The following is a 230,686-nucleotide window of genomic DNA, read 5'->3' as shown; positions in this document are numbered from 1 at the left end:
CTTTTAGTAATAGGCTTCAACATGTTTTTATTGATATCTCAACAAACGCTCGTTTTCTAAAAGAATGTGCTTTTAAAATGAAAAACAGAAGGTTTATGGAATTTTATTTTAAAATATAGAAGTCAAAAGTTATTCAATTAAAGGGTAGATTAGTGAAGGAAATCTTAAATCTATTCTAAAGATCGAACTCATTTTTAGAATGCAAATATTTAATTGAATCGGGATGTTTAGATGAAAAAAATATAAGTCCACTCAAGATAAACAAGTATCAGGTGTGTTAGGTAGTTTAAGCGACAAGTATGGGATTGATGTAAGTATTCTTCGCATAGTAACTGCAGTATCAGATTTTTGTAGGGCCAAATTTTTTTGGTAAGGCTAACGGATATTGTGAAAAAAGTACTACACTAAAGAATACAGTTTAGTTCGATAAGATAAAATTATGAATTTGTATAAATAATCCATAATTTTCTTTATGAGTTATATTTGATATGTTAAAGAAAAGAGAGGAGAGGGGAATGAAATAAGAATTTTTGATGAGCATTTTCATATTATTGATTTCAGTTTTCTGATTATTGAGAACTAATGGTGTTTTCCGATGAATGAAATGTGTCCATATTTAGTAAAGCGTTTAATCCAACTAAAATATATTTAGAATGAGGTTTTACATGTTTGTATTTATTATATTAGACGTAATATTACCGATATTAATATTGATGCTAATTGGTGCAATCTTACAAAGAAAGTTCCAATTTAACTTAAAGCAGCTTTCTACACTTATTACGTATTGCTTAATGCCAGCGGCGGTATTTGTGAATATATATGATATTCGTATAGAAACAGGTTTGTTGCTCCAGATAATATACTATTTAATGCTTTATAGTCTGAGTCTGATCATAGTAAGTCATTTCATTTCAAAAATATTGAAGTTAGAAAAAGGAGAAAGTGCAGCTCTAAAAAATAGCATTTCGTTAATGAATTCCGGTAATTATGGGTTACCAGTAAGTCAATTGATTTTCGGTCACAATCCAGTGGGGGTTTCCATTCAAATTTTTATTGTTATTTTCCAGAATCTTTTAACTTATTCATATGGGATATATAACTTACTATCAGCAACAAAAACAATCGGAGGTATTATTCGATCATTTCTAAGACTGCCTGTATTTCATGCGCTCGTATTAGGGGTTCTCTTTCAATCTTTTAAAATTCAAATACCTAATTCTATCTTGCTACCTCTTAATCAGCTTGCGAATGGTTTTGTTGCAATAGCACTCATATTGCTAGGGGCACAATTATCTAACATTAAACTTAATTTTTTCCATCGAGTCATAACATGGGCTTTAATTGGAAGATTACTGATGGGACCATTATTAGCACTTGCCGTAATATACATACTAAACATCGATGGTATTGTTGCACAATCGTTATTTATTGCAAGTTCTTTTCCTACTTCAAGAAATACATCAACCATTGCTATGGAATATCAAATAGAGCCTGAATTACATGCACAAATCGTTTTATTTTCAACACTTTTCAGTATTATTACAGTAACTGTTGTTATTTATTTGTCATATATTTTGTTTTGAATATACGTGCAAAAACGAATAGATTTGAGGCGGTAAATGATGGACGGAAACCCCATCGATATGAGAAGAAAACAGTCTATGATATATGGGGGGCGTTTACAATTGTACCGTGTCTGATAATCAAGTGGCTTAATTCAAAAAAAGGAAACTCGTTACGGGTTATTTCGTATGAAAATCTTTAAAGCATCTACATATAGACTTGCGAAAAAAGACACAATTTCGCTTATAATTGACGTTACATGAGCTTAGTTTGATAGCGGTGGGGTGGGAGCATCAAGTAAGAGTTTTTTCTTTATTGATTTTATGCGGTTTTTCCGCAAAATTGTAACTAAGGGGGGATTCCAAGTTGAGTAAACAGAATATCAGCACAACAGTTTCAGGAGATATAATTGTTACCCATCTAGTTGGCAATATAAAAACAGATGATGTGTATGAATGGTTTAATGGTTTTGAGCAGGTTTGTCAACAATTCATTTCTGAAGGGCGGAAATACAAATTGTTGGTGGATAGAAAAGGATACACGCCAAATCATTTTTCTGTTCAAAAAGTATGGAAAGAGAAGTTCTTCAATGAAATCATTTTGAATAACAGTAAGGCAATTGCATTTCTCCTTGAAGAGGGGCAGATAATGGATTATTTACAACAATCTAACACGAAAGAATCTGTGAGATTTTTTGATGATTATGAACAAGCGCTAATTTGGTTGAATGAATATCCAATATAAAACCTGTATTGAAGCCGTTGCTCTCAAGCAACTGCTTTTTTGTCCGTAATTGTTGCCGTTATTTTTCTTCACAGATTCTTGTCCAATTGTTTGTCTGATCCTAAAAAACGAAACTAAAGCAAAAAGAACAAACGCCTCTAAAAAACGTTTGTTCACAGTTAATTCCTATTTTAGCTAAGTGATAGATTACATTTTATGAGTACGAGAAAGTCTTTTTATAAGTTTAGGAAGGACAGAAGTTAATTCCTGTTTCATACGCTTCGTAAACGATGGGGCCTTACCTGAAGTCGAAATAGTGACAACATATTCATCATTTCGAATGACACCAGGTGTGTGAAACGATGATGCTGTACCATCACTTACAACGTTAACCCACTGGAAATCATGAGCGGCCTGTTTGACCATCATATTTACAGCATGTTGATTTGTAGCTGCATAAATTAGATGAGCATCTTTAATATCATCATTACTAAAAGTTTTTTGCTTCCAAGTAATATAAGAAAGTTCCTTCATTTCCTCGCAAATTTCTGGGCTGACAACAGTGACGAAAGCGCCTGTATCTTTTAATCCAGACGCTTTTCGATATGCAATTTTACCTCCACCAATGATAATGACAACTTTATTTTGTAGATTAAACATAAGAGGGTACATGTTATACATATATGCATTCCTCCATTCGTTCTAATAATGTTAGTTTCATATATGTATCAAACTGAAGACAGTTACAGGGCGTAACATGATTATATTTTTTTGTATGCAATTTAATTTTTTGAAGTAATAATCCGGTAAAGAGAAGGTACGGCATGACATATACATGGGACGCAGTCGATGTTATAGCCTTGAGCTCAGCAGCAAAAGAGGGAGTTCCTTTCGTTAAAAAGGAACAGGATACTGGCATACCAAGTTTTCGTTCGACAGCTGCTCCGATTTGTTGTAATTCATGTATCGGTTGTGGATCACTACTGCCTCGCCCTACGAGTAAAATACTACTATTTTGCATTGGCATAGCTTCACGTATTCTTTTCACTACAAGTTCCACCATATGTGGATGTGTACTAAAAGGAGGTACAACTGAAAATGTTATTTGTGGATATTTCTTTTGTAGTTGTTCTATTTCAAAAGGAATATCACGTTTATAGTGAGCTGCTGCAAATAATAAAACAGGTACAATCATTATTTCAGTTACTCCCTCTATTATCGTTTCTGTAACTGCATCCGAAATAGTAGGTGTCGTTAGTTCTAGAAAAGCTATTTTTTGAATTCTTTCGTTTCGCTCTTTCATAACAGATTGAATAAATTGAATGAATTGTTCATTACCTTCTTGTAGCTGGCTCCCATGTCCAACATATACAATTCCTTTCATTGTCTCACCATGTCTTTCTTCATAAGAGTTTCTTGTAATTGATGATCTACGTTATGAAACCCAACTTTATTTGCATAGTGTAAAGTTGGAACGTCGGTATACGAGAATGGGAGAGTAAGAATATTGATAAAGCCAAGGCGTTTTATTTCTGCTAGAAACGTATCAATAGAAGCACGACCTTCAAATACAATGCTATCCCATGAGAATTCAGAAAGAATACGTGAATGAATTTCATCGAAGCGATGATCAATTGTGTACTCATGAGTCATCATATAGGAACCAGCACCAATTTTTTCTTGAATAACAGCAATTCGGTTAATGTTTCGTCCTAAATAAATCGTTGAATTCGAAGAAAATTGCGCAGGTTTACTGAACAATCCATATTGCATGAGCTTTTCTTGAATAGAAAGGTTCATATACTGAAGTTCTGCCTGTAAGGAACGAATATCTTTATGATATTTACTGCATGATTGCATTAAGATGTCTACACTGTCAGCGGAACAAAATACAAGACGATCAACGTTAAAAATCTTATTGATTTGTTCAGAGGTTAATGTGTATTCTTTCTTTTTGAAAGTTGGAATTTGATATATTTCTGCACCGGACTCTTGTAACTTTTGCTTTATTGCGCTTTTTTTATTTGTTGCAGCTGCAAATAAAACTTTCTTGCCGTGCAATGGTTTACGTTCTTTCCAAGAGATTTGATTCCGCAAAGTAACAACATCACCAACAATTGTCATAGAAGGATTAGAAATATTTTCGTTTTTGACAATAGAAACAATGGTAGACAGTGTCCCAGTGACAACGCGCTGTTTACCAGTTGTACCCCATTCAATGACTGCTACTGGCGTATCTTCTTTTTTTCCTGCTTGTAGTAAGTTTTTACAAATTATAGGTAAGTTTTTTATACCCATGTAGTAGGCAATCGTGTCGCTATTGTGAGATGAATTATATTTTCCATGATCGGTTAAGGGACCTTTTGCATGTCCGGTTAATAAAGTGACACTATTACTGTAGTCACGGTGAGTGAGGGGAATACCTGCATAGCTACTAGCGGCGATGCTAGATGTAATGCCTGGTACAATTTCATATGGAATATTTGCTGCTGCTAAAGTTTCTGCTTCTTCACCAACACGGCCAAAAATAGATGGATCTCCGCCTTTTAATCGGACAACAATTTTGCCCTCTTTCGCAAATTGAAGAAGGTGTGCGTTAATTATTTCTTGTCGCATAATATGATTCTTTGGCATTTTTCCGCAATACATAAGTTCACATGTTTGTTTTGTATAGCTAAGAAAGAAAGGGTTTAGTAAACGGTCATATAAAACAATATCTGCACGTTTTAAACACTCTATCGCTTTTTTTGTAATAAGCCCTTCATCACCTGGTCCTGCACCAACTAAATATACATATCCGTTCATAATTGCACCTCATCAATTTTTATTTAAAAGGAAGCCAGAGGAGGCTTCCTTTCGAAAATTACATGTATAAATAAATGTCACCGTCAATAACTTCTACTTCGTATGTTTGAATACAGCCGTCATCAGGTTTTTGAACTTCACCTGTTAGTAGTGAGATTTTCCAATCATGCAGTGGACAAAAGACGAATTCTCCAGACACAATCCCTTCTGCTAACGGTCCGTTTTTATGAGGACAACGATTTTCTACAGCTCGAATATCGCCATTTGAAAGGCGGAATAGGGCGATAGACATACCTTTCATTTGCACTTCTTTACCGATTTGAATAGCAAGATCTTCCGCACGCATAACTTTTATTTTTTCTTTCGTTTGTATCATTTAGATCACAGCTCCTTATTTCACAGTTTCTACTTCATACATCGCTTTTAATGATTTCGTTTCTAGTGCTTGTCCCCATGCTTCCGTATATGTTCTACGAGCTGTTTGGAAACGTTCATTTAACGTAGTAACCATACTTGCATCTTGTAGTATTTCTTTTATATGATCGAAGCCTAAACGTTCTGTCCAGTAGGCGGTACGCTCTCCGTAAATACCAGTTTCACGATAATATTGCATGTAAGCTGCAGCGATGCGAAGGACATCATCTTCAGTAGGGACAATCATTACAAAATCAGCTTCACGTACTTCTGTACCACCATTTCCGCCAATATAAAGTTGATATCCATTTTCGACACAAACAACGCCAAAATCTTTCGTCAGTACTTCCGCACAGTTACGCGGACAACCGGTTACACCCATTTTCATTTTATGAGGTGTATCTACCATTTCTAATGATTGTTCAAGCAACATACCAAGTCCTAATGAATCTTTCGTACCGAAACGGCAAAAACGAGAGCCAACACATGATTTTACATTACGAAGAGACTTTGAATACGCATATCCAGAAGTCATATGTAAGTCAGCCCATACGTTAGGTAAATCTTGTTTCTTAACACCGTATAAGCCAATTCGGCTTGCACCGGTAATTTTCACAAGTGGAACATCATACTTCTTCGCAACTTCAGCAATTTTCATTAAATCATCAGCTGTTGTAACGCCTCCGTACATACGTGGAATAACAGAGAATGTACCATCGTGCTGGATGTTACCATTCATTCTTTCATTAACGAAACGGGACGATTTATCATCTTCATATTCTTCTGGAATCGCCATACGTAAATAGTAGTTTAAAGCAGGGCGGCATTTCGAACAGCCGTCTTCATGTGCAAAACCAAGAACATTTCGTACTTCTTTTGGAGATTTTAAGCCTTTCTCGTGAATGGCCGCTACGACTTCATCACGGGATAAAGGTGTACATCCACACATACCGGCAGATTGCGCTGAGGCATCAAAAGCATCTCCAAGTGTATGAGATAAAACTTGTTCCACAAGTGGACGACATTTACCACAAGAACCTGCGGCTTTCGTACAGCTTTTAACTTCTTCAAAAGTCGTTAACTCTTGTTCTAAAATGGCGTGAACGATTGTACCTTTCGTAACACCATTACATCCGCAAATCGTGTCATCCGCACTCATAGTAGCAACGTCAAGTTCACATTCTTCACCAGCTTTGTGAAGAATGGAAGCTGGTGTATATTCTTGTATATCTTCTTCTTTCTTTAACATGCTAAAGAGGCGTGTACCGTCAGCTGTATCACCGTATAAAACGATACCGACGACTTTATTATCACGAATTAATACTTTTTTATAGGAACGTTTACATTCATTAAAGATGGATATTGCTTTCGTTTGATCATCTTCATAAATTTGGCCAGCAGAGAATAAATCACAACCAGCAACTTTTAATTGTGTACCGACGATACTGCCCGAATATCCATCAGTTTGTAAATTTGTTATATGTTTTGCTAATATCGCACCTTGTTCATAAAGAGGAGCAACAAGTCCATATGCGATACCGTCATGCTCTGCACATTCTCCAACTGCATAAATGGACTCATCATTTGTTAGCATATAGTCATTGACTACAATACCGCGATTTACAATTAGACCAGCATCTTTTGCTATTTGCGTATTTGGGCGTATTCCGACAGCCATTACGATTAAATCACAATCTACAACTTCACCGTCTTCAAATTGAATGCCCTCAACATGGTCTGTACCAAGAATTTTTACAGTTTTCTTTTCCATTAAAAACTTCATGCCTTGTGCTTCTAAATCTTCACGCAGAAGAGCAGCTGCTTTCGTATCTAGTTGTTGCTCCATTAAGCTAGGCATTAAATGAACAACATGTACGTCCATTCCTAAATCAATTAGGCCTCTTGCGGCTTCTAAACCGAGTAACCCGCCACCAATGACAACGGCCTTTTTCTTTTCTTTAGCGGTATCTATCATAAATTGTGTATCTTCAATAGTTCGAAATCCTGTTACACCAGAAAGTGCGGAACCTTCAACAGGTAAAATAAAAGCACTAGAACCTGTTGCGATAATGAGCTTGTCGTATGTAAGAGTACGCTTCTTTTCTGTAATAATAATTTTTTCTTCTCGGTTAATACTTTGAACTCTTTCATCCGTATACAAAGTTATTTCGTTTTCTTCATACCAACTGTATTCATTCATAATGATATCTTGCATATTTGTTTTGCCTTGTAAAACATGAGAGAGCATAATGCGGTTGTAGTTTGGATGCGGTTCATCTCCAAAAATAGTAATCTCATATGAATCACTATCATGTTTTAAGATTTCTTCCATACAGCGAATGCCAGCCATACCATTTCCGATCATAACTAAACGTTTTTTCATTTTCGTTTCCCCTTTTTATGTGAAATATTGAACAAAGGATTATATTTTTATTATAGAAAATCAAATAAGGGGGAGATGTGATATTTATCACATTTTTATAATGATTCACAAATTGTTAAAATTCGGTTTTATGTGAAGGGGATGTGAATATTTTTCGCGAAACGAAAAAGCAGGCCATAAGTATTTACACTCATGTCCTGCACTTGATTTATGCTTTCGTAATGGCACGCGGAAATAAAATATTATTTTCTAAATGAATATGCTCAAATAAATCAGACTCTAGCGCTTCGAGGCGTTGGTAAACAAGTCGATAAGTACCGCAAGCACCTTCTGGAGGAGTAAAGTCATTTGTCACTTTACGAAGTTCTTTTATAATATTTCCAGCATGATTGTGCTCATTTTCTAGTTCATTTACTACTTTACGTAACTTAGCATAGTTTTCATTAGTTGGATTTTGTTCAAATTCTAAAATTAATGGAAAATCTTCCATTTCTTCTTTAATTAAATGCTGTTCTAATTCCATTTTAAGTTCATGAAATAGCTTATGAATTTGAGCTAAATGAGGCTGACTTGCCCCATGAACACGTAATACTTTTGTCACATATGGACTTAACTGTGGTAATTCTTCATTTAAATAGCGGTGATGCTTATTTATAACATAATCAATCAATTCACGATAAGAAGCATTTTTCCAATCAATTTCCGATTCATTTAATCGTTTCGTATTATGATAAAGCGTATTTAACTCTGTAAGCACTTCAGTAGCTGATAAATTTCTTTCATGAATTGCATCAATAAGTGGCTTATTACCGCCACAACAAAAATCTATTCTATATGATTTAAAAAGATCACTAGCTTTCGGAAATTGTGTAACAATCTCACCAACAATTGAAGTTTCAGTAAATGTATGTTCCATATGAATGCCTCCATAAAGTTTTAATGTAATATCTGAATTAAGAATAGCGATAAATTAAAATCTATGTAGTGATTGAAATCACTTATTCTGTGTCGTTTTTGAGAATAATAAGAAGAATGTTATTAAAATAAGGGGGAAAGTAATAAGTGGTAATATTTTACGTTAATAAAAAAGAAGCTTAGTAAAAGCTTCTTTTTTATTACTATTTTTCACATGCAATTCCATCGCCATCACGATCAAGATGAGAGCTATAACCTGGTTGCCCTTTATGTAAAGGAGCTTTCCCAGCTGCTCTAACTGCAGCACAATTTTTGTAGTATGCACTATCAGTATTACCATTAGCTGGTTGTGTTTGAGCTTGCTGTGCTTTTTGTTCTTCTTGTTGTTTACGAGCTTGTTCATCAGCCTGACGTTTTTGTTCTTCTTGTTGTTTACGAGCTTGTTCATCAGCCTGACGTTTTTGTTCTTCTTGTTGTTTACGAGCTTGTTCATCAGCCTGACGTTTTTGTTCTTCTTGTTGTTTGCGAGCTTGTTCATCAGCCTGACGTTTTTCATCCTCTTGCTTACGAGCTTGTTCTTCGGCTAGACGCTTCTCATCTTCTTGCTTTTGAGTTTTTTCGTCCGCCTCTTTCTTTTCTAGCTCTTTTTTCTGTTCGCTATCTTTTGGCTCTTCATTATTAGAGGCAACTTTTGTACTAGTTGCTGTCGTTTTTTCAGAAGAAGGAGCTGAAATACCTAATAACGCAACAAAAATGACAAATAATACAGCTGTAATAATAAATTGTTTTTTCGCTACACCTGTTTTCTTAATAACAGATAAGATTGCTAGAACAAGGAAGAATATAAATAGAATGAAACTTAAAGTAGAAAAAAACTCGACGACGGGGTGTTCCGATTTTGTTGTACCGGCCGTTATTAATATAATAGAAATCATAAAAAGAATAACGGTAGGACGTCCATATTGTTTTGCTTTTCCATTTTTCTTAAAGAATGAAATGATACATAAGATTAAAAGAATAAAAGCAATAAAAAATAAAGCTGCACCAATATTACTTAAAATCGACATTTTCATACCTCCATTTGTAAGATTCTTCTTATTGATTATATAGGAATTTATTGGATATTACACGTTTTGTATAAATTTAGAAAATTAATATTTTTAATAGACTCATAAACATTTATTTTATATATAAGGAAAAATGGATATATTTCCTATTACTTTTTGAAAGAGATTTCATAAATTATAGTATATCGATTGAAAGGAGGAGATTTGAATGGAATTTCAATTGTTGGTAACTTGTATATTACAAGAAGGTAATGCTTACTTTTTAGTAACGAAGGTAGATGATGTTATTACGTTAAAAGTACCGATTACTGCGGGAGTAGCAGGTTTATTTTTAGCTTTAGGTGTACCAAGATGTTCTTAATTTAAATCTCTATAGTAGAAGAGGAAGGGACATGCCTTCCTTTCCTACTATTACATAATATAATTATGTAAACTTAAATATCATATTTGTGATAGCACGTTTGAAATGGACATGCATATACTATAATGTTTCATTGGATGTTAGCGGTGAAAGGTAGTTTTAATAAGTGCATCCAGTGATATTTTTAAGCTATGAAAATAAAAGAGGTGCTATTATATATGAAAAGAAAAACATTGGATATTCCAGTTACATTGCGAAGAGAGTGGTTTTTAATAGAGTTAGCTCATTTAACGAAAAAATATGGAATTGAAATTGCAACTAGTAAAATGGATGCTGCACCGTTTTTAAGAGATCAAGTTACGGAGTCAAAGATAGGGAAAGGGCTACAATACGATAAATATGATGATGAGTATATAATTGAAAATTAAAGGGTAACAACAAAATTAAATTAATTTATAACAAAATATAAAATAAAGCAGATTCTAAATATAGAATCTGCTTTATTATGAAATACTTGTAGTCAACTAGCCTCTTTCTAGTGTTTTTCCTACATATTTCTCTTGCGTTATTCCAAAAGAGTCACGAAGAATGCGAGCATAATCTTTAGATTCTATTGGTCGTTTATTTTTGGTGCCTTTAAAGGTTTCTGTATAATTTTTATTTGTTAATGATATGTGACCATAAGTAGTTAATTTACAAGTGATAGCTCCTTTATTAAAAGGAGATTCTTTATGCTCTACAATCACTTTTTGAATCTTATTCACTTTTTTCTCATCTATTGGATCTACAGTGAAAGCATAGCCTATTTTCCATTCGTTTGAAGGTTCAGATTGTAAGAAACTTGTAGATTCCCCGTTAGCTCCTTTTCTCATTTCTAAAATATGCGTACCTTTTCGAGTATTTCGCTTACGAATTCGATATTCTCCTGTTTGAGAGGAGATGACTTCTCCGTTAAAAGGGACTGGATGTAAAGGGAGATGAGATGCAAAACCTGCATCCACAACATAATCTTTATCCTCATGACTTAATATGATAATGACATGACCATCATCGGGTTTCCATTTATTATCGTAAAGGTCATAAACAGTACCGGCTACTTTGTATACTTGAAACCCACAATCAATTAAAAAATAATACAATAGGGAGTTTAATTCATAACAAAGTCCACCTCGTTTTTGAATAAGTAACTTTTCTATTAAGTTATCTTTTGAGATATTTTTAATAGTACCAGCCATAATATCAAGATTTTCATAGGGGAGAATCATTCCCATTTTTAAGAGAATTTCATCTAAATCATCAAATGTTATTTCTTTTGCAGGAATTTCTAAGCGTTTAAAAAACTCCTTTTGTAATTTGGTCATCATAAAGTATTCTCCTTTCTTTTTACAGAATTTTCTTCTGCTCACCGATAGGTTAGTACTTCTAAAAAGTTAATTCAAGTGTGCGGAAATTATCATAATATATGTTTCTGGAAATATGATTTTCTATTCGGAAATTTCAGTTTAATTTTTAATCGTAGGAAAGTCTTATAATACAAGCTCCTTTAAAATTAGTTTGTATTTAATGAAAAGAAAGTACATATCTTTATTATATTTTTAAATAACTAACTAGTAATAAAATGTTTTTTTACTAAAATTTTTTCAAGATTTGTATGCTTTATATAAACAATAATGATTTAAAAAATATCTGGGTGTAGCGAAGTTAACAATTATTGAGAAACTTTTTTGTCGTATTCTATCAAAAGGAAGAGGTAGAAACAAAGAGAATAACGAGAGTTAAGGAAGAGGGTATACAACTAGTAACCTTCTAAAAATAGGGCTAACATCTTTTAAAAATAAAAGATTAGCTATTATTAAGGAAGGGAAAATATAAAATATTATAAAGAACACCTTCTTTCAAAAAAATAGGGGGAGTAATATGCGACTGATGAGAAGATGTGTGGCCTTACTAATTGTATTTTTTATCATGGCTCCAACGATTAGCACAAATGTACAGGCAGAAGTTGTAAAAGAGCTTGGAAAGGGGTTTCCTGATACAGAAGTATTCACACCTGGAGAATGGTTTTTAGGCCAAAAACCTGCTAATTATGATGAGAATAAACCGCCAATTCTCTTTGTACAAGGAAGAAATGGTAATGCTGATAGTTGGTATGGAAAGACAGTATATCATGATATAAATGATATGTATGATTATGCTTTAAAAGCAGGCTATCAAACAGTGTTTATACAATTGTATGATGCAGCGGGGAAAGGTTCGGCTAGTCAGTGGGATAACGGAAAATTGTTGGCACAAAAACTTGAAGAAATATATAATCATTTCGGTAAGAAAGTTAATATTGTAGCGCATAGTAAAGGTGGAATTGATACACAAGCTGCATTAGTTGAATATGGTGCGAATCGATTTGTTGGAAATGTTATTACACTTGCTACACCGCATCATGGCTCAAATTTAGCAGATTTGTCATATAGTTGGTGGGCAGGGTGGCTTGCTTCTATATTAGGTCAAAAAGATGATGGTACGTATTCGTTACAAATAGGTGAAATGGCAAAGTTTCGTTCAATAATAGATAACAACCCAGCAGCTAAATTAAACCGTTACTATACGGCTACTGGGACTAGCTGGGGACCAATATTTTCTGCATTATCTATGGGCGGGTTATATTTATCATCGTACGGTTCAAATGATGGACTAGTAAATGAATGGAGTGCGAAGCTATCGTACGGTACACATTTATTTACAGATTCCAGATTTGATCATGACAATATAAGAAAAGGATCAGCTGTTTTTGCACGAATTGAACCATATTTACGTACGACAAATGTGGGGTTACCAGCTTTAGTAGCATCCAGCACTAGTTCAAATGAAAATCTAGAACAATTAAATACAACTTCAAATCAAAATATTTTAGGAGGCGAATTACCACAAAATCAGTGGATAGAGCAAAGTATTTCTGTTGATAAAAAGGCTGAAGGAATAGTTTCTGTACTAACTGCTTCTTCTGATGTAGAAGTACAAATGGTATCTCCAAAAGGAGAAATCTATGCAAACAAAGATAGCGCTATAACTACTGGTGAAGGCGAATCTTTCTTTAATGGGGCGACAATTAGAACATTTAAGTTTGATAGATTGGAAGTAGGCGAATGGAAAATCAAAATGATGGCGAAGCAGTCGAAAGATGCATATTTAGTTGTAAGCGATTACAATAATAGCGCGCCATTTGTTCTTCAAATGCCTACAAAAGTTAAAGTAAATAAACCTGAGTATAAACTGAAAAAATCACCAGTGGCACCTGAAATGAAAGGGGATCTTTCCATAACAGTAAGAGTCGTTAATAAAGAAGGTAAGTTAGTCTCTGAATTTAATGAATTACAAAATGTTAATACGAATACATTTACAGGTGCTTTGAAAGATATAAAACAACCGGGAGTATATAACGTTACGATGGATATAAAAGGGATGAATAAAGAAGGAAAACCATATAATCGTACGATTGTTAAGTCGGTTTATGTAGAGAAATAAGGAAGAATAAATAAGCATAATATAAAAGTGCAGAAATCTTGTGTTAGAAAGAATTCTGCACTTTTTTTGCGTGATGAAAGATAATAAAAGTCGAAGAAAACTGTTATTCAATAAAAAAAGATGCTGAAATAGCATCTGAATGTAAAGAAATAATATTAACTTAGTTTTGTAACTGTTAATTCAACTGAATTTATACCATTGTCACAAGTTACAATACTTTGACGATTAAAGCCACTATTATTTCTAAGTTGAAGAGTTGAATTAGCTGGCACTGTAACAATCGTTTCGCCAATGAGTTGAAGACATTCGTTATTTGATGAAGTATTCATTTGAATAGCGAAGTCACCTTGACTATTAGCAAGTGGATTGTTATTTAAAAATATAGTTATGACTGGGATATGTGGAAATACAGGATTTAAAGTAGTATTAATACTGGAAATGAACGAAACTCTATAATCACCAGCTTGTCTAAATTGTATAGTAGTAGGGTTTAGTAAGGAAACGCCTCCTGCTAAAGGTCCAACGTGATTAAATGGAAAAGGGTTGCCAAAAGGAACAGTTATAAATTCAGTTTGCCAAAAAGTTCCGTATGCAGGACAGCTTCGTTTATGCGAATGGTCACATGAACATTTTTTATTTGAACTGGAAGAAGATTTACATGAGCATTTTTTATACGAGTTTGAAGAATGATAGTATGAACCCAATATATTACCTCCTATTCTTAATAAATGTAAAACACATAATAGTTTATGAAAATGAATCAAAATTGGCGTGTATGCTTGTACTATAAAAGGAGATAGATGTGGAATATAAAGTGCTCAAATGATGAAATATAGTATTGGGGTATTACCTGTAACACTTTTTGAAGATGATAAGGTTCATGATTTGATAGAAAAATGAATGGGATTTCTAAATGGATTAAAGTAACGAGGAAACGTTTATCCCGCTATTTTCCGAGCAGTAAGACCCCACCTCAAAATTCAGTGAAAGCAAAGAAGTTAGTTGGGGGATGAACAAAACCCCCACTGAGTAAAGTTTCACTTTACTATATTAATTTCGTCTGACAAACAGCAATATTATCTTTTGCTGTATGGATGTTATTGTTTGGTGAAGTTATGATATTTAATCGTATATATATTAGATTATTTAGTTTATTTTTTTATTTGTGTAGCTGGGCAGGAAGAAGTCAGAAAATATAGAATAAATGTACATATGAAGCATCGTTTGTTTTTGGTGTGAATAGTAATTAAAGATACGCTAAAATATTTAAAATTGTAACGAAAGAGAGATTAAATAATAGAAGGAGCAACTTACATGGAAAATATATTAAAGGTATCTTCAAAATCAAGCCCAAATTCAGTCGCGGGTGCAATAGCAGGAGTGCTAAGAACAAGTGGTAATGTGGAAATTCAAGCGATTGGGGCTGGAGCTATAAATCAAGCGATTAAAGCAATTGCGATTGCAAGAGGGTTCGTCGCTCCAAGTGGTATTGACTTAGCCTTCGTACCAGCATTTCAAGAGATTTCTATCAATAATGAAGAAAGAACAGCGATTAAATTAATTGTAGGTCCTAGAAAGAAAAGGTCTTAGTAGAAGAGAGTGTTACTATAAGGGGAAAAGACCAATAGACTTCCCATGTTAGATACGTTATTTTATGTAACCGATCCTTGGGTGTGGACACGGCATTATGCCGGACGCATGTCTGTTAATTTCTCCTTAAATTTAGCGTGTGTTCTAGATACTTAAAAATGCCAAATCCTTTGTGATATAAGGGATTTGGTATTTTTGATGTTTTTAAAAATAAACAACCCTAAAACTGCTCATTTAGAAGATTTAGTTTTAGTAGCGGCCATTGAACGTTTTTATGATAGTTTACCTGATAAATAGAAGAGTTTACCAATGAAAAGTAACTGGGGGATTCAAAAAATGAATCAAACTATTTTAGAGAAAGTCCTAAAATTTCGGGATGATAGGAACTGGAAGCAGTTCCACAATCCTAAAGATTTAGCTATTTCTCTTTCTTTAGAGGCGAGTGAGTTGTTGGAGAATTTTCAGTGGAAAAGCAGTGAGGAAGCTGTAGAAACAAAAAAAGAAGACATGAAAGATGAGTTGGCAGATCAATTGGATATTGACTTAGAAGAGATTATTATAAACAAAATAGAAAAAATAATAAAAAATATCCAGTAGAGAAATCTCGAGACTCTAAAAAGAAATATAATGAAATTTAAAAAAGGTGGAATTAAATATGTTATATCTTTTTACTGCAAGTAATGATAGTGCTATAAAAAATTTGGAAGCTACTATTGAAAAAACATATCCTATTTCTACATGTTTAGCAGATTTAGATGCCGATACAGTAACTAAACTTAAAGATAATGAATTACATGAGAATGTATGTATGTGGGGAGCAACTCCTGGTTCTTCAAATGTTGATAGATAGGAAAAGTTAAAAGAGGGTGACGGGATTTTAGCATATTCTAAAGGGGAATTTAAGTTTTTCGGGACAATTTTTGCTAAGACTCATAACCCAGATGTGGCTAGAAAAATTTAGAAAACAAACGATAATGATGAAACTTGGGAATACATCTATTTTATTAAGGACCTAAAACCTGTAAACATTAAAGCAATCGAATTCGCAGCTTTCTTTGGCTACAAATTGAACCATACACCACAAGGATTTACTAATATTGATTCGGATTTTAGTAAAGTAAAGATTGCAGAAGAAGAGAAATCGGAAAATCGAAAAAAAACTAAAATGGAATCTGGTAGGGAAGTATGGCCTCGTGATCCGAAAAAAGCTAAACAAGCTATTAAACAGGCAGAATTTAAATGTGAAATAGATGACACACATGAAACATTTGTATCGGAAGCCAGCTGAAAAAATTATATGGAGGCCCATCATCTAATACCGTTAAGAATGCAACATGATTTTGAAAATAGTTTAGATGTTGTTGGAAGTATAGTTAGTATATGTCCGAACTGTCATAGGTTGATTCATTATGGAAGAGACAAAGATAAGAAAAAAGTTTTAGAACTTCTCTTTGAATAAAGAAAAGATTCTTTGAAGAAGTTCGGTATTGAGGTATTTCTCAAAGAGCTATTTGGATACTATGAAATTCTAAAATAAGAATATTCATAGCTATAGGGAAGGTAGAATGTTTCATACTTAAACATAGGTATTATTGTGATGGAAATTTAAATTTCGTCTTTTGAAAGTATCAATAATTTGTATTATTTTTATAGGGTTATATATTTTTCTTTTGCTCTGCTGTATAGCAGAGCTCTTTTTTTGTCGTACAAAAGCCACTTCAGTCCTGTCGGGCGGCTTCTTTTAATTTATATTCACCAATTCATCAAACTTAAACTTAGTATTCAAACCAAAAGCATCTGTACAATATATAGTTTTCGTCATCGGTTCAATATGTAATACATTTATGTACATGTCTTGCACCATTCCATCACGATAGTATGAGATATGTATTTCTTCTTCCTCGTGAAAAGATTGCATTAACGCTCTTTCTATTCGTTCCATAGTATCTTGTGTTAAAAAAGGTTTAGGTACTTTATATTGTTCCTCAAACATTCTATGTATTTCCTCGTATTGCTCCGGTATTGAAGCAAACGGATTCCATTTCACCATACCTCTTCCACGTACTACAGGAAAGCCGTTATATTCCATGATGTAATACCTCACTTTTGTTTTTTTAACTCCACTACAAACAAACGTGTGTTCTTTTTTGGTTTGAAAAGGGACCATTTTGTTAACATGAATATTCAAAAATAATTTTTTCAAGTTAGAATATTCAAAAACTTATTTATGCAAACAAGCATGTCATGATAACATTTAACAAAAGGGGGTAGAAGTAGATGAGTGTTGACATTATTTCTAAAGAAGAAATCACAAAATTATTAAACGACTGGTATCAAGCTATGATTTCACAACGTGTATTACAGTCTCAGAAAATAAAAGAAGATATTGCAAATAAAATCAATAATATTAAGGAAGACCAAACAATATTAGTCTACTACGCTTTATTGAATGCACGGTATAAACTGCTAATTCGGGATATGGATAGTACAAAAGATATTCTGGACAAAATCGAGCCTTTACCAGAGTCTACAGAAACATTTTTAGAGTACTATCATCATTTATTTAAAGCAATTTACGCTATTAATAAAGCAAACCATAGTGAAGCAAGAATGCAATTTGAAAAAGCTGAAACGTTTTTAGAGTACATGCATGATGAAATTGAAAAAGCTGAATTTAATTATTGGCTTGCAGTCCATTACTATCACGTATTAAAACCGATCCTAGCAGTTCAATTTGCTACAAAGGCGAATGAAGTATTTTCAATTAGTCCAGGGTATGAATTAAAAACTGCAGCATGCTTAAATACTTTAGGAATGGCACACATTCGACTAAATGAATTCGAAAGTGCAGAGGAATATTTACTTTCAGCACTAGGTACCTTCCAAAAATCTAATGATGAACTTCTTATTAAACGAGTTAAGCATAATTTAGGACTTTTATACGCAAGTCAAAACATGCCAGAGTTAGCAATTAAACACTTAGAGGATTCATTAGAAAATAACGCTAAAACTATGTTTCTTTTAGCAAGAGAACATTTTAAGTTAGGTTATAGTCATATCGCTAATGAATATATTGAGAATGGCTATAAGATTAGCGACTTATGTTATCGTCATCATTTCCGAATTTTAAAAGCAGTACATAACTATGTACCGCAAGAAGAATTAGAAAATGTGGTTATAGAAGGTATTTCGTATTTTGAAAAAGAAGAATTATATGATTGGGTAAAAGAATATGCTTCTCTTTTAGGTGAAATATTCTATGGTTCAGAAAATCATAGAAAAGCAAGCAAGTATTTGCACATCGCTTTAGATGCAGACAAAAAGAGCATAGAAAGAAGGGCGCTAAAATGAAAAAAGCAATCTTATTAATGATGATGTTATCCGCTGTTTTTACTTTTGGTCTTACTAATGCAAAAGACATACCACAAAACGAAGCAATTGAAGTGTTTATGGATCATGGAGAACATATTTAAAACCTAAGGAAGAGGGCGCTTATAGTGTCCTCTTTTTAATATCTATTATTTATATGATGAGGTTGCAGGTACGTCTTTTGGTTATTGTTTGATAAACTTAAGATGTTTCTAAAAATGTGTATACAAAGGTGTATTTTTGTACTGTATATGTTCACGTACTATATAAAAAAGTATGAAAATCTATAAAAATAATTATTTCAATAAAATTTGTTTTAGATATTAAAAAGTGCCGAAACCCTTGTGGTATAAGGGGTTTGGCACTTTTGTGTTTTTTATATTTTATCAAATAAACAACCCTAAAACTGCTCATTCTTCTCCCAAGATTCAACGATATAATGTGCAATCGTCGGATTGAAGCCTTTACCAACTAAAAACATAATCGCAGCAACTTCTGTTAATGCGTGTTCGTGTGATGTATGTTTTGCTTCATTTAAACCGTAATCTACCCATGGTTTTACGAAATCTAGTACAGGTTTCTTGAAAGGTAAAAATTGTGTACCGACAACTTGTTGAATTTGTTGTTGTGTTGGTTCAGTAATTGGTCCAGGTGGTAAGATTTGTGGTTGTGTAATGTCTAGTGTTGGTCCGGGCGGTAAAATTTGTGGTTGTGTTGGATCTATTGTTGGTGGTTTAGGTGGTGAGACACGTGCGTCGTAGTTTGGTTGATACATTTGTTGTTGATATTGCGGTTGTTGCGGCTGAGTTGTGTATGGGTTTTGTGGTGCTACATATGGATTTTGTGGATATTGTTGTTCTTGGTTTTGTGGTGCTACATATGGATTTTGTGGATATTGTTGTTCTTGGTTTTGTGGTGCTACATATGGATTTTGTGGATATTGTTGTTCTTGGTTTTGTGGTATTACATATGGATTTTGAGGATATCGCTGTTCTTGATTTTGTGGTGCTGCATATGGATTTTGAGGATATTCATAATTTGGACGTGTGTCATATGGATTTTGTTGAAATTCAGTTTCTTGGTTTTGCGTTGTTGCATATGGGTTTTCGTCATGTTGTTGCTCTTGCTGTTGTAACTCTTGTTCTTCGTATTGTTCTGTGTATCTCTGTTCTTGTTGTTGAGGATACAATGGTTGCCTTGGATAAGGCGGTTGATTATTATAGAACATGTTTATTCCTCCTTCATGATGATGCCTACCACCTAGTGTATGGGCGGACAAGAAAATATGTGATGAAAAAATGCGGGCGTGTTACAATAAGTAACTGGGTGAAGATAAAATGACAAAACAAGAAAAAATTCAAAAAACAATTACTTTTGTAAAACATATTTTAGAAAAAGATGCGAGTGGGCATGATTGGTATCATATTGAACGTGTACATAAAATGGCGATTTCTTTATCTGAGCAAGAAGGTGGAAATCGTTTTATAATTGAAATGGCAGCATTACTTCACGATGTGGCAGATGAAAAGCTAAATGAAAGTGAAGAAGCAGGAATGAAAAAAGTTTCTGATTGGTTAGAAGAGCTACGTGTTGAAGAAGAGGAAAGTAAACATATTCTTCATATCATCGCCAATATGTCTTATAAAGGTGGCCATGGCGGCACAGTAGAGTCACTTGAAGGGAAAATTGTTCAAGATGCGGATCGTTTAGATGCTCTTGGTGCAATAGGAATTGCTCGTACATTTGCATATGGCGGGGCGAAAGGGAGATTAATGTATGACCCAACTATTCCGCCGCGTGAAGAAATGACGAAAGAAGAGTATAGAAAAAATAATGATCCATCTTTAAATCATTTTTATGAAAAACTTTTGAAATTAAAAGATTTAATGAATACGAATGCAGCAAAACAAGAGGCTGAAATTCGTCATCTTTATATGGAACAGTTTATTGAACAATTTATGAAAGAGTGGAATGCACAAATATGAAAATGTTAACTGTGGAGAACTTATCAAAATCATATGGAGAAAAGCCGTTATTTGATGGATTATCATGTAGTATTACAGAAGGACAACGTGTCGGAATTATTGGTGTAAACGGAACTGGTAAATCGACATTATTAAAAATTATTGCGGGATTAGAAACTCCTGATACAGGTGATATGACGCATTCACGTGGGTATACAATTAGTTATTTATCACAGCAACCAGAGTTTGATGAAAAACTGACAGTATTAGAGCAAGTGTTCCATGGCGATACACCTTTAATTCGTCTTCTTCGTGATTATGAAAAAGCACTATTAAATATTGAAAAAGATCCAAGTAATGAAAAAGTACAGGAACAATTATTTGCAGTGCAGCAACGTATGGATGCAATGAGTGCATGGGAAGCAAATGCAAATGCGAAATCTCTTTTAACGAAATTAGGAATTACGGACTTCACTGCAATTGTTGGGAATTTATCTGGTGGACAGAAAAAACGTATCGCAATGGCACAATGTTTTATTGAAACACCGGATTTATTAATTTTAGACGAGCCTACGAACCATCTTGACCACGAGACAGTTGAATGGTTAGAAGAATATTTAGCGAGATATACAGGTTCGGTATTACTTGTAACCCATGATCGTTATTTCTTAGATCGTGTGACGAATCGTATTTTTGAATTAGATAATGGTAAACTATATAGCTACGAAGGAAACTATAGTACATTTTTAGAAGCGAAAGCACTTCGTGAAGAGCAAGAATTGGCACAAGAATCGAAACGCCAAAATTTATATCGTCGTGAACTTGCTTGGATTCGTCGTGGTGCAAAAGCCCGTTCTACGAAACAAAAGGCGCGTATTCAGCGTTTTGATGAGCTAAAGGCACAAGAAGGACCAGCTGCAAAACAGTCAGTTGATATTGCACTAAGCGGAAGTCGTCTAGGAAAGAAAGTACTTGAGTTAAAAGATGTAACGAAAAAATTTGGCGATAAGACGGTATTACATAATTTTAATCATATTGTGAAACCGGGTGATCGTATCGGAATTATTGGGGCGAATGGAAGCGGGAAATCTTCCCTATTAAATATGCTTGCAGGTAAGTTATCTCCTGATAGTGGTGAAGTGGAAGTAGGACAAACTGTAAAAGTTGCTTATTATACGCAAGAAAATGAAGAGATGAATTTAAATCAGCGTATGATTGAATACATTAAAGAGATTGCAGAAGTTATTCATACGACAGATGGAAAAGTAATTGGTGCATCTCAAATGTTAGAACGTTTCTTATTCCCGACTCATTCACATGGTACACCGCTTGGTAAACTATCTGGTGGTGAAAGAAGACGTTTATATTTATTACGTATTTTAATGGGAGAACCAAACGTACTTTTACTTGATGAACCTACGAATGATCTAGATACACAAACATTAACAGTACTAGAAGATTATTTAGAAGATTTCCCAGGTGTCGTTTTAACTGTATCGCATGACCGTTACTTCTTAGATAAAGTAGTAGATGAACTGTTCATCTTTACTGGCGGAGGCGAAGTGCGTGAGTTTCTAGGTAGTTATACAGATTATTTAGAAATGGAAAAAACGAGAGAACTTATGGAGAAAGCGGAAGTTCAAAAAGAGAAAAAAGTTGTAGAAGAAGCGCCAAAACAACAACGTAAACGTAAACTTTCATACAATGAACAGCGTGAATGGGAAACGATTGAAGATACAATTGCCGAACTTGAAGAGAAAATTGAGTCAATTGGAGAAGAACTTGCGAAAGTTGGATCTGACTTCACAAAGGCACAAGAATTATCTGAAGCACAGCAGAAAACAGAAGAAGAGCTAGAAAAAAAGATGGAAAGATGGAGTGAACTATCAGACATCGTTGAAGGATTAAAATAAAAACAAGCTGCATATATTGAAAAGTAAAGAGAAAAACTTTACACTATTGGTAGAACCTATTTTAGGAGGGAAAAAATGAGAACATCTAATCCAATGTTGAAAAAAGAGGCATTCCGTAAAGAGGGAGCAAGTGCTTCTGCGATGACGATTGGCGGAACAGTAGGCAAAACGTTCATTATGCTTATCTTGCTACTTGCAACGTCTGTCTATTCATACATACAGATGATGCAGGGGACGATGAAGATGCCAGTATTAATTGGTGCTTTAATCGTTGCGGCAATCATCGCATTTGCGTCTATGTTCTTCCCACGTATTTCACCTTTTGGTGCACCAATCTATGCAGCGGTAGAAGGGGTTGTGTTAGGAAGTATTTCAGCAGTGTATACAATGAAATTTGGCGATTCTATCGTTTTAAATGCTGTATTACTAACAATCTCAATTCTATTTGCAATGTTAGTGTTATATGCAACACGCGTAGTAAAAGTAACGGATAAATTCCGTACAGGCGTGATGGCAGCAACACTTGGAATTATGGTTATGTATTTAGTCGTATTCCTACTAAATATGTTTGGTGTAACTGTTCCATACATTCACCAAGGTGGTACAATCGGTATTATTATTAGTGCAGTTGTTATTGTAGTTGCTGCATTAAACTTATTACTAGATTTCGATTTAATCGAAAATGGTGTACGTAGTCAAGCTCCGAAATATATGGAGTGGTATACTGCGATGGGACTAATGCTTACATTAGTATGGTTATACTTAGAAATTCTTCGTTTCGTTTCTTACTTTACGAAAAATGACTAATAAAAAAATCCTGCATGAAAAATGCAGGATTTTTTTATTTTCAAAGATATATTGAATGTATGGTATAATATGGATGATAGCAACTTGAAGTGAAGGAGATGGAATATGATGAAAGAGAAGAAGGGGATTATGAAAAAACTATTTTCTAAAAGTTTTTTCATAGAACTAGATGAAGCTTTAACGTATCCATCATCAAAAGTTATTACTTCAGCGATTGAAGGATATGCAGCTGAATGCAATGAAAGACTAAAATTTGAGAGTAAAGTTAAACCGATTACTTTCTACTTAGAAAATGCAATGTACCGTGCTGAAATAAAGATGGCTCGCGGAGGATATTACATATCTTGTACTGAAGTGTAATAAATTTTGAAACCATACATGTTTGAACTATGTATGGTTTCTTTTTTTGTTTTGTAAGGTCTAAAATAATACTTTTTATTTACGGATATATCATTTTGTGCTTTTTACCATTCAAACATTTCTCCTTACAATGAAGAAAAACATGTGAGGTGGTATAACTTATGATGAATCGAGTTGTATTAATCGGTAGATTGACAAAGGAGCCAGAATTATACTACACAAAACAAGGCGTCGCTTATGCACGAATATGTGTTGCGGTGAATAGAGGATTTCGAAATAGTTTAGGTGAACAACAAGTCGATTTTATTAATTGTGTCGTTTGGCGCAAATCGGCTGAGAATGTAACTGAATATTGTAAAAAGGGATCACTCGTTGGGATTACAGGGCGTATTCAGACTAGTAATTACGATAATGAACAAGGCAAGAGAATATATAGAACTGAAGTTGTGATTGAGAGTATTACCTTTTTGGAGAGAAGGCGGGAGGGGGCATCGTAATAAAAGGTGATTTGAAGTAATAGCTTCGGAAAAAATTGTGGAAAGTATTTTAATAAACTTAAAGAGGGGATACCGCCAGCTTTTTTGAAAAAACAAGTAAAGAGTATACAAAATTTTATAACGTTTTTTGGCTAATCCAGTAACAAACGAGAACCGTAAAACCCATCACAGGATAGGAATGTATAAAAAGATGAATCGAGTGATAGAAAATAAAAAAGGGATTCCTTCTGAGAGTAAGGAATCCTCCTTTTTGTTGCTACCGATAACGAAAATTATGTAAATAAGCTATCCATATGGATAGCTTAATATATTTTTTTGCTTAGCGTTTTTTTTTTTATACTGGTGGTACCTCAAGAAATGGATAAAAAATAAAAATCATCGGAAACGAAAGCTTTTAAAATCCCGTTCCTAATTTAAAATGTAAAAAGAATGAAATAGTATGGTAGCGGGAAGAAAGTAGTAAAATTAAGCATCCCAGTAGGAGTATAGAGTGATAACATGTTACAATACAGCTAAGAACACGCAATAAAGGAGAGTTTTTTACGTGAAGATTAAAGCAATTGAACCGACGCCAAGTCCAAATACAATGAAAGTTATTTTGAATGAAGTATTACCATCAGGAGCACGTAATAATTATACAAATGAAAATAAAGAACAAGCACCAATGCAAGTGCAAGAAATTTTGAAAATTGAAGGCATTAAAGGTGTATATCATGTAGCCGACTTTTTAGCAGTGGAGCGAAATGCGAAGTATGACTGGAAAGTTTTATTACAACAAGTTCGTGCTGTTTTCGGCGAAGAAGTATTGGAAGAAAGTGAAGAACAACAACTGTCTCATTTTGGAGAAGTGAAAGTGTTTGTTCAAATGTTTTTTACAATTCCAATGCAAGTAAAGTTAACAGATGGAACATCGGAAGAACGTGTTGGCTTACCAGATCGTTTTAAAGAATCAATTATGAAAGTGCAAATGTCTGCACCAAACGTTGTAAAAGAGCGTAAATGGGTAGAACAAAGTACACGTTACGGTAATTTTGAAGAAATTGGGAAAGAAGTAGTGGAAGAGATTGTTGCTGCTTATTCAGAAGAACGTGTAAATGAAACGGTTAAAGAATTATTAAATCAAGCAGGTGCTGTTGAAGTAACGATTCAAAAGCGTGAGCCATATAAAGTAACAGAAGAGATGATGAAAGATTCTGACTGGAAAAATCGTTTTGCAGCATTAGAACAAATGGATCCTACTGAAGAAGATATTCCAGTGTTGAAGATGGCGTTAGATGATGAAAAAGTTTCAATACGCCGTTTAGCAACAGCTTATTTAGGTATGGTAAAAGGTGATGAAGTATTACCGTTATTATATAAAGCTTTGTTAGATCGCTCTGTAAGTGTTCGCCGTACTGCAGGAGATTGTTTATCAGATGTAGGTGATCCGGCAGCGATGTTCGTTATGATTAAATCTCTGAAAGATCCAAGTAAATTAGTACGCTGGCGTGCAGCGATGTTCTTATTTGAACTTGGAGATGAAAGTGCGATTCCAGCATTAAAAGCAGCGCAAGATGATCCAGAGTTTGAAGTAGCCATGCAAGCACGTCTAGCATTAGAGCGTATTGAAGGCGGAGAAGAAGCAAAAGGTTCTGTATGGAAACAAATGACGGAGTCTCGTAAAGGGGAATAATGTATGATTGTTTTCTATGATAGTTGGTGTCCGATGTGTACGGCCGTTGCAGAACGTACGAAAAAATTAGATAAAAAGGGTAAGATGAAATTTGTTTCATTTCGAAATGAAGATGTAGTTGAGAAGTATGAGCTTTCTCAAGAACTACAAAGTAAGATGGAACAAAGACTGTATATTTTTAAAAATAATAAGTGGTATGACGGTATTCAGAGCATAGATGTATTAGCAAAGGCCGTTCCATCTTATTGGTTTGCAGTTCCTTTTATAAAGCTATCTATCGTACTTGGTTTTGGAAGTAAAGTATACGATTATATCGCTAATAATAGAAAACTTGTTCCAGTGGGACATTGCCGCGGTGGGGTTTGTGAAATCCCTACAAAAAAATGAAATCATCGTTATCTTTCTTTTGCACCTATTAATAGAGCGTGATATGATGAATTTGGAATGAAAGTTGAAGGAGAGATTACAAGATGTCAAATGCTTATGAAGAATACATGCGCCAAATGGTAATCCCAATGCGCCAAGAGTTAGTGCGTTCTGGGTTTGAAGAGTTAACTACAGAAGAAGCTGTAACAGAATTTATGGAAAATACATCAGGTACAACTTTAGTAGTTGTAAACTCTGTTTGTGGTTGTGCAGCTGGTTTAGCACGTCCATCAGCAGGTCAAGCGGTTGTTCGTGCTGAAAAACAACCTGATCATCTTGTAACTGTATTCGCAGGTCAAGATAAAGATGCTACTGCAAAAATGCGTGAATACTTCGGAGAAATTCCTCCATCTTCACCATCTATGGCATTATTAAAAGGAAAAGAAGTTGTTCACTTTATTCACCGTCATGAAATTGAAGGTGCAACTATGGACGAAATTATTACGAACTTAGAACAAGCTTTCGAAAAGAATTGCTAAAGAAGGGGGAGAGTAAATCTCCCTCTTTTCTTTATATAGAGGTGAAACAATGATCGTAACAACAGCAGGAAGAACGAACAAAGAAATGACAGATTATGCAAACGAGGTAGCAGCAGAATTAAATGCTTCTTTCGTTAAACGTAATGACATACCGGTACATAAGCTACATGAGCAGTATGAACAAGATGTGCTTGTCGTAGGGAAGAACCGATTAGCTATTTATCCAAAAGGTACGGAAGAATCGTTTTTCTTTCATCCGAACTCAGCGATGTTTCGTGTGAAAAGGTTAATGCGTGGAGAACACGATCCGTTTGTACAAGCCACGCAATTAGAGAGAGGAATGACAGTGTTAGATTGTACGCTCGGGATGGCATCAGATAGTATTGTAGCTAGTTATGTTGTTGGGGAAAGCGGAAAAGTAACAGGACTTGAAGGCAATGAGTATATGGCTTATATTATGGAAAATGGTTTGAAAACATGGTCTTCATCTGTTTCTGAAATTGATGAAGCAATGCAAAGAATCCAAGTAAAGCAAACGGAGCATTTTTCATTTTTAGCGCAATGTGAAGACAATAGTTACGATGTCGTTTACCTTGATCCGATGTTTGAAGAAACTGTCATAGAATCCGATGGAATTAAAGGATTAAAACACTTCGCTTTGTATCATGATATTACTGACGAAACAATTGCGGAGGCAAAACGAGTGGCGAGAAAACGTGTCGTTTTAAAAGATCATTTTCGTAGTTCTAGATTTGAAAAACACAATTTTTATGTATACAAAAGAAAAAGTGCTAAGTTTCACTTTGGTGTAATTGACCCTTGCTAATTGTTTGAAAAGATGTATAATAAGCAATAATTAATTAAATATACTGTCTGTGATGAAGAGAGTAGTCTTTTTTAGAAGGAAAGCGAGCTAGGGATGGTGTGAGCCTAGTACGGAAGAAAAAGATGAAGCGCACTTCGGAGATGCTTCTTGAACGAATAGTAGAGAAAGCCGAGGCCCCCTGTCCTCGTTATAAACGGGAAAGTGGTTCGTAACGAACAACAAGGGTGGTACCACGGGTTAAAACTCGTCTCTTTTTTAGAGACGAGTTTTTTGTGTTTTAAAAAATAAGGAGGTTGTATCATGGATTATAAAATGCAGTTTGCGGAAAGTTTATCTAATATTTTCACGAATGAATTAACGCAAAAACAAATTTTAGATTTAATTGAAACACCGAAACAAGATGAATTTGGAGATGCAGCGTTCCCATGCTTTTCATTAGCGAAGCAATATAAAAAAGCACCAGCTCTTATCGCAAAGGAAGTTGCTGAGAAATTCAATGATCCGTTTTTTACGAAAGTAGAAGCCGTTGGTCCTTATGTAAATGTATTTTTCAATCGTGAAACTGTAAGTGATGCAGTATTAAAAACAGTTTTAGCGGAGAAAGAAGAGTTCGGTCAAAACCACTTTGGCTGTGAAAAAACAGTAGTAATTGATTATTCCTCTCCTAATATCGCGAAACCTTTTTCGATGGGGCATTTACGTTCTACAATGATAGGAAATTCGCTGAAACATATCGCTGAAAAATGTGGCTATGAAGTTGTAGGGATTAATTATATAGGAGATTGGGGAACACAGTTTGGAAAGTTAATTACGGCTTATAAAAAATGGGGAAATGAAGCAGTAGTTAAAGAAGATCCAATACGTGAGCTATTTAAGTTATATGTCCAATTCCATGAAGAGGTAAAAGACGACGAAGAACTAGAAGAAGAAGGACGTGCTTGGTTTAAGAAACTAGAAGAAGGTGATGAAGAAGCGGTAGAACTTTGGAATTGGTTTCGTCATGAGTCCCTTAAAGAATTTTCTCGCATTTATGAACTTCTCGGCGTAGAATTTACTAATTTTCAGGGAGAAGCATTTTATAATAATTTAATGGAAGATTTTATTGGGATTTTAGAAGAACATGAGTTGCTTGAACAATCAGAAGGTGCATTAGTCGTTAATTTAGAAGAAGAAGGAATGCCGCCTTGTTTAATTAGAAAATCAGATGGTGCGACGATTTATGCAACGCGTGACTTAACGGCAGCTTTATATCGTCAAAACACTTATGGGTTTGATAAAGCGCTATATGTTGTTGGTCCAGAACAAAGCTTACATTTCAATCAATTTTTCACCGTATTAAAAAAACTTGGCTATACTTGGGTTGATGGTATGGAACACGTACCGTTTGGCTTCATTTTAAAAGATGGTAAGAAAATGTCGACACGTAAAGGAAGAGTTATTTTACTTGAAGAAGTACTCGAAGAAGCAATCGAACTTGCAAAACAAAATATTGAAGAGAAAAATCCAAACTTAAAACAGAAAGAAGAAGTAGCAAAGCAAGTCGGTGTTGGTGCAGTCATCTTCCACGATTTAAAAAATGAGCGTATGCATAATATCGAATTCTCATTAGAAAATATGCTGAAATTTGAAGGAGAAACAGGACCTTACGTACAGTACACACATGCACGTGCTTGTTCTATTTTAAGAAAAGAAAGTGTAGAATTTGAAACATGTACATTTGCTTTAAAAGACGATCATAGCTGGAGTGTCGTAAAATTACTAAATAAATTCCCGCAAATAATTGAAGCAGCTTTCAATAAAAATGAGCCATCGATTATTTCGAAATATATATTAGATGTAGCACAATCATTCAATAAATATTACGGTAATGTTCGTATATTAGAAGAGAGCAAAGAAAAAGACAGCAGACTCGCATTGGTTTATGCTGTGACGGTTGTATTAAAAGAAGGATTACGTTTACTTGGGGTGGAGGCACCTGAGGAAATGTAACATAGTAGTAAACTGACAAACTGGGTCTAGTATAAACCTGGTTTGTTTTTTTATTGGATATATATTTTTTTTGCAAAATCAATTAAAATCTTTTTAGAGAGGGTGATTCATATTGATTCGAACTTTTATTTTACAAATTCCTTGTCATAGAAGATTAGATAGGAGTTTTTTTAAACTACAAAAGTACATACCTTTATGTGCGCGTTGTACAGGCATGCTTATTGGTATTTTAATGTTTCCAATTTATTTTTATATGACACCTTCATTTCTTTTGGCAATCATACTATCATTTTTCGCTCAAATTCCGTTACTTATCGATGGGTTCACCCAAAAGTGGAAATGGAGAAGTAGCTCAAATTTGCTAAGAATAACTACTGGTGTATTAAGCGGTAATGGTATGGGATTATTCATTTCCTCTAGTGTTATATGGATATTATCTTAAGATATATAGTAATGGAGGTATTTACATAGATGTTCTGGATTTACTTAATTCTAATTTTTATTTCAGGCGGAAGTGGAATTGGTTTTATGATTCAAAATAAGTATACAGAAGCAATAATAGCTTTTGTTATTTGTATACTATTGTTTGGGCTACTGTATTATTATCTTAAAAGAAACAAAAGAAAGAGAAAAGCAGATTGTGACGATTTAGACTGTACGGATTGTTTTGATTGTGATTGTACTTGTTAAATTTTTCTTCCAAATAAAAAGCTAGTGTATTATTAAAAATACACTAGCTTTTTTGCTTTGAAATTTTAAGAAAAGTGTAGGAATACGGCTATTATATAGAGAACTTTAGTTTTGTATATAAAAGGAGGCGTTAGATGTTGGAAACGTATAATTGGAACAATAAACTAACATATTTAAAAAACACGAGAGATTTATATTACAACGACGATTATGTAAGCTTTTTAGTAAATACAGTTTGGAAGATTACTAAGCCTGTACATATCGTTGATTACGGTTGTGGATATGGTTATTTAGGATTAGTATTAATGCCATTACTCCCAGAAGGTTCAAAGTATACAGGTATTGATAGTGGAGAAACATTATTAGCTGAAGCCAGAGAGTTGTTTCGTTTACTTCCGTATGATTCAGAATTTCTTGAAGGAGATGCTACAGAAATTGAACTGAACGATAAATACGATATAGCAATCTGTCATGCTTTCTTATTACATATGACTACTCCAGAAACAATGCTAGAAAAAATGATACATTCAGTTAAAAAGGGTGGAAAAATAATCTGTTTTGAACCACATTGGATTTCTAATATGGCTTCTTATTTACTAGATGGGGAGAAACAATCGGAATTTATTCAGCTAGGTGTTTTGCAGAAATTATTTGAAAGTGATACGCAAAGAAATGGTAAAGATGGCAATATAGGCATGAAAATACCGATATATTTAAGTGAATTAGGTGTGAAAAATATTGAATGTAGAGTAAGCGATAAAGTGAACTTTTTAGATTCAAATATGCATCACAATGATAAAAACGATTTGTATCAATCATTAAAAGAAGAGGGGATTGCAGGTGATCCGGGTGATAAGCAACAATTTGTAGAACGTTTAATAGCCAGAGGATTAACATATGATAATGCGCTAGCTCAATATGAAGCTGAACTACGATTTTTTAACATATTTCATGTGTATTCTTCTTTTGTATACGCTCCCAATATGAAAATTACATTTGGTGACATAGTTTGTTAAAAGGTATGATGTATAAGGATTGTCGTTTAATGTCGATAAGTCGATATTCGACATATAATCGCTGATAAATGTTAAGAATCGGTCGATATAATTTGAAAATCGCCGATAAAATGAAAGAATCGCTGATATATTTGAATTATGGCCGATATAATTTTATGTACTAATTTCAGCTTCTACAAGATAAAAACCGCATGTTACGTTATTCCATATAATTAAACAAAATACGGAGAAAAACAATCGTTTTTACTATATTTTGTTATAAATTTGAATAATATTAATTAATACCATCCATTTTAAGAGATTTTAGTTGAATACATACTATATGGTGTGTAAAATCTAAGCAAGTAGCAGTTTAAATATAAATTCGAGGTGAATGCATGCTAGATTTTAAGCAATTAGAAACTTGTTTAAAAGACAAGAGATTTGTAGATGGATTACAGGAAATAAATAATGAAATTGCATATATAAAAGAAACGAATACTTTATCCTATGTGAAGAATTGGCTTGCCAATATTCCTTCGCATAAGGAGTTCGATATATTAATTCGCCTTACTGATGAAGGGCTTATGCACCAATACAGTTCATTCCTCATTCGTTACGCTTATAAAAAATTCCCAAATATGAGAACGCTCTCTTTATATTGTGATGAGTTAATTGATGAGCGGAAAATTCTTGAAGCAGAGCAGTTGTTAAAATCTTCTTTAGAAGAGTTAAGTAAAGAAGAAATAGATGCAGATTTTTTAGCGAAAACATATTTTACGTTAGTACGATGTCTTTTAGAAATGAAACGAAACGAAGAAGCGTTAATGTATATGCAAAAAGCAGAGGAGTACAGTGCGCGCGCAGTGTTTGATAAATGGGGCTACGTTTATATGCATACAGGTGAATGGGAGAAAGCGGAAGAACAATTTATTGCTGGCATGCAGCATGAAGATTGTGAAGAGTTATCTACCTATTTATTATCACAATTGTATGCGAATAAAGGAGAACAAAAACGCGCGATACAGTTAATCGATGATGCGATTGTAAAATTCCCACAAGTACCATATTTTCATTTTGAGAAGATAAAGTATTTATTAGATTTAGAGCAATATGAAGAGATGTTAGCGGTAATAGATAATATAAATACTCAGCTGCCATATCATGCCTATAATACTTACTTTGTACATTTACGTGCAGAAGCGCTGTACAAAATGAATAAATTTGCAGATTTACAAAAACTATTAAAAGAAGAAAAGAGTTTAAAAGAATCTTTATATCATAATTTAGAAAAAAATCCGGATGGAAAAAAGGTTCACTTGCCGATAGTTCCTATTGTACAAAAGGATAATTATTGTGTTCCGACAAGCTTAGAGATGATGTTGCGTATATGGGGAGAGAAACGTACACAAGATGAAATAGCAGAGTTTATTTTTGATATGACAGGATCGAAGTTTTCAGATACTGTTTCTTATTTAGAAGAATTAGGTTATGAATATCGTTATTTTAAAGGGAATGAAGAGAATTATAAGAGACTGATTGACGAAGGAATTCCTGTTTTATTAAGTATAGATATTGAGCATGCTTCACACGTACAAGTTCTATCTGGATATGATGATACATTGCAAGCTTTCTATGTTCAAGATCCAAACTTTATAGAACCAGTTCTTGTGGAATATAGTAAATTACAAGAAAAATATCGTTATACAGGCTGTTTAGCAATCACGTTTGTTCCGAAAGAAAAGAAGGAGCAACTAGCGTTTCTAAGTGAGGAAGAAAATCGTTACTTTAAATCTATTTTTTCTCTTACGGATCATTTAGATGAACATGACAAAGAGGGAATTAGTAACTTAGTACAATTTTTAAAAGAAACGAGTGATAATCCAAATACGTGGTTATATACGATAAAGCACTTAGATGTTGAAGTAGATAAAGAATTTATTTTATATTGTATCGATAAGTTAATGGAAAAGTTTCCGAACTCGGACTTTGTTAAATTGCATGGTGCACAGTGTTTTATTCGTCTTCAGGAAGTAGAGAAAGCGGAGCAAATGCTGACAAGCGTTGAGAAGAAAAATAATCGTGCTTTATATCATTTAATAAACGGAAGATATGCGTTTGAACAGGAAAGTTATCTAGAAGCGATTTCAAGCTTTCGTTTATCGTTACAATTAGACGCAGATCAGCCTATTGCTTGGAGTTTTCTCGCTTTATCCTATATGTATATTGATCAATCTGAAAAAGCATTGCAATACTCTCAAGTTGCGTTAGAGCGTAGTCCTGAAAGGTTCACTTTAACAAATCACGGTTTAATATTAATAGATTTAGAAAGATATGAAGAAGCATATGAAATCTTTAATGACTTGTTAAAAGAGTACAAATATGAAGCGCATGTATGGTATGAACGAGCGAGATGTGCACATCAACTAGGGAAATTATATTTAGCAATAAAAGGGCTTAAAGTAGCAATTCATTTGGATAGTAATGCACCTTACATTTATACGAAACTTTCGGAAATATACGAATCTGATTTGAAGGATGAGGAAAGTGCGAAAGAAATTTTATTAAACGGTATTGAGAATTGTGATGATAAAGCACCTCTTTACGTAAAATTAGGTGATTATCATTTTCAAAATGATAGCTTGGAAGAAGCAGAAGTATTGTATAAGCGTGCTTTAGAAGAAAATGATGAGGATGTTTATTCTCACTTCGGACTTACACAAGTTTATATGGCAAGAGAACAATATAAGGAAGCAAAAGAATATATACTTGGTCTTGAGAAGCAAATTGAAAAGAGCCAAGATTTCCTCATGAATGCAGGAATGGTTTTATGGGATGCTGAAATTGAACTTGGTGGAAATGAAGAAGGGTTTAAAGTAGCACTATCTAAGTTAGAAAAGGGTATAAAGAAAAGTGATTATAATGTAGCAAGTGCGTTAGATGAATATGTGAATCGAATTAAAGGAACGGAATTTGTACAACGAGGTATAGCATTTTTAAGAACGTTACACAAAGAAAGAAATGAAGTAAGTGAGTACGGTTGTTATGCAGGTATTTTATATGAATCTATTGGACAGTACGGCCAAGCGATGAAAAGATATAATAAGGCGATAGAACAAATGGAAACGGCATTACCGTATTACCGAATTGGTGAAACACTTATGGCATTAGGGCAATTGACGGAAGCAAAACAAGCGTATGAAACATGTTTAGAGCTTGATGGGAATTTCGTAGGTGTACATTTACAGCTTGCGGAAATATACGAAAAAGAAGAAAACCGTTCTAAAGAACAAAGTCATATGGTTCAGGCGATGAAAGAAGAGCCGTTGCATATTAATATGGAATATTTAGCACAGCTTTCAGTAGATATGAATCTTCAGGAAGAATTGCTGACTGAACTAGAACAATTAGCGGACGAAGTACCTGAAATATGGCGTTTAGATGCGATTGCATATGTGTACGGAGCGATGAATGAAATAGATAAAGAACAAGCACAGGTTGAATACGCACTACAATTAGATGGTGAGCATATAGAAGTTCTATATCATTATGCAAAAGTATTAGTGAAAAAAAGAAATGTAAAAGCAATTGAAGTTGCAATGAAAGTAATACAAAAAGATTTTGATAATGAACGTATATTTGATGTTTATGTAAAAGCAGTAGAGCAACATAAAAAATTGTCTAACATACGAGATTTTCTTCATACGTTAAAGGTGAAAAAAGCAGAAAGGAGTACAGCATTCATGTATGCTGCAGCTGCGGTTACGGAAATATGGATTGAACGCCAGCTGCATGAACAGCCAAAACGATCTATCATTACGAGAGCTTTTTATCGTATGAAAAATCGTGCGAAAGAAATTTCAATGGTTACTATGATAATTGATTTATATGAAATCTCTTTAAAGTTAAATCCGAAAAATAGTATGGCAGCACAGCGATTTGCGCTATTTTATGAGAATGTAGAGATGGATAAAGAAGCAATAGAGATTCTGCACACGTCACTAGAAAATAAATGGGATTATGACGTAGCGAAGCAACTTGTAAATCTTTTCGTTGAGTGCGAGGAAGAAGATATGTTAAGAGATGCTTTGGAATTAACGAAACAAATGGTTCGAGAACTACCAGATGATTATGATACTCTTCTTCTGCAAGCACAAGTATTCTTTAAAGCAGGGGAAGAAAGAAAAGCAGAAAAGATTATCTTACAATTAACAGAGCAAACACCGTTTGTAAGTAGAGCATTTCTTGCTTTAGGAGAAATATATCAAAGTCAAGAAAGGTTTGAAGAGGCAATTCATGTATTAGAAAATGCTTCTATACATCATCCAAATGAAACAGCAATTCTTCTTTCTTTAGCATCTTCATATCATGGTGCCGGCCAAACGATACAGGCAGAAAAAATAACAAATGAAGTATTAATAATTGACGCGAGTGATTTGTTAGCAAGATATGATCGTGCTTGTTATTTAGCGCAGTTAAATAGAAATGAAGAGGCGAAGGAAGAGCTTGAATTTGTCCTTCGTGAGGATGAATCGGGATTCTTTGCTGAACTTATTGAGGATGATGAAAATTTAGCAGCATTGCGAGAATTTGAAAAGTAATTGTATAAGAATAGGGAAAAAAGATAAGGATATATTTTGAATTAGTTGACAATTAGTTGCTAAATGGCATAAAATAACTTTTAACAAAGTATACAAATCTGAAGACGAGAAAGAGTAAAATAGTGAGCTGTTCTCCAGAGAGCCGGTATATTGCTGAAAGCCGGTGTGCAGACGTTATTTGAAAATCATCTCCGAGGAGCCGAGGCTGAAAGTAAGTAAGCCCGGACGGATGTCTACCGTTACAAAGAACACGTATGATAGTACGTTGCTAAGTGCTATTAGTGAAAATGCTAATAGAATTAGGGTGGTATCGCGGGTAAACCCGTCCCTACTTTATAGGGACGGGTTTTTTGTGTGCTTTAAAATATTCAAAGGAGTGATTGTATATGGAAAAAGTAGATGTAAAAGAATCAGCTGTAGGAAGAGAAATGCGAATTCGCAAACAGTGGAACGAACAAAATATTTTCGAACAATCAATTCAGAATCGAGAAAGCGCACAGTCTTTCGTATTTTATGAAGGACCACCAACGGCGAACGGACTACCGCATGTAGGTCATGCACTTGGACGAACAATTAAAGATTTAGTAGCAAGATATAAAACGATGGCTGGTTATAAAGTGTTAAGAAAAGCGGGATGGGATACACATGGTTTACCTGTAGAATTAGGCGTTGAGAAGCAACTTGGTATTTCTGGTAAACATGAGATCGAAGAATATGGTATTGAACCATTTATTCAAAAGTGTAAAGAGAGTGTTTTCACATATGAGAAGCAGTGGCGTGAATTCACTGAAAGTATTGGTTATTGGGTAGATATGGATGATCCATATGTAACTTTAAAGAATCCATATATCGAAAGTGTATGGCATATTTTGGGGACAATCCATGAAAAAGGATTGTTATATAAAGGACATAGAGTTTCACCATACTGCCCAAGCTGCCAAACCTCATTGAGCTCACATGAGGTTGCACAAGGGTATAAAACAGTAAAAGATTTAAGTGCAACTGTGAAGTTTAAAGTGAAAGATAGTGAAAATGAGTATTTCTTAGGTTGGACCACAACACCTTGGACACTTCCAGCAAACGTTGCGCTTGCTGTCCATCCAAATATGGAATACGTTAAAGCAAAACAAGAAAGTCATGTATACATTGTTGCGAAAGAACGTGTACAAGAAGTATTAAAAGAGAACTATGAAGTATTATCTGTTCATAAAGGCGAAGAATTATTAAACACATCTTATACAGCGCCATTTCCGATGAAAGAAGTTACAAATGGTTACCGCGTTATTGCAGCAGATTTTGTAACGGGAGATAGTGGTACAGGACTTGTTCATATTGCTCCAGCATATGGAGAGGACGATTATAGAGTTGTTCAAAGTGAAGGATTGTCATTCTTGCACGTTGTAGATGAAAAAGGTGAGTATACAGAGGCAGTACCATTTTTGAAAGGGAAATTTGTAAAAGATTGTGACGTGGATATCGTTCGTTATTTAGCGAAGGAAGGTTTACTGTATCATAAAGAAAAATATGAACATAGCTATCCGCATTGCTGGCGTTGTGATTCACCACTACTTTATTATGCAGGAGAAAGTTGGTTAATCCGAACAACTGCAATTAAAGATACATTTTTACAAAATAATGATTCTGTTACTTGGTATCCGGATCATATGAAACATGGGCGCTTTGGTAAGTTTTTAGAAAATATGGTGGACTGGAATATTAGCCGAAATAGATATTGGGGAACGCCATTAAACGTGTGGGAATGTGAAAGTTGTGATCATCAGTTCGCACCGAAAAGCATTGCCGAATTAAGAAAGCATAGTACGAAAGAAACACCGGAAGATTTGGAATTGCATAAGCCGTATGTAGATGAAGTGCAAGTCTGCTGCGAGAAATGCGGAGGAACAATGAATCGTACACCAGAAGTAATTGATGTTTGGTTTGATAGTGGTTCTATGCCATTTGCACAATATCATTACCCATTTGAAAATAAAGAGTTATTTGAAGAGCAGTTTCCAGCGGATGTTATTGCAGAAGGAATTGATCAAACACGCGGCTGGTTTTATAGTTTATTAGCAGTCTCAGCACTATATACAGGAAAAGTACCGTATAAACGAGTGTTATCATTAGGGCATGTCTTAGATGAAGAAGGACAGAAAATGTCTAAAAGTAAAGGGAATGCACTAGACCCAGTTGATTTAGTAGATAAGTTTGGTGCAGATGCGCTAAGATGGGCTTTACTTGTTGATAGTGCCCCGTGGAATGCGAAGCGTTTTTCTGAAAGAACAGTACTGGAAGCGAAATCTAAATTTGTAGATACATTAGTCAATGTGTATAGCTTCTACGTTTTATATGCAAATTTAGATGAATATAATCCGAAAGAAACGTATGATGTAAGGCTTACAAAATTAGACGAATGGGTATTATCAAGATTGCATAGTACAACGAAAAAAGTAAGAACTGCACTTGATGATTATCAATTTACGAATGCAGCTCGTGAAATTGCAGCACTTGTAGATGAAGTGAGTAACTGGTATGTAAGACGCTCACGTAATCGTTTCTGGGAATCTGGTATGAACGCTGAGAAAGCAGCTGCGTATGAGACACTTCATGAAGTGCTTGTAACAATTAGTAAATTAATTGCACCATTTACACCGTTTGTCGCGGAAGACATTCATCTAAATTTAGAAGGAGGCAGCGTTCATTTAGCTGATTATCCAGTTGTAAATGAATCACTACTTCAACCGAAATTAGAAGCGGAAATGGATGCTGTTTTACAAGTTGTTGAACTTGGAAGAAGTAACCGTAATCAGCATTCTTTAAAAGTAAAACAGCCGCTAGCAGAACTTGTATTACTTGAGCATAACGAGAATGATATGGATTGGGAATCTTATCGTGATATCGTTATGGATGAGTTAAATGTAAAAGCATTCCATGTTGAACTCGATGAAACAAAATACACATCATATCAATTGAAGCTTAATTTTAAAACAGCGGGGCCGAAATTCGGTAAAAATGTGAATGCAGTGAATGGTTGGCTAAAACAATTATCACAAGAAGAAGTACAAAACTTTGTATCAACAGGAAGAGCAGTTTACGAAGCAACGCCAGGAGAAGAAGTAGTTGTAACTGCTGAAGATGTGTTAGTTGAGAAAGTTGCAAAATCAGGATTCTCTAATACGACTAACGGACAATATACGGTTATGTTAGATACGAATGTAACGGAAGAATTGTTGCAAGAAGGAGTAGCGCGTGAATTCATTCGTGCGGTTCAAGAATATCGTAAACAGTTGAATTTACCAGTTAATTTACGAGTGGATGTTATTCTTGATACAGAAGTAGAGCTACAGCGAACGTTAACGAACCATAAAGATTTATTGGAAGAAAACTTACTCGTTAAACAATTTACATTTGGTCACTTAACGAACGAAGACGATGAACTTTCTTTAGGTGAAACGAAAGTTCGAATTAAATTAAGCGCGGCTCATTAAAGGAGAAGGAAGTTGGAATGATTCCAACTTCCTTTTTGTATGATGGAAATTTATCCGGCTAATTTCCTCATAATCCATTCGATAGGACCTCTAGAAAATTTCTTTCTCCATAACACACTAATTAAAATGCTGAAAATGAAAAATGCAGTAGCAAATAATAAAACGAATAGTAGTGATTGATTTTCCATTCTATTTAATAGAATTAATGTCCCAATACCGATAAATACATGACTGACATAATGAGTTAATGTTAATTGTCCTGTTTGTACAATGGAAGTGACAAACCAATTATTTCTATATTTTTCAGCAATATAGAGGCAAATGATTAATATAGCAATAGAGGATCCTGTAGCAGATAAAATATATAATACATTTGGTAAGATGGGTCCTGTATTAAATAAAAATGTGGCGGCCTCTCTGCCGATGTATGGAATAAAAAAGTGTGTAAGTCCTTTTGATAAAAGTTCTGTCAATATTGTGATTGTAATACCGAGTAAGAGTAATCTTTTTTTTATTTTTTTATTATGAAGATCTAACCTGCCAATTAACATACCGATTAAGAAGAACGAGAACCAAGGGAAAATAGGGTGATAGCCATTAAAGAATAAGTTGCGAAGAAAACCCTTTATTGTCCAGAAGTCTACATAATTTATAAATGGAGTTGGACCTACCCAACCCTCGAAAGTATTGAAAGTAAGCTGAAGAGATTGTGCGAACAATAAAATAATGATAGAAAGAAAAAGTAATAGTTTTTTGCGTACTGTCATGAGTAATGCAGCAACGAAAAGGTAAACACCATAGTAGTGTAATATATCCCCAGTCCACTCCATTACATATAGTAGTAATCCTAAAATAAATAAGAAAAGTGATCGTTTCCATATGGTCTTTCGGCTATTAGAAATTTTTATTTGTTCATTGCTAGCAACGGCTGACCTAGTCATTAAAGTTATACCGATGCCAGCAAGTATAACAAACAAAGCAGAGGCTCTACCTTCAAATAGTGACATGAAGGTTATTAAAAAAGGGGGACCATTTCCTTCTGCACCTGTTATCACCATGAAATTAACAAGTAGCATACCAAACATCGCCCAAGCTCTAGCAAAATCTAAGCCGATAATGCGTTTTTTTATATTCACTTCAACCCCTTCTTTCAAAAATGTTATTTACAGCTTCAATCCAAATTTGTTTATAATCTATCTTTGCATCAATCATCATAAAATTTCCGATATTATCAAGCACTAATGCTAACATATGAGCTTTTGAAACTAGATTTTTATTTTCAATTAATTGAAGTTCATTTGCTTTTGTAAGGAGTACTTCAAATCCATGTAAATATTCTGTTTGCACAGTTAGTAATCGATCTTTGTACATCTTGTTTCTTGAAGATAGTAATACATATTCTTGTAGCACTCGGTTAAAATAAGGGTCGTTTCGCTGTTCATCAATTATTTTAAGGCCAATTGCAATACATTTTTCAATAAAATTTGATTTTGTAAACTCTTCTGTATGGAAATACGAAGAGAACTGCATAGCTTTACATAATTCAGTAAAAATACATTCAATTAAAGCATCTTTAGACTTAAAGTAGTAATATATAGATGGTTTTGCGATACCAACCTCCTCACCAATCATTGTATAAGTTGTTTTAACAATACCGTACGTAGCAAAAAGGCGATAACTTGCTTCCATTATTGAAGAGAGTGTTTCTTCACTTTTACTCATATAGATCCTCCTAAAAAAAGGTTATTTAAATCGTATCATTTACAAGTGATTTTTTCAACCTACCGTTAGGTAAAAAATAGCCTGTTTTTTTAAACAGTAATATGAAAAGCTTTAGGGATAAGGAATGGATTTAGAAATTTCTTTCTAAAGTATTGTGTTCACTTTACACATAAATATTGAGAAAATTTCACTTACCCTAAATGGAAAGGTAATAGAAGTGTTCATAGAGAATTACTCGTAGATTCAATTTTTATCCATCCGTTTTGCGGGGAATCATTGCCTAGTGGTAATGGGATAAGGTTGAGCTACTTTATTAGGGGGAGTGGTTCTATGTTTAATAAAAAAATGGTGGCAATGGCAATGACTGTGCCGTTAGTAATGGGGACAATTTCTACGGTTTCGGCATTGGAAAAACAACAGCAAGTAAAGTTAGAAGCTTATTCGCCACAGAAAAAAGCAACTGAATATTTAAAAGAAAATGCTGCGCAGTATGGATTGAAAACAGATCTTTCAGACTTGCAATATATTTCTACAACAGAAACGTCAGTAGCTTCATATGTTAGGTTCCAACAAGTTGTTAATGGTGCACCTGTATTTTCAAAACAAATAACAGTTACGCTTAACGGAGAGGGAAAGGGAGTACTCGCTGTTTCTGATTATCAGCCTGTTACAGGTGTGAAGGAAGTAACGACAAAAATTAGTGAAAAAGATGCAATACAAAAATCAATGGCGTATGTTGGAGAAGCAAGTGAGCAAAATTTATGGGCTCCTACAGATAAAGAGTTCGGATATATTGTTGAAGAAGGAATTGCTCGTCCAGTATATAAAGTTGTAGTCCATTCTAATAATCCATTTGGTGCATGGGAAACATTTATTGATGCAGAAAATGGAAAGTTAATTAAAAAGGTTGATATAAACCGAAAAGCTGAAGGGTCAGGAAAAGTATTTTTACCTAACCCAGTCGTATCTAGCGGTAGTAAAGTAGGCTTAAAAGATAATAACGATGCAGATTCAACAGCTCTAACGAACCAACTGAAAACTGTTACGTTAAAAGGTTTAGATGGAACAGGATTTTTAATTGGAGAATATGTAACGATTTCTTCAAAAGCGAAAACAAAATCTACGAATTTACAATTTAACTATACACGCGCAAATGATAGCTTTGAAGATGTTATGTCGTACTATCATATCGACACATTGCAACGTTACATTCAAAGTCTAGGTTTTAAAAATATTAATAACCGTTCGATAAAAGTGAATGTTAATGGTACAACTGATGATAACTCATTCTATTCTCCATCAACAAAAGCTTTGACTTTCGGTACTGGCGGTGTTGATGATGCAGAAGATGCTGGTATTATCGCACATGAATATGGGCATTCGATTCAAGATAACCAAGTTCCTGGCTTTGGTAGTTCAGCAGAAGGTGGAGCGATGGGAGAAGGATTTGGCGACTTCTTAGGTGCTACATATGAAGATGCAGTATCGACTACTGGATATGGTAAAGCATGTGTTGGAGAATGGGATGCGACAGCTTATTCTAGTTCAGATCCAACATGCTTACGCCGATTAGATACGAATAAAGTATATCCGAAAGATATAACGAATGAAGTGCATGATGATGGTGAAATTTGGGCTCAAGGCCAATACGAAATGGCACAAGCTTTTGGCCGTGATGTAGCAACAAAAATCATTTTACAATCACACTGGTCATTAACACCAAACTCTAAATTCAGTGATGGAGCGAAAGCGATTAAGCAAGCGGATGCTCTTTTATATGGCGGACAACATGCTGCTGATATCGATCGCATTTGGGCAGCGAGAGGCATTAGTACGAATTAATATAAAAAGTCGTGGCATTATAAGCCACGACTTTTTAATTTGCTTACGAACTGGTACTAGTAAATAAAGCTATATCAATGATAGTGTGAATATATCCGTATCCCATTTACTTTTTAGCTTCTTTAAAAACAAAATGCTCTTTAAATTTTCTAGATTCAACTTTTTGACCATTTCGCATCGATTGGAATGGGTGTTCTTGCCATGTAATAATAACATCAACTTCATCTGCTTTTGTAGCAACGGGTAAATTAGCGTGTTCAAATCCAGTTTTTCCACTTGCCAAACGACTTTCCTTTAGGGAAAAGAGTTCATATTTCGTTTTCTTATTTGGTTCGTTGCGGAATACTTCGACGTTTACATTATATACTTCACTATTCCCGACATTCTTTACTGAAAAATGATATGTTTGAAATTCATCTTTTTTAGCTTGAAGCATATTCTTGTTTGTTTTTTTCGGTTTATCAATATTCACTTGCCATTGATCAGAGTTTTGAGAGATTGGTAAAGATTTTGGTGAATAGGCATACGTTTCGTTTACTACAATTAAGCAAAACAAAAGGAGAAAGAAACTAATTGCTTTTTGCATATACACACCTCGCTTTAAAATTTTTATTAATATGCGTAAATGAATTAGTTTTTATGTAAAAATTGGAAAATATTAAAGGTGTAATTTTGGATTTAATACATAAGAATATGTATTACAAAATTAACTTTTCACAATTTAGAAGAAGTTAGGAGTTATAAAACCAGAATGTTTCAAAAAAAGCTTGCGTTTTATAAGGTGAGGAGTTAGAATACTCTGTAAATATAAAAAGTGATGATCAGGAAAAGTACATGGTGCAAAGGTCTACAGAGAGCAGCCGATTGCTGGGAAGGTTGCGATACCGCATGATGGAAAGACACCTGTGAGTGTTGCTTTGAACGTGATTATTAGTAAAAGCAAACGGTACCTACCGTTATCAGGGCTAAGATGGTCAATATGACAATTTGGGTGGTACCGCGGAAAAAATCCGTCCCTATTTATAGGGGCGGATTTTTGTATTCTTTGAAAGGGGGTGAGTGACCGTGGATGATGACGATGACAACAATAACGTAAATAAATATAAAATTACTGGAGGGAAAAATAATGGATTCAATAATGAAGCGTTCACTCACAAAAGAATGTACAAAGCAAAGTGGAAAGGTTGTATTACTTCAAGGATGGGTAAAAAAAATTCGGCACCTTGGAAATGTTAGTTTTTTATTATTACGGGACAGAACAGGAGTAATTCAATGTGTATTAGAAAATGAATTGGCCGGATATAAAGTTGATGTAGAAAGTGTTGTCCATGTAATCGGTGAGATAGTCGAGACGTCGAAAACGGAATTGGGTGTTGAAGTACTTGCTCATGAAGTGAAAGTAATAAACGGTGCAGAGCCACTTCCATTTGAAATAAATAAAAAGAAGTTACAAGTTGGCTTAGATCAACTACTTAATGAGCGGGTAATATCATTAAGGCATGAGCGAACTGCAGCGATTTTTAAAGTGAAATCTACACTCGTTCAGAGCTTTAGTGAATTTCTAATAGAGAACGATTTCACACGTATATTTACTCCGAAAATTGTTTCGCAAGGGGCAGAAGGAGGAGCAAATGTTTTTAAGCTTCCATACTTCCAAAAAGAAGCTTATTTAGCACAATCACCACAGTTCTACAAACAAATGATGGTAGCGGGTGGACTAGAACGAGTTTTTGAAATTGCACCTGTATATAGAGCGGAACATCATAACTCTTCCCGTCATTTGAATGAATATATCTCGTTAGACGTAGAACTTGGATTTATTCATGATTTTTATGAAGTGATGCAACTAGAAACGGATGTTTTACGATATATATTTCAACAAGTAGCGAAAAAATGTGAAATAGAACTACAACTATTACAAATAGAAGTACCTGTTATTACTGAAATACCTAAAATTACATTGTTAGAAGCACAAGAAATTTTGAAAAGTAAGTATCGTAAAGAATCTCCTGTAGGGGATTTAGATACAGAAGGTGAAAAGTTACTAGGGAAATATGTAAAGGAAACATATAATAGTGAATTTGTTTTCATTACACATTATCCGAAAGAAGCGAGACCGATGTATACGATGCAAAATAAAGAGAATCCAGCTATTACTGATTCATTCGACTTATTATATAAAGGGTTAGAAATAACGTCAGGGGCACAGCGAATTCATAATTATGAAATGTTACTCGCTTCGTTTAAAGAAAAAGGATTACACCCAGAGAAATTTCAATCTTATTTAAATACATTCCGATACGGTTGTCCCCCGCATGGAGGTTTCGGAATTGGGTTAGAAAGGATTGTATATAAACTATTAGAATTAACAAATGTACGAGAGGCGAGTGCTTTTCCGAGAGATTGTACTCGTCTTATACCGTAAAAAGAATCTTCGCGATTATCGCGAAGATTCTTTTTTATAGTTCGTTTGAAAAGGTGAAAATATAGACTCTTTCTTTTTATAATAAGTTTAGTAAAAGTCAGTTGAAATATGAACCATTTCGACAAAAAAATAATATACCCCTTGACAGTTACAAATATAACAGATATACTTCATATTAATTTCAAAAGAAAATATATTCTAAATATTAAAATGTGTTGAATAGGAGTAGTAAGGTCATGTATTTGTACAGAGAGCTATGGGTTGGTGTGACATAGTCAAATGACATCCTGAACTCGCCTAGGAGCAGTAAGGTGGAACGGAATTACATTCTTAGTAAATCTTAACGGTTAACCTTCGATATTAGGTTTGTAATCAAACGATTACTACTAAGGTGGATTCATAATGGAATCAATAAGGGTGGTACCGCGTTAAGTAAATGGCTTAGCGTCTCTTTATATAGAGATGCTAGGCCATTTTTTTATTATATGGAAGAAGAAATGGAGGGTATATTTGGATAGGTCTATAAAATTTATTTATTTATATAAAAAGATTTAATTAGGAGGAAAATGAGATGAAACAGACGGAGCAATGGACTTCGAAATTAGGTTTTATAATGGCAGCAGCCGGATCAGCAATTGGACTTGGTGCGATATGGAAGTTTCCTTATATCGCTGGGAAGAGTGGGGGAGGAGCGTTCTTTTTAATCTTTATATTATTTACTGTTTTAATTGGACTACCGCTACTTATAGCTGAATTTATGATTGGACGCAGTACGCAGAAACAAGCAGTTGGAGCATTTAAAAGCATCGCACCAAATACAGGATGGCACTGGATCGGACGCCTTGGCGTTGGAACGTGTTTTATACTACTTTCGTTTTATAGTGTTGTAGGTGGATGGGTATTAATTTATTTATTCAGAGGAATAACTGGACAACTGATTACTCCAGGACAAAATTACGGTGCGTTATTTACTGAAACAATTGGGAATCCTGCTTGGGCTATTATGGGACATTTCGCTTTTATGTTCATTACGATATGGGTTGTATCAAAGGGTGTACAAAACGGAATTGAAAAAGCAAGTAAATATATGTTGCCAGCATTGTTCGTTTTATTTGTCGCTCTTATTGTTCGTTCGTTAACACTTGATGATGCAATGAAAGGTGTGAAGTTTTTCTTACAACCAGATTTCTCAAAGATTACTTCGGAAAGTATTTTGTTCGCAATGGGGCAATCATTCTTTGCAATTAGTATCGGGATTTCAATTATGGTTACGTATAGTTCCTATTTAAATAAAAAAGAAAGTTTACCAAAATCAGCAATAACAATTGTTGGATTGAATTTATTTGTTTCTTTATTTGCGGGTCTTGCCATTTTTCCGGCCGTATTTTCATTAGGAATGGAGCCGACAGAAGGACCTGGATTACTATTTATCGTATTACCATCTGTATTTAGTCAAATTCCATTTGGTGGGTTTTTCTTAACAGTATTCCTTGCACTATTTACATTTGCGACATTAACATCGGCATTTTCTCTACTAGAAACTGTTGTTTCAGCATTAGCAAATGGTGAACAAGAAAGAAGAACGAAACTATCATGGATCATTGGTTTCTGTATTTTCTTAGTAGGTATACCATCTGCGTTATCATTTGGAGTATGGAGTGATATTACGATTTTTGGAAAGAATATTTTTGATGCGGTAGACTTTTTATCTAGTAATATATTAATGCCACTTGGAGCACTATTTATTAGTATTTTCGTTTCATTCAAAATGGAGAAGAAGGTACTAGAAGCAGAGTTTTTTGTAGGTGGTAATTATGGAAAGAAAGTATTTACTTGTTGGGCATTTTTACTTCGATTTGTAGCACCACTTGCAATAATTATCGTCTTCTTAAATGTAATAGGGATTATTTAACATTAAATGTTATAATATTCAGTAAAAAAGGGGAGGTGATGATCATAAAGGCAAATTTGATAGAAGCAGGGAGATACATGAATATTAGAGGGAAAAAGCTATACGTTGAAACGCATGGAAATCCTAAAGATAAACCAGTCTTATATTTGCATGGTGGACCAGGAGAGAGTTGCTATGATTTTTCATTTCATCAAGCGGAACGTTTAAAAGATTCTCTATATGTAATTATGATAGATCAAAGGGGTGTTTGTCGCTCAGAAGAAATTACTGAGGATGAAGCTTTTGGATTAAATGATTTAATTGAAGACTGTGAGGAACTAAGAAAAGCATTACAAATTGAAAAGTGGTCTGTAATTGGACATTCTTTCGGTGGCTATTTAGCATTGTTATATGCGTCGATATATCCAAGTTCAATAGAGAAAATAATATTTGAAGGGCCAACTTTCGACTTTGCATTAACAAGTAGAGCTTTATTACAAAAGACAGGGCATTTATTAAAAAAGCATGAAAAAGAAGAAGTAGCAAAAGAGTGCTTTGCTTATTCATCTAGCTATGCTAGTTCAGAAGAGTTGTTAGAAGCCTATATAAGATTAAGCGCTGAATTAGAAGAAAAAAGAATGGAGATTTACAATTATAAGGAAGATGAGACAGACTATAGTTTATATAGCGATGAAGAGTGGGAAGTATTTTCAAATCGCTCTCAAATTCATTTTGATAGATTAAAATTAGAGGGTGCATGTCATAAATCATTATTATATAAAATAAAAGAAGTACAGAATCCAATGTTATTAATTGTAGGAAAACATGATGTAGTAACGTGTGAAGAACAAATTAAAACATTTAATAAAGATGCCCGAAACGGCAAGTATATCGTATTTGAAGAGAGCGGTCATTCACCTCATTATGAGGAAGCAGATAGGTTTGCAGAAACAGTCATACATTTTTTGAAATGAAGAAAAGGGTGCTTCTATAAATGAGAGGCACCCTTTCTATATTTCTGGATATGTGATTGTGATGTTAGGCCACTTACTTTGCCAATTCTTTTTTATAACTCTGTTTTTGTACATATGTAATCGTTCTTTCGATTCAAGAAAATGAGCTGTTGGTCTCACTTGTAAGGAAAGGACATCTTCAATACCACATGGGGCTGTTAATATGACGTTGTTTAGTTCATCAAGTGTAACTCCTAATGCCGTTGCTGTTTCAGGAAATTTAGAAATAGCATCAACAGAAGAAGAATATGGTGGCATATTATTCACTACATGCATACGAGCTTGATTTTTTACAGACCAAGGGATAGTAGCATCAATATTCATTAATTTCGTTTCTAATGATTGTTCGTATATCTCATCTTGATGTAGACTATCATAATAAATTACATCAACATCAGGCATAGCCGTTTTAGCTTCATAGTCATGTAAAGTATCCCAAATTTTAGAACGAACAAATCCGGCACAAATCCACCAATCAGGTAACTCTAGTGATTTTGCCATTTGTAATACATTCATCATCCATTCGTCGTTTTCTATTAAGCGAATGATATCTTGTTCTGTTTGTATAGTCATTTGTTATCTCACCTGCTTTTTTTTAGAGAGTAAATTTAATTCATAAGCTTTATAATCCATGTAATCCAGTAAGCACCTGGTATGAATAACAGTTGAGCAAGTAATGTACCAAAAAGTCTAGAAATCATTAGCCAAGCATACATTTTACTCATTGCTTCAGCACCTTCTTCTGATTGAAGAGCTCGCTCTGTTAAAAGAGCAATACGTGGATCTAGTAGCACTGTTAATAAAATAGTAGCAAAACCATTAATAAGACCAGAAGCTGTAGTGGCTTTTGTTGCGAAAGCTGGAATTAAAAAAGAAGCATATAGTGCGGAAAGAACTCCCGCTGTATAAATTGCAGTAGCGAACATGTTAATAAGCATTATACGCTTTGGAATACCGCCGATACGCAGTCTATGAATCATTTCTAACTTTGGAAAGCGGACATATTTTTTTGTGTACTTTAATTTTTGAATGTTATTCGTTTTCATCATTCGAATGAAAGAACCGTCTGTTTCAAAGTTTTGAATGACATATCCAAATAGTTTTGTCAAAGTTGGATACAGTATAATCGCAAGCAATGTACCGATAGAAGCAGATAATAGTACAAGACGTATAATATGCTCTAAATCAATAGAAGGATCTAGTTTTGCTTCGTCCACAATCCCGCCAAGTAAAAAGGCTTGTAGTAAGTTTGACGTTCTTGAAATGAGTAATACGATTCCTACGACGGATAATGCGACAGCAATCTTCTTTAAACGAACCCCCGCTAATCGAATACTATAAGAGCTTGTTTCAACTGCGTGGATTACAATTGTGAAAGCCATTATAAAAATTAACGTAATTGACATTTGTTTCACCAGTTTCTATTAAAATAATTGTAACTTTTTTACTGTATCATATCTATCGTATTTTGTAACTGAAAGTATGTGACATATGGAAATTGATTTTTCGAAAAAATAGATAATGATAGTATAATAGGGAGAAGTGGAAGAGATGTTAGCAGTTATTTATACAGCAAATTAAGTGGAGGAATGAAACATGTATAAAACATTTCTATTTGATTTAGATGGAACTTTAACGGATCCGAAAGAAGGGATTGTAAACTCGGTTTTATATGCGTTAAAAAAAGTAGGAATTGAAGAAGTACATGTAAGTGAGTTAGATTCATTTATAGGTCCTCCTATTCAGCAATCATTCATAGAGAGATATAATATGAGTGAAGGAGAGCTTGAACGTGCTGTTTTTTATTTCCGTGAGTATTTAAAGCAGCGTGGATTGTTTGAAAATAATGTATATGAGGGGATTCTGAAGCTCTTGCAACAATTAAAAAGTTCAGGGAATCGCATATTTGTAGCAACTTCAAAGCCCACTGTATTTGCGAAACAAGTTATAGAGCATTTTCAATTGACGAATTATTTCGAAGATATCATTGGAAGTAATTTAGATGGTACAAGAATAAAAAAAGATGAAATAATTGCTCATATTTTACAAACAAATGAAGAACTAAATAAAGAAGAAATGATAATGATCGGTGATAGAAAGCACGATATAATAGGTGCGAATCAGAATGGAATTGCTTCAATTGGTGTTTTATATGGCTATGGCTGTGAGAAAGAACTGACTGAAGTTAGTGCGACTTACATAGTGAAAGATGTTGAAGAACTGTATCATTTTTGTGTAGAAAAAAGTTTAATAAATTAGTAAATATAGATTCTAGCAATCCCTTTATAACGTATGACGATGAATTCGTTTCTGTTTAAAGGGATTTTTCATATGTAATCGAATAATTATAATTAGACATTTTTAGCATAAAAATTTGTATGAATAAGAGGAGGGATGTCAGAATTAAAAGGTTAGTAGAAATTTATCAATAAAATTTAGAATATTCTGTTTAATGGAGGGGTAAAATTGGAGTTAGTTATTATATTATTAGCACTAAGTTTACTTATGTTCGTAGCATACAGAGGTTTTTCTGTTATTTTATTCGCGCCGATATTTGCATTATTTGCAGTATTTTTGACAGAACCTAGTTATGTATTACCTTTCTTTTCTAATATCTTTATGGAGAAAATGGTTGGATTTATAAAATTATATTTTCCTGTGTTTTTATTAGGAGCAATATTTGGGAAAGTAGTGGAAATGTCAGGAATTGCAGATTCTATCGCAAAAACGATTATTGAGTTAGTTGGTGAAAAACGTACTATATTAGCGATTGTATTAATGGGGGCTATTTTAACGTATAGTGGTGTTAGTGTGTATGTAGTAGTGTTTGCTGTTTATCCGTTCGCAGCTAAGTTGTTTCGACAAGCTAATATTCCAAAGCGTTTAATCCCTGGAACGATTGTTCTTGGAGCAGTAACGTTTACAATGGATGCGTTACCTGGATCACCACAAATTCAAAATGTAATACCTACAACATTTTTTAAAACGGATATTTATGCTGCACCGATACTTGGGATTGTAGGAGCAATTTTTGTTCTTACATTAGGTTTACTATATTTAGAGAGTAGACGTAAGAAGGCAAAAGCGGCAGGTGAAGGATACTTTGGTTTTAATGATGGAAATACTGAAATGGCAGCATCTTTGCAAGTAGAAAAAAAAAATATGCCATTAATTAATAACATTGAAATCACAAGAGCACAACAACTTATTGCATTTATACCACTTATTTTAGTAGGTGTAATGAATAAAGTGTTTACTATTATGATACCGAAGTGGTATCCAAGCGGTTTTGATTTTTCTGCAATTGGTATGAAAGCATTTGGAAAAGTAGAATTAAGTGCAGTAGTAGGAATTTGGTCTGTAGAATTGGCACTTATTATAGGGATCTTAACAACGTTATTATTATATTGGAAGCGAGTAGTAACAGGTTTCCAAGCTGGATTGAATACAAGTATTGGTGGAGCGCTACTTGCAACGATGAATACAGGAGCTGAGTTTGGATTCGGTGGTGTCATTGCAGCACTTCCAGGTTTCGCAATTATGAGAGATGGCATCTCTGCTACTTTCACAAATCCGTTAGTGAATGGTGCAGTAACGACGAATATTTTAGCTGGAATTACAGGCTCGGCATCAGGAGGAATGGGAATAGTATTAAGTGCAATGGGAGATAAATTTATTGCAGCGGCCAATCAATTTGATATTCCATTAGAAGTTATGCACCGTATCGTATCAATGGCATCAGGAGGAATGGATACACTACCACATAACGGGGCTATTATTACTATTCTTACAGTAACAGGATTAACACATAAACAGTCATATAAAGATATATTTGCTATTACAATTTTGAAAACGGTTGCTGTATTTTTAGTTATCGCATTCTATACTTTAACAGGACTCTATTAAAAAATTTGAATCGTAAAGATTCATCAAATCGATAATTTATGTTATAAAATATTAATTAGGATAAGAAGGGGTGGGGGACTTGCAAGAGGTTTCTGAGTTTCGTATGCCAAAGTCGGTATTATATGGAAGGAATTCGCTTGAAAAACTGGGAGAACAATCAAAAAAGTTAGGGAAAAGAGCTTTTATAGTTACTGATACAATTATGGAAAAATTAGGATATGTTGAAAAGTGTATGCAACAATTAAATAAGAAAGGTATTACTGTTAGTACATATAATAAAGTGGATGCTGAGCCTACAAATATACACGTATTAGAAGCGTTATCTCTTTGTAAAGAGGAAAAGTGCGATTTTATTATCGGTATTGGTGGTGGAAGTTGTATTGATGCTGCGAAAGCGGTAGCGGTTTTATATACAAATGGTGGAGAAGTTGAGGATTATGTCCAAAAGGATATTAAAATAGAAAACAATCCACTACCACTTATTGCAATTCCAACAACTTCTGGTACTGGATCGGAAGTTACAAGTGTAGCAGTAATTACGAATAAAAAAACAGATGTAAAAATGATGATGAAGCATCCTAGTTTTATACCGAAAGTAGCAATTATAGATCCAGTTTTGACAAGTTCGTTACCCCCACAAATTACGGCAGCAACAGGAATAGATGCGTTATGTCATGCGATTGAAGCGTATATTTCTAAAGTTTCACAACCACTTACAGATGTACTTGCTCTTTCAGCTATTGAAAGTATTATGAAATATTTACGTATAGCATATGAAGATGGACGTAATATGGAGGCAAGAGAAGCGATGATGATTGCTTCCTTACAAGCTGGAATTGCATTTTCTAATGCATCAGTTACATTAGTTCATGGAATGTCAAGGCCAGTGGGAGCATTATTTCATGTACCGCATGGAATATCAAATGCCATACTATTACCTACAGTGTTAGAGTTTACAAAAACAAGTGCAATGAAAAGGTTAGCAAAAATTGGACGTAGTTTAAATAAGGATTTGTATTCGAATTCTGATGAGGAAGTAGCAGACTACACACTTGGTGAAATAAAAAAACTTTGCTTTGATCTTCGTATTCCAAATTTAAAAGAATACGGAATCGATGAAATTGAATTTGAAAATGCTATTTCTAAAATGGCATCAGATGCAATTGAAAGTGGTAGCCCAGCTAATAACCCACGTGTTCCATCATATGATGAAATCAAAGAGTTGTATCGAGAGTGTTTTAATTATAAGTATAAAGAATTTATAAAAACATCAGATTGTTAATTTCAGAATATTCTATAAAAATTTCCTTGGAAATGAAAGTAGAATTATTATTTATTATTCCGTTAAAACAAGACTTTATATTCCAAACTTAAAGTCTTGTTTTATTATGTATAATATACATAATAAAACATTGTTATTAGTTTTATAAAAATAGTTTAGGTAGGTGTTTATATGAAAACGATAGGTCTTATAGGTGGTATGAGTTGGGAATCAACTTCTGAATATTATCGAATTATTAATGAAGAAATAAAAGAGAGATTAGGAGGGCTACATTCAGCAAAATGTTTGATTAATAGTGTGGATTTTGAAGAGATTGAACGATGTCAGTCTAGCGGAGATTGGGATGGTGCTGGAGAAATTCTAGGGAATGCGGCATATTCATTACAAAAGGGGGGAGCAGACTTTATAATCATTTGTACAAATACAATGCATAAGGTAGTTGGAAAAATAAAGGCGAAAATTGATATTCCAGTCTTACATATTGCTGATGCAACTGCAAAAGAAATTAAAAGAAAAGACATTCAAAAGGTTGGTCTGCTTGGAACTAAATATACAATGGAGCAAGATTTCTATAAGTCACGTATTGAAGAGCATGATATAAAAGTAATAGTACCATCAGAAAAAAATAGAAAAGAAATAAATAAAGTAATATATACAGAATTATGTTTAGGAAAAATAGTATCTCAATCTAGAGAATATTATAAAAGAGTCATCGAAGAGTTAGTGCAAAAAGGAGCACAGGGAATCATATTAGGTTGTACAGAAATAGGGTTATTAATAAAGCAAGAAAACGTATCTGTCCCGATATTTGATACGACTCATATACATGCAATTGAAGCAGTCAAGGTAGCTCTAGATAAATAGATTATAATTATATTATGTAAACTTAATTCATATATCTGGAAAACATTCAGAAAATATTTTATAATGTAAGTGGTTACATTTAAGGGGGAATGCGTATGTTTTCAGTTCAACCAATCGCATTTGTACATAATGAAAGAAAGGAAATAAAAGATGATGAGTGGGGAGAAGTAAGATCCCGTATAACTTTAACTGAAATGTATGCAGAAGAAAGTATACAAGGGATTGAAGATTTTTCCCATATTGAAGTTGTTTTTTATTTTCATAAAGTAACTGACGAGCAAATTCAGTATTTTGCTAGACATCCTAGAAATAATAAAGATTATCCTGAAGTAGGTATTTTTGCACAGCGCGGAAAAAATCGCCCGAATCGCATAGGTGTAACAATTGTAAAGGTGATCAAAAGAGAAGGTAAATCAATTATTGTTGAGGGATTAGATGCTATTAATGGTACTCCTATATTGGATATAAAACCAATAATGAAAGAGTTTATGCCGAAAGAAGAAATACACCAGCCTAAATGGGCAACGGATATAATGAGACAGTATTGGAAGGGGAATGGAGTAAAATGAGAATATATGAGGCAACAATTGCAGATTTAGATGGACTAGCATCAGTTTTTAATAACTATCGCATGTTTTATAGGCAGGATTCTGATTTAGAAGGTGCAAAAGTATTTTTACGAAATCGAATTGAGAAAAAAGAGTCCGTTATTTTCGTAGCAGTTGAAGACGGCGAATATATTGGGTTCACACAACTATATCCATCATTTTCTTCCATTTCAATGAAAGAATTATGGATTTTAAATGATTTATTTGTACAAGCGGCGAAGCGTGGAGCCGGAACAGGTAAAAAATTATTAGAAGCTGCTAAAGGATACGCATTAGAGAATGGAGCAAAAGGTGTAAAATTGCAAACAGAGATTGATAATTTATCAGCACAACGATTATATGCTGAAAATGGTTATTTGAGAGATAATCGTTATTTCCATTACGAATTAACGTTTTAAAAAATTAAGTTGAAAGAGACATTTTCAAGAAAAAGAATTTCTTTGTAATGAGAAATTCTTTTTTATTTTTGCCTAAATTAAACATGACGAAAACGATATTTATTTATTGTTAAACGATAAACGATATGATAAAATTATGTTATCATTAAATAAATGAGGTATTGTAAATGAATCTTAAACGAAGTTCAACAACGTTCTTAAAAGTAATTATTTTTCTTGTTGGAATTGCAGTACTTGCTTTATGCATATTTTTAGTGCCGGAAATGGCGAATTTCGCAGCGAATTTGTATCCTAATATTACTCTGATAAAATATCTTGTTTTCATTGTGATGTATGGAGCAGCTGTGCCTTTTTACGTTGCTCTTTATCAGGCTTTCAATCTTTTACAGTACATTGATGAGAACACAGCGTTCTCGGAGTTATCTGTAAAGGCGTTAAAGAATATAAAGCGCTGTGCAGTTACAATCAGTGGTTTGTATGTATTAGGTTTACCACTTTTTCATTTTATAGCGAAAAAAATGGACCCTCCTATTGGGTTAGTGGGACTTATTATCGTTTTTGCTTCGCTCGTTATCGCTGTTTTTGCTGCTATTCTTCAACGCCTTCTACAAGAAGCAATTAACATAAAATCAGAAAATGATTTGACGGTCTGAGGTGGCGGATATGACAATTATTATTAATATTGACGTCATGTTAGCAAAACGAAAGATGAGTGTAACGGAGCTTTCGGAGAAGGTTGGAATTACGATGGCGAATCTTTCTATTTTGAAAAATGGGAAAGCAAAAGCGGTTCGTTTTTCAACATTAGAAGCGATATGTAAAGCTTTGGAGTGTCAGCCAGGGGATATTTTGGAGTATAAAAACGATGAGAATACTCAATAAAAAAAGATAACAAATGTAAATAATAGAAGTCAATAAAGAAGGGATAGCCACTAAGCTATTCCTTCTTTACGTTAATTGCTGTTACTAATAAAAAATAAAATTTGAATTGCAATGTTTGCGTATCAAAAGGGAACTTGCTACCTTTTGAGGTGATCCGTTTTATGGAAGACAATTATTTTCCAAAAAGGCTATTTTAACTATGTTTTAAATTATTTTGAGTGAATCAAAATCTTCATTTGTATTATAGTTGATTTAAAACCCAGTTTGTTGCATCTTCAAAGTTATCTGCAATGTAGTTTGGTTCAATATGTGCCCATTTGTCTCGGTACGTATGCAAAGCATCATACCCAGCGCCTGTTCGGACTAGAATTGTTGTCGCATTTACTTTTGCTCCTGCAACAATATCAGTCCAGCGATCACCAACTACAGCACATTGTGTTAAATCAAGCCCATGTTTTTTTGCTGCTTTAAGCAGCATGCCTGTACTTGGTTTACGGCATTCACAATCATCACCGTGTTTATGAGGACATACATAAATATCATCAAAACCGAAGCCTTCTAATTCTTGTACAAAATCGGCTACAGTTGCTATTCCATCTGCGATACCAGGTTGATTTGTGAAAGAGAAAATTTTTATATTTTTAGCTTTTAGTTTTTGCAAGGATGTTTTTGTGAATGGAAATAATGTAAAGGATCCTGGATAATGTATTGTAGTGTCACCACCAATTGTACCGTCACGATCAATGAAAATTGCTTTAATGTTTGTCATAGTTATAGTCCCTTCAATTATAAGTAGTTTAAAAATGTTTTACAAATCGGTAGCCATTTACTTCATATCCTAATTTTTTGTAAAAAGGATGAGCTTCTACTCTTTTTGTTCCACTAACTAGCCATGTGCCAATGCAATTATGTTTCTTTGCTAATTGCTCTGCATAATCCATCAATACTTGTCCAATGCCTTTCCGCCGTATGTTAGAATCGACGCTAATAATTGAAATCTCTCCATAACGTGTTACATCTTCTAAATTTTCACGTATACGAAATCCAAGTAATCCAAATATAGCTTCTTCTTCCTCGTAAACATATAAAAAATCAAACGGACTCATTTGTACGAATTGTAATCGGTTGTTCATATCTTCATAGGAAATAGAGGAACCTTTTAATTCTTTCGTTAAAGAACAAAGTGCGTCTATATCATCTATCGTTGCTTCACGAATTTGAAAAGACATATTATCCACCCCAATAAAATGTAATCAAACATTTAATATTCTGTTAAAAAATGTTTTTTCCTGCTATGAAAATAAATATTTTATAATGATATATAGATAGTTATATGTTATTCTTTTCCTTGATTGTATTGGAAATGGAAAGAGGGGAAATGCATGTTAGAAGTAAATATCCGCTCAGCCGGATATGAAATAGGCGAAAAAACAATTCATGATATAGCTTTTTCTATCGAAAAAGGTGAACTAGTTGCTCTTATTGGAGCAAATGGTGCTGGGAAGAGTACGACGATAAAAACGATGCTCGGATTACTTGTAAATATGGACGGTGAAATATCATTCGGTGAAAAGAAAAATCCGTATGCATACGTGCCAGAACATCCAACATACTATGATTACTTGACGCTCTGGGAACATATTGAATTATTAATGGCTGCTCGTGGAAGTGAAATGGGAAGCTGGGAAGAACGAGCGGAACAATTATTACATACTTTTCGAATGGATAAGCATAAACATGAGTATTTATCAAAGTTTTCAAAAGGTATGAAACAAAAATCGATGCTAATATTGGCGTTTTTAACTGAGCCAGATTTTTATATCATTGATGAACCCTTTATCGGTTTAGATCCAGTAGCTACGAAAGAGTTTTTAAGTTATTTATATAAAGAAAAAGAGCGCGGAGCAGGAATTTTACTTTGTACGCACGTATTGGATACTGCTGAAAAAATTTGTGAAAGATTTTTACTCATTTCACAAGGTACATTAGTCGCAGATGGACATTTAGAATCTATTCAAATGTTAGCGGAAATGCCGGGTAGCTCATTACTAGACTGCTTTGATGTAATCGTAAGGCGTGAACAACATGATTAAACAACAATTTTATAAAAGATTACGCCATGAGCTTCAGCGGAAGTGGAAGTCTATACGTTCGGTAACAGATTGGACAGTCGCATTATATATTATTATACCAGCACTTATATTTATGGGAATCTATTATAGGTCACTATGGATAAATGAATTATCAACGGAAGAGACGATTTATTTCGGATTAGGATTACTCGCATTTTATCTAGTAACATATCCGAGAGGAGTTCGTTCATTTTTTGAGCAAGCGGATAGTTTATTTTTAATTTCGTATGCAACACATATGCAAAAATTAGTCCAGTATGGCATGATGTACACATTTGTTCGAATAGCGATAACGAATATAATATTAGTCGTTATTATGTTACCGGTGTTGATGAAAAGTATCGGAGTAACAGAGATACAAGTCCTATTATTTTGGGTATTCTTTACTATATTTCGATTTATGATGTCGTTGTTAACGAGATTTATTCATGTACATGCGGAGAAACGATGGGTTTTATGGATTGTAAAAAATGTAGTATTTTCTATAAGCGTGTCCTTTTTTGGAATTAGTTTATTTTTTATTTATAAAAATTCATTTTATTCAATTCTATTTATCGGTTTAGTAATTTTCTTAAGTAGTGTATTAGTAAAAGCGAAAATGAATTATAAAAAGTTCTTTTTTAAAGAAATTGAGAAAGAAAAGGAGGAAAGCATGCGCTGGACGAGCGGAATTATGCAAGTTGGTGGTCATGCGGCTAAACCGAGTAGTTCGAATAAAAAACCGTGGATGTTTCCGTACTCTAAAAGACTTTTAGGAAAAAAAGCTGATTCTCGTATTGTCGAATCTTTTTTGAAAGAATTTTTCCGTACAAGTACTGCACGAATATTTTATATTCAAATTGTATGTATCAGTACTGCAAGTATAATTATGACTCCTAGGTGGATTGCAGCTATTGTTCTCGTATTTGCTGTAGTTGCAATTTCTCGCTATGCACGTGATTATTGGAATGAATTTACGAATAAGATGTTTCTTCATTTATATTGTGATGAAGGGAACTTACTTTTGTTAAGATGGAAGGCAAATCGTTATTTACTACTACCAGCAATACTTTTGTATGGAATAGTTATACTTGCCCAGTTTTATTTATTGCCAGCTGTGATTGGTGGCATTATTTTTATTTTATTAATTGTATGGATTGTATTTTTACCATTAAAAAAGAGCCATTGACGGCTCTTTTTCTAGTCTGTAACACATTGATAAATAAAATATACTAAAACGAGTATGCTTGCGGCGGAATACATGACATCTAAAGTCATCTGATCGCCTCCTTATTATTGTTGTATTTTTATTGTATGAAACCTTACAATTTCATATTCAAGTGAAAAATATGTGAACGTTAACAAAATTGTAAAGTGCAAAAATTACAATCATTTTGTATAATAGAAGAAACCACCGTTATATAAAAAATAATGAGTGAAAGGGGAGGGAACATAAATGCCAAATTGGTTTAGAAAAACCTTAGTCGCATTAATTACCGTGTTTACATTTGGTTTAGTGACGCCTCCTTCCATATTACTTGATAATGCCAAAGCTGCGGACAAGCCTACGAGCACAGCTGGGCAACAAAGTTTGGAGAGCACGTCCTATACATATGAAGAAACGAATGACAGGTTAACCACCGATACTTTTATTACTTATGCAATGCAAGAAGCAGAGAAGCAGTCGATGCAAAAGTTTGGTACTAAAATTGGTCCAGTAATTGAAGATGAGTTTAAAGATGTAATATTACCGAAAATTGAAGAGGCAATTGCTGAGCTTGCTAGTGATGTACCAGAAGATTCACTACAATCATTAGCGATTTCTCAAAAACCAGCTGGTGGAAATAATGAGAAGATTTTTCACGTCTACGATACGAAATCTGGAAATGATTTATTGCGTTTCCATGTAAGAAGAGATCATCCACCGCAAGATGGTTATTATTTTAATTTCCATTACCACCGTTTTGATGATGGATACTCTGGACATCATGAGTTAGGAAATATTTATTGGAATACGAATGTACCACCGAAATGGTTGTCTTAAAAAGAACAAGAGAAAATCTTGTTCTTTTTTATTTTTATAGAAGGGACAGACAACTATGTTGTTGAATAACATAGGTTTAGAAAAAAGAAGCAAAGGGAGTATGGGAATGCAAAAATATATTGTTTTTGACTTTGATGGCACATTAGTAGATTCACAAAATATATTTGTACCGATTTATAATCAACTTGCTGAAAAACATGGGTATAAAGCAGTAAAGGAAGACGAAATTGAACATTTACGTAAATTAACGATGCCAGAGAGATGTAAACAACTTAATGTACCACTGTATAAACTACCGATATTAGCGTTGGAATTTTATAAATTATATCAGCCTGCTATAAAAAATCTCGTTTTGTTCCATGGGATGAAAGAAGTATTAGATGAACTACATAAAAAAGGCTACGGAATTGCAGTCATATCATCGAACTCAGAAGAGCATATTCGGGCGTTTTTACACAAGAATGGTATCGAAAATATTCAAGAAGTGTATTGTTCTAAAAATTTGTTTGGTAAAGATAAAATGATAAAAAGATTTTTGAAATCAAAAAAAATAACAGAGAAAGATATGTTATATGTCGGTGATGAACAGCGAGACGTAGCAGCGTGTAAAAAGGCTGGAGTGAACGTAATTTGGGTATCTTGGGGATATGATGTTATTGAAACAGTGAAAAAAGATGCACCAGATTACATGGTTCATAAGCCGATGGAAATTGTGCAAGTAGTACAAGGAGCGTATTCTTAATATGAATACACTGCGAGCAGGCATTCATCATATTGAATTTTGGGTAGCAAATTTAGAGGAATCCATTTCTTTTTATAATAAGTTGTTTTCCATAATTGGGTGGAGAAAGTTAAATGAAGTAGCATATAGCACAGGAGAAAGTGAAATATACTTTAAAGAAGTAGATGAGGAAATTGTAAGGACGTTAGGGCCTAGACATATTTGTTATCAAGCTATTCATAGAGAAGTAGTTGATGAAGTAGCAGATTTTCTTTCTAGTACGAAAGTGAAGGTAATACGTGGTCCAATTGAAATGGATCATTATTCGGAAGGTTATTATACGATTGATTTTTACGATCCGAATGGATTTATTGTAGAAGTTGCCTATACACCAAATGCAGAAATGTAAGGGGAATAGATATGAAGATAATTACAGCATGGCAAAATAATATACAAATAGTAAAAGATGCAGTGGATATTAAAGAAATTTCTAAAGGTTTTTCGCCTGATAAGAAATATATAATTACGAGTACGAATAATGAAAAATATTTATTGCGGACAGGCGATATAAAAGAGTATGAAAGAAAGAAAATAGAGTTTCAAATTTTAAATGAAATGCAAAATCGTAGTGTGCAAGCACAAAAACCAATTGAAATGGGTTTGTTGGCAGAAGAAGGTTTATGCTATGGCATTTTTTCATATTTAGAAGGGGAGGATGCGAAGAAGCTATTGCCTACGTATTCACCAAAAGAACAATATGATATTGGTATAGAGGCAGGAAAAGATTTAGCAAAAATGCATACATATGAAGCTCCTAATAATATACTTCCATGGTATGAAAGAGCAATGAAAAAACATAGTAAATATTTAGAGGCATATAAAACATGTGGAATAAACATAAAAAATGATGATAAAATCATAAAGTTTATTGAAGAAAATGAAATATCTTTAAAGAACCGCCCAAATCGATTTCAACACGATGATTTTCATTTAGAAAATATAATTGTACGGGATGGAAAATATGTAGGTGTTGTTGATTTTAATGGCTACGACTGGGGCGACCCACTTCATGATTTTGTGAAAATTGCACTGTTTGCAAGGGACATTAGTATTCCGTATTCAATCGGACAAATAGAAGGATACTTTAATAGGAAAATACCAGAGGAGTTCTGGAAATTATACACAGTGTACGTTGGCATGACAGTTTTCTCCTCAGTTGTCTGGACATTACGAGCAGCACCGCATATGTTAGAGGATATGTTAGAGCGTCTTACTATAGTTTTAGAGGATCATAATAACTTTGAGTTATCGAAGCCAATTTGGTTTCAACCAGATAAGATTGATATGAAATAGAAAAGGTAGGTGTGATTCGCACCTACCTTTATTTTTTACCATCAAAATACTTATTTAATTTTCTTAAATGTAAGCGGCTGAGTACTTAATGTAGCTGGTACATGTAACTGAAGGGATGGGAATTCACCACTTACATTCATTTCATAAGCGAATAATAAGCTCATTTTCATTTGGAATAAGTCAACTTTTGCAGAGAAGATGTCGTAATGATGATGCCCTAATTGAATATCCATTTCCATAAATTGTGCATATAACGAATCATCTCGTTTGTATACTTGTAATGTTCCGTATGCAGGATGTTCAAAAGTACCAGTATAATCCTCTAACTTGTGCGAAGGTGTAGTCCCTTTAATTTGTTCAGGGAGGGATTCAGTTGCTTCTTTCATCATTTCCTTCATTTTTTTAGTATCTTCTACAGCACGTTTATGCCAATCAATGGATTCTAATTCAAGTAGTTCGTCATAAATTTGATTAGCGAGATAAGTAGGAAGTAATGTTCCTCCAGCATTCGTTAAAATGACAAGGCCTATGTTTTCTGTTGGTATGAATGAAACAAGCGCTGAAAATCCATCGATATTACCGCCATGATGAATCACTTTTTTACCACGATAAGCGCTAATAAACCAACCAAGACCGTAACTATTTAATGGAGATTCAGGGAGTGATAAAACCGGTTGGTCTGGAATTGAATTGTGTGGTGTATACATTTGTTGTAATAATTCAGAGGAGATTAATTCATGATCTCCAAATTTTCCTTCATTTAAGTGGAGAAGTACCCAATGTGCCATATCTTCAATTGTGGAATTAATACACCCAGCAGCGCCAACTGTATCGATGTTACGGAATGGAACTGCTTTTATTTCACCGTCATTTTCAATGTAAGGTAAAGCATAATCATCTGTAGTTTGTGAATCGTTAACAGAGAAGTTTGTATGTCTCATATTTAAAGGTTCTAAAATATGTTCTGTAGTGTACTGCTCCCACGTTTGATTTGTAATGTTTTCAACAATGTAGCTAATTGTTGCATACATTAAGTTGTTATATAGAAATGCAGTCCGGAACGGTGCATCAAGTGGTAAATGTTTTATTTTTTCAACGAGATCTTTTCGAGATAAGGAAGAACTGTACCAAAGAGCCTCATGACGACTCACTCCAGTTCGATGAGAAGCTAAATCCCGTCCTGTAACTTGTGAGCTAGCAAGTAGTTCAGATAAAGTAAAGTTAGGTATATAAGACTGGATAGGGGTATCCCAATTAAACTTTTTTTGCTGTGCTAACAAGCTTAATGAAAGTGTGCCAAATGCTTTCGTTGAGGAACCGATTGCGAATCGAGTATTCGGTGTAACAGCCTCTTTTGTTTCTATATTACGATAGCCAAAACCTTCTGAAATAATAACTTCACCGTCTTTTATAACAGCGACAGCAGCACCAGGAACATTTAAATCCTTCATCATTTTTTCAACCGTTGTTTGTAAAGAAGTCATAACAGGCGTTTCAATTTTAGACATACTTCTAACCTCCAAATATAAATTTTGTTCTACCGCACTATACTTTCGGTAATAGAAAATGAAAACCTTTTTATATTCGGAAAGTTAATAATTTTGTAAGAATTAGCGCAAGAAATTTTATTAATTAGGATTATTAAATTTATCATTTTTCATGTTATGATAAATTGCATATACGATTGAAAGAAGGTTTTCCTACATATGAAACATGCTGAAAATGAATACTTAAATTTATGCCGCCATGTAATGGAACATGGTACGAAGAAAGAAGACCGTACAGGGACAGGCACTGTATCTGTATTTGGATATCAAATGCGTTTTGATCTAAGTAAAGGTTTTCCTTTATTAACAACAAAGAGAGTACCGTTTCGCCTTGTAGCAAGTGAACTGCTTTGGTTTATGAAAGGTGATACAAATATTCGCTATTTATTGCAGCATAATAATAACATTTGGAATGAATGGGCTTTTAAGAGCTGGGTAGAAAGTGATGAGTATACTGGTCCTGACATGACTGATTTTGGTCTTCGCTCACAACAAGATGAAGAATTTAAAGTACAGTACGACGAGCAAATGGAATTGTTTAAAAAGAACGTTTTAGAAGATGATGAGTTCTCAAATAAATATGGTTATTTAGGAGACGTTTACGGTAAACAGTGGCGTGCTTGGAAAACGACAGCTGGTGAGACACTTGATCAATTAAAAGATGTAATTGAAATGATTAAAAAAACACCAGACTCACGTCGTTTAATCGTTTCTGCTTGGAATCCAGAAGATGTGCCAAGTATGGCCTTACCGCCTTGTCATACGCTATTCCAGTTTTATGTAGCAGATGGAAAGCTTTCTTGTCAGTTATATCAAAGAAGTGGTGACATATTCCTTGGAATTCCATTTAACATTGCAAGTTACTCACTACTAACACATTTAATTGCACATGAATGCGGACTTGAAGTGGGAGAATTTGTTCATACAATTGGTGATGCACACATTTATACAAATCATTTTGAACAAGTAGAAAAGCAATTGGCACGTGAACCACGTCCATTCCCGAAACTTACATTAAATCCAGATGTGAAATCTGTTTTCGATTTTGAAATGGAAGATTTAACGATTGAAGGATACGATCCGCATCCAGCAATTAAAGCACCGGTTGCAGTATAATTGTAGAGGAGATGAAAAAATGATTGTTTCATTTATGGTCGCTATGGACGAAAATAGAGTAATTGGTAAAGATAATAATTTACCTTGGCGTTTACCGAGTGAATTACAATACGTGAAGAAAACAACGATGGGTCACCCGCTTATTATGGGAAGAAAGAACTATGAAGCGATTGGTAGACCACTGCCTGGAAGACGTAATATTATTGTAACTCGTAATGAAGGGTATCATGTTGAAGGCTGTGAAGTTGTTCATTCTGTAGAAGAAGTGTTTGAACTATGTAAAAATGAAGAAGAGATTTTTATTTTTGGTGGAGCGCAAATTTACGATCTCTTTTTACCTTATGTAGACAAGTTATATATAACAAAAATCCATCATGCATTTGAAGGAGATACATTCTTCCCAGAAATAGATATGACAAATTGGAAAGAGATTTTTGTAGAAAAAGGTTTAACGGATGAAAAAAACCCATATACGTATTATTACCATGTATATGAGAAACAACAATAATAAAAAAGATTGATGTGAGAATTCGCATCAATCTTTTTATTTATATTCACTAATATAAGTTTATAGATGAGATTCGATAGTGCTATAATGATAGGTAGCATGTAAAAATGCTAAAATTTTCAAAAGTACTAATATAGAAAGAGGAGGAGAATCGATTGAGAAAGATATGGGGGATTCTTTTTCTTTGCTTAACATTCATGTTAGTTGGATGTGGTAAAGAAGAAAAACCACAAGAATCGTTTGATACATATGTAAAAGCGTGGAATAAACAAAAATTTGCAGATATGTATGATCAACTATCAAAAAATGCAAAAAAAGATATTTCAAAGAAAGAGTTTACTGAGAAATATGAAAAAATTTATTCTGGTATCGAAGTGAAAGACTTAAAGGTAGAAACAGGGGAAGTAAAAGAAGATAAAAAAGATGAAGGCCCTGTTCCTTTTAAAGTAAGCATGGATACAGTTGGTGGTAAAATTACATTTGGTCATGAAGCAAAAATGGTGAAAGAAAAAGATGGAGATAAAGAATCTTGGAAAATAGATTGGACTCCTGATTTTATTTTCCCAGGCATGACGAAAGATAGTAAAGTGCGTATGCAGACAACACAGCCAAAACGTGGTGAAATATACGATCGTAATGGAAAAGGTCTTGCAACGAATGGGAAAGCTTCTGAAATCGGATTGATTCCTGAAAAGTTAGGCGATACTGCTCCGCAAACGAAAGAAACAGTAGCGAAGTTATTAAATATGTCTGTAGAAGAAATTGATCAAAAATTAGCTGCTAAATGGGTAAAACCAGGGTATCTCGTACCAATTGGAATTTTGCCTGAAGGGGCAACACAAAATACGTACATTGATTTACCAGGTGTTTCAACAAAACCTGTAAATGTTCGTACATATCCGTTAGGGGAAGCGGCAGCTCATCTGACTGGTTATATTGGAAAGGTAAATGCTGAAGATTTAAAAACGCTACAAAAGAAAGGCTATCAAGCTGATGACCCAGTTGGGAAAGCTGGTTTAGAGCAAGTATTAGAGGAAAAGTTACGCGGTAAAAAAGGTGGCCGTGTCTTTGTAGAAGATGCGCAAGGAAAAGAAATTAAAAACTTGGCAAAAACAGATGCTGTTGATGGAGAAAATGTAACTTTAACTATTGATAGTGCTGTTCAAGAAAAAACGTATAATGAAATGAAGGGTGAAGCTGGTTCAAGTGCAGCAATTAATCCGAAAAGTGGAGAAACAATTGCACTAGTAAGTAGTCCAGCATATGATCCTAATATAATTGCACGAGGGACATCGAAGGCACAACGCGAAGCTTGGAATAATGATCCGAAAAAACCAATGACAAATCGCTTTACACAATTGTCGGTACCAGGTTCTGTATTTAAACCTATTACAGCTGCAATTGGTCTTGAAACGAAAACGATTGATCCAAAAGAAGAGTTGAAAATTGAAGGATTAAAATGGACAAAAGATTCTTCTTGGGGTAATTACTATGTAACGCGTGTGAAAGATGCAAATCCGATTGATCTTGATAAGGCGATGAAATACTCGGATAATATTTACTTCGCACAAGAAGCTTTGAAAATCGGAAAAGACAAGTTTATGAGTGAAGCAAAAAAATTCGGATTCGATGAGAAACTACCAATTGAATATGGATTCCCTGCTTCTAAAATTGCAAATGACGGCATTAAAAATGATATTCAAATGGCAGATACGGGATATGGACAAGGACAAGTATTAATGACTCCTCTTCATTTAGCTTTAACGTATGCGCCAATTGTAAATGATGGAACGATTCCGTCACCGTATATTATTAAAACAGATAAACAACCCAAAGCTTGGAAAGAAAATGTAATTTCTAAAGGAAATCAGGATATATTAAAAACTGCAATGACGAAAGTAATTAATGATCCAGATGGTACAGGGAAAATTGCTAAAATTGATGGCATGACTCTTGCTGGAAAAACAGGTACAGCGGAATTAAAAGTATCAAAAGAGGCCGAAGGAAAAGAACTAGGTTGGTTCGCTGCATTTGATTTAAATTCCCCAGATATGGTCATTACAATGATGATTGAAGATGTAAAAGGTAGAGGCGGAAGTAATATTCCAGCTGAAAAAGTAAAACATGTATTTCAAAAATAATATGTAATAGTAGGCTATCTCTATAAGTTGTAGAGGTAGCCTATTTATATGAAAGAGTTTGTAATATCCGTATACTAAATTTTAAGGAAACAAAGTAAATCATTAACTTACGAAAAAAAAGTAGCTATTTTTTATTGACATTGATTAAAACTTTTTGTATTATACTTACATAAGGTAAGTTGTTAACTTTTGAAAAATAAATCTTGAATTAAAGATAAAGAGAAAAAAGGGAGAGAATACAATGACAAAAGTACTATTTATCACAGCAAATCCAAATTCAGCAGAAGGTTCTTTCGGAATGGCAGTAGGGGAAGCTTTCATCGAAGCTTATAAAAACGAACATCCACAAGACGAAGTTGTAACAATTGATTTATTCAACACTACAGTACCAGCAATTGATGCAGATGTATTTGCTGCTTGGGGTAAATTTGCAGCAGGTGAAGGCTTTGAAGCTTTAACTGAAGTTCAACAACAAAAAGTAGCAGCAATGAACACAAACTTAGAAACATTTATGAATGCAGATCGTTATGTATTCGTAACTCCAATGTGGAACTTTAGCTATCCACCAGTAGTAAAAGCATACTTAGATAACGTAGCAATCGCAGGTAAAACATTCAAATATACTGAAAATGGTCCAGTCGGCTTATTAGAAGGTAAAAAAGCGCTTCACATTCAAGCAACAGGTGGCGTATATTCTGAAGGAGCATACGCAGCTGTAGACTTCGGTCGCAATCACTTAAAGACTGTATTAGGATTTGTCGGTGTAAATGATACTGAATATATTGCAGTTGAAGGTATGAATGCAAACCCTGAAAAAGCACAAGAAATTAAAGAAGCAGCAATTGCTAATGCTCGTGAATTAGCAAAACGTTTCTAATATAGAATGCTTGAAAAGTCCGAACACTTGCTGTTTGGACTTTTTTTCTTCTTTTTCCTTCGTTTGTCTAGTATAATGAAGGTCGGAATGATAATAGGTGGGGGTTCTGTATGATTCAAACGTTTTTTAAAATCTTTTATTTAATTTTAATCGTAATTGCGATTACACCGAGAATGTGGCGTCTTAAAAGACAAGTAAATACGATGGCGCCAAAAGAAAAAGACAATGCTGTGTATAAAACGACAAATTGGTTTGGTAAGAAAATGGTACGTGTAGCTGGAGGGGCAGTAGAAGTGAAAGGACTTGAAAATGTTCCGAAAGACAAGCCAGTACTAGTTGTAAGTAATCACCAAAGTAATATGGATATCCCTGTTTTACTAGGTTACTTAAATAAACCAATTGGATTCGTTTCAAAAGCAGAGATTAAAAAGTTCCCAGTTGTACCAACTTGGATGGAACTGATGAATTGTGTATTTATGGATCGTAGCGATCGTCGTCAATCTCTTCAAGCGATTAAAGATGGAATTGAACTATTAAAGAATGGACATTCTATCGTAATTTTCCCTGAAGGAACGAGAAGTAAGGGTGGCGAAGTTGGAGAGTTTAAGGCTGGTAGTTTTCATCTGGCAGTAAAGTCAGGTGTAGCAATTTTACCTGTAACATTAGATGGTACATATAAGATGTTTGAAGCGAATGGAAATCGTATGAAGCCAGCTCATGCAACAGTAACAATTTCTAAGCCGATTACACCTGAAGATTATGCGAATATGGATATTAAAGAATTAACGAAGCATACACAGGAAGTTATTGCCTCACAATTACATAAGTAATAAAAAAGGATTCAGCTTATCGTAAGCTGAATCCTTTTTTATTATGCTGTAGGTAAGACATAAAAGAGTACACAGAAGAACATCATCGCACTACCACCTAAAACGAACAGGTGCCATATGGCATGGTTGAAAGGTAGCTTTTCCCAAAGGAAGAATATAGCTCCAACAGAATATAAAATTCCACCTGCTAAAAGTAGTGAAAAACCATGTCCAGTTAGATTTTCATAAAGTGGTTTAATAGCAACGATTATGAGCCATCCCATAATGATGTAACATAAAGTTGAAGCCTTTATAAAGCGACGTACAAAGAAAATTTTGAAGACGATACCTCCGATTGCTAGTGTCCATATTATAGCAAGCAACGTCCATCCTAATGGGCCACGAAGTGTAATAAGTAGAAAAGGAGTATACGTGCCAGCAATCAATAAGTAAATGGCTGAATGATCTAAAATAGTAAATATTTTTTCTACTTTAGGATGATGAATGCTATGTAGCAATGTTGAAAACAAGTACAGTAAGAACATACTTACACCATAAACAGTAAATGCAACTACGGCTGATGCGGTACCGTGCTTAGAAGCATGAATAATCAATATGATTAAGGCAGGGATGCTTAAAATGGCACCGATACCATGTGTAATTGCATTTGCAATTTCTTCTTTTACAAATTGGGTCATTCGTGTCATTTTTTCAGTCATAATGCAAATCCTTTCTACTATCATAAAATAATATGTCATTTCCCTTACCATATCATACACAAGAGCAATAGAAAATGAAATTTGTATAATTGATTATATTTTTGAATTTTTTTGACAAAAGACAATGGATTTGTTGACGTTTTCAAACTTTTTTGACAAAATAAAATTATGTAATAGTAGGACAAGGAAACTACTAATAAAGGGGATGGGGAAATGTTTTCAAATATTGGCTTTCCAGGGTTAATTTTAATTTTAGTAGCAGTACTCATTTTATTTGGACCTAAAAAATTGCCGGAAATCGGGAAGGCTTTAGGGGAAACGTTAAAAGAGTTTAAAAAATCAACGAAAGAATTGACAGATGACGCATTTCAAGAAAAGGAAAAGAAAGAAAAAATGTAGTGTATTTTCCTTGTAATGGATAAATAAAGTGTGGTGAACGAGATGGAAAATCGGGAAATGAGCGTAGTAGAACATATTGTTGAGCTTCGAAAAAGAGTAATATATACGGTGTTATCCTTTGTACTATTTTTAATTATTGGATTTACTTTTACAAAGGATATTTATTTTTGGCTTGTAAAAGATTTACCAATGAAATTAACTGTTCTCGGTCCAAGTGATGTATTGTGGATTTTTTTCTCGATTGCTACAGTATTTGCTATCGTTTGTACAATTCCTTTTGCTGCTATACAAATTTGGTTATTTGTAAAACCGGGTTTACATCCAAATGAACAAAAGATGACAATAATGTATATACCGGTATTGTCTATATTATTTATCGCAGGTTTATGTTTTGGATACTTTATTGTAATGCCGTTTCTATTTCACTTTTTAACTACGATAGGTAATGAAATGTTTAATACGATGTTTACGACAGAAAAGTATTTTCATTTTGTACTTAATTTAACAGTTCCATTTGCTGTGATTTTTGAATTGCCAGTCGTTGTAATGTTTTTAACTAGTATTGGAATACTTACGGCGGAATTTTTAATAAAAATAAGAAGGTATGCTTACGTAGCATTAATTATCATTGCATCTTGTATATCACCGCCAGACTTTTTATCTCATAGTTTAGTTGCAGTGCCGCTTATTTGTATTTATGAAGTAAGTATTGCGTTATCAAAGGTTGTTAGTAAGAGGAAAAAGAAAAGAGAAGAAATGCAGTCGAAAAGTGCCTCGTTATAAAGGCACTTTTTTATTTATTTGTTATACTATAGCTATAAACGTATACAATATATAGAAGAAAAAAATTATAGAATCTCCAAAATTTAGACAAACTTTGCGCTTTTATAAGCTTATACTAAATGTATTAAACAATTGATGGATAATGAGATTCCCGTCTCAGAGATATTTAGAACGGGAAGGTGAATTAGGTGGAGATGAATAGAGTATAAATCTTCTAGCCATAAGGACTACAGAAATCATATAAGTCTGATTTTACTCCACTTTAAACAACGTGTTACAGCGCAAAGTAGAGGAAGTTCAAAAATCCAATGAAAAAGAGGATTGATATTGTGATTACGAAAAGTTTTTATTTCACTCATTCAACAGGGGATTGCATTAAAATATTTGAAATCCCTGTCCTACAGGCACAGCATCCATTATCGTTTCTAATTCAGTCTCGTCTTCAATTATTTATTGCAAAAATTCAAAAACAAAAACACCCAAGATTTTCGTATTCTTTCCGTGAATATTTACAAAATTGTTTGAAGTGGAATGATTATTTAAATGTATATAAAACAAATACCCTTGAAAAAAATGCATGATACGAAGTACGGACAGGGTTAGTAAACTCTGTCTTTTTCATTTTAGATATGAAAATATAATTAATTTGATGAAATTTCGTTCCAAATTGTTGAAAGCAATGGGAATACTAGTATAATAACAAGGAGAGCGTATTGGAAAGGGAAGAAGTATAGTATGCAAAAAATTAAAATTGTAACAGATTCAACGGCAGATTTATCACAAGACGTAATCGAAAAGTATGACATTCATGTTTTACCATTATCAATCTCTGTAAATGGACAAACATATTTAGATCGCGTTGATTTACAACCTGACGAATTTATTGAAGAAATGATTAAATCAGAGGAATTACCAAAAACATCACAACCAGCTATGGGTACATTTGTAGAAATGTATGACAAGCTAGGGGAAGATGGAAGCGAAGTCCTTTCTATCCATATGACAAGTGGAATGAGCGGTACTGTAGCAACTGCAAATAGCGCTGCATCAATGACTGATACAAAAGTAACAGTTGTTGATTCTCAATTTATTACACATGCTTTAGCATATCAAGTAATTGAAGCTGCAAAAATGGCAAATGACGGACGCTCACTAGAAGAAATTTTAAAACGTGTAGATGAAGTAAGAAAGAATACTCGTTTATATGTAGTAGTGGATACATTAGAAAACTTAGTGAAGGGTGGACGTATCGGTAAAGGAAAAGCGTTTATCGGTTCGCTACTTAATATAAAGCCAATTGCTAGTCTTGAAGACGGTGTTTATAATCCTGTAACGAAAGTTCGTAGCCAAGGCCAAATTGTAAAAACATTAGCTAAGTTATTTGAGCAAGATACGGCTGGAAAAGTCGTAAAAGCTGTTGCAATTCCGCATGCGAAAGCAATTCCTTTAGCTGAAAGTATGAAAGCGGCGGTTGAAAAAGTGAGTGGATTTGCTCAATCAGAAATTTTCTATACAACGCCTATTATTAGTACTCATACAGGTCCGGGCGCAATCGGATTTATGTATTTAGCAGAGTAATAAAAAAGCTACTTGAAAATATATTTCAAGTAGCTTTTTTATGTAAATAGAAAGTAAGAAATAAGAAGAGCTACACAGGCACTACCGCTAATGATATAGCGAGTCTGTAAATATTCATTCATAGAAAACACCCTTTATCCCGCTATTTGCGGACAGTAAAACTCTCTACCTCAAATTTAGCTGGAGCAAAGAGGTTAGGTAGCGGGCTGCCCGTAAAAGCTTGATTGGTGAAGGCAAATAATCAGTGGGGATGAAGAAAACCCACTAATTAAATTTTCACTATAGGATTTTCTATATTATATGTTGGATATAGAAAATCAGTCATTACGTTACACATGTAAAGTTTCAATTTTTTCGTTTATTTGCTTATTATTTGTTGCGTTACTATAAATAAAAGTTTGACCTAAAAAGAGTACATGCAGTTGTTCCCACGGTAACATGCGCAAATTCCAATTATTTCGAAGTCTAGTTATTGCTTCACGAGGTGTTTCATCGGCGAGTGCAAAAGCTCCGTAATGCATTGGTATAAAATGCGTAGCGTTTAAATCTAAATAAGCTTGCACGGCCTCTTCAGGTGAAACATGAGATACTTTCATAAACCATTCTGGTTCATAAGCGCCAATGGGCATAAGAGCAATATCAATTAAAAAGCGTTCACCAATTTCTTTGAAACCTTGGAAATAGCCACTGTCACCACAAAAATATATGGTTTCCATAGTCGTTTCATTATCAATAATCCATCCACCCCAGTGAGACGTATTCATATCAAATAAGAATCTTCTCGTCCAGTGCTGAGCAGGTACGAAGTGAAAAGAAACTTCGTTCATTATCGTACTTTCCCACCATTTATACTCTTCTACATGTTTAAATTTCTTACGAGTAAATAATTTTTTTAATCCAATAGGTACAAGATATAGAACATCATCATTCAACTGACGAAGAGTTGAAAAATCTAAATGATCATAATGACCATGTGAAATAAGGACAATATCAATTTTAGGTAGTGCTTCTATAGAGAGTCCAGGTTCTGTAAGTCTTGGAACTAGCTTTAATTTATTAGCCCATACTGGATCTGTTAATATATTAAGTCCATTCGTTTGGATAAGAAAAGTGGAATGCCCAATCCATGTGATAGTCGTTTTTTCAACATTACTTTGCAAAAATGCACTTTGTTTAACGGGTGATTGTTCTACTAAGAAAGAAAAATCTTTTTTGTTTTGCTTTCGTTCTTTACGCCAGCGTAAAAAAGAGCGAATTGATTTTTTTGTACTAACATTATCCATATTTTCATAGCGCTTTGCCATGAACATCACCTCATTTAAAATCGTTGTATTTGTATTGTACCGAAATGTTGTTAAGGAATACAGTGTAAAACATGGATTAATGTTTAAGGAATTGTTAAAAAATAGGGAGAGGTATTTACAAAAGTAACAATAAAATTAGTTTTATCACTTTTATTTATAGAAATAATAGTAAAAAAATATATTTTGTCTAGTAATTCGCTTGAAATAAAGAAGTAACATACGTAAATTCGTACGATTTCGTGAACAAATGTAGTAAACAATTTTCTCGTAGTGTTAACTTTTGTTATTATAAACATAACCTATTTAAATTTAGGATAGAGAAAAGAGGTTTATAAATGAAGCGTTATCAAAAAATAATTGGTCTTATGGTTGTATTTTGTCTCTTTGTACTTGCTGGATGTAGTGAATCAGGTTCAAAGCTTCGTAAACCATTAAATTGGGATTTAGAAACCTTCCAATTTACAAATCAAGATGGAAAGCAATTTGGTACAAAAGATTTAAAAGGGAAAGTTTGGGTTGCAGATTTTATGTTCACAAATTGTCAGACAGTTTGTCCACCAATGACTGCAAATATGGCCAAGCTTCAAAAGATGGCAAAAGAAGAGAAATTAGACGTTCAGTTTGTTTCATTTAGTGTAGATCCAGACCTCGATAAGCCAGAAAATCTGAAAGCTTTTATTCAAAAGTTTACAGAGGATACTAGTAACTGGAATTTATTAACGGGGTATTCGTTAGAAGATATTACAAAGTTTTCAAAAGATAATTTCCAATCACTTGTAGATAAGCCGGAGAACGGTCAGGTCATGCATGGTACATCATTTTATTTAATTGATCAAAACGGAAAAGTAATGAAAAAGTATAGTGGCATTAGTAATACGCCATACGAAGACATTATACGTGATATGAAGCGATTAGTGGGTTAAAAATAAGGGTGCATAGCACCCTTATTTTTTTGCATTAGTCTATCGATAAAATGTCATGTTGCTGGGGAAGTTTCGGCGCCCGAATTTCTAATACGCCGTTTTGATAAGAAGCTTTTGCCGCTTTTTTATTAATTGAATACGGCAATTTAATCAATCTTGATGCTTCTGAAATGGAACGTTCTCGGCGATAATAGTTATGGGATGTTTGTTCTTCTTCCTCTTCAAGTATCTCTTCTTTTACAGAGACTTTTAAGTATTCACTTTGTATTTCAATTTGGATTTGTTCTTTTTGTATACCTGGTAGTTCAGCTGTAACAACGAGTTCTTCACCAACTTCATATAAATCTACAGGGAATGTTAATAAACGGTTTCCTTTTTGGAAAAAATGATTTAAATCAGCGATTACATTGCGAAGAGGTGTTTGCTCGAAGAAATCATCAATTTGCTTTAAGTAATTACGAACCGGTGGGCGAGAAGAATCTTTTTTTTCTTCACTCATGGTATTCCCTCCTAGAAATCAATTTGCAATATCATATGACAAAAGCGGAGAAAGGTGAGTGCCTAGTTTTCATGTTTTCATAAAAAATTGTTAAAAATGTGAAATGGAGTGATTTTTTTATAGTTTTTGGTCGCCATATTCAGTTGATTATGCTAGTATAAATAGGGTTGATATAGTAGTATAGAGACAGAATGAAAACTGAAAGAGGGTAAGAAGTATGTGTGGTTTTGTAGGATGTTTATGTGAAAACCCTAGAGAGTTTTCAGAAACAGAAAAACATCAATTTGAAAATATGAACACGATGATTTTCCACCGTGGTCCAGATGACGAAGGATATTTTCGTGATGAACATGTACAATTTGGCTTCCGCCGTTTAAGCATCATTGACTTAGAGGCAGGACATCAGCCGCTAACTTATGAAAATGATCGATATGTAATTATTTTTAATGGTGAAATTTACAACTATGTAGAATTACGTGAAATGTTACTTGAAAAAGGTGCAACGTTTGCAACGCAATCTGATACAGAAGTTATCATTGCATTGTATGCACATATGAAAGAAAAATGTGTAGATTACCTTCGTGGTATGTTTGCATTTATGATTTGGGATCGTGAAGAAAAGAAACTTTTCGGTGCACGTGACCACTTCGGTATTAAACCTTTATACATCGCACAACAAGGTGATACTACATTCTTCGCATCTGAGAAGAAAAGTATTATGCATGTGATGGAAGATAAAGGCGTTAATCCAACGTCACTACAACATTACTTTACGTACCAATATGGTCCAGAGCCAGAAACTTTAACAATTGATGTTAATAAAATCGAGCCTGGTCATTATTTCGTAAAAGAAATCGGTAAAGAGATGGAAATCCATCGCTACTGGAAACCTTATTTCAACGCTTCAAGTGCAACGAAAGAGGAGCATATCCAAGCAATTCGTGATGTGTTATATGATTCAGTAAAAGTGCATATGCGTAGTGATGTACCAGTAGGTTCATTCTTATCTGGTGGTATCGATTCATCTATCATCGCTTCTATCGCAAGAGAAATGAATCCAAATCTTTTAACATTCTCTGTTGGTTTTGAGCAACGTGGTTTCAGTGAAGTTGATGTTGCGAAAGAAACTGCTGAGAAATTAGGCGTTAAAAACCATAACGTATTCATTTCAGCGAAAGAATTTATGGATGAGTTCCCAAAAATCATTTGGCATATGGATGATCCTTTAGCTGATCCAGCAGCTGTACCATTGTACTTCGTTGCGAAAGAAGCACGTAAACATGTAACAGTTGTTCTTTCTGGTGAAGGCGCAGACGAGCTATTTGGTGGTTATAACATTTACCGTGAGCCAAATTCACTAAAAATGTTCTCTTACATTCCTAGCCCAGGTAAGAGCGTTCTAAAAGCATTAAGTGGTGCTCTTAAAGAAGGATTTAAAGGTAAGAGCTTCCTAGAGCGTGGATGTACACCAATTGAAGAGCGTTACTATGGAAATGCTAAAATCTTCCGTGAAGAAGAAAAAGCTGAATTAATGAAGTATTACAATGAAAGTGTTAACTATATGGATATCACGAAACCATTGTATAACGAGATTAAAGATTATGATGATGTAAGTAAAATGCAGTACATTGACATGTTCACATGGTTACGCGGTGACATTTTATTAAAAGCTGATAAAATGACAATGGCAAACTCATTAGAACTTCGTGTACCGTTCTTAGATAAAGAAGTATTCGATGTTGCATCTAAAATTCCAACTGAATTTAAGATTGCTAACGGAACTACGAAAGCTATTTTACGTGAAGCAGCACGCGGAATCGTTCCAGATCACGTATTAGATCGTAAAAAACTTGGATTCCCAGTACCAATTCGTCACTGGTTAAAAGACGAAATGCATGATTGGGCTATAAATATTATAAACGAAAGTAAGACAGAGCATTTAATCGACAAACAGTATGTATTAAACTTACTGGAAGCACATTGTGCAGATAAAGGCGATTATAGCCGTAAAATTTGGACTGTACTTGCGTTTATGGTATGGCACCAAATTTATGTTGAGCATAAATACGATACGAATAAGTTCCATGAAGAAACAAAACGTGCGTATAGCTTAGTTTAATTAGAAAAACCTTAAGATCGCATACGGTCTTAAGGTTTTTTTCATAAATAGGAAGTATTATTGATACAATAATAGTAAAAGGATGGACAACATATGATTACGTTTGAGAAAGTTACTGTAGAAAATGAAAGCGTTGTTAAAGAAATGTTTAAATCGCATAGTTTAGGTGAGAAAAAGGTACAGTACTGTGTGAAAGTTGATGATACATATATTGGTGTAATAGATTATAGTGTACAAGAGGAACGGGCTGTTTTATCACAGCTAATTATTCATTTTGATTACCAAGGTTACGGTTATGGTACAAATACGTATTTTACATTTGAAGAAATGATGAAACAAAGAAATGTGAAAGAAATAAAAGTGCTACAAGAGAAATTAACAGAAAAGGCGAAGTCTTTCATAGAGAGTTTTGGTTTTACTTCAGAAGATGAAGAGTATGTAAAGAAAATATAACGATGATTATTTATGCGATACAATAAATATAAGGCAGGTGGATGTATGACGATGACTTCTGGTCTTGTATTAATTGGAGGGTGCTTTATAGTAGCAGAATTATGTCATATAATCATTCGGAAAAGAATGATTAAGAAAAAAAAGCCGTATGAATTACAATACGTCCCTGTCTTTTTCATTATGTTTTGTATGCTTAGTACATTACAAAATCTAATAAACTTTCCACCACTTGTAAATGTTTTTTTAAAGTTCGGTTTACTTTATAGTGGTGTTGGAATAGCACTTTTATTTATTTTATTTTGCATACGTTATGTTCACTATCAATCGTATATATTTATTTTAAATTGGTTAAAGCAAGATGATAGAAACCGCCTTACATAAGGCGGTTTTTTATTTGCAATTGTAACAGAACTTGTACATTTCACATAAAATAGGACGAGTAGAAATGCAAACATATTACAAGAAAGGGGCGGGGCAATAAAATGAAACTTGTTATAGACGCAGGGCACGGTGGATATGATTCTGGTGCTGTTGGTAATGGTTTAGTAGAAAAAAACTTAACACTTCAAATTGCTAGACGCGTTCGAGACATTTTAACGGTAAATTACCCAATTACAATTAAAATGACACGTGATAGTGATGTGTTTATTTCTTTATCTGAACGTGCTAATATTGCTAATGCTTTCAGTGCGGATTATTTTATTTCATTTCATATTAATAGCGGCGGGGGTACAGGTTTTGAAAGTTATATTTATAATGCGTTATCCAATAGCAGCACTGCATATGCAAAGCAACAAAAAATGCATACAGCTGTCAATCCTGTATTAACAAAATATGGTCTTCGTGATCGAGGAGCAAAAAAAGAAAATTATGCGGTATTAAGAGAAACCGCAATGGATGCAATTTTAACTGAGACTGCTTTTATTGATACAGCTTTTGATGCAAATTTATTAAAAAATCCACAATTTATTGAAGATCTAAGTCAAGCGTATGCAAATGGAATAGCAGCTATTTTTGGAGTAACTCCAAATCCACAACCTCCTAACCCACAACCGACACCTCAAACGAAGGGAATCGCTTATGTTCTTGGGAAAAATGTAAATTTAAGAAATGGTCCATCAACTTCTTCCTCAGTTATTCGTCAATTAAATTCTCCAGAATCTTACGTTGTATATCAAGAAAGTAATGGATGGCTAGATTTGGGGAATGGACAATGGGTGTATAATGATTCTTCTTACATTAATTTTGTAAAGACAAGCAATAGTGATGGAAGCCCGATTGGGGTTGCATATATACAAGGGATGAATGTAAATTTAAGAAGTGGTCCATCAACTACATTTGCAGTTATCCGCCAATTAAATTCTCCAGAATCTTATTTAGTATATATAAATGAAAATGGTTGGTTAAACCTTGGGGGAAATCAGTGGGTATATAATGACTCAGCGTATATTAAGTATACTCAATATTAGGAATTAAAATGATAGTGCAATATGGATGCGTATCCTTGTTATGTATAACAAGGGTACGCATTTTAATAACAACATTTTTTTTCATACTTATGCACTATGTTTTAAAAAGAAACATTAGAAAAGCGGATAGAATCTAAATAGTATATATTAAAAAAGTTTTCTGATATACATTGACAATGTATGTAAGATACATTAATCTTTAAATGTTAATGATAATCGATTTCATCTAGGGAGGACATATGATACATACTAAAAAACTAATTATGTTCTGCATTATGATACTCATGGTTGTAATTGCAGGATGTAGTAAAGAAGAGAAAAAAGAAAATAATATATCAGCGAAAGCAAAAGATTCATATACGGTAAAGCATGCAATGGGTGAAACGACAGTAAATGGTACACCTAAAAAAGTTGTTGTTTTAACAAATGAAGGCGCAGAGGCTCTCCTAGCTGTGGGCGTAACGCCAGTGGGGACTACGAAACCACGTGCTAGTGATGAATGGTATCCTCATTTAGCGAAAGAGTTAAAAAACACGGAAGTTGTAGGAACTGAACGTGATATTAATTTAGAGGCTGTAATGAAGCTTAAGCCAGATTTAATTATCGGAAATAAAATGCGTCATGAAAAAATATATGATCAGCTAAAAGAAATCGCACCAACTGTTTATGCAGAAACATTACGCGGTGATTGGAAAGAAAACTTTACACTTTATACAAAAGCTGTAAATAAAGAAAAAGAAGGGCAAAAAGCTCTTGATGATTATAAAAAACGCATTGAAGGAATGAAAGAGAAGTTGGGCGATAAATTGAATTCTAAAGTTTCTATTATTCGTTTCGTGCCAGGTGATGTTCGTATTTATCAAAAAAACTCATTCTCGGGCGTTGTTTTAAATGATATTGGATTTAAACGACCACCATTACAAGATAAAGATGATTTTGCGATAAAAGGAATTACAAAAGAGCAGATTCCAAATATGGACGGAGACTACTTATTCTATTTCACGTCTGATAAAGATGCAGATAAGAATAATGAAGGAAATTCGTTAGCGAAGGAATGGACAGAAGATCCACTCTTTAAGCAACTACAGGCTTCTAAAAATAATAAAGTATTCCAAGTAGATGAGGTAATTTGGAATACAGCAGGCGGTATTAAAGCTGCGAACCTTATGTTAGATGATATTGAAAAATATTTCCTTAAATAAATGATAAAATACATCACTTTTACGAAGTGATGTATTTTTAGTTTGTAAAAATACAGAAAATTCCTTCTTTCAGGGTGTCATAAGTTGTACAATAAAATCAATCATGTGATAAAGGAGTGGGGAAGAATGAAAGCTATTCATAAAGATTGGATCTTGTTTAATGGGAGAATGATTAATACGAAAGAAGAACAGCCGATGGTAGCATTAGAAGAGCGAGGCTTCCAATTTGGTGATGGGATTTATGAAGTATTTAGACTATACGATGGCAAGCCTCATTTATTAGATTTACATTTGGAACGATTCTTTAACTCTATGGCAGAAATAAAACTAATTCCACCATTTACGAAGGAAGAATTAGTAGAAGAGTTATATCAAATGATTGAAAAAAATCAATTTCAAGAAGATGGGAATGTATATTTACAAATATCAAGAGGTGCACAACCGCGCAATCATTTATATGAATCAGATTTACAACCGACATATTTTGCAAATCTTGTTTCGTTCCCAAGACCAGTTGCTTCAATGGAGGCAGGGATTAAGGTGACAGTAGAAGAGGACATCAGGTGGAAGTTTTGCCATATAAAATCTTTAAATTTGCTTCCTAATATCATGATCAAAAACAAAATAAATGAACAAGGGTATCAAGAAGCAATATTAGTACGAGATGGTATTGTGACTGAAGGGTGTCATTCCAATTTCTTTATCGTGAAGAATAATAAGTTGATTACACATCCAGCGGATCATTTCATTTTACATGGTATTACACGTCACTATGTAATTACATTAGCGAAAGAGTTACATATCGATGTAGAGGAGCGAGAGTTTTCATTACAAGAAGTATATGAGGCTGAGGAGTGCTTCTTTACAGCGACGCCACTTGAAATATTCCCAGTCGTTCAAATTGGTGATGAACAGTTCGGGGCTGGTGAAAGAGGAACAATTACGAAAAAACTACAAGCTGCATACGAAGAGAGTATTCGTTTGTTGAAAGTGACAAATTAATCATGAAGAAAAAAGCTGGTATTCTTCCAGCTTTTTTTCATGATATAATTCAAGCATAGGACAAGTTTTGAAAACGCTGTAAAAAGGGGATTTAATATATGAATTATGAAGATTTTAAAGAAGTAATTCACGGAAGACGAAGTGTTAGAAAGTTTACAGATCAAGAAGTATCTACTAATGATATAAAAGAAATAATTGATTGTGCTCGTTACGCACCAAGTGATACGAATTCACAAACGTGGGAATTCTTAGTTATCATGAATCGAGAGAAGATTAAAGAAATTGAACAAATGACGTGGGATGCATTACATAAACTTGCGGCAAAAGCAGCAGAAAATGGAGAAGAGAAAGCAGGGAAATTACTTACACGTTCTTTCGGACCATATGCAACAGCTTTCTCGGAGGCACCAGTATTAATCGTATGTTTGGCAACACCATATGAATCAAAGTTCCGTGAAAAGATATTTGATCCAATTGCTTTTGTTCCAGATTCAGTTTGGGAAGAAGAAGGCATTAAGAGTAGCTGTTTAGCGGCACAAAACTTAATGTTAGCTGCACATGCAAAGGGACTTGGTACTTGTCCAATGACAGGGCCAGTATTGCTAGCTCAAGATGAACTGCGCCAATATTTACAAATTGAGCCTGAAAAACAAATAAATATGGTTATTTCACTCGGATTTCCGAAAGATAAACCGAAGAAACTTCCAAGAAAAGAAGTAGATGAGATTACAACGTTTGTTTTTTAATTGCTGTATAGAAAAGACATTGAATTAACAATGTCTTTTTATTTTTGAGGGTATGTAATTCATATGTTGGGCTAAAATGATAGATAAGAGGGAATTACTATTTATTTCATAAAAAAAATTAATGTTCTATTAAGGAAAGTATGATACATTAATCGTGAGCAGGATTCTATTTGTTCATGAAAGTGTTGAATGTAGTCTCAAAATTTAAAAGTTATTTTTGTATAATAAATTATAATGAAGTTACAGGGGGGATGAATTTTGAAAAAATTCATAATCACTGGATTGTCTGTATTGTTATTAGTTGGTTGCGGTGCTCCACAGGAAAAAGAGGACGCGCAATCAAAACAGGAAGAACAAGTTGTAAACGCAAGTGATGAGAATATGGTTGTATTTCCTGAAGGAGCAATGTCAATTGGAGAAGGGAAAGTAAAAGTTATTACTCCAGATGGTACTTCTGAAAACGGCAATATACCGACTGTATTCATCAAAAAGGATACGTTAATTCAGCAAGTTGAATTAGAACTTTCTAATTTTCAAAGTGATAAAGAAACATTCGTATTTGTAGATCAAATGTATACAGATAAACATCAAGTAACTAGTACAACGCAGACAACAGTGCAGTTAAAAGAAAAAACGCTGGAAACAGGTAGTCATACAATTACTGCAGTTCAGTATGAAAACAATGATCCGAAAGGAAAGGTTATTAGTTTTAATCAAGCAACATTTGAGACAAAACCTGCGTCTTAATAAGAATAAAAAGTACATTACTCAAAAAGTAGTGTACTTTTTTGTTTGGACTAGAGTGTGCAAGAGTGAATAACTTATTTCATTTTCTAATACGATTAAATAGGAAGTAATCACTTGTTACTACTATGACAGAGAAAGAGGTTGAATACGTGAATTGGTGTATTCGTATCATTTTGATTAGCCTAATGATGGCAGTAATTTGGTTTACGATACAAGAGTTTATGCAAATAACGCTCAATTATCAAATTCATGACTTGTTAATAGGAGTTATTTGTTTTACCATTGTTTATCTATTATATGATAAACTCGGACTAAGGTAAGTTTCAGAAGAAAAATGTAGGTATTTCATTTGAAATGTCGAATAGTACATACGATGTCGTAATAACAAATTTTCTATTGTTTACTGTGAAACAGAAGAAGGAGAGATAGTGGTTATGAAACGAGCTCTTATTAATATTGATTATACATATGATTTTGTAGCGGAAAAGGGGGCTTTAACTTGCGGGAAACCAGGACAGGAAATTGAGAAGGAAATTGTACATATAACGAAGCAATATATTGAAAATGGAGATTACGTTGTCTTTGCTATTGATAAACATGAAGAAAATGATGTATATCATCCAGAATCAAAGTTATTCCCGCCCCATAATATAGCTGGTACAAGTGGAAGAGATTTGTTTGGTGAATTACAAGATGTGTACGAAACATATAAAAATGCAGAGAATGTATATTATATGGATAAAACACGGTATAGTGCATTTGCTGGAACGGATTTAGATATGAAGCTAAGAGAAAGAGGAATAGAAGAAGTTCATCTTGTAGGTGTTTGTACCGATATTTGTGTTCTTCATACAGCAGTAGATGCTTATAATAAAGGGTTTAAAATTGTTGTTTATGAAAAGGCGGTTGCATCTTTTAATGCACAAGGGCATGAATATGCACTTGGACATTTTAAGTCATGCTTACATGCAGAAGTGAAGTGAAAAAAGAGGCCTTTAAAAAAGGTCTCTTTTATTTGTCCTTGTTCATTGAAAACAGCTACAGCAACTCCTGCTAGATTGAGTGGTCTTGATCCGACAACTTTTCTAAGTTCTTCAATATATCCCATTGTATGTAACCTCCGTAAGAAAAAATAAGAGCAAATAAACTATTCGTTATTATGTAGATATATTCCTCTTTATAAGGGGAGAGATGACATATAACTTATTTGTTTTATTTGGTAAAATATACATCAAAAAAGGTCAAACAAAAACTTTGACCTTTTTTGACCAAATGTTATAATAAAGGCAGAAAGAGATAATCTTTCATTCATAAATAATAAGGAGGAAAAAATATGCGTAATTTATTTCCAGAGATAACAAAACGTCAAAATGGCATTTTTGATTTTGGGCCTTCTTTATTAGAAGGGATGACAGATGCTTTCTTTAAGCCACTGAACATGGATACTTTTAAAGTAGATGTTCATGAGCAATCTGGTAAATATACTGTGAAAGCAGATTTACCAGGTTTTCAAAAAGAAAACATTCAAGTTGATTTTGAACAAGATATATTAACGATCCAAGCAACGAATCATAATGAAGTAGAAGAAAAAGACGAGAATGGCACATATATTCGTAAAGAACGTTCTATAGGTTCTGTAACTCGACGCTTTAATTTTAAACAAGTTGAGGAAGAAAATGTTAAAGCAAATTATAAAGATGGCGTATTGACAATTGAATTGCCAAAATTGAAAGAAGAAAAAAGTAGTAAGACAACAATTAATATTGAATAAAAGAGCTGATAAATTCAGCTCTTTTTTTACGTAGTTAATGAATAAATGAGTTGAAATCGTAATGAGATGAATAAAGTTTTAACGTATAAAAAAATTTCACGATTTGCTCCCCCCTTAGGTTATTAAAAAGGGTATATTTAAAGGGAAAGGAAAAAGAACACCTAGACATACTGTTTAAGGTGAATTAGTAATAGAGTCAAAATACATAGTAAGGATAGTGGCATTTTAGATTAGGATAATAGATTTTTCTGGAACAAACTTAGGCGATTATGAATTTTTTAATTAGTAAGGAAGTGGTTAAATGAGCTTATTAACGTATACTGAAGAATTTTTTAATTATGTAAGAGAGTTTTTACTTTTAAGATTTTTACTATTTGCTTTAGTTTTAATCATTATTTCTTTTGTAATAAACCGTATTATTGATTGGTTTTTTAGGAAATCAAGCTTTTTTGATGAAGAGGTAGAGCAGACGATTCAAAGTGTAATTCGATCTATTTTTAGATATATCATTATCATCAGTCTTATCATATATTTAATTAGCCAATTTGTAGATATAAAAAGTATTATTGCAGGTGCAGGGATAGCTGGAGTTGTCATCGGTTTTGCTGCACAACAGATGCTAAAAGATGTTATATTAGGCTTTGCAAGATTAGCGGACAAAGAGTTTCGGGTTGGTGATTTTGTAACTTTTAACGGAACAAATTCAGGAACTATTGAAGAGATTAGTATTCGTTTTATGCAAATTCGTGAATGGTCAGGAAAACTACTTACCATCCCGCACGGAGAGATTAGAACGATACAAAATTTTAATAAAGGATGGATGCGTGTAATTGAACGCATCACGGTAAGTTATCAGGAAGATCCAACAAGAGTGAAGGAATTGTTAGAAGAAGTATGTATTATATGTAATGAAGAATTGAATCAAACTCTTTATAGAGTAGAGGATGAGGCTGTTGAACCATTTAAATACGTCGGTGTTACAGACTTAAATCCTAACTTGAAATATGTTGGCTATGAATTTTGTATTACAGGTTTAATAAAGCCAGAAGATTATTTTGAAACTTCTAGACAAGTAAGATTTGAATTAATGTCTATGTTCCATAAGAATCAAGTGCAAATGCCAGCAGCGAATATGGTTGTTACTACTGAAGGTTTACAGCATATCCATGGTGGACAATCTTTATCGGACAGCTAAAGTAGAATCGTTTGTTAACAAAAATTCTGCTTCCAACATTGGATAGAATAACAATAATAAAATGATTGATATAAAGAAAGGGCTGAAGGAATTCGGTTCTTTTTTTATTTATAGAATTTAGAAATTTCTTAATGTTATAATTGTAGTTGGTGATGAGAATGAACTTTGAAGAAAAAGAGATGCGTCGTTTAGAAGCATTAAAAGAAATTGCTGAATTATTAAATGAAGCAACAAACTTACAGCATATGTTGGAAAAAGTGTTGCATACATTGTTACAAGTAATGAATTTACAAACAGGGTGGATATTCTTTATTGATGAAAGTGGAAAGCACAGCATGCTTGTAGACGAAAATTTACCAGAGGCTCTTACGTGGCAAAAGAAGAAGCCGATGTGTGAAGGAAACTGTTGGTGTGTAGAACGTTTTGTGAATGGGAGATTGGAAAAAGCGACTAATATTATTGAATGTAAGCGAATAGAAGATGCAATTGAATGTAATTGGGGAGAGACAGAAGATGTTACACATCATGCGACAATTCCGCTTAGGTCTGGATCAGAAAAATTTGGTCTACTAAATGTGGCTGCACCTCATAAGACTCATTTTTCTGAGGAAGAGTTAGCATTATTAGAATCAATTGCATTTCAAATTGGAACGACAATACAACGTATTCAATTAGTTGAGAAAGAACGTAAATATGTAGTGGTAGCGGAAAGAAATCGCCTTGCACGTGATTTACATGATTCAGTAAAACAATTGTTATTTTCTATTATGCTAACGGCGAAAGGTACTCTGAATATGACGCAAGATAGAGAATTGCAAGAGATGTTAAGTTATATTGGGGAATTATCACAAGAAGCATTACAAGAGATGACGCTATTAATTTGGCAATTAAGACCTGAAGGATTGGAGAAAGGATTAGCAGAAGCAATTCAAAATTACGGGAAGTTATTAGGAGTTCAAGTGGAAGTTCGAATTGATGGGATGGTTTCAATTGGGGATGAAATAGAAGAAGTTTTATGGCGTATTAGCCAAGAGGCGCTACATAATTGTAAAAAGCATGCTTCGTGTGAAAAGGTACATATTCTTTTGAAAATAGAAAATAACCAGTTACATTTTTACATAGAAGACAATGGAATAGGATTTATACAAGAACATGTAAGGGAATCAGCACTTGGCCTGAAAAGTATGAAGGAACGTATTCAGTTAATGAAGGGATCGTTTCAAATTATAACAGAGCTGAAAAAGGGTACAAAAATAGAAATTCAATTGCCGATTTGAAGGGGAGAATAAGGTTGAAGATTAAACTGCTACTAGTTGAGGATCATCATATCGTTCGAAGAGGACTTGTATTCTTTTTGAAAACGAGAGAAGAATTTGAAATTATTGGGGAAGCGGAAAATGGCGAAGAGGCATTACATTTCGTGCAAAAAGAAAGACCAGATGTCGTACTAATGGATGTATCGATGCCGAAAATGGATGGAATTGAGGCAACAAAACGTCTAAAGCAATATGATGAGACAATAAAGGTACTTATATTAAGTAGTTTTTCAGAGCAAGATTATGTTATACCAGCACTTGAAGCTGGAGCAGATGGTTATCAATTAAAAGAAGTACAACCTGAGCAACTTGTCGCTTCTATTATTGCAGTACATCAAGGAAATGCGAATTTTCACCCGAAAGTAACACCTGCATTAATGGGGCGTTCTGCAGTAAAGAAGGAAGTAGAAAATCCTTTTTCAATGTTAACGAAAAGAGAGCAAGAGGTACTTCGCGAAATTGCGAAAGGAAGAAGCAACAAGGAGATTGCAGCAGAACTTCATATTACAGAACAAACTGTGAAAACACACGTTTCAAACGTTTTAGCTAAATTGGAAGTGGATGATCGTACGCAAGCCGCATTATACGCAGTGAAACATGGAGAGAATTATTCATAAGCATGAATAATTCTGTTATATCGTATGACAGAATACATAGGAGCAATTAAAATTTATAGTAATCCCTAATATAGGTTTTTCTTCTTTCGATAATTAGGTACAATAAAGTGAAACTCTAATCAGTGGGGGACCATCCCCACTGATGATTAGTTTAACTAATCGGTTTTTACAGGATAAAGCTACGATGGAAGGGGAGGATATGCTATGCCTGGTACAAGAAGTGGGATTGGAAAGATTCAGGCTTCGTTAAATGGTTTATCACCGAAATTGCGAAGTATTGCCGAACATATTTTGAAACATCCACAAGATGTTGTACATAAATCTATTACAGAATTAGCTGAAGTTACGAATAGTTCCGAAGCTACGATATTCCGCTTATGTAAAAACCTTGGTTTGCAAGGTTTTCAAGATTTAAAGATTACATTAGCTCGTGAAATTGTACATACACCGATGCAAAATATCCATGAAGAGGTATCAGCAGAAGATAGTATGGTAACTGTTGCTAAAAAAGTTTTTCATTCGCATATTACAGGACTGCAAGATACTTTACATTTGCTTAATGAAACGGCACTTGAGCAGGCTGTACGAGCCTTACAAGAAGCAAGTCGAATTGAGTTTTATGGAAATGGTGGCTCTGGTATTATTGCAATGGATGCGTATCATAAGTTTATGAGAACGGGTATTTCTTGTATCGCTCATACTGATTCGCATTTTCAAATTATGGGAGCAGGTTTACTCTCGGAAAATTCAGTTGTTATTGGTATTTCTCATTCTGGTAGCAATAAAGGATTACTTGAAGCGTTAGAAGTAGCGAAAGCAAGAGGGGCCAAAATTATTGCGATTACGAGCTATAAGAAATCAGCATTAAGTCAACTTGCTGATATAACGTTATATACATCAACACGTGAGACTGAATTCCGCACAGAAGCAAGTTCATCACGATTAGCACAGTTAAGCTTATTAGATACTTTGTATGTAGGGTTGTCGTTGCAGCGACAAGAGGAAACTCTAAAAAATTTACAAAGTATACGTGAAACGATTTCGATGAAGCGAATATAAAAAAAGCTCTTCAAATGAAGAGCTTTCAGACTGTAGACAAACTATTTTTGGAGAGTTCAAATGCTAAAAATAGTTTGTTTCTTATTTTAGGGATAATTTATCCAATGGAATTTATATGTAGTGCTTTCTATACTATAATTTACTATAAGTGAGGAAGATGTCTTATGAAAATATCTGTTTATGTTGCAAGTGCATTTAGCAAGGATCATAAAGGCGGAAATAAAGCAGGAGTGGTATTTATTGAGAATACAAATACATTGACCACTACTCAAAAAATGGAAATAGCCAAACAACTGGGTTATGCGGAAACCGCATTTATATCAGAATCTGAACTTGCTGATTATAAATTTGAGTATTTTACTCCAAAAGAAGAAGTTGATTTATGTGGTCATGCCACAATTGGCTCTTTCGCGATACTGATGCATTTAAATAAACTTTTCAGGAATCGCTATACGATTGAAACGAACAGCGGTGTTCTTACTATTACTATAACAGATGACATCATATTCATGGAACAAAATAAACCGATATTCTATGATGTTGTATCTCCAAATGAGTTCACCGACTGTTTTGATAGTAAAGATATAGACAATAAATACCCAATTCAAATTGTCTCCACGGGCTTAAAAGATATTTTAATTCCTATAAAAAGCGAAATACAATTATATGCACTGCAACCTAATTTTGAAAAAATTAAAGAAATCAGCAAGTATTATAATGTTGTCGGGATGCATTTATATACTTTTAATGACAATCGAATTATATGCAGAAATTTTGCTCCGCTATACGACATCAATGAAGAAGCAGCGACTGGAACTTCGAACGGTGCATTAGCTTGCTACCTTTATGAACAGGACTACTTGAAAAAAGAAGTCTATGTATTTGAACAAGGTTATTCTCTACACTCGCCTTCTGAAATATTAGTTAAATTAGCAACCAATAGCAAAAATAAAATAGAAAAAGTTTATGTTGGTGGCAAAGGATATTACTGTGAAACTAAGTGTTTACATGTAGAAAATATTGAGTGAAGAGCTTTTTTATCGGTGAGAAGTTTGTTACTTTATTTTGTTTTAGAAATATGTGACTTACTTATAGTCAATGATAAACTCTCATTTTTAAAAATTTAAAATAAAGACCGATTTGTGTAATAATTCAAATATTGTTCATAATTTCACAAGTTGTTTATGAAGTGTCATGTTATGATGAAGATGTAATGATGATTGAACACTTAAATTTGGTACAATAACTAGCCAAAGTAGTGAAGAAAGTAGTTGTGAGATAAACTCATTAAAATGCTAAAACACTAAAGGGGAGATCACATATGAAAGCAGTAGTGGTTAATAAAAACAGCAAAGCAAACATCGAAGTGATTGAAAAAGAATTACGTCCGTTACACTCAGGTGAAGCGTTAGTAGATGTAGAGTATTGTGGAGTGTGCCACACTGATTTACACGTTGCGAATCATGATTTTGGTAACACTGATGGCCGTATTCTTGGTCATGAGGGTGTAGGTATTGTTACGAAAATAGCTGATGATGTTACTTCACTAAAGATAGGTGACCGTGTAAGTATTGCATGGATGTTCCAATCTTGTGGACGTTGTGAATATTGTGTAACTGGTAGAGAAACATTTTGCCGTGAAGTTAAAAACGCTGGTTATTCAGTGGATGGTGGTATGGCTGAACAATGTATCGTTACAGCTGATTATGCGGTAAAAGTACCAGAAGGATTAGATCCTGCTCAAGCATCATCAATTACTTGTGCTGGTGTAACTACATATAAAGCTATTAAAGTATCAGATATTAAACCTAGTCAACCTATTGTAATCTATGGCTGCGGTGGATTAGGTAACTTAGCTATCCAATATGCTAAAAATGTATTTGGTGCAAAGGTAATCGCAGTAGACATTAATGACGACAAATTAGCCTTAGCGAAAGAAGTTGGTGCTGATATGACTATCAATCCAATTTCTCAAGGTCCTGCTGATAAAATTGTGCAAGAGGAGTTTGGTGGCGCTTATGCTGCGGTAGTAACAGCAGTCTCTAAAGTAGCCTTTAACTCAGCAGTTGATGCAGTACGTGCTTGCGGTAAAGTAGTTGCAGTAGGGCTACCAGTAGAAACAATGGACTTAAACATCCCACGACTTGTACTGGATGGAATTGAAGTAGTTGGTTCTCTAGTTGGTACTCGTAAAGATTTGGAAGAGGCGTTTATGTTCGGGGCAGAAGGAAAAGTAGTGCCAGTTGTTCAAACTTGTTCTCTAGATAAAGTACAAAATGTATTCGAAGAAATGGAACAAGGTAGAATTCAAGGGCGTATGGTAATTGATTTTAAAAAACATAATTGTGATTGCAAATAATTCACTTTAAATATAAAAAGCATGAGTCTAGCAAAGGACATGTAAAAAAGCTAGACAGCATAAGAAGATGATCCCTGTATTTAATAGGGATCATCTTCTTTATTTTCTACTAATATCGATGCCAATTAATACTTGATTAATGAGAAATGATTAAAGGTTTACTTTATTGGCAAACGAAAAGGAATCTTTATGTTTAACAAATTTTTTATGATCTGGAACGTTTTGAATTGCTACAATTTGCGAATCTCTTGCTTTCAGTGCATCTTGAATCCCGATGGTCATAAGCTTAATAAATAGAATCGTAATAAAGAATGAAGCGAGAGTATAAAAAATAATCCACCATGAAAGATTCATTTCATTACGATTTAATCCAATAAGACCTGCCCAATCATTAGATAGAGAAACAGGTTTGAGCACTCCGTCATAGAGTTCACGCATTTGTATGCCGCCAATTACAATGTTAAGCAGCGCTAAATGGATAACGAGTATGAGTGTTTGGACGATATGTTCCATAAATAATACAAATAAGCGGTCAAGTAATAAGACTCGTAAGTGTTTTTTAATAATATGAAAACGACTAGCCCCCAGTAATTGTGAACTTAAGATGTAATCTTGTTTCATAAATTCATCAACCTCTGAGGATATGTATAAAGAAAGTGTAGGCAGAGCGACGAAAATAAGTACGAGTACTTGATAAAACGTAAATGAAATATTTGGATCTACCCCATCAGCATTTGATGTGATTATAATATTAACGGGCGTGATGAGTATGAATGCGATAAATAGAGTTGGAATATAATAAAAAACTTCTGAGCATGACTGGAAAAATCTTTTGAGTTTTGGAGCAAATAAACTTAAGAGGATTCCTATACATGTTCCGCATAAAATTCGAAAGAAGCTAATTGCCATGGCTAATAAAATAGTGAATTTTGCTCCTTCTACAATTTGTAAGAAAACAGACTCTCCAAAACGATCAGATCCAAAAGGTGGAATTAACGATGGCGGAAAGGGGGCCTTTCCAAGTAATTCGTTATTGTCATTGTAAAGTAACTGAGGAGGTTTTGGGATGTTATCTTTAAAGAACCAACTATAAATAAAACTAGCTGAAATAAGTATGAATAGATAAGTAAAGCCGATTAAAAAGCGTTTTGATTTCCAAATAGATTTCATAATGATACTCCTTTCAATTGCTTTTTCCATCTATTCATCATGAATGAGACTATTTGGAAAATAGCATAAAATGGTAAAATAATCATAACAAGTATGATAAATGCAGCTGGAGGTGAAACAAACGCCTTATTAAATAAAAATTGAATAATGCCTTCCATATTAAAAACAAATTCTAAAATGAATAAATTAGAAAGTAAGAAAACAAAAATCGTTTTTAAATGGTGGAAGAAGTGGATAGATATATTTTTGAATAAATGAATGCATAGTATATAACTTGATGAAAGGCCTTTTCCATATGCAACCTCTACGTAATGTTTTCCTTGCTCTTCTTTTATGTATAACACCATCATCCGAAACATTTGTAATGTAGGTAAGACAGCTAATGATAAAATAGGGAGTAAATAAGCTCGATTTTCATTAAAGGAAATAATAGTGACAGGAGATTCCCCAAATTTCTGAAGTACCCATATGAAAAAAATTTGCAAACAAATCATCATCATCATATCAGGGACAGCTTCTAATATGAACACAATTCGGTTTATCCATTTTTTTATATAATCTTTTGCTAAAAAATAAAAAAATGCCATGCTAGATGATAAAAAGAGAGCAAGAAAAAAGGCTAAAAATAATATAGTAAATGAATATAGGTAAGGTTCTAAAACAGTTGGAAATAATGGTGTTTTTTTGAAATGGCCAAACTTCGGGTCTGATCCTATAATCACTAATGATTCAGGGGAAAAAACCTGTTTTAACATAGTAACGGTCTGATTAAAAAAATAAATTGGTTGAAAGGTAAATCCGTGTTGAGTAATAAATAAATAAGGTAAATTTAATAATAGTAAGAGTGATAAAAGAATTGATGAAAGCTTAATTGTGAATTGAGATATTTTATTTAACATTAAATCCCTCCGACATCTTTTTACAACATTATACAATAAATTTCGTGTTATTGTTTTTATTTTTCTGAAAAATAAAAATACTTTTCGATTTTATAGTATGCAAGATATATTTACAAGATAAAAAAGTGATAATAGGGGGTCACGCTCTATGTTTATCAAGATAAAAGACTAGTGAACCTAAAACAATAAATAAGAGTAAAATGCACAGAATTCTCATTCTGCGGTTAGTTACTTTTCTTGGTTTGATGGTGATGTTACGTGACCGCTAAAAATAAATATTGCTTTTCAACTCTTTCTTCAAGCAAATAAGTAGAACGTATGGAGGACTATGTATGTGTTGTTAATGAGAGAAAAGAGTGTATTGCGTAACGAATATAACGTAATTTTACCGCATGGAAAAGCTAAATTTAGTATATAAGTGAAATGGAATGAGGGGATTTATTTTTTGATATGAAAAAAATTTTCTTTTTATAACTTGATAAACGAAAAAATATTTTATATACTAATTCATGTAAACGGTTTACTAAATCGTATTTTGCTAGAAATGAAGGGAAGATTCGCATGGAAACAAGGGGGAGAGTAATCGGGATTGATATCGGTACCACAAGTACAAAAACGGTTGTGTTCACAGAAAAAGGAAAAGTCATTGCATCACATGCAATCGATTACCCAATTATTCAACCGAATGTAGGATGGGCTGAGCAAGATCCTGATGTAATATGTGCCGCTGTATACAAAAGTGTAAGCGTTGCCATTGAAAAAGGTAATGTATTACCAGAAGATATTTCTTCAATCGGTATTAGTACAGCTATGCACGCATTAATTGCAGTAGATGAAAATGGTGCGCCATTAACGCGTTCTATCATTTGGGCAGATAATCGAAGTACGAAGCAATCAGAAAAATTATTACAACAAATGAATGGGCATGAGATTTATAGACGTACAGGTACACCGATTCATCCAATGTCACCACTTTCTAAATTGTTATGGATGAAAGAAGAGGAACCAGAGTTATATACAAGTGCCTATAAATTCATTTCCATTAAAGAGTATGTGATTTACCAATTATTTTCACGCTACGTAGTTGATTATTCGATTGCTTCTGCTACGGGGTTATTTAATTTAGAAACATTAAACTGGGATGAAGATGTTTTAACTATGTTACATATGTCACCAGAACAATTATCAACCCCTGTACCAACTACATATATTTTATCAGGTATGAAGCCAGAATTAGCACAGAAGATGGGGATAAGTGCAGAAACACCAATTGTCATCGGAGCAAGTGATGGGGTTCTTGCAAATGTAGGAGTTGGTGCGATATCACCGGGTGCGGCTGCAATTACGATTGGAACGAGTGGTGCGGTTCGAACAATCTCATCAAATATAAATACAGATGAGAAAGGGAGAACGTTTTGTTACGCATTAACAGATGAGCACTGGGTAATCGGTGGTCCAACGAATAACGGCGGAATATTACTGAGATGGTTACGTGATGAATTTGGTAGTCCAGAGCAAGAAGTAGCAAGAAAGCTCGGCATTGATCCTTATGATTTATTAATTAAATATGCAGAAAGCGTACCAGCTGGAGCGGATGGGCTATTGTTCTTACCTTTCTTATCTGGAGAACGCGCACCTTACTGGAATGCAAATGCTCGTGGTACATTCTTTGGAATCAATCTTCAACATAAGCGAGAACATTTTATACGTGCAGTGATGGAAGGTGTTTGTATGAGTGTATATTCAGTAGCACTCGCAATCAGGGATTGTACAGGGCCACTTACTGAAATACGAGTTTCAGGAGGGTTTGCAAAATCTGCATTTTGGAGACAAATGTTGTCCGATATGATGGGAAAAGAATTGCTTGTACCTGAAAGTCATGAAGCATCTGCGCTTGGGGCAGCGGCAGTTGCTTTATATGCTGTAGGAAAAATTGATTCTCTTGAAGAGGTAAAGGATTGGATTGATATTGTCCATCACCATGTACCGAATAAAGAAAATACGGCTATATATTTAGAAATGTTTTATATGTATGAACGACTTTACAATCGCTTGAAAGAAGAATTTGATTGTATAGCTGCTTTCCAACGTAAACAATAGGGGGATTGGGAGAAATGGTAGTTGGGATCGTACTAGCGGCAGTTGTCATACTACTTTTACTTATTACGGTAGTAAAATGGCATCCATTTGTCGCATTAATTTTAACAGCAATTGGTGTAGGATTAGCAATGGGAATGCCTTTAATTGGAACTTCACCAAAAGATCCAGGGATTATTGATTCTATTAAACTAGGGCTTGGTAATACGTTAGGGTTTTTAGCGATAGTTTTAGCACTAGGAACGATGCTTGGAAAAATGATGGCCGAATCTGGTGGTGCTGAACGTATCGCTAACACATTAATTAATCGTTTTGGGAAGAAACGAGTTCACTGGGCGATGATGTTCGTTGCATTTTTAGTAGGGATTCCGGTATTTTTCCAAGTTGGATTTGTACTATTAATTCCGTTAGTATTTACAATTGCGTTAGAAACTGGGGTATCACTTATTACAATTGGTATTCCGCTAGTAGCAGGACTGTCAGTCGTACACGGACTTGTTCCACCGCATCCAGCGGCAATGGCGGCAGTTGGTATTTTTAAAGCAGATGTAGGGAAGACAATTTTATATGCGTTAATTGTCGGACTTCCAACTGCAATTATTTCAGGTCCACTTTACGGGAAATGGATTGGTGCTCGTATACATAAGGAAGTACCATTAGATATAGCGGAGCAATTTGTTGAAAAAGATAATAAAAAAGAGCTTCCTAGCTTTTGGAATACATTGTTTACAATTTTACTTCCAGTATTTCTTATGCTTGGTGCATCAATAGCAGAAGTTGCATTAAATAAAACGAGTCAACTAGCACAAGTATTACACTTTATTGGAGATCCGATTGTGGCTTTATTAATTGCAACCATTTACTCTTTCTTTAGTCTTGGATATGCAAAAGGTTTCTCAAAAGATAAAGTGTTACAATTTACAAATGATTGCCTTGGACCTATTGCAAACATATTGTTAGTGATTGGTGCAGGCGGCGCATTTAATAAAGTATTATTAGATTCTGGAATTGGAACGACAATTGCAGATATGGCGAAAGAATCACATATTTCACCGATATTATTAGGGTGGGGAATTGCGGCACTAATCCGAATTGCAACTGGATCGGCAACTGTTTCTATGATGACAGCAGCTGGTATTGTTGCGCCGATTGCAGCAAGCACACCAGGTGTAAATGTTGAATTATTAGCACTTGCAACTGGTGCAGGGTCATTAATTTTATCACACGTGAATGATTCAGGATTTTGGATGATTAAAGAGTATTTCGGAATGACTGTGAAAGAAACATTATTAACATGGACTGCAATGGAGACTATATTATCTGTAGTAGCACTTGGGCTAATTTCGATATTAAATATATTTGTATAGAATAGGAGATTGATTAATATGAAACTAGGATTAATTGGATTAGGAAAAATGGGATTCCCATTAGCTGAACACTTATATGAAGACAAGCATGAAGTAGTTGTATACGATGTAAATAAAGAGCTTGTTGAAAAGGCAGGAAAACTAGGAATTACTGCACGTCATACATTAAAAGAAATGATTGCTGAACTAGAAGCTCCTCGTACAATTTGGGTAATGGTGCCTGCAGGAGAAGTTGTAGAGTCAGTATTAAAAGATGTGTATCCGTTATTAGATGAAGGTGATATCGTTATTGAAGGTGGAAATTCATTCTATAAAGATACGTTACGCCGTGCTGAAGAAGCAAAAAGCTTCGGATTACATTATGTAGATATCGGTACATCAGGCGGTGTAGAAGGAGCTAGATACGGTGCTTGCTTAATGGTTGGTGGAGAAAAAGAAATTTACGACCAATTAGAACCTTTATTTAAAGATTTAGCAGTAGAAAATGGCTATTCTTATGCTGGCCGTGTTGGTAGTGGTCATTTCTTGAAAATGGTTCATAACGGTATTGAGTACGGCATGATGCAAGCAATCGCTGAAGGATTTGAAGTACTAGATAAGAGTGACTTTGATTTCAATTATGAAGATGTTGCAAAAGTATGGGCTAACGGATCAGTTATCCGTGGTTGGTTAATGGACTTAACTGAAAAAGCATTTGCAGAAGATCCGAAACTAGATGGCATTAAAGGTGTAATGAACTCTTCAGGAGAAGGAAAATGGACTGTTGAAACTGCACTTGAACTTCAAGCTGCAGCACCAGTTATCGCTATGTCATTATTTATGCGCTATCGTTCTCAGGAAGATGATACATTCCATGGAAAAGTAGTTTCAGCATTACGTAATCAGTTCGGTGGACATGAAGTTGTGAAAAAATAAGGATGTTTTAAAAAAGAAACTTGTGTATAAGCGCAAGTTTCTTTTTTATAGTTTAAGAAATTACTAATTTAAAAATACCAATCAATCATCGTTTTTTTGTCACAAATGATAGCTTCAACGTTCATTGAATGAACAATATATTCTATATTTTCTTCTTTAGCTAATAATAAGGTTGTAAAGGAATCGTATATACTCATAAACGCATACTTATTATCTTCGCCAGTAATAATTAACTCATTATTGCTAATGTCCCAAATATCTAATGGAGTAGTATTATTTACCTGTAATAATCCGTTTGTATCAAGAATTGGTTCAGAGAAATATAGATTTTTTGCACCTTTAGAACCGAGGAGTTTAAGTAATTTGTGTAATAAAAATATAGACGTATAATCTTCTGTTGGATAATAAAGATCTTTTTTTAAGTTTGAATGTAGCTTTTCAGCTAAATCCTCTCTTTTATATTCTTCTGAAAGGGCACTAATGGAAGTCAACATGGCCATTGCTAGGTCTGCGTATGAATGTAATCCACTACAAGACATCATTTCCTTCCAAGAAACGGATTTCCCATTATAAATGATTTCTTCAGCGCTAGGATAGATGTGCTCATATGGTCTTTTTCTCACAGACTTTTCCCATCCTAAAGGCATTTGGATAAAAGGATGTAGCAATATAGCTGCAGATTTAAAGTTTCTTGGTAGTTGTTCTAAAATTGGTGATTTGTCATCTAGCCAAATGTAATCCAACAAAATATAACCTCCTCTTAGACTTTGAAATGTACGGATTCCCGTATTCTGTTTTTTGTATTGATTGTATCAAATATAAAGCGAAGCATGAAATATGTCCCAACATAAAAGTAAGAATAAATAAAATGAAGTTTTCATAAATAGTAAAAGGGTGCTTATGTCATCAGTATAGCTAAGAAATGTTGTTACATATGAGAAGAGCGTGTTAATAAAATATGAGGTGGTTAAATGGGAAATGAGCAAGTGAAGTCTGTAAAGGAAGAAAAAAAGTTATGTCTTTGTATGATCGTTAAAAATGAGTCTAGAATTATGGAAAGATGTTTAAATGCAACAAAATCAATTGTAGACTTTGTTTCTATTTGTGATACTGGATCGACGGATAATACGCCTGAAATTATTGAAAATTGGTGTAAGGAAAATGAGATACCTGGGACGGTTCATCATGAGCCGTTTAAAAACTTTGGTTATAACAGAAGCTTAGCTGTTTCGTTAGCGCAAAAAACATACCCAGAAGCAGATTATTTATTAATATTAGATGCGGATATGATTTTAGAGGTTGATCCGAATTTCGATAAAACGAGCTTAACGGAAGATCATTATCTTACATTACAATATGATGTTCATATTAAATATTGGCTTACACGTCTTTTAAAAGCTTCTTTACCATGGAAATCTGTCGGTGTTACTCATGAGTATTGGGATATAGATCGTTCAAAAGTTGGAGCGAATTACAATACGAGGGTAGCTCGGTTAGAGACTCTTGTCGTGAATGATCCCGGAGATGGCGGGAGCAAAGCTGATAAATTTGAAAGAGATGAGAGGTTGTTGTTACAGGGAATAAACGACCCAGAAACAACGCCAGATTTGCATATAAGATATTTATTTTATTTAGCTCAGACTTATTTTCATTTAAGTCAATTTGAGAATTCAATTAAATGGTATAAAAAACGTGTGGAAGCAGGAGGATGGGTTGAAGAGGTATTCTATTCGTTATTGCGAATAGGATTTTGTTATGAGCAGTTAGCAAATCGTTCAGCAAATAAACAAAATGAAGTGACAGATGCTGATGAAAAAGAAACTGTTAAAGGGCAAGAAGAGCAATATTTAGCGTTAGCTGTTTTTTATTTTCAAAAAGCTTGGGAATATAGACCAACCCGGGCTGAACCATTATACCAACTTGCAAGGTTGTATCGATTACGATCTCAAAACAATATTGCTTTGATGTATGCTCTGCAAGGGAAGGAAATTCCTTTTCCAAAGGATGATCTACTATTTGTAGATTATCATGTGTATGATTACTTATTTGACTATGAAATTTCTATTAGTGCTTTCTATATACCTCATAAAAAGCATTTAGGGGCGGTGTCGCAAAAGTATTTGGAATCGATAAAAGAAAAGATTCCATTTCATATAGCAAATATAGTAGAGAATAATGCGAAATTTTATTAAATACATTTTCGATTAAAGGAGTAGTGGAGTAATCATGGAATTAATACGATGGGCGATTGAACTAGGAGAATCGGTGCATGGAAATACGTATGAAGAATTGATGCCACTACTAGACTATTATTATGATCGTGATCATTTAAAAGCGTATTGTATCGCAAATCTTCTTTTAAACATGGATGTATTAGATGAGGACCGGGAAAGAATCGAATTAAGAAGATGCATCGCTGCTTATTATGCTGGATTATATAAAGTAGCAAGAAAACATGCAAATGAGTTGGTACTTAAACATCCGGATGTAGATCTATATAAAAATAATTTAAGATTAATGGAAGTTTATTTGAATAAAGAATATGATTATTGTCTTTTTATATGCCCAAAGACATACGGTAGTTTCATAGATGTTGCGCGAGCTTTAAAGTGGAGGTTGGAGCAGGAGGGAAATACAGTAATTATATCAGAAACAATACTGGAAAATGTAAAGAATACAGTTGTTTTTGGAGCACATACATATGCATATAACCCGAACCTTCTTCCGAAAGATGCAATTGTTTATAATTTAGAACAGCTATACGAAGGAAGTCCATATGCGCACCCCCTTTATTTAATATTATTAAAAGATAGAGTGATTTGGGATTATAGTAAACAAAATATAAAATGGCTTAAACAAAAAGGGGTAGGAAAAGAAATAAAACATGTAGAAATGAACTATGCTCCAACTTTGGAAATAAAAAAAGATGCGTTTGAAGATGAAATTATTGAAGATATTGATATTCTGTTTATAGGTGCTCTTAATCCGAGGCGACAAGCTATTTTTGATTATCTAAAAGCGATTGCCCCGAATTTAAATATAGTTTTTAAAAATAATGCGTGGGGAATTGTTAGAAATGAATTGATTGCTAGAGCTAAAATTATATTAAATATTCATTTTTATTTATCAGGAATTCTTGAAACACCTCGCGTGTCTTATGCAGTCGCAAATAAGAAATTTATTATTTCCGAAAATAGTAATCCAGAAGATGAGGTAGAGTGGCCAGGAATTGTGTTTACTCCGTACGAAAAAATAATTGAAAACGTAATGAAATATATAGAATTACCAGAAGAACGGAAAAGATTAGCGGAAAAAGCATATAATCATTTTGAAGCAAATGAAAGTTTAGGTACATTGAGCATGAGAGATGAAACAAAGTAATTGTACAAAACTCATACGAAAGTATGAGTTCTTTTTTGTTTATCATACTATTTTATGAAACAAGTTAACTCTTTATATTGTGTTTTGTATAGAAATTTCTGATAATATATAAGTAGAACTTGAAAACAAAGGGGAGAAATAATCATGAAACTAGTCGTTATTAACGGTACACCAAGAAAATTTGGTCGAACTCGTGTGGTGGCAAAATATATTGCGGATCAATTTGAAGGGGAATTATATGATTTAGCAATTGAGGAGTTACCTTTATACAATGGAGAAGAGTCACAACGTGATTTAGAGGCAGTAAAAAAATTAAAAACGTTAGTGAAAGCTGCGGATGGGGTTGTATTATGTACACCAGAATATCATAATGCGATGAGCGGTGCGCTGAAAAACTCTTTAGATTACTTAAGTAGTAGTGAATTTATTCATAAACCAGTTGCATTGTTAGCGGTTGCTGGTGGCGGTAAAGGTGGAATAAATGCATTAAACAGCATGCGAACGGTCGCTAGAGGTGTTTATGCAAATGCAATTCCAAAACAAGTTGTGCTTGATGGATTACATGTGCAAGATGGTGAACTTGGAGAAGATGCAAAACCATTAATTCATGATGTAGTTAAAGAATTAAAAGCATATATGAGCGTATATAAAGAGGTGAAAAAACAACTAGGAGTGGAATGATATGTCCTCACTTTATCATGATTCTCGCTTGTATTACATTCTAGGAGCCAATAGTCTATCTGCTATTGGTTCCGGAATGGTTATGATAACGATTCCTTGGCTGTTAATTAAAGAGAGTGGAGGAGAGACAACATTTGGTTATGTTTCTATCATTGCAACCCTCATTATGTTTTTATTAACACCATTCATTGGGCAAAGTATTGATCGTTTTTCAAGAAAATCTTTATTGCTATGTAACGAAGGAATCGGAATAGCCGTAATCGGAATAATGGTTATATGGGGATTTGCTGGGCAACCTTATCATTCTATTCACTATATTCTTATTTATATAGCCGGATCATTCTACTATTTATTGTTTTATCCTACAATATTTGCGTTCAACCAAGAGATATTTCAAGCAGAACATTATAAAAGTTTAAGTGGAACGATGGAAATACAAGGACAGTTAACACAAGTTATTTCTGGAGCGGCTGCGAGCTTCTTAATTGAAATTGTATCTTTGAAGTGGATTTTGTTAGTAGACATGTTAACTTTTGCTGGAGCATTTTTTCTTTTCTTATGTATACCGTACGTAAAGAAAAAAGAAGTGAAAAGAAAAATAACATTTAAGAAGCAATTGTTTGAAGGAATTCACTTTATGAAAAAACGTCCTAAGCTCTTTTGGTTCTTACTGGCCACTTATATGCCGTTTATAGGTGTTATGATGGCAAATTATTTAATACCAGTTTATATTTCGGATATACTTAAAGCCAATGCCTCTGTATACGCAATAGAGGGCACGATGTACGGTGTCGGAGCGGTTGTTGCAGGAATCTGTATTCCACTCATAATGAAATATGTAAAAACAGAAGTTTCAATCGTTATGACGATGTTCATTTATGTAATTTCAATTACCGCAATGATTATTGAACCTTCCGTAATTTTCTTATATGGACTTGCAATTTTTCATGCAGTTGGAAATGCGGGTACAAGAGTGGCGAGAAATGTATTGATGATGGAGGAAATTCCAAACGAAATAATGGGACGTGTAGACAGCTTATTTCGCCTAATTGGTACTGGAATACGAATTGTATTATTAATGCTGTTTACAGCGGGTGTATCTAAAGCCGGAGTAATGCTTCCGTTTTACGTATTAAGCTGCATATTGATCTTCTCATTAGGAATCGCTATTTATTATGTACTATCACAACGTAAAGTAGCGGCGAATGTTTCTAATAAATCAATCGTTTAAAAAACACTTCTGCCGCCCTTTCTTTTTCTGTATAATAAAAAGAAAGGGAGTGCAAACTTATTTATGAACAAATGGATCTTTCTTATCATTTTATTATTACCGCCACTATACATCATTTATATGACGTTTAGAATGAACAAAGTTGCTCGTGAAAAGTTGAGCTATCACTCTCCGTACGTTCTTATACTGGGTGCAAAGTTATTTGGAGATAGACCGTCTTTATCTCTTCAAAATCGTTTGGATGTAGCGGTGGAGTATTTATTTTCCCATCCTGAAGCGAAAGTAATTGTTTCAGGTGGTCAAGGAGAAGATGAAGATATACCGGAAGCTCACAGCATGAGAAACTATTTAATGGTACACGGTATAGATGAGAGTCGTATTTTAATAGAAGATCAATCTACAAATACGTATGAAAACTTAAAGTTTAGTATGGATTTATATAATGTGAAACATGCAGTAGTTGTAAGTAATACGTATCATTTATATCGAACGAAAATAATTGCAAAGCGTTTAGGCATGAAGATGGAGGCACTAGCTGCTGAAACACCAATTCGTTCTAAGAGAAAAATGTATGTTCGCGAATATGCTGCTATTATGAAAACAATATTGTTCGACCGTTAGAGCTCAAATGTGAGCTCTTTTTTAATTTAAAAGCGTATCATTTGAAATGAATGCCATATTCCATCAAAATAAAGGAAACAACATTAAAGGAGTTGTATTTGTGATTCAATTTAATCATGTGTCAAAATCGTATGAAGATGGCACGAAAGCAGTGGATTCATTGCATTTAGAAATTAATAAGGGAGAATTTTTTGTTCTCATCGGTCCGAGTGGATGCGGGAAAACAACGACAATGAAGATGATTAATCGTTTAATCGAAACGACTGAAGGATCGATTTTAATCGATGGAAAAGATATTCAACAATATAATATAAACGAATTACGTTGGGATATAGGATACGTGTTGCAACAGATTGCTTTGTTTCCTCATATGACAATTGCTGAAAATATTGCAATTGTTCCTGAAATGAGGCAATGGAGCAAAAAAGAAATTAAAGCACGCGTCGATGAATTGTTACATATGGTTGGATTAGATCCGGATATTTATCGAAATCGTATGCCTGATGAATTGTCAGGAGGACAAAAACAACGTGTCGGTGTCGTGCGAGCATTAGCTGCAAACCCGAAAATCGTTCTTATGGATGAACCATTTAGTGCGTTAGATCCATTAAGTAGGGAACAGCTTCAGAAGGATATTGTACAGTTGCAAAAAAAGATTCAAAAAACAATCGTATTTGTAACACATGATATGCAAGAAGCATTATCACTTGGAGATCGCATTTGTATTATGAAAGAAGGAAAAGTTGTTCAACTAGATACACCAGAAGGAATTATACATAATCCGAAAAATGAATTTGTAGAGGAGTTTATTGGAAATCGCGGACGAACTTGGTATCAGGGGAAAAGTATAGCAGATGTATTGCCGCTTGATCAAAGTGTGCAATTAGAAGGGCAGGCGCTATCATTACATTCTTCTTTACAAGAAGCGTTAGTTCGTGTGCGTGATGAGGAGGTCGTTCCAGTTGAAAAAAACGGTCAATATATTGGAGCGTTAACAAGTCGTCATATTGTCAATTACATTGTTGAACAAATGAAGGAAAGAGGCTAAACAGTGACTAATTTTATACAAACGTTCCAAGAACGAAAAATAGAATTACTAACTGCATTAAGTGAGCATTTACAAATATCGCTTATTTCATTATTTTTTGCAGTAATTATAGCGGTGCCACTTGGCATCTTATTAACAAGAAAAGAACGAATGGCTGAATTTATAATAGGAACTTCTGCAGTAATGCAGACAGTGCCATCACTTGCATTACTCGGACTATTAATTCCATTAGTAGGAATCGGAAAACTTCCAGCGATTATCGCATTAGTTGTGTATGCACTATTACCTATTTTACGAAATACATATACAGGAATAAGGGAATTAGATGAATCTCTAATAGAAGCCGCGAAAGCTATGGGGATGAATAGTTGGAGAAGATTGTGGAAGGTAGAACTTCCTCTTGCATTGCCTATCATTATGGCCGGTATTCGTACAGCGATGGTATTAATTGTTGGAACGGCTACATTAGCAGCTCTCATTGGTGCTGGTGGGCTCGGTAAGCTTATACTATTAGGTATAGATCGAAATGATCATGCACTTATCATTTTAGGGGCCGTACCAGCCGCGTTACTCGCTTTATTCTTTGATATAGTACTTCGCATACTTGAACGACCGAAACGCTCTTCTAAGCGTGTTATATTGACGATATGTATTGTTTGTATAATGATTGCTTCTCCATTTCTTTGGAGTACAGAAAAGAAAGATATTGTTATTGCGGGCAAACTTGGATCAGAACCTGAAATTTTAATTCAAATGTATAAGCAGCTTATTGAACAAGATACAGATTTACACGTACAATTAAAACCAGGTCTTGGAAAAACAGCATTTGTATTTGAAGCGTTGAAATCAGGGGAAGTAGATATATATCCAGAATTTTCAGGAACAGCTTTATCTACTTTCGTGAAAGAAGAACCAAAGAGTACAAATCGTGATGAAGTATATGAGCAGGCTCGCATTGGAATGGAAAAGAAATATAATATGATTATGTTGAAGCCAATGGAGTATAACAATACATATGCACTAGCTATGCCGAAAAAAATAGCAGATCAAAAGAATATAAATACAATTTCTGATTTAGGGAATGTTGCACAGGAAGCCAAAGTAGGATTTACATTGGAATTTGCTGATCGTGAAGATGGTTATAAAGGAATGCAAAAATTATATAACTATAAGTTCTCGAATGTTAAAACGATGGAGCCGAAGCTGCGTTATAGCGCAATTGAATCTGGAGATGTTAACGTAATTGATGCATATTCAACAGATAGTGAATTGGAGCAATACGGACTGAAAGTGCTGAAAGATGATAAAGGGTTATTCCCACCTTATCAAGGAGCACCATTATTAAGAAAAGAAACGTTACAGAAATATCCTGAACTTGAAAAGGTATTAAATAAATTATCTGGAAAGATTACAGATGAAGAAATGCGAAAAATGAATTATGAAGTTAACGTAAATGGTAAAAGTAGTGAAGAAGTCGCAAAACAATTTTTACAAAAAGAGAAGTTACTTCGTTAAATTTACAAGAAATATACAAATTTATATGTTTGAAATGACCGTTCATTACAAAATGAGCGGTTTTTTTGTGCATACTTATACATTTTTTCAAAAAAGTATTCCATTTTTGCTCATTTTCTTTTAGAATAAGTAATGTTTTCCTGAAAAAATATAAGAGAAACGTCTATTAGAGAAAAAGGTGACTTTAATAGTTGAACGAACATAACACCTAGAATGACAGATGGGGTGGTACAAATAGAAAAGAAGTTAGGATTTTTTCCATTAATCGCATTAGTAGTTGGAACAATGGTTGGTGGCGGTGTTTTTAGTTTACCGCATGATTTAGCAGTAGGAGCAAACAGTGGTGCAATAATAATTGGCTGGTGTATTACAGCGATGGGAATGATTCCACTTGCGCTCGTATATCAAACGTTAGCAAGACAAAAACCGGAACTTGAAGGTGGAATTTATAGTTATGCACGTGCTGGTTTCGGTGAATATATTGGATTTAATAGTGCTTGGGGATATTGGCTAGCAGGAATCTTAGGTAATGTCGCAACAATTATGTTACTGTTTAGTACATTAGGTTATTTCTTTCCAATTTTCAAAGGAGGAAATAATGTTGCGTCTATCGTTGGGGCATCACTTTTATTATGGACACTTCATTTTTTAATTTTATTTGGAATCCGTGAAGCTTCTATTATGAATGTGATCGCAACAATAGGGAAGTTAGTTCCAATCGTTTTATTTATTGTTGTAATGGTAACAGCCTTTCGCTGGGACACATTTACACATGATTTTTGGGGAGAAGGAACGATCTCACTTTCCGCTATACTTGGTCAAGTGAAAAATACAATGCTTGTAACACTTTGGGTTTTCATTGGAGTTGAAGGAGCGGTTGTATTATCTGGAAGAGCGAAGAATAGTCGAGATGTTGGTAAGGCAACAGTATTGGGACTTATTTTAGTAATGTCCATTTATATTTTAATTTCTGTCCTGTCAATGGGAGCTATGACAAGAGGCGAACTTTCTGTGTTAGAAACTCCGTCCATGGGACATGTATTAGAGCACGTTGTTGGTCCATGGGGTGCAGTTGCGATTAACATCGGATTAGTTGCTTCACTTGTCGGTACATTAATTGGCTGGTTTTTACTTGTTTCTGAAATTTCTCATGTAGCAGGAAAAGATGGCGTATTTCCGAAAGTCTTTACGAAAACAAATAAGAAGCAAACACCGCACATGGCATTATGGATTTCAAATGGTGTTGCCCAAATTATATTTATCATCGTTTTGTTTTCGGAATCAACATATCAAATTATGTATTTCATTGCATCAACATCAATTTTATTACCATATTTATTATCAGCGTTATTCCAATTTAAATTAGTCATTACAAACGAACTAAAAGACGCTAAATTAAAAAACGGAGCGTTAGCTTTAATTGCTTCTATTTACTCTGTATGGCTTCTTTATGCAGCTGGTTTAAAGAATTTACTACTCGTTTCAATTGTGTATGGAATTGGAATTATTGTTTACACGTTTGCAAGAAAAGAACAAGGGAACCGTTGCTTTGTAGGTGCAGAGAAGTATGTGATGTGGGCAATTATTGTTGCGGCTATCACATCAATATATATGTTATTAACTGGAAATATAAAAATGTAAAAAGTCCTTTTCATTTAAAGGGCTTTTTTCTTTGTTTAGAGAATATTTACTACATAAGATATTCAGGAGGGATGAGAATGGAAGAAAAAGAACAGTTGTCTAGAATAATTGATTTAGCTAGTGAGTTAAGGAAAGTATTAGTGCAAGAATCTTTTTTTAATCATCATCCTGAACTAAGAGGAGTCATTGAAAATTTAGCAAGTTCTGTTGAAAATTTGGCGGAATTACAAATAAGTAAAGATGAAAACGCTGAAGATCGATTACGTTACGTACTTGCGAAAATGAAAATTGCTCATAATGCAATTTTACAAGAGAAAAAAGCATTTCCTTCTCATTAATATAAGTTTTTATTTTGAACCTGGCGGATAACGTCAGGTTTTTTATTTCTAGTTTTTCGTTTCTTTCATACACTAAGAATAGTATGAAAAAAGAAGGTGACTAAGGTGAAATTACATAAAGCTCTTCAGCCAAGTTTTATAAAACGAATGTACTATATGAGATTTTTAGGGAAATTTACAAAAGCTGAGAAAGAGAAGAGTGGAGAGAATTTCTTTGTACACTGCTTATCGCCAATACCATTCACTTTACAGGAACAATTTACAAATGAACCATATGTATTTGAAGGGTTATGTAGCAATAAAAAGAATGAAAAAATCTTTTCGGAATTAAAGAAGAGGAAATTAGAAAAGCAATTAGTAATGTTTCGTCTTTATTATGAAAGAGGAAATGTATACGTGGAGTTAATATGTACAGAAGAACCGAAAGAAATAGCAAGCAGCTATAAAATGATTCCGGCACCTAAAGTTACAAATCATAAAAAAAGAGAATCTTTAGAGCGAAAACTTAGCAACGGTTATTTATCATTTCTTATGCCAAAATTTCCGAAAGACTTTGAGCCTCCCGAATTATTGTGGCACGATGGAAGACTGTACGGAAACATATCCCTAAAGTCATCAATTAGCTCAATCGCCTATTTTGAACAGAAACGTGAATGTAAATATATAAACTGCAGTGACTGGACGAAGTATGTAGAAATAGCGGTAGAAGATCAATTATATTTTGTAAGTGATTATGTATATGAGCAATTAAAAAAACGAATGCATGAAGAAGGTAAGCTAGTTGAAGTAGAGGATATAAAAATACAAAAAGATGAATGGGAATGGGATGAGCGTGAATCGTCCTTTTTACAGTATGTACAAAGTATGGTGCATAATAAAGGGTTATATTTGGATGAAACGGATATTTATAATTTCCATATAAGTGTAAAAACAAATATGTTAACGATTCTTGGTGGTATACCGGGCGTTGGGAAATCACGTTTTGTGCAAACTTATGCAGAAGCATTAGGGTTACAGTATGGGGAAGAGTTGGTTTGGATTCCAATTTCGCCATCGTATCAAGAACCACATGATTTACTTGGTTACCTTCATCCAAATGGTACTTTTATTGAATCTGAAGCGAAGTTAGTTAGGACGTTAATGAAGGCGAAAGAAAATCCAAATCAACTGTATATAATCGTTTTTGATGAAATGAACATGTCTCATATTGAGCATTGGTTTACTCCGTTTCTATCTGTTCTTGAACTTGAAACAAAAAATCGTATTTTAAACTTGTATGAGGGTGTACAGGACATAGAGAATTCAATTCCATCAACAATTGAAATTGGAGAAAATATTATATTTGTAGGTACTGTAAATTTTGATGAAACAACGAAAGAGCTCTCTGATCGATTATTAGACCGAACGAACCTAATAACGTTACAGAAAATTCCGTTTTGTGAGATGGGCATGGAACAGGGGAAAGTCGTATTACATCCACCTTTGAAAGTAACGGCGGGAGAATTTCGGATAAATTGGATGAGAAATAAAGCGATGATTGAAGTGTTTTCTGAAGAAGAATTAGAGCTATTAGATAAGTTGCATGTCGTATTGTCATCACATGACGCGTCTAAGGGAATTTCTTTCCGATGTGCAAATGCAATTGCGACTTATTTGCAAAACATACCGTTTCAAAATAACCATACCTATATGATTAGTAGAGAAGAGGGGTTTGATTTACAAATAAAGCAGCGTGTATTGACGAAAATCAGAGGGACCGAAATGATGGTTGGGCCTTTACTTTCTGAAGAAGCAAAAAGGGGGGCGACCTTAGTACCTCTTTTGCAATCTACACTTGCAAACAGAGTATCTACATTTGAACACTCTTTAGCATATATACGAGAAAAACGTAGAGAACTGGAGTTGTATGGATATGCAAAATGAAGGGCGTTATGAAACAAAAATCGTTGATACGAATGAAACGCTCCCTTTTGTATTAAAGTTAATCATTGGAAATGAGGGGAAAGGAGATTATATTTTATTAAATCGTCTTTGTACATCTACTACAGCATTAGTTCAATGTATTTATAAAGTACAAGAATTAAAACCAATAAGATTGCAGTACAATTATGAAATCCCAATGAATATTACTTTTATATGGAATAAAGTATATGAGGGACAGAAAAATATAAAAGAGGCTCAATATGAAATAAATGAAAAAAAACAAAGAGTATTAATATATGAACACGGGAAAACAGAATTCTTTTATCCATGGCGCTGTGGTCTATACCATTTTGAAGTGCGTATAGAAGATACAACGTATTATGGCGCATTTCAAATCGTACCGAAAAACTTTTTTGATGATCAATTTGAAATGATTCAAGACTATGTGAAGTCAATTTTAAATGAGTTGATTTTGGATAGAGGTTACTATAAAAAAACCTTCTCTGCACTTAGCGATATTGAGGATTCTTCTTATTTAGTGTTACTTAGAAAGTTACCGCAAAAAATGAAAATGATAAAGCAAATCTTTAAGAAAATAGAATCAAGCTCAAAATTTATAAATGAATATAAATGGGAAGGAAAAGAGCGAAAGCCAACAAGAAAAGGAACTATAGTGGCAGAACGAAAACCTTATGCCAAACATTATAATCGTAAGTTTATGGAACAAAAAAATAGTAAGGAAAATGCATTTCTTAAATATAAAGCGATGCAATTTTATCATTATTTAATTGAAGCTAAAAGTTTTTTACGTCAAACAATTGAAATATTAGAAAGAGAAAAAAAGAAAAAATCAGAAGAGTTTCAAGCTGTAAAAACGATTATACAAACAATTGAGCGTAATGGATCAGTAACCGATAGAGAGAAGCAAAAATATAAAAATATACATTTACTAAAAGAAGCCGATTTACGAAAGAGCTCAATGAAAATACAAGAATATAAAATATTGGCGCATATTGTGCATGAAAATGTACAATACTTTCAAATGTTAATGCACTCTTCATTTTGGAGGGAAGTTACTGAAACAAGTAACATGAACTTACATGATTTACCGATACCACATCAACAATTACTACATCATTTAGAAGTACTCCCGCAATATACGGATCAATCTCCATCATTATTATTTGTTTATAAGCCAACGTTTTTAGTGTATGAATATTACGCTTTTTTTATCGTTATTTCACTTTTAGAGCAAATTGGTTTTGAGGCTAGAAACTCCATACGTGAACAAATACAAGAACATTTTTATGTAGATGGATTACAAGATGGAACGACAGTAGTTTTAGAACGAGATGATATAAAGGTGCATGTCGCATTTAATGACTTAATTGAAACACATCCTCTTATTGCATTAAGTAAAGGTAGTAATTTTTACAATGGTGAGGATACGAAGAAGCCAGATATTCGCTTAGACTGTTATGTAAAAGAAGATGGGAAATACGTATATAAATCTTCTATTATTATTGAAGTGAAGTATAGTCCAATGTACAATATTTTTCAGCACGTCGGAAATACGAAAGCAACTGAGCAAATGTATAAGTACTGGTCTATAAAGTATGTAGAAGAACAGGATGGAAAGCGAGTCTATTATCGAAGGTCAATTTATGAAGTCATTTGTGTATATCCAGGAAGCCATATGCATAGTAAAAAAATTGAGTCTGGATGCGGTGTTTTCTTGCAGTTATATCCATATAAGACGAAACAAGGGGAAGAGAAATTAGCTGGAAAACATGGGATGGTACAAATTTTTGAAAAATGGCTAAAAAGCATTAAGAAGTAAAAGAAATCCTTTTTCATAAAGGATTTCTTTAGATTAAGAAGAATTATATGCTGTATGGAAAGAAACGCAGTGTAATTTAGATTTGAAAAGTGCTACAAATGTGTTATTAAAAGGAATGTGAGCGCGGGATAAAAGTCGATTAAATTGGAATCTAATTCATTTTGCAGAATATAATAAGTCATAAATATTTTTAGTTGCATACGAAGATTTGTTCTTATATGATAGATAGTGAAAGCGTTATCAAAAAAAACAGAGCGGCGATGGGAAAGGCGGTTAAATATGTTCCAGCGTGTTCAAACAAAGGAAGAACATTTTGGGTTCGAGCAACTATGGGGAGATTTTTGTGAAGAAAGAAACTTAATGTTCGTAGAACGTAATTTAAATCCATCACGATTTTTATTAATAGAAGATGAACATCCTATTGGTACAGTAGAATGTATTAAGTATACGGTACCTGAACAATCGAATTCTGAGTTTTTCTATCCGTTTTCTAAAAATGATTTAGTAAAAGATTTGAAGAATGTATATGAAATAGGCAAGTTAAGTATTTCGAAAACGTCTCGTGGAAGAGGACATTTCAAAAGGCTAACAGCTATTTTATTTATACATGCGTTAGAAACAAAAGCTGAATGGTACATTGCAGCAGTAACAAAAAGAATGTATATGTATTTACTTACACTTGGTTTTCCAATTGAACCAATAGATAATCCTTTTCAGTTTCATGATACTTTACAAGGTGTACCAGTAAGAATTCATGCTCGAAAAGGGGTTACGCATTTGTATTCTTTAAAAGAATTTCGTGATGTGATTCAAGGGAATGCTCATGCACAGGCATTAATTACAGAATACAGTAAAAATATTATGTTAACGAAATAAAGCGAAGTGAATATGTATAATAAAGAGAATAATATTTGTATAGGATATAACTCTTCATTAAAAAAGACCCTTATTATTTTAATAAGGGTCTAAAAATTATAATCCAAATATACTAAAAATCATTTTGCGGCGCTTCGGTTTCTTTTCTCGTTCATATGTTGGTTTTGAATCCGGAGTAATATAAATGGGTTCTTCTTTCGTTAGGGCAGCTTCTAACTTTTGAATTCGCTCTAACATTTCCTCCATTTCACGACGGTGTTGTAAAAGTTGGTACGTGACGACATCATTTGCCTTATCTTGCATTTGTTCTTCCATTCGATCAAGTCTTCTCGTAATAGTGTTTAATTGATTAGCTAATTGCTCAAAATCATTCGATGATATGTTTTGAACAATTGTATTAACTTGAGTTTTTAATTCCTCAACTTCATTTGAGGAAGCCTTTTGAGTAGATTGAGAATTTTGAGATTGCTCTATTTGAAATCGATGGTGTTCTAACATTTGATCGACATCCTCTTGTGTGAAAATAAAGTGGCCATATTTGTTTTTCTCTATCGTAAGATTTAATTGTTGCGCGATCCGGACAACAGCCTTTGGGCTAACACCTAATTTCTTTGCGATAAATGGTGTTTTATATTCCAAAATAATCCCCCCTATATATATCCTGTTGAATGATTTCGAGCTATGAAGTAAGTTCCCTTCTAGTGCGACAAAAGAAGTGTGGAATCGGCAAAGAAAGTGTTTTTTCACGAAATTGAGTTGAGGAGAATAGTTCTTTTAAATAAAAATGTCTTATCGTAACATTTAGAATAATTTGACGAGTGTAAATGAATTAGATTATCATAATGATAAATATCTTTTTTATGTATGCATATAATATATAAAAAGGTGGTTGCTAATGTAGAATTTTGTTAGAGTATTAGAATGCTTACTTCACTTGAATAAAATTAAGTAGGAGGTGGCTTCCTTGCTTACAAAGTAAGTAAGTAAGGAAAAGTATTTGGACATATATAGTATAAGTATAGTGATTGTTTTAATTGCCTTAACGGCATTTTTCGTTGCAGCAGAATTTGCAATTGTTAAAGTGAGAAGTTCAAGAATTGACTATTTAATTGCAGAAGGAAATAATCGTGCAACATCGGTCAAAACAGTCATTACAAACTTAGACGAATATTTATCTGCTTGTCAGTTAGGAATTACTGTTACAGCTTTAGGAATTGGGTGGTTTGGTAAACCTGCGTTAAAGCAAATGTTTGATACGCTTTTTGCAAATTGGAATATCTCTACTCAACTAGCAGACATTTTTGCTGTAACTTTAGTATTTTTGTTAATTACTTTTTTACATGTTGTAATAGGGGAATTGGCCCCAAAAACATTTGCAATTCAAAAATCTGAACAAGTGAGTTTGCTTGTTTCTAAGCCGTTAATTTTCTTTTATCGTATTGCATTCCCATTCATTTGGCTATTAAATGGTTCAGCTCGAATCATTACGAAGCTGCTAGGGCTGAAACCGCCGAAGGGGCATGATGAGGTTCATTCAGAAGAAGAATTACGGTTGTTAGTTTCAGAAAGTTATAAAAATGGTGAGATTAATCAATCTGAATATAAATATGTAAATAAAATTTTTGAATTTGATGATCGGATTGCAAAAGAAATAATGGTACCTCGAACTGAAATGAATATTATAAGTAAAGAAATGCCTGCTGAAGAAGCTTTGCAAAAAATGTCTCGCGAAAAATATACAAGGTATCCAGTTGTTGATGGCGACAAAGACCACGTAATAGGTTTTGTGAATTTTAAAGATATTTTTACTGAGTTTGTACAACATAAAGCTGTTAATAAGAAGACAGTAGAGCAATATGTGAGACCAATTATTTTAGTTATCGATTCTATTCCAATTCATGATTTGTTTTTAAAAATGCAAAAAGAAAGAACACATATTGCTATATTGATAGATGAATATGGTGGGACATCTGGACTTGTTACTGTTGAAGATATTTTGGAAGAAATTGTTGGAGATATTCAGGATGAGTTTGATACGGATGAGCAGCCAGAAATTCAAAAGGTTAGTGAAACGAAGACGATACTAGAGGGAAAAGTACTTGTTAGTGAAGTGAATACGTTATTTGGTTTAGGGATTGATGATGATGGTGTTGATACAATCGGTGGTTGGATTTTAACGAAGAATATAGAGATTGCTGAAGAGGATTCCATTGAAATTGAAAATTATAAGTTTTGTGTGAAAGAATTAGATGGACATTATATAAAAAGATTAGAAGTTACAAAGATAGTAGAATCGATTGTTATTTTAGAAGATGAAAAACAAATTTCGTTACAAGAGCAAATTAGCTCGTAAACTCTGCTATATAGCAGAGTTTTTTTGAGCATAATGTTTTTTGAGGGATAGGGGGTATGATACAATGACATAAGTTGAACCTTTCACTAGGTGAAGTATTGTTGTATACATATATTTGGAAGGAGAAGAAGTATGAAAAAGCATTTATATATAAACGGAAGTTGGAAATCTGTAAACACGTATAAACCATTATACGCACCATATTCTGAAGAAACATTAGCGGAAATTGCACAAGGAACGGAAGAAGATGTAAAAGAGGCTGTTACTGCTGCAAAAAATGCAATGACAAAAATGAATACATTATCTGCATATGATCGTGCGACTATTTTAGAGAAAGTTGCACAAAAAATGGATGAAAGAAGAGAAGAATTTGCAGAGATTATTGCAAAAGAAGCTGCAAAACCAATACGTGCTGCAAGGGGAGAAGTAGATCGTACTGTTCAAACGTACAAATTTGCAGCTGAAGAAGCGAAGCGTATATATGGTGAGACATTGCCATTAGACGCCGCACCTGGTGCAGATGGGCGTATTGCATATACAATCCGAAAGCCGATTGGGGTTATAGGGGCTATTACACCATTTAATTTCCCATTAAATTTAGTAGCGCATAAAGTTGGACCAGCAATCGCTGCCGGAAATACAGTTGTATTAAAGCCAGCTGATCAAACGCCATTATCATCTTATGCATTAGTTGAGTTATTTGAAGAGGCAGGATTGCCAAATGGAGCTTTAAATATCATTTCTGGCCCTGGCCCCACGGTTGGTGAGGCAATCGTCAAAAATGATTACGTTGCTTCTATTACTTTTACCGGAAGTCCAAAAGTTGGAATCGGAATAAAACAAAAGGCTGGGCTAAAACGAGTTACGTTAGAACTAGGCTCAAATGCTGCTGTTATTATTGATGAAGATGTAGAGTTAACAGATGAAATAATTGAACGTGTAAAATGGGGAGCATTTGTTAATAATGGGCAAGTTTGTATTTCAGTACAACGTGTTTTTGTACATGAAACGAAAATACATGAATTTCTCTCAAAGCTAAAGAAAGCGATGGAATCAGTTGTTGTTGGTGATCCATTGCTTGAGGAAACGGATGTATCAGCTTTAATTTCAAAAAAAGATGTAGAGCGAATTGATATGTGGGTTCAAGAAGCAATTAAGGAAGGAGCAACTGTTTTATGTGGTGGTAAGAAGCAGGATGCAAGAATTTTTGAACCGACTGTATTAACAAATGTTCCAGATCATGTATCTGTGCAGTGCCAAGAAGTATTCGGTCCACTCATGACAGTAAATACATTTAAAGAATTTGATGAAGCGATTGAGCAAGTAAATAATTCGCGTTACGGCTTACAGGCAGGAGTATTTACAAATAATTTATTTAAAGCAATGCGTGCAATTGATGAGCTAGAGGTTGGTGGTGTCATGATTAATGATATTCCAACGTTCAGAGTAGATCATATGCCTTATGGTGGTGTGAAAGAAAGTGGCACGGGACGCGAAGGAATTAAATATGCAATAGAAGAAATGACAGAAATGAAATTAGTATGTATTAAAAAATAAAGTGGAAAAACTTAAAACTTGCACTAAAAAACGAGTAGGAAATGTTTACGATTCCATACTCGTTTTTTACGCTTCTAGTAACTATTTAATTAAGTGTAACTTTTACTTCATTTCTTGTTTGAAAATAGTATCTTCTACATAAATTTGTTCTTTATCTATAGCAGTAGCATGAGTTAATACTAAACCGATTGGTGTTTTTGTATCTTTATTTTGAACAATTGTAAAAGGAACATTTTTTTCGTTTGCTAATTTAATGTATTTTGATAAATGTGGGTAAGCAATGCCACCATTTAGGAGGAGTTGTAATGATTGAGAAGAGCGCATGCTACCCGCCACTTCAGAGTATACATTACTTTGCATTACTTGACCGATTGTTAAAGCGATTTCCACACGCTCACGTAATGTAGTTAAATACATATTACGTTCTTCTGGTTTGTTTTGCTTTTGGCCGTAAATGCCTTCTTGGAGATAATCTTCCACATTTTTATTTACCATATTTTTCACACCTTTCATTTTCTATTGTACGCAAGAAGTAAAAATGATGCAAAAAAAAGTCGTTTTGACTACGGAAATAATGAAAATATGTGAAGGAAAAAGGGGATTTGTATACAATTAGTTAAATAAGAAAGAAAAAATAATTTTATCAACAGAAATTAACAAAATGTGACAAAAATCTATTAACGAATCGTATTTTTTGTGTTAATATTCAAAATATAAAGGGTATTCGTCGTATGGAAATGGAGGGAATGGAGGTTTTTCCAATCGATAAGGATATTAAAGAAATATTTTGTTCACACTTGAAAAACAATAGGCACCAATTCGTAGAGAACTGGAAAAACAAAATGATAATTTCCGAAAAAGATCCATTTAAACTAGAAGTAGTTCAAAATGGAGAGGATTTACTAGAGTTAATTATCGAACTTACTATGGAAGATAAAGATATAAATTATCTTCAACCGTTATGTGAGAAAATTGCTATTGAACGTGCTGGAGCAGATGCGAATATTGGAGATTTTGTTTATAACGCAAACGTGGGAAGAAATGAACTTTTCGAAGCGATGTGTGAATTAGATGTTAGCGCTCGTGAATTGAAACCAATTATGGCAAAAATACATACTTGTTTTGACAAATTAATTTATTATACCGTTTTAAAATACTCGGAAATTATATCGAAGAATTTAGAGGAAAAACAGCAATATATTAACGAAACACATAAAGAAAGGCTGACGATTTTAGGGCAAATGTCAGCTAGTTTTGTACATGAATTTCGTAATCCGCTTACTTCCATTATGGGGTTTGTTAAATTATTAAAGGCGGATCATCCGAGTTTATCGTATTTAGATATTATTTCTCATGAATTAGATCAATTAAATTTTCGTATTTCGCAATTTTTACTCGTATCGAAAAAAGAAATGTGGAATGAATCGGAACGGTTTTGGCTTAATGACTTGTTTCAAGACATTATACAATTCTTATATCCGAGTTTGGTCAATGCGAATGTTTTGATTGAAAAGAATTTACCGTATCCAATTCCGCTTGTTGGTTATCGGAGTGAAGTGAGACAAGTATTTTTAAACATATTAATGAATTCAATTGATGCTCTTGAATCAATGAAAGAAGAACGAAAAATTATCATTGATGTATTTGAAGAAGATCAAGCTATTCGAATTGTGATAAAAAATAATGGACCAATGATTCCAGCTGAAAATGTAGAAACGATTTTTGAACCATTTGTAACTACTAAAAAGTTAGGAACTGGTATTGGATTATTTGTATGTAAACAAATTGTGGAAAAACATAATGGATCCATTATGTGTCGATCAGATAACGATTGGACAGAATTTCAAATTGCATTTCAAAAATAAACAGTCTACACCAAATGAATGGTGTAGACTGTTTTAATTTGTGAGTATAACGGCTTCTAATTTAGGATCTTTAGTTGAATAACCTACTATTGAAATTGTATAAATAACATTTGGTTCAACATTGAATTTTGGTATAGTCAATAAAACGTTTTTATTATCTGCGAGTGAAATTTCAATATCTGCTGTACCAGGGCTAACTTGCAAAAAATCTGTTATTTGTTTAAAGAGTACATTTTCAAATAAATGATCCCCATCTTTTAAATCTACGTTTACAACAGGGGTATCTGGAGAGAAATGTGCAAACCGTATTTTGGCTTGACCAGCTGGTAAATGTGTATTATCAAGTATAGGCTGTAATTGTAGGTGATTATCACTATTTATTGCAGCAAGAGTATAAGTATGATTTCCCATTATTGGTACCAACGCTGAAAAGATTGGAGTTTCATTTCCGACAGGAACAATATCTATACGGTATTTACCTTGCACTAATGATAAATAAGGGCTGAATTGCTTAAATGAAATATTTTTAATAACCTTTTGTCCGTTTACTAAAATGTCAACCGCTGGTATATTTGGATCGGCATGAAAAATTCTTATATGTGACGGTAAAGCAGCTTCTTGTGAGTCTCTTGTTTCATACGCCTGTACAAGTTTTGATAGTGCATCGTAATATTTCATATATAATTCTATATATTTTTTAGGATTACGAAACTGATAGTAACGTGCGAGTTGTTCGTATTGTGTAACTTCTTGTCCATATTTTTCGATTTCAGATTGAGACATGAACATTCCTCCTTTGTCATCATTAAAACTATATGCGAAGCAAGAAAGCGGTTATGCAAAAAAAATGATTTTATAAAGGGAAAATTAAAAATTGACAACAAATATGTTTTCATAAAGAGGTGCTGGTGCTTACGAGAATTTCGCAGAGTAAAGCAGTACATATGACTGTACGAAAGTAAAATAAATGCCAAATTGAAAGTGCATTTCAATTAACATATTGAATACATGTCCAAAAATCGCTAGAAAACTAGGGATTTTTTTAATTATAGGCAAATACACATACAAAGTGATAATTGTCCTACATAAATTATAAAGGAAAGATACTTTGAATCTGAGGAAAGGAGTGCCACTTCGGGATAGGGATATCCCGATAGTAATTGTGAATGAAGTTATGAAAAGGTTTTGTGTTATAGGCTGTAGGATGAATTTGTAAACTTCATTTTTCTATTTATTTTAGCAATTGACAGTATTAACCCATAAGAGAGCGTCATGACGAACTGATTAGTGTGGTTAATCGGTTCTTTTTTTATAGTTTAAAACTGAAAAGTTTACATAATGAATAGGAATCTGAATTGATTAGTAAGGTGGGTGTCGAAATTTGTTTTAAAATATGCAATTTAAAGTAGGATAATAGGAAGGAGTTTAACGGGAGTTCCGTCGAAGTGTACAGAATGTCGGCATTTAAGGACAGTTGGCATTATGCTATAAAAACATTTGGTGATGTAGTCATTTCATATAAAAAGGAGGGTTATTTGGGCGTATAGAAAAGGGTTGGTCTTCGATTTTTTAGTTCTGAATTTTCTGTTTTATAAAAATTTTTAAGCACTCATTTGTATATTTTATAATAGTTTTTTGATAAATTCACTGCTTTTGCAGAGGATTCTTTTTTATGAAAGAAACGTCAATTTTCTTCATATATATATACAAATTGGAGAAATGGGGGAGCGCTATGCGCGATTACTTAATTAAACCACTTGTTGGTCAGCCGTATCCAATGATTTCACATGGAAAAGGTGTTTATTTGTATGATCAAAATGGCAATAAATATTTTGATGGTTCGTCAGGAGCAATTACGGCAGGTATTGGGCATGGCGTAAAGGAGATTGCAGACGTTATTAAAAAGCAAGCTGAGGAGATTGCTTTCGTTTATAGATCACAGTTTACGAGTGAACCAGCTGAAAAATTAGCGAAGAAGTTAAGTGATTTAAGTGTAGGAGATTTGAACTGGAGTTTTTTTGTAAATAGTGGCACGGAAGCGAATGAAACAGCTATGAAAATTGCAATTCAGCATTTTCAAGAGCGAGGTATTCAAGGGAAACATAAAATTTTATCAAGATGGATGAGTTATCACGGTATTACGATGGGTGCTTTATCGATGTCTGGGCATCCACTACGTAGACAACGTTTCGTATCTATTTTGGAAGATTATCCGACTATACCAGCTCCATATTGTTTCAGATGTCCTGTTCAAAAGGTATATCCAACTTGTCAGCTGGCATGTGCGACTGAACTAGAAAGATCAATTGAAAGAATTGGTGCAGAGCATATTGCTGCTTTTATTGCTGAGCCGATTATCGGAGCAGCTGGAGGCGCGGTTGTTCCGCCGAAAGACTATTATAAAGTCATTAAAGAGATTTGCGACCATTACGATATTTTATTTATTGCGGATGAAGTAATGACTGGGCTCGGTCGTACTGGAGCATGGTTTGCGATGGAGCATTGGGGCGTAGAGCCGGATATTATGACACTTGGTAAAGGGTTAGGAGCGGGATATACACCGATGGCAGCGACAGTTGTAAGTGATCGTGTTATGGAACCAATATTACGTGGATCACGTTCAGTAATGAGCGGTCATACGTTAAGTGCAAATCCATTGTCTGCAGCAACGGCTTTAGCTGTTATTGAATATATGGAGAAACATAATCTTCCTGAAAAAACAGCAGAAAAGGGAGAGTATTTAATAAAAGGCTTACAGAAAGTTCAGCAACAATCGACAATCATTGCTGATGTGCGCGGAAAAGGGTTGCTAATCGGGGTAGAATTGCAACCGTTTACAAAAGCGTCAGAGCTTATTTCAGTTGCAGCTAAAAATGGTCTGCTGTTATACCAAGCAGTTTCAGGGCAAGCAGGAAAAGAAGATAGTGCACTGCTTGTAGCACCGCCAATGACAACTACATATTCCGAGTTAGATGAATTACTTTCAATTTTCTCTAAAAGTGTGGAAGAGATGATGCAAAAAGGAGGGCATAGTATCGCATGACAACTATTACAAATACATTCGGTAAATTAAAAGAAATTGAGGAAGTAATTTCTTTGTTCCATGATGATATGACATTGATGTTTGGGGGATTTGGAGGGATTGGATCCCCTCCATCTTTAATACAGGCAATTTTAGAAAAAGGCGTTACAAATTTAAATTTAATTGGAAATGACACTGGATTTCCTGATGTAGGTATCGGTCGTCTTGTTACAAATGAAAGAGTTAAATCAATAATTACTTCTCACATTGGCTCCAATCCAAATGCAGGAAGGCAACTAAACGAGGGAAGGTTACAAATTGAGTTTTCTCCGCAGGGAACATTAGCAGAGCGTATTCGCGCTGGTGGCGTTGGTCTTGGTGGTGTTTTAGTTGATGTTGGTGTTGATACGATTGTGGAAGAGGGAAAACGAACAGTTGAAATGAATGGTAAGACCTACTTAGTTGAAACAGCATTAACTGCTGAAGTTTCAATTGTATATGCGAAAAAGGCAGATCCGTTTGGTAACCTTGTATTTGACAAAAGTGCACGAAATATGAATCCCCATGTAGCTATGGCTGGGGATATAACAATTGTAGAAGCAGAAGAAATAGTCCCGCTTGGAAGTTTAGATCCAGAGGAAATTGTCGTTCCAGGTGTTTTCGTAAATTATATTGTACCGTCGGAAGGAGTGAACTGGAAATGGGTATGGGCGTAGAAGTGAGGGATAAGATTGCTAGGCGTGCGGCGAAAGAAATACAAAATGGTATGATTGTAAATTTAGGTATTGGCATACCATCGCTTGTACCAAATCATTTGCCTGAAGATATAAATGTTATGTTTCATGCGGAAAATGGAATCGTCGGCATGGGACCAACGCCAAGTAAAGGGAATGAAGATGAAAATTTGTGTAATGCAGCAGGTTTACCAACTTCTCTTATAACAGGAGCGAGTTATTTCGATAGCTGCACAGCGTTTGGGATGATTCGAAAAGGTTTGCTAGACATAACGATTCTTGGTTCATTACAAGTAAGTGAAAATGGTGATTTAGCAAACTGGATTGTACCTGGAAAACGTGTTCCAGGTATTGGTGGAGCAATGGATTTAGCACAAAAAGCGAAGCGGGTCGTTGTTGTGATGAATCATGTTGATAAGTACGGAAATGCAAAAATTGTTTCAGAGTGTACATTGCCATTAACTTCAAAGAAATGTGTAGATTTAATTATTACTGATATGGCAGTCATGGAGGTAACTCCGAGTGGACTTATATTACAAGAATTAATGAGCCCATACACAGTAGAAGATGTAAAACGACATACAGAAGCTGATTTTCAAATTAGTTCTAACTTACTAGTAATTGAATGAAGGGAGATGTAATATATGGAGCAATTAAAAAAGCAAGTTTGTGATTATATTGAGAGCCATGAAGAGGAAAGTGTGAAATTTTTAAAACGATTAATTCAAGAAAAGAGCGTATCTGGTGATGAAAGCGGTGCGCAGGCAATTGTGATTGAAAAATTACGTGAATTAGGTTTAGAGCTCGATATATGGGAGCCTTCTTTTTCTAAAATGAAAGATCATCCTTATTTTGTATCACCCCGTACAAGTTTTTCAGATAGCCCAAATATTGTAGCAACTTTAAAAGGAAGTGGCGACGGGAAATCTATGATATTGAATGGGCATATTGATGTAGTTCCAGAAGGGGATGTGAATCAGTGGGAACATCATCCTTATAGCGGTGAGAAAATCGGAAATCGTATATATGGCCGTGGAACGACGGATATGAAGGGCGGAAATGTCGCACTTATGCTTGCGATGGAAGCGATTATTGAATCTAACATTGAATTAAAAGGAGACATCTATTTTCAAAGTGTAATAGAAGAGGAAAGTGGCGGAGCAGGGACATTAGCAACTATATTACGAGGATATAAGGCAGATGGTGTCATTATTCCGGAGCCTACTAATATGAAGTTTTTCCCGAAACAACAAGGTTCCATGTGGTTTCGTCTACGTGTAAAAGGGAAAGCTGCACACGGTGGAACGCGCTATGAAGGGGTTAGTGCAATTGAAAAAAGTATGTTTGTTATAGAACATGTAAGAAAGCTAGAGGAGAAAAGAAATAGTCGAATTACAGATCCGTTATTTAAAGAAATTCCGATTCCAATTCCAATTAACATTGGGAAAATTGAAGGAGGGAGTTGGCCAAGTTCTGTTCCCGATGAATTAATTTTAGAAGGAAGATGCGGTGTTGCGCCGAATGAGACTATAGAGGCGGCAAAAGAAGAGTTTGAGAATTGGATTGCTGAATTAAATGATGTGGACAATTGGTTTGTTGAAAATCCAGTAGAAGTAGAATGGTTTGGAGCGAGATGGGTTCCTGGTGAACTAGAAGAGAATCATGAACTCATTACGACACTTCATCACAACTTTGTTGAAATCGAAGGGAACGAACCAATTATTGAAGCATCTCCGTGGGGGACTGATGGAGGTTTATTTACACAAATTGCAAACGTACCAACAATAGTATTTGGTCCAGGAGAGACGAAAGTAGCACACTATCCAAACGAATATATAGAAGTTGATAAAATGATAGCTGCCGCAAAAATTATTGCATGTACATTACTAGATTGGTGTGAGGTGAAAAAATGAAATACTATGAATCTTTTAGAGAACAGACGAATTGTTATACAGTAGAAGGTGTTTTAGATTATTTTAATAAGCGTATTCGGGTAGATCACTATACAGGAAATGTTGAAAGTATTATACAGACAATTGACGAACTAGCAGAGAAACATTCTTTCACTAAATGTATTATTAAAGGAAAGGGAGAGCATGTTTCAACATGGCTCTCTTTCGGTTTTTTGTTGGAAGCAACGATACCTCATTATTTTCAAGGACACGATGCATACTTTTTTGTGAAATATAATAATGATGAAAGACGAAATAGTATGCATTGGATTGAGGAAGATACTATATTAAGCGGTGTAAAAGGAAAAGAAATAAAAGAAAAAGTAGTTCCAGAGAAATTTTTGCTGAGAAAAGCGACTGAAGAAGATGCAGAAGAATTAGCAACTGTATTCGGAAAAGTATTTGAAGTGTATCCGACACCTTTAAATGAAGCGAGTTATGTATTACAGACGATAAAAGAAGACGATACAATTTACTACGTGTATGAATTTGAGGGGAAAATTATTAGTACAGCATCTGCAGAAATGAACATAAAGGAAGGGAATGCAGAATTAACGAATTGTGCTACTTTACCTGAATACCGTAAACATGGATTTATGAAAAGTTTACTAATTAAATTAGAGGAAGAACTTCAAGAAAGATCTATTTTCTGCTCCTATACAATTGCTCGATCGCTTTCTTTCGGAATGAATGCTGCCTTTCATCAATTAGGCTATACGTATACAGGAAGACTGGCGAATAATTGCTACATTTTCGATAAGTTGGAAGATATGAATATATGGGTGAAAGATCTATCTAGCTATTCGAAAGCAGTAAAACTTCCGCCTCAAAATTTGGCTGTAAAGCAAAACAGTTAGGTGGAGCTGGGTGTTTGAAAAAGCCGTACTAATTAGAGTTTCGAGTTATCTAATGAAAATATGAAATTGATTAAAATTATAGAACGGAATAGTCATGCTTACAATCGCACATAGGTGTGCCGAAAATTCGGCATGTAATTGCTGGATTTTCGGCAAGAGGGGGGATGACATTGCTAGCAGTTTCGACACAAGAAGTCATTGAAGCGATTTTGGGCAGTATTGATGAGGCTATACACGCTGTAGATGAAAATGGAATTACAATATTTTATAATTCTGTAGCTGCAAAACACGATGGATCGAAGATTGAAAAAGTGTTAGGGAAACATCTGTTAGAAGCGTTCCCGTCTTTATCAAGGGAAACGAGTACATTGATGAAAGTACTAGATACAAAAAAACCTATCGTACATCAGGTACAACATTATCAAAATTTAAATGGTGAAGATGTTTGTACAGTAAATACGACGTTACCTATTTTTATAGATGGGAATATTGCTGGGGCTGTTGAAATTGCAAAGGATTACTCTACAATTCAAAAGCTTACTGACACAATTGTTGACTTACAGTCGAAAATAAAGCGATCATCTAGAAAAAAAGTGATTAAAAAGCACGCTGCATTTGAGACGATAGTGACAAATGATACGCGGTTTAAACAGACGAAAGAGTTAGCACAAAAAGTAGCACCAACAGACGCGAATGTTTTAATATATGGTGAAACAGGAACAGGAAAAGAACTGTTCGTACAAGCAATTCATGAAGCTTCTAAAAGAAAAAACAAGCCATTTATTGCACAAAACTGTGCAGCTTTACCAGAGTCGCTATTAGAAAGTTTATTGTTTGGAACGACAAAAGGAAGCTATACGGGAGCGATTGAAAGAGCTGGGCTATTTGAACTTGTTGATGGTGGTACATTATTTTTAGATGAACTGAATTCAATGCCTCTTGATTTGCAGGCAAAAATGTTACGAGTGTTAGAAGATGGAGTCATTAGAAGAATTGGTGATAATAAGACGAGAAAAGTAGATGTTCGTGTTATTACCGCGATGAACCAGCCTCCAGAAATATGTTTACGAGAGAATAAAATTCGCACTGATTTATATTATCGCTTAAACGTATTTTCATTATATATCCCACCGCTTCGTGAAAGAACTGAGGATGTACTATTATTAGCATCTTATTTTTTGAAAGAATATAATAAAAGTTATAAAAAAGGTGTACTTCAAATTGATGAGGAAGCGAAAGATAGACTGCAAGCTTATCAGTGGCCTGGAAATGTACGGGAGTTAAAACATACGATTGAACATGCTGTTATTATTGCAGAAGGGAATACATTAACAGCCAATTGTTTACCACGTACATTTCGGAAAGAGAAGTTTTCGAAGAAGAAGGGTATAATGCCACTTAGAGAAGCACTTCATCAAACAGAAAAAGAATTAATAGATCAAGCGTTGATTGAAACGGAAGGGAATATATTACAAGCCGCAAAAATGTTGGGTATCCCTCGTCAAACGCTTCAATATAAACTGAGCAAGTACGACAAAACCGCCGAATAATCGGCGGTTTTTGTGTGTTTGCACCAATAAAAGAGCGTTTACATATATAAAAAGTAATGAATATGATGTTAAGTATTGATTTCATACAACGCTTAAAAATATTTTTTCGCTTATGTAATAGGGTTCTCCGCACATTTACTTATCAACAATGTAAAGTTGGCATAACTATTGCTTATATAAAGGATGAGCGTATAAAAAGGGGGAATAGCAATGTTACATGATGTATACAAACCAAATCGTCACTGGAAGGATATCGAATTATGGAAAGATGTTACTGAAGAGCAATGGAATGATTGGGTTTGGCAATTAACGAATACGATCAAAACGTTAGATGACTTAAGAAAAGTAATTAACTTAACACCTGAAGAAGAAGAGGGCGTTAAAATTTCAACGAAAACGATCCCGTTAAACATTACACCGTACTATGCTTGGCTAATGAATCCTGATGATCCACGCTGTCCGATTCGGATGCAATCAGTACCGATTTCGGAAGAGTTATATAAAACAAAATATGATTTAGAAGACCCACTTCACGAAGACGAAGATTCACCAGTTCCAGGGCTAACACATCGTTATCCGGACCGTGTACTATTCTTAGTAACAAATCAATGTTCTATGTATTGTCGTTACTGTACACGTCGTCGTTTTAGTGGACAAATTGGAATGGGTGTACCGAAGAAACAATTAGATGATGCAATTGCTTATATTCGTGAAACGCCACAAGTACGAGATGTATTAATCTCCGGTGGTGACGGACTTCTAATTAACGATAAAATTTTAGAATATGTATTAAAAAATTTACGAGAGATTCCGCATGTTGAGATTATTCGTATCGGAACGAGAGCACCAGTAGTATTCCCACAACGTATTACAGAAAACTTATGTAACATTATTAAAAAATACCATCCAGTATGGTTAAATACACATTTCAATACATCTATTGAAATTACTGAAGAATCGAAAAAGGCATGTGAAATGTTAGCGAATGCTGGTGTTCCAGTCGGAAACCAAGCAGTAATTTTAGCTGGTATTAACGACAGCGTTCCAATTATGAAAAAACTTATGCATGACTTAGTAAAAATCCGTGTACGTCCATACTACATTTATCAATGTGACTTATCTGAAGGTATCGGTCACTTCCGTGCACCAGTATCTAAAGGTCTTGAAATTATTGAAGGTTTACGTGGACACACATCTGGTTATGCTGTTCCGACATTCGTTGTTGATGCGCCAGGTGGAGGCGGTAAAATTGCACTTCAGCCAAACTATTTAATCTCACAAAGTGCAGATAAAGTTGTGCTTCGTAACTTTGAAGGTGTTATTACGACGTATCCAGAGCCAGAGAGCTATATTCCAGGAAGAGCGGAAGGATACTTTAAAGAGATTTATCCGAACTACGAAGAAAAACGTTCAGATGTTGGTATCGCAGGTCTTATGAGCGATAAGAAATTTAACCTCGTTCCAGACGACTTACAGCGTATGAACCGTCGTAAAGACTACGAAGATAATGATACTCATGCATCTTTAAAAGATAAACGTGATAAGCGCGATCAATTAAAAGATAAAAAATATCAAGCACAAATGGCTAAGTTAGAAGAAAACGACAAAAAAACTGAGGGTGATGCAGTATGAATTGTATGTGGTGTGACAGTACAGAAGCGAAAGAAAGCTTGAATACTGTATATTGGGAATTACCAGATGGTACGAAAGCCATTGAAATCCAAGAGACACCATGTATTTCTTGTTCCTCGTGCGGGATGGACTATCAATCAGACCATACAGTAAAAGAAATTGAAGATCAATTATTCTTAATTTACACGAAAGATTTACCAAAACAACTAACATATGAAGAATTAATGGGAAGACCGCGTCTATTAAAAAGAAATTATTTCGACTTTTAACCAGCTTTTATGCTGGTTTTTTTCTTTTTTGCCTTGTATAATGTACCCAAGTTAGAAAGGTAGGGAATATTTTTGAAAAAGACATTTTACCATTATATGATGAAGCATCGTGCAGCTTTATTTAGAAATGAAATTTCAGATTTAGCAGAGGCGATGTATGATGATTTAAGTTTTCCGAAGCAATCTGAAGACTATGATGAAATTAGTTCATACTTAGAGTTGAGCGGAATGCTAGAAAGTATGTCTATATTTGATGAAGCCTGGGATTTATACATACAAGATAGATAAAAACTATTTGAAAACATACAGAATACGTTACTTTATTTAAAGTGAAGTATTCTGTATGTTTTTTATTATGAAATTTGTTGATTTGAAGCTAGTCTAGTTACTAGCTTTTTTTTGAGTGCAATGTAAATTTTATAAGATTATATTTTTTATTGAAAAAATTTATGAATATAAGCTTCTGTGATAAGCGTTTTTATGTAGGTTGCATATACTGATATCAAAATCACGACGTCAAAAAAAGGAGAGATAGAGATGGCAAGAAAAAAACAACCTAAATACAACGTAGGGGACATAGTCGTGATTACGCTATATGGAACCGTTGGGAAAATCACAAATATGAAGGTTTTAGATGGAGTTTATGTATACGAAGTCAATAATCACGATGGATTTTACGTAGAGCAAACATTGCAGCACGTTACAGAGCAAGATATGAAAAAGGGCGATACGGAGTGGATTGAATTAAATTACAATTTCACGTTTGGTGATCTTGTGCAAGTAACTGGATATGATAAAGATGTTTTCCGTATTGTTGGTTTTCGTACAGAAGTATGGAGATATAAGAATGACGCATGGGAAGATACAATTTATGAATTGTCACGGATTACGGATGGTGAATGGTTAGAAGCGGATGAATCAGATTTAACGTTACTCGCCAATGCTCAAACGGCAAATGCAATTTTGAAGAAAATGAAACAAGATAAAGCAGGTATGAATAAATTAGATTTAGGAAAGTTAAAGTCAATTAACAACTCGAAAAAAGTGAGTGTTAAGACGAATCGTCAAGAAATCATTGATGGATTACTTGATATTTATAACGATTATCAATTATTGTTCGATACATTTAAAGATGAAGAATATAAAATTGTAATGGATGTTGTTCATAATTATTTAGTTAAATTGACAGAGAAAAAATAGTTAACTAGAAAGAGAGAATAAATTGAACAACAACATATGCAGTATAAGGTATGCCTACAACTATTAAAAAAATAAAAAGCCACTTTATAAGAGAGTCTGCCCATTGATCTTCATGCATGAACTCTTCTTTTGTTTGTCCTACTTCATATTGATTTTCCATTATTATTTCCCCCTTTGAATAGCTTGTACTACAATCGTATGCATCTCGTCCAAAGCTTATGACCTATAAAAAAATAAAATCTATTTTTCTAATCTCATATACATAATTTTGAGATTTTTTCATAAAACAGAAATAAAGGAGTGATGCTCATGAAGGAAATTGAAGTCGTGATTGATACGGAAGAGATTGCGGAGTTTTTTTATGAGCAACTAATTGAAAGAGGGTACGTCCCAAAACGAGAAGAAATTGAAGATCTCGCAGATATTACATTTGAGTATTTATTAGAGAAATGCATGATTGATGAAGTTTTTGATGAAGAGGATGAATGAAAGTAACGACGGGCATAACTCGTCGTTTTTTACTCTTTACAAACCTGTCACAAATATAGTCAATAATTATTGGTATAATGAAAAGGAAATTTTACTCAAGAGGTGAAGGAATGTTCAAAAAAATTATTGATTCTTTATTAGGAAAGAAAAAATATCGTTCGTATTCAAGTAGTGATTATCGTCGTAGAGGGCGCTCGTATTCAAGTAGCGATTATAAACGACGTTCATCTGGTTATGGACATCAACATTATAAAAGAAAACGTAAAAGCCGTAGCTTCTTTTCAAGTAGCTGATGAAATGGCGTCGTGTACTAGCATTATTTGATAGACCACTGCGAAAAAATACAATTGTTGCAGAGCGTTATAAAATTGAATCAGTAATTGGAATGGGCAGTTATGGGGTTACATATGTCGTTAATGATTTACAAATAAATAGATATAAAGTCTTAAAACAATTAAGACAAAATAAACAAAGATATGAGTCTGGTAGAAAATCATTTGAACAAGAGAAAATGATCTTACAAACATTAAATCATCATGCAATTCCTAGTCTATATGATCATTTCCTATGGGAGAAAAAGAGCTTCTTTGTGATGGAGTACATGCCTGGTAAAAATTTTGAAGATTATATTTTCATAGATGGGTATGTATATACAGAACGTGAAGTTTTTGAGATTTTATATGAAATATTAGAAATTGTATCGGTGTTTCATAGTGAAGGCATTATTCATCGAGATTTACGCATTCCAAACATACTAATGAAAGAAAATCAAATTAGTATTATTGATTTTGGATTGGCTAAATGGAAAGGTGAGGATGATGAGCGAGCTACAACTTACGAAGGTGAACAAGCTTTGATGCGAGAAGTTCACTTTCGTAGCGACTTTTATGCGCTCGGTCATTTCTCATTATTTTTATTATATGCAGGATATGAATCTAATGAAAAACAGGAAAAACCATGGTACGAAGAATTAACTTTGGAACATTATAATCGTGAAATGCTTATGCGAATGTTACAAATAAAAACGCCGTACTATGAGAATGTACAAGATTTAAAACAAGATGTAGCTTCTGCTTTAGAAAGGATGGAGACTCCATGTTTCAAAAGTTTTTAGCAAGCGTTGGTATTGGAAGTGCAAAGGTAGATACTGTTCTTGAAAAAGATGAGTATATTGTTGGGGAAGAAATAGTTGGAAAGGTTCATATAACTGGAGGTTCAGTTAGCCAACAAATTGAAAGCATTTACTTAACATTATCGACGTCGTATGTACGAGAAGTGGATGATAAAAAAGTAACAGCAACATATGATTTAGAGCGAGTGCGCTTAACAGAACCTTTTTCTGTAGAACCGAATGAAAAAGTTGAAATTCCATTTTCTTTTCCAATGCCAATTGAAGCACCACTTACACTTGGTATGAAAACGGTTTGGATTCATACAGGTCTTGATATTAAACGTAGTATAGACCCAAGTGACCGCGACTACGTTCAAGTGTTACCTAATGCATTATTAAGTAGTGTTTTAGATAGTGTAAATGAATTAGGGTTTAAAGCACGTCATATAGAATGTGAAGAATTACCGCATCGATTACGTAAGCAAGTTCCATTCGCACAAGAATTTGAGTTTATTCCGGTTTCTGGAGAGCATTATGGGAAATTAGATGAATTAGAATTATTAATCTTGCCACGTGCATACGACCGACTAGAAATTATTATGGAAGTAGATAGAAAATCCCGTGGTTTAGCTGGATTATTCGCTGAGGCGCTTGATCTTGATGAGAAGGTGATTCGTTTTACCGTAACAAGAGAAGATATCCCTGAGATGAAGCAAAAAATTAATAATTATATTTTTTAATAAACTATGCATAAAAAAGAAATGGAGAGGAAAACTAAAACAACCGCTCCATTTTTTTGCATAGTGAGGTTATGTATGTGAAACGATATCGACATTTATACTTGCTAAGTTTTACGTTACTCATTTGTTTTGTCGTATTATCACTTTCGTATCATACCGCTTGTATTGAGAACTTTGACAATATAGTCGCACATTTTATTCAAAGCTTTCGAAACGATTATTTGACGACCTATTTTACTTGGGTGTCTTTTATCGGTTCCAAAAGAATATATTTTCCATTACTCATTATTCTTGTAATGTATTTTCTCGTTAGAAAAAAGTTACTTAGTGCGTTACTTCTAACAATTAATTACTACGGATCTCGTTATTTAAACAGTATGCTTAAACTATGGTACGAACGAGCAAGACCTGATGTCACGCAGCTTGTTACTGCAACTGGATATAGTTTTCCGAGCGGTCATACGATGAATGCTACTGCTTTTTTAGGATTTATTGCATACGTCACAATTACTGAAGAGCGTATTTCGTTGCATAAAAAATTGTTAATTATTCTTATAGCAAGCTTTGTTGTATTATCTATTTCAGTTAGCCGAATATATCTTGGCGTGCACTATCCATCTGACATATTAGCAGGATGGGCAGCTGGCGGTAGCTGGCTCGTTTTATGTGTTATATTCCATAAAACGTTCATAAAAAAAGAACCTATGTCATAATAGGTTCTTTTTTCATTGGCTCAACATGAATGTGTGCATGGTAAATTCCAAATTTTTTGCGCAGCATAGCTTCGATGTTGTCGGTAATACAGTGACTTTCTCCAACATCCATGCGAGCATCTACTTCAATTGTAATATCAACGTACGTTTGATTCCCATACATACGTGCTCGAATATCTACAATGTTTTCCACACCGCCAATATGCTCAATAGCATCAGCGTATTCTTCCATTTTATCAGGATCAATTCCATCTGTTAGCATATGAGAAGATTCTACGAAAATCTCCCATGCAGTTTTACAAATAATAAGACCGACAATTAAAGCGGCAATAGGGTCTAAAATAGGCATTTGGAACTGAGAACCGACAATACCTACTACGGTACCAATACTTACGAGTGCATCTGATAAATTATCCTTTGCAGCGGCTTCTAATGATTTACTTTTTGTTCGTGCTGCAATTTTTTTCGTATACAAATACACGCAGTACATAACGACAGCAGAAAATAAAGCAACCCATGCAGCGAGTACATTAGGCGCTGCTTGTTTCGGATTTAAGAAAGATTGAATGGCACTAATAACAACTTCTAATCCGACTGTTGCCATAATGAAGGACGCAACAAGTGATGCGATTTGTTCGGCACGCGAATGCCCATACGGATGATCTGGGTCACGAGGTTTACGAGATATTTTTAGACCAATTAATATCGCTAAAGAAGCACCGATATCCGTTAAGTTATTTAAACCGTCAGCGCGTAATGCGCTAGAGAGGGTAATATAACTGATGATGATTTTCATAGAGGATAAAAATATGTAGGCCATAATGCTGACAATAGCACCTTTATCAGCTTCTTTATGAGAAAGAGTATCCATTTTAATCACTCACCTTTCTTTAAAGGAATTTCTTTCTATAAATAGAGTATCAAACGAAAGTCGTGTGGGTCTATACAAACATTGTTGACGTTTTATAGCTTTTTAAGAAGGGGATAACAAAGTTTCGTAAAGGAAAAATATGTTGAAAAGTACAAAGTCAAGGTGTGAACCTAATTGGAGTTTATTTACTAAAGAGATAGGAGGGTAGATGGATGAGGAAACGAATACTTTTCTTACTAGGTATTATTCTTATCATGACAAGGTGTAATTCATTAAACGATGAAAAACTTCAAAAGATAATTGTGAAAATAGATGAAAACCCTCTGAAAAATATTTTCCAGAGGGCTTTCATTTTAGTATGCTTCTAAAAACTCAGTAACTTGCTCTTCTGTTTTTGCATTAGCACTATGTAAGTGGCCTAGCTTCTCACCGTTTTGGTATACAAGTAAACTTGGAATACCCATTACTTGATACTCTTCAGCGATACTTGGAAACTCATCTTTATTGATAGAGTACCATTCAAATTTATTGAACTCTTCCATTACATCTCCGATAAAGTTGTCCATACGTACGCAATCTGGGCACCATGTAGTAAAGAACTTAACAACTACAGGCTCCTCGCTTGCGATGATGTCTTTGAATTCTTGTTCTGTTTTAATTTCTTTCATAAGTAAAACTCCTTTCAATATCACACGAATTTATATGCAAAATTCGTATTTGCAAACATGTTGCAAACTTATTATTTGTTTTTTAGTTTTGTAGTTCGTTCACACTTATAAAATTATATGTAACATGACTGCGCTACTAAGTGTGAAAATAATGGAACCTCACTTTTCTTTATAAGCTTTTTCCAGGATTGTGTCAAACTTTTGAATTTTATACAGAAATTAAAGAAGCCCACACTTTGATTGAGTATGGGCAGAGTGACTAAAATTAATCGCTTATTAATTTCGAATAGATATTTAAATCGATAAGCTTTCCAGCTGATTTTTCGCTCTTTCTCAGAATCCCTTCTAGATTAATTAACTTTTATTATACAAGAAAATAACTACATTGAACAAAAGCGTTAATTGGAGGTAACGAAATGACAAACTCATCAATTGAATATTGCGTTCAGTGTGATTAAGAAAGTGGTGTATAAAGATGGGACGAGATGAGAGTTACTTCCGAGCTAAAAAAAGAGTAGATAATTTAAAATCATTTTACATGCATTTAACCATCTACATACTAGTCAATCTGATGCTTTTTTTACTTTTTAAGTAGTGAATTAGCTATTTTTTATTTTAATTACAAAAATTGAATAAGGTTAGAAATTATATGGTTGTAATGGGAATTGAGGGATATGAATAAAAAAATTTTATCCCGCTATTTGTCGGGCAGTAAATACCCCCACCTCAAAATTCAGCGGAAGCAAAGAAGTTAGGTGGGGTCGGGCTGCCAGTAAAAGCCCGATTGGTGAGAGCTGATTAAAGTTTCACTTTATTAGGGATTTGCCTTAAACATTTATTGCAGTCAAGAATATTTATAATAATATGAACTAAAAAAGGTCCAATTTTTGTAATGTTGGAGGGGATTATTGTGGACATAACTCAAAGCGTATCAAGAATAGTGGTTAATGGGAAAGACCTTTCTTTCACTTCAGTTCAAACCTCTGCATGGAATCATGGACCTGTAAATGATTTAATCGTTACGACGAATCAGAGAGTGAATGAGCTTTATCAATTCATGTGGTCGCAAGTACCGGTTACGATTTCGGTATATTTCCTTCAAGGAGCGGATTTACTTAGGTTCGTTAGGGTTGCGGGAATTAATGAGCGTGTAACAGGAGAATATGTATATCATTTCATTTGGTGATAAGAAGGAGTCAAAGTAGTCTAGCAGCTACTTTTTTATTTTGTCATTTGAATATAAGCGAGCGGACTAGCTTTATAGTACCCACTGAAATAAAGAATCATAATATAATTTGTAATAAATTATACGGGAAGGGAGCTGAAAATCATGTTTTATTCATATTTTAATTCTGAAACTGGTATGCGACCAGCATATGGTACATCTATAACGTATAGTGGAGCACAAAGTACAGTCCAAGCTATTCAACAAGCATTGCAAATGCAACAACAAATGCAAATGCAGCAGCAAGGAGTACAACCATATTACTCATCCGTAGAGTATTTTTACCCAGTACATCATGTTACACCGTACGGAAGTTCTTTTCTTACTATTCCATATGGAACTATATACAACTTATAACTAGTAAGGAATGAAGTGGTGTATATAAATAAGGGTGCAGATTAATAGCGCCCTTATGAATAATAAAAATAGCTAGTCCAAACCTTATAAATCAATCTTACATAATATATAGTAATAAGTTTGAAAGGGGAATCAGTATGTCTTGTTATTACTACTGTAAGTATTGTAAAGAGTATAAAAAGAAGCATCATGATTGTTGTAAGAACACTTGTAAGTGCCATGATAACAAGGACAATCTTGTTAGAGCATCGGCATTTAGAGCTAGAAATACTGTGAATCAAAATGTTCCTGCTAATACTTTTGTGAAAGTGTTATTTCAAAATGAACAATTTGATTTAGCGAATGAGTATAATCCAGCAACATCTATTTTTATGCCGAAGACTAAAGGTGTATATTCTATTATTGGAACGATTGGTTTCTTTCCAAACGATCCAACTTTAAATTATAGAGCGCGTGTAGAAATTCGTGTGAATGGAAACGCAGCGATAGCTATAGATAATGACTTTTTTGGTCCAATAAGTTTTGGAAATGTCGTAAGTGTTTCGACGATTGTTCAATTGAATGCAGGGGATGAAGTTGAGATTTATGCACAAAGTAGTATAGATGGAGTTTTAAGTCCTTTAGAAGATGGTGCACATTTTGAAGCAGCAAGATTTCCTTCTCCAACTAAATAAAACTGATCATTAAATGTTTTTTAGTAGGTTTAGTTAATCCCCTTACCAAATGGTAGGGGATTATTATTGTTTTTTCTAAAATATATAAGTAAATAGGTAAAGCGTAGTTTAATTTGTAGGGGCTTCAACCTTCTTCAGATAATAAACAGAATAATAAGTAACATGCTTGTAAAAACGCATTGTTAGTAAGTTTACTAGTTTTCTTATAGAACAAGAAAGACGGAATACATAAAAGATCGTATCATTATGTTTTTTCTTTACCATATAGAAATTATATATTGAACATAGATTTGTGTAGGGAATGCTAATACACTGAAAAGAATAGCATAAAGGCGATTACACTATATAAAAACAAAATCAATCCTAAGATGAGTAGTATTGGATGCAACTTGAACATATTTGACCTCCTTGAGTATATAAAGAATTTTAATATATTGTTGGTCAATTTAGAAGGGGGACGGTTACATAAAAAAAGAGCATACATAAAAAGTACGCTCCAAAGAAAGATAGGTTTTATGAGTGGATAATCTCCATACGATAATATATGTTCTTTTCATAAAAACGTGTAAAAAATCAATGAATTATCAATGGAATATCATAACATGAGTAATTTTAGTCTAGGAATGCAGTTATTTTCTTTCTCGGTTATTTTAGGTAATAAAGTTGTGAAAATCGTGCATTATGCGGACTAACAACGGGATAGCGATCGTACTTCCGTTACATATTTCTTAAAGTCTGGGTATTGCGTGATAGTTTGACATTTAGGGGTGCATAGTTGATTAATTATAGACACATTTGTAATTACTTCGTTACAAGGACCGAAAAATGTAATTTTTAGCTTTGAATTTGGTGGGATTTTGAACACGATAGGTTTTTTTTCCATGAAATCAGCTCTTAATATTGAGTATTATAATTTAATGGATATAGAGTCGTATTAGTATAATATGAAATTTCAGTGGATTTGCTTATAATAAAGAATTTTATAGTAGTAAAAGTGCTTAAAGATGTAAAGGGGAAATTGAGAATGGAAAATAAAATGTTTAATTAATATAATCAATAAATACGCAAACGGTTAATATAACTAATGCATTTTTTTGTTTGTTACATATTATGTTAGTAAGAATGGTATAAGGGGGTAGTATAAAATAGTGGAAGAAAATGTACAAGCTCAGCTTTCGCCACCGTGGATCACATATTTTAATGAATTAAAAAATTCAATAGGTGCTGATCCAACTGTTACAGTTGGGCCGCTTATTCCTGTTGGTGGTAATTATATTATTTTAGTGCATGCGTTAAGCAACGAAAAAGCGAGAGCATTAGCAACGCTTTTAAAATCTTTTGTACAATTTGGGAATGTAAGTGTGACAGTTATTGTAACGAATAATGAGAATGAAATTGTAAATCCATTTCCTTGTCCACTAGATGCATTTGAAATAGCTCATTTATTTCAAGTAGCACTAGAAAATAATCCTTATTTTGAACAAGTTGTGGTACAGCCTCAGTTCCCTGGCGGACCGAATGTTGTTTTTCCGGTTTTCGCTGCGGAAGTCATTCAGTTTTTCAATGACGATATTTCTAACTTATGTCAAACGTTTACAGGTGTTGCGGCCAATGTGTTTCGTGATGTAATGAATGATGAGGTTTGTGGTATCCCAATTCTATTTTCCACAAGTTGTGTTATGAGCAGTGAAAACTCACAATTACAAAATACAGATTTAGCACCAAAGTTGTTTTATTAAACTGTAAAAAGACATTTTCAGTAATAGAAAATGTCTTTTTTATGCACCAATAGTGTTCAGGTTGGAAAATTGCAATTTAATAGGAGTAAACTTCAATTAATTAAAATTTTTCTAAATCTCAAATTTCATGTAGAGGTAGTAATTTTGACTTAAGAATATATAGAAAATGAGGGATGAAATTTTTTAGTTGAAAGGAAATCGATACTGAAAGTTATAATTTAATAATACAGGAGATTTTTTTAATATCTGTAAAAATGATTGATAGGACGAGATTACATAATAAATGAATAGTAGGGTATATTTCGAATGTTTTATGTGGCATACATGTTAAAGTTGATAGAAATATTTCTGAAAGAGAATATATTTTGAAAAACAGTAAAGATTCTTTTTATTTATATTATAGATAGCTAGTTTTAGAGAGAGGAGGCTTACAATAAAACAAGCTATGAATAAGACATTCAAAAGGAGCTGGAATGTATGGGGTATATTGTAGATATTTCAAAATGGAATGGAACTATTAATTGGGATATTGCAGCATCTCAGCTAGATTTAGTGATTGCTAGAGTTCAAGATGGCTCTAATACGGTGGATTTTATGTATCAAAATTATGTTAGTGAAATGAAAAAGCATAGTATCCCATTCGGTAATTATGCTTTTTGCCGTTTTATATCTATTGCTGATGCAAAGAAAGAGGCACAAGATTTTTGGAATCGTGGTGATCAATCTGCTAAGTTTTGGGTAGCGGACATAGAAGTTCAAACGATGGTAGATATGCAAGGCGGGACACAGGCATTTATTGATGAATTACGCCGTTTAGGTGCGGAAAAAGTAGGATTATACGTAGGGCATCACACGTATTTATCATTTGGAGCATGTAATATTGAAGCTGATTTCGTATGGATCCCTCGTTATGGAGGGAATAAGCCAGCATATCCATGCGATATGTGGCAATATACGGATTCAGGGAATGTTCCTGGGATTGGGAAATGTGATCTGAATCGATTAGTAGGAAATAAGTCACTTTCTTGGTTTATAGATTCCAACAAAGCAAATCAATCTAACATAGTGTATACACAGCAACCGAATGGCATTGGTATTGCAGTTTCGAAATATCCTGATGGATACGGAATAAATTTATATGAAACTCCCATGACCCCTCAATTTACAGGTGCACTCACTCAGAAAATTCCATATTTAATCTTAACAGGTTATTGGGGAGGCGGTGAGCAAGATATGATTTGTTTAGAGAACGATAAGCAGTGGGCATATTTAAAACATTTTAATGTGAAATGGTTTTATGCAACTTCGAAATATCCTGTCGGTTACGGAGTAAATTATTATGAAGAGCCTGAATGTATGAATTATAAAGGGAATATAGATGGATCGACATCTTTTCGAGTGTGGGGTAGAGTGGGAAATGCGGTAGATATCGGGCAGAATAGTTGGATACCTGAAAAACATGTAATTATTAAGTAACTATAGCGGCAGTATTGTTTTTAAGGAGTATGTAAAGAGTCTTCTTACTATACATAATAGTAAGAAGACTCTTTACGTTTAAAAATGAAAATACATGATACATAGTCTACTCATATGAAATGAATTACATGTAGAAAACACACTGTTTTCACAATGACTGTGTATAGTTAATTTGTATAATGATAAAAGTGAGGTATTTGAATTGAAAAAGAAAAAAATATTTATTGGAACAATTATTTCATGCGTGATGCTAGCATTATCTGCATGTGGTTCCTCAGACAACGTAGTAACATCAAAAGTAGGGAATGTTACAGAGAAAGAATTAAGTAAAGAATTACGACAACAATATGGAGAAAGTACTTTATATCAAATGATGTTAAGTAAGGCATTGTTAGATAAATATAAAGTTTCAGATGAGGAAGCAAAAAAGAAAGTAGAAGAAGCAAAAGATAAAATGGGTGAGAACTTTAAATCGACTTTAGAACAACTTGGATTGAAAAACGAAGATGAATTAAAAGAAAAAATGAAGCCAGAAATTGCATTTGAGAAAGCGATTAAAGCAACAGTTACAGATAAAGATGTGAAAAATAACTATAAACCAGAAATGAAAGTAAGTCACATTTTAGTGAAAGATGAAAAAACGGCTAAAGAAATAAAGGAGAAAGTAAATAATGGTGAAGATTTTGCTGCCTTAGCAAAACAGTATTCAGAGGATACTGGTTCAAAGGAACAGGGCGGGGAAATATCTGGTTTTGCTCCTGGGCAAACAGTGAAAGAATTTGAGGAAGCTGCGTATAAATTAGATGCAGGCCAAGTAAGTGATCCGGTTAAAACAACTTACGGTTACCATATTATTAAAGTGACGGATAAAAAAGAATTGAAGCCATTTGATGAAGTAAAGGATAAAATTCGTAAAGATATAGAACAACAAAGACTACAAGATACGACAGGTAAATGGAAACAACAAGTAGTCAATGATTTATTGAAAGATGCTGATATTAAAGTGAATAATAAAGAATTTAAAGATACATTTAAATTTCTAGAAAAGAAATAATGACTGTAATCATAATTAGAAAAGGGAACTCATATAGAGTTCCCTTTTCTAATTAGTGTGTGAGTTATAAATAGATAGTAAGACAATACAATATTACATTTAAATATTAAGAATTACAATGGGAAATTATGGTTTATAATTATTTCAACGAAAGTGGATATTTTACGGTTTTCATTATGCAAGTTTATTACATATATTTACTCTTTAATAATGAATATCGAACATAATTTAAAAAATAATACATATAATGTTTTTGAATAAATATTTAACATGGATAATTAGTAAAAAGCTGAGCATTCGATTGGAAAGGATGTTCTTTTTGTTGTGAAAATTTTAGGATAAAGAATGAATCGTTTTAAACGCATCATTTACCACATCAATAAATTAAGGTGGGGAGAATATATGAAAGTAATCTTTCAAGGAGAGGGCGGAGCGAAAATTTTTGAGTCATATGATGAAAATATAAGTGATTTATTAGTTATATTAAAAGAAACGAAAGGGATTAAAATTGGGATGGTTGAGTATAAAGTGTTAAAGTACGAACTTAATTATTTTCGTCATCCGAAAAAAGCGGATACAGAGAGAGAGTTACATATAATAGTACAACCTAAGTATATGTAATAAAATATAATAATAAAAATCACTGATTCAGTTTTGTAAAGTTCCATAGAGTATGTAAGAAAAGAGAGTGTTGTAAATGCTCTCTTTTCTTATGCTTTGTGAGTTCGTTCATCATAGTATATGTTTTCAGTTATAGATGGTTAATAAACGATAAAAATTTAAAACTTTTTCGTTTAGGCAGGGATTTTATATTTGAGTAAATAAATATACTATGAAGTATTTTTTATACGAATATTGAAGGAGTATAAAATGAGTTTAGCAAGTTACACAGGCTGTAATGTAGAAATTCCGTTAACGGATCCAGATTCTAATGATGTAATTGTTTTTGGACCGTGTTTTTCAGATGAAAGTATGCTTGAAATTGTACAAGATTATCAATTCCAAACAAATTACACATATGAGGTTTCAACTAATTGGGGAATTGAACTTGTCGAGTGGCAAAATGTAAAGGAAAAAAAAGAAGCGAAAGAAAAACTTTTAACTTTATGCAAGATTATGGAAAGTTATTTGGAAGATGGAGACTATTTCGAATTATTTAGTTGTTGGGTTGGTGATGAAGATAAGGAACGAGTAGGGGAATTGAACTTAAAAATAAATCATTTTAATATAGATGAATTATGTATTCCAGAAAGAACATTAGTTAGGATAGAAAAATAAGCTTTGAATATTTTTTAGAAAAAGGCGATTTCACTTTGTGTGAAGTCGCCTTTTAGTTTTTATATGCATTTTATATAAGAAATGAAAAGTTTATTTGATAAAGGAAAAAATATGGAGATAAATAAAATTATGTTTTTTGTTAAGAAATAATAAGTATAGCTCTTCTCAAAGGAACGTAAGTTCGTGTATAATAAGAACGAATGTTCTTTTGAGAGGTAACCTAATTATAGTTTAGAAGTAAATTCGAGTTTAGTAAGTATTAAAAATAACTAAGTGATAGCATGAATAAATAAATGTATAAATGATCAAGGAGATAAAAAATGAACGATGTAAAGATACAAAAAGAAGAAAGAGAGTGGGTTCCGTTTACAGTAATGTCCGAACAACTTTTAAATATGAGAAAGATTATTGGAGAGAAATTAAAAGTACAAAAACCGCTTTTAACAAATGAAGCAAAAGAGAGGATTTCTGATAAATTATTAACGTCATTACTGTCTGAGAAAGAAATATTGGTAACATATTTTGAAGATGGTTACATATTAACAAGCTACATGACTGTTGTACATATCAATCCGGTAAAACAAATTGTAATTTGTACAGACGCCTTTTATAAAACTTACGTATTTAACGCTATGGATATTATTGAAATAATGTAAAAGAAGCTGAATATTTAAATGGCAGCTTTTTTTATTTCTGATTTATGAGACAAATAATATAAGAAAAAGCAGCTAGCTTTGTGCTAGCTGCTGAGCCCCAGGGAAAGGGAGAAAAAGATAGGGTACTCCAAAATCGATAAGAGCTGTCAAACAGCCTGATTATAGTATAGACAAATTAAAATTTTCTATACAAAAAGTTGAACATAAGATTAGGCTGTACCCACTTGGTTTTGATCTGCAAGGTCAGAATCAAATGTATTGGTCGCGCTAACACCGCTAAAAGTATTAACAACAAAACCAACGTTTGATGCGCCGGAACCATTATAAGCTTTCGTATTTTCTTTCGGAGAAACGTTGTAGAAATCACCTAAGTTAAATGATCCATTACTATTTTGTACAACTAAATTTCCTACAACTGATGGCATAATTTTCACCTGCTTTATAATAAGTTGTTAACATTACTATATGGAGTTATAGTCCAGATGGTTCATATAATAAAAATTGTGGAATAGTAAAACGTTTGGAGCATGGATTTCAATAAAAGTGTGTTAAAATTAATATAATAAAGTTGAGTAATTTTTTAAAAAAATTTGTATAATCGATATATATGAAAATAAAGGAGGCAAAATGTAATGAAAGATATTATGAAAAAAGTTGATTTAACAGATGCCAAATCAAGTAATCTTGTTGCACTAATTTATAGTAATGAAGTTATATTAGTTGAAGACGCATTTTGTCCAAATGAAATAAAATTAAAGTTTAATGAAATTGCAATTTTATCTGCAATTAAAACAGCTCATATTGCGAAAGTGTCTATTAGGAAAGAACTTGAAGCGCTTTTTCATGATACGGGTGTTATATTAGTGAAACAAAATGTTGATTATGGTAGTAGCCAATCTATTACCATGCATTTTGAGCAATTTAAAAAGTTGCAAGATGAGATTGAACATTTAAATAAAAGTATGTAATAAAGCAGCTAAATAAAGGTTCTATCATAAAGGTGGAATGTGTTGTGTTGAAAAAGTGGTTTAAAAATTATTTGGGTGAATCGCATTGTAAACATAAATATGTTTTTATTAAGATGCAGGATAATGAGGATTTTAAAAAAGGTACATTAGGTGTAGTTTATATTTACCAGTGTGAGAAATGTGGAAAAGAGAAGTTGAAATGTAAAAACAATAATGAAATAAACAATGAATTTTTAGATATATAGCAAAAAGTAACCATGATGGTTACTTTTTTGGTTTATGTATACAATATCAAAACCATTACTAAAGTATGAGTTGAGTTGATACTATAGTAAATCGCTGAATAAAAATGAAGAGAGTAAGATATAGGAAAGGAGGATGAGAGAAATGAAGCGAAAAGAAATTAGTAAATCTGTAATTATTACAGGCGTGACACAAGGGCTAGGGCGTGCGATGGTTGATCGATTTCATGAATTAGGGTGGAACATATATGGTTGTGGACGTTCAAAAGATAAAATTGAAGAACTAAAAAAACAGTACAGTAAAATACATGATTTCCAAGTAATTGATGTTTCAGATTCTCAGCAAGTTAACAATTGGGCAAATTATATACTTAATACACATACAGCTCCCGATATGATAATAAATAATGCATCGATTGTAAATCAAAATGCACAACTTTGGAAAATTACGGCTCAAGAATTCGAAAATGTAATGAATGTAAACGTGAATGGTGTAGTAAATGTAATAAGAGCATTTGTTCCAGCGATGGTAGCTAGGAAAGAAGGAATTATCATTAATATGAGTTCTAGTTGGGGGAGAGAAGGTGAGGCTGAGCTTGCGCCATATTGTGCCTCGAAATTTGCTATTGAAGGTATCACTAAATCTATGGCCCTGGAATTACCCCATGGCATGGCTGTAGTTGCTTTAGATCCTGGAGGGAGTATTAGTACTCCAATGCTGAAGTCATGTGCGCCACAATATATAAATGAATCGCCTACACCTGAAACTTGGTCACATAAAGCAATTGAATATATATTGAATATAACAATAGATAAAAATGGAGATTCATTGACATGCCCAGCATGCATATAAAAAGCACCTTTAAGGTGCTTTTATATTAGTAGCACATTATATCATTCACAAAATTACATCTAAAAAATAAAATAAAAGATTAAGGGTGAGATTTGTTTGTTTTGAAAGCTTTAGAAAATATTTAAATAGGTGATAAAAATGAATCCAAGCAGTTTAAAAGTGACAGGGGCATGGTTTCAAGTGGGAGGGAATCTTACAGCTGCTATTGGAACGACAAGAGGATTTATTGGAGAAGAGAAAGTTGAATCGGATCTTGTTATTGTAGGAAGCTCATTACAAGCCCTCGGATATATATTACAAATCATTGCGAGCAATTATGATGATGGGGAAGAAAAAAGAGAAAATCAAAATATAGGCTTAGAGAATCAAAGTAAATTACTTGATCAAATAGGAATTGAGTTATTAGCATTAGGCAATATATCAAATGTAATAGGAACATATTTTAATATAAATGAACAATTGAAAGAAAATGATTATCTTATCATTACAGGGAACAGTTTACAATCGATCGGTGCTTTTTTAGGAGTAGAAGCAGCTTTGTTGGATATAAATGTATTACAGAAAATTATTATACTGGGTAACTCCATGCAAAGTTTAGGGGCTGGATTACAAGCGTATCAAGGTGTTTCAAATGTATTGAAAGATGAGAGAGAAAATGAAGATAGTATTTTTGATAAGAAGGATGAGAGAATCATTGCACTCATTGGTATTTGGATACAAGCGATAGGAACGTTAATTTCTGCAATTGGAGTAACTGCAATAGAGGAAGAAAATAGGCTAGAAAACAATAAAAAGTCTGAAATACTTATTTAAATAGAAGGAGATACATTGATTTTAGAGGTAGGTTAAGATTAAAATGGTAGTAGGTTTTTTTGCGTATATTTTGAAAAGTGATATATAAAATACAAAATAAGGAGTTTTCAAGGGATGATGTATTTATTAGCAATTCTTCTTCCACCTGTTGCTGTATTATTTTGTGGAAAACCAATTCAGGCAATCATAAATTTCATATTAACATTAATATTTTGGGTTCCAGGAGTTATACATGCAATTCTTGTAGTGCATGATAAAAAAGCTGATCGGCGTTTGAAAAAACAAATTCAAGCATATGATGAAATTAATAAGAGGAATCGAAGATAATTCATCTGCAAAATGTTTTTAAAAGAAAGGAGGAGTAACCTCCTTTCTTTTTTAGTGGGTGTTAAGTTTAGATTTTTGTGTGGCGGAAAGAATTTTTAATGTAAGTATTATGATAATAACTTTTAGATTGTGCATGTAATAGGCCAGTATAAATACTTTCTGGTACATTAAAGAAATCGTACATACCATTCTTTAATTGGATTCGCAAAATCATAGAAAAAGGATTATAACCAACAGCAACTATATTTTTTGAAATTACGGGAGATAGCTTCATCATTACGCAACTCCTCACTTTTTATTTTTAATACTTTTTTGTAGATGTTGAGGTTGTGATGTTGAAATCCTTATAATTTAAGAGGTATTATACTTATATGCAATATATTAAATGTTTGTTATACGTAATTATAAGGAAGTTCACACGAAGTACATATCGTTGTGCTATTTTTATTTCACCTTTGATTTATAAATAAGAAAATATTGACCATTTGAAAAAAAGGTATATTATTTATACGAGGTATTAAAAATTCACTTTTTACATTCTATGCTTCAAGGGGCAGCGTTATTAGGAAAAATAGAAGTGAAAATAGTTTGTATAAGAAGTATTCTAAAATTTATAATCTGTGAATTGGGAAAATATTGAATGCTCCAGGTCAATATACTTTCTTAATCAAATTTATTTTAGAAAGTGACCTCAATATTTTTAAGTAAATCAACGGGAGAATTGAAAGGCAGGAGAAAGTAACATGTCAGAAAATTATCGTTCTCGAGAGGAACGACGACAAGTTAAAAAGAAAAAACAACCAGCTTCTAAAACACAAAAGCCAAAAGGTAAAACATCATTCTTTCGCAAGTTTTTAATTACTTGTTTATTACTTGGTATTGTTGGTTTAGTGGCGGGGGTTGCTACCTTTTTCGTAATGATTAAGGATGCACCAAAACTTGAGAAAGCAAAACTTGTTAATCCGTTATCCTCAAAAATTTATGATAAAAACGGGGATTTGGTATATGAATATGGAAAAGAAAAAAGGACGAATGTTACGTATGAGCAAATACCTAAATTAGTAGAAAATGCATTTTTAGCGACAGAAGATTCACGTTTTTATGAGCATAGCGGAGTAGATTTTAAAGGTACTGCCCGTGCTGTTCTAGTAAGTCTTAAAGGGGATTATGGTTCTCAAGGTGGAAGTACGATAACACAGCAAGTTATTAAAAACTACTTCTTATCAATGGACAAAACACCAAAGCGTAAAGCGCAAGAAATATATTTAGCTTATAAGCTAGAACAACAGTATTCAAAACATGAAATATTAGAGATGTACTTAAATAAAATTAACTTAGGAAACCGTTCATACGGAATCGCAACAGCAGCACAAAACTACTATGGTAAAGAATTGAAGGACTTAACATTACCAGAAGTTGCGATGCTTGCAGGTTTACCGAAAGCACCGAATAACTATGATCCAACGAAAAAAGAAAATGTTCAAAAAGCAACAGAAAGAAGAAATGTTGTTCTAAACTTAATGAACCGACATGGATATATAACAAAACAGGAAATGGAAGAAGCATCAAAAGTTGACGTAGAAAAGGGGCTTAAGCCTGCAGCTCAACTACAAACAATGCCATACCCTGCATTTATGGATGCAGTTGTGAAAGAAGTAGAAAAAGAATTACCAGATGCTAATATCGGTTCTGACGGTTTAGAAATTTATACAACGTTAGATCCGAAAGCACAGAAACTTGCTGATAATATTTTAAATAATAATATCATTGATTATCCGAACGATAAATTCCAAGGTGCATTCACATTTATGGATACGAAAACAGGAGAAGTTCGTGCTATAGGTAGTGGCCGTGGAGAAAATAAAGCTGTATTTAAAGGGCATAATATGGCAATTGAATTAGATCGTGCAGCTGGTTCAACGATGAAGCCGATTTTCGACTACGCTCCTGCAATTGAATATTTAAAATGGGCTACGTACCATCAAATTGATGACTCTCCATTTAAGTATTCAACGGGACAAGAAGTACGAAATGCAGATAGAAGTCATATGGGTCCAATTACAATGCGTGAAGCATTAAAAATGTCGCGTAATATTCCTGCAATTAAAACTGCAAAAGAAGTAGGGATTAGTAAATCGAAAGAATTCTCTGAGAAACTAGGTATTACATTTAATACAGCACCGACAGAATCGACAGCGATTGGTACAAATGAAGTATCGCCAACTGAAATAGCGGGTGCTTATGCGGCATTTGGTAATGAAGGTAAATATACGAAACCGCATTTTGTTAAGAAAGTCGTTTATCCAGACGGTAAGTCACAAAGTTTTGGACAAAAACCAAAACAAGTTATGACAGATTCTACCGCATACATGATTACTGATATGCTTCGTTCTGTAGTTACATCAGGTACTGGTACATCGGCAAATGTAGGCTCTTTAGATGTAGCTGGTAAAACGGGTACGACAAACTATTCATCAAAGCAATTAGCTCAATATAAAATTCCAGAAAGTGCAACTCGTGATAGTTGGTTCGCTGGATATACACCGCAATATACGATGGCAGTATGGACTGGGTATATGAAAGATGGTAAAGACGAGTATATTAGTAGTAAAAATACGAAAATTGCACAGTTGATCTTTAAAGAAATGATGAGCGAAATGGCTACAGATAAATCACGCTTTAAAATGCCAAGTAGTGTTATTCAAGAAGGTAGTGAGCTACGTATAAAAGGTGAAAAACGTGATTCATCGCCAAATACTAGCGTACCGGATACAACGGAGCAACCAAAACAAGATCAACAGCAAAAAACTGAAGAAGAGAAAAAGCAAGAAGAATTAAAGAAACAAGAAGAACTGAAAAAACAAGAAGAACAAAAGAAACAAGAGGAACTTAAGAAGCAAGAAGAACAAAAGAAACTAGAAGAGCAAAAGAAACAAGAAGAACAAAATAATGGAAATGGCCAAGGAACGACACCTCCAGCAAATAACGGAGGAGGTCAAGGAAATACGACACCTCCAGCAAATAATGGAGGAGGTCAAGGAAATGCGACACCTCCAGCAAATAATGGAGGAGGTCAAGGAAATACGACACCTCCAGCAAATAATGGAGGTCAAGGAAATACGACACCTCCAGCAAATAACGGAGGAGGTCAAGGAAATACAACTCCACCAGCGACCACACAACCAGAGACTGGCGGTAATGCAGGAGAGACCCCTGCTAATAATGGGCAATAAGAAAAATTTATAAAAAATATTAAAAAGCACTTAAGATTTGTGAAAATTACAATCTTAAGTGCTTTTTTCGTTTAAATGTAGTAGCTATGAAATGATGTGTTTTAAATGTTAAACGTACCATAAAAATTTTGAAAATAAATTGATGGGAAATGATAAAAGACTTGAGCCTGAGGTAGTGGAGCGTGGCTAGGATGATAAAAGGTAGTGCTACTTGGATGGGCACCATGATGCCAAAATGAAGGGGTAGCTTGACCTGGTGATTGGTATTGTTGCCAAATTGCTGGAAGTTCAATGCCGACATCGGAACTTGCTGTATGAACGGCGGGGGCATGTATTTCGGGTATCGAAGGAACCGCGACAGTTACTCTTGATGATAATACCCACATAAAATAATCACTCCTAAGTTGTGATAATAAATTAGTATATTCTTTTCACACGTATAAAGGTACATATATAGGACTTTCGTTTAAAATATGCGTACAAAGTCTTAAGACTAATGTAAGCTGATGGTGGACTATTTAATATGAAAAGATACGTCTATTTGCGGAGGGAAAAGAGATAAAAAAAATATACAATGAGGGTGTTAATCGTAATATTTTACGAGTGTATGGAGGTATTTTTATGGAACGATTATGGACGAAATCATTTATTCAAATGACTTTCGCAATGTTATTTTTATTTACAGGATTTTATTTACTTGTTCCAACGCTCCCGCTCTTTATTAAAGAGATAGGTGGCAATGAATCGCAAGTTGGACTTATGATGGGGATGTTTACAATAGCTGCTGTTGTAATACGACCGATTATTGGAGGAATGTTAGATCAATATGGTAGAAGATCCTTTATTATTTTCGGACTCATCTTTTTTGGCTTAACGATGTATTCCTATAATATAGCATCGACTATTGTCCTTTTAGCTGTTTTACGTGTTATTCACGGAGTAACATGGGCTGTTTCTACAACAGCTGTTGGAACAGCAATAACGGATATTATTCCAGATTCACGCCGCGGTGAAGGTATGGGTTGGTACGGGATGGCGATGACAATTGCAATGGCGATCGGACCTATGGTTGGATTATGGGTTGTGCAAAATTATTCATTTGATGGTCTATTTTTATTAGCGACGTTGTTATCTTTTATGGCAGTCGTATTATCATTAATAACGAAGATCCCATTTACGCCACAAAAAGAAAAAGGGAAAATTCAGCTATTTGAGAAATCCGTATTAACAATCACGATTGTAGTATTCTTTTTATCGTTTGCATATGGAGGAATAACAACCTTTTTACCGTTATTTGCATCATCAATTCATGTAAACCCGGGAACTTTCTTTCTTGTATATGCAATTGCATTAACAATTGTAAGACCAATTTCAGGGAAACTATTAGATAAGTATGGAGAAGTATTCATCATACTTCCAGCATTATGTATTACTATTTTAGCTATAGTTGTTTTAACTATTTCAAATGGTTTGATAGGTGTAATTATCGCAGCAACATTATACGGTATTGGATTTGGTTCAGCGCAGCCAGCTTTGCAAGCGGCAATGCTTACAATTGTCGATCCGAGTAAAAGAGGAGTTGCAAATGCTTCATTTTTTACAGCGTTTGATTTAGGAATCGGGTTAGGTGCTATTTTACTTGGAGTTGTTTCACAAATGTTTGGTTATCGTATTTTATTTTCAGGGAGTGCAATTTCAGAGCATTGATAGCCTTAATTATTTTCGTCTTCTTTGTAAAACAACGATTAGGAAAAAAAGAGTTTGCGTAAACTGGAGGAATAAAGATGAGAATTTCAATTGATCGTAAAGCTCTGCAATGGTTCCAGGAAGAATTACGTATAAAGCACGGTGAATCTGTACGTTTTACTGTAAGGTACGGAGGGGATAGTTCAATTCAGCCCGGATATTCTTTAGGGGTTGTTGCTGAGAAACCCGATGGCGAAATAGTGTCAGTTGAGAAGGAAGGTATTATATTTTTTGTAGATTCTGATGATCTTTGGTATTTTCAAAACTATGATTTATTTGTAAGTTATCATGAGGAAATGGAAGAAATTCAATTTAATTATGTAAAATAATAACTTTATTAAAAATGAATAAGTTTTATATAAAAATTATATTTAAGAGATAGTGAAATAAATATCATATAGTAACGAGCTGTATTTATGTACAGCTCGTTTTTTCTATTTCTCAAATAAAATTAGAATAATTGTATATTTGGCGGTGTTATATGAAAAATCTTTATATCTTGTTTTTGAAAATACGCAAAGAAGTCTATCCTTTCTTTATAAAATATAAGAATTATTTTCAAAAAATTGTATTGTTACAGTAAGAAAAGTGTAGGAAACTTATCATTATAAAATAAATTGAAATCTTCTAAAAACTCTGATACATTGAAATAGAAATGTAGTTTCACAATATTGTAAAGGCTTACAGTTATGTGCACGAAGATCTATTAGGATTGGAGGAAATAATGATGAAAGCTGAAGAGAAATTTTCCCCGGGATTAGATGGTATAGTGGCAGCGGAGACGAAAATCTCGTTTCTTGACACAGTAAAAGGTGAAATTGTAATTCAAGGGTATGACTTAATCGAACTCTCAAAAACAAAAGAGTATTTAGACATTGTGCACCTTTTATTGGAGGAACACCTACCGAATGAAGATGAAAAAGTAACACTTGAAAAGAAATTAAAAGAAGAATATGCAGTACCAGAAGGTGTATTCAACGTACTAAAGGCATTGCCTAAAGAGACGCATCCCATGGATGGATTACGTACAGGTGTGTCAGCGTTAGCTGGTTACGATAATGATATCGAAAACCGCTCGTTAGAAGTGAATAAAAGCCGAGGGTACAAGCTGCTAAGTAAAGTGCCAAACATTGTAGCGAATAGCTATCATATTTTAAATAATGAGGAGCCAATTGAACCTCTTAAAGAATTATCTTATAGTGCGAATTTCTTCTATATGTTAACTGGTAAAAAACCAACTGAACTTGAGGAAAAGATCTTTGATCGTTCCCTTGTTTTATATAGTGAGCATGAAATGCCAAACTCTACATTTACAGCTCGCGTTATTGCATCAACACAATCAGATTTATACGGTGCCTTAACAGGTGCAGTTGCATCTTTAAAAGGAAGTTTACATGGCGGTGCAAATGAAGCGGTTATGTACATGCTTTTAGAAGCTGGTAATGTTGAGAAATTTGAAGAGTTATTACAGAAGAAACTATATAACAAAGAAAAAATTATGGGCTTTGGACACCGTGTTTATATGAAGAAGATGGATCCAAGAGCACTTATGATGAAGGAAGCTTTAAAACAGTTATGTGATGTAAAAGGTGATTATACACTATATGAAATGTGTGAAGCTGGAGAAAAGATTATGGAAAAAGAAAAAGGAATTTATCCAAATCTTGATTATTATGCAGCTCCAGTATATTGGATGCTAGGTATTCCAATTCAACTTTACACACCAATCTTCTTTAGCTCTAGAACAGTGGGGTTATGTGCGCACGTTATTGAGCAACATGCAAATAATCGTTTGTTCCGTCCTCGTGTAAATTATATTGGCGAGCGACATGTACTTAGTAAATAAGAACAACTGGGGAGTTGTTAGCGCCGCCCGCCAGATGGGTGTTTGACCGACACCCATCATTAATAATAACGAATTTTCGACAGAAAGGGAAGAATAGCATGATTAAAACAAATGAAATTAAGCAAAAAGATGCATTATTAGAAGAGATTACCGATTATGTATTAAATAAAGAGGTTACTAGTGCAGAAGCATTCAGTACAGCTCGTTACGTATTACTTGATACACTTGGATGTGGAATTTTAGCACTGCAATATCCAGAATGTACGAAATTACTAGGACCAGTTGTGCCAGGAACAATCGTGCCAAATGGTACACGTGTACCAGGTACGTCTTATGTACTAGATCCAGTAAAAGGTGCATTTAATATCGGATGTATGATCCGTTGGTTAGACTATAACGATACTTGGCTTGCAGCAGAGTGGGGACATCCATCTGATAACCTAGGCGGAATTTTAGCAGTTGCAGATTATATTAGCCGTGTTCGTATTTCAGAAGGAAAAGAAGCTTTAAAAGTACGTGAAGTATTAGAAATGATGATTAAAGCACATGAAATTCAAGGCGTGCTTGCTTTAGAAAACAGCTTAAACAGAGTTGGTCTTGACCATGTATTATATGTAAAAGTAGCAACAACTGCAGTAGTTGCGAAAATGCTTGGCGGAACACGTGAAGAAATCTTTAATGCATTATCACATGCGTGGATTGATAATTCTAGTCTTCGTACATATCGTCATGCTCCAAATACGGGCTCACGTAAATCATGGGCTGCAGGTGACGCAACGAGCCGCGGTGTTCATCTTGCAATGACTGCTCTAAAAGGTGAAATGGGTTATCCAACAGCATTATCTGCGCCAGGATGGGGATTCCAAGATGTATTATTCAATAAACAAGAATTAAAATTAGCAAGACCACTAGAGTCATATGTAATGGAAAATGTATTATTTAAAGTGTCATATCCAGCAGAATTCCATGCACAAACGGCTGCAGAATGTGCAGTGAAGTTGCATCCGGAAATTAAAGAGAGATTAGATGAAATTGACCGTATTACAATTACAACTCATGAATCAGCAATTCGTATTATTGATAAAGAAGGTCCATTAAATAACCCAGCTGATCGTGATCATTGCTTACAATACATTACGGCAATTGGTTTATTAAAAGGAGATATCGTTGCAGACGATTATGAAGATGCAGTAGCAAACGATCCACGTGTAGATGAATTACGTAATAAGATGGTTGTTGTTGAAAACAAACAGTACAGTTTAGATTACCTTGACCCGAACAAGCGCTCAATCGCCAACGCTGTTCAAGTTCACTTTAAAGATGGCACAGTAACAGAAAATGTGGAATGTGAATATCCGCTTGGTCACCGCTTCCGTAGAGACGAAGCAATTCCAAAAGTTGTTCAAAAATTCACTGCAAATATGGCAGGTCATTATTCTAGTAAGCAACAAGAACAAATTCATGAAGTTTGTTTAAATGAAGAAAAACTAGAAAATATGAATGTAAACGAATTTGTAGATCTATTCTTAATTTAATAATAGGGGGGAATTTAGAATGGCTTGGGTTGTGAAAAAACAGTCAACACAAGAGGAGCTTGCGAATCGATTCCGAGCTTTAGTAGAAGCAAATGAAATTTTGCAAATTCCAGGTGCTCATGATGCAATGGCAGCTCTTGTTGCGAAAAATACAGGTTTTTCAGCTCTTTATTTATCAGGAGCTGCTTATACTGCAAGTAAAGGTTTACCAGATTTAGGTATCGTGACGTCTACTGAAGTGGCTGAGAGAGCAAGAGATTTAGTAAGAGCTACAGACTTACCTGTTCTTGTTGACATTGATACAGGATTTGGTGGTGTACTAAATGTGGCGAGAACAGCTGTAGAAATGGTGGAAGCGAAAGTAGCAGCTGTCCAAATTGAAGATCAGCAATTACCAAAAAAATGTGGACATTTAAATGGTAAGAAACTTGTTACTACAGAAGAATTGGTTCAAAAAATTAAAGCGATTAAAGAAGTTGCACCGAGCTTATACATTGTAGCACGTACTGATGCTCGTGGCGTTGAAGGATTAGATGAAGCAATTGAAAGAGCAAATGCATATGTAAAAGCAGGTGCAGACGCAATTTTCCCTGAAGCGCTTCAATCAGAGGAAGAATTCCGTCTATTTAATAGTAAGGTAAATGCACCTTTGCTTGCGAATATGACTGAATTCGGAAAAACTCCATATTATAGTGCAGAGGAATTTGCGAATATGGGTTTCCAAATGGTTATTTATCCTGTAACTTCACTTCGCGTTGCAGCGAAAGCGTATGAAAATGTGTTTGCTTTAATTAAAGAAACAGGTTCTCAAAAAGATGCACTTTCTAATATGCAAACGAGAAGTGAATTATACGAAACAATTTCATATCATGACTTTGAAGAGTTAGATACTGGTATTGCAAAAACAGTATTATCAGAAGATCAATAGATAAAGCAGCGAAGGCGATGAAAATACATCTTTGGCAAAATAAAATGCTTGATGTGAAAAATCATCGCCTTCTATTTTCAAAAAAGATATTCCACTCATCGTAGACGAGCATAAGCAAAAAGCTATGAAAGCCGAATGATAGGGGGATACATATGGAGAAAACGAAGTTACCATGGGATGAATTCTTTTCACTTAATAAAGATATAAATCATACTTACTTTACACCAGAAGATTTTTCAGGTGATGAAGATTTAATCGCAAAAACGACAGAACAATTCGTTAAACAAGAAATTGTTCCACAAATGGAGAATATTGAACAACATAACTATAAAGTTTCTCGTCAATTATTTGAGAAAGCTGGGGAACTTGGATTATTAGGCATTGAGGTACCAGAAGATTATGGCGGGTTCGAGTTAGGAAAGGCTGTCTCAGGTCTTGTAGCAGAGAAAATGGGTTACGCTGGTGCGTTTAGCGTTTCTTTTAATATACACGCTGGTGTCGGTACATTGCCTTACATATATTATGGAACGAAAGAGCAAAAAGAAAAATATTTACCGAAAATCGCATCGGGAGAATGGATTGGGGCTTATGCTTTAACAGAGCCAAATGCTGGTTCGGATGCATTAAGTGCAAAAACAAGCGCCGTATTGAATGAAGAGGGAACAGCTTGGAAGTTAAATGGTGAGAAGCAATGGATTACAAATGCTCATATGGCAGATGTATACGTTGTTTTTGCGAAGACAAATAAAGGAATGACAGCGTTTATTGTCGAAAGAACATGTGAAGGTGTATCTATTGGATTAGAAGAAAAGAAAATGGGGATTAAAGGTTCTTCAACAGCGACTCTTATTTTAGAAGATGTTGTCATCCCTGCTGAAAATGTTTTAGGGGAAGTTGGGAAAGGGCATCACGTAGCCCTTAATATTCTTAACTTTGCTAGACTTAAACTTGCTTTTGGAAATATTGGAACAGCAAAACAAGCAATTGGTTTGTCGGTTCAATATGGAAAAGAGCGAAAACAGTTCCAAACGGAATTAGTAGACTTTACGATGATTCAAGAGAAAATTGCAAATATGATCATTGCTACATATGGAGCCGAAAGTGCAGCTTATCGTACGGCAGGTGTAATCGATGAAGCAATTCATGAGAGCGATGAAGATCTTATGAAGAAAATGTCCCAATTTGCAATTGAATGTGCACTGAATAAAGTAAATGCTTCTGAAACACTTGCTTATATCGTAGATGAAGCTGTACAAATTCATGGTGGTTACGGTTATATGCAAGAGTATGAGGTAGAACGATTATATCGTGATGCTAGAATTAGTCGTATTTTTGAAGGAACGAACGAAATTAATAGATTAACAGTTGCCAAAATGTTAATGAAGCAAATCGAACAATTAGAAGATACTGAAGTAGAAAGTGATGTAGCAAATGTAGAAAGAAACCATCGTTACATTTTATTAGCGAAAAAATTGTTGAAACAATCTTTGAAAACGCTCTCTAAAACTCCAGGCCTAAAAATTGACCAAGAACAAGAATATTCACGTGTAATTTCAAATATGTTGACGGACGTGTACGTCATGGAATCAGCGTTTTTACGTACGAGAAAAGCGGTAAGTAAAAATGGTGAGGAAAAAGAACGTACGAAGCAATTAATAACGGATGTTATTTGTGAAGAAGGATACCGTAAAGTAGAAGAAGCGGCGATTTCTGTACTTTCAGCGGCTGTCACAGAAGAACAAGATAGACATGTGATTTTAGCTGAAATCCGTCAATTATTAGTGCCTTTATACACGAACGTATTTACGAAGAAGAGAGAAATTGCGAAAGCTATTATAAATCGCGGGAAATATATTGTGTAAATAGGAGGAAAGCGATATGAAAAAGATTGGTTTTATCGGTTTAGGTAACATGGGCCTTCCAATGTCAAAAAATCTAGTTAAATCAGGTTACACAGTATATGGCGTGGACTTAAATAAAGAGGCGGAAGCGTCCTTTGAAAAAGAAGGCGGAATTATCGGTCTATCAATCTCAAAACTAGCAGAAACATGTGATGTAGTTTTTACAAGTTTACCTTCACCTCGCGCTGTTGAAGCGGTATATTTTGGAGCAGAAGGATTATTTGAAAATGGTCACTCGAATGTAGTTTTCATTGATACAAGTACGGTATCGCCGCAGTTAAACAAACAGTTAGAGGAAGCTGCAAAGGAAAAGAAAGTAGACTTTTTAGCAGCACCTGTGAGCGGTGGTGTAATAGGAGCCGAAAACCGTACATTAACGTTTATGGTTGGTGGATCGAAAGACGTATATGAGAAAACGGAATCTATCATGGGCGTACTAGGCGCGAACATTTTCCACGTTAGTGAGCAGATTGATAGTGGTACAACTGTTAAGTTAATTAATAACTTATTAATTGGTTTTTATACAGCTGGTGTGAGTGAAGCTTTAACATTAGCGAAAAAGAATAATATGGATTTAGATAAAATGTTTGATATTTTAAATGTAAGTTACGGTCAAAGTAGAATTTATGAACGTAACTATAAAAGTTTTATAGCACCTGAAAACTACGAGCCAGGATTTACTGTGAACTTATTGAAGAAAGATTTAGGATTTGCAGTTGACTTAGCTAAGGAAAGCGAACTCCATTTACCGGTAAGCGAAATGTTATTAAACGTATATGACGAAGCGAGTCAAGCTGGATATGGTGAAAACGATATGGCTGCTTTATATAAGAAAGTTAGCGAGCAATTAATTTCTAATCAAAAATAAATTATACAAAGGAGAGAATACAATGATTACAACTGAAATTAAACGAGTAAAAAATCACATTAACGGTGAGTGGGTTGAATCGACAGGTACGGAAGTAGAAGCAGTTCCAAATCCAGCGACTGGAAAAATTATCGCTTACGTTCCACTATCTCCAAAAGAAGATGTTGAAAAAGCTGTTGAAGCGGCAAAAGCAGCATTCGAAACATGGTCTAAAGTACCAGTTCCAAATCGTTCAAGAAATTTATATAAATATTTACAGCTATTACAAGAAAACAAAGATGAGCTTGCAAAAATCATTACGCTAGAAAATGGTAAGACGCTAACGGATGCAACAGGTGAAGTACAGCGTGGTATTGAAGCGGTAGAACTTGCAACATCTACGCCAAATTTAATGATGGGTCAAGCACTTCCGAATATCGCTAGCGGAATTGATGGATCGATTTGGCGCTACCCAATCGGAGTTGTTGCTGGTATTACACCGTTTAACTTCCCGATGATGATTCCGTTATGGATGTTCCCACTTGCAATTGCTTGCGGTAATACATTCGTATTAAAAACATCTGAAAGAACGCCACTTTTAGCGGAGCGACTTGTAGAATTATTCTATGAAGCAGGTTTCCCAAAAGGCGTATTAAATTTAGTGCAAGGCGGAAAAGATGTTGTAAATAGCATTTTAGAAAATAAAGATATTCAGGCTGTTTCGTTCGTTGGCTCTGAGCCGGTAGCTCGTTACGTATATGAAACAGGTACGAAACACGGAAAACGTGTACAAGCATTAGCAGGTGCGAAAAACCATGCGATTGTAATGCCAGATTGCAATCTTGAGAAAACAGTACAAGGTGTAATTGGATCTGCATTTGCAAGTAGTGGAGAGCGCTGCATGGCATGCTCAGTAGTAGCAGTAGTGGATGAAATTGCTGATGAATTTATTGATGTATTAGTAGCAGAAACGAAAAAATTAAAAGTAGGCGATGGCTTTAACGAAGATAACTATGTTGGACCATTAATCCGTGAATCTCATAAAGAGCGCGTTTTAGGCTATATTAATAGCGGTGTAGCAGATGGGGCAACTTTATTAGTAGATGGCCGTAAAATTAATGAAGAAGTTGGAGAAGGTTACTTTGTAGGTGCGACAATCTTTGATGGCGTGAATCAAGAAATGAAAATTTGGCAAGATGAAATTTTTGCTCCAGTATTAAGTATTGTACGTGTTAAAGATTTAGAAGAAGGTATTAAACTAACAAATCAATCTAAATTTGCAAATGGTGCGGTTATTTATACGTCAAATGGTAAACATGCACAAACATTCCGTGATAATATCGATGCTGGTATGATTGGTGTAAACGTAAACGTTCCAGCACCAATGGCATTCTTCGCATTTGCAGGAAATAAAGCTTCATTCTTTGGTGATTTAGGTACAAATGGTACAGATGGCGTTCAATTCTATACACGTAAAAAAGTTGTAACTGAGCGCTGGTTTTAATATAGAGTAAACAACCAAATCAGTTATTAGATGAAAACCACCACTATTAATAGTGGTGGTTTTCGTCTTGTTAATTATTTTTTTCAAAAGCTAGTTTAATACCAAATCCAATTAGGACGACTCCTGTTAGCCCTTGAATATAACGTTGCGTCTTCGGTTTTTTCATAAAAGCACTAATTTTATCAATTAAAAATATATAAAATGCAAACCAAATGACTGTTAAAACGAGGTAAGTAAGGCCCATTACAAGAAGTTGAATAAATGTATTATGATTTGGATTTAAAAATTGTGGTAAAAAAGTTAAAAAGAAGACTGCTACTTTAGGATTTAATAAATTTGTAAGAAATCCTTGGCGAAAGCAAGAAGTATGTTCGTTTTCATTATTCAAAGATAGATCATTTGTATCTAAGTTTTCTTTGTTTCTTACTGCTAAAAGGGCTTTAATACCGATATATATTAAATAGAGAGCCCCAACGTACTTGAAAATAGAAAATAAAAGAGCTGACTTTACAATAAGTGCAGAAAGACCAATTACAGCAGCTAAAGTATGAATTAATAGTGCAATACATGTACCAAACACTGTTTTCACTCCACCGACTTTACCAGCAACCAATGTATTTTTCGTAGCCATTGCTGTATCTGGACCAGGTAAAATGATAAGGCAAATAGACATAATGATGAAAAGAAGATAATTTTCTATCATAGCCGCCCCTCCTTTTTATTTTTAGAATATTTGATTAAAATCAGTGTAGCATAAAAATGGATTTAATAAAATTAAATTTTATTAAAAATAATTAAATAAAAAAGGCTATATAGTAGCTGTAATTACACTACTATATAGCCTCGATTTTATACCGCTATTTGCGGGGAGTAAGATTTTCACCGCACAAGATTTAGCTGAAGCAAAGAAGTTAGGTGGGGGATGAACAAAATATCCCCTCATGACAATTTCATTTTATGCATTAAGTAAGTTAAAGAAACGATTCACATCTTCTTCTGAAACGTCACTTAACTGTTTATATTTATAATTCGGATTTTGATCTTTATCAACGACAACGGAGCGTACTCCTTCGAAGAAATCTTCATGTCTCATGAAGTTTTTAGCAAGTATAAGGTCCGTAGCGAAACATTCTTCAACGGATTTATCTTGTCCATCAATAAACTGTTTTAATGTTACTTTTAGTGAAATAGGGGATTTTGATAACAGTGTTTCTTTCGTTTTTAGAGCAAAGGAACTTTCATCTTTCTCCAATGAATGGATGATTTCTTCAATTGTATCGAAAGCAAAATGTGAATTGATTACTTCTAATGAAGGAGCGAGCTCGCTTTCTAAGTTTGGAGCAGTTGCAAATGTACGAATAACTTCTTTTAAATTAGTATGTACATCATCTTCTTTATGCCAATTTACACTTTCAAGTTCAGTAAGAAACTCTGGTAATGAATCAGATGTCATAAAGTAATCTGCAGCATTAATAAATAATACGTCAGAAGCTTTTAAAATAGATGCTGTTAAAGCAACGAATCGTCCTGTATATCCAGGCGCTTTATTTAAGAAATATGCAGCTCCGACGTCTGGGAAGAAGCCGATATTCATCTCTGGCATTGCCCATTTCGTACGCTCAGTTACAATGCGATACTTCGCACCATTTGTAAGACCGACACCACCGCCCATTACAATTCCATCTAAACAAGCAATAATCGGTTTTGTATATTGATAAATATATGTATCAATTTCATACTCTTCTTCAAAAAAACGTTCTGCATGTTGCAATGCCACTTCATTGGAACGCGCTTCATAAAGAGTTTTAATGTCGCCACCTGCACAAAAACCTTTTGTGCCAGCTCCTTTTAACACGATAAGTGCAATACGCTCATCGTGTTCCCACTCTTTAAGTTTTTGTCCGATAGGTTGTAACATGTCATAAGATAAAGAATTAAGTGCTTTTGGACGGTTTAAAGTAATTGTCGCAACGCCGTTTTCACTAACAGAAAATAAAACTTGTTCAGTCATAATGCATCCTCCCTTACATATCTTCTTATTCTTAATTCTTGATATGTACTGAAATGTCCTTTATAAATTTTGTCAAAAGTTGACGGTAAATATTAATTTGGTCCCTGCATATTTTGACGAGTTATCTTTGCAGGATTTCAGAGACTGAGGGGGAATATTACAACATTACTGTAAGTGTAATTATTTGAAGTTATAATGATAAAAGCGCTATTATATAGGTGTGAAATGTTCATTATCAATTCTAAAAGTGTGTTTGAAGAAAAAATAAATCGTACAATTGTAATAAAAAATTTTACATTGAATTAGAAATAGAGAAAGGAGAAATCGGAATGCCAGGACCTTTACTATTGTCGGTTATTATTTTGTCTTTTTTAATGATAGGAATAACGCAGTATTTTCATCATACAGATACGACAGAAGAAGTGAAGGATAAAGTACGTCTCGTATTTCCGATTTTTATAATATCTATTTCATTCTGTATTTTATTAAATAAAGATGGCTACATTGTCGCAGTGTTCTCATTTTTCGTCGCAATCGTCTTAATTACCGTTTTATATTATGTAATGAAAGACTTTATACAAAAATAAAGATGTCACAATAGGCATTTTTATTTTGGGGGAAATGTAAAATTTCACATACCGTATTTTATATAAAATACATAAAGCATATAACAATAGAAAAGTGTGTACTTTGCTGTGTATGTACTTGTCAATCTTGCATAGCCACTATACTATTAAAATGTAGAGATTATAAAAAGGGGTTGTATCTATCATGAAATTTGAGATGCACACAAAAATTATTTCAAATGAAAAAGAAGTAAGATTACATATTGAAGAAAATATATTTCAATTAATATTGGATGGTTACCACTTATTTACAATTAAAGAAATATTGCCTTTATATAAATCAAATGAAGAAAGAATTGGAAGTGCAACGATATTGAAACTAGAGTGGGAGAACGGAAAAACTACAATAAACTATCAACTCGTTTCACTAAAATCAGTAAATTAAAAGGAGTAGAAAAATATGAAGTTATTTCATACAGCGGATTGGCATTTAGGAAAGCTTGTTCATGGCGTGTATATGACTGAAGACCAAAAGATTGTATTAGATCAGTTTGTACAGGCTGTTGAAGAAGAAAAACCAGATGCTGTAATTATTGCAGGGGATTTATATGACCGAGCAATTCCACCTACAGAAGCAGTAGACTTATTAAATGATGTGCTGCAAAAAATAGTTATTGATTTACAAACACCAGTTATTGCAGTAGCTGGTAATCATGATAGTCCGGATCGTATCCATTTTGGAAGTAGTTTAATGAAAAAACAAGGATTACATATTGCAGGTCAATTTCAATTCCCGTACGAACCTGTTGTACTAAATGATGAATATGGAGAGGTTCACTTCCATTTAATACCGTATGCAGACCCAAGCATAGTGAGGCACGTGCTGAAAAATGAAGACGTACGTTCTCATGATGATGCGATGCGCATTTTTATGAATGAGCTCTCTGAAACGATGGATAAAGAAGCTAGACATGTATTTGTTGGACATGCATTTGTAACTTCTTCAGGAGAAGCGGAGGAGAATACAAGTGATGCAGAACGACCACTTTCAATTGGTGGTGCTGAATATGTAAATAGTCATTATTTTGATAAGTTTCATTACACAGCGCTTGGACATTTACATCAAGCGCATTTCGTACGTAATGAGACGATTCGATATTCAGGTTCACCACTTGCCTATTCAATTTCTGAAGAGAAACATAAAAAAGGTTATTACATTGTAGAACTGAATGAAACTGGTGAAGTAGCAATTGAAAAAAGGTTACTTTCACCACGTCGTAAAATGCGAACAGTAGAAGCGAAAATAGATGAATTATTACAGCACCCAGTAAGTGAAGATTACGTATTTGTAAAATTATTAGACGAAAACCCTGTCTTACAGCCAATGGAGAAAATACGATCTGTATATCCAAATGCAATGCACGTTGAAAGAGCGATGCAAAGGCGAGAACTCACAGATACAAATGAAGTAACGGTTTCAAGACATAAAACGGATGATTTATCTCTTTTAAAGGCTTTCTATAAAGAAATGAAAGGGTTAGATTTATCAGAAGAGAAAGAACGCCTATTTATAGATGTATTACAAACAGTGCAAGAACGGGAAGGTGAACGAGGATGAGACCGATTCAGCTTATTATGACAGCATTCGGGCCATATAAACAGAAAGAAGTAATCGATTTTGAAGATCTTGGAGAACATCGTATTTTCGCTATTTCTGGGAATACGGGAGCTGGAAAAACAACGATTTTTGATGCGATTTGTTATGTGTTATATGGTGAGGCTAGTGGAGAAGAACGTAGTGATACGAGCATGCTTCGAAGTCAATTTGCTGATGATAATGTTTATACAAGTGTTGAATTAATCTTTCAGTTAAAAGGGAAACGCTATGAAATAAAACGACAACTTGGACATAAAAAACAAGGGAATAAGACCATTACAGGACATGCAGTAGAATTATATGAAGTTATTGATGGAGAAAACGTTCCAGCCGTCGATCGTTTTCATGTAACAGACGTAAACAAAAAAGTGGAAGATTTAATTGGGTTAAGTAAACATCAATTTAGCCAAATTGTTATGTTACCCCAAGGGGAATTCCGAAAACTATTAACATCTGAGACGGAAAACAAAGAAGAGATTTTACGTCGTATTTTTAAAACGGATCGTTATAAATTAATGCGTGAGTTACTTGATCAAAAGAGAAAACAATGGAAAGATGTCTTGCAAGAAAAACAAAAAGAGAGAGAGCTCTATTTCCGTAATGTTTTTAAATTACCAATCCGTGATGGAGCATTATTAGAGACATTAGTGGCACAAGAACATGTAAATACGCATCAAGTAGTAGAAGCGTTAGAACAAGAAACAACCGTGTATAAAGCAGAGGTTGAGCAATTACAAGTAGAACAAGATGTTCAAACGAAGCAATTAAAGGATGCAGAAACACGTTTTCATGCAGCAAAATCTATAAATGAGAAATTTATAGATTTACAACAAAAGAATGAGAAATATAACACTTTACAAGAGAACCGTGCAGCAATTGAAAGGAAAGAAAAATCCTTTAAACGTGCGGAACAAGCAAAGCGCTTATTACCATTTGAACAATGGTATGAAGAAGCGATGGAAAATGAGCAGAAAGTTGAAAGTTTGTTAAAACAGATAATTGTCAAACAAGAACAGATAATGAACAGCTTTGAACTTGCTAAGGAGAAGTATGAAGTAGTAAAGAATAAAGAAGCTGAACGAGAAGAGGCTAAAAAACTTGTTCAAAGATTAGAAGAGTTACAAGCAATCATTGAATCATTAGCTGAGAGAAAGCTGAATTTACAAAACGCCGAAATTCAAATAGGGAAATTAAAAGAAAGTATGCAAAAGTTAGATCAACAACTAGAAGAGCATACAAACCAAAAACAGAGAATGTCTGATGAATTGCAGCAATTAGAACAAGCACTTGAGCAATATGTAGCTAAAGTAGAAGAACTAACGAATATGCGAGAAGATGCAAAAGTTTTAAAGCAAGCATATGATGTTTGGCAAGAAAAACAAAAATTCGAGCAAGAAAAAGAAGCGGCAACTAATAAAATGCAAGTGGCAGTTCGTGCATATGAAAACATGGAGCGCCGCTGGTTAAGTGAACAAGCTGGTATATTAGCTCTTCATTTACATGACGGTGAATCTTGTCCGGTATGTGGTAGTACGAATCATCCGCAAAAAGCTACAGAGCAAAGTAATGCGATCGATGAAAAAGAGTTAAACAATTTAAGAGATAAGAAGAACATTGCTGAAAAATTACATGTGCAAGTAGAGGAGAAATGGAATTTCTATCGACTACAATATGAACAAGTGATAGAAGAAGTTGTGAAGCGCGGCTACAATTCGGAAAAATTAGCTGAAACATATAGTGCACTTGTTCAAAAAGGAAAACAATTAGCTGCAGACGTGAATACGTTAAAAGCAAGTGAAGAAACACGTAAGCAGATTGCTGCGAATATGAAAAGCGTAGAAGAAAAAATAGAAGAACTTCAGAAACAAAAACGAGAAGTGGAAACAATGCAGCACCGTACAGAAATGGAGTGTATGCAACTTCGTACGTCATATGAACATGATAAACGAAATATTCCAGAAAACTTACAAACAGTACAAGCTTGGAAAGCACAGTTTGACCAAGCTATGCAGGAACTTAGGTTAATGGAGGACGAATGGAAGAAAGTCCAGGAAGCGTATCAGCATTGGCAAAATGAAAATATACGTATTCAAGCAGAACAAAAAGGTGCTTCTAATCAATTTGAAAGTGCAAAATTAAAGAAAGAAGAGACTTTCGCACGCTTTATGAAAGAGCTAGAACAAAGTGGGTTTACAGATGAATTCACGTATAAAGAAGCCAAATTAAGCGATGCCGAGATGGAGATGTTACAAAAAGAAATTCAAGGTTATTATTCATCGCTTGAAGTGCTTGCAAAACAAATCGAAGAGTTAAACTCAGAATTAAAAGATAAAGAGTATATGGATATTACATCTTTAGGTGAACACATAAAAGAACTAGAAATTAATCTCGATATCATTAAAGAAAAACGTCAACGTGCGCAAAATGCGGTAACATATATTTCTGATTTACATGAAAACATTAGACGTATTGACGAACAAATTCACGAGGAAGAAAAAGCCTTCCAAGAACTTGTTGATTTATATGAAGTAATGAAAGGTGATAACGAAAGTCGTATATCATTTGAACGTTACATTTTAATTGAGTATTTAGAACAAATCGTTCAAATCGCAAACGAACGATTACGTAAATTATCAAATGGACAATTTTATTTAAAACGAAGTGAGCGAGTTGAAAAAAGAAACCGTCAAAGTGGATTAGGTTTAGATGTGTACGATGCATACACTGGCCAAACGCGCGATGTAAAAACATTATCCGGCGGAGAGAAATTTAACGCATCACTTTGCTTAGCTCTAGGAATGGCAGATGTCATTCAAGCATATGAAGGTGGTATTTCCATCGAAACGATGTTCATCGATGAAGGGTTCGGTTCATTAGATGAAGAATCATTAACGAAAGCAGTAGATGCTTTAATTGACTTACAAAAATCAGGACGATTTATCGGTGTCATTTCACACGTTCAAGAGCTGAAAAACGCAATGCCAGCTGTATTAGAAGTAACGAAGCAGAAGGATGGGTGTAGTCAGACGCGGTTTGTGGTGAAGTAAGCTTAAAAAATGGAGTAGGGAATCTACCGATACTTTTAGTGTCATATGTATGAATAATAAAACGTCGTCTCTTCATATTGGAGGCGACGTTTTATTTTATAAAATATCTATGAATTATCTGTAGAAGGCGGCGTATTCTCCAAACGATTATAAGCTTTAAAAGCTGAAATTGCTGAGATAACCCCGCCTACTAAAAATAAAGTCGATCCTCCAACTAAGATGATACGACTGACATATGTTTCCCGTGCTTCTTCGACTTCTTCTTGTAACGCTGTAGGCATATAAATCCTCCCTTTATAAAAGTTGTTTTATAAATAGTATATACAAACGCCTAAAATGTGTTAAAATAACTGATGATTTTATGCAGTGGGTAATTAGATGAGTAGGATGCGAGTGGCTAAGTAAATCTTCATCACAAATTTATGTGAACTTCACATAGAGCACATATTAACATTGTATTATGTATATGTACCAAATAAATAAATAAAGTAAATGTAAGTTCTGTTTTCAAAAATTTAAAATCCTTTTATTTCTATATGAAAGTTTTAATCAAGGGTTTTAAAAAATTTGGAAATAGATCTTATGAATATGGAATTCATATAAAAGGGGAATGTCTTATGACAACATATACGAGTGAAATGAGAAAAACTTTAGTTTCAGAAGAAGATGTAGATATTTTAAAAATTATGGCGCATCCAATCCGACTGCAAATTGTAAATGAATTAAGTACGAGAAAAACTTGTAATGTAACACAATTAACAGAGTTACTGAATATTCCGCAATCTACTGTTTCACAACATCTATCAAAAATGAAGGGTAAAGTGTTACGAGCAGAGAGAAGAGGTTTAGAAATTTATTATCATATTAACAATTTAAAAGCGAGTAAGATTGTTAATGTTTTAGGGTATATAAACTAGTGAAATATTTTTATATAAAATAGCCCCTGCTGTTGAGCAGGGGCTATTTTGTGTTGTTTTATGTATTTGTATTTAAAACTTTATAGTTTTTATGATTTACAATTGTTCGATCAAATTCAAAAGTACCACCGCTTACATTTGTAATTTCAACTAAGACCGATTCAGTATAAAGTTTTAATACAGATCCTGTAATCTTTAAATTATTTCGTTGAAAAAGTATAGTATCCCCTACGTTTGCTTTCATAGTACCTCCTCATTAAAGACAGAAATATTTTTTTATTATATATATTAAACCACGGATAGATATATTAGTGAATATTTAGTTTTATTTATTGGAAAAAAATTTGTTCTCTAATTGAAGAGTATAAAGTACTCCTGTGTTAAAAGTTATATTTTATTTAAGTTTATCCCGCTATTTGCTGGGCAGTAAGACCCCCGCCTCAAAATTCAGTGGAAGCAAAGAAGTTAGGCGAGGGCTGATTAAAGTTTCACTGTATTATAAGCAAAGTAAATTGTTTTCAGCATTAGCGAAACTAAATACTGCAGAGAAACAAATTATTCAAAAGACAGACACTATGTAGCACAAAACGTAAAGTAGATAAGTAAAGTTTTTTTCAGGAGTATAAGAAAAATATACGTTTATTAATAAGATCTCTAATTGGTAAAATTCCAATTAAAAACATAGAAAAACTTTAATATAAAAAGGTAATCAATTACAAATGTAGAAGTAATATATACGAAAGGAAAGATTTATATGTCTAAAGGGAAAAAACAAGTTAGTCAACTTAGTTTTCTGGTGAATTTTATGAACGACAAGGGGAGTCTTGTGAAAATTTAATAGTATTATAGTATCCCCTTGTGAAAAAATGGTTGGGGGAATATATAAATGATAACAGAAATGAATATTAAAGTAGTTTGTGAAGAATCGTTTTCAAAAAGAGAAATAAAAATTTTAGAGACGTTTCTTTCAACTTTATCGGGACATTCTAATGCTCTCGTTACAAAAGAGGGGATGTTTTTAAACCCATTAAGTAAAGAGAAGAGTGTGATTTATTATCACAACTTTGTATTTGTAAAATCACTTACAGAACAAATGTGTGCAGAATTAAAAGAAGTTTTAACAAGACGTATTAAAAATGCTTTCATTATGATGGAATTTGTAGAGCCAATTGTTACATTTGAAGAAACAATTATAAACGTATAAAGAAAGTCAGGCTTATGAATTGACCCAATAAAACCGTCTCTTTAATAAATAGTAAAGAGACGGTTTTATTGTTTCACTTTTTAAAAAAGAGTTCAAAAATAAATGTAAATCGATCTTATACAAAAACTACTTATTAAATAACTGTTACGTATTTAATAAGTAGTTTTTGTATTTCATCCTTCGTTTTTTGTAACTGATTCTACGTTTTTGACGCTCTATCTTGTAAGTGCTTACATAAGCGAAAACATCTTATACAATGAAGGTGTCAAATCAAAAGAGGTGACCAAAATGAACATAAAAAAAGTAAATTTAGCGAATAGCATTGAAATAGAAAGAGGAGGCGGAAAGGTATGAAAAAATCAACTGTTAATCCATGGCTTGTTGTCCTTGGCACAGTTATAGTACAAATGGGGCTTGGGACGATATATACATGGAGTTTATTCAATCAGCCTTTAGTTAGTAAATACGGTTGGAGTCTTAACGCTGTTGCGATAACTTTCTCAATTACTAGTCTTTCTTTAGCATTTTCAACTTTATTTGCGAGTAAATTGCAAGAAAAATGGGGACTTCGTAAACTTATTATGATAGCTGGATTAGCATTAGGACTAGGATTAATACTTAGTTCACAAGCATCCTCATTAATATTACTTTATGTACTAGCGGGAGTTGTTGTAGGTTATGCAGATGGTACAGCATATATCACTTCACTATCAAATTTAATAAAGTGGTTTCCAGAGCGTAAAGGTTTAATTGCTGGTATTTCTGTCTCTGCATATGGTTCAGGTAGCTTAATCTTTAAATACGTTAACGCACAGTTGATTGAATCAGTTGGTGTATCGCAAGCATTTATATACTGGGGTTTAATTGTTACAGCTATGATTGTAATTGGTGCTTGTTTAATCCATCAAGCTGCAGATCAAGGAGCAGTTCATGAAACAAAAACTAAGGAATACACAACGAAAGAAATGTTAGGCACAAAACAAGTATACTTATTATTTATCATGTTATTTACATCATGTATGAGTGGCTTATACTTAATTGGTATGGTAAAAGACATTGGTGTTCAACTTGTAGGACTTAGCGCAGCAACAGCAGCTAATGCGGTGGCTATGGTTGCAATCTTCAATACATTAGGCCGTATCATTTTAGGACCATTATCGGATAAAATTGGGCGTTTAAAAATCGTTACTGGTACTTTTGTTGTTATGGCGAGTTCAGTCTTAGTTCTAAGTTTTGTAGATTTAAATTATGGTATTTACTTCGTATGTGTAGCAAGTGTAGCGTTTTGCTTTGGTGGAAATATCACTATTTTCCCAGCTATTGTTGGTGATTTCTTCGGTATGAAAAACCATAGTAAGAACTACGGAATTGTGTATCAAGGATTTGGATTTGGGGCGCTTGCAGGTTCCTTTATCGGTGCACTTCTAGGTGGATTCAAACCAACGTTCATGGTGATCGGTGTATTATGTGTCGTGTCATTCATTATCGCAATTTTAATTCAAGCACCTAAACAGAAAAAAGAAAAAGAAGAAGAGTATCGCAGCGTAGCATAAGTATATAAATCTTCTATAACAATATGATTACGAAAAAGCATCCTATTCTATTAATTAGGATGCTTTTTTATGAGTTATTTTAACAAGGTTAAATTACTTTTGTGATTTTCATAGATGTAAAAGTGAGTGAAATGCCGATTTGGATTATATTGAAATATAATAAATCGATACATCGTATTCGAAATATATATTAAATCTTAAATGACAAAAAAGACATTCATTAGTATTTGTAAGATATATTTTCAGAAAAATATTGAGAAAATATATACTTGAGTTTTTCATAAAGCATTGTAAATGAACGTATCTCTAGTTTAGCTTCTTCAATTTTAAAAAGAGGACTTTGAATTTTATTTATAATATAAGTACTTTTAATGTGTTTACATATGATTTTATTAAGAAGCATTAAAATACTTTATCTGAAAAATAAAAAAAGATTGACAAGTTTATTGAGAAACATTATCATTTCGGTGTAAGATAGTAAATGAAAAACATTATCAATAAAATGGATTTTAAAGTAATGCGCACTTGACCAATTAGTTTAGTAAGTGTATTATTTTTTACAACACAACTGATAATGAAAATCAATATCAGTTGTGTCACTTAATGAAATTAATGTTTATGTGAAAGGATAGAGAAAATGAACTTAGGGGAATTTGATGGGAAAACAGTTTTAGTAACAGGTGCAGCACAAGGCATAGGCAGTGTCGTGGCCAAAATGTTTTTAGAAAGAGGAGCCACAGTTATTGCGGTTGATCAAAATGAAGAGGGATTAAATGTACTCTTAAATCAAAATGAATTAAATAATACACGTATGAAAACGTTTCGTTTAGATGTGAGTCATAGCGCCGCTGTTGAAGACATGGTAAATCATATTGCAAATGAAATAGCGCCAATAGATATTTTAATAAACGTTGCAGGGGTTTTACGTATGGGACCAATTCATTCGTTAAGTGATGAAGATTGGAATAAAACATTCTCTGTAAATACTACAGGGGTTTTCAATATGTCCCGAGCGGTAAGTAAAAATATGATGTTAAGAAAATCAGGGGCAATTGTTACAGTCGGTTCAAATGCGGCAAATACGCCGAGAATGGAGATGGCTGCGTATGCTGCGTCAAAGGCTGCAACGACGATGTTTATGAAATGTTTAGGACTAGAGCTTGCGGCATACAATATACGCTGCAACTTAGTTTCTCCAGGTTCTACTGAAACTGAGATGCAAAGATTACTATGGGCTGATGAGAATGGAGCTAAAAATATAATTGCTGGTTCTCAAAATACATATAGACTCGGAATTCCATTACAAAAAATTGCACAACCTTCAGAAGTTGCTGAAGCCGTGTTATTTTTAGCCTCAGATAGAGCAAGTCATATTACAATGCACAATTTATGTGTCGATGGCGGTGCTACGTTAGGAGTTTAATAAAAATTCAGGAGGTTATTATATTATGAATGAACATATAGCTGTAAAGGAATTGTCAGAAAAACTTTTAGAAGATTATAAGACTGAATCTTCATTCTTTTTTGCTTCACCAACTCGAACGATATTAGCAGAAGGAGAGTTTACTACAGTAAAGCATCGTGAAATTGAAAATTTCCCAGAGCTTGTGCAAGCGACATTAAGTAATGCGAAACAAGCTGGAAATCCAAATCCTATCGTTGTGGGTGCTTTGCCATTTGATCGTAGAAAAGAAGTCCAACTTATCGTACCAGAATATAGTAGGATTTCTGAGCGTTTACAATTGGATACAACAAATCAGCTTGAAACAAATGAGAACGTAACATTTGAAATGACGCCAATGCCAGACCCTGAAGTTTATATGAATGGTGTGAAGCAAGGAATTAAAAAAATACAGGACGGTGATTTAAAGAAAATCGTTCTATCCAGATCGTTAGATGTTAAATCTTCCGAAAAGATTGATAAGCAAAAACTTCTGCGAGAATTAGCAGAACATAATAAGCATGGTTATACATTTGCTGTGAATTTACCGAAAGATGAAAAAGAGAACAGTAAGACGCTAATTGGAGCAAGCCCTGAATTACTTGTTTCACGTAATGGTATGCAAGTTATTTCTAATCCGTTAGCTGGTTCAAGGCCACGTAGTGAGGACCCAGTAGAAGATAAAAGAAGAGCAGAGGAATTACTTTCTTCTCCAAAAGATTTACATGAACATGCGGTAGTAGTGGAAGCGGTTGCGGCTGGACTTCGTCCGTATTGTCATACATTACATGTTCCAGAAAAGCCATCAGTTATTCATAGTGAAGCGATGTGGCATTTGTCTACAGAAGTGAAAGGTGAACTGAAGGATCCAAATACTTCTTCTTTACAATTAGCAATTGCCCTTCATCCAACTCCAGCAGTTTGCGGAACTCCGATGGAAAAAGCAAGAGAGGCTATACAGCATATTGAGCCATTTGACCGCGAGTTCTTTACAGGAATGCTAGGATGGAGCGATTTAAATGGAGATGGAGAATGGATTGTTACAATTCGTTGTGCTGAAGTACAAGAAAATACACTGCGTTTATATGCAGGAGCTGGAGTTGTTGCTGAGTCAAAACCAGAAGATGAGTTAGCAGAAACATCAGCCAAGTTCCAAACAATGCTAAAAGCTTTAGGGCTAAGAGATAGTTCACTTAATGAAAAATAGGGGGAAGAAAGAATGCTAGTAGGTTATACAGAATGGCCAAAAGAATTTGCCGATCGTTACCGAGAAGAAGGATGTTGGCTTGGTAAAACATTTGGAGGAGTGTTAAGAGAGCGGGCTGAGAAATATGGAGATCAAATCGCGGTTGTAAGTGGTAAGAAGCATATAACATATAGTGAACTTAATAAAAAGGTAGATCGTTTAGCAGCAGGTTTACTGAATTTAGGAATAAAGAAAGAGGACAGAGTTGTAATCCAGTTACCTAACATTATCGAGTTTTTCGAAATATGTTTTGCACTATTTCGAATTGGAGCGCTTCCTGTCTTTGCACTGCCGTCACATCGAAGCAGTGAAATTAGTTATTTTTGTGATTTTGGCGAGGCGAGCGCTTACGTTATTTCAGATAAGGCTCTCGGTTTTGATTATCGAAAACTAGCAAGAGAAGTGAAAGAGAAAGTGCCAAATTTACAACATGTAATTGTAGTGGGAGAAGAAGAAGAGTTTGTGAACATAAATGATCTGTATATGGATCCCGTCTCATTACCAGAAGTTCAGCCAAGTGATGTTGCGTTTCTCCAATTATCAGGAGGCACAACAGGTCTTTCTAAATTAATTCCTAGAACACATGATGACTATATTTATAGTTTACGTGTTAGCGCTAAAATTTGTAATTTGAATGCAGAAAGCGTCTATATGGCAGTTCTTCCAGTAGCACACAATTACCCAATGAGTTCTCCAGGGACATTTGGAACTTTCTATGCGGGTGGAAAAGTGGTATTGGCAACTGGTGGTAGTCCAGATGAGGCCTTTGCTCTTATTGAAAAAGAAAAAGTTACAATTACAGCGCTCGTTCCGCCATTAGCAATGATTTGGCTTGATGCTGCATCTTCTCGTAATGCCGATTTATCGAGCTTAGAGGTTATTCAAGTAGGTGGTGCTAAGTTTAGCGCTGAGGTTGCAAGACGTATACGCCCTACATTTGGATGTACGTTACAGCAAGTATTCGGTATGGCGGAAGGATTAGTGAACTATACAAGATTAGACGATCCGGAAGAAATTATTATTCATACACAAGGTAGACCAATGTCTGCACTCGATGAAGTACGAGTTGTTGATGAAAATGACAACGATGTACAACCGGGCGAGGTAGGTAGTTTATTAACACGAGGTCCCTATACAATTCGTGGTTACTATAAAGCTGAAGAGCATAATGCACGATCATTTACAAAGGATGGGTTTTATCGCACAGGTGATCTTGTAAAAGTAAATGAACAAGGATACATCATTGTAGAAGGAAGAGATAAAGATCAAATTAACCGTGGTGGTGAGAAAGTTGCTGCGGAAGAAGTTGAAAATCATCTATTAGCACACGATGCGATCCATGACGTAGCAATCGTATCTATGCCTGACGATTATTTAGGTGAACGCACCTGTGCTTTTGTTATAGTTCGCGGACAAGTTCCGGCAGTAAGTGAATTAAAAATGTTTTTAAGAGAACGTGGTATAGCGGCTTATAAAATTCCAGATCGAATTGAATTTATTGAATCATTCCCGCAAACAGGAGTCGGAAAAGTCAGCAAAAAAGAACTACGTAAAGTCATTGCTCAAAAACTTATTACAGTAAAACAATAATAAAAATCGGAAGGAAGTGATTAGATGGCTATCCCATCTATTTCAGTATATAAAATGCCAATTGAATCAGAACTACCAAAAAATAAAGTGAATTGGACACCAGATCCGAAACGTGCAGTACTTTTAATTCATGACATGCAAGAATACTTTCTTGATGCATATAGCGATAAAGAATCACCAAAAGTAGAACTTATTTCAAATATTAAAATGATAAGAGAAAAATGTAAGGAACTTGGTATACCAGTTGTTTATACAGCACAACCTGGTGGGCAAACGTTAGAACAACGAGGTTTATTACAAGACTTTTGGGGTGACGGTATACCTGCTGGACCAGATAAAAAGAAAATTGTTGATGAACTTACTCCTGATGAGGATGATATATTCATAACAAAATGGAGATATAGTGCATTTAAAAAGACAAATCTATTAGAAATTTTAAATGAACAAGGAAAAGATCAACTCATTATTTGCGGTATTTATGCGCATATTGGCTGTCTTTTAACAGCTTGTGAAGCATTTATGGATGGTATAGAGCCGTTCTTTGTAGCAGATGCAGTTGCTGATTTTTCACTAGAGCATCATAAACAAGCATTGGAGTATGCATCTAATAGATGTGCAGTAACGACATCAACAAACCTACTGTTAAACGATTTACAAAGTGTAAAAGATGATGAGAGTGAAGGAATCACTATACAGGAAGTGCATGAACTAGTTGCACAACTACTTCGTGAGCCAGTAGAGAGTATTGATATTGATGAGGACTTATTAAATAGAGGGCTTGATTCGGTCAGAATTATGAGTTTAGTAGAGAAGTGGCGTCGTGAAGGGAAAGAAATCACTTTTGCAGATTTAGCAGAACATCCAACTGTTGCAGGTTGGTACAGTTTACTATCTTCACAAACAGCACAGGTGCTGTAACAAATAGACTACATAATAAAGGGGTAGTAAAGAATGCCTAACAGTCAAAAGATTCGTCATTCGTTATCATCTGCGCAGTCTGGTATGTGGTTTGCGCAACAATTAGATCCGCTTAATCCAATTTATAATACTGGGGAATATGTAGAAATAAACGGAAATATTCATCAAGACATTTTTGAATTAGCTGTACGTAAAGTTGTAATGGAAACAGAAGCACTTCATGTTCGCTTCGAAGAGGATGAAATTGGCCCATGGCAAGTTATTGAAGAATCACAGTTTCATATGCATTTTATTGACGTTCGTAAAGAAGAAAATCCTGAAGAAGCTGCTAAAGTATGGATGAAAAATGATTTATCTATGCCAGTCGATTTGAAAAAAGATACTTTATTTACTGAAGCACTTATTCAAGTTGAAAATAATCGTTTCTTTTGGTATCAGCGCATCCATCACATTGTGATGGATGGCTATGGATTTTCACTTCTTAGCCAAAAGGTAGCGAATGAGTATACATCACTTATAGAAGAAACAAACAAGAATGAAAAACCATTTGGTTCTCTTGCAAAAGTCGTGCAAGAAGATATTGAGTATCGTGAGTCTAAACAATTTCAGGAAGATCGTATTTTTTGGTTAGAAAAGTATGCAGATGAACCAGAAGTTGTAAGTTTGGCAGAACGAGCACCGAGAACATCAAATGGATTTTCACGAGAAACAGCTTATTTATCTAGTTCTAGCACGAAAATTTTACTAGAAGATATCAATATTTCGTTAACAAGTTGGCCGGAATTCATTGTCGCTATAACAAGTATTTATATGCATAAATTAACAGGTGAAAATGATATTGTTTTAGGTTTACCGATGATGGGACGTCTAGGTTCTGTATCTATTCATACACCAAGTATGGTAATGAATTTAGTTCCACTTCGTATTACAGTAACTCCAAATATAACTCTTGCAGAATTATTGCAACAAGTTTCTAAAGAAATCCGAGATGTACGTCGCCATTATAAATACCGTCATGAGGAATTAAGAAGAGACTTAAAGTTACTAGGTGAAAATCAAAGGTTGTTTGGACCGTTAGTGAATGTTATGCCTTTTGATTACGGGCTTAACTTTGCTGGAAATCGTGGTATTACGCATAACTTATCAGCAGGACCTGTCGATGATTTAGCAATAAATGTATATAAACGTTTTGATCAAAATGAGCTAATGATTCATTTTGATGCGAATCCCGAAGTATATAATGGCGCGGAGCTAGCATTGCATAAAGAAAGATTTATGAATCTATTTGAATTAGTAGTAAATAATTATGAGAAAAACGAGTCGATTGGAAAAATAAACATTACTCTGCCTGAAGAAAATCATAAAGTTTTATTGGAATGGAATGAAACGAAGGAAGACGATGAGTTAATCAGTCTGCCTATATCATTTGAAAAACAAGTGCAAAAAAATCCCAATAAACTAGCGATTACTTGTGACGGTGTAAACCTTACGTATAAAGAGCTAAATGAACGAGCGAATGAACTAGCACATTATTTAGTAGAAGAAGGAATACGACCAAACCAGTTTGTAGCTTTAGTATTCCCTAGATCAATAGAAATGGTAGTTAGTATGCTAGCAGTCTTAAAGGCTGGTGCAGCGTATTTACCAATAGATCCAGAATACCCAGCAGATAGAGTTACTTATATAGTAAATGATGCAAAACCAGTTTGTATCATAACACATTCATCTGTTTCATCTAAGTTAGTTATAGAAAAGGATATGAAAAAAATTGTATTAGATGACGAAGAAACGAAACTAGCGTTACATACATATTCTCGTATGAATATAGCATGTAAGAATGATGTATCACTGTTAAACCCAGCCTATACAATATATACTTCAGGCTCAACAGGAAACCCAAAAGGTGTAATTGTTCCTATGAGAGGTTTAAGTAACTTTTTAATGGCTATGCAACAAAAGTTTTCATTAAATGAAAATGATCATTTATTAGCAGTTACAACGGTTGCATTTGATATTTCTGCACTAGAAATTTATTTACCTCTTATTAGTGGTGCAAGTTTAACAATTGCGCAAAAAGAAGACATACAAGAGCCTTCTGCATTAACGACACTTTTACATGAAGAAAGAGTGACCATTATGCAGGCTACACCGACGCTTTGGCAGGCGTTAGTAACTGATTATCCAGAGAAGCTACAAGGGCTAAGCATACTTGTTGGTGGTGAAGCTCTTCCAGCGCATTTAGCAAATAAATTACGAGAATTAGGTTGCTCAATAACTAATTTATATGGACCAACTGAAACGACGATTTGGTCTACTTTCATGAACATTGATGAAGGTGAAAAGGGTATACCTCCTATTGGAAAACCAATTTGCAATACAGAAGTGTATGTATTGGATGCAGGGTTACAACCAGTTCCACCTGGAGCTATTGGTGAATTATATATTGCAGGGGAAGGACTTGCAAGCGGATATTTAGGAAAACCTGAGTTAACAGCTGAACGGTTTGTTGCAAATCCTTATGGAGAATCAGGGAAGCGCATGTACCGTACAGGAGATCTTGTGAAATGGCGTAGTGATGGTGCGTTAGAGTACATTAGTCGCGCAGATCATCAAATTAAAATTCGTGGATTCCGAATTGAATTAGCTGAAATTGAAACGGTATTACAACGACATAAAAATATTCAACAAGCGGTAGTAATGGTACGAGAAGATCATGCAAATGATAAACGCATCATTGCGTATATCGTTGCAGAAGAAAAGGAACCGATTAATCTTTCAGAAATTCGTTCTTATGTTTCAGAAAGTTTAGCGAATTACATGATACCATCAGCATTTGTTGTGCTAGAAGAATTACCATTAACGCCAAATGGTAAGGTGGATAGAAAGAAATTACCTGCTCCTAATTTTAATGGAATGAACAATGAGAGAGTTGCTAGAAATCCGAAAGAAGAAATATTATGTGATTTATTTGCAGAAGTACTTGGTGTCTCTCGAATTAGCATTGATGATAATTTCTTTGAAATGGGTGGACATTCACTTCTCGCATCTCGTTTAATGGCTAGAATTCGTGAAACGTTAAGTGTGGAATTAGGAATTGGGAAACTATTTGAATCACCAACTGTTGCCGAACTGGCGAAACAATTAAACCATGCAAAAAGCGCAAGACCAGCTATTCAGAAAGCAAGTAGGCCAAATGAAGTTCCACTTTCATTTGCACAGCGCAGGTTATGGTTCTTAAATTGTTTAGAAGGTCCAAGTCCTACTTATAATATTCCGCTAGTCATTCGTATGAATGGAATATTGAATCGGGAAGCATTACAAGGTGCTTTTTATGATGTAGTTGAGAAACATGAAACACTTAGAACAATTTTCCCTAACGTATTAGGTAGTTCCTATCAGAAAATTTTAGATATGGAAAACTTAAATCTAGAAATGGTTATAACTAATACATGTAAAGATGAATTAGAAAGTGTACTTTCAGAGGCGGTAAGATATAGCTTTAACCTCGATTTTGATCCGGCAGTTCGTTTACAACTTTTTACAGTGAGTGAAAACGAACATGTATTATTAATTCTATTACATCATATTGTAGGTGATGGCTGGTCATTACAGCCGTTAACGAGAGATTTTACAGCGGCGTATAAAGCGCGATGTCAAGGGGACAGAATTCAGCTGGAGTCACTTCCAGTTCAATACGCAGATTATGCACTTTGGCAACAGCAATTGCTAGGTGATGAAACGACACCAGAGAGTCTTATTTCAACACAATTAGATTTTTGGAAAGAAGAACTTAAAGGTTTACCAGACCAAATGGAGTTACCTACAGATTTCCAGCGTCCAATTGAGACGAGTTACCGCGGGGAAACAATTCATTTTCATATAGATGAAGGTATGCATAGTAGGTTAGTAGAGCTTGCACGTGAGAATGGAGTTAGTTTGTTTATGGTATTGCAAGCAGGGCTTAGTGCACTATTTACAAGATTAGGTGCAGGCACTGATATACCCATTGGAAGTCCGATTGCTGGAAGAAATGATGATGTACTTTCAGATATTGTTGGTTTATTTGTAAATACATTAGTGTTACGTACAAATACTTCAGGAGATCCAAGTTTTAAAGAATTATTAAATAGAGTGAAGCAGGTAAACCTTGCAGCTTATGAAAATCAAGATGTTCCATTTGAAAGGCTTGTTGAAGTATTAAATCCAGTACGTACTCGAAACAGCCACCCGTTGTTTCAAGTTATGTTAGCTTTTCAAAATACACCAGAAGCAACGTTTCATGTACCAGATTTAGAAGCGAGCCTTGAAATTCAAAGCGTCGGTTCTGCAAAATTTGATTTAACATTTGAAATTAGTGAGAATAACGGAGTTGATGGTACTCCGAACGGTTTACATGGATTACTAGAGTTTAGTACCGATTTATATAAACGTGAAACGGTTCAAAAACTAATAGAACGATTCATTTTGTTATTAGATGATGCAGCTACAAATCCGGATCGATCAATTGGCACATTAGAAATATTAGCTGTAGCAGAGAAAAATACAGTGTTAGAAAAGTGGAATGGTGGTTTTCAAATTGCACCAGAAATGACATTGCCACAATTGTTTGAAAAGCAGGTTCATATAAATCCAAATTCTATTGCTGTTGTCTTTGAAGATAAGAAATTAACTTATGAAGAGTTAAATAGAAAAGCAAATAAAATAGCTCGATTCCTAATAGCAAAAGGGATTGGTCCTGATCAACTCGTTGCTTTAGCGATGCCAAGATCATTAAACATGGTTGTAAGCTTATTAGCTGTTCTTAAAGCTGGTGCTGGATACCTTCCGTTAGATCCAGATTACCCAGCAGACCGTATTTCATTTATGCTACACGATGCGAAACCATCACGTGTTTTAACGAATTCAGAAGTGGAAATTGAATGTGATGAGGCACTAAAAGTTTTAGTTGATGATGTGAAAGTACTAGCAGAAGTTGAGAAATATAGTGAAGAAAATATTGATGAAGTGGAACGAATTAAGCCATTATCTCCATCACATATTGCTTACGTTATTTATACGTCAGGCTCAACGGGTAGACCGAAAGGCGTTATGATACCTCATCAAAATGTAGTAAGACTTTTAGGAGCAACTGATCATTGGTTCCAGTTTGACGGAAACGATGTTTGGACGATGTTCCATTCATACGCTTTTGATTTCTCGGTTTGGGAAATTTGGGGACCTTTATTATACGGAGGGCGTTTAGTTGTAGTTCCACATACTGTAAGTCGCTCGCCGAAAGAATTTTTACAGCTTCTTGTTAAAGAAAAGGTTACGGTTTTAAACCAAACTCCATCAGCGTTCTATCAATTGATGCAAGCAGATCGTGAAAATGAAGAGATCGGCCAAAAATTATCTTTACGATATGTTGTTTTTGGAGGAGAAGCACTTGAGCTAAGTCGCTTAGAAGATTGGTATAGTCGACATCCTCATAACGCACCAAAGCTTATTAATATGTACGGTATTACGGAGACGACAGTGCATGTTAGTTATATTGAATTAGATGAAACTATCGTCTCTTTACGAGCAAATAGTTTAATTGGGTGCAGTATACCTGACCTTAAAGTGTATGTGTTAGACAACTATTTACAACCAGTCCCACCTGGAGTAGTTGGAGAAATGTATGTTGCAGGTGCAGGACTTGCGCGTGGATATTTAGGAAGAGCAGGATTAACGGCTGAACGCTTTATCGCAGATCCATTTAGCAAGCCAGGTACAAGAATGTATCGTACAGGAGACTTAGCTCGCTGGCGTAATGATGGGACGCTAGATTATATAGGACGTGCAGATCATCAAATCAAAATTCGTGGATTCCGAATTGAATTAGGAGAAATAGAAGCAGTCATAATGAAGCACCCTAAAGTTGAGCAAGTAGCCGTTATTGTACGTGAAGATCAACCAGGGGATAAACGGTTAGTTTCTTATATCGTTGCATCAAATAATGAAGCAATTGATACGAATGAAATGCGTCAGTTTGCTAGTGGTAGTTTACCAGATTATATGGTTCCATACGCTTTTGTAGTAGTAAATGAGTTACCTTTAACTCCAAACGGTAAATTAGATAGAAAGGCATTGCCAGCTCCAGAATTTATCGCATCATCTTCTAGTCGTGGTCCAAGAACACCGCAAGAAGAAATGTTATGTGACTTGTTTACAGAAGTGCTAAGTGTACCTCAAATTGGAATTGATGACGGATTCTTTGATCTTGGTGGTCATTCACTCCTTGCAGTGCAGCTTATGAGCCGCATGAAAGAGGCGCTTGGAGTGGAACTAAACATTGGTACTTTATTTGCAGCACCGACTGTTGCAGGGTTAGCTGAAAGACTTGAGATGGGGAATGGTCAAAGTGCACTTGATGTGTTGCTTCCATTACGAGCAAGCGGGGATCAATTACCACTATTTTGTGTACATCCAGCAGGTGGATTAAGTTGGTGCTATGCAGGACTTATGAAATCTTTAGGAACAGATTATCCAATCTATGGTGTACAAGCACGTGGTATTGCTAAAAATGAAGAACTTCCAAAAAGTTTAGAGGAGATGGCGGCGGATTACTTGAAACATGTTCGTGAAGTACAGCCTTATGGACCATATCGTTTATTAGGTTGGTCGCTTGGAGGAAATGTTGTGCATGCAATGGCGGCGCAACTACAAAATGAAGGGGAAGAAGTAGAATTACTCGTTATGCTTGATTCTTATCCTGGACACTTCTTACCAAATACGGAAGCGCCTACTGAAGAGGAAGCGTTAATTGCATTACTTGCTTTAGGCGGATATGCTCCAGATAACATGGATGGTAAACCCCTTACAATGGAAAGTGCAGTTGAAATCCTTCGTAAAGATGGAAGTGCATTAGCAAGTCTTGAAGAAGAGACTATATTGAACTTGAAAGAAACATATGTAAATTCAGTAGGGTTGTTAGGGAAATATGTACCGAAAGTTTATAACGGAGATATCTTATTCTTTAGATCTACTGTTATACCAGACTGGTTTGATCCTATTTCTCCAAATACGTGGCTAAATTATTTAGACGGGCAAATTGTGCAGCACGATATTGATTGTAGACATAAAGATCTATGTCAGCCAGGTCCACTTACGGAAATTGGGCAAGTATTAGCGAAATATTTGCAGAATAAGAAAGGGGTAAGTAGAGTATGACGAATCCATTTGAAAATGATAATTACACATATAAAGTATTAATAAATGAGGAGGGCCAGTATTCTCTCTGGCCTGCTTTTCTCGATGTACCTATTGGCTGGAATGTCGTATATGAAGAAGCTAGTAGGCAGAGCTGCTTAGAATATGTTGAATATAACTGGAAAGATTTGAATCCACAAGGTAATCAAGTTCGCGAAAAAACATTAGTAGGAAAACGATAATGAAAGAAAAACTAAATCCAAAAGTAGTTGTAAGTATCGTTTATATAACTGCGATGTTTATGGCTGCGATGGACGCAACGATTGTAAATGTAGCACTGCAAACGATAAGTAGGGAACTACAAGTACCTGCATCTGCAATGGGGACGGTGAATGTTGGGTATTTAGTTAGTTTAGCTGTTTTCCTTCCGATTTCTGGTTGGTTAGGAGATCGTTTTGGTACGAAAAGAGTATTTTTAATTGCTCTTTTCGTATTTACAATTGCCTCTGCTTTATGCGGAATGGCTAACGATATTACTTCATTGAATATTTTCCGTATCATTCAAGGTGCTGGTGGAGGGCTTTTAACACCGGTCGGAATGGCGATGTTATTCCGAACATTTTCACCAGAGGAAAGACCGAAGATTTCCCGGTTCATTGTACTGCCAATTGCTGTAGCACCAGCAGTTGGTCCTATCATCGGTGGTTTCTTTGTAGATCAAATGTCTTGGCGTTGGGTATTTTATATTAATCTACCGTTTGGAATCGTTGCATTGCTCTTTGGACTTCTATTTTTAGCAGAGCATGTTGAAAAATCAGCTGGTCGCTTTGATTCGCTCGGCTTTATTTTATCAGCACCAGGATTTGCGATGCTCATATATGCACTCAGCCAGGGACCGTCAAAAGGATGGATTTCTCCAGAAATTATGAGTACCGGGGTAGCTGGGGGTGTATTCATTACGTTGTTTATAATCGTAGAACTGAAAGTAAAGCAACCGATGTTAGATTTACGCTTATTAAAAGAACCAGTCTTTAGAAAGATGAGCCTTATATCATTATTTTCATCAGCCGGTTTATTAGGAATGTTATTTGTTTTTCCACTTATGTATCAAAATGTGATAGGAGTTTCCGCGCTAGAATCAGGACTTACGACATTTCCAGAGGCGATTGGATTAATGATTTCTTCACAAATTGTGCCATGGTCATATAAGAAATTAGGAGCTCGAAAGGTAATTTCTATTGGATTAATATGTACGGCGATTATATTTGTTTTATTGAGTTTTGTAAATCACGATACGAATCCGTGGCAAATCCGCGCATTATTGTTTGGTATCGGTATTTTCTTAGGTCAATCTGTCGGTGCGGTTCAATTTTCTGCCTTTAACAATATCACGCCGCCTTCTATGGGGAGAGCTACTACTATATTCAATGTGCAAAATCGACTAGGTTCAGCAATAGGAGTAGCTGTTTTAGCTAGTATACTAGCCGGTTTTGGAAGTAATAACGTTCAATTCGATTTTTTACCATATCAAGCAGCACTAATTGGATCAGCAATATTTTTGCTCATAGCACTACTATTTTCTTTACGTATTTCCGATAAAGAGGTAATGTCAAAGAAGAAAGAAAAAACATTATCTGTATCAGAAAAAGAGAAAGTACTTGTCAATGAATAACAATATACGCATGCTTTCTTATGAAAATTGATATTCGTTGAATAAAGGAGAGTTTACATGATAGAAAGTAAAGTTGTAGATTCTATTCCAACTTTGAATGAGAATGATTGTCAAATATGGTGGGCAAGAATTTCAGATTTACAATCATGGCATTACAATTTACTAAATGATATAGAGCGAGAGAAAGCAAATTCGTATCACCATTCGGCAGATCGAGCTCGTTTTATAATAGGTTGCGTAATAAGTAGATTAGTTCTCGGTAAGATACTTTCTATGTCACCAGTCCAAGTACCAATTGATCGAATGTGCTCAGTATGTAAATTGCAGCATGGAAGACCACAATTACCAGAAGGTATGCCGCAATTATCCGTTTCACATTCAGGTGAGTGGGTTGTCGTTGCTTTTACAAAATCTGCACCTGTTGGCATAGATGTAGAACAAATGAATCCAAATGTAGATGTTATGAAAATGGCAGAAGGTGTATTAACAGACATTGAAATAGCGCAAGTTATGAAACTGCCAAATGAACAGAAAATAGAAGGATTTTTAACATATTGGACTCGAAAAGAAGCGGTGCTGAAAGCGACAGGTGAAGGACTAATGATTCCGCCAGTACATATTACAGTATCAGCTCCAAATGATCCTCCAAACTTGTTGGTTTTTAAGGATAGACAAGAGTTATTAAATAATACAATGATGGAAGATGTAAAGCCTAGTTTAGATTATAGGTCCTCTGTTGCAATATTCAGTAAGGAAGTAACTGAAATTACGCAATTAGATGCGGCAGCACTTTTAAATCTTAAATAAAAAAATTATAGAAGAGGTGTTCCTCATGTTAGTAGCGGAAAATAGAAAGAATGAATTCACTTATAACGTACAAGCAATTAAAAATATTTTATTTTCTGGAGATACATCATCCATTCATGCTTTAGAAAAGCTTTTAAATGATACAGTTCAGTTTGATGTTCTTGAACAAGAGGCACTTGGTAGACAGTACATTCCGAAAGAAGCAAAGAATTTCTTTGATAAAGATGGAACATTTCTTTACCGTGTATCTAATGTTAGTTATAAAGGCAAGGTGTTATCTGAAAATCTAATTTTTGCAGACACTTCGTTTTTACCGGACGCAATAAAGAGTGAATTAGAGAGTGGAAATATTCCTGTTGAAAAGCTTATAGAAAAGATGGAAGTAAGAAGAAATGTATTATATGAAGGATATCAGCCATCTGGAAATATTATTGAATTGTTTGATGGATGTTCTGTTACAGCGAATGTGTATCCAACTAGAAAGTATCAAATTGTAAGTAAATGCAAATGTGTATTTTATATTTGTGAAGTGTATCATGCAGAGAATATAAAGCAATTACTTAAATAAAAACAAGAAACCAGCCTATAAAATGGCTGGTTTCTTGTTTATTTAACAGCTTCTTTTAATTCTTTACCTGCTTTAAATGCAGGAACTTTACCAGCGGCGATTTGAATTTCTTCGCCAGTTTGCGGATTACGTCCTGTACGAGCAGATCTTTCGCGCACTTCAAAAGTTCCAAAACCGATTAGTTGAACTTTATCTCCAGATTGTAATGCATTAGCAATTGTGTCAAATACGGATTGTACAGCTGCAGAAGCGTCCTTTTGAGAAATATCAGCTGATTGAGCTACGTTTTTAATTAATTCTGTTTTGTTCATGTTTTCACCTCATAAAAAAATTTTTGGAATGAATGTTTTAGTATAATAGATAGTAAAGATAAAGCTATCACTATGATTAGATAGAATACTATATAATTATGTTAATTTCGTTGCAAGAGACTGAATCCCTTCTATTATTTAGGGATTAATTAAGAATCGATGCATATAAAAAGCTTTAATATGAGGATGAGGGGGAGTATATGAATGATTTTTCGTGAAAAAAATGAGAAGGAAAGTATATTAATTCGTCAACATGATCATGGTTTTTTAGCTGGAGAGATTGCAAAACATATAAAAGAAGACTTTTTTGAAAGTAAAACATATTTAAAAGAAACAGTTGATGCAATATATGAGCATGACAGAGGATGGATAGAGCTTGATAAAGTACCAATTTTGAATGATGCTAAAAATATTCCATATACATTTATGGATTGTCCAAGCCCATTACGTTTTGTTTTTTATACGATTGGTTTGAATGAAATTGAAAATTCTAATCCATACGGGGCATTGCTTTGTAGTAAACATTTTTTATCATTTCCACTAAACGAGGAAGATGAAGAGATGATGTCATTTTATAAACATGAATTAGAACGACAAAAAAGAATTTTGAAAACGTTAACAAAGGAACAGTTTGCGATGTTCGATAAACATTATAGATTATTAAAGTTTTGTGATGAACTTTCTTTATACGTATGTATGAATAAGCCTGGTGTCAAAAAGAAAGATGAAATTGACTTATTTAAAGATGGTTTTGAAGGAACAGAAATGTTTAATAGTAAAGAGGAGAAACTTATTCAAGCTGAATGGGTGGACGAGGAAACGATTCGGATTACACCATTTCCATTTCAAACGGAATTTTATACGTATGTAAAATATAAAACGATAAATAAGCATGAAATGAAAGAAAAAGGGATTGCAAAGGCTGATAGAGAATCAGAAATGAAGAAACAAACCATTCGTTTCATACAATAAGGAGGTAATATAAGTTGAAAGATTATATATTAAAACAGTGTGATTACCATGCTTGGGCTAATACTAGATTATTCAATCGATTAAAAGAGTTACCAAACTATGAGACGATTTTTAATGAGCAGATACAGAGTGTATTCCCATCCATTAAGGATACTTTTGTGCATATTTATATTACAGATCAAGTGTGGTTACATATATTGCATGGTAAAAGTATGGATGAAGCAATACAAGACCGAGAAGATTTACGAAAACAAATTGAAACTAAATCGTTACATGAATTAGAAAAAATGTTTGAAAACATGGCAAATCAATATAAAGAGTTTTTAATTACAATACAAGATGTGAATGCTGTATTTGTTATTGAGAATCCATATGTAGGGAAATTAGAAACTTCAATTTTAGAATTAGTGCAACATGTCGTAAATCATGGTACATATCATAGAGGAAATATAACAGCGATGATCCGTCAACTTGGTCATTCGTCAACAATGATGGATTTTGTACTGTATTTACATATGGTTAAAAAGCAGGGAGAGTAATATAGTTTGTAAAAAGGAGAGGCTTTAATTGTAGAAGTCTCTCCTTCTATTTTATCCGGCATTAATGGTAGATCGACTGATTAAAATTTTACTTTATTTATTAAGAAGCTTTATTTTCTTGTAATTGCTTAGCGTATTGTACAGCCTTATATGCATTGACTCTACCGTTTTTCCAGTACGTACCTGTACCACTAATTTTATCAGTAGTAGACTCAATAATTTGGCGGATTTGTGTATTGCTATATCCTTGATTTGCTAAAAGAGCTGCGACTCCTGCAACATGAGGTGTTGCCATAGATGTACCACTTAATGATTGATACGTACTTCCTTTATATGTTGAATATATATTTGAACCTGGTGCTGCAACATCTACCCAGCTACCATAAGTAGAGAATGAAGATTTTCTATCTGATTGATCTGTAGAAGCAACTGCAATTACTTCGCTGTAATAAGCAGGGTAATTAGCTTTTGTATTTCCAGCATTTCCAGCAGCTGCAACTATAACAGAGCCTTTATTCCATGCATATTGAACGGCTTGTTGTAATGCAGTACCACCATTTGGAGCTCCTAAACTTAAACTAATTACTTTTGCACCCGAATCAGCAGCTTCTCGAATACCTTGCGCTACAGCATCAAGAGTACCACTTCCTTGATTATCTAATACGCGGACAGCATAAATTGAAGTTTGTGGGGCAACACCAGCAATTCCGACGCTGTTATTCGTAAGTGCTCCAGTAATTCCAGCGCAATGTGTACCATGACCATTACCATCATCAGATGTATTGTCGTTATCAACATAGTCATGCCCGTAAATTACTTTCGAAGCCAAATCAGGGTGTGAGCCTTGAACTCCTGTATCAATAATAGCTACTTTTACACCAGGATCACTTCGTTGGCTATCCCAAGCTTGTGGAGCTTGAATCTTTTGTAATCCATATTGATTATTAAAATATGGGTCGTTTGGAGTCCAAAAGGCGTGAACGTAATAATTCGGTTCTGCATATTCCACATCTGGATTATTTTTATAACTCTTTATTTTTTCTTTTACAGTACCTTTTGAAAATTGTATGACTTCAAAACCTAACTTATCATCTTTAGATAAGACATTAGCTCCGACAGATTTATGAAAAGATTGCACATTACTTAAAGATGCATTTTGTTTGAACTTAACGATTAATTGGTTAGGAACGTAATCAGTAGATGATGTTTCAGCACTTGAAGTATTCGTGTTAAAGAAGAAACCACCAATAATAAATGATAAAACAGATAGGAAAACAATGATTTTGTTTTTCAAAAGATTTTTCCTCCCTTTTCTTGGATGAGTTTTTCAGCGACACTTTAATGTCGCATTCCTTTTCAACTATATAGTTAGACCATACGATTTATGACATTTATGTGAAAAACTTTTGGAGGAATAAAAAGGAGTAAATATTGATATAAATATATTTTTAATGATAGTAATTGAGTAAAAGAGGGGATGAAAAAAGGAATGCTCATCATGTATGAGTCATTCCTTTTTTCATAGATTAACTTGCCTGTTTTTTATTATTTTCTTTCAATTTCTCTGCTTGTAAAAAACGATTCGTTTCAGCAACAACAATACTACTTAATCCAATTAGACCAATCAAGTTTGGAATTGCCATAAGTCCATTTGCAATATCAGCAAATGTCCATACGATTCCTAGCTTTAAATTAGCACCAATTGCAATCATGACAATAAAGATTGCTTTATAATATTTAACTGCACTTTCTCCGAATAAATAAGCTACACATTTTTCTCCATAATACGACCAACCTAAAATAGTAGAGTAGGCAAATAAAATAATTGCGATACCGAGAATCATACTACCAGCAGTACCAAATACAGATTGGAATGCAAGTGTTGTAGCTTCAACGCCAGTTTTACCAGATTTCCAAGCGCCTGTAGTGATTAATACTAGTCCTGTAATTGTACATACAATAAACGTATCTAGAAAAGTACCAGTCATTGAAACTAAAGCTTGCTTTGCAGGCGAATCAGTTTTTGCAGCCGCAGCAGCAATTGGTGCACTCCCTAAACCAGCTTCGTTCGCAAATACACCACGCGCCATTCCGATTTGGATAGCTGATGCAACTGTTGCCCCGATGAAACCACCAGCAGCTGCTGTACCATTAAATGCACCAGAAAAAATAAGTGAAAATGCTTCTGGAATTTGGTCGTAGTGATAGAAAATAATGATAAGACCAGCAATTATATAAAAGAAAGCTTTAATAGGAACGACATATCCCGTCACTTTCCCGATTTTTTTTACACCGCCTAAAATAACAATTGCGATTAAAAATGACATTACTATACCAGTTAAAGCAGGAGGGAAAGAGAAATTAATTCGCATTGCCTCTGCAACTGAATTAGATTGCACCATATTACCAATACCGAAAGAAGCAGTTGTACCAAATATAGCGAATAATATAGCAAGCCATTTCTTACCTAAACCACGCTCTAAATAATACATTGGTCCACCTGAATATTCACCATTTTCATTACTAACACGGTATTTCACTGCAAGTATTGCCTCTGCATACTTTGTTGCCATACCGAATAAAGCGGTAATCCACATCCAAAATATTGCACCAGGACCACCAATTGTAACAGCTGTTGCAACACCGGCTATATTTCCCATACCAATCGTTGCGGCCATAGCTGTCATAAGTGCTTGGAAGTGACTAATATCTCCAGAAGAAGAGGCATCTTCTGATTTTTTAAATGCTAGTTTGTGAGCGTATAATAGTTTACTAAACTGTAAACCTTTTAAACGCACTGTGAGAATGATACCTGTTCCAACGAGTAGCAACAAAGTTGGTAATCCCCACACGTATTGATTCAGTTGTTCTAATACTTTACTTACTGTCTCCATCTTTATTCTCCTTTTTTAGAAAAAATAAAAACCACTTCAAGTAAATGAAATGGTCTCTGGAGAAACAAGGGATAGAAAAATAAACCGATACAATCGGCTTTTTCTTTCGCTTGTCTCTGTCCTTTTACCTGAGAGATTATCCGCTAAAGTAGCGGATTTGCTCCTTCGGTGCTCGTTTTCCTCCGCGCTCTATGAAAGCGAGAGGGAGTCTCTCCAGAGATTCGTCCCCATGCAGTTCTACTTGTAACCAAGACCTGAGAGTTTCAAAGTTGGTATAACAACTTTTTGCCCCGTCGGTAGATCAATAGACCTTCTCCTGAATGGTTCATCCGAATTATAAAATTTATAAACACATTGATTGTAAATCAATAAAAACATTATAGACATACAAATTGTGAATTGCAATCATTTTTTATTTTAAAATAGTAAATAGTTTTATTTTTTTGTAAGTCCTAATTTATCTTCAACTTCATTTAAAGTAGATAAAGCGATGACAATATGTTGATCCGCAAGTCCTAAAGCTTGTTTTGTTTTTTCAATAGTTTCATTGGTTGGAGTAGAGTTATTTGCTCCGTCTATAATTAAATTTGCTGCATTTTTCATGAAATTTGATGCGGATTTAAACTGAGTTGTGAATTGAAGTAGTTGTTTTTGTATATCTATATCTGTTATGTTTTCTTCAATTTTAAGCGTGTCTATTTCGTTCATAATTGTTTCGTACTGTTTGGAAACAGCACTCATTGTAACTAATAGTTTATTTCGATCTACTGAATCTCCATTCGTGTTAATCTCTTCCCAGGCAGGTAACCAATCTTTTTCGATGATGTCATTATAATGAGTAGTCAATTCATTAATTTTAGGTTGTAATTTCGTTTTGAAAGTTTTTGTCTCCGCTGTTTCTACAGTTGCTTTTTCGCTGTTATTATTAACATTAGTAACGTAGAAAATTGTACCAAAAATGATGAAAATAGAAATAATAACTGTCCATTTAGTAAAAAGTAATTTCTGCAATATGTAACGCCTCCAAAATTTAAAAACTTATAATTATAATATATAACAATAATGTTGTTTAAAGTAGAGAAAATAGGTTAGAAATAATTTAAATTATGTCTTTTCTATACGTGAATAATTAAATTTAGTAAAATGATGAAAGTTATATGCGAGAAAAGAGGGTTTTTAGTGAAAATGAATAGAAGAAAACTGGTTTTAAGTATTTCAATGGCTATGTTATTAGTTGGTTTATTTGCACTCATATATGTAGACAAAGAATCTAAAATTAAAGATTTTCCAGTGCCAATGTCAGCAATCCATATTAACGATGATAATGAAGAGGACTATCAATATATAAGTGTAATGCCTATTACAAAGGCAAATGGATGGGAGAACTTAGGGGAAAACGGGCATACTGTTAGTTTTAAAAAAGAGGAGCGGAAGGTAACTGTATTACATTATCCAGGAGAAATTACGTATTATTTATTTGAAAAATAATTGATGATAAGAGAGATAGGGAGTAGATGATAATGTAGGATTGTTTACTTTCTATCTTTTTTGGATTTTAATTCTGAATTGTTTGAATTTAAAATAGTATGCGTATAGAATAAAATAGTATATTTTATTGAATGATATAAATAGTAATACATAATTATATTATGTAAACTATAACTGGGATAAGAAAACAAAGTAAGAGATTTTAATTTTTATATTTTAGATGTATTTTTACACGGTAAGTATTCTCGTAATCAACTTACAACATTTACGGAGGGCATCAAATTTTGATTAAGTAATGGAGTTGATAACAAAAAAATTAATGTTTGTGTATATGGAAAAATAGAAAGTATGGCGAGTGGGAAATGGATTGGATCATAAGGGGGAATTAAAAATGCTACTAAAAACAATCTACTGTAAGGTGGAAGAAGAGAAAAAGGAATTGTTTTCAAATGCGCAAGGAAAATGGCGTGATATACGGCACCTAGATGGGTTTCATGGACAATTTGGTGGATGGTATGAAGATGAGGCATGTGTATTTACTTTATGGGAAGATAGAAGTACATATCAATCATTTATGAATGGTGCTCACGATACAATTTATTTAAATAGTAATCAAGAGGATACGTTTCTTTCATGTGAAATTGAATTATTTCAAACGTTGTATGATATAACTGATACGCATTTGAAAGACGTTGTGACAGAAGGATCATTCGTAAGAATTGCTATATGTGATGTAAAGGTGGAAAAGGAAAATCATTTTTTACAGAAGCAAGAAACAATTTGGAATAAAGGAATGGAAAAAGCAAAAGGAATGTTAGGTGGAGTAGTTGGGAAGTCTTTAAAAAATAAAAATCGTTACATAGTGTTAACGTATTGGAAAGATGAAAAGACGCATCAACATTATGTGGAAGAGATTTTCCCAGGTTTATATAAATTAGCTAATATTCATGAAGAGATAGAAGAGATAAAAGGAAAACAAGCTGTATGTAAGGAAGAATGGCTTGTATATTAAACGCTGAAAAAGTGCATAAATGAATGTATAATAAAGATATTTTTTTATAAACAAGTAATTAATAGAAGACGTTATATACCCTTTCATGTTAATATATTTAAGTTATAATAGGAGGCTTACCCTTTTGTATTGTACGGTAGAAGCAGTGTGAGCTTGAAATTTTTTTTAGAAAAGGATGTGCCTAATTTGCGTATCAATAAATTTATTAGTGAAGCTGGAAAAGCGTCTCGACGTGGAGCGGATAAACTAATTAATGAGAGAAGAGTAATTATTAACGGTAAGGTTGCAAAAATTGGTGACCAAGTGAACCCAGGTGATGATGTACGAGTAAATGGAGAGCAGCTTCGAATTGCTCGAGATCACGTATATATCGCTTTAAATAAACCAGTAGGTATTACATGTACGAGTGAAAAATCAGTAAAAGGTAATATTATCGATTTAGTGAACCATCCTTTACGAATTAGTCACATTGGACGTCTTGATAAAGACTCAGACGGTTTAATTTTGTTAACGAATGATGGTGATATTGTTAATGAAATTTTACGTGCTGAAAACAAACATGAGAAAGAATATATCGTTTCAGTAGATAAGCCAATTACACCTGATTTCTTAGAGAAAATGGCAGCGGGTGTTAAAATTTTAGGAACAAAAACGCTTCCTTGTGAGGTTACACAGTTATCAAAATATGAGTTCCAAATTATTTTAACACAAGGGCTAAATCGTCAAATTCGCCGTATGTGTGAAGCTTTAGGTTATCAAGTATACACGTTAAAACGTACGAGAATTATGAATATCGAATTGAATAATTTACCAGTTGGGCAGTGGAGAGATTTAACGAAGAAAGAGAAAAGACGTCTATTTGCAGACTTAAATTACGAACCACAAGATTGGTAAAATTGTGAAGTGAAACCAAAAAAAATTGGTTTCACTTTTTTAAATTAAATAAATAATTTTTTTAAACACTTGCAAAAATAAAATGAATAAGATATATTAAATAACAATAAATGGATGTTTTACAAAAAGCAAAGAAAAGGACACGAGTTATTTTCCCCGGTTATACAGAGAAGGAAGGAAAGCTGAGAACTTCCTAACGCAGAAAAATAACTTACCACCTTAGAGCTGCACTAGGGAAATGAAGTATCTAGTGCCGTGTATGCAACGTTATCGCAAAAGAAGCCATTATGTTTTTTGTGATGGGAATCTGGGTGGAACCACGGATATAAGCATATTCGTCCCTATATTTAGGGATGAATATGCTTTTTTGCATTCAATTTCATAATAAGCGAAGAAAAGGACACGAGTTATTTTCCCCGGTTATACAGAGAAGGAAGGAAAGCTGAGAACTTCCTAACGCAGAAAAATAACTTACCACCTTAGAGCTGCACTAGGGAAATGAAGTATCTAGTGCCGTGTAAACGACGTTACCGTAAAAGAAGCCATTGTATATTTACAATGGGAATCTGGGTGGAACCACGGGTAAAAGCACGCTCGTCCCTATTTTAGGGATGAGTGTGCTTTTTATTATGAAATGGAGAGATGAAAAATGAAAGAACAAATGATTGAAATTAAATTTCCAGATGGTAGCGTTAAAGAATTTGTAAATGGAGTTACTTTAGAAGAAATTGCTGGATCCATTAGCAGTAGTTTGAAAAAGAAAGCAGTCGCGGGGAAAGTAAATGATGGATTATATGATTTACGCCGAAATATTGAAGAAAATGCGGAAGTGGAAATCATTACTATAGATTCAAATGAAGGGGTAGAAATTGCAAGACACTCCGCGGCACATATTTTAGCGCAAGCTGTAAAAAGATTGTATGGTGATATAAATCTTGGAGTAGGACCTGTTATTGAAAATGGATTTTATTATGATATGGATCTTCCAAGTAGTGTAAACATAGAAGATTTACGGAGAATCGAAAAAGAAATGAAAAAGATCATAAATGAAAATATAAAGATAGAACGAGTTGAGGTTTCTCGAGAAGAAGCAGCTAAACTGTTTCAAGAAATGAACGACCCCTTGAAATTAGAACTTTTAGAAGCAATTCCTAGTGGGGAAAGTGTAACACTATATAAACAAGGTGAATTTGTAGATTTATGTAGAGGACCACATTTACCATCTACAGGTTATTTGAAAGCATTTCAATTAACTCACGTTTCCGGTGCATATTGGCGAGGTGATAGTAATAACCAAGTGCTTCAGCGCATATATGGTGTTGCATTCTCTTCTCAAAAAGAATTAGAAGAGTATTTACATTTCGTTGAAGAAGCAGCAAAAAGAAATCATCGTAAGTTAGGCAGTGAGCTTGAGTTATTTATGTTTTCTGAAGAGGCTCCGGGAATGCCGTTTTATTTACCGAAAGGACAAATGATTCGTAACGAATTGGAAGCATTTTTAAGAGAAATTCAAAAAGAGTACAATTATCAAGAAGTACGCACTCCGTTCATGATGAACCAAGAAGTATGGGAGAGATCAGGGCACTGGGGACATTATAAAGATAATATGTATTTCTCTGAAGTAGATAATAAAAGTTTTGCATTAAAACCGATGAACTGTCCAGGACACATGCTTATGTTTAAAAATAAATTGCATTCTTATCGTGAATTACCGATTCGTATGTGTGAATTTGGTCAAGTACATCGTCATGAATTTAGTGGTGCGTTAAACGGATTATTAAGAGTACGTACTTTCTGCCAAGATGATGCACATTTATTTGTAACTCCAAAACAAATTGAAGATGAAATCAAATCCGTAATGGCGCAAATTGATTACGTATATAAAACTTTTGGATTCGAGTATGAAGTAGAGCTTTCTACTCGTCCAGAAGATTCAATGGGTGATGATAAATTATGGGAGCAAGCAGAAGCGGCATTAGAAAATGTATTACAATCGCTAAATTATAAATATAGACTAAATGAAGGTGATGGCGCATTTTACGGGCCGAAAATTGATTTTCATATTAAAGATGCTTTAAATAGAAGTCACCAGTGCGGAACAATCCAGCTTGATTTCCAAATGCCAGAGAAATTTGATTTAAATTATATAGATGAAAATAATGAAAAGAAAAGACCAGTTGTTATTCACAGGGCAGTTTTAGGGTCATTAGATCGCTTCTTAGCAATATTAATTGAGCACTTTGGAGGTGCGTTCCCGGCATGGGTGGCACCAGTTCAAGTGAAAGTAATTCCAGTTTCAAATGCAGTACATGAACAATATGCCAATGAGATTGCACATAAATTAGCACAAGCTGGAGTTCGTGTTGAACAAGATGCACGAGATGAAAAATTAGGATATAAAATAAGAGAAGCACAAATGCAAAAAGTACCGTATGTTCTTGTTATTGGGGATAAGGAAATGGAAAACGGAGCTGTAAATGTACGTAAATATGGGGAAGAGAAGTCAGAAGTTATTGCGCTAGATGTATTTGTGGCAAGTATTGAAGAAGAAATAAAGAATAGAAAATATTGATTGTAAAGAAAACACACTATTAGAAATTAGTGTGTTTTCTTTTTTATCTTACAAAAATGTAAGGTAAATGTAAGCGAAATCGAGGGAACGAGTTGTAGAAAAATGAGAATATGAAGTAGGAAAAAGGTTCATGTTACAGGTGTAACTCTTCTTAAATGAATAATTAAAAAATTCTTAAGGATTCACATGACAAAATAATAAGAAATATGTGAGAAATTAATTTTATACAAAAGGGATGGAGTGAAAGAGATGTCAACAAATGTAGTTACTGTAGAAAGTGTAGAAAAAACGTATGGGAAAAGAAATGAGAATCAGTCAAAAGCATTAAGGGGTGTATCGTTAAGTATTAAAGAAGGAGAATTTGTCGGGATCATGGGACCTTCTGGGTCTGGAAAAACGACTTTACTTAATGTGATAAGTACACTTGACCAAGCGACAGGTGGTAGTGTGACGATAGCTGGTACAAATATTACTTCTATGAAGGGCAATGCGTTATCTGATTTTCGCTCTCAAAAATTAGGTTTCATTTTTCAAGATTTTAATCTTCTAGAAAACTTATCAATTTATGAAAATATAGCTTTACCACTTTCTTTGCAAGGCGTACCGTCAAGTGAGATTACTGGAAAGGTAAATGACGTTGCGAAGAAATTAGGCATCACCGAAATTTTAACAAAATATCCGACGGCTGTTTCTGGAGGACAAAAGCAAAGAACAGCGGCGGCCAGAGCTTTAGTACATAATCCAGCAATTGTATTAGCAGATGAACCGACAGGTGCGCTTGATAGTAAAAACGCAAAAAGTTTATTAGAAGCGATGCAAGATTTACATGAAAATCACAATGTAAGTATTTTGATGGTTACACACGATGCATTTAGTGCAAGTTATTGTGAGCGTATTTTATTTATTCAAGATGGTCTTCTTTATAAAGAATTAAATCGTCAGGGCACTAGAGAGAATTTCTATCAAGACATTTTAGGTGTGCTCGCTCATATGGGCTCAGCTGCTGAGTCTAAGTAGGGGGCGAAACTATGTTATTTAAATTATCACGTCATAGTATGAAAAAGATGTTAAAAGATTATATGGTTTTACTTATTGGTCTCGTTATTAGCATTAGTATTTTTTACATGTTCCAAACGATGGCGATGAATAGTGAATTTACGAAGGATAATAGTCTTATTAGTAGTATTAGACTCGTATTCTGGGTAGGTGCAATACTATTATCTTTCATTACTGTATTTTATATTATATATGCCAACTCTTTCTTACTCACATTAAGAAGAAAAGAACTCGGTATGTACATGATGCTTGGTGCAAAAAAGAAAAAAGTAGCACAGTTATTATTTATTGAAACATTCGGTATGGGGATTGTCAGTATTATTATCGGTATTTTAGTAGGGATGTTACTTGCAAGTGTAGCAGGAAACTTTTTAATGAATGGAATGGAAATTTCAGCAAAAGGTAGTTATGCATCTGTATACACACCAGCAATTTTAGTTACAGCTATTTTCTTCTTAATGCTATTTTTCATTACTGGCTTAATGAACAGTGTCCGATTGTTACGTAAAACTGAACTAGAGTTAATTCGTGAAGATGAAACACTAGATGAAGTGAAGAAAAGTAAAACTCGCATTATTATAATGACAGTACTTGGTGTATTACTAGTAAGTATAGGGTACTATTTTATGATCAATGTAAAAATATATGCTGAATTAGGTTTTATTATAGCAACCATCGTTACAACACTTGGAACATATTTTATCTTTAGTTCATTACTCCCATTTTTTGTGATGAAAATTAAGGGGAATAAAAAACGAAATGAAACTGGTCTAAATAGTTTTACATATGCACAGCTACGCTTTCGAGTAAATAGTTTATCGAGAGTATTAGGTACTGTAGCGATGTTAATTGCATTAGGGGCAGGTGCGATGACGGCAGGTATGGCTTTCCAAAAAAATGTAGGTATTATGACAGACTTTTCTCGTGTATATGATGTTGTAATTCATGATCCGAATGATCAAGACAAAGCTGCCTTGAAAGAAATGGAAATTGTTGAAGAAAGCAAGTACAAATATAAAGTAGATGGAGAAGCGGTTTATTATTTACGTAACGACTTAACTGCGAAACCACCACTTGTTTCAGACCATTTTGATACAAAAACGTTAAAAGAACCTGTTCGTAAACGTGTGACTGAACCTTTAACAGAACCTATATATTCAGCTTTAGAGGCTCCTGAATTAGTAAAATTCCCTCGTATGCCAAAGGATTGGGAAGACGCAGTTGTAAGAGAGATACAAATTACGCATAATCAATTTAACGGAAAACCAGTAAGAATTGCAGACGAAGAGCATTATAAAGGAATTCAAGGAACAGAACACACTGTAACATTAGCAAAAGTAGATGATATGAAAAAATATAAACTGTTATTGATCGAAATAGACAAGAGACAAAAAGCACAAATTGAAAAAGTAACAGGTGAAAAGGTAGACTTATTTACGAAAATGACAATTTATCAGTTTATGAACAGCTTCATGAGCGGAACAATGTTTATGGGATTTTTCCTCGGAATTGCCTTTTTAGCAATGATGGCGAGTTCCCTTATGTTCAAAATATTAACAGGTGCTTCTCGTGATGTACGCCGTTATGAAATGTTACGAAAAATCGGTGTAAGACGTAGCATGTTAACGAAAAGTATATATAAAGAAATTTCATATTTATTTATCTTCCCAGCGATCATTGGCATTTCTCACGTTTTAGTAGGGCTTAACTTATTCAGCTTTATATTAGTTGACCCGTTTGTAAAAGTGTGGGTGCCAATAGGAATTTTCTTAGTCATTTATTTCATTTATTACTGGATAACTGTTCAACTTTATAAAGGTATGGTAATGCCGAAAGAAGAGGTAGCTAAATAGTTTATGAAAAGAGTCCTTGTGTTGAGAATAAGGGCTCTTTTTTTATGTTTTTTATTAAGAAGGAAAAGATTGGATAATGGTCGAAAAATATAATGTAACTTCCAATAAATGACTAAAACAGTACTATTTTGTCGAGAGAAAGGATACGAAGTATGAAAGAAATGCTACAGTTATTTCGCAACAAAGTGTATGCACGTTTTTTTCTAGCAAATATTTTAGAGCGACTCGGTTCTATGATTGCTGGAATTTCTTTAATGTTTTATTTGCTAGATCAATACGGAAAACAACCAGTTTACGCAACGATGACACAAATTATGATTGCATTACCTGCATTAATCTTTTTTCTATTAGTAGGGACAGTAGTGAATCGTTTTGATAGACAACGTATATGTACAGTAAGTAACATATGTTGTTCGCTCTGTAATATTGGAATCCTAATTTCGCTTTATTACGGGATGATTATACTTGTCTTTATATTTTTATTTTTGGAAAATGCATGTATACAATTTTTCTCTCCATCAGAACAATCGATGATACAGGGAGTAGTTGAATCAGAGCAATACGGTGCAGCAGCGGGTATTAATCAAATGGTAAATAGTTTGTATGCTTTGTTTGGTGTAGGAATTGCAACGATGGTGTACTGGACTTTTGGAATTTATGGGAGCATTTTAGTAAATACACTTACTTTTATTACGAGTGGTATTTTGATTCAAACGATCTCCATTCCAGAAAAAGTTCGTTTACCAAATGGTAGAACAAAATGGAAAGAAGTTAATTTGAAGATGTTAATAACAGAGTTTAAAGAAGGGATTAGGTATATATACCAAAATGAAACTTTAAAAAAATTACTTTTGGGATTTATCGTGTTTGGTTGATTATTTTTTGTTACGTGTTTATTCCAAGCTATTTTACTAAGTGGGAAAAAGCGAATTCAAGGTATGGTTGAAGATGTTTGTTTTTTCTGAATATTCTTTTTTAAAGGGGTAATAGTTATGTTGATGCGAACTGCTAAGTGGTGTGGGATTACTTGTTTACAATTATTCGCTGCAATTCTATGTATAATCTGTTTAGGTGCGCTCCCTCGATTATTTAAGGGATTACAAATTGATTTAATTGGTTTTTGGAACACGATTGTGTTTATTGGAGGAAAGTTACTCCAACCTTGGGAAATTACATATGGATTTCGAGATTCGAGGAAATTATTTCCGCAAATATGGATTCATTATTTAGAGACAATGTTTGTATTTATTTCGGCATTTTTACTGTCATTACTTATTGCGTATGTTCTCGTTGTGTGGGTATTACAACGGTCTCAATCAAAGCAACGAATGTGGAATGGGATTTTTGTTGTACTTGAAAGCATCCCAGATATTTTAATAATTTTATTATCGCAACTTCTAGTCGTAATAATCTTTCAAAAGACAGGCTTTATGCCAGTAAAACTAGCGGGGATTGGGGAGGAAAGGGCTCGCCTATTGCCAATAATATGTCTAACTTTGCCTACAACACTATTATTTATTAAGCTACTACTATTACGTTTCAGAGAAGAATTAGAGAAAGATTATAGTATATTTGCTAAAAGTAAAGGGCTTAGTTTACGACATATTTTAACAAATCATATTTCAAGAAATGTTTTGTTAACAACAATCTATTATGCAAAAACAAATATTTTATTTATGTTATCAAATTTATATATTATTGAATGGATATTTAATACGTACGGTATGTTTGTTTTTGTAAAAGAAAATTCGAAATTAGAAATATTTACAGTAAGTTTAATTATATTATACGTACCGCTTTTTATACTATTTCGTTTATTACATACGTTTTTACAAAATGTAATAAAGGAGCGTGTTTAGCATGTGGCAAGTTGTAAAAAGAGATGTGAGATTTTGGTTTGGTGTTACTTTTTTAAGCGTACTTATGATTGTTAGTATTGGAAATACTTTATTTTTCGATGGGAATATCCGTGAACTTACGATGATGTATAACGAAAAAGGAGAACTAGAGGCTGCTCCATTTTCACCGTCGAATAAATTTTGGTTCGGTAGTGATGAGAAAGGACGCGATCTTTTCCAGCTAATAATAGAAGGAGCGAAATGGACAGTTGGTGCGAGCGTAATTATAGCGATTCTACGAGTTATAGTTGGAGGAGGTATTGGTTTGCTTCTTGGTATGTATAGCAAACGTTCTTTTCCAGTTATAGCATCTTTTTTTGATCCGTTCAGCATTGTACCTATGGTTATGATTTCTTTTTTTGTGTTAAAGGAAGTTTTAGTGTTTGAAAATGGGACAGTACCAGAGCCGTTTCATTTAAGGGTAATATTTCAAATGGTTATCCTTACGTGTTTAGCGGTACCAACAATTATGTTATATACAGCGCAGGAAGTCCGTCGGATAAAAAGAGAAGAATTTATGATGGCAGCAACTGTGCTTGGGGGCAGTAAATGGCATAGAGTGAAAAATCACGTATGGCCACACGTATTACCATCATTTTTTTTACTTGTTGCTCAACAATTTGTGAGTACTTTATTACTTCTCTTGCATCTTGGATTGTTAGAGTTATTTTTTGGTGGAACAATTATCTTTGGTACAGAGGCAGATAGTGTAACAAAAGAATGGACCGGCCTAATTGGTCAAAACTTCCGTCATTTAACTACTCATACATGGATTGTACTTATACCGATTGCTTTTTATAGTATGACAATTTTAGCTGGAAATCTAATTAGTAATAGCATGCAAGATGCGATTAAGTTAGGAAATGTGAGAAAGCTAGAGAGGGAAAGTAAAGAATTACAAGTAGAGAAACAAGTACAACCAACTATGAATGACTTTTCTTTTTATAGAGAGATACAAAAATAAAAAAGATAGCTGAAGACAAATTGTTTTCAGCTATCTTTTTTCGTTTAAAGTGGAGGTAAATCAATCTTACCTTCTTCAAATAATTCTTTTATCATATGCTTCGTATAACCAGCGGCTTGACCAAATGTGATTTTTGCTGGCATTGGTGCTTCGTTAGCATCTACAACTACATCAATAATACACGGTTTATTTTGTTTTACTGCATTTTCGAAAGCGGGAAGGAGTTCATCTAAATTCTCAACACGGTATCCAATACCTCCACACGCCTCTGCATATTTTGCAAAATCAGGGTTCGTTAAATCTGTTTCGAATTCGATATTACCCATAACTTCTTGCTCGAATTTAATCATCGCAATTTTATTATTGTTTAATACGACGACAACGATTGGCAATTTATATTTTACAGCTGTTACGAAGTCATTCATCGTCATTCCAAATCCGCCATCACCACAAACTGCAAATACTTGTTTATCCGGGAATGCAATTTTTCCAGCAAGAGCACCAGGTAAACCGCAACCAAGTGTTGCGAGCCAGCTAGAAATGACAAATTGCTGGTTTGTCATACGGAAGTGTCTTGCGGTCCATACTGTTACATTTCCGACATCGACTGATAGAATTGCGTCATCATGTGCTACTTGCTGCAGAGCATGCATAACGCGTTGTGGTTTAATTGGAATGGAAGAGTCTTCTTCTTGATCGTGTAATTTTTCTTCCCACTTTTTCATCATTTCTTGGTGATGTTCTAAGAAGGAATGGTCTGTGTGTTCTTCAACATTTTCAATTAACCATCGTAATGTTTTATCAGCATCACCAGCTAAACCAATATCTGTCGCATAACGTTTCCCGATTTGGGCAGGATCTGTATCGATATGAATTGTTTTTGCTTTTTCAGGTAAGAAGCCGGTGAACGGATAAGAAGTACCGACCATAATTAAAGTATCTGCATGCTTCATTGCTTCATAAGAAGGTTTCGTTCCAATTAATCCTAATCCACCAATACAAAGAGGGTGTTCATCAGGAATAATTCCTTTAGCTGGTAATGTAAGTACGATTGGAGCACCAATATGTTCTGCCAATGCAAGTAAAGATTCTCTCGCATGTTTTGTTCCTTTTCCAGCTAAAATCACAGGCCTTTTCGCTTCATTTATTGCGAGTTTCGCTGCATCTAAATCGTTTTTTTGTGGAAACAACTCAGGCAAAGTAAAAGAAGTATTTGTAACACGGGCACCATTTTTTACTTCGAATTTAGGGACATCATCTGGAATTGTAAGAACGGATACACCTTTTTTCGTATAAGCCATTCGAATTGCTTGATTCACTACGGCAGGTAGTTGCTCTGCTGACATAATACGCTGGTTATAAACCGCAACATCATCAAACATTCTTTCTAAATTTACTTCTTGGAAAAAGTCCGTTCCAAGTAAATCGGTTTCTACTTGACCTGAAATTGCTAGAACAGGGGCTTTATCGAGTTTCGCATCATATAAACCATTTAATAAATGAATAGCACCAGGTCCTGCAATTGCCATACAAACGCCAAGTTTTCCTGTTAATTTCGCATAGGCAGCCGCTGCTAATGCACCAGCTTCTTCATGGCGAACTTGAATGAATTTAATTTTATCTTGTTTTTTTCTTAAAGCTTCAATGATAGAATTAATGGAATCTCCAGGCATGCCGTATATGTGTTCTACTCCCCAGTCAATTAATAAATCAACTAATGCTTCACCGGCTGTTTTCCCAAACATAATTGTTCCTCCTTATAATAGGTAGATAACATTATGTTTTGGAAAAATAGGAAAAATATACAAATAAGAAAATTTATCTGGTTATTTGTAATCCAAGAATCAGTGTGGGAGGAACAAAAGTTTCACTTTAGCAACTTTAATGATGACCAGCGAATAAAGTGAACACTGTTATTAGTAAAAAACCACTAGTTGCCCACATTAGAAATGTAAGGAAAGAGAGCTGTTTCTTAGCTTTCCAAAGCATTTCATGAATTGTGACATATCCAAGTGAACCAATAGCACTTCCCATAATGAGGCCTTGCAGGTGAAGAGCTTTTCCTTCCATCAAAATGCCAAAAACTGTGCCAGTACCGAGAATAAGAGAAAGTAATAAAGTTGTTAATAAAAAGGAAATATATTTATGTTTTGTAAAAAGAAATGGAATAATTAAAGCTAATCCTTCTGGAATATGGTGAACGACGATTGCTATTAAAAAGGGAATGGCAGAGTCATTATGATTTATAAAAGCTGTACCTAACGCAAATCCACTCGGTATATTATGAATAAATATAGCGAAAGAGAGAAAAAGAAAGGTTTGCCATGCTTGTTGATCTTTTTTATGTATCATTGGATGGTGACAATAGTTATCTAATAAGCCCATAACTAAAATACCGATAGCTATACCAAGTATAGGTCCAATCATTTCATAGCTTGAAAATGTTTCAGGAATAATTTCAAGTGACAATAACCCAAACAAAATACCGACACATAATGCGTATAAACGATGCATCTTTTCTTCAATGAGTTGGCGTGTTGCTACTCCAACAGCACCGCCTAATAGCAATCCACCGAACGAAAAAAATGTTACAATCATTGGGATCCATAAACGTTCCATAGTATCACACTCCGATTCTATTCCCTTATTTTTAGCTTACGAAAAGAAAAGTTAGATTAGTCCAAGTAATTGTGTTTGAGTATAGAGAAAAAAGTAGTGATTCGTTATAATCTATATATTAAACTTAAGTGAGGAAATGAAAAGGGGAATTGGTTATGCAACAAATTAAAAAAATAGGAAACTCATTTTGGTATATGACACCTGTTTCTGAAACAGATAGACCTATATTAGGAATGGTTGTTGGAAAAGAAAAAACGTTAATGATCGATGCAGGGAATTCAGAAGAACATGCACAATTATTTTTAGAAATGTTAAAAGAACAAAATGTATCAAATCCTGATTTTGTAGCACTAACGCATTGGCATTGGGATCATATTTTTGGATTATCTGTATTACGGAATGCATTAACTATTTCGCACGCTGAAACGAAAAAAGAAATGCAGACAATAGTATCTTATGAATGGACAGATGAAGCGTTGGATGCACGCGTAAAAGAGGGTACTGAAATTGAATTTTGTGCGGATTGCATCAAGAAAGAGTTTGAAGAAAAAGCGAGAAATATTAACATTATTCCTCCGGCCTTAACGTTCCAGGATCAAATGGAATTAGATCTTGGTGAGGTGACATGCGTGTTAAAACATGTGGGCGGAGATCATGCACATGATTCAGTTGTTATGTACATAAAAGAAGAAAAGATATTGTTTTTAGGGGACTGTATATATGCAGATATTTTTTCCTCGAAGTGGAACTATACGACGAAAAGAACGTTTGCATTAATAGATGAATTAGAAAAATTTGATGCTGAGACATATATTCTTTCTCATGGGAAAGCGATAAATCGAGAGGAGTTTTTACAAGAGATTCGCTTGTTAAAAGCAGTAGGAACTTATACAGAAGCTCATAAGGGCGATGAAGAGAAGATAAAGGCAGCGTACAAACAAGAACTAGATAGAGAATTAAATGAAGATGAGTTAGAAACAATAACGTATTTTGTCAATGGTTATGAAATGAATAATCTGTAAGACACTACATTAATCAAATATAATTAAATTGCACAAAAAGAGTATTGAAATTTAATTCAATACTCTTTTAAATATTAAGTCCCAAGCAATTTCTAAATTTTTTGGCTGGTTCATCATCTGGATTTATACCACTTTCAAAACTGGTAGTGAAAGGTAACCACTGCCAATCTTCGCATCCTACAAAAGCTACTCTTGACCAATTCTCAATGAATTCAATGAAATTATTCGCAATCTTATACCCATGTCCTTCTCCATCGTCGTGGCTTAGGTAAATTATTGGAGCATCTATATCATCTTTCATATCAAATGCTAAATAATCTCCATTTCCCACTTCACAAAATGCTAATTTGTTGTGCCAAACTACATCATATTCATCATCTAAATTTGAAAAAAACTCGTCAACCAAGTCTTTACGTTCTTTTTCGAATTTAGAAAGACTTTCTAAACTCCAGTGGGGTGTTCCGCAAAAAATATCAGTAAATTCATTTGGTAGCTCTACATCGTCAGGTAAAAACCAGCGTAAGCTAAAATTTCCTGAGAACTCTAAAAGTACTTTTTTGAAGCTATTTGGTAGTTTAATATCCAGTTTTTCTTCTACTTGGATTATTTGTTCAAGGGAAGATGGTTCATCTATATAAACTTCTTGAACTTCACCACCTATGTATTTAATTCTAGAAGTTATAATTTCTATTCGTTCTTTTAGTAACTCATAATCCATCTTATCACCTCATGTTATATTAATTAAAGTATATCATTCTTAATAAATTTTTTTCGTGTTATTGAGGTTTCAAGTAGCAGCTTTTTTAGCTAATTTAGTAATATATTCAAAGAAAACATCGTGTTTTACATCGTAAACGACATTTACAGGTCGTCCATTAGTAGTTTCCTCTGTACGTCCTTGGCTTGGTCCGTATGTATGAACAATACTATTAATTGTTTCAGTTTTTGCAAGGTTAGTGTTTCCGACAAGCGCGGTAGTTAGTACATCCCATAAATAGTAGGTAGAGTTCGTTGAGAAGTGAACGAGAGGGGGAACCATTGCATAGCATTGACCAAGGAAATCCATACCAATATACTTTCGTTCTTTTGCCCACTGTTCACGTATGTTTATAGTTAACGGAACTTGGTTTGTACTTTCTAGTGTCACTAAGTCGATTTTAATTTGTGCATCCCATACACGAGCCACTGCTTCAGGGTCCCAAAACGAATTCCACTCAGCTGTTCCATCATGCTCTGGTTCATGTACATTGCCTGCTGTAAGAAATGTACCACCCATCCAAACGAGACGTTCAATTTTATCTTCGATGATGGGAGTTTCATATAATGCACGAGCAAGGTCAGTTAGGGGCCCGGTAAATAATAAAGTTGTTTTTCCTTCCGTTTGTAGAAGTGTTTCTATTAAATGGTGATGTGCAGGCTTTGCCACCACGGGTGTTACAACTTTTCCAGACTCATTTAAAATTGGTAAAGCATCTACATAAAATGCATGCATCCGCCAGTCTTTCGGAAACGGGTTTTGCCCGCGAGAGTTTGAAGCGGCTACGGCAATATTACCTTTGCCGAAACGATCGATAATTTTACGACTGGCAGACATTGCGGGTTCTAAATAGCAGTCTGCTGGGATAACAGATACACCGGTAAGTTCAACGTTTTCCATTTGAAGTAATAAAAATAATGAAATTAAATCATCTACGCCGCCATCATGATTGAAGTACACTTTTTTCTTCATTGTAATCTCCATCCTATATGATTTAGTTAGAAATTAAATATGAATTGAGGAGAAGTCATCAATAATTTCCACCACTTCAATTTCTCCATTAATCAGTAGCTCAGGAAGCTCATTTCTAATATTTCCTTTCCAATACTCTCTAGCTTGTTCGATTTTTTGAGAAAAAGGAATACCATCTTCTTTCGGTAAAAGATTCCCGTCACCTTCAAAAGAACTTCCGATTACTCGTAGTTTAACAATCTGCAAAACTTCTCGATTGTAAGAATCAAATAGCGCTCTCCATTTCAAAGCATCCTCATAGCTTTTAGCAGCGTATAAACAAGATAATCTGGAAGGGTATTCAGGGAATTCTTGTAGTCTAACCATTTCTACAATTGTTTCTCTAACTGCTCTAATTGTTTGATCCATATAATTCATAACTACTTTAGCATTTTCATTATTTATATGTAATTCGTTATTTTTATAGTGTTTATTTAAAATTTGTATGCTATCTTCACCATTAGCATTTAATTGTTCTCTTTCAAAAAAGAAATGGTATAGAGTATTGTGTTGATTTTTGTTAAAAGGAATGATTTGTCCGATATGCATTTTTTTCCTTGTTACGATGTGATATGCGTAAAATTCTGCTTCATTCATGGTTATCCTCCTAGTAATAATGTAATGCAATGTTAAATTTAGTAATTCAACATTGAAATATATAAAACCTTTATAAGTAAAAGTGAGAATTTGAGTTGAAAGTAAAGAAAATACATGAAAACGTTTTAAATTTGTTCACAAAATGTTCACTTACGAAGGGGGGGGCAATGTCGATATAATGACAAAGACTCAAAGAGAGAGGATGATTAAATTTGCCAACAACAAGAAAGGAAAACCTCCAATTTGGCATGATGATGTGCCTTGGAATGGTTATCGTAATGACGTTTTACAATTTACTAATGAATGAAACAGGAGGATCAATTTATATTAAAGAGATTGCATTAGAACTATTAATTGGCTTTATTATTGCGCTATTAATTGAAATATTTATAGTTGGACCTTGTGCGAAAAAAATTGTATTCATGTTGCCATTTGATAAATCTAAGAAAATAAATATTATCGTTGCAATGGCGACAACTATGGTAATTGGAATGGTGTTCTTTATGTCATTTTTCGGTATGGCTATGATGCATTTACATGGTGGACTAAAAGGAGATTCATTTGTTTCAATTTATTTTTCGATTTTTATTAAAAATTTCATAATGGCATATCCATTACAATTAATTATTATGGGACCGCTTGTACGTTTCTTATTTGCAAAGTTTGTTATGAAAAAGAAATCTTTTAATGTAGCGTAATTTAAATTTATAAAACTTTATATATTAATAATTAACATAAACACATCTCGCATTTTTGAGGTGTGTTTTTTGTTCATTCCAAGTTATTTTCATAGTGATGTGACATTTGTCCTTTTGCGATTATAGGATGATGGTTTTTAATTAAGTCAGAAATAAAGGATGAGGAGATGATTTTTTGAAAGGTATTATATTTGCTGTTTTTGCGGGGATATTTATAACACTTCAAGGAACCTTTAATGCGAAACTTAGTTCACATATCGGTATATGGTCGACGAGTATTATAACCCATTTAATTGGATTCATTATTGCAACAACTGTATTTTTGTTAAAGAAAGAAGAGAAAGTAACAGATTTAAAGAGTGTGAAAAAAGTATATTTAGCAGCGGGTGCATTTGGTGGATTCATTATTTGTGCAGAAACGATGGCGATATATTCACTAGGAGTTACATTGACAGCTGGCACACTAATGGTTGCTCAATTGTTAACGGCAACAGTTATTGAAATGAAAGGACTGTTTCATATAAAAAAGATACAGATGGAGAGATATCATATTGTGGGAACAATAGTAATGATTATAGGTATTGTTGTATTTAATATGTAAATGAAAGGAGAAATGAATATGGAGGATAAATCAGCTTTAATTAAGCATTATTTGAGAACCAATAAAACGCTCGAGATTTTTTCAGAAATAGATACAGCTTATTTTCAATTAAATCACTTTGAAAAAGGCGAGCTTATTTGCAATATAGATGACGAAATGGATCGTTTATATTTTGTTGTTAAAGGTAAAGTAAAAGTTTACACGATTACACCTGAAGGGAAGAAACTAATCCTTCGCTTTATCAATCCATTTGCCATTGTTGGTGATATTGAATTAATTCAAAATAGCAAAGCACATAATGTCGTTGAAGCTTGTTCAGATGTTGTAGCAATCTCTATTTCTAATACGGTTATTAGAAACAAGTTATTACATGATCCTATATTTATGAAGTTCTTGCTTGAAAACATTGCCAACACGTTAAAAATATCGACTCGTTTTACTGCTCTTAATTTACTTTATCCTGTAGAAGTACGTGTAGCTAGTTATTTGCTTTCAATTTCAACAGATAGTAACGGGAATATGTATAAAGGGGATTTGGATGCAACTTCAGTAACGAGTATTGCAGATTTTATAGGGGTAAGTTATAGGCACGTAATTCGGGTATTACAAAGATTTTATAATGAAAAACTAATTGAAAAGAGTAATGGAGTTATTGTAATTAAAGATTTTTCTAGAATGAAGGAAGTCGCTAAAGATAATATATATGAGCAATGAAAGGGAGAGGAAGATTTTGATTGGATTTAGTTTAGCTATATTAGCAGGAATATTAATTAGCGTACAATCTGTTTTTAATGCAAAAGTAAATGAAAATGTAGGACAGTGGTTAACAACTACATGTGTCCTTGGAATAGGTCTCATTAGTTCTATTCTATTTTATATCATTACAGAAAACAGTATTAACATTAAAGTGTATACTACAAATTATTTGTTTTATGTAAGTGGACTGTTTGGTATCGGGTTAATTATTTGTATAATGGGTGCAATAAAGAGCTTAGGCCCAGCATATACGGTGCTAATTAGTCTTATTACTCAATTGGTCGTTGCGTTATGCATTGATACATTCGGATTATTTGGAATGGAGAGTGTTCCATTACAAGTAAATAAATTAGTTGGTATAGGTTTATTAATTGTGGGAGTAGGAATTTTTAAAAATCTATTTTTGAATAAGAAAGCTATTCATATAAATGAGGATAGTGTCTAAAGAATATAAAGGGGAAAAGTGTAAATGGTCAGAACTTATACATTTAGATAGTAATAAGTGAGCGATGAGGAGAGAGGATAAATGAATCAGTTAATGTTGCAAGATGGTATACACTATTTGAAAATCAATGGGATTATGCATTGGTGTAAAGTTGCAGGGACAGCTCATAATACAGTCCCTCTTATTATAGTACATGGTGGTCCAGGTGGTAATCATTATGTATTCGAAAGAACGCTTGGTTTGAAGTTAGAAGGAAATATGACTGTAGTTTATTACGAACAAAGAGGTTGCGGACGAAGTGAGGCACCACAAGATGACAGTGAGTACTCAATCAATACTCTAGTCGAAGATTTAGAGGAATTAAGAAAGCAATTACATGTAGAGAAGATAAATTTGTTAGGATATTCTTTTGGTGGACAACTTTGTTTAGAGTATGCTTTGAAATATCCAAGAAATGTTGAACAAATGGTATTACAAGCACCATCGTTAGATGTTTTAAATGATATGTATACTGTGCAGATAGAAGGTTTTCTACAAGTAACGAAAGGGGAAATGAAAGAACAAATATTGAAAATAAGTAAGTCGAAAATTGCGCTAAAAGAAAAATATAATCAAGTTTGGAGTATAGTTGATACAGAAAATGTAGATCGACTATTGTTTAAAAATGAAGAATTTGCAAAGCTAAATCGGAGTCTTTGGGAGGAAGGTCAGTTAAGTAATACAGGGAAGATGAGCAAAGTTATTTTTGGAACAAAAGCATCTTTACCGCTTATTGAGCGTATTAAAGGTTTAGAAATTGATACGTGTGTCATAGTTGGAGCGCATGACTATAACACGGGTGTAGGAATGAGTTATAGAATAACGAGACAATTGAAAAATGGTAAACTTGTTATATTTGAAAATAGTGGACATTTCCCAGATATCGAGGAGATGGATAAAGTCTGTGAAACGATTATTGAGTTTTTGGAATAAAAGGGGGATATTAAGGTCGAACCGAATTAATAGAGTTGAATTGGCTATTGGGATATTAAATCATGTAATATGCTAATTGTTTACTTGTAATTGAGGAAGAATCAATTAGTGTATTTGGAAAATAAGTAAAAAAGATCTCGTAAGGTGGAGGTCTTTTTTACTTATTATTTAATATTTTGAACTTATATGAACTGAAGTAGAAGAGTATGATAAGCACTTTCAGGGAACGAGAATATAACCGAAAATAAAATATTACTAAACATATATAACTAATGAATACAATGTCTTTTTCAGTTATTAAGTTGTAAATCATTTTATGATAAAATCTTTTACATAATTTAATAAAGGGGTAGTATTCAATGGGTTATTTCTCAAATGGTTTATTAGTTTTGTTTGTGCTAATCGTATGCAGTTGTATATTTTTTGGTTAATAATATAATGAGAGTCTTATATAAAAAGAAGTTATCTTAAGTGAGATAACTTCTTTTTATTTTATATTGAGAAGGAATTCTATCTTTCTTATTGAAGTTTGTTCTAGTTATTTTTACATCGATCAGATTTGTGTAAAGGGAATTTTATGAAATATAAACAAGCCAGAGAATAGGGAGTATTTACATGGGAAATAGTATACGCTACACAAGTGAACATCCTACAGATTTTAATGGATTATTATCCTTATACGAATCTTTAGGATGGAATTCTCTTAAATTAACGGTTAACGAGTTAGAACGAATGTGTAAGCAAAGTTGGTATGCAATTTATGTTTTTGATGATAAGAGGTTAGTAGGGATGGGGCGTGTCATATCAGATAGAGTCATAACAGGCATTATTTGTGGAGTTGGTGTATTGCCAAAATATCAGTCCATTGGTATTGGGAGAGAAATAGTGGAACGATTAATCCAACACTGTGAACAAAACAAGGTTATTCCACAACTTATGTGTGTAGAAAAATTGCAATCTTACTATGAATCTATAGGGTTTGAAGCATTCTCTATTGGGATGACAAAACATATTATAAGATAGAGGTGCTTTATCCCACTATTTGCCGAGTAGTAAAAGCCCCACGGATTAAAGTTTCACTTTATATTTTCAGTTTACTCGTACATATTTTCAAACTTCAACATAAAGGAGAATGGTTGTATGGAGATTGCTAAAGGGATAGAAATGTTACAACTTAAATTTTAAGAATTTGTTATTCATCCAATTCTTTTATGGAATGATGAAGTGGCAGTATTAATAGATACGGGTTTCCCAGGACAAATTGAAGATATACAAGTAGAGATGGAAAAGGTTGGGGTATCATTTGATAAGTTAAAATTCGTGATTTTGACGCATCAGGATATTGATCATATAGGTAGTCTTCCGGAATTGTTGCAGCGCTGTCGAAGTAATATTAAAGTTTATGCGCACGAACTAGATAAGCCATATATCGAGGGGGATTTACCTTTATTGAAAGATGGAAATATAGAGAACCGACCAAAAGGAAAAGTGAGTGACACTGTGATTGACGGGCAAGAACTTCCGTATTGCGGTGGAATACTAATTCTCCATACTCCAGGGCATACTCCGGGGCATATTAGTTTATATTTGAAACAAAGTAAAATTCTTGTCGCTGGAGACTCGATGTATAGTGTGAATGGAGTGTTAGGAGGAGTTCATGCCCCAACAACTTTAAATATTATGGAAGCACGGCAGTCTTTGAAGAAGTATTTAAATCTAGATATTGAATCTGTAGTTTGTTACCATGGGGGATTAAGTAAGGAGAATATAAATGTTCAACTTCAAAATTTGTAAAAGGTAAAGATAATAATTTTTTAATAATGGATGCTAAAGTGTAGTCTAATTGTTGGTATATAAATAAAACACTTAAATGATAAAAAAGCATGTTTGAAAAAATTCAAACATGCTCTTTTATTAAAGCAAATCAGTTTAATATGAATGACCTAATCCGTTCCAATAAAAAGAAACGATTTCTTGTGCTAATTCATCTATATTTGCAAGAATAGGATTGTGATTTTCATCTTTAAAATTCCCAATAGATAATAAAGATACGAAAGCATGAGCCGCAAATTTAGCGTTTCCTTTCGGAATTTCTCCGATGTGCATCGCATTATCGAGTGCTTTTTCTAGTACTTCATACATATTATCTTCAGCATTTTTTAATTGTTTCAATTGTTCTTCAGATAACGACAGTTTTGCATCTTTCATAAAATTTTTCATATCAATATCCATCGTTGCGTGTAAGTAAACTTTAGCGAAGTCTAATAATCTTTCTTCTAAAGTTTTGTTTGTAGAGAGTATTTGAGACATATTCTCACGTATACGTACCATCATTTCGATCATAGTAGCGGTAAATAAATCGGCTTTTGTTGAATAGTAATAGTAGACAGTAGCTTTCGTAACACCACAAACTTTTGCGACCTCATCCATAGAAACGACTTGATAATTTTGTGTAAGAAATAAGCGGGTTGCTACTTCTAAAATGGTTTCTTTTGTAGATTTTGTATTTTTATTTTGACGCGGCCTTCCGAGAGGACGTTGTTTTTGTTCCAAATACATTCGCTCCTGACATTTATGATTGAGATAATTATAACATAATTTTCAATCATTCTTGATTAATTAACCGACCAGTATATATAATTAATAATGGAGGAAAAAAGGAAGGTGGGTTTTTATGAAAAAGCACCCGTTACATATGTTAGGGAGGCTTGTAGCAGGGAGAAATACGCAGTGGATCACTTTATCGGTGTGGGTTCTTATTACATTATTACTTTCATTTACGTTACCACAAGTAAACAGTACGAAAGAACCGAATCCGAAAAATTTACCTGAAACAGCTATGTCACAGCAAGCGGAAGCGCTTATGAAAAAAGAGTTTCCGAATAATGCAGGGAATCCATTGTTAGTAGTATGGTATAGAGATGGTGGATTACAGTCACAGGATTATAAACTCATACAAGATGTTTATAAAGAGTTAAAATCTAGTCCTTTAAAAGAACAATCAACGTTACCATCATTTGATACAATCCCAGAGCAAGTATTATTAAAAAGTGCGTCAAAAGATGGTACATCATTTGTTACACCGGTATTTTTTAATAAATCTGCTGGTACGGATATATTAAAAGGAAATCTTGAAGAGTTTAGAAAAATAGTGAATAGTAAGGTGGATGAAGATCCATTTAAACAAAAAATAAGTGAATCTGGTTTACATGTTCGATTATCAGGACCTGTAGGTATTCAAACGGATGCAGTTAGTTTATTTAGTCAAGCAGATGTGAAATTGTTAGTGGCTACTGTACTACTAGTGTTAGTTTTGTTAATTTTACTGTATCGTTCACCAATTTTAGCGATTTTACCTATACTTGTTGTTGGCTTTGCATACGGTATTATTAGTCCTACACTCGGTTTTTTAGCTGATCACGGATGGATTAAAGTAGATGCCCAAGCGATATCAATTATGACAGTATTATTGTTTGGCGCTGGAACGGACTATTGTCTATTTTTAATTTCGAGATATAGAGAGTACTTGTTAGAAGAAGAAAGTAAATATAAAGCATTGCAACTTGCGATTAAAGCATCTGGCGGTGCAATAATAATGAGTGCGTTAACTGTTGTACTTGGATTAGGAACATTACTACTTGCTCATTATGGTGCCTTTCATCGATTTGCAGTACCATTTAGTGTTGCTGTATTTATAATGGGAATCGCGGCTTTAACGATTTTACCAGCACTATTATTAATTTTCGGTAGAATTGCATTTTTCCCGTTTATACCGAGAACAACTTCAATGAATGAGGAGTTTGCAAGAAAGAAAAAGAGGGCTGTAAAAGTTAAAAAATCAAAAGGCTCCTTTAGTAAAAAACTTGGAGATATTGTAGTACGAAGACCATGGACAATAATTATGCTAACTGTATTTGTATTAGGTGGATTGGCTTCATTCGTACCACGTATTCAATACACATATGACTTATTAGAGTCGTTTCCAAAAGATATGCCTTCACGCGAAGGTTTTACGTTAATTAGTGATCATTTTTCAGCTGGTGAACTAGCACCAATAAAAGTTGTTGTTGATACGAAAGGAAAAGAGCTTCCTATTAAACAAGAACTAGAGAAATTTTCTTTCGTAAATACAGTGAAAGAGCCAAAAGAGGGAAAAGAAAATAAGCAAATAAAAATGTATGAAGTTTCTTTAGCAGAAAATCCATACGCAATTGAAGCATTAGATCAAATCCCTAAATTGAAAAACAGTGTAGAAAAAGTATTAAAAGATGCTGGGATTAGTAATGCTGAAGAGCAATTGTGGATTGGTGGAGAAACAGCTTCATTATATGATACAAAGCAAATTACTGAACGTGATGAATCAGTAATTATTCCAGTAATGATTAGCATTATCGCTTTACTATTACTTGTCTATTTACAATCGGTTGTTGCAATGGTTTATTTAATTGTAACTGTTGTCTTATCATTCTTCTCAGCGTTAGGAGCAGGATGGATATTACTTCATTACGGTATGGGAGCGCCGGCCATTCAAGGTGCGATACCGTTGTACGCATTCGTATTTTTAGTTGCTTTAGGTGAAGATTATAATATCTTTATGGTTTCAGAAATATGGAAAAACAGAAAGACACAAAATCACTTGGATGCAGTAAAAAATGGTGTAATACAAACAGGTAGTGTTATTACATCGGCAGGTTTAATTTTAGCAGGAACTTTTGCAGTGTTAGGTACACTTCCAATTCAAGTATTAGTTCAATTTGGTATTGTAACTGCAATTGGCGTATTACTAGATACATTTATCGTAAGACCGTTACTTGTACCCGCAATTACAGTTGTGTTAGGCCGATTTGCTTTTTGGCCAGGTAAACTTTCAAGAAAGAGTGAAGAAATACAAAAGGTGGATGCATAGTTAAAAAAGCCAAGGATATTTTCCTTGGCTTTTTTCAATGTAGTTAATTAATTTTTTGAAGTTAAATCATCAGCTGCAGCGTGATCAGCATCTTCAATTGTTGTTTCGGGCATTCCGTATAAGCCGTTCATTGCTTGTTCTTCGATAGTAAGGTTTGCAGTATTATTATTTTGAATAGATGTAGCGTTATCAATAACATTTTCTTTTTTATTCATATTTTTGTCATTCATGTATGTATCCTCCAAATTTCATTTGATTTATCTATAGTATGTGGATGTATTTCCAGAAATATGTGAATTGATTCTTACATATGTTATATAATTAAATAAATAATTAGGGTGAAATGTACACTGTTAGGAGTGAACAATTATGGTGAAAGCAAGGGAATTAGCCTTCTAAAATAAAAAGAAAATTTTAGGAGGCTATTAGAATGAAGTTCCATGTAATTGATAGAGAAGATTGGAATAGAGAGCAGTATTTTGAGCATTATTTAAAGTTGAAATGTACATTTAGTATGACTGTGAATGTTGATATCACGATGTTATTAGGGGAAGTATATCAAAAGGGAATAAAATTTTATCCCGTTTTTATATATTTAATTTCTAGAGTAGTAAATAATCATAAAAAATTTCGAACATGTTTTAACGATGAAGGAGTTTTAGGCTATTGGGAGGAAATGATACCGAGTTATACAATCTTTCATAAAGATGATAAGTCTTTTTCAAGTATATGGACGGATTATTCAAGTGATTTCCGCACTTTCTATAATAATTATGAAGACGATATGAGATGCTATGCTAATGTTCATGGTCTTTTCACGAAAGAAAATATTCCGCCTAATGTATTTCCGATTTCTAGCATACCTTGGATTAGTTTTACTGGATTTAATCTTAATATTAATAATGATGAAAATTTTCTATTGCCAATTATAACTTGTGGGAAATATTTTAACGAAGGAAACAAGGTTATGCTACCAGTTTCATTACAAGTACATCATTCGGTTTGTGATGGATATGATGGGAGTCAATTTATAGAAGACTTACAGCAGTTAAGTAATACTTGCAACGAGTGGCTTAAGTAATATCTAATTTTTAATTATATAAAGTGAAACTTTAATCAGTGGGGTGTCAGCCCCCGCTGATTATTAGCCCGACCCCCACCTAATTTCTTTGCTTTCGCTGAATTTTGAGGTGGGGGTCCTACTGCCCGGCAAATAGCGGGATAAAATTGAAAATGAATAAAAGAAGAGAACATGTTTATATTACATGGTCTCTTTTTATTATTCATTAATACTAAGTAATCGTGGAAAATATAGGGTGATTAGTGTTGATTTTCTTTGTTTTTAAAAAAATAAGGATATAAATGTTTTAATAGGGGGTAATAAAGTGAATTGATAATTATGCCATTCACAAAAATGGTTGGTTTGTAATAATGAAGGGGAAAACGAAAATGACGAAAATATCTATAGAAAAAGCTACAATTTTAGATGCTGAGAAATTAACAGAAATAATGAAAAGAACATTTGATGCAGAAGCAAAACAATGGCTATACGGCCAAGATGATGTCATTGATTATAACATTCAACCGCCAGGATATTCTTCAGTTGAAATGATGGAATATTCCATTGAAGAATTGGATTCTTTCAAAGTTGTAATGGATAAAGAAATAATCGGAGGGATAATAGTTACGATTTCTGGTAAGTCGTACGGTCGAATTGATCGTATTTTTGTAGATCCTGTTTATCAAGGAAAAGGAATTGGATCACATGTTATGAAATTAATAGAAAAGGAATATCCGAACATAAAGATTTGGGATCTCGAAACATCTAGTAGACAAATTAACAATCATCACTTTTATAAAAAGATGGGTTACCAAATGATTTTTGAATCGGAAGATGAGTATTGTTACGTGAAAAGAATAAAAACAAGCTCAAACAAAGCGAGTGTAGTTACAAATAAAGATATGAAAAATAGTCAATACGAAAACTGTAATTTAGCAAATACAGAGTATTATCAAGTGAATTTAAAAAACAGTTCATTTGTTGGTAGCAATATAATGAATATGAATATGAGTAATTGTAATGTAAGTCAATCCAAGTTTAGAAATATAAATTTTAGAAGGTCATCATATGCAGATTTAAATCTTTCTGGCAGTAAATTTAATTTGGTGACTTTAGGTGGAGTGCAATTTAAAAATACAAGTCTCGGAGATGAGAAGGAACCTATTGTATTCGATAAATGTGATTTGGAAGGTAGCACTATAAGTAATAGTAATCTGAAAAATATTGAAATAGAAAATTGTGATATAGTCGGCATGAAACTAAATGGTATTCTGATTGAAAATTTGCTTGATTTATATAACAAGGTGAAAAGTTAACCAAATCCATATAGTCGTTAATATTTTTGGAAATCAAGTATTATATCGAAATAATTATGTAAAAATGACATAAAGAAATACGGGCGAGAAGGTCATTCGTGAACGTTTCTAGAATACACACAAATATATTGTTATTTATATGGAGGAGAGAAAGATGGGAATCAACGTTAGAGCAGTAGAAATACAAGATGCTAGAGCAATTCATCGTATATGTATACAGGATGACGTTTTACCGTATATGGTTTTCTTACCTAGCATGCGTGTAGAAGCTATGGAAAATAGAATTCGAAATTTAGCACCAAATCAATTTGAATTTGTTGCAGAACATGATGGAGAAGTTGTTGGGTTTGTAGGTTTAACACAAAGTCCGGGCCGAAGATCTCATTCAGGCGATTTATTCATTGGAGTAGACAGTGAATATCATAATAAAGGAATTGGGAGAGCACTTCTTACGAAGATGCTTGATCTGGCTGATAATTGGTTAATGTTAGAGAGAGTAGAACTAGGTGTGTTAGAAACGAATCCAAAAGCAAAAGCTTTATATGAAAAATTTGGATTTGTAGAAGAGGGAGTAAAGATAGGGAATTTGAAAGCTCATGGAAAGTTTATTAATGAAATTATGATGAGTCGTTTTAGACCGAATGGTTTAATTGTACATAATGAATAGGTAAAAGCATGACAGTATACTGTCATGCTTTTTTATTAGAACTTGGCTGCAATAAAAATAATACTAAACCAATAAAAATAACGGTAATTCCTAGTCCTTGTTGTAAAGAAATGGTCTCATGTAATATAAAGTACGCTAGTATACAAGTGCCAATTGTTTCACCTAAAATACTCATTGAAATTACAGTAGCACTCATCCATTTTAATAACCAATTAAAAATGGTTTGTCCTAAAATTGTAGCAATGAAAGCTAATCCAATAAAGCACAACCAAGTTTGTGTAGAGTAATGGATGAAAGATTCTTGTTGCGTGAAAGCAAATATGCCAAGAAAGCCAGCACTACTTCCATAACTAATTACTGAATAGGGTATAAGTGACAAATCTTTACGAACGTGTTGGCTAATGAAAAAATAAGCAGTAATGATACCGGCAGCAATAAATGCTAAAATATCTCCATATAAAGCTTCTCCACTAATTTGGAAGTCTTGCCAGCCAATGATGATACTACCTGAAATAGCGATGAGGCAACCAATAACCGCTCCTTTCGTAAATCTTTCCTTAAATAAAAAATAACCACCAATCATTGAGAACAAAGGTTGTAACGTTACGATAACTGTAGAGCTTGCTACAGAAGTATATTGTAATGATTCAAACCATAGTACATAATGTGCAGCTAAAAATAGCCCAGATATGAATCCGAATGTCCATTGTTTTTTCGTTAAAGTTTTTAGCTCATTTCGACTATTTTTATTAAATAGTAATAACGGTAACAGGATTAGTGTGGCAAAGAATAATCGGTAAAAAGCAATGATTGTCGCAGGAGCATCTGCCAATTTTACAAAGATTGCTGAAGTTGATAAGGCGAATACACCAAAAAATAAGATGAAATATGAAAGAATAGGTGATTTCAAAGTTTGTCCCTCCGATAGAGTGTTTATTATAATAAACTTAATACGATATAATGTACAAAGGTAAGTATATAAGTCCCGGAGATAATAGGAAAGGATTATTTGCCTTTGTTTAGTATGTCAGCACAAAGACAATGAAATATGCATTATGATGGATGAAAGGAAGTTTTACTATGATACATGATAGGCTTGGACAAACAGTATTAAGTTATCGTAAGAAAAATAATATGACAATTCGTGAATTCGCTGATTATGCAGGGATTAGTACATCACTAATTAGCCAAATTGAAAGAGGACATGCTAATCCTTCTTTAAATGTTTTGGAGTTAATTGCAAAAGCATTAAATGTACCGCTGTTTACACTTTTTATTAATGATATCGATACAGATTCGCTCATTTCTAAGAAAAAAGATCGAAAAAAAGTATATCGGGAAAACAATGATCACATTGTATATGATGTATTAACACCTGATTTTATGAAAGCACGTATTGAAATGTTAATGATGGATTTAAATAAACGAGCAAACACAACAGAAAGCCATTATTCCCATGAAGATAAGGAAGAGATTGCTGTTATTATGAAAGGGGAAGTGTACGTAGAATTGGAGGGAAAAGAATATTTTTTAGAAGAAGGCGATGTTGTACGTATTCCACCGAATGTGAAGCATCGATTTTTGAATAAAAGTGATGAATCGAATCACATTTTATTTGTACTGACACCATCTTTAGGATGAAAATATAGTGATTTTTATTAGGGGTGAAAGAAAATGGAAAAAAGTATTTTGAAAGGCGGCTTAATCTAGTTTCTTTTTTTGTTAGTAGTATATTATTTTTTCAAATATGTAAGATTTTACATGCGTATTTTACTTTTACTAATTATGTAAGTAGGCTATACTGAAATACATACATTTTATTTTTGGAGAGATGTAAAACGACATGGAACTAGCGAAATTGGAAAAAGTAATTGAAATAAAAAAAGAAGAACTTTTATATTTAGTATCGGATTATGGAATTCAACATGAAAAAGTATTGGCATTGAGTCAAGAACTAGACAAATTAATCAATTACTTTATGTTTTTAAAATAAAGAGAACTATGACGGGGTTTGTAAATGTTATAGTTCTTTTTTATTAGGTAATTTGAAAATATATTAAAATATATTGTCTAATTTCTTACAGAATGCGCAACTTGCTAGTCGAATATAAGGACTTTTGGTTATAATAAAAAGGAATTATTAATTGTATCGGTTAGGAGCGCAGCACATATGAAAACAGTTGTTGTTATCGGTGGAGGTATAACGGGACTTTCTACTATGTTTTATTTAGAAAAATTAAAAAAGGATTATAATATCGATTTAAATTTAATTCTTATTGAGAAAGAAGAGTATTTAGGTGGTAAAATCCATAGTGTGGAAGAAAAGGATTTCATTATGGAGTCAGGGGCGGATTCAATCGTTGCTCGTAATGAATATGTTATGCCACTTGTCAAAGATTTAAATTTAGAAGATGAAATGGTATATAATGAAACGGGTATTTCTTACATATATTCTGAAAACATGTTACATCCGATTCCTTCTGATACTATATTTGGGATACCGATGAGCGCCCGGTCGTTGTTTAGCAGTACGCTAGTCTCAACGAAGGGGAAAATCGTAGCTTTAAAAGATTTCATAACGAAAAATAAAGAGTTTACGAAAGATACATCACTTGCTTTATTTTTAGAAAGTTTCTTAGGGAAAGAGTTAGTGGAAAGACAAATTGCTCCTGTGCTTTCAGGCGTATATTCTGGTAAATTGAATGAGCTTACAATGGCATCTACATTACCGTATTTACTGGATTATAAAAATAAGTATGGAAGTATTATTAAAGGTTTTGAAGAGAATAAAAAACAATTTCAATCAGCAGGAAATAAAAAATTCGTATCATTTAAGGGTGGACTATCTACGATAATTAATCGCTTAGAAGAAGTGCTGACTGAAACTGTCGTAAAAAAAGGTGCTATAACGACGGCTGTAAGTAAACAAGAAGATCGATATGAGATTTCTTTTGCAAATCATGAAACAATACAAGCTGATTATGTTGTTTTAGCAGCTCCACATGATATAGCGCAAACTTTATTACAGTCTAATGAGTTAAATGAGCAGTTTAATACATTTAAAAACTCATCTCTTATTAGTATTTATTTAGGATTTGACATACTAGATGAACAACTACCAGCTGACGGTACGGGGTTTATTGTAACGGAAAACAGTGATTTACATTGTGATGCTTGTACATGGACAAGTCGAAAGTGGAAACATACATCGGGTAAACAAAAATTATTAGTTAGAATGTTTTATAAGAGTACCAATCCGGTATATGAAACAATCAAGGATTACAGTGAAGAAGAATTAGTACGAGTAGCTTTATATGATATTGAAAAGAGTCTCGGAATTAAAGGTGAACCAGAAGTAGTTGAAGTTACAAATTGGAAAGATTTAATGCCGAAATATCATTTAGAACATAATCAAGCGGTTCAAGCATTGCAAGAAAAAATGACAAATCTTTATCCAAATGTATATTTAGCTGGTGCCTCATATTACGGTGTTGGAATTGGTGCGTGTATTGGAAATGGAAAGAATATTGCTAATGAAATAATGGCTACATTAAATAAATAATACTGTAGAATAAATAAAAACTGTTCCTTCAGCAAAATGAAGGAACGGTTTTTATTTATTTTATTTGAATGGAAATTTTATTGTTTTTTACATTGTTTTCTTTTATTGTTAATGTTATTTCTCCAGATTCTTTAAATGAATACGGTGATAGTTGATAAATATCTTTTATATCATGTTTTTCTTGTAATTTACTTATCGGTATTAATACGATATTTGGCTTCCATGTTTCTTGTTTTCCTGAAGGATATTCTATAAGTATTACCGGATTTTTTAACTGTATTGTTTTCCAAGAGACGAAATATAGTTGAACTTCTGTATCTTTTTTTAATAATTCTTCGGAGAAATAACCGAATTCGCCTACATTACCGAAAACAGTGTAGTTTTGATTTTTTAATTTAATATCTAAATAACTAGGTTGATATGTTACTGCATGATAAGTTCCATATGAAAGTGAGAGTATGGCAGCGATTAAAATACCGATTGAAAATGTCTTAAAGCTATTGCCTTTAAAGCTAGTCATCATGAATGAGTTTGGTGTGAATTTTTTTGCGAATAAAAAAATAAGTAATATGAGTAAGAGGGATAAACCGATGAATATATACATAGATTTTTACACCTCCACAATAAAATAATGCATTAACTATATTTTACCATAAATGTATGGGAGAGGTTGGTTGTTTAGAAGGAGAAAATGAAGAAACAATTTCCTTACAGTTCTTGATAATTTAAAATTTGATTTATGGAAATTATAGCGTCATGTTTGAGTCGTAATCAGAAGGTATCCAATTCGTGTATATAGAATAAAGAGGGAATGTGCCATTAGAAATGTTTGATTTATGGAACAATAAGGACTTTACTAATTATACATATTTTTTCTGATATAATGAATGAGTAGAGAGAAAGGAGTGATCCTATGGCATTTCCTATATTAGAAACAGAACGCTTACGTTTAGTTGAAATAGAACAATCTTATTGTCAAAAAATATATGAAATCTTTTCATTGGATGAAGTAACGTGTTATTACGGTATGAATTCTTTTACGGAGTTTGGACAAGCTTCACGTATGATTGAATCTTTTTCAAAAAATTACTTTGAGAAAAAGGCAATACGATGGGGAATTGTGTTAAAAGAAACGAACGTTTTAATAGGAACAATTGGACTAAACAATTTACAATTATGGAGTAAACGATCTGAGATTGGATATGATCTGCATCCTCGTTATTGGGGAAATGGTTACGCTTCAGAAGCAGCTCGAGAAATTATTGATTATGGATTTAAAGATTTAGGTTTGTTTAGAATTGGAGCTATTACATATCCTGAAAATGATACTTCTTGTAGAATGTTATCTAAAATTGGCTTCCAAAAGGAAGGTCTATTGCGCGGATATATTCATCAAGGGAATAAGCAACACGATGCATTATTGTATTCTATAGTGCGAACTGATATTGAGGACATAAATTTATAATAAAAAAAACCTCTTAATTAAAAGAGGTTTTTTTTATTATAAATTAACCTAATTTAGGTAATAAACGTTCTCCGCTTTTCATGCTACTTTTACATAAAGGGCATTTAGGCTCTTCTTCAAATGAAAAGTTCTTTCTCATCCATCCTAAACAATCCTCTGATTCACATTCCCAAACAGGGGTTTGTTCTGGTGGTACTTCTGCTACATCGTTCTTTCGATTGCGATACATGTAACCACTCCTTTTATGTAAAAAATTTTAGTTATATATTAAAAAGGTTGTTAACCTTGCTGGTAACAACCTTTTTATTGTTTGAATTATAGCTTTACAACGTTTTTAGCTTGAGGTCCGCGGTTACCTTCTTCAACTTCGAAGCTAACTTCTTGACCTTCGTCAAGAGACTTGAAGCCGTCGCCAGTGATAGCTGAGAAGTGAACGAATACGTCGTTACCGTCTGCAACTTCGATGAAACCGAAACCTTTTTCGCTGTTAAACCATTTTACTTTACCTGTTAATGTCATGGTAATGCCTCCTAAAAGTAGAAAAATTACAATATGATCGGCCTTATTTGAATGAAAATAAAAGTTCACATATTATCAAAAACCCATAAGGAGTACAAAATGTCCCTGATTGATACTTGATAATATGCAAAGAAAATATAGTGTTAAATTGACCTTAATTACTATCTTACAACAAATGGTTGGAAATAGCAAGTGCTGGTAATACCACTGAGTAATCTGGGTGATAATAGTAAAGGCACAAAGGCACCTCTTTTATTTATATATTATTCCTAATTTGGATTTATGCAAAATCATGTAAGAAAAACTTAGAGTAAATATTAATATTGCATTTTTTTATGGTAAAATATGGTTGTTAACTGTTAGTAGTTAAATATTATAAAAGGAGAAAAGAAAGTGAAAAATAATTCATTTATAATAATTGAAGCAGCAAAAGCAGGGAGAAAAAAGGTGCATCCAGTCTTTGCTGTAATATTAGCCATTATATTTTTGACTTTAGGCGAACTTTTTATGTTATTTTTACCAAAAGCTGAAACGATATTCATGAAAGGTATTTATGACAATGTTAGAATGGTGTTAACGTTTGGCGGAGCTATATTTATTTTATTTATATGGGTTCGTTTTGTAGAAAAAAGACCTTTTTCATCCATTGGCTTTTGGAAAGAGAAATGGATGAGAAAGTATTTAAAAGGTGCGTTAATAGGGTTTGTATTTATTTCAACGCCAGTTATTCTACTATTATTAATGGGGAGTGTGAAATTGCAAGTACAACATATTACCTCAACAGTAATAGTAGGAATAGTAGGATCTCTAGTTGCATTTTTAATACAAGGGGCAACGGAAGAAATTATTGTACGAGGTTGGTTATTCCCGGTTCTTTCTGTTAGAAGTCGTATATGGGTTGGAATAATTGTAACTTCATTTTTATTTGGATTTCTTCATCTACTTAATCCGGGAATTACAATATTATCTATATCGAATATAATATTAGTGGGTGTTTTCGCAGCTTTATACGTATTGAAAGAAGATGGTCTGTGGGGAATATGTGCATGGCACTCAATTTGGAACTGGGCTCAATATAATGTATATGGCTTTGCAGTTAGTGGCACAACTATATATTCTACTCCAATTTTTAAGTCTATAACAAATGGACCAGAAACATTGCATGGAGGCACGTTCGGAATTGAAGGTAGTATCATTACAACAATCATGCTCACTATCGCTTCAATTGTTTTATGGAGAAAGTTATGGGGAAGAAAAGCGAAACAACGAAATTTTAGTTAATGAAAGAGGGGGAAACTATGGGGATAATAGCATTTGAGGGAGCAAGCGCTGTTGGTAAAAGTACCACGTGCCGTGAATTAGAAAAGAATTATGGTGCTTATATAATACCTGAAGTGAATTCTTTATTTGAAAGGCCAAAAAATGAACATAGAACATGGTATTTTGAAAAACAAGTTGAGCGCTGGAATATAGCTGTTCAGAAGTCAGAGCAATATGAATTAGTAATACTCGATGGGGATATATATCAACCACTTAGTTATAATTGGTGCTTTCATTTTGATATATTTAATCAGCCATTATCTTTAATAGAAAATTTTTATAAAGAAAAGATGATAAATAGGGAAATTGGTTTTCCGGATCAATATTTTTATTTATATACGAACGATGAAGAACTTAGAAAGCGGAAAGTATCTGATGAGACGAAAAGAAGAAGAAACTTTGAAAAACATTTACATATATCAAAATCGTTTCAGCGTTATTATGAAAATTTAAATACTGTTACAGATGAGTATTGTAAATTAATTGAGGCGAAAAGTGTAAGAAATAATGAATTAGAAATAGTGAGAAACTCAAAAAATTTGAACGTGTGTGAAGAAAGACGTTTTGATGTTTCGAGGTTAGATGCTATTACGAAGTGGTTAAAAGAAAATCGTGCATAAAGTAAAAACAACGAGTGTTGTAGAACGCGCTCGTTGTTTTTTTGTTTCTTTATAAATATAAAGGGAAAATTTGTAGAATATTTTCATTATTTAACAGAATAATCTTTCAATTTTAAAGGAAAAGAAATACAATATGAGCAAGTATATATAAATAATATGATAGGGGATGCGATATTTTGAATGAAGTAACAGTTTTTATATAAGAAATAATTAGGTAGTCAGAACAGAGATATTTGGGAGGAAACAAGCGAGATGAAAACATTTTTGAAAATAATAGGTGTTATAGCTGGTATGGCGGTAATCGGAGTAGGTTTAACATATGGTATGCTGCATTATTTGAATAATAGTAAACCAGCTGCGAAAAAGGCATCACCAGCTGCTCCAGCAGTAGAAGTATTAGCTGATAGTAACGTAAAAGCAGAAGATGCAAAGATTTTAGAAAATGGCAATTATTCATTGCCAAATAGTGGTTTTAATAAAAATTTTAAGTGGACAGATGAGAACATACAGACAGCATTACATGAAATGGCACATCAAAAAGCGAAAGCTGATCAAAAGTGGGGTTATATTTTTATTACACAAGAGCGGATTGAAAGCTTAATTGATATTGTAAAGAGTAATGATCTTGTGCAGGGAAGTACATATGTAGAAATTTTAGAAAGATGGAAACAAGGAAAATATGAAAAGGTTGATGGGGATCACAATAAGATTTGGAAATTACAAAGTGGGAATTTAGGAGAAGGAAAAGGAGTAATGTCGGAAGCTGAGCAAAAAGAATTAATTAATCAAGTGTTTATGAACAAAGGTACATATTCAGGTAGTAAATTAATTGCAGGTGGGGGACAGACTAATAAATAATATACTAATTAATGAAAGAGAGTAATTGCTTATTAGGCAATTACTCTTTTTATATGTATTTCTTAATTTCTTAATCTCGTTCAAGTAAGGAAAGAAACGACTGTAATACCGGGGAAATCCATCTAGATTTATGATAGATTACATGACTTTGAATAACGGATGGAGTTTCGATAGGCTGAAAACATAGTTGTTCTTTTTGGCAACTTTCTTGTACAACGATATAAGGAAGAATTGAAATGCCTAACTCACACATGACGGATTGTTTAATGACTTCAACATTGGAAGTTTCAAATGTTTTATCTGGAATATTCCTGCTTTGACGTAAAAAACAATCTACCATTGGCCTATAGCCGCAGCTTTGTTCTGTAAAAATGAACTGGGTGTCCTGTAATAACTGGAATGGATTTGTATGTGCAGCAGAATAAGCTGGTAAAATCCATCCAAATATTTCATTACTAAAAGTTCGCGTAATAAAATCATTATGTTCTATACTTTCTCCAATTATGAAGACAACGTCTGTTTCTCCTTCACGTAATTTTTGCAATGCTTGTTCATTTGTGTTTGTTTCAAGTACGATATTTACTTTCGGATTTTTCTGTTTGTAAGTACGTAATAACTTTGGTAATCGGTATACCGCTAATGATTCATTAGATGTAATACTTAATGTACCTTCTAAATAATCTGTATTTTGGGGGATTTCTTGCGCTTTTTCATATATTGAAAGTAATTCTAATGCATAAGGATGAAATTGATGACCTGCTTTTGTGAGTAGCACTTTTTTCCCTAACCGATCGAAAAGAGGAATATGTAAATCGTTCTCTAAAGCTTTCATATGTGCTGTAACAGTAGATTGCGCATAACCTAGCGCATGCGCAGCTTTAGAAAAATTACCATACTTCACAATGGCGCAAAATGTTTTAACATGTCTCATTTCCATAAGCGATCCCTCTTTTATTATCATGATTTGTGAATGATTATATCATGTATTTTAATTTTCCAAATGATTAAATTCTGTATAAAATGAAATTGTAGAAATATTCATTCAAGTGATATTGGAGGAGAAAAGATGATCAAAAAGGGCTATCATGTAGCTGTTGTTGGGGCTACAGGTGCGGTAGGGCAAAAAATTATTGAACTGTTAGAGAATGGAATGAAGTTTAATATAGTTGAAGTTACATTGCTTTCGTCAAAACGATCCGCTGGTAAGAAAGTAAGATTCAAAGGACGAGAGATAATTATACAAGAGGCAAAAACAACTAGCTTTGAAGGTGTAGATATTGCCTTTTTTAGCGCTGGGGGAGAAGTATCTAGACAATTTGTAACTCATGCAGTTTCTAGTGGTGCGATTGTAATTGATAACACAAGTGAGTACCGAATGGCGCAAGATGTACCGCTCGTTGTTCCGGAAGTGAATGCGCACACTTTAAAACAGCATAAAGGTATCATTGCAGTTCCAAATTGTTCAGCATTACAGATGGTAACAGCACTTCAGCCGATTCGAAAATCATTCGGTTTAGAAAGAATTATCGTTTCAACATATCAAGCTGTATCGGGTTCTGGCATTCATGCGATTCATGAATTACAAGAGCAGGCTAAGTCTATACTTGCTGGTGAAGAAGTGAAAAGTAATATATTACCGGTGAAAAAAGATAAAAAACATTATCCAATAGCATTTAATGTACTGCCTCAAGTAGATATATTTACAGACAATGATTTTACTTTTGAAGAAGTCAAAATGATTCAAGAAACGAAGAAAATATTAGAAGATGAAAACCTGAAAATGGCAGCTACTTGTGTACGTGTTCCAGTTGTATCGGGGCATTCAGAATCGGTTTATATAGAACTGAAAAAAGAAGCAAGCGTTGCGGAAATCAAGGAAATACTAATGGATGCACCAGGTGTTATTTTGCAGGATAACCCTAGTGAACAGCTGTATCCAATGCCATTATATGCAGAAGGGAAAATAGATACATTTGTCGGAAGAATACGTAAAGATCCTGATACGCCAAACGGATTCCACCTCTGGATTGT

The 230,686-nt window shown here is 33.9% G+C and carries 228 protein-coding genes, 4 pseudogenes, 1 riboswitch and 6 other annotated features (1 of these 239 only partly in view); of the genes and pseudogenes, 176 read left to right on the top strand and 56 right to left on the bottom strand.

Going from position 1 to position 230,686, the window contains the following annotated elements; translation table 11 throughout:
- The first annotated feature begins 274 nt into the window (after positions 1 to 274).
- The 3 genes from ACZDYH_RS13580 (at position 275) to ACZDYH_RS13570 (ending at position 2,307) form a co-directional block, all read left to right on the top strand.
- The gene (locus ACZDYH_RS13580; protein ID WP_074619245.1) at positions 275 to 373 is read left to right on the top strand and encodes a hypothetical protein; all 99 of its coding nucleotides are present in this window, start codon (positions 275 to 277) and stop codon (positions 371 to 373) included.
- Positions 374 to 665: 292 nt separating this feature from the next.
- Positions 666 to 1,583 (top strand): AEC family transporter, encoded by a 918-nt coding sequence (locus ACZDYH_RS13575; RefSeq protein ID WP_474886395.1) that lies wholly within the window; start codon positions 666 to 668, stop codon positions 1,581 to 1,583.
- Positions 1,584 to 1,929: 346 nt separating this feature from the next.
- Positions 1,930 to 2,307 (top strand): hypothetical protein, encoded by a 378-nt coding sequence (locus tag ACZDYH_RS13570; RefSeq protein ID WP_086385932.1) that lies wholly within the window; start codon positions 1,930 to 1,932, stop codon positions 2,305 to 2,307.
- A gap of 186 nt (positions 2,308 to 2,493) precedes the next feature.
- On the opposite strand, the gene ACZDYH_RS13565 is transcribed toward ACZDYH_RS13570, so the two are convergent.
- From ACZDYH_RS13565 to ACZDYH_RS13535, 7 genes are all read right to left on the bottom strand, one after another.
- Positions 2,494 to 2,967: a precorrin-2 dehydrogenase gene (locus ACZDYH_RS13565; protein ID WP_139849470.1), complete on the bottom strand. Its 474-nt coding sequence runs from the start codon at positions 2,965 to 2,967 to the stop codon at positions 2,494 to 2,496.
- Positions 2,960 to 3,670, bottom strand: coding sequence for a sirohydrochlorin chelatase (locus ACZDYH_RS13560; protein WP_139849471.1), 711 nt, complete (start codon positions 3,668 to 3,670; stop codon positions 2,960 to 2,962). The genes ACZDYH_RS13565 and ACZDYH_RS13560 overlap by 8 nt, the downstream gene beginning before the upstream one ends.
- Positions 3,667 to 5,091 (bottom strand): uroporphyrin-III C-methyltransferase, encoded by a 1,425-nt coding sequence (locus ACZDYH_RS13555; protein WP_001014943.1) that lies wholly within the window; start codon positions 5,089 to 5,091, stop codon positions 3,667 to 3,669. The genes ACZDYH_RS13560 and ACZDYH_RS13555 overlap by 4 nt, the downstream gene beginning before the upstream one ends.
- Before the next feature lie 58 nt (positions 5,092 to 5,149).
- A complete protein-coding gene (nirD, locus tag ACZDYH_RS13550; protein ID WP_000616677.1) occupies positions 5,150 to 5,467 on the bottom strand; it encodes a nitrite reductase small subunit NirD in 318 nt (105 codons plus the stop codon).
- 15 nt (positions 5,468 to 5,482) lie between these two features.
- Positions 5,483 to 7,888 (bottom strand): NADPH-nitrite reductase large subunit, encoded by a 2,406-nt coding sequence (gene nirB / locus ACZDYH_RS13545; protein ID WP_290102348.1) that lies wholly within the window; start codon positions 7,886 to 7,888, stop codon positions 5,483 to 5,485.
- A gap of 208 nt (positions 7,889 to 8,096) precedes the next feature.
- Positions 8,097 to 8,804 (bottom strand): iron-sulfur cluster repair di-iron protein, encoded by a 708-nt coding sequence (gene ric / locus ACZDYH_RS13540; RefSeq protein ID WP_000401361.1) that lies wholly within the window; start codon positions 8,802 to 8,804, stop codon positions 8,097 to 8,099.
- A gap of 202 nt (positions 8,805 to 9,006) precedes the next feature.
- Positions 9,007 to 9,870 carry an excalibur calcium-binding domain-containing protein gene (locus tag ACZDYH_RS13535; protein WP_000025810.1) on the bottom strand — a complete coding sequence of 288 codons (864 nt, stop codon included), beginning with the start codon at positions 9,868 to 9,870 and terminating at the stop codon, positions 9,007 to 9,009.
- 208 nt (positions 9,871 to 10,078) lie between these two features.
- Here ACZDYH_RS13535 and exsG point away from each other — a divergent pair, with 208 nt between their 5' ends.
- Both exsG and ACZDYH_RS13525 read left to right on the top strand, forming a co-directional pair.
- Complete coding sequence (gene exsG / locus ACZDYH_RS13530) at positions 10,079 to 10,231, top strand: exosporium protein ExsG (protein WP_000395679.1); 153 nt, start codon at positions 10,079 to 10,081, stop codon at positions 10,229 to 10,231.
- Between the two features lie 218 nt (positions 10,232 to 10,449).
- Entirely contained in the window at positions 10,450 to 10,659 is a 210-nt protein-coding gene (locus ACZDYH_RS13525) for a hypothetical protein (protein WP_000824207.1), read from the top strand.
- 96 nt (positions 10,660 to 10,755) lie between these two features.
- Here the strand turns inward: ACZDYH_RS13525 and ACZDYH_RS13520 are convergent, their stop codons facing one another.
- The gene (locus tag ACZDYH_RS13520; protein ID WP_000988427.1) at positions 10,756 to 11,595 is read right to left on the bottom strand and encodes an arylamine N-acetyltransferase family protein; all 840 of its coding nucleotides are present in this window, start codon (positions 11,593 to 11,595) and stop codon (positions 10,756 to 10,758) included.
- A 553-nt stretch (positions 11,596 to 12,148) separates the two neighbouring features.
- Between ACZDYH_RS13520 and ACZDYH_RS13515 the strand changes: the two genes are divergently transcribed.
- Positions 12,149 to 13,750 (top strand): esterase/lipase family protein, encoded by a 1,602-nt coding sequence (locus ACZDYH_RS13515; RefSeq protein WP_139849474.1) that lies wholly within the window; start codon positions 12,149 to 12,151, stop codon positions 13,748 to 13,750.
- A gap of 155 nt (positions 13,751 to 13,905) precedes the next feature.
- Here ACZDYH_RS13515 and ACZDYH_RS13510 read toward each other — a convergent pair whose 3' ends face one another.
- On the bottom strand, positions 13,906 to 14,454 hold the full coding sequence (locus ACZDYH_RS13510) for a hypothetical protein (protein WP_006929626.1): 549 nt from the start codon (positions 14,452 to 14,454) through the stop codon (positions 13,906 to 13,908).
- Between the two features lie 610 nt (positions 14,455 to 15,064).
- On the opposite strand from ACZDYH_RS13510, the gene ACZDYH_RS13505 reads away from it, so the two are divergent.
- The 4 genes from ACZDYH_RS13505 to ACZDYH_RS13490 all read left to right on the top strand — a co-directional run bounded on the left by ACZDYH_RS13505 (position 15,065) and on the right by ACZDYH_RS13490 (position 16,628).
- Positions 15,065 to 15,340 carry a stage V sporulation protein S gene (locus ACZDYH_RS13505; RefSeq protein ID WP_000427801.1) on the top strand — a complete coding sequence of 92 codons (276 nt, stop codon included), beginning with the start codon at positions 15,065 to 15,067 and terminating at the stop codon, positions 15,338 to 15,340.
- A 309-nt stretch (positions 15,341 to 15,649) separates the two neighbouring features.
- Positions 15,650 to 15,937: a nucleoside triphosphate pyrophosphohydrolase family protein gene (locus ACZDYH_RS13500; protein ID WP_002025705.1), complete on the top strand. Its 288-nt coding sequence runs from the start codon at positions 15,650 to 15,652 to the stop codon at positions 15,935 to 15,937.
- 58 nt (positions 15,938 to 15,995) lie between these two features.
- Positions 15,996 to 16,190: a hypothetical protein gene (locus tag ACZDYH_RS13495; protein ID WP_474886394.1), complete on the top strand. Its 195-nt coding sequence runs from the start codon at positions 15,996 to 15,998 to the stop codon at positions 16,188 to 16,190.
- 216 nt (positions 16,191 to 16,406) lie between these two features.
- Positions 16,407 to 16,628, top strand: coding sequence for a hypothetical protein (locus tag ACZDYH_RS13490; RefSeq protein ID WP_080339949.1), 222 nt, complete (start codon positions 16,407 to 16,409; stop codon positions 16,626 to 16,628).
- A gap of 453 nt (positions 16,629 to 17,081) precedes the next feature.
- Here ACZDYH_RS13490 and ACZDYH_RS13485 read toward each other — a convergent pair whose 3' ends face one another.
- Entirely contained in the window at positions 17,082 to 17,429 is a 348-nt protein-coding gene (locus ACZDYH_RS13485) for a YolD-like family protein (RefSeq protein WP_000456182.1), read from the bottom strand.
- Positions 17,430 to 17,617: 188 nt separating this feature from the next.
- On the opposite strand from ACZDYH_RS13485, the gene ACZDYH_RS13480 reads away from it, so the two are divergent.
- A complete protein-coding gene (locus ACZDYH_RS13480; protein ID WP_000109855.1) occupies positions 17,618 to 18,691 on the top strand; it encodes a response regulator aspartate phosphatase in 1,074 nt (357 codons plus the stop codon).
- A complete protein-coding gene (locus ACZDYH_RS13475) occupies positions 18,688 to 18,813 on the top strand; it encodes an aspartate phosphatase (protein ID WP_000709201.1) in 126 nt (41 codons plus the stop codon). The genes ACZDYH_RS13480 and ACZDYH_RS13475 overlap by 4 nt, the downstream gene beginning before the upstream one ends.
- A 296-nt stretch (positions 18,814 to 19,109) precedes the next feature.
- Here ACZDYH_RS13475 and ACZDYH_RS13470 read toward each other — a convergent pair whose 3' ends face one another.
- Complete coding sequence (locus tag ACZDYH_RS13470) at positions 19,110 to 19,937, bottom strand: hypothetical protein (RefSeq protein ID WP_025709741.1); 828 nt, start codon at positions 19,935 to 19,937, stop codon at positions 19,110 to 19,112.
- 109 nt (positions 19,938 to 20,046) lie between these two features.
- On the opposite strand from ACZDYH_RS13470, the gene ACZDYH_RS13465 reads away from it, so the two are divergent.
- The 15 genes from ACZDYH_RS13465 to ileS all read left to right on the top strand — a co-directional run bounded on the left by ACZDYH_RS13465 (position 20,047) and on the right by ileS (position 39,416).
- Complete coding sequence (locus ACZDYH_RS13465) at positions 20,047 to 20,694, top strand: HD domain-containing protein (protein WP_000165965.1); 648 nt, start codon at positions 20,047 to 20,049, stop codon at positions 20,692 to 20,694.
- The gene (locus tag ACZDYH_RS13460; RefSeq protein WP_000783169.1) at positions 20,691 to 22,586 is read left to right on the top strand and encodes an ABC-F family ATP-binding cassette domain-containing protein; all 1,896 of its coding nucleotides are present in this window, start codon (positions 20,691 to 20,693) and stop codon (positions 22,584 to 22,586) included. The genes ACZDYH_RS13465 and ACZDYH_RS13460 overlap by 4 nt, the downstream gene beginning before the upstream one ends.
- Before the next feature lie 75 nt (positions 22,587 to 22,661).
- Positions 22,662 to 23,393: a Bax inhibitor-1/YccA family protein gene (locus ACZDYH_RS13455; protein ID WP_001260655.1), complete on the top strand. Its 732-nt coding sequence runs from the start codon at positions 22,662 to 22,664 to the stop codon at positions 23,391 to 23,393.
- 105 nt (positions 23,394 to 23,498) lie between these two features.
- Complete coding sequence (locus ACZDYH_RS13450) at positions 23,499 to 23,753, top strand: DUF4318 domain-containing protein (protein WP_000975137.1); 255 nt, start codon at positions 23,499 to 23,501, stop codon at positions 23,751 to 23,753.
- Between the two features lie 161 nt (positions 23,754 to 23,914).
- Complete coding sequence (locus ACZDYH_RS13445) at positions 23,915 to 24,250, top strand: single-stranded DNA-binding protein (protein WP_000982019.1); 336 nt, start codon at positions 23,915 to 23,917, stop codon at positions 24,248 to 24,250.
- 544 nt (positions 24,251 to 24,794) lie between these two features.
- Entirely contained in the window at positions 24,795 to 25,922 is a 1,128-nt protein-coding gene (locus ACZDYH_RS13440; RefSeq protein WP_000692566.1) for a conserved virulence factor C family protein, read from the top strand.
- A gap of 3 nt (positions 25,923 to 25,925) precedes the next feature.
- Positions 25,926 to 26,309 carry a thiol-disulfide oxidoreductase DCC family protein gene (locus ACZDYH_RS13435; protein WP_000634884.1) on the top strand — a complete coding sequence of 128 codons (384 nt, stop codon included), beginning with the start codon at positions 25,926 to 25,928 and terminating at the stop codon, positions 26,307 to 26,309.
- Positions 26,310 to 26,392: 83 nt separating this feature from the next.
- Positions 26,393 to 26,827, top strand: a complete 435-nt coding sequence (locus ACZDYH_RS13430) for a BrxA/BrxB family bacilliredoxin (RefSeq protein ID WP_000063706.1) — start codon at positions 26,393 to 26,395, stop codon at positions 26,825 to 26,827.
- A gap of 49 nt (positions 26,828 to 26,876) precedes the next feature.
- Positions 26,877 to 27,653, top strand: coding sequence for a class I SAM-dependent methyltransferase (locus ACZDYH_RS13425; RefSeq protein ID WP_000637459.1), 777 nt, complete (start codon positions 26,877 to 26,879; stop codon positions 27,651 to 27,653).
- Between the two features lie 40 nt (positions 27,654 to 27,693).
- Positions 27,694 to 27,908: a binding site (T-box leader), on the top strand.
- 45 nt (positions 27,909 to 27,953) lie between these two features.
- Positions 27,954 to 29,642 carry an arginine--tRNA ligase gene (argS, locus tag ACZDYH_RS13420; protein ID WP_000384910.1) on the top strand — a complete coding sequence of 563 codons (1,689 nt, stop codon included), beginning with the start codon at positions 27,954 to 27,956 and terminating at the stop codon, positions 29,640 to 29,642.
- Between the two features lie 112 nt (positions 29,643 to 29,754).
- Positions 29,755 to 30,084 carry a DUF2085 domain-containing protein gene (locus tag ACZDYH_RS13415; protein WP_000621475.1) on the top strand — a complete coding sequence of 110 codons (330 nt, stop codon included), beginning with the start codon at positions 29,755 to 29,757 and terminating at the stop codon, positions 30,082 to 30,084.
- A 29-nt stretch (positions 30,085 to 30,113) separates the two neighbouring features.
- On the top strand, positions 30,114 to 30,332 hold the full coding sequence (locus tag ACZDYH_RS13410; RefSeq protein WP_000498601.1) for a hypothetical protein: 219 nt from the start codon (positions 30,114 to 30,116) through the stop codon (positions 30,330 to 30,332).
- Between the two features lie 137 nt (positions 30,333 to 30,469).
- The gene (locus ACZDYH_RS13405; RefSeq protein WP_142384855.1) at positions 30,470 to 31,348 is read left to right on the top strand and encodes a class I SAM-dependent methyltransferase; all 879 of its coding nucleotides are present in this window, start codon (positions 30,470 to 30,472) and stop codon (positions 31,346 to 31,348) included.
- A gap of 377 nt (positions 31,349 to 31,725) precedes the next feature.
- Positions 31,726 to 35,928, top strand: coding sequence for a bacteriocin-processing peptidase family protein (locus ACZDYH_RS13400; protein ID WP_290102395.1), 4,203 nt, complete (start codon positions 31,726 to 31,728; stop codon positions 35,926 to 35,928).
- 92 nt (positions 35,929 to 36,020) lie between these two features.
- Positions 36,021 to 36,261, top strand: a binding site (T-box leader).
- Positions 36,262 to 36,314: 53 nt separating this feature from the next.
- Positions 36,315 to 39,416, top strand: a complete 3,102-nt coding sequence (gene ileS / locus ACZDYH_RS13395; protein WP_006922715.1) for an isoleucine--tRNA ligase — start codon at positions 36,315 to 36,317, stop codon at positions 39,414 to 39,416.
- 50 nt (positions 39,417 to 39,466) lie between these two features.
- Here the strand turns inward: ileS and ACZDYH_RS13390 are convergent, their stop codons facing one another.
- Together ACZDYH_RS13390 and ACZDYH_RS13385 are read right to left on the bottom strand one after the other, a co-directional pair.
- Positions 39,467 to 40,552 carry a DUF418 domain-containing protein gene (locus tag ACZDYH_RS13390; protein ID WP_001022158.1) on the bottom strand — a complete coding sequence of 362 codons (1,086 nt, stop codon included), beginning with the start codon at positions 40,550 to 40,552 and terminating at the stop codon, positions 39,467 to 39,469.
- A 1-nt stretch (position 40,553) separates the two neighbouring features.
- Complete coding sequence (locus tag ACZDYH_RS13385) at positions 40,554 to 41,138, bottom strand: TetR/AcrR family transcriptional regulator (protein ID WP_000045224.1); 585 nt, start codon at positions 41,136 to 41,138, stop codon at positions 40,554 to 40,556.
- 330 nt (positions 41,139 to 41,468) lie between these two features.
- On the opposite strand from ACZDYH_RS13385, the gene ACZDYH_RS13380 reads away from it, so the two are divergent.
- A complete protein-coding gene (locus ACZDYH_RS13380) occupies positions 41,469 to 42,980 on the top strand; it encodes a M36 family metallopeptidase (RefSeq protein ID WP_000482274.1) in 1,512 nt (503 codons plus the stop codon).
- Positions 42,981 to 43,086: 106 nt separating this feature from the next.
- Here ACZDYH_RS13380 and ACZDYH_RS13375 read toward each other — a convergent pair whose 3' ends face one another.
- Positions 43,087 to 43,566 (bottom strand): hypothetical protein, encoded by a 480-nt coding sequence (locus tag ACZDYH_RS13375; RefSeq protein ID WP_001167910.1) that lies wholly within the window; start codon positions 43,564 to 43,566, stop codon positions 43,087 to 43,089.
- Positions 43,567 to 43,788: 222 nt separating this feature from the next.
- Positions 43,789 to 44,001 (top strand) — a binding site (T-box leader).
- Positions 44,002 to 44,106: 105 nt separating this feature from the next.
- Between ACZDYH_RS13375 and aspS the strand changes: the two genes are divergently transcribed.
- From aspS to ACZDYH_RS13360, 3 genes are all read left to right on the top strand, one after another.
- Positions 44,107 to 45,405: an aspartate--tRNA(Asn) ligase gene (gene aspS / locus ACZDYH_RS13370; RefSeq protein WP_000377342.1), complete on the top strand. Its 1,299-nt coding sequence runs from the start codon at positions 44,107 to 44,109 to the stop codon at positions 45,403 to 45,405.
- A gap of 206 nt (positions 45,406 to 45,611) precedes the next feature.
- Positions 45,612 to 45,860: a binding site (T-box leader), on the top strand.
- Positions 45,861 to 45,976: 116 nt separating this feature from the next.
- A complete protein-coding gene (locus tag ACZDYH_RS13365; RefSeq protein ID WP_366981825.1) occupies positions 45,977 to 47,317 on the top strand; it encodes a sodium-dependent transporter in 1,341 nt (446 codons plus the stop codon).
- Between the two features lie 77 nt (positions 47,318 to 47,394).
- Positions 47,395 to 48,270 (top strand): alpha/beta fold hydrolase, encoded by an 876-nt coding sequence (locus ACZDYH_RS13360; RefSeq protein WP_006922720.1) that lies wholly within the window; start codon positions 47,395 to 47,397, stop codon positions 48,268 to 48,270.
- A gap of 36 nt (positions 48,271 to 48,306) precedes the next feature.
- On the opposite strand, the gene ACZDYH_RS13355 is transcribed toward ACZDYH_RS13360, so the two are convergent.
- Entirely contained in the window at positions 48,307 to 48,882 is a 576-nt protein-coding gene (locus ACZDYH_RS13355) for a nucleotidyltransferase family protein (protein ID WP_006922721.1), read from the bottom strand.
- Positions 48,883 to 48,917: 35 nt separating this feature from the next.
- The gene (locus tag ACZDYH_RS13350) at positions 48,918 to 49,715 is read right to left on the bottom strand and encodes a lipid II flippase Amj family protein (protein WP_000028911.1); all 798 of its coding nucleotides are present in this window, start codon (positions 49,713 to 49,715) and stop codon (positions 48,918 to 48,920) included.
- Between the two features lie 190 nt (positions 49,716 to 49,905).
- On the opposite strand from ACZDYH_RS13350, the gene ACZDYH_RS13345 reads away from it, so the two are divergent.
- The 8 genes from ACZDYH_RS13345 to ACZDYH_RS13310 all read left to right on the top strand — a co-directional run bounded on the left by ACZDYH_RS13345 (position 49,906) and on the right by ACZDYH_RS13310 (position 56,249).
- Positions 49,906 to 50,568, top strand: a complete 663-nt coding sequence (locus tag ACZDYH_RS13345; RefSeq protein WP_000278491.1) for an HAD family hydrolase — start codon at positions 49,906 to 49,908, stop codon at positions 50,566 to 50,568.
- A gap of 207 nt (positions 50,569 to 50,775) precedes the next feature.
- Positions 50,776 to 52,215 (top strand): GntP family permease, encoded by a 1,440-nt coding sequence (locus ACZDYH_RS13340; protein WP_088363739.1) that lies wholly within the window; start codon positions 50,776 to 50,778, stop codon positions 52,213 to 52,215.
- Positions 52,216 to 52,294: 79 nt separating this feature from the next.
- Positions 52,295 to 53,497, top strand: coding sequence for an iron-containing alcohol dehydrogenase (locus ACZDYH_RS13335; protein ID WP_006925116.1), 1,203 nt, complete (start codon positions 52,295 to 52,297; stop codon positions 53,495 to 53,497).
- 171 nt (positions 53,498 to 53,668) lie between these two features.
- On the top strand, positions 53,669 to 54,361 hold the full coding sequence (locus ACZDYH_RS13330) for an aspartate/glutamate racemase family protein (protein WP_016122416.1): 693 nt from the start codon (positions 53,669 to 53,671) through the stop codon (positions 54,359 to 54,361).
- A 95-nt stretch (positions 54,362 to 54,456) separates the two neighbouring features.
- Complete coding sequence (locus ACZDYH_RS13325) at positions 54,457 to 54,930, top strand: SAM-dependent methyltransferase (RefSeq protein ID WP_000493252.1); 474 nt, start codon at positions 54,457 to 54,459, stop codon at positions 54,928 to 54,930.
- Complete coding sequence (locus ACZDYH_RS13320) at positions 54,927 to 55,367, top strand: GNAT family N-acetyltransferase (RefSeq protein ID WP_071730091.1); 441 nt, start codon at positions 54,927 to 54,929, stop codon at positions 55,365 to 55,367. Before ACZDYH_RS13325 ends, ACZDYH_RS13320 begins: the two co-directional genes overlap by 4 nt.
- Positions 55,368 to 55,534: 167 nt before the next feature.
- Positions 55,535 to 56,020: a DUF2975 domain-containing protein gene (locus tag ACZDYH_RS13315; RefSeq protein ID WP_001050152.1), complete on the top strand. Its 486-nt coding sequence runs from the start codon at positions 55,535 to 55,537 to the stop codon at positions 56,018 to 56,020.
- A gap of 10 nt (positions 56,021 to 56,030) precedes the next feature.
- Positions 56,031 to 56,249: a helix-turn-helix domain-containing protein gene (locus ACZDYH_RS13310; protein WP_000152534.1), complete on the top strand. Its 219-nt coding sequence runs from the start codon at positions 56,031 to 56,033 to the stop codon at positions 56,247 to 56,249.
- A 241-nt stretch (positions 56,250 to 56,490) separates the two neighbouring features.
- Here ACZDYH_RS13310 and ACZDYH_RS13305 read toward each other — a convergent pair whose 3' ends face one another.
- Complete coding sequence (locus tag ACZDYH_RS13305; RefSeq protein WP_049107737.1) at positions 56,491 to 57,018, bottom strand: HAD-IIIA family hydrolase; 528 nt, start codon at positions 57,016 to 57,018, stop codon at positions 56,491 to 56,493.
- Positions 57,019 to 57,046: 28 nt separating this feature from the next.
- Positions 57,047 to 57,478, bottom strand: a complete 432-nt coding sequence (locus ACZDYH_RS13300; RefSeq protein WP_000009776.1) for a GNAT family N-acetyltransferase — start codon at positions 57,476 to 57,478, stop codon at positions 57,047 to 57,049.
- A gap of 153 nt (positions 57,479 to 57,631) precedes the next feature.
- Here ACZDYH_RS13300 and ACZDYH_RS13295 point away from each other — a divergent pair, with 153 nt between their 5' ends.
- The 6 genes from ACZDYH_RS13295 to ACZDYH_RS13270 all read left to right on the top strand — a co-directional run bounded on the left by ACZDYH_RS13295 (position 57,632) and on the right by ACZDYH_RS13270 (position 62,478).
- On the top strand, positions 57,632 to 58,342 hold the full coding sequence (locus ACZDYH_RS13295; RefSeq protein WP_000895234.1) for an ABC transporter ATP-binding protein: 711 nt from the start codon (positions 57,632 to 57,634) through the stop codon (positions 58,340 to 58,342).
- Positions 58,335 to 59,549 carry an ABC transporter permease gene (locus ACZDYH_RS13290; protein ID WP_049107736.1) on the top strand — a complete coding sequence of 405 codons (1,215 nt, stop codon included), beginning with the start codon at positions 58,335 to 58,337 and terminating at the stop codon, positions 59,547 to 59,549. Before ACZDYH_RS13295 ends, ACZDYH_RS13290 begins: the two co-directional genes overlap by 8 nt.
- Before the next feature lie 267 nt (positions 59,550 to 59,816).
- A complete protein-coding gene (locus ACZDYH_RS13285) occupies positions 59,817 to 60,404 on the top strand; it encodes a YpjP family protein (protein ID WP_001134421.1) in 588 nt (195 codons plus the stop codon).
- Between the two features lie 106 nt (positions 60,405 to 60,510).
- Positions 60,511 to 61,146, top strand: a complete 636-nt coding sequence (locus tag ACZDYH_RS13280; RefSeq protein ID WP_025687389.1) for an HAD family hydrolase — start codon at positions 60,511 to 60,513, stop codon at positions 61,144 to 61,146.
- A 1-nt stretch (position 61,147) separates the two neighbouring features.
- Positions 61,148 to 61,534 (top strand): VOC family protein, encoded by a 387-nt coding sequence (locus ACZDYH_RS13275; RefSeq protein ID WP_001094666.1) that lies wholly within the window; start codon positions 61,148 to 61,150, stop codon positions 61,532 to 61,534.
- An 11-nt stretch (positions 61,535 to 61,545) separates the two neighbouring features.
- Positions 61,546 to 62,478, top strand: a complete 933-nt coding sequence (locus ACZDYH_RS13270) for an aminoglycoside phosphotransferase family protein (protein WP_000692085.1) — start codon at positions 61,546 to 61,548, stop codon at positions 62,476 to 62,478.
- Positions 62,479 to 62,528: 50 nt separating this feature from the next.
- Here ACZDYH_RS13270 and ACZDYH_RS13265 read toward each other — a convergent pair whose 3' ends face one another.
- Positions 62,529 to 63,986: a serine hydrolase gene (locus ACZDYH_RS13265; protein WP_000034343.1), complete on the bottom strand. Its 1,458-nt coding sequence runs from the start codon at positions 63,984 to 63,986 to the stop codon at positions 62,529 to 62,531.
- 198 nt (positions 63,987 to 64,184) lie between these two features.
- Between ACZDYH_RS13265 and ACZDYH_RS13260 the strand changes: the two genes are divergently transcribed.
- From ACZDYH_RS13260 to ACZDYH_RS13240, 5 genes are all read left to right on the top strand, one after another.
- On the top strand, positions 64,185 to 65,141 hold the full coding sequence (locus ACZDYH_RS13260; RefSeq protein WP_000679609.1) for a thymidylate synthase: 957 nt from the start codon (positions 64,185 to 64,187) through the stop codon (positions 65,139 to 65,141).
- Positions 65,142 to 65,160: 19 nt separating this feature from the next.
- Positions 65,161 to 65,649: a dihydrofolate reductase gene (locus tag ACZDYH_RS13255; protein ID WP_000637205.1), complete on the top strand. Its 489-nt coding sequence runs from the start codon at positions 65,161 to 65,163 to the stop codon at positions 65,647 to 65,649.
- A gap of 155 nt (positions 65,650 to 65,804) precedes the next feature.
- A complete protein-coding gene (gene pbpC / locus ACZDYH_RS13250; protein WP_368968884.1) occupies positions 65,805 to 67,790 on the top strand; it encodes a penicillin-binding protein 3 in 1,986 nt (661 codons plus the stop codon).
- Between the two features lie 241 nt (positions 67,791 to 68,031).
- Positions 68,032 to 68,667: an FMN-dependent NADH-azoreductase gene (locus ACZDYH_RS13245; protein WP_000170025.1), complete on the top strand. Its 636-nt coding sequence runs from the start codon at positions 68,032 to 68,034 to the stop codon at positions 68,665 to 68,667.
- Between the two features lie 110 nt (positions 68,668 to 68,777).
- Entirely contained in the window at positions 68,778 to 69,497 is a 720-nt protein-coding gene (locus ACZDYH_RS13240; RefSeq protein ID WP_000616577.1) for a lysophospholipid acyltransferase family protein, read from the top strand.
- Positions 69,498 to 69,538: 41 nt separating this feature from the next.
- On the opposite strand, the gene trhA is transcribed toward ACZDYH_RS13240, so the two are convergent.
- Positions 69,539 to 70,195, bottom strand: a complete 657-nt coding sequence (gene trhA / locus ACZDYH_RS13235) for a PAQR family membrane homeostasis protein TrhA (protein WP_000136889.1) — start codon at positions 70,193 to 70,195, stop codon at positions 69,539 to 69,541.
- A gap of 213 nt (positions 70,196 to 70,408) precedes the next feature.
- Here trhA and ACZDYH_RS13230 point away from each other — a divergent pair, with 213 nt between their 5' ends.
- The 4 genes from ACZDYH_RS13230 (at position 70,409) to ACZDYH_RS13215 (ending at position 72,955) form a co-directional block, all read left to right on the top strand.
- Complete coding sequence (locus tag ACZDYH_RS13230; protein ID WP_000492443.1) at positions 70,409 to 70,594, top strand: twin-arginine translocase TatA/TatE family subunit; 186 nt, start codon at positions 70,409 to 70,411, stop codon at positions 70,592 to 70,594.
- Between the two features lie 42 nt (positions 70,595 to 70,636).
- On the top strand, positions 70,637 to 71,377 hold the full coding sequence (gene tatC, locus ACZDYH_RS13225; RefSeq protein WP_000431523.1) for a twin-arginine translocase subunit TatC: 741 nt from the start codon (positions 70,637 to 70,639) through the stop codon (positions 71,375 to 71,377).
- A gap of 329 nt (positions 71,378 to 71,706) precedes the next feature.
- Complete coding sequence (locus tag ACZDYH_RS13220; RefSeq protein ID WP_000629012.1) at positions 71,707 to 71,958, top strand: DUF2535 family protein; 252 nt, start codon at positions 71,707 to 71,709, stop codon at positions 71,956 to 71,958.
- A 154-nt stretch (positions 71,959 to 72,112) separates the two neighbouring features.
- Entirely contained in the window at positions 72,113 to 72,955 is an 843-nt protein-coding gene (locus ACZDYH_RS13215) for a DegV family protein (RefSeq protein WP_001169470.1), read from the top strand.
- 329 nt (positions 72,956 to 73,284) lie between these two features.
- On the opposite strand, the gene ACZDYH_RS13210 is transcribed toward ACZDYH_RS13215, so the two are convergent.
- Positions 73,285 to 74,259, bottom strand: coding sequence for an MBL fold metallo-hydrolase (locus tag ACZDYH_RS13210; RefSeq protein ID WP_368968889.1), 975 nt, complete (start codon positions 74,257 to 74,259; stop codon positions 73,285 to 73,287).
- 335 nt (positions 74,260 to 74,594) lie between these two features.
- Between ACZDYH_RS13210 and ACZDYH_RS13205 the strand changes: the two genes are divergently transcribed.
- Positions 74,595 to 75,182 (top strand): SCO family protein, encoded by a 588-nt coding sequence (locus ACZDYH_RS13205; RefSeq protein ID WP_000833335.1) that lies wholly within the window; start codon positions 74,595 to 74,597, stop codon positions 75,180 to 75,182.
- A 34-nt stretch (positions 75,183 to 75,216) separates the two neighbouring features.
- On the opposite strand, the gene ACZDYH_RS13200 is transcribed toward ACZDYH_RS13205, so the two are convergent.
- A complete protein-coding gene (locus ACZDYH_RS13200; RefSeq protein WP_001288085.1) occupies positions 75,217 to 75,681 on the bottom strand; it encodes an Hsp20/alpha crystallin family protein in 465 nt (154 codons plus the stop codon).
- 217 nt (positions 75,682 to 75,898) lie between these two features.
- On the opposite strand from ACZDYH_RS13200, the gene asnB reads away from it, so the two are divergent.
- The 10 genes from asnB to ACZDYH_RS13150 all read left to right on the top strand — a co-directional run bounded on the left by asnB (position 75,899) and on the right by ACZDYH_RS13150 (position 84,402).
- Positions 75,899 to 77,800: an asparagine synthase (glutamine-hydrolyzing) gene (gene asnB / locus ACZDYH_RS13195; RefSeq protein ID WP_000333816.1), complete on the top strand. Its 1,902-nt coding sequence runs from the start codon at positions 75,899 to 75,901 to the stop codon at positions 77,798 to 77,800.
- A 93-nt stretch (positions 77,801 to 77,893) separates the two neighbouring features.
- The gene (locus ACZDYH_RS13190) at positions 77,894 to 78,253 is read left to right on the top strand and encodes a GNAT family N-acetyltransferase (protein WP_000627523.1); all 360 of its coding nucleotides are present in this window, start codon (positions 77,894 to 77,896) and stop codon (positions 78,251 to 78,253) included.
- A 51-nt stretch (positions 78,254 to 78,304) separates the two neighbouring features.
- Positions 78,305 to 78,634: a hypothetical protein gene (locus ACZDYH_RS13185; RefSeq protein ID WP_000200455.1), complete on the top strand. Its 330-nt coding sequence runs from the start codon at positions 78,305 to 78,307 to the stop codon at positions 78,632 to 78,634.
- 101 nt (positions 78,635 to 78,735) lie between these two features.
- Positions 78,736 to 79,722 (top strand): N-acetylmuramoyl-L-alanine amidase, encoded by a 987-nt coding sequence (locus ACZDYH_RS13180; protein WP_474886393.1) that lies wholly within the window; start codon positions 78,736 to 78,738, stop codon positions 79,720 to 79,722.
- 239 nt (positions 79,723 to 79,961) lie between these two features.
- Complete coding sequence (locus ACZDYH_RS13175; RefSeq protein ID WP_474886392.1) at positions 79,962 to 80,924, top strand: ABC transporter substrate-binding protein; 963 nt, start codon at positions 79,962 to 79,964, stop codon at positions 80,922 to 80,924.
- 126 nt (positions 80,925 to 81,050) lie between these two features.
- Positions 81,051 to 81,926 (top strand): D-amino-acid transaminase, encoded by an 876-nt coding sequence (gene dat, locus ACZDYH_RS13170; protein WP_000643832.1) that lies wholly within the window; start codon positions 81,051 to 81,053, stop codon positions 81,924 to 81,926.
- 98 nt (positions 81,927 to 82,024) lie between these two features.
- On the top strand, positions 82,025 to 82,672 hold the full coding sequence (locus ACZDYH_RS13165; protein ID WP_001105284.1) for a nitroreductase family protein: 648 nt from the start codon (positions 82,025 to 82,027) through the stop codon (positions 82,670 to 82,672).
- Between the two features lie 258 nt (positions 82,673 to 82,930).
- Positions 82,931 to 83,419: a putative periplasmic lipoprotein gene (locus ACZDYH_RS13160; RefSeq protein WP_000713496.1), complete on the top strand. Its 489-nt coding sequence runs from the start codon at positions 82,931 to 82,933 to the stop codon at positions 83,417 to 83,419.
- 125 nt (positions 83,420 to 83,544) lie between these two features.
- Entirely contained in the window at positions 83,545 to 83,739 is a 195-nt protein-coding gene (locus ACZDYH_RS13155; protein WP_033686798.1) for a hypothetical protein, read from the top strand.
- 114 nt (positions 83,740 to 83,853) lie between these two features.
- Positions 83,854 to 84,402 carry a cysteine hydrolase family protein gene (locus ACZDYH_RS13150; RefSeq protein ID WP_000816761.1) on the top strand — a complete coding sequence of 183 codons (549 nt, stop codon included), beginning with the start codon at positions 83,854 to 83,856 and terminating at the stop codon, positions 84,400 to 84,402.
- Between the two features lie 29 nt (positions 84,403 to 84,431).
- Here ACZDYH_RS13150 and ACZDYH_RS13145 read toward each other — a convergent pair.
- Positions 84,432 to 84,527: pseudogene (locus ACZDYH_RS13145) on the bottom strand (NUDIX hydrolase); the annotation flags it as partial.
- A gap of 225 nt (positions 84,528 to 84,752) precedes the next feature.
- On the opposite strand from ACZDYH_RS13145, the gene ACZDYH_RS13140 reads away from it, so the two are divergent.
- The 7 genes from ACZDYH_RS13140 (at position 84,753) to adhP (ending at position 91,736) form a co-directional block, all read left to right on the top strand.
- The gene (locus ACZDYH_RS13140) at positions 84,753 to 85,190 is read left to right on the top strand and encodes an Hsp20/alpha crystallin family protein (RefSeq protein ID WP_016122429.1); all 438 of its coding nucleotides are present in this window, start codon (positions 84,753 to 84,755) and stop codon (positions 85,188 to 85,190) included.
- Positions 85,191 to 85,491: 301 nt separating this feature from the next.
- Positions 85,492 to 86,385, top strand: a complete 894-nt coding sequence (locus tag ACZDYH_RS13135) for a mechanosensitive ion channel family protein (RefSeq protein ID WP_000055426.1) — start codon at positions 85,492 to 85,494, stop codon at positions 86,383 to 86,385.
- 158 nt (positions 86,386 to 86,543) lie between these two features.
- Entirely contained in the window at positions 86,544 to 87,662 is a 1,119-nt protein-coding gene (casK, locus tag ACZDYH_RS13130) for a two-component system sensor histidine kinase CasK (protein ID WP_016122430.1), read from the top strand.
- A gap of 14 nt (positions 87,663 to 87,676) precedes the next feature.
- A complete protein-coding gene (gene casR, locus ACZDYH_RS13125) occupies positions 87,677 to 88,318 on the top strand; it encodes a two-component system response regulator CasR (RefSeq protein ID WP_000694629.1) in 642 nt (213 codons plus the stop codon).
- Positions 88,319 to 88,522: 204 nt separating this feature from the next.
- Entirely contained in the window at positions 88,523 to 89,377 is an 855-nt protein-coding gene (locus ACZDYH_RS13120; protein WP_001119646.1) for a MurR/RpiR family transcriptional regulator, read from the top strand.
- A 164-nt stretch (positions 89,378 to 89,541) separates the two neighbouring features.
- Positions 89,542 to 90,405, top strand: coding sequence for a PhzF family phenazine biosynthesis protein (locus ACZDYH_RS13115; protein ID WP_016122431.1), 864 nt, complete (start codon positions 89,542 to 89,544; stop codon positions 90,403 to 90,405).
- A 293-nt stretch (positions 90,406 to 90,698) separates the two neighbouring features.
- The gene (gene adhP, locus ACZDYH_RS13110) at positions 90,699 to 91,736 is read left to right on the top strand and encodes an alcohol dehydrogenase AdhP (RefSeq protein ID WP_000649119.1); all 1,038 of its coding nucleotides are present in this window, start codon (positions 90,699 to 90,701) and stop codon (positions 91,734 to 91,736) included.
- Between the two features lie 150 nt (positions 91,737 to 91,886).
- Here the strand turns inward: adhP and ACZDYH_RS13105 are convergent, their stop codons facing one another.
- Both ACZDYH_RS13105 and ACZDYH_RS13100 read right to left on the bottom strand, forming a co-directional pair.
- The gene (locus ACZDYH_RS13105) at positions 91,887 to 92,906 is read right to left on the bottom strand and encodes an ABC transporter permease (protein WP_000836565.1); all 1,020 of its coding nucleotides are present in this window, start codon (positions 92,904 to 92,906) and stop codon (positions 91,887 to 91,889) included.
- A complete protein-coding gene (locus ACZDYH_RS13100) occupies positions 92,903 to 93,805 on the bottom strand; it encodes an ABC transporter permease subunit (RefSeq protein WP_016122433.1) in 903 nt (300 codons plus the stop codon). Before ACZDYH_RS13100 ends, ACZDYH_RS13105 begins: the two co-directional genes overlap by 4 nt.
- A 561-nt stretch (positions 93,806 to 94,366) precedes the next feature.
- On the opposite strand from ACZDYH_RS13100, the gene gntK reads away from it, so the two are divergent.
- From gntK to gnd, 3 genes are read left to right on the top strand one after another with little or no spacing between them, the layout of a single operon-like run.
- A complete protein-coding gene (gntK, locus tag ACZDYH_RS13095) occupies positions 94,367 to 95,905 on the top strand; it encodes a gluconokinase (RefSeq protein ID WP_000449999.1) in 1,539 nt (512 codons plus the stop codon).
- A 14-nt stretch (positions 95,906 to 95,919) separates the two neighbouring features.
- The gene (locus ACZDYH_RS13090; protein ID WP_000260208.1) at positions 95,920 to 97,269 is read left to right on the top strand and encodes a GntP family permease; all 1,350 of its coding nucleotides are present in this window, start codon (positions 95,920 to 95,922) and stop codon (positions 97,267 to 97,269) included.
- An 18-nt stretch (positions 97,270 to 97,287) separates the two neighbouring features.
- The gene (gnd, locus tag ACZDYH_RS13085) at positions 97,288 to 98,184 is read left to right on the top strand and encodes a phosphogluconate dehydrogenase (NAD(+)-dependent, decarboxylating) (RefSeq protein ID WP_000765995.1); all 897 of its coding nucleotides are present in this window, start codon (positions 97,288 to 97,290) and stop codon (positions 98,182 to 98,184) included.
- Between the two features lie 68 nt (positions 98,185 to 98,252).
- Here the strand turns inward: gnd and ACZDYH_RS13080 are convergent, their stop codons facing one another.
- Positions 98,253 to 98,930 carry a DUF2711 domain-containing protein gene (locus ACZDYH_RS13080; protein WP_474886391.1) on the bottom strand — a complete coding sequence of 226 codons (678 nt, stop codon included), beginning with the start codon at positions 98,928 to 98,930 and terminating at the stop codon, positions 98,253 to 98,255.
- Between the two features lie 225 nt (positions 98,931 to 99,155).
- Between ACZDYH_RS13080 and ACZDYH_RS13075 the strand changes: the two genes are divergently transcribed.
- The 12 genes from ACZDYH_RS13075 to ACZDYH_RS13020 all read left to right on the top strand — a co-directional run bounded on the left by ACZDYH_RS13075 (position 99,156) and on the right by ACZDYH_RS13020 (position 113,279).
- Entirely contained in the window at positions 99,156 to 100,376 is a 1,221-nt protein-coding gene (locus ACZDYH_RS13075; RefSeq protein WP_000526219.1) for a glycosyltransferase, read from the top strand.
- Between the two features lie 34 nt (positions 100,377 to 100,410).
- Entirely contained in the window at positions 100,411 to 101,565 is a 1,155-nt protein-coding gene (locus tag ACZDYH_RS13070) for a CgeB family protein (protein ID WP_474886390.1), read from the top strand.
- Positions 101,566 to 101,709: 144 nt separating this feature from the next.
- A complete protein-coding gene (locus ACZDYH_RS13065; protein ID WP_000780355.1) occupies positions 101,710 to 102,246 on the top strand; it encodes an NADPH-dependent FMN reductase in 537 nt (178 codons plus the stop codon).
- A gap of 1 nt (position 102,247) precedes the next feature.
- Positions 102,248 to 103,477, top strand: coding sequence for an MFS transporter (locus tag ACZDYH_RS13060; RefSeq protein WP_474886389.1), 1,230 nt, complete (start codon positions 102,248 to 102,250; stop codon positions 103,475 to 103,477).
- Positions 103,478 to 103,540: 63 nt separating this feature from the next.
- A complete protein-coding gene (locus tag ACZDYH_RS13055) occupies positions 103,541 to 104,098 on the top strand; it encodes a YdcF family protein (protein WP_001045715.1) in 558 nt (185 codons plus the stop codon).
- A 100-nt stretch (positions 104,099 to 104,198) separates the two neighbouring features.
- Positions 104,199 to 105,146, top strand: coding sequence for an ABC transporter ATP-binding protein (locus tag ACZDYH_RS13050; protein WP_474886388.1), 948 nt, complete (start codon positions 104,199 to 104,201; stop codon positions 105,144 to 105,146).
- Positions 105,147 to 105,149: 3 nt separating this feature from the next.
- The gene (locus tag ACZDYH_RS13045; protein ID WP_000181014.1) at positions 105,150 to 106,661 is read left to right on the top strand and encodes an ABC transporter permease/substrate-binding protein; all 1,512 of its coding nucleotides are present in this window, start codon (positions 105,150 to 105,152) and stop codon (positions 106,659 to 106,661) included.
- Positions 106,662 to 106,874: 213 nt separating this feature from the next.
- Entirely contained in the window at positions 106,875 to 108,302 is a 1,428-nt protein-coding gene (locus ACZDYH_RS13040; RefSeq protein WP_000129444.1) for a basic amino acid/polyamine antiporter, read from the top strand.
- Between the two features lie 77 nt (positions 108,303 to 108,379).
- A complete protein-coding gene (locus ACZDYH_RS13035) occupies positions 108,380 to 108,640 on the top strand; it encodes a hypothetical protein (RefSeq protein ID WP_000391445.1) in 261 nt (86 codons plus the stop codon).
- A 105-nt stretch (positions 108,641 to 108,745) separates the two neighbouring features.
- Positions 108,746 to 110,563: an AAA family ATPase gene (locus ACZDYH_RS13030; RefSeq protein WP_000766187.1), complete on the top strand. Its 1,818-nt coding sequence runs from the start codon at positions 108,746 to 108,748 to the stop codon at positions 110,561 to 110,563.
- Complete coding sequence (locus ACZDYH_RS13025) at positions 110,553 to 112,403, top strand: hypothetical protein (RefSeq protein ID WP_001178729.1); 1,851 nt, start codon at positions 110,553 to 110,555, stop codon at positions 112,401 to 112,403. Before ACZDYH_RS13030 ends, ACZDYH_RS13025 begins: the two co-directional genes overlap by 11 nt.
- Before the next feature lie 279 nt (positions 112,404 to 112,682).
- Positions 112,683 to 113,279 carry a hypothetical protein gene (locus ACZDYH_RS13020; protein WP_000487796.1) on the top strand — a complete coding sequence of 199 codons (597 nt, stop codon included), beginning with the start codon at positions 112,683 to 112,685 and terminating at the stop codon, positions 113,277 to 113,279.
- 96 nt (positions 113,280 to 113,375) lie between these two features.
- Here the strand turns inward: ACZDYH_RS13020 and racA are convergent, their stop codons facing one another.
- On the bottom strand, positions 113,376 to 113,918 hold the full coding sequence (gene racA / locus ACZDYH_RS13015) for a chromosome-anchoring protein RacA (RefSeq protein ID WP_000456023.1): 543 nt from the start codon (positions 113,916 to 113,918) through the stop codon (positions 113,376 to 113,378).
- A gap of 358 nt (positions 113,919 to 114,276) precedes the next feature.
- On the opposite strand from racA, the gene ACZDYH_RS13010 reads away from it, so the two are divergent.
- On the top strand, positions 114,277 to 115,632 hold the full coding sequence (locus tag ACZDYH_RS13010; protein WP_000356254.1) for a hemolysin family protein: 1,356 nt from the start codon (positions 114,277 to 114,279) through the stop codon (positions 115,630 to 115,632).
- Positions 115,633 to 115,764: 132 nt separating this feature from the next.
- Positions 115,765 to 117,189: an aldehyde dehydrogenase family protein gene (locus tag ACZDYH_RS13005; protein WP_211478060.1), complete on the top strand. Its 1,425-nt coding sequence runs from the start codon at positions 115,765 to 115,767 to the stop codon at positions 117,187 to 117,189.
- 102 nt (positions 117,190 to 117,291) lie between these two features.
- On the opposite strand, the gene ACZDYH_RS13000 is transcribed toward ACZDYH_RS13005, so the two are convergent.
- Positions 117,292 to 117,684, bottom strand: coding sequence for a YueI family protein (locus ACZDYH_RS13000; protein ID WP_000247558.1), 393 nt, complete (start codon positions 117,682 to 117,684; stop codon positions 117,292 to 117,294).
- Positions 117,685 to 117,920: 236 nt separating this feature from the next.
- Between ACZDYH_RS13000 and ACZDYH_RS12995 the strand changes: the two genes are divergently transcribed.
- Positions 117,921 to 119,054 (top strand): BA2291 family sporulation histidine kinase, encoded by a 1,134-nt coding sequence (locus tag ACZDYH_RS12995; protein ID WP_000425086.1) that lies wholly within the window; start codon positions 117,921 to 117,923, stop codon positions 119,052 to 119,054.
- 33 nt (positions 119,055 to 119,087) lie between these two features.
- On the opposite strand, the gene ACZDYH_RS12990 is transcribed toward ACZDYH_RS12995, so the two are convergent.
- On the bottom strand, positions 119,088 to 119,837 hold the full coding sequence (locus tag ACZDYH_RS12990; protein WP_000083284.1) for a DUF4397 domain-containing protein: 750 nt from the start codon (positions 119,835 to 119,837) through the stop codon (positions 119,088 to 119,090).
- Positions 119,838 to 120,786: 949 nt separating this feature from the next.
- Here ACZDYH_RS12990 and ACZDYH_RS12985 point away from each other — a divergent pair.
- From ACZDYH_RS12985 to ACZDYH_RS12940, 10 genes are all read left to right on the top strand, one after another.
- Positions 120,787 to 122,097: an aspartate aminotransferase family protein gene (locus tag ACZDYH_RS12985; protein ID WP_001205882.1), complete on the top strand. Its 1,311-nt coding sequence runs from the start codon at positions 120,787 to 120,789 to the stop codon at positions 122,095 to 122,097.
- Positions 122,094 to 122,792, top strand: coding sequence for an acetate CoA-transferase subunit alpha (gene atoD / locus ACZDYH_RS12980; protein WP_000208102.1), 699 nt, complete (start codon positions 122,094 to 122,096; stop codon positions 122,790 to 122,792). Before ACZDYH_RS12985 ends, atoD begins: the two co-directional genes overlap by 4 nt.
- Positions 122,777 to 123,439, top strand: coding sequence for a CoA transferase subunit B (locus tag ACZDYH_RS12975; protein ID WP_000525293.1), 663 nt, complete (start codon positions 122,777 to 122,779; stop codon positions 123,437 to 123,439). The genes atoD and ACZDYH_RS12975 overlap by 16 nt, the downstream gene beginning before the upstream one ends.
- 15 nt (positions 123,440 to 123,454) lie before the next feature.
- Positions 123,455 to 124,723, top strand: a complete 1,269-nt coding sequence (locus ACZDYH_RS12970; RefSeq protein WP_000436698.1) for a peptidase — start codon at positions 123,455 to 123,457, stop codon at positions 124,721 to 124,723.
- Complete coding sequence (ablB, locus tag ACZDYH_RS12965; RefSeq protein WP_000878593.1) at positions 124,720 to 125,619, top strand: putative beta-lysine N-acetyltransferase; 900 nt, start codon at positions 124,720 to 124,722, stop codon at positions 125,617 to 125,619. Before ACZDYH_RS12970 ends, ablB begins: the two co-directional genes overlap by 4 nt.
- A gap of 164 nt (positions 125,620 to 125,783) precedes the next feature.
- Positions 125,784 to 127,169, top strand: a complete 1,386-nt coding sequence (rocR, locus tag ACZDYH_RS12960) for an arginine utilization transcriptional regulator RocR (RefSeq protein ID WP_011110073.1) — start codon at positions 125,784 to 125,786, stop codon at positions 127,167 to 127,169.
- A 210-nt stretch (positions 127,170 to 127,379) separates the two neighbouring features.
- Complete coding sequence (gene kamA / locus ACZDYH_RS12955) at positions 127,380 to 128,801, top strand: lysine 2,3-aminomutase (protein ID WP_000902142.1); 1,422 nt, start codon at positions 127,380 to 127,382, stop codon at positions 128,799 to 128,801.
- Entirely contained in the window at positions 128,798 to 129,070 is a 273-nt protein-coding gene (locus tag ACZDYH_RS12950) for a YokU family protein (protein ID WP_000995763.1), read from the top strand. Before kamA ends, ACZDYH_RS12950 begins: the two co-directional genes overlap by 4 nt.
- Before the next feature lie 72 nt (positions 129,071 to 129,142).
- Complete coding sequence (locus ACZDYH_RS12945; RefSeq protein ID WP_000750717.1) at positions 129,143 to 129,358, top strand: YozE family protein; 216 nt, start codon at positions 129,143 to 129,145, stop codon at positions 129,356 to 129,358.
- A 249-nt stretch (positions 129,359 to 129,607) separates the two neighbouring features.
- Positions 129,608 to 130,270, top strand: coding sequence for a hypothetical protein (locus ACZDYH_RS12940; protein ID WP_000101499.1), 663 nt, complete (start codon positions 129,608 to 129,610; stop codon positions 130,268 to 130,270).
- Positions 130,271 to 130,274: 4 nt separating this feature from the next.
- Here the strand turns inward: ACZDYH_RS12940 and ACZDYH_RS12935 are convergent, their stop codons facing one another.
- A complete protein-coding gene (locus ACZDYH_RS12935; RefSeq protein WP_000431486.1) occupies positions 130,275 to 130,430 on the bottom strand; it encodes a DUF3930 family protein in 156 nt (51 codons plus the stop codon).
- A 149-nt stretch (positions 130,431 to 130,579) separates the two neighbouring features.
- Here ACZDYH_RS12935 and ACZDYH_RS12930 point away from each other — a divergent pair, with 149 nt between their 5' ends.
- The 5 genes from ACZDYH_RS12930 to ACZDYH_RS12910 all read left to right on the top strand — a co-directional run bounded on the left by ACZDYH_RS12930 (position 130,580) and on the right by ACZDYH_RS12910 (position 133,323).
- Entirely contained in the window at positions 130,580 to 130,759 is a 180-nt protein-coding gene (locus ACZDYH_RS12930) for a YozD family protein (RefSeq protein WP_000658451.1), read from the top strand.
- A 110-nt stretch (positions 130,760 to 130,869) separates the two neighbouring features.
- Positions 130,870 to 131,052 carry a hypothetical protein gene (locus tag ACZDYH_RS12925; RefSeq protein ID WP_000473371.1) on the top strand — a complete coding sequence of 61 codons (183 nt, stop codon included), beginning with the start codon at positions 130,870 to 130,872 and terminating at the stop codon, positions 131,050 to 131,052.
- Positions 131,052 to 131,873: a serine/threonine protein kinase gene (locus ACZDYH_RS12920; protein WP_474886387.1), complete on the top strand. Its 822-nt coding sequence runs from the start codon at positions 131,052 to 131,054 to the stop codon at positions 131,871 to 131,873. Before ACZDYH_RS12925 ends, ACZDYH_RS12920 begins: the two co-directional genes overlap by 1 nt.
- Positions 131,855 to 132,610 (top strand): sporulation protein, encoded by a 756-nt coding sequence (locus ACZDYH_RS12915; RefSeq protein ID WP_000486625.1) that lies wholly within the window; start codon positions 131,855 to 131,857, stop codon positions 132,608 to 132,610. Before ACZDYH_RS12920 ends, ACZDYH_RS12915 begins: the two co-directional genes overlap by 19 nt.
- A gap of 77 nt (positions 132,611 to 132,687) precedes the next feature.
- Positions 132,688 to 133,323 (top strand): phosphatase PAP2 family protein, encoded by a 636-nt coding sequence (locus ACZDYH_RS12910; protein ID WP_000833370.1) that lies wholly within the window; start codon positions 132,688 to 132,690, stop codon positions 133,321 to 133,323.
- Here ACZDYH_RS12910 and ACZDYH_RS12905 read toward each other — a convergent pair.
- Positions 133,313 to 134,194 (bottom strand): cation diffusion facilitator family transporter, encoded by an 882-nt coding sequence (locus tag ACZDYH_RS12905; RefSeq protein WP_000380385.1) that lies wholly within the window; start codon positions 134,192 to 134,194, stop codon positions 133,313 to 133,315. The two genes, ACZDYH_RS12910 and ACZDYH_RS12905, sit on opposite strands and share 11 nt — an antisense overlap.
- Before the next feature lie 353 nt (positions 134,195 to 134,547).
- Positions 134,548 to 134,862, bottom strand: a complete 315-nt coding sequence (locus tag ACZDYH_RS12900) for a thioredoxin family protein (protein ID WP_000658787.1) — start codon at positions 134,860 to 134,862, stop codon at positions 134,548 to 134,550.
- 475 nt (positions 134,863 to 135,337) lie between these two features.
- Between ACZDYH_RS12900 and ACZDYH_RS12895 the strand changes: the two are divergent.
- The 4 genes and pseudogenes from ACZDYH_RS12895 to ACZDYH_RS12880 form a co-directional block, all read left to right on the top strand.
- Positions 135,338 to 135,448, top strand: a pseudogene (locus ACZDYH_RS12895) (2TM domain-containing protein); the annotation flags it as partial.
- Positions 135,449 to 135,772: 324 nt separating this feature from the next.
- Complete coding sequence (locus ACZDYH_RS12890; protein ID WP_000355695.1) at positions 135,773 to 136,048, top strand: hypothetical protein; 276 nt, start codon at positions 135,773 to 135,775, stop codon at positions 136,046 to 136,048.
- Between the two features lie 144 nt (positions 136,049 to 136,192).
- A complete protein-coding gene (locus ACZDYH_RS12885) occupies positions 136,193 to 136,444 on the top strand; it encodes a DUF3947 family protein (RefSeq protein ID WP_000500100.1) in 252 nt (83 codons plus the stop codon).
- A gap of 137 nt (positions 136,445 to 136,581) precedes the next feature.
- Entirely contained in the window at positions 136,582 to 137,118 is a 537-nt protein-coding gene (locus tag ACZDYH_RS12880; protein WP_071740129.1) for a C1q-like domain-containing protein, read from the top strand.
- Between the two features lie 688 nt (positions 137,119 to 137,806).
- On the opposite strand, the gene ACZDYH_RS12875 is transcribed toward ACZDYH_RS12880, so the two are convergent.
- A complete protein-coding gene (locus ACZDYH_RS12875) occupies positions 137,807 to 138,001 on the bottom strand; it encodes a hypothetical protein (protein ID WP_000412555.1) in 195 nt (64 codons plus the stop codon).
- Positions 138,002 to 138,266: 265 nt separating this feature from the next.
- On the opposite strand from ACZDYH_RS12875, the gene ACZDYH_RS12870 reads away from it, so the two are divergent.
- The 6 genes from ACZDYH_RS12870 (at position 138,267) to ACZDYH_RS12845 (ending at position 143,321) form a co-directional block, all read left to right on the top strand.
- Entirely contained in the window at positions 138,267 to 138,857 is a 591-nt protein-coding gene (locus ACZDYH_RS12870; RefSeq protein WP_000392281.1) for a hypothetical protein, read from the top strand.
- Positions 138,858 to 139,334: 477 nt separating this feature from the next.
- Positions 139,335 to 140,333 (top strand): glycoside hydrolase family 25 protein, encoded by a 999-nt coding sequence (locus ACZDYH_RS12865; protein WP_048656788.1) that lies wholly within the window; start codon positions 139,335 to 139,337, stop codon positions 140,331 to 140,333.
- A gap of 202 nt (positions 140,334 to 140,535) precedes the next feature.
- On the top strand, positions 140,536 to 141,387 hold the full coding sequence (locus ACZDYH_RS12860) for a peptidylprolyl isomerase PrsA (RefSeq protein WP_000727348.1): 852 nt from the start codon (positions 140,536 to 140,538) through the stop codon (positions 141,385 to 141,387).
- 402 nt (positions 141,388 to 141,789) lie between these two features.
- Positions 141,790 to 142,008 carry a hypothetical protein gene (locus ACZDYH_RS12855; RefSeq protein WP_000864275.1) on the top strand — a complete coding sequence of 73 codons (219 nt, stop codon included), beginning with the start codon at positions 141,790 to 141,792 and terminating at the stop codon, positions 142,006 to 142,008.
- A gap of 249 nt (positions 142,009 to 142,257) precedes the next feature.
- Positions 142,258 to 142,665 (top strand): KH domain-containing protein, encoded by a 408-nt coding sequence (locus ACZDYH_RS12850; protein WP_086411576.1) that lies wholly within the window; start codon positions 142,258 to 142,260, stop codon positions 142,663 to 142,665.
- Between the two features lie 320 nt (positions 142,666 to 142,985).
- On the top strand, positions 142,986 to 143,321 hold the full coding sequence (locus ACZDYH_RS12845; protein ID WP_002024004.1) for a YolD-like family protein: 336 nt from the start codon (positions 142,986 to 142,988) through the stop codon (positions 143,319 to 143,321).
- Positions 143,322 to 143,530: 209 nt separating this feature from the next.
- Here ACZDYH_RS12845 and gerPF read toward each other — a convergent pair whose 3' ends face one another.
- A complete protein-coding gene (gene gerPF, locus ACZDYH_RS12840) occupies positions 143,531 to 143,746 on the bottom strand; it encodes a spore germination protein GerPF (RefSeq protein WP_001141569.1) in 216 nt (71 codons plus the stop codon).
- A gap of 207 nt (positions 143,747 to 143,953) precedes the next feature.
- Here gerPF and ACZDYH_RS12835 point away from each other — a divergent pair, with 207 nt between their 5' ends.
- The 5 genes from ACZDYH_RS12835 to ACZDYH_RS12815 all read left to right on the top strand — a co-directional run bounded on the left by ACZDYH_RS12835 (position 143,954) and on the right by ACZDYH_RS12815 (position 146,524).
- Positions 143,954 to 144,289 carry a hypothetical protein gene (locus ACZDYH_RS12835; protein ID WP_000651907.1) on the top strand — a complete coding sequence of 112 codons (336 nt, stop codon included), beginning with the start codon at positions 143,954 to 143,956 and terminating at the stop codon, positions 144,287 to 144,289.
- Between the two features lie 44 nt (positions 144,290 to 144,333).
- Positions 144,334 to 144,534: a hypothetical protein gene (locus ACZDYH_RS12830; protein ID WP_000915148.1), complete on the top strand. Its 201-nt coding sequence runs from the start codon at positions 144,334 to 144,336 to the stop codon at positions 144,532 to 144,534.
- 142 nt (positions 144,535 to 144,676) lie between these two features.
- A complete protein-coding gene (locus tag ACZDYH_RS12825; protein ID WP_000823062.1) occupies positions 144,677 to 145,384 on the top strand; it encodes an SDR family oxidoreductase in 708 nt (235 codons plus the stop codon).
- A 138-nt stretch (positions 145,385 to 145,522) separates the two neighbouring features.
- Complete coding sequence (locus ACZDYH_RS12820) at positions 145,523 to 146,197, top strand: DUF6944 family repetitive protein (protein WP_001070038.1); 675 nt, start codon at positions 145,523 to 145,525, stop codon at positions 146,195 to 146,197.
- Between the two features lie 114 nt (positions 146,198 to 146,311).
- On the top strand, positions 146,312 to 146,524 hold the full coding sequence (locus ACZDYH_RS12815; RefSeq protein WP_000990233.1) for a YqaE/Pmp3 family membrane protein: 213 nt from the start codon (positions 146,312 to 146,314) through the stop codon (positions 146,522 to 146,524).
- Between the two features lie 67 nt (positions 146,525 to 146,591).
- Here ACZDYH_RS12815 and ACZDYH_RS12810 read toward each other — a convergent pair whose 3' ends face one another.
- A complete protein-coding gene (locus tag ACZDYH_RS12810; RefSeq protein ID WP_000977081.1) occupies positions 146,592 to 146,801 on the bottom strand; it encodes a KTSC domain-containing protein in 210 nt (69 codons plus the stop codon).
- A 466-nt stretch (positions 146,802 to 147,267) separates the two neighbouring features.
- Here ACZDYH_RS12810 and ACZDYH_RS12805 point away from each other — a divergent pair, with 466 nt between their 5' ends.
- Positions 147,268 to 149,757 (top strand): transglycosylase domain-containing protein, encoded by a 2,490-nt coding sequence (locus ACZDYH_RS12805; protein WP_474886386.1) that lies wholly within the window; start codon positions 147,268 to 147,270, stop codon positions 149,755 to 149,757.
- 101 nt (positions 149,758 to 149,858) lie between these two features.
- Here the strand turns inward: ACZDYH_RS12805 and ACZDYH_RS12800 are convergent, their stop codons facing one another.
- Positions 149,859 to 150,143, bottom strand: coding sequence for a hypothetical protein (locus tag ACZDYH_RS12800; protein WP_000270101.1), 285 nt, complete (start codon positions 150,141 to 150,143; stop codon positions 149,859 to 149,861).
- Between the two features lie 235 nt (positions 150,144 to 150,378).
- On the opposite strand from ACZDYH_RS12800, the pseudogene ACZDYH_RS12795 reads away from it, so the two are divergent.
- The 8 genes and pseudogenes from ACZDYH_RS12795 (at position 150,379) to ACZDYH_RS12760 (ending at position 160,064) form a co-directional block, all read left to right on the top strand.
- Positions 150,379 to 151,526: pseudogene (locus ACZDYH_RS12795) on the top strand (MFS transporter).
- A gap of 15 nt (positions 151,527 to 151,541) precedes the next feature.
- Entirely contained in the window at positions 151,542 to 151,832 is a 291-nt protein-coding gene (locus tag ACZDYH_RS12790) for a HesB/YadR/YfhF family protein (RefSeq protein WP_001222842.1), read from the top strand.
- Between the two features lie 395 nt (positions 151,833 to 152,227).
- Positions 152,228 to 153,349: a citrate synthase gene (gene mmgD / locus ACZDYH_RS12785; RefSeq protein ID WP_002041090.1), complete on the top strand. Its 1,122-nt coding sequence runs from the start codon at positions 152,228 to 152,230 to the stop codon at positions 153,347 to 153,349.
- A gap of 98 nt (positions 153,350 to 153,447) precedes the next feature.
- Positions 153,448 to 154,884: a 2-methylcitrate dehydratase gene (prpD, locus tag ACZDYH_RS12780; protein ID WP_000598123.1), complete on the top strand. Its 1,437-nt coding sequence runs from the start codon at positions 153,448 to 153,450 to the stop codon at positions 154,882 to 154,884.
- A gap of 19 nt (positions 154,885 to 154,903) precedes the next feature.
- Positions 154,904 to 155,812 carry a methylisocitrate lyase gene (prpB, locus tag ACZDYH_RS12775; protein WP_000312639.1) on the top strand — a complete coding sequence of 303 codons (909 nt, stop codon included), beginning with the start codon at positions 154,904 to 154,906 and terminating at the stop codon, positions 155,810 to 155,812.
- Between the two features lie 152 nt (positions 155,813 to 155,964).
- Positions 155,965 to 157,674, top strand: a complete 1,710-nt coding sequence (locus ACZDYH_RS12770; RefSeq protein ID WP_000415995.1) for an acyl-CoA dehydrogenase family protein — start codon at positions 155,965 to 155,967, stop codon at positions 157,672 to 157,674.
- A gap of 16 nt (positions 157,675 to 157,690) precedes the next feature.
- Entirely contained in the window at positions 157,691 to 158,581 is an 891-nt protein-coding gene (locus ACZDYH_RS12765) for an NAD(P)-dependent oxidoreductase (protein WP_000719409.1), read from the top strand.
- 22 nt (positions 158,582 to 158,603) lie between these two features.
- A complete protein-coding gene (locus ACZDYH_RS12760; protein ID WP_000633344.1) occupies positions 158,604 to 160,064 on the top strand; it encodes a CoA-acylating methylmalonate-semialdehyde dehydrogenase in 1,461 nt (486 codons plus the stop codon).
- Positions 160,065 to 160,134: 70 nt separating this feature from the next.
- On the opposite strand, the gene ACZDYH_RS12755 is transcribed toward ACZDYH_RS12760, so the two are convergent.
- Together ACZDYH_RS12755 and ACZDYH_RS12750 are read right to left on the bottom strand one after the other, a co-directional pair.
- On the bottom strand, positions 160,135 to 160,767 hold the full coding sequence (locus ACZDYH_RS12755; protein ID WP_000572360.1) for a LysE family translocator: 633 nt from the start codon (positions 160,765 to 160,767) through the stop codon (positions 160,135 to 160,137).
- A 252-nt stretch (positions 160,768 to 161,019) separates the two neighbouring features.
- Positions 161,020 to 162,075, bottom strand: coding sequence for an enoyl-CoA hydratase/isomerase family protein (locus ACZDYH_RS12750; protein ID WP_000139777.1), 1,056 nt, complete (start codon positions 162,073 to 162,075; stop codon positions 161,020 to 161,022).
- A gap of 329 nt (positions 162,076 to 162,404) precedes the next feature.
- Between ACZDYH_RS12750 and ACZDYH_RS12745 the strand changes: the two genes are divergently transcribed.
- The 4 genes from ACZDYH_RS12745 to ACZDYH_RS12730 all read left to right on the top strand — a co-directional run bounded on the left by ACZDYH_RS12745 (position 162,405) and on the right by ACZDYH_RS12730 (position 167,345).
- Complete coding sequence (locus ACZDYH_RS12745; protein ID WP_001119404.1) at positions 162,405 to 162,662, top strand: hypothetical protein; 258 nt, start codon at positions 162,405 to 162,407, stop codon at positions 162,660 to 162,662.
- 184 nt (positions 162,663 to 162,846) lie between these two features.
- Positions 162,847 to 163,086 (top strand): DUF2584 family protein, encoded by a 240-nt coding sequence (locus ACZDYH_RS12740; RefSeq protein WP_000667342.1) that lies wholly within the window; start codon positions 162,847 to 162,849, stop codon positions 163,084 to 163,086.
- Positions 163,087 to 163,101: 15 nt separating this feature from the next.
- Positions 163,102 to 164,259 (top strand): exonuclease SbcCD subunit D, encoded by a 1,158-nt coding sequence (locus tag ACZDYH_RS12735; protein ID WP_000765150.1) that lies wholly within the window; start codon positions 163,102 to 163,104, stop codon positions 164,257 to 164,259.
- Positions 164,256 to 167,345, top strand: a complete 3,090-nt coding sequence (locus ACZDYH_RS12730) for an AAA family ATPase (protein WP_474886385.1) — start codon at positions 164,256 to 164,258, stop codon at positions 167,343 to 167,345. Before ACZDYH_RS12735 ends, ACZDYH_RS12730 begins: the two co-directional genes overlap by 4 nt.
- Positions 167,346 to 167,452: 107 nt before the next feature.
- On the opposite strand, the gene ACZDYH_RS12725 is transcribed toward ACZDYH_RS12730, so the two are convergent.
- Positions 167,453 to 167,626 carry a hypothetical protein gene (locus ACZDYH_RS12725; protein ID WP_001141668.1) on the bottom strand — a complete coding sequence of 58 codons (174 nt, stop codon included), beginning with the start codon at positions 167,624 to 167,626 and terminating at the stop codon, positions 167,453 to 167,455.
- A 336-nt stretch (positions 167,627 to 167,962) separates the two neighbouring features.
- On the opposite strand from ACZDYH_RS12725, the gene ACZDYH_RS12720 reads away from it, so the two are divergent.
- Positions 167,963 to 168,262: an ArsR/SmtB family transcription factor gene (locus ACZDYH_RS12720; protein ID WP_000214801.1), complete on the top strand. Its 300-nt coding sequence runs from the start codon at positions 167,963 to 167,965 to the stop codon at positions 168,260 to 168,262.
- 58 nt (positions 168,263 to 168,320) lie between these two features.
- Here ACZDYH_RS12720 and ACZDYH_RS12715 read toward each other — a convergent pair whose 3' ends face one another.
- Entirely contained in the window at positions 168,321 to 168,506 is a 186-nt protein-coding gene (locus ACZDYH_RS12715; protein ID WP_000646793.1) for a YkvS family protein, read from the bottom strand.
- Between the two features lie 642 nt (positions 168,507 to 169,148).
- On the opposite strand from ACZDYH_RS12715, the gene ACZDYH_RS12710 reads away from it, so the two are divergent.
- The 11 genes from ACZDYH_RS12710 (at position 169,149) to ACZDYH_RS12660 (ending at position 186,431) form a co-directional block, all read left to right on the top strand.
- Positions 169,149 to 169,466: a hypothetical protein gene (locus ACZDYH_RS12710; RefSeq protein ID WP_000627304.1), complete on the top strand. Its 318-nt coding sequence runs from the start codon at positions 169,149 to 169,151 to the stop codon at positions 169,464 to 169,466.
- A 350-nt stretch (positions 169,467 to 169,816) separates the two neighbouring features.
- On the top strand, positions 169,817 to 171,019 hold the full coding sequence (locus tag ACZDYH_RS12705) for an L-lactate MFS transporter (RefSeq protein ID WP_006918566.1): 1,203 nt from the start codon (positions 169,817 to 169,819) through the stop codon (positions 171,017 to 171,019).
- A 637-nt stretch (positions 171,020 to 171,656) separates the two neighbouring features.
- Entirely contained in the window at positions 171,657 to 172,442 is a 786-nt protein-coding gene (dhbA, locus tag ACZDYH_RS12700) for a 2,3-dihydro-2,3-dihydroxybenzoate dehydrogenase (protein ID WP_088362678.1), read from the top strand.
- 25 nt (positions 172,443 to 172,467) lie between these two features.
- The gene (gene dhbC, locus ACZDYH_RS12695) at positions 172,468 to 173,667 is read left to right on the top strand and encodes an isochorismate synthase DhbC (RefSeq protein WP_087968040.1); all 1,200 of its coding nucleotides are present in this window, start codon (positions 172,468 to 172,470) and stop codon (positions 173,665 to 173,667) included.
- A gap of 12 nt (positions 173,668 to 173,679) precedes the next feature.
- On the top strand, positions 173,680 to 175,296 hold the full coding sequence (locus tag ACZDYH_RS12690) for a (2,3-dihydroxybenzoyl)adenylate synthase (RefSeq protein WP_474886384.1): 1,617 nt from the start codon (positions 173,680 to 173,682) through the stop codon (positions 175,294 to 175,296).
- A 24-nt stretch (positions 175,297 to 175,320) separates the two neighbouring features.
- The gene (locus ACZDYH_RS12685; protein WP_098770214.1) at positions 175,321 to 176,214 is read left to right on the top strand and encodes an isochorismatase family protein; all 894 of its coding nucleotides are present in this window, start codon (positions 175,321 to 175,323) and stop codon (positions 176,212 to 176,214) included.
- Positions 176,215 to 176,247: 33 nt separating this feature from the next.
- Complete coding sequence (locus tag ACZDYH_RS12680) at positions 176,248 to 183,405, top strand: amino acid adenylation domain-containing protein (RefSeq protein WP_474886383.1); 7,158 nt, start codon at positions 176,248 to 176,250, stop codon at positions 183,403 to 183,405.
- On the top strand, positions 183,402 to 183,626 hold the full coding sequence (locus ACZDYH_RS12675) for an MbtH family protein (protein ID WP_000184059.1): 225 nt from the start codon (positions 183,402 to 183,404) through the stop codon (positions 183,624 to 183,626). The genes ACZDYH_RS12680 and ACZDYH_RS12675 overlap by 4 nt, the downstream gene beginning before the upstream one ends.
- Positions 183,626 to 185,056 (top strand): MDR family MFS transporter, encoded by a 1,431-nt coding sequence (locus ACZDYH_RS12670; protein WP_474886382.1) that lies wholly within the window; start codon positions 183,626 to 183,628, stop codon positions 185,054 to 185,056. Before ACZDYH_RS12675 ends, ACZDYH_RS12670 begins: the two co-directional genes overlap by 1 nt.
- Before the next feature lie 57 nt (positions 185,057 to 185,113).
- Positions 185,114 to 185,863 carry a 4'-phosphopantetheinyl transferase Sfp gene (gene sfp, locus ACZDYH_RS12665; protein ID WP_474886381.1) on the top strand — a complete coding sequence of 250 codons (750 nt, stop codon included), beginning with the start codon at positions 185,114 to 185,116 and terminating at the stop codon, positions 185,861 to 185,863.
- A 25-nt stretch (positions 185,864 to 185,888) separates the two neighbouring features.
- Complete coding sequence (locus ACZDYH_RS12660; RefSeq protein ID WP_000959125.1) at positions 185,889 to 186,431, top strand: hypothetical protein; 543 nt, start codon at positions 185,889 to 185,891, stop codon at positions 186,429 to 186,431.
- Between the two features lie 38 nt (positions 186,432 to 186,469).
- Here ACZDYH_RS12660 and ACZDYH_RS12655 read toward each other — a convergent pair whose 3' ends face one another.
- Positions 186,470 to 186,742 carry an HU family DNA-binding protein gene (locus ACZDYH_RS12655; RefSeq protein WP_001043905.1) on the bottom strand — a complete coding sequence of 91 codons (273 nt, stop codon included), beginning with the start codon at positions 186,740 to 186,742 and terminating at the stop codon, positions 186,470 to 186,472.
- Positions 186,743 to 186,946: 204 nt separating this feature from the next.
- Between ACZDYH_RS12655 and ACZDYH_RS12650 the strand changes: the two genes are divergently transcribed.
- Positions 186,947 to 187,714: a DUF3891 family protein gene (locus tag ACZDYH_RS12650; RefSeq protein ID WP_006918586.1), complete on the top strand. Its 768-nt coding sequence runs from the start codon at positions 186,947 to 186,949 to the stop codon at positions 187,712 to 187,714.
- Between the two features lie 14 nt (positions 187,715 to 187,728).
- Positions 187,729 to 188,253, top strand: coding sequence for a DinB family protein (locus ACZDYH_RS12645; RefSeq protein WP_016122462.1), 525 nt, complete (start codon positions 187,729 to 187,731; stop codon positions 188,251 to 188,253).
- A 100-nt stretch (positions 188,254 to 188,353) separates the two neighbouring features.
- On the opposite strand, the gene ACZDYH_RS12640 is transcribed toward ACZDYH_RS12645, so the two are convergent.
- The 3 genes from ACZDYH_RS12640 to ACZDYH_RS12630 all read right to left on the bottom strand — a co-directional run bounded on the left by ACZDYH_RS12640 (position 188,354) and on the right by ACZDYH_RS12630 (position 192,158).
- The gene (locus tag ACZDYH_RS12640) at positions 188,354 to 189,547 is read right to left on the bottom strand and encodes a S8 family peptidase (RefSeq protein ID WP_474886380.1); all 1,194 of its coding nucleotides are present in this window, start codon (positions 189,545 to 189,547) and stop codon (positions 188,354 to 188,356) included.
- A 232-nt stretch (positions 189,548 to 189,779) separates the two neighbouring features.
- Positions 189,780 to 191,147 (bottom strand): alanine/glycine:cation symporter family protein, encoded by a 1,368-nt coding sequence (locus tag ACZDYH_RS12635; protein WP_000451035.1) that lies wholly within the window; start codon positions 191,145 to 191,147, stop codon positions 189,780 to 189,782.
- A gap of 106 nt (positions 191,148 to 191,253) precedes the next feature.
- Positions 191,254 to 191,374: riboswitch (glycine riboswitch) on the bottom strand.
- Positions 191,375 to 191,582: 208 nt separating this feature from the next.
- Entirely contained in the window at positions 191,583 to 192,158 is a 576-nt protein-coding gene (locus ACZDYH_RS12630) for a hypothetical protein (protein WP_474886379.1), read from the bottom strand.
- 132 nt (positions 192,159 to 192,290) lie between these two features.
- Here ACZDYH_RS12630 and ACZDYH_RS12625 point away from each other — a divergent pair, with 132 nt between their 5' ends.
- From ACZDYH_RS12625 to ACZDYH_RS12585, 9 genes and pseudogenes are all read left to right on the top strand, one after another.
- The gene (locus tag ACZDYH_RS12625; RefSeq protein ID WP_048558420.1) at positions 192,291 to 192,635 is read left to right on the top strand and encodes a hypothetical protein; all 345 of its coding nucleotides are present in this window, start codon (positions 192,291 to 192,293) and stop codon (positions 192,633 to 192,635) included.
- A gap of 391 nt (positions 192,636 to 193,026) precedes the next feature.
- Positions 193,027 to 193,647 carry a YdbC family protein gene (locus tag ACZDYH_RS12620; RefSeq protein WP_102956402.1) on the top strand — a complete coding sequence of 207 codons (621 nt, stop codon included), beginning with the start codon at positions 193,027 to 193,029 and terminating at the stop codon, positions 193,645 to 193,647.
- Between the two features lie 186 nt (positions 193,648 to 193,833).
- Positions 193,834 to 194,541, top strand: a complete 708-nt coding sequence (rluF, locus tag ACZDYH_RS12615) for a 23S rRNA pseudouridine(2604) synthase RluF (RefSeq protein WP_001222171.1) — start codon at positions 193,834 to 193,836, stop codon at positions 194,539 to 194,541.
- Positions 194,542 to 194,663: 122 nt separating this feature from the next.
- Positions 194,664 to 194,887: a binding site (T-box leader), on the top strand.
- 36 nt (positions 194,888 to 194,923) lie between these two features.
- Positions 194,924 to 195,146: a binding site (T-box leader), on the top strand.
- A 44-nt stretch (positions 195,147 to 195,190) separates the two neighbouring features.
- Entirely contained in the window at positions 195,191 to 197,113 is a 1,923-nt protein-coding gene (gene thrS / locus ACZDYH_RS12610; protein WP_474886378.1) for a threonine--tRNA ligase, read from the top strand.
- A 249-nt stretch (positions 197,114 to 197,362) separates the two neighbouring features.
- Positions 197,363 to 198,130 (top strand): ABC transporter ATP-binding protein, encoded by a 768-nt coding sequence (locus tag ACZDYH_RS12605; protein ID WP_000106426.1) that lies wholly within the window; start codon positions 197,363 to 197,365, stop codon positions 198,128 to 198,130.
- A gap of 11 nt (positions 198,131 to 198,141) precedes the next feature.
- Positions 198,142 to 200,022, top strand: a complete 1,881-nt coding sequence (locus tag ACZDYH_RS12600) for an FtsX-like permease family protein (RefSeq protein ID WP_474886377.1) — start codon at positions 198,142 to 198,144, stop codon at positions 200,020 to 200,022.
- Between the two features lie 143 nt (positions 200,023 to 200,165).
- Positions 200,166 to 200,894 (top strand): annotated as a pseudogene (locus tag ACZDYH_RS12595) (MFS transporter); the annotation flags it as partial.
- A gap of 120 nt (positions 200,895 to 201,014) precedes the next feature.
- Positions 201,015 to 201,881 carry an ABC transporter permease subunit gene (locus ACZDYH_RS12590; protein WP_000929104.1) on the top strand — a complete coding sequence of 289 codons (867 nt, stop codon included), beginning with the start codon at positions 201,015 to 201,017 and terminating at the stop codon, positions 201,879 to 201,881.
- A 1-nt stretch (position 201,882) separates the two neighbouring features.
- On the top strand, positions 201,883 to 202,884 hold the full coding sequence (locus tag ACZDYH_RS12585; RefSeq protein ID WP_000267878.1) for an ABC transporter permease subunit: 1,002 nt from the start codon (positions 201,883 to 201,885) through the stop codon (positions 202,882 to 202,884).
- A 44-nt stretch (positions 202,885 to 202,928) separates the two neighbouring features.
- Here the strand turns inward: ACZDYH_RS12585 and ACZDYH_RS12580 are convergent, their stop codons facing one another.
- Together ACZDYH_RS12580 and ACZDYH_RS12575 are read right to left on the bottom strand one after the other, a co-directional pair.
- Positions 202,929 to 204,629, bottom strand: a complete 1,701-nt coding sequence (locus tag ACZDYH_RS12580) for a pyruvate oxidase (protein ID WP_000467241.1) — start codon at positions 204,627 to 204,629, stop codon at positions 202,929 to 202,931.
- Positions 204,630 to 204,765: 136 nt separating this feature from the next.
- Complete coding sequence (locus ACZDYH_RS12575) at positions 204,766 to 205,503, bottom strand: ZIP family metal transporter (RefSeq protein ID WP_474886376.1); 738 nt, start codon at positions 205,501 to 205,503, stop codon at positions 204,766 to 204,768.
- Between the two features lie 155 nt (positions 205,504 to 205,658).
- On the opposite strand from ACZDYH_RS12575, the gene ACZDYH_RS12570 reads away from it, so the two are divergent.
- The gene (locus ACZDYH_RS12570) at positions 205,659 to 206,525 is read left to right on the top strand and encodes an MBL fold metallo-hydrolase (protein ID WP_142384911.1); all 867 of its coding nucleotides are present in this window, start codon (positions 205,659 to 205,661) and stop codon (positions 206,523 to 206,525) included.
- 67 nt (positions 206,526 to 206,592) lie between these two features.
- Here the strand turns inward: ACZDYH_RS12570 and ACZDYH_RS12565 are convergent, their stop codons facing one another.
- The 3 genes from ACZDYH_RS12565 to ACZDYH_RS12555 all read right to left on the bottom strand — a co-directional run bounded on the left by ACZDYH_RS12565 (position 206,593) and on the right by ACZDYH_RS12555 (position 208,890).
- Positions 206,593 to 207,243, bottom strand: coding sequence for an SMI1/KNR4 family protein (locus ACZDYH_RS12565; RefSeq protein ID WP_025709637.1), 651 nt, complete (start codon positions 207,241 to 207,243; stop codon positions 206,593 to 206,595).
- 69 nt (positions 207,244 to 207,312) lie between these two features.
- Positions 207,313 to 208,266 (bottom strand): nucleoside hydrolase, encoded by a 954-nt coding sequence (locus ACZDYH_RS12560; protein ID WP_113303728.1) that lies wholly within the window; start codon positions 208,264 to 208,266, stop codon positions 207,313 to 207,315.
- Between the two features lie 21 nt (positions 208,267 to 208,287).
- Positions 208,288 to 208,890: a DUF2441 domain-containing protein gene (locus ACZDYH_RS12555; RefSeq protein WP_474886375.1), complete on the bottom strand. Its 603-nt coding sequence runs from the start codon at positions 208,888 to 208,890 to the stop codon at positions 208,288 to 208,290.
- A 212-nt stretch (positions 208,891 to 209,102) separates the two neighbouring features.
- Here ACZDYH_RS12555 and ACZDYH_RS12550 point away from each other — a divergent pair, with 212 nt between their 5' ends.
- The 7 genes from ACZDYH_RS12550 (at position 209,103) to ACZDYH_RS12520 (ending at position 214,156) form a co-directional block, all read left to right on the top strand.
- Positions 209,103 to 209,588, top strand: a complete 486-nt coding sequence (locus ACZDYH_RS12550) for a DUF2798 domain-containing protein (protein ID WP_016122471.1) — start codon at positions 209,103 to 209,105, stop codon at positions 209,586 to 209,588.
- A gap of 175 nt (positions 209,589 to 209,763) precedes the next feature.
- Positions 209,764 to 210,189, top strand: a complete 426-nt coding sequence (locus ACZDYH_RS12545; RefSeq protein ID WP_006918615.1) for a DMT family transporter — start codon at positions 209,764 to 209,766, stop codon at positions 210,187 to 210,189.
- An 18-nt stretch (positions 210,190 to 210,207) separates the two neighbouring features.
- Positions 210,208 to 210,903: a Crp/Fnr family transcriptional regulator gene (locus tag ACZDYH_RS12540; RefSeq protein ID WP_474886374.1), complete on the top strand. Its 696-nt coding sequence runs from the start codon at positions 210,208 to 210,210 to the stop codon at positions 210,901 to 210,903.
- Between the two features lie 16 nt (positions 210,904 to 210,919).
- Positions 210,920 to 211,390 (top strand): DMT family transporter, encoded by a 471-nt coding sequence (locus tag ACZDYH_RS12535; protein WP_000579025.1) that lies wholly within the window; start codon positions 210,920 to 210,922, stop codon positions 211,388 to 211,390.
- Positions 211,391 to 211,471: 81 nt separating this feature from the next.
- On the top strand, positions 211,472 to 212,362 hold the full coding sequence (locus ACZDYH_RS12530; protein ID WP_474886373.1) for an alpha/beta fold hydrolase: 891 nt from the start codon (positions 211,472 to 211,474) through the stop codon (positions 212,360 to 212,362).
- A 615-nt stretch (positions 212,363 to 212,977) separates the two neighbouring features.
- Positions 212,978 to 213,385, top strand: a complete 408-nt coding sequence (locus ACZDYH_RS12525) for a GNAT family N-acetyltransferase (RefSeq protein ID WP_166694972.1) — start codon at positions 212,978 to 212,980, stop codon at positions 213,383 to 213,385.
- 171 nt (positions 213,386 to 213,556) lie between these two features.
- Positions 213,557 to 214,156: an MBL fold metallo-hydrolase gene (locus tag ACZDYH_RS12520; protein WP_474886551.1), complete on the top strand. Its 600-nt coding sequence runs from the start codon at positions 213,557 to 213,559 to the stop codon at positions 214,154 to 214,156.
- A 135-nt stretch (positions 214,157 to 214,291) separates the two neighbouring features.
- Here the strand turns inward: ACZDYH_RS12520 and ACZDYH_RS12515 are convergent, their stop codons facing one another.
- A complete protein-coding gene (locus tag ACZDYH_RS12515; RefSeq protein WP_000436025.1) occupies positions 214,292 to 214,915 on the bottom strand; it encodes a TetR/AcrR family transcriptional regulator in 624 nt (207 codons plus the stop codon).
- A 121-nt stretch (positions 214,916 to 215,036) separates the two neighbouring features.
- Here ACZDYH_RS12515 and ACZDYH_RS12510 point away from each other — a divergent pair, with 121 nt between their 5' ends.
- Positions 215,037 to 217,268: an MMPL family transporter gene (locus ACZDYH_RS12510; protein WP_474886372.1), complete on the top strand. Its 2,232-nt coding sequence runs from the start codon at positions 215,037 to 215,039 to the stop codon at positions 217,266 to 217,268.
- Between the two features lie 47 nt (positions 217,269 to 217,315).
- Here ACZDYH_RS12510 and ACZDYH_RS12505 read toward each other — a convergent pair whose 3' ends face one another.
- Entirely contained in the window at positions 217,316 to 217,498 is a 183-nt protein-coding gene (locus ACZDYH_RS12505; RefSeq protein ID WP_049107687.1) for a DUF4021 domain-containing protein, read from the bottom strand.
- Between the two features lie 200 nt (positions 217,499 to 217,698).
- On the opposite strand from ACZDYH_RS12505, the gene catA reads away from it, so the two are divergent.
- The 3 genes from catA (at position 217,699) to ACZDYH_RS12490 (ending at position 220,311) form a co-directional block, all read left to right on the top strand.
- Entirely contained in the window at positions 217,699 to 218,349 is a 651-nt protein-coding gene (gene catA / locus ACZDYH_RS12500; protein ID WP_049107686.1) for a type A chloramphenicol O-acetyltransferase, read from the top strand.
- 350 nt (positions 218,350 to 218,699) lie between these two features.
- A complete protein-coding gene (locus tag ACZDYH_RS12495) occupies positions 218,700 to 219,644 on the top strand; it encodes a GNAT family N-acetyltransferase (RefSeq protein WP_043924656.1) in 945 nt (314 codons plus the stop codon).
- Positions 219,645 to 219,798: 154 nt separating this feature from the next.
- Positions 219,799 to 220,311 (top strand): GNAT family N-acetyltransferase, encoded by a 513-nt coding sequence (locus ACZDYH_RS12490; protein ID WP_474886371.1) that lies wholly within the window; start codon positions 219,799 to 219,801, stop codon positions 220,309 to 220,311.
- Positions 220,312 to 220,333: 22 nt separating this feature from the next.
- Here the strand turns inward: ACZDYH_RS12490 and ACZDYH_RS12485 are convergent, their stop codons facing one another.
- A complete protein-coding gene (locus tag ACZDYH_RS12485) occupies positions 220,334 to 221,221 on the bottom strand; it encodes a DMT family transporter (RefSeq protein WP_000841810.1) in 888 nt (295 codons plus the stop codon).
- A gap of 170 nt (positions 221,222 to 221,391) precedes the next feature.
- On the opposite strand from ACZDYH_RS12485, the gene ACZDYH_RS12480 reads away from it, so the two are divergent.
- The 3 genes from ACZDYH_RS12480 to ACZDYH_RS12470 all read left to right on the top strand — a co-directional run bounded on the left by ACZDYH_RS12480 (position 221,392) and on the right by ACZDYH_RS12470 (position 223,873).
- Entirely contained in the window at positions 221,392 to 221,952 is a 561-nt protein-coding gene (locus ACZDYH_RS12480; RefSeq protein WP_000581031.1) for a helix-turn-helix domain-containing protein, read from the top strand.
- A gap of 202 nt (positions 221,953 to 222,154) precedes the next feature.
- Positions 222,155 to 222,304 carry an aspartyl-phosphate phosphatase Spo0E family protein gene (locus tag ACZDYH_RS12475; RefSeq protein WP_000417698.1) on the top strand — a complete coding sequence of 50 codons (150 nt, stop codon included), beginning with the start codon at positions 222,155 to 222,157 and terminating at the stop codon, positions 222,302 to 222,304.
- 177 nt (positions 222,305 to 222,481) lie between these two features.
- Positions 222,482 to 223,873 carry a protoporphyrinogen oxidase gene (locus ACZDYH_RS12470; protein WP_088362947.1) on the top strand — a complete coding sequence of 464 codons (1,392 nt, stop codon included), beginning with the start codon at positions 222,482 to 222,484 and terminating at the stop codon, positions 223,871 to 223,873.
- A 55-nt stretch (positions 223,874 to 223,928) separates the two neighbouring features.
- On the opposite strand, the gene ACZDYH_RS12465 is transcribed toward ACZDYH_RS12470, so the two are convergent.
- Positions 223,929 to 224,477, bottom strand: coding sequence for a hypothetical protein (locus tag ACZDYH_RS12465; protein WP_088364062.1), 549 nt, complete (start codon positions 224,475 to 224,477; stop codon positions 223,929 to 223,931).
- 309 nt (positions 224,478 to 224,786) lie between these two features.
- Between ACZDYH_RS12465 and ACZDYH_RS12460 the strand changes: the two genes are divergently transcribed.
- Positions 224,787 to 225,338 (top strand): GNAT family N-acetyltransferase, encoded by a 552-nt coding sequence (locus ACZDYH_RS12460; RefSeq protein ID WP_000885396.1) that lies wholly within the window; start codon positions 224,787 to 224,789, stop codon positions 225,336 to 225,338.
- 43 nt (positions 225,339 to 225,381) lie between these two features.
- On the opposite strand, the gene ACZDYH_RS12455 is transcribed toward ACZDYH_RS12460, so the two are convergent.
- Positions 225,382 to 225,567, bottom strand: coding sequence for a cold-shock protein (locus ACZDYH_RS12455; RefSeq protein ID WP_000286203.1), 186 nt, complete (start codon positions 225,565 to 225,567; stop codon positions 225,382 to 225,384).
- 86 nt (positions 225,568 to 225,653) lie between these two features.
- The gene (gene cspD, locus ACZDYH_RS12450; RefSeq protein ID WP_000176366.1) at positions 225,654 to 225,857 is read right to left on the bottom strand and encodes a cold-shock protein CspD; all 204 of its coding nucleotides are present in this window, start codon (positions 225,855 to 225,857) and stop codon (positions 225,654 to 225,656) included.
- Positions 225,858 to 226,250: 393 nt separating this feature from the next.
- On the opposite strand from cspD, the gene ACZDYH_RS12445 reads away from it, so the two are divergent.
- The 3 genes from ACZDYH_RS12445 to ACZDYH_RS12435 all read left to right on the top strand — a co-directional run bounded on the left by ACZDYH_RS12445 (position 226,251) and on the right by ACZDYH_RS12435 (position 228,655).
- Positions 226,251 to 227,138, top strand: coding sequence for a CPBP family intramembrane glutamic endopeptidase (locus ACZDYH_RS12445; protein WP_474886370.1), 888 nt, complete (start codon positions 226,251 to 226,253; stop codon positions 227,136 to 227,138).
- Positions 227,138 to 227,797, top strand: coding sequence for an AAA family ATPase (locus ACZDYH_RS12440; RefSeq protein ID WP_139850045.1), 660 nt, complete (start codon positions 227,138 to 227,140; stop codon positions 227,795 to 227,797). The genes ACZDYH_RS12445 and ACZDYH_RS12440 overlap by 1 nt, the downstream gene beginning before the upstream one ends.
- 252 nt (positions 227,798 to 228,049) lie before the next feature.
- Positions 228,050 to 228,655, top strand: a complete 606-nt coding sequence (locus ACZDYH_RS12435) for a PRK06770 family protein (protein WP_000846978.1) — start codon at positions 228,050 to 228,052, stop codon at positions 228,653 to 228,655.
- Between the two features lie 70 nt (positions 228,656 to 228,725).
- Here the strand turns inward: ACZDYH_RS12435 and ACZDYH_RS12430 are convergent, their stop codons facing one another.
- Positions 228,726 to 229,592, bottom strand: a complete 867-nt coding sequence (locus tag ACZDYH_RS12430; RefSeq protein ID WP_139850043.1) for a LysR family transcriptional regulator — start codon at positions 229,590 to 229,592, stop codon at positions 228,726 to 228,728.
- Positions 229,593 to 229,721: 129 nt separating this feature from the next.
- Between ACZDYH_RS12430 and ACZDYH_RS12425 the strand changes: the two genes are divergently transcribed.
- Positions 229,722 to 230,686: the 5' portion of an aspartate-semialdehyde dehydrogenase gene (locus ACZDYH_RS12425; RefSeq protein WP_474886369.1), read on the top strand. Its footprint extends 79 nt past the window's final position; only the first 965 of its 1,044 coding nucleotides appear in the window; it begins with the start codon at positions 229,722 to 229,724; the stop codon falls past the right edge of the window.

The organism is Bacillus sp. EB V-12 (assembly GCF_056158125.1).
This window is presented reverse-complemented; position numbering and strand designations above follow the sequence as displayed.

What these genes read in the sequence shown, in the direction of transcription:
- ACZDYH_RS12655 (WP_001043905.1), bottom strand. Translation starts at nt 186,742, where the DNA reads ATGAACAAAACAGAATTAATTAAAAACGTAGCTCAATCAGCTGATATT.
- ACZDYH_RS13065 (WP_000780355.1), top strand. Translation starts at nt 101,710, where the DNA reads ATGAAACTAGTCGTTATTAACGGTACACCAAGAAAATTTGGTCGAACT.
- ACZDYH_RS13565 (WP_139849470.1), bottom strand. Translation starts at nt 2,967, where the DNA reads ATGTATAACATGTACCCTCTTATGTTTAATCTACAAAATAAAGTTGTC.
- ACZDYH_RS12585 (WP_000267878.1), top strand. Translation starts at nt 201,883, where the DNA reads ATGTGGCAAGTTGTAAAAAGAGATGTGAGATTTTGGTTTGGTGTTACT.
- ACZDYH_RS13310 (WP_000152534.1), top strand. Translation starts at nt 56,031, where the DNA reads ATGACAATTATTATTAATATTGACGTCATGTTAGCAAAACGAAAGATG.
- ACZDYH_RS12920 (WP_474886387.1), top strand. Translation starts at nt 131,052, where the DNA reads ATGAAATGGCGTCGTGTACTAGCATTATTTGATAGACCACTGCGAAAA.
- ACZDYH_RS13450 (WP_000975137.1), top strand. Translation starts at nt 23,499, where the DNA reads ATGATGAAAGAGAAGAAGGGGATTATGAAAAAACTATTTTCTAAAAGT.
- ACZDYH_RS12815 (WP_000990233.1), top strand. Translation starts at nt 146,312, where the DNA reads ATGATGTATTTATTAGCAATTCTTCTTCCACCTGTTGCTGTATTATTT.
- ACZDYH_RS12835 (WP_000651907.1), top strand. Translation starts at nt 143,954, where the DNA reads ATGAAAGATATTATGAAAAAAGTTGATTTAACAGATGCCAAATCAAGT.
- ACZDYH_RS12970 (WP_000436698.1), top strand. Translation starts at nt 123,455, where the DNA reads ATGGAGCAATTAAAAAAGCAAGTTTGTGATTATATTGAGAGCCATGAA.
- dhbA (WP_088362678.1), top strand. Translation starts at nt 171,657, where the DNA reads ATGAACTTAGGGGAATTTGATGGGAAAACAGTTTTAGTAACAGGTGCA.
- ACZDYH_RS12430 (WP_139850043.1), bottom strand. Translation starts at nt 229,592, where the DNA reads ATGGAAATGAGACATGTTAAAACATTTTGCGCCATTGTGAAGTATGGT.
- ACZDYH_RS13460 (WP_000783169.1), top strand. Translation starts at nt 20,691, where the DNA reads ATGAAAATGTTAACTGTGGAGAACTTATCAAAATCATATGGAGAAAAG.
- ACZDYH_RS12805 (WP_474886386.1), top strand. Translation starts at nt 147,268, where the DNA reads ATGTCAGAAAATTATCGTTCTCGAGAGGAACGACGACAAGTTAAAAAG.
- ACZDYH_RS12660 (WP_000959125.1), top strand. Translation starts at nt 185,889, where the DNA reads ATGTTAGTAGCGGAAAATAGAAAGAATGAATTCACTTATAACGTACAA.
- ACZDYH_RS13240 (WP_000616577.1), top strand. Translation starts at nt 68,778, where the DNA reads ATGATTCAAACGTTTTTTAAAATCTTTTATTTAATTTTAATCGTAATT.
- ACZDYH_RS13330 (WP_016122416.1), top strand. Translation starts at nt 53,669, where the DNA reads ATGAAAACGATAGGTCTTATAGGTGGTATGAGTTGGGAATCAACTTCT.
- rocR (WP_011110073.1), top strand. Translation starts at nt 125,784, where the DNA reads ATGACATTGCTAGCAGTTTCGACACAAGAAGTCATTGAAGCGATTTTG.
- ACZDYH_RS13155 (WP_033686798.1), top strand. Translation starts at nt 83,545, where the DNA reads ATGACAGAGAAAGAGGTTGAATACGTGAATTGGTGTATTCGTATCATT.
- mmgD (WP_002041090.1), top strand. Translation starts at nt 152,228, where the DNA reads ATGATGAAAGCTGAAGAGAAATTTTCCCCGGGATTAGATGGTATAGTG.
- ACZDYH_RS13060 (WP_474886389.1), top strand. Translation starts at nt 102,248, where the DNA reads ATGTCCTCACTTTATCATGATTCTCGCTTGTATTACATTCTAGGAGCC.
- ACZDYH_RS13365 (WP_366981825.1), top strand. Translation starts at nt 45,977, where the DNA reads ATGAAACAGACGGAGCAATGGACTTCGAAATTAGGTTTTATAATGGCA.
- ACZDYH_RS12905 (WP_000380385.1), bottom strand. Translation starts at nt 134,194, where the DNA reads ATGGATACTCTTTCTCATAAAGAAGCTGATAAAGGTGCTATTGTCAGC.
- ACZDYH_RS13500 (WP_002025705.1), top strand. Translation starts at nt 15,650, where the DNA reads ATGAAAAGTAACTGGGGGATTCAAAAAATGAATCAAACTATTTTAGAG.
- catA (WP_049107686.1), top strand. Translation starts at nt 217,699, where the DNA reads ATGAAGTTCCATGTAATTGATAGAGAAGATTGGAATAGAGAGCAGTAT.
- ACZDYH_RS13305 (WP_049107737.1), bottom strand. Translation starts at nt 57,018, where the DNA reads ATGACAAACATTAAAGCAATTTTCATTGATCGTGACGGTACAATTGGT.
- ACZDYH_RS13230 (WP_000492443.1), top strand. Translation starts at nt 70,409, where the DNA reads ATGTTTTCAAATATTGGCTTTCCAGGGTTAATTTTAATTTTAGTAGCA.
- ACZDYH_RS12930 (WP_000658451.1), top strand. Translation starts at nt 130,580, where the DNA reads ATGAAGGAAATTGAAGTCGTGATTGATACGGAAGAGATTGCGGAGTTT.
- ACZDYH_RS13575 (WP_474886395.1), top strand. Translation starts at nt 666, where the DNA reads ATGTTTGTATTTATTATATTAGACGTAATATTACCGATATTAATATTG.
- ACZDYH_RS12440 (WP_139850045.1), top strand. Translation starts at nt 227,138, where the DNA reads ATGAAAGAGGGGGAAACTATGGGGATAATAGCATTTGAGGGAGCAAGC.
- ACZDYH_RS12730 (WP_474886385.1), top strand. Translation starts at nt 164,256, where the DNA reads ATGAGACCGATTCAGCTTATTATGACAGCATTCGGGCCATATAAACAG.
- ACZDYH_RS13280 (WP_025687389.1), top strand. Translation starts at nt 60,511, where the DNA reads ATGCAAAAATATATTGTTTTTGACTTTGATGGCACATTAGTAGATTCA.
- ACZDYH_RS12735 (WP_000765150.1), top strand. Translation starts at nt 163,102, where the DNA reads ATGAAGTTATTTCATACAGCGGATTGGCATTTAGGAAAGCTTGTTCAT.
- ACZDYH_RS12590 (WP_000929104.1), top strand. Translation starts at nt 201,015, where the DNA reads ATGTTGATGCGAACTGCTAAGTGGTGTGGGATTACTTGTTTACAATTA.
- thrS (WP_474886378.1), top strand. Translation starts at nt 195,191, where the DNA reads ATGAAAGAACAAATGATTGAAATTAAATTTCCAGATGGTAGCGTTAAA.
- ACZDYH_RS12475 (WP_000417698.1), top strand. Translation starts at nt 222,155, where the DNA reads ATGGAACTAGCGAAATTGGAAAAAGTAATTGAAATAAAAAAAGAAGAA.
- ACZDYH_RS13020 (WP_000487796.1), top strand. Translation starts at nt 112,683, where the DNA reads ATGTTCCAGCGTGTTCAAACAAAGGAAGAACATTTTGGGTTCGAGCAA.
- ACZDYH_RS13275 (WP_001094666.1), top strand. Translation starts at nt 61,148, where the DNA reads ATGAATACACTGCGAGCAGGCATTCATCATATTGAATTTTGGGTAGCA.
- ACZDYH_RS12975 (WP_000525293.1), top strand. Translation starts at nt 122,777, where the DNA reads ATGGGTATGGGCGTAGAAGTGAGGGATAAGATTGCTAGGCGTGCGGCG.
- ACZDYH_RS13165 (WP_001105284.1), top strand. Translation starts at nt 82,025, where the DNA reads ATGAATTATGAAGATTTTAAAGAAGTAATTCACGGAAGACGAAGTGTT.
- ACZDYH_RS12760 (WP_000633344.1), top strand. Translation starts at nt 158,604, where the DNA reads ATGATTACAACTGAAATTAAACGAGTAAAAAATCACATTAACGGTGAG.
- ACZDYH_RS12725 (WP_001141668.1), bottom strand. Translation starts at nt 167,626, where the DNA reads ATGCCTACAGCGTTACAAGAAGAAGTCGAAGAAGCACGGGAAACATAT.
- ACZDYH_RS12625 (WP_048558420.1), top strand. Translation starts at nt 192,291, where the DNA reads ATGATGAAAGTTATATGCGAGAAAAGAGGGTTTTTAGTGAAAATGAAT.
- ACZDYH_RS12720 (WP_000214801.1), top strand. Translation starts at nt 167,963, where the DNA reads ATGACAACATATACGAGTGAAATGAGAAAAACTTTAGTTTCAGAAGAA.
- ileS (WP_006922715.1), top strand. Translation starts at nt 36,315, where the DNA reads ATGGAAAAAGTAGATGTAAAAGAATCAGCTGTAGGAAGAGAAATGCGA.
- ACZDYH_RS12565 (WP_025709637.1), bottom strand. Translation starts at nt 207,243, where the DNA reads ATGGATTATGAGTTACTAAAAGAACGAATAGAAATTATAACTTCTAGA.
- ACZDYH_RS13300 (WP_000009776.1), bottom strand. Translation starts at nt 57,478, where the DNA reads ATGTCTTTTCAAATTCGTGAAGCAACGATAGATGATATAGACGCACTT.
- ACZDYH_RS13385 (WP_000045224.1), bottom strand. Translation starts at nt 41,138, where the DNA reads ATGAGTAAAAGTGAAGAAACACTCTCTTCAATAATGGAAGCAAGTTAT.
- dhbC (WP_087968040.1), top strand. Translation starts at nt 172,468, where the DNA reads ATGAATGAACATATAGCTGTAAAGGAATTGTCAGAAAAACTTTTAGAA.
- ACZDYH_RS13000 (WP_000247558.1), bottom strand. Translation starts at nt 117,684, where the DNA reads ATGGTAAATAAAAATGTGGAAGATTATCTCCAAGAAGGCATTTACGGC.
- ACZDYH_RS12745 (WP_001119404.1), top strand. Translation starts at nt 162,405, where the DNA reads ATGCCAGGACCTTTACTATTGTCGGTTATTATTTTGTCTTTTTTAATG.
- ACZDYH_RS13410 (WP_000498601.1), top strand. Translation starts at nt 30,114, where the DNA reads ATGTTCTGGATTTACTTAATTCTAATTTTTATTTCAGGCGGAAGTGGA.
- ACZDYH_RS13055 (WP_001045715.1), top strand. Translation starts at nt 103,541, where the DNA reads ATGAACAAATGGATCTTTCTTATCATTTTATTATTACCGCCACTATAC.
- ACZDYH_RS12555 (WP_474886375.1), bottom strand. Translation starts at nt 208,890, where the DNA reads ATGAATGAAGCAGAATTTTACGCATATCACATCGTAACAAGGAAAAAA.
- ACZDYH_RS13135 (WP_000055426.1), top strand. Translation starts at nt 85,492, where the DNA reads ATGAGCTTATTAACGTATACTGAAGAATTTTTTAATTATGTAAGAGAG.
- ACZDYH_RS13480 (WP_000109855.1), top strand. Translation starts at nt 17,618, where the DNA reads ATGAGTGTTGACATTATTTCTAAAGAAGAAATCACAAAATTATTAAAC.
- ACZDYH_RS13360 (WP_006922720.1), top strand. Translation starts at nt 47,395, where the DNA reads ATGAATATTAGAGGGAAAAAGCTATACGTTGAAACGCATGGAAATCCT.
- ACZDYH_RS13355 (WP_006922721.1), bottom strand. Translation starts at nt 48,882, where the DNA reads ATGACTATACAAACAGAACAAGATATCATTCGCTTAATAGAAAACGAC.
- ACZDYH_RS13470 (WP_025709741.1), bottom strand. Translation starts at nt 19,937, where the DNA reads ATGTTCTATAATAATCAACCGCCTTATCCAAGGCAACCATTGTATCCT.
- ACZDYH_RS12635 (WP_000451035.1), bottom strand. Translation starts at nt 191,147, where the DNA reads ATGGAGACAGTAAGTAAAGTATTAGAACAACTGAATCAATACGTGTGG.
- ACZDYH_RS13425 (WP_000637459.1), top strand. Translation starts at nt 26,877, where the DNA reads ATGATCGTAACAACAGCAGGAAGAACGAACAAAGAAATGACAGATTAT.
- gntK (WP_000449999.1), top strand. Translation starts at nt 94,367, where the DNA reads ATGGAAACAAGGGGGAGAGTAATCGGGATTGATATCGGTACCACAAGT.
- ACZDYH_RS13025 (WP_001178729.1), top strand. Translation starts at nt 110,553, where the DNA reads ATGCAAAATGAAGGGCGTTATGAAACAAAAATCGTTGATACGAATGAA.
- ACZDYH_RS12900 (WP_000658787.1), bottom strand. Translation starts at nt 134,862, where the DNA reads ATGAAAGAAATTAAAACAGAACAAGAATTCAAAGACATCATCGCAAGC.
- prpD (WP_000598123.1), top strand. Translation starts at nt 153,448, where the DNA reads ATGATTAAAACAAATGAAATTAAGCAAAAAGATGCATTATTAGAAGAG.
- ACZDYH_RS12435 (WP_000846978.1), top strand. Translation starts at nt 228,050, where the DNA reads ATGAAAACATTTTTGAAAATAATAGGTGTTATAGCTGGTATGGCGGTA.
- ACZDYH_RS12675 (WP_000184059.1), top strand. Translation starts at nt 183,402, where the DNA reads ATGACGAATCCATTTGAAAATGATAATTACACATATAAAGTATTAATA.
- trhA (WP_000136889.1), bottom strand. Translation starts at nt 70,195, where the DNA reads ATGACTGAAAAAATGACACGAATGACCCAATTTGTAAAAGAAGAAATT.
- ACZDYH_RS13325 (WP_000493252.1), top strand. Translation starts at nt 54,457, where the DNA reads ATGTTTTCAGTTCAACCAATCGCATTTGTACATAATGAAAGAAAGGAA.
- dat (WP_000643832.1), top strand. Translation starts at nt 81,051, where the DNA reads ATGAAAGCTATTCATAAAGATTGGATCTTGTTTAATGGGAGAATGATT.
- ACZDYH_RS13290 (WP_049107736.1), top strand. Translation starts at nt 58,335, where the DNA reads ATGATTAAACAACAATTTTATAAAAGATTACGCCATGAGCTTCAGCGG.
- ACZDYH_RS12950 (WP_000995763.1), top strand. Translation starts at nt 128,798, where the DNA reads ATGAATTGTATGTGGTGTGACAGTACAGAAGCGAAAGAAAGCTTGAAT.
- ACZDYH_RS12580 (WP_000467241.1), bottom strand. Translation starts at nt 204,629, where the DNA reads ATGTTTGGGAAAACAGCCGGTGAAGCATTAGTTGATTTATTAATTGAC.
- ACZDYH_RS13140 (WP_016122429.1), top strand. Translation starts at nt 84,753, where the DNA reads ATGCGTAATTTATTTCCAGAGATAACAAAACGTCAAAATGGCATTTTT.
- ACZDYH_RS13520 (WP_000988427.1), bottom strand. Translation starts at nt 11,595, where the DNA reads ATGATGACCAAATTACAAAAGGAGTTTTTTAAACGCTTAGAAATTCCT.
- ACZDYH_RS12985 (WP_001205882.1), top strand. Translation starts at nt 120,787, where the DNA reads ATGCGCGATTACTTAATTAAACCACTTGTTGGTCAGCCGTATCCAATG.
- prpB (WP_000312639.1), top strand. Translation starts at nt 154,904, where the DNA reads ATGGCTTGGGTTGTGAAAAAACAGTCAACACAAGAGGAGCTTGCGAAT.
- ACZDYH_RS12540 (WP_474886374.1), top strand. Translation starts at nt 210,208, where the DNA reads ATGGAGGATAAATCAGCTTTAATTAAGCATTATTTGAGAACCAATAAA.
- argS (WP_000384910.1), top strand. Translation starts at nt 27,954, where the DNA reads ATGGATTATAAAATGCAGTTTGCGGAAAGTTTATCTAATATTTTCACG.
- ACZDYH_RS12490 (WP_474886371.1), top strand. Translation starts at nt 219,799, where the DNA reads ATGGGAATCAACGTTAGAGCAGTAGAAATACAAGATGCTAGAGCAATT.
- ACZDYH_RS13380 (WP_000482274.1), top strand. Translation starts at nt 41,469, where the DNA reads ATGTTTAATAAAAAAATGGTGGCAATGGCAATGACTGTGCCGTTAGTA.
- ACZDYH_RS12845 (WP_002024004.1), top strand. Translation starts at nt 142,986, where the DNA reads ATGAACGATGTAAAGATACAAAAAGAAGAAAGAGAGTGGGTTCCGTTT.
- ACZDYH_RS12750 (WP_000139777.1), bottom strand. Translation starts at nt 162,075, where the DNA reads ATGACTGAACAAGTTTTATTTTCTGTTAGTGAAAACGGCGTTGCGACA.
- ACZDYH_RS12800 (WP_000270101.1), bottom strand. Translation starts at nt 150,143, where the DNA reads ATGTGGGTATTATCATCAAGAGTAACTGTCGCGGTTCCTTCGATACCC.
- ACZDYH_RS12575 (WP_474886376.1), bottom strand. Translation starts at nt 205,503, where the DNA reads ATGGAACGTTTATGGATCCCAATGATTGTAACATTTTTTTCGTTCGGT.
- ACZDYH_RS13535 (WP_000025810.1), bottom strand. Translation starts at nt 9,870, where the DNA reads ATGTCGATTTTAAGTAATATTGGTGCAGCTTTATTTTTTATTGCTTTT.
- ACZDYH_RS13345 (WP_000278491.1), top strand. Translation starts at nt 49,906, where the DNA reads ATGTATAAAACATTTCTATTTGATTTAGATGGAACTTTAACGGATCCG.
- nirB (WP_290102348.1), bottom strand. Translation starts at nt 7,888, where the DNA reads ATGAAAAAACGTTTAGTTATGATCGGAAATGGTATGGCTGGCATTCGC.
- ACZDYH_RS13455 (WP_001260655.1), top strand. Translation starts at nt 22,662, where the DNA reads ATGAGAACATCTAATCCAATGTTGAAAAAAGAGGCATTCCGTAAAGAG.
- ACZDYH_RS12570 (WP_142384911.1), top strand. Translation starts at nt 205,659, where the DNA reads ATGCAACAAATTAAAAAAATAGGAAACTCATTTTGGTATATGACACCT.
- atoD (WP_000208102.1), top strand. Translation starts at nt 122,094, where the DNA reads ATGACAACTATTACAAATACATTCGGTAAATTAAAAGAAATTGAGGAA.
- ACZDYH_RS12740 (WP_000667342.1), top strand. Translation starts at nt 162,847, where the DNA reads ATGAAATTTGAGATGCACACAAAAATTATTTCAAATGAAAAAGAAGTA.
- ACZDYH_RS12790 (WP_001222842.1), top strand. Translation starts at nt 151,542, where the DNA reads ATGAGAATTTCAATTGATCGTAAAGCTCTGCAATGGTTCCAGGAAGAA.
- ACZDYH_RS12480 (WP_000581031.1), top strand. Translation starts at nt 221,392, where the DNA reads ATGATACATGATAGGCTTGGACAAACAGTATTAAGTTATCGTAAGAAA.
- asnB (WP_000333816.1), top strand. Translation starts at nt 75,899, where the DNA reads ATGTGTGGTTTTGTAGGATGTTTATGTGAAAACCCTAGAGAGTTTTCA.
- exsG (WP_000395679.1), top strand. Translation starts at nt 10,079, where the DNA reads ATGGAATTTCAATTGTTGGTAACTTGTATATTACAAGAAGGTAATGCT.
- ACZDYH_RS13515 (WP_139849474.1), top strand. Translation starts at nt 12,149, where the DNA reads ATGCGACTGATGAGAAGATGTGTGGCCTTACTAATTGTATTTTTTATC.
- ACZDYH_RS12470 (WP_088362947.1), top strand. Translation starts at nt 222,482, where the DNA reads ATGAAAACAGTTGTTGTTATCGGTGGAGGTATAACGGGACTTTCTACT.
- ACZDYH_RS12605 (WP_000106426.1), top strand. Translation starts at nt 197,363, where the DNA reads ATGTCAACAAATGTAGTTACTGTAGAAAGTGTAGAAAAAACGTATGGG.
- ACZDYH_RS12770 (WP_000415995.1), top strand. Translation starts at nt 155,965, where the DNA reads ATGGAGAAAACGAAGTTACCATGGGATGAATTCTTTTCACTTAATAAA.
- ACZDYH_RS12855 (WP_000864275.1), top strand. Translation starts at nt 141,790, where the DNA reads ATGAAAGTAATCTTTCAAGGAGAGGGCGGAGCGAAAATTTTTGAGTCA.
- ACZDYH_RS13295 (WP_000895234.1), top strand. Translation starts at nt 57,632, where the DNA reads ATGTTAGAAGTAAATATCCGCTCAGCCGGATATGAAATAGGCGAAAAA.
- kamA (WP_000902142.1), top strand. Translation starts at nt 127,380, where the DNA reads ATGTTACATGATGTATACAAACCAAATCGTCACTGGAAGGATATCGAA.
- ACZDYH_RS13245 (WP_000170025.1), top strand. Translation starts at nt 68,032, where the DNA reads ATGACAAAAGTACTATTTATCACAGCAAATCCAAATTCAGCAGAAGGT.
- ACZDYH_RS13485 (WP_000456182.1), bottom strand. Translation starts at nt 17,429, where the DNA reads ATGGAATATAACGGCTTTCCTGTAGTACGTGGAAGAGGTATGGTGAAA.
- ACZDYH_RS13465 (WP_000165965.1), top strand. Translation starts at nt 20,047, where the DNA reads ATGACAAAACAAGAAAAAATTCAAAAAACAATTACTTTTGTAAAACAT.
- ablB (WP_000878593.1), top strand. Translation starts at nt 124,720, where the DNA reads ATGAAATACTATGAATCTTTTAGAGAACAGACGAATTGTTATACAGTA.
- ACZDYH_RS12705 (WP_006918566.1), top strand. Translation starts at nt 169,817, where the DNA reads ATGAAAAAATCAACTGTTAATCCATGGCTTGTTGTCCTTGGCACAGTT.
- ACZDYH_RS13205 (WP_000833335.1), top strand. Translation starts at nt 74,595, where the DNA reads ATGAAGCGTTATCAAAAAATAATTGGTCTTATGGTTGTATTTTGTCTC.
- ACZDYH_RS12765 (WP_000719409.1), top strand. Translation starts at nt 157,691, where the DNA reads ATGAAAAAGATTGGTTTTATCGGTTTAGGTAACATGGGCCTTCCAATG.
- ACZDYH_RS13350 (WP_000028911.1), bottom strand. Translation starts at nt 49,715, where the DNA reads ATGTCAATTACGTTAATTTTTATAATGGCTTTCACAATTGTAATCCAC.
- ACZDYH_RS12525 (WP_166694972.1), top strand. Translation starts at nt 212,978, where the DNA reads ATGGGAAATAGTATACGCTACACAAGTGAACATCCTACAGATTTTAAT.
- ACZDYH_RS13070 (WP_474886390.1), top strand. Translation starts at nt 100,411, where the DNA reads ATGGAATTAATACGATGGGCGATTGAACTAGGAGAATCGGTGCATGGA.
- ACZDYH_RS13035 (WP_000391445.1), top strand. Translation starts at nt 108,380, where the DNA reads ATGGAAGAAAAAGAACAGTTGTCTAGAATAATTGATTTAGCTAGTGAG.
- ACZDYH_RS13435 (WP_000634884.1), top strand. Translation starts at nt 25,926, where the DNA reads ATGATTGTTTTCTATGATAGTTGGTGTCCGATGTGTACGGCCGTTGCA.
- adhP (WP_000649119.1), top strand. Translation starts at nt 90,699, where the DNA reads ATGAAAGCAGTAGTGGTTAATAAAAACAGCAAAGCAAACATCGAAGTG.
- nirD (WP_000616677.1), bottom strand. Translation starts at nt 5,467, where the DNA reads ATGATACAAACGAAAGAAAAAATAAAAGTTATGCGTGCGGAAGATCTT.
- tatC (WP_000431523.1), top strand. Translation starts at nt 70,637, where the DNA reads ATGGAAAATCGGGAAATGAGCGTAGTAGAACATATTGTTGAGCTTCGA.
- ACZDYH_RS13555 (WP_001014943.1), bottom strand. Translation starts at nt 5,091, where the DNA reads ATGAACGGATATGTATATTTAGTTGGTGCAGGACCAGGTGATGAAGGG.
- ACZDYH_RS13315 (WP_001050152.1), top strand. Translation starts at nt 55,535, where the DNA reads ATGAATCTTAAACGAAGTTCAACAACGTTCTTAAAAGTAATTATTTTT.
- ACZDYH_RS13430 (WP_000063706.1), top strand. Translation starts at nt 26,393, where the DNA reads ATGTCAAATGCTTATGAAGAATACATGCGCCAAATGGTAATCCCAATG.
- ACZDYH_RS12820 (WP_001070038.1), top strand. Translation starts at nt 145,523, where the DNA reads ATGAATCCAAGCAGTTTAAAAGTGACAGGGGCATGGTTTCAAGTGGGA.
- ACZDYH_RS13270 (WP_000692085.1), top strand. Translation starts at nt 61,546, where the DNA reads ATGAAGATAATTACAGCATGGCAAAATAATATACAAATAGTAAAAGAT.
- ACZDYH_RS13120 (WP_001119646.1), top strand. Translation starts at nt 88,523, where the DNA reads ATGCCTGGTACAAGAAGTGGGATTGGAAAGATTCAGGCTTCGTTAAAT.
- sfp (WP_474886381.1), top strand. Translation starts at nt 185,114, where the DNA reads ATGATAGAAAGTAAAGTTGTAGATTCTATTCCAACTTTGAATGAGAAT.
- ACZDYH_RS13255 (WP_000637205.1), top strand. Translation starts at nt 65,161, where the DNA reads ATGATTGTTTCATTTATGGTCGCTATGGACGAAAATAGAGTAATTGGT.
- ACZDYH_RS12715 (WP_000646793.1), bottom strand. Translation starts at nt 168,506, where the DNA reads ATGAAAGCAAACGTAGGGGATACTATACTTTTTCAACGAAATAATTTA.
- ACZDYH_RS13075 (WP_000526219.1), top strand. Translation starts at nt 99,156, where the DNA reads ATGGGAAATGAGCAAGTGAAGTCTGTAAAGGAAGAAAAAAAGTTATGT.
- ACZDYH_RS12460 (WP_000885396.1), top strand. Translation starts at nt 224,787, where the DNA reads ATGGCATTTCCTATATTAGAAACAGAACGCTTACGTTTAGTTGAAATA.
- ACZDYH_RS12885 (WP_000500100.1), top strand. Translation starts at nt 136,193, where the DNA reads ATGTTTTATTCATATTTTAATTCTGAAACTGGTATGCGACCAGCATAT.
- ACZDYH_RS13100 (WP_016122433.1), bottom strand. Translation starts at nt 93,805, where the DNA reads ATGTTAAATAAAATATCTCAATTCACAATTAAGCTTTCATCAATTCTT.
- ACZDYH_RS13260 (WP_000679609.1), top strand. Translation starts at nt 64,185, where the DNA reads ATGAAACATGCTGAAAATGAATACTTAAATTTATGCCGCCATGTAATG.
- ACZDYH_RS13185 (WP_000200455.1), top strand. Translation starts at nt 78,305, where the DNA reads ATGACTTCTGGTCTTGTATTAATTGGAGGGTGCTTTATAGTAGCAGAA.
- ACZDYH_RS12685 (WP_098770214.1), top strand. Translation starts at nt 175,321, where the DNA reads ATGGCTATCCCATCTATTTCAGTATATAAAATGCCAATTGAATCAGAA.
- cspD (WP_000176366.1), bottom strand. Translation starts at nt 225,857, where the DNA reads ATGACATTAACAGGTAAAGTAAAATGGTTTAACAGCGAAAAAGGTTTC.
- ACZDYH_RS12940 (WP_000101499.1), top strand. Translation starts at nt 129,608, where the DNA reads ATGGCAAGAAAAAAACAACCTAAATACAACGTAGGGGACATAGTCGTG.
- ACZDYH_RS13210 (WP_368968889.1), bottom strand. Translation starts at nt 74,259, where the DNA reads ATGGCAAAGCGCTATGAAAATATGGATAATGTTAGTACAAAAAAATCA.
- ACZDYH_RS13175 (WP_474886392.1), top strand. Translation starts at nt 79,962, where the DNA reads ATGATACATACTAAAAAACTAATTATGTTCTGCATTATGATACTCATG.
- ACZDYH_RS13375 (WP_001167910.1), bottom strand. Translation starts at nt 43,566, where the DNA reads ATGCAAAAAGCAATTAGTTTCTTTCTCCTTTTGTTTTGCTTAATTGTA.
- ACZDYH_RS13105 (WP_000836565.1), bottom strand. Translation starts at nt 92,906, where the DNA reads ATGAAATCTATTTGGAAATCAAAACGCTTTTTAATCGGCTTTACTTAT.
- ACZDYH_RS12935 (WP_000431486.1), bottom strand. Translation starts at nt 130,430, where the DNA reads ATGGAAAATCAATATGAAGTAGGACAAACAAAAGAAGAGTTCATGCAT.
- ACZDYH_RS12455 (WP_000286203.1), bottom strand. Translation starts at nt 225,567, where the DNA reads ATGTATCGCAATCGAAAGAACGATGTAGCAGAAGTACCACCAGAACAA.
- ACZDYH_RS12825 (WP_000823062.1), top strand. Translation starts at nt 144,677, where the DNA reads ATGAAGCGAAAAGAAATTAGTAAATCTGTAATTATTACAGGCGTGACA.
- casK (WP_016122430.1), top strand. Translation starts at nt 86,544, where the DNA reads ATGAACTTTGAAGAAAAAGAGATGCGTCGTTTAGAAGCATTAAAAGAA.
- ACZDYH_RS12650 (WP_006918586.1), top strand. Translation starts at nt 186,947, where the DNA reads ATGATTTTTCGTGAAAAAAATGAGAAGGAAAGTATATTAATTCGTCAA.
- ACZDYH_RS13320 (WP_071730091.1), top strand. Translation starts at nt 54,927, where the DNA reads ATGAGAATATATGAGGCAACAATTGCAGATTTAGATGGACTAGCATCA.
- ACZDYH_RS12465 (WP_088364062.1), bottom strand. Translation starts at nt 224,477, where the DNA reads ATGTATATATTCATCGGTTTATCCCTCTTACTCATATTACTTATTTTT.
- ACZDYH_RS13215 (WP_001169470.1), top strand. Translation starts at nt 72,113, where the DNA reads ATGCAAAAAATTAAAATTGTAACAGATTCAACGGCAGATTTATCACAA.
- ACZDYH_RS13090 (WP_000260208.1), top strand. Translation starts at nt 95,920, where the DNA reads ATGGTAGTTGGGATCGTACTAGCGGCAGTTGTCATACTACTTTTACTT.
- ACZDYH_RS12990 (WP_000083284.1), bottom strand. Translation starts at nt 119,837, where the DNA reads ATGTCTCAATCTGAAATCGAAAAATATGGACAAGAAGTTACACAATAC.
- ACZDYH_RS12495 (WP_043924656.1), top strand. Translation starts at nt 218,700, where the DNA reads ATGAAGGGGAAAACGAAAATGACGAAAATATCTATAGAAAAAGCTACA.
- ACZDYH_RS13200 (WP_001288085.1), bottom strand. Translation starts at nt 75,681, where the DNA reads ATGAGTGAAGAAAAAAAAGATTCTTCTCGCCCACCGGTTCGTAATTAC.
- gerPF (WP_001141569.1), bottom strand. Translation starts at nt 143,746, where the DNA reads ATGCCATCAGTTGTAGGAAATTTAGTTGTACAAAATAGTAATGGATCA.
- ACZDYH_RS13190 (WP_000627523.1), top strand. Translation starts at nt 77,894, where the DNA reads ATGATTACGTTTGAGAAAGTTACTGTAGAAAATGAAAGCGTTGTTAAA.
- ACZDYH_RS13525 (WP_000824207.1), top strand. Translation starts at nt 10,450, where the DNA reads ATGAAAAGAAAAACATTGGATATTCCAGTTACATTGCGAAGAGAGTGG.
- ACZDYH_RS12710 (WP_000627304.1), top strand. Translation starts at nt 169,149, where the DNA reads ATGATAACAGAAATGAATATTAAAGTAGTTTGTGAAGAATCGTTTTCA.
- ACZDYH_RS13445 (WP_000982019.1), top strand. Translation starts at nt 23,915, where the DNA reads ATGATGAATCGAGTTGTATTAATCGGTAGATTGACAAAGGAGCCAGAA.
- ACZDYH_RS13285 (WP_001134421.1), top strand. Translation starts at nt 59,817, where the DNA reads ATGCCAAATTGGTTTAGAAAAACCTTAGTCGCATTAATTACCGTGTTT.
- ACZDYH_RS12670 (WP_474886382.1), top strand. Translation starts at nt 183,626, where the DNA reads ATGAAAGAAAAACTAAATCCAAAAGTAGTTGTAAGTATCGTTTATATA.
- ACZDYH_RS13560 (WP_139849471.1), bottom strand. Translation starts at nt 3,670, where the DNA reads ATGAAAGGAATTGTATATGTTGGACATGGGAGCCAGCTACAAGAAGGT.
- ACZDYH_RS12690 (WP_474886384.1), top strand. Translation starts at nt 173,680, where the DNA reads ATGCTAGTAGGTTATACAGAATGGCCAAAAGAATTTGCCGATCGTTAC.
- ACZDYH_RS12680 (WP_474886383.1), top strand. Translation starts at nt 176,248, where the DNA reads ATGCCTAACAGTCAAAAGATTCGTCATTCGTTATCATCTGCGCAGTCT.
- ACZDYH_RS12560 (WP_113303728.1), bottom strand. Translation starts at nt 208,266, where the DNA reads ATGGAGATTACAATGAAGAAAAAAGTGTACTTCAATCATGATGGCGGC.
- ACZDYH_RS13005 (WP_211478060.1), top strand. Translation starts at nt 115,765, where the DNA reads ATGAAAAAGCATTTATATATAAACGGAAGTTGGAAATCTGTAAACACG.
- ACZDYH_RS12755 (WP_000572360.1), bottom strand. Translation starts at nt 160,767, where the DNA reads ATGATAGAAAATTATCTTCTTTTCATCATTATGTCTATTTGCCTTATC.
- ACZDYH_RS12925 (WP_000473371.1), top strand. Translation starts at nt 130,870, where the DNA reads ATGTTCAAAAAAATTATTGATTCTTTATTAGGAAAGAAAAAATATCGT.
- ACZDYH_RS12850 (WP_086411576.1), top strand. Translation starts at nt 142,258, where the DNA reads ATGAGTTTAGCAAGTTACACAGGCTGTAATGTAGAAATTCCGTTAACG.
- ACZDYH_RS12600 (WP_474886377.1), top strand. Translation starts at nt 198,142, where the DNA reads ATGTTATTTAAATTATCACGTCATAGTATGAAAAAGATGTTAAAAGAT.
- ACZDYH_RS12880 (WP_071740129.1), top strand. Translation starts at nt 136,582, where the DNA reads ATGTCTTGTTATTACTACTGTAAGTATTGTAAAGAGTATAAAAAGAAG.
- ACZDYH_RS13040 (WP_000129444.1), top strand. Translation starts at nt 106,875, where the DNA reads ATGACAGATGGGGTGGTACAAATAGAAAAGAAGTTAGGATTTTTTCCA.
- ACZDYH_RS13475 (WP_000709201.1), top strand. Translation starts at nt 18,688, where the DNA reads ATGAAAAAAGCAATCTTATTAATGATGATGTTATCCGCTGTTTTTACT.
- ACZDYH_RS13150 (WP_000816761.1), top strand. Translation starts at nt 83,854, where the DNA reads ATGAAACGAGCTCTTATTAATATTGATTATACATATGATTTTGTAGCG.
- ACZDYH_RS13115 (WP_016122431.1), top strand. Translation starts at nt 89,542, where the DNA reads ATGAAAATATCTGTTTATGTTGCAAGTGCATTTAGCAAGGATCATAAA.
- ric (WP_000401361.1), bottom strand. Translation starts at nt 8,804, where the DNA reads ATGGAACATACATTTACTGAAACTTCAATTGTTGGTGAGATTGTTACA.
- ACZDYH_RS13495 (WP_474886394.1), top strand. Translation starts at nt 15,996, where the DNA reads ATGTTATATCTTTTTACTGCAAGTAATGATAGTGCTATAAAAAATTTG.
- ACZDYH_RS13265 (WP_000034343.1), bottom strand. Translation starts at nt 63,986, where the DNA reads ATGTCTAAAATTGAAACGCCTGTTATGACTTCTTTACAAACAACGGTT.
- ACZDYH_RS13180 (WP_474886393.1), top strand. Translation starts at nt 78,736, where the DNA reads ATGAAACTTGTTATAGACGCAGGGCACGGTGGATATGATTCTGGTGCT.
- ACZDYH_RS13400 (WP_290102395.1), top strand. Translation starts at nt 31,726, where the DNA reads ATGCTAGATTTTAAGCAATTAGAAACTTGTTTAAAAGACAAGAGATTT.
- aspS (WP_000377342.1), top strand. Translation starts at nt 44,107, where the DNA reads ATGGATTCAATAATGAAGCGTTCACTCACAAAAGAATGTACAAAGCAA.
- ACZDYH_RS12510 (WP_474886372.1), top strand. Translation starts at nt 215,037, where the DNA reads ATGAAAAAGCACCCGTTACATATGTTAGGGAGGCTTGTAGCAGGGAGA.
- ACZDYH_RS12875 (WP_000412555.1), bottom strand. Translation starts at nt 138,001, where the DNA reads ATGGAAAAAAAACCTATCGTGTTCAAAATCCCACCAAATTCAAAGCTA.
- ACZDYH_RS12915 (WP_000486625.1), top strand. Translation starts at nt 131,855, where the DNA reads ATGTTTCAAAAGTTTTTAGCAAGCGTTGGTATTGGAAGTGCAAAGGTA.
- ACZDYH_RS12810 (WP_000977081.1), bottom strand. Translation starts at nt 146,801, where the DNA reads ATGATGAAGCTATCTCCCGTAATTTCAAAAAATATAGTTGCTGTTGGT.
- ACZDYH_RS12530 (WP_474886373.1), top strand. Translation starts at nt 211,472, where the DNA reads ATGAATCAGTTAATGTTGCAAGATGGTATACACTATTTGAAAATCAAT.
- ACZDYH_RS12620 (WP_102956402.1), top strand. Translation starts at nt 193,027, where the DNA reads ATGCTACTAAAAACAATCTACTGTAAGGTGGAAGAAGAGAAAAAGGAA.
- ACZDYH_RS12995 (WP_000425086.1), top strand. Translation starts at nt 117,921, where the DNA reads ATGGAAATGGAGGGAATGGAGGTTTTTCCAATCGATAAGGATATTAAA.
- ACZDYH_RS13505 (WP_000427801.1), top strand. Translation starts at nt 15,065, where the DNA reads ATGGAAAATATATTAAAGGTATCTTCAAAATCAAGCCCAAATTCAGTC.
- gnd (WP_000765995.1), top strand. Translation starts at nt 97,288, where the DNA reads ATGAAACTAGGATTAATTGGATTAGGAAAAATGGGATTCCCATTAGCT.
- ACZDYH_RS12865 (WP_048656788.1), top strand. Translation starts at nt 139,335, where the DNA reads ATGGGGTATATTGTAGATATTTCAAAATGGAATGGAACTATTAATTGG.
- ACZDYH_RS12505 (WP_049107687.1), bottom strand. Translation starts at nt 217,498, where the DNA reads ATGAATGACAAAAATATGAATAAAAAAGAAAATGTTATTGATAACGCT.